The organism is Rhizobium sp. 007 (genome assembly GCF_015353075.1).
Taxonomy (GTDB): domain Bacteria; phylum Pseudomonadota; class Alphaproteobacteria; order Rhizobiales; family Rhizobiaceae; genus Rhizobium.
Genome location: NZ_CP064188.1, coordinates 1,308,476 through 1,537,414, shown reverse-complemented (window position 1 = coordinate 1,537,414; position 228,939 = coordinate 1,308,476). Strand labels below are relative to the sequence as shown.

210 protein-coding genes, 12 pseudogenes and 1 riboswitch (1 of these 223 running past the window's edge) are annotated in these 228,939 nt (G+C 58.9%); of the genes and pseudogenes, 110 read left to right on the top strand and 112 right to left on the bottom strand.

Features of this window, described 5'->3' with window-relative positions:
• The 9 genes from fdhA to ISN39_RS28345 all read right to left on the bottom strand — a co-directional run.
• On the bottom strand, positions 1–1,118 hold the 5' portion of the coding sequence (gene fdhA / locus ISN39_RS28385) for a formaldehyde dehydrogenase, glutathione-independent (protein ID WP_074071636.1). Its footprint begins 73 nt before the window's first position; the window shows 1,118 of its 1,191 coding nt (coding positions 1–1,118); the start codon lies at positions 1,116–1,118; the stop codon falls past the left edge of the window.
• Positions 1,119–1,254: 136 nt separating this feature from the next.
• On the bottom strand, positions 1,255–2,070 hold the full coding sequence (locus ISN39_RS28380; RefSeq protein ID WP_194731349.1) for a Ku protein: 816 nt from the start codon (positions 2,068–2,070) through the stop codon (positions 1,255–1,257).
• A gap of 10 nt (positions 2,071–2,080) precedes the next feature.
• Positions 2,081–2,812, bottom strand: a complete 732-nt coding sequence (locus ISN39_RS28375) for a glutathione S-transferase (protein ID WP_194731348.1) — start codon at positions 2,810–2,812, stop codon at positions 2,081–2,083.
• An 8-nt stretch (positions 2,813–2,820) separates the two neighbouring features.
• The gene (locus ISN39_RS28370) at positions 2,821–3,078 is read right to left on the bottom strand and encodes a DUF3175 domain-containing protein (protein WP_348651992.1); all 258 of its coding nucleotides are present in this window, start codon (positions 3,076–3,078) and stop codon (positions 2,821–2,823) included.
• 70 nt (positions 3,079–3,148) lie between these two features.
• A complete protein-coding gene (locus tag ISN39_RS28365; RefSeq protein ID WP_194731346.1) occupies positions 3,149–3,463 on the bottom strand; it encodes a plasmid stabilization protein in 315 nt (104 codons plus the stop codon).
• Between the two features lie 102 nt (positions 3,464–3,565).
• A complete protein-coding gene (locus tag ISN39_RS28360; RefSeq protein ID WP_194731345.1) occupies positions 3,566–6,289 on the bottom strand; it encodes a response regulator in 2,724 nt (907 codons plus the stop codon).
• Positions 6,290–6,452: 163 nt separating this feature from the next.
• Positions 6,453–6,623 carry a hypothetical protein gene (locus ISN39_RS28355; RefSeq protein WP_194731344.1) on the bottom strand — a complete coding sequence of 57 codons (171 nt, stop codon included), beginning with the start codon at positions 6,621–6,623 and terminating at the stop codon, positions 6,453–6,455.
• A gap of 327 nt (positions 6,624–6,950) precedes the next feature.
• Entirely contained in the window at positions 6,951–7,205 is a 255-nt protein-coding gene (locus ISN39_RS28350; RefSeq protein ID WP_040115247.1) for a DUF2934 domain-containing protein, read from the bottom strand.
• A gap of 132 nt (positions 7,206–7,337) precedes the next feature.
• Complete coding sequence (locus ISN39_RS28345; RefSeq protein WP_194731343.1) at positions 7,338–7,979, bottom strand: UdgX family uracil-DNA binding protein; 642 nt, start codon at positions 7,977–7,979, stop codon at positions 7,338–7,340.
• A 128-nt stretch (positions 7,980–8,107) separates the two neighbouring features.
• Here ISN39_RS28345 and treZ point away from each other — a divergent pair, with 128 nt between their 5' ends.
• The 7 genes from treZ to ISN39_RS28310 all read left to right on the top strand — a co-directional run bounded on the left by treZ (position 8,108) and on the right by ISN39_RS28310 (position 16,855).
• Positions 8,108–9,934: a malto-oligosyltrehalose trehalohydrolase gene (gene treZ, locus ISN39_RS28340; protein ID WP_194731342.1), complete on the top strand. Its 1,827-nt coding sequence runs from the start codon at positions 8,108–8,110 to the stop codon at positions 9,932–9,934.
• Positions 9,935–10,010: 76 nt separating this feature from the next.
• Positions 10,011–11,474, top strand: a complete 1,464-nt coding sequence (locus tag ISN39_RS28335) for a phospholipase D-like domain-containing protein (protein ID WP_194731960.1) — start codon at positions 10,011–10,013, stop codon at positions 11,472–11,474.
• Positions 11,475–11,565: 91 nt separating this feature from the next.
• Positions 11,566–12,396 (top strand): endonuclease/exonuclease/phosphatase family protein, encoded by an 831-nt coding sequence (locus ISN39_RS28330; protein WP_074073047.1) that lies wholly within the window; start codon positions 11,566–11,568, stop codon positions 12,394–12,396.
• A 467-nt stretch (positions 12,397–12,863) separates the two neighbouring features.
• Entirely contained in the window at positions 12,864–13,415 is a 552-nt protein-coding gene (locus ISN39_RS28325) for a class I SAM-dependent methyltransferase (RefSeq protein ID WP_348652000.1), read from the top strand.
• Between the two features lie 156 nt (positions 13,416–13,571).
• A complete protein-coding gene (locus tag ISN39_RS28320) occupies positions 13,572–14,030 on the top strand; it encodes a (2Fe-2S)-binding protein (protein ID WP_074064878.1) in 459 nt (152 codons plus the stop codon).
• Positions 14,031–14,033: 3 nt separating this feature from the next.
• Positions 14,034–16,190, top strand: coding sequence for a molybdopterin cofactor-binding domain-containing protein (locus ISN39_RS28315; protein WP_194731341.1), 2,157 nt, complete (start codon positions 14,034–14,036; stop codon positions 16,188–16,190).
• Between the two features lie 11 nt (positions 16,191–16,201).
• Complete coding sequence (locus ISN39_RS28310) at positions 16,202–16,855, top strand: Isoquinoline 1-oxidoreductase subunit (protein ID WP_194731340.1); 654 nt, start codon at positions 16,202–16,204, stop codon at positions 16,853–16,855.
• Between the two features lie 91 nt (positions 16,856–16,946).
• Here the strand turns inward: ISN39_RS28310 and ISN39_RS28305 are convergent.
• Positions 16,947–17,099 (bottom strand): annotated as a pseudogene (locus tag ISN39_RS28305) (VOC family protein); the annotation flags it as partial.
• A 229-nt stretch (positions 17,100–17,328) separates the two neighbouring features.
• Between ISN39_RS28305 and ISN39_RS28300 the strand changes: the two are divergent.
• From ISN39_RS28300 to ISN39_RS28265, 8 genes are all read left to right on the top strand, one after another.
• A complete protein-coding gene (locus ISN39_RS28300; RefSeq protein WP_194731339.1) occupies positions 17,329–17,508 on the top strand; it encodes a hypothetical protein in 180 nt (59 codons plus the stop codon).
• A complete protein-coding gene (locus tag ISN39_RS28295; RefSeq protein ID WP_194731338.1) occupies positions 17,505–18,494 on the top strand; it encodes an ABC transporter substrate-binding protein in 990 nt (329 codons plus the stop codon). The genes ISN39_RS28300 and ISN39_RS28295 overlap by 4 nt, the downstream gene beginning before the upstream one ends.
• Positions 18,495–18,562: 68 nt before the next feature.
• Complete coding sequence (locus tag ISN39_RS28290; protein WP_074073048.1) at positions 18,563–19,309, top strand: ABC transporter permease; 747 nt, start codon at positions 18,563–18,565, stop codon at positions 19,307–19,309.
• Positions 19,310–19,349: 40 nt separating this feature from the next.
• Positions 19,350–20,018 (top strand): ATP-binding cassette domain-containing protein, encoded by a 669-nt coding sequence (locus ISN39_RS28285; protein ID WP_239600954.1) that lies wholly within the window; start codon positions 19,350–19,352, stop codon positions 20,016–20,018.
• A 514-nt stretch (positions 20,019–20,532) separates the two neighbouring features.
• Entirely contained in the window at positions 20,533–20,817 is a 285-nt protein-coding gene (locus tag ISN39_RS28280; protein WP_246763457.1) for a hypothetical protein, read from the top strand.
• A gap of 57 nt (positions 20,818–20,874) precedes the next feature.
• Positions 20,875–22,002 carry an S-(hydroxymethyl)glutathione dehydrogenase/class III alcohol dehydrogenase gene (locus ISN39_RS28275; RefSeq protein ID WP_194731337.1) on the top strand — a complete coding sequence of 376 codons (1,128 nt, stop codon included), beginning with the start codon at positions 20,875–20,877 and terminating at the stop codon, positions 22,000–22,002.
• Between the two features lie 90 nt (positions 22,003–22,092).
• Positions 22,093–22,668, top strand: coding sequence for an S-(hydroxymethyl)glutathione synthase (gene gfa, locus ISN39_RS28270; RefSeq protein WP_194731336.1), 576 nt, complete (start codon positions 22,093–22,095; stop codon positions 22,666–22,668).
• Positions 22,669–23,340: 672 nt separating this feature from the next.
• Positions 23,341–24,669 carry an MFS transporter gene (locus ISN39_RS28265; protein WP_194731335.1) on the top strand — a complete coding sequence of 443 codons (1,329 nt, stop codon included), beginning with the start codon at positions 23,341–23,343 and terminating at the stop codon, positions 24,667–24,669.
• A 248-nt stretch (positions 24,670–24,917) separates the two neighbouring features.
• Here the strand turns inward: ISN39_RS28265 and ISN39_RS28260 are convergent, their stop codons facing one another.
• The 7 genes from ISN39_RS28260 to ISN39_RS28230 form a co-directional block, all read right to left on the bottom strand.
• On the bottom strand, positions 24,918–25,712 hold the full coding sequence (locus tag ISN39_RS28260) for a thioredoxin family protein (RefSeq protein WP_194731334.1): 795 nt from the start codon (positions 25,710–25,712) through the stop codon (positions 24,918–24,920).
• A gap of 375 nt (positions 25,713–26,087) precedes the next feature.
• Positions 26,088–26,288 (bottom strand): DUF2905 domain-containing protein, encoded by a 201-nt coding sequence (locus ISN39_RS28255; protein ID WP_194731333.1) that lies wholly within the window; start codon positions 26,286–26,288, stop codon positions 26,088–26,090.
• A 328-nt stretch (positions 26,289–26,616) separates the two neighbouring features.
• The gene (locus ISN39_RS28250; protein WP_074071656.1) at positions 26,617–27,549 is read right to left on the bottom strand and encodes a sugar phosphate isomerase/epimerase; all 933 of its coding nucleotides are present in this window, start codon (positions 27,547–27,549) and stop codon (positions 26,617–26,619) included.
• 30 nt (positions 27,550–27,579) lie between these two features.
• Positions 27,580–28,710, bottom strand: coding sequence for a sn-glycerol-3-phosphate import ATP-binding protein UgpC (locus ISN39_RS28245; RefSeq protein WP_194731332.1), 1,131 nt, complete (start codon positions 28,708–28,710; stop codon positions 27,580–27,582).
• A gap of 30 nt (positions 28,711–28,740) precedes the next feature.
• A complete protein-coding gene (locus tag ISN39_RS28240; protein ID WP_194731331.1) occupies positions 28,741–29,628 on the bottom strand; it encodes an ABC transporter permease subunit in 888 nt (295 codons plus the stop codon).
• A 7-nt stretch (positions 29,629–29,635) separates the two neighbouring features.
• Positions 29,636–30,526 carry a sugar ABC transporter permease gene (locus ISN39_RS28235; protein ID WP_194731330.1) on the bottom strand — a complete coding sequence of 297 codons (891 nt, stop codon included), beginning with the start codon at positions 30,524–30,526 and terminating at the stop codon, positions 29,636–29,638.
• Positions 30,527–30,602: 76 nt separating this feature from the next.
• Positions 30,603–31,946: an extracellular solute-binding protein gene (locus tag ISN39_RS28230; protein ID WP_194731329.1), complete on the bottom strand. Its 1,344-nt coding sequence runs from the start codon at positions 31,944–31,946 to the stop codon at positions 30,603–30,605.
• 780 nt (positions 31,947–32,726) lie between these two features.
• Between ISN39_RS28230 and ISN39_RS28225 the strand changes: the two genes are divergently transcribed.
• From ISN39_RS28225 to ISN39_RS28200, 6 genes are all read left to right on the top strand, one after another.
• On the top strand, positions 32,727–33,905 hold the full coding sequence (locus ISN39_RS28225; RefSeq protein WP_194731328.1) for an acyltransferase: 1,179 nt from the start codon (positions 32,727–32,729) through the stop codon (positions 33,903–33,905).
• Positions 33,906–33,908: 3 nt separating this feature from the next.
• On the top strand, positions 33,909–35,012 hold the full coding sequence (locus ISN39_RS28220) for a glycosyltransferase family 2 protein (protein WP_194731327.1): 1,104 nt from the start codon (positions 33,909–33,911) through the stop codon (positions 35,010–35,012).
• 109 nt (positions 35,013–35,121) lie between these two features.
• Positions 35,122–36,906 carry an ABC transporter ATP-binding protein gene (locus ISN39_RS28215; RefSeq protein ID WP_194731958.1) on the top strand — a complete coding sequence of 595 codons (1,785 nt, stop codon included), beginning with the start codon at positions 35,122–35,124 and terminating at the stop codon, positions 36,904–36,906.
• 447 nt (positions 36,907–37,353) lie between these two features.
• Entirely contained in the window at positions 37,354–37,563 is a 210-nt protein-coding gene (locus ISN39_RS28210; RefSeq protein WP_040115276.1) for a hypothetical protein, read from the top strand.
• Positions 37,517–37,798, top strand: a complete 282-nt coding sequence (locus tag ISN39_RS28205; protein ID WP_246763456.1) for a DUF1772 domain-containing protein — start codon at positions 37,517–37,519, stop codon at positions 37,796–37,798. The genes ISN39_RS28210 and ISN39_RS28205 overlap by 47 nt, the downstream gene beginning before the upstream one ends.
• Before the next feature lie 329 nt (positions 37,799–38,127).
• Positions 38,128–39,675, top strand: coding sequence for an MFS transporter (locus ISN39_RS28200; RefSeq protein WP_281438327.1), 1,548 nt, complete (start codon positions 38,128–38,130; stop codon positions 39,673–39,675).
• Between the two features lie 490 nt (positions 39,676–40,165).
• On the opposite strand, the gene ISN39_RS28195 is transcribed toward ISN39_RS28200, so the two are convergent.
• Positions 40,166–40,375, bottom strand: coding sequence for a cold-shock protein (locus ISN39_RS28195; RefSeq protein ID WP_074071665.1), 210 nt, complete (start codon positions 40,373–40,375; stop codon positions 40,166–40,168).
• A 318-nt stretch (positions 40,376–40,693) separates the two neighbouring features.
• Here ISN39_RS28195 and ISN39_RS28190 point away from each other — a divergent pair, with 318 nt between their 5' ends.
• The 5 genes from ISN39_RS28190 (at position 40,694) to ISN39_RS28170 (ending at position 43,883) form a co-directional block, all read left to right on the top strand.
• Positions 40,694–41,020 carry a hypothetical protein gene (locus ISN39_RS28190; RefSeq protein WP_194731326.1) on the top strand — a complete coding sequence of 109 codons (327 nt, stop codon included), beginning with the start codon at positions 40,694–40,696 and terminating at the stop codon, positions 41,018–41,020.
• A gap of 481 nt (positions 41,021–41,501) precedes the next feature.
• A complete protein-coding gene (locus ISN39_RS28185) occupies positions 41,502–41,762 on the top strand; it encodes a hypothetical protein (protein WP_194731325.1) in 261 nt (86 codons plus the stop codon).
• Positions 41,763–42,008: 246 nt separating this feature from the next.
• Positions 42,009–42,218 (top strand): cold-shock protein, encoded by a 210-nt coding sequence (locus tag ISN39_RS28180; RefSeq protein WP_074073049.1) that lies wholly within the window; start codon positions 42,009–42,011, stop codon positions 42,216–42,218.
• 188 nt (positions 42,219–42,406) lie between these two features.
• Positions 42,407–42,766 (top strand): DUF6481 family protein, encoded by a 360-nt coding sequence (locus ISN39_RS28175; protein WP_194731324.1) that lies wholly within the window; start codon positions 42,407–42,409, stop codon positions 42,764–42,766.
• An 82-nt stretch (positions 42,767–42,848) separates the two neighbouring features.
• Positions 42,849–43,883, top strand: coding sequence for a fatty acid desaturase (locus ISN39_RS28170; protein ID WP_194731956.1), 1,035 nt, complete (start codon positions 42,849–42,851; stop codon positions 43,881–43,883).
• A 136-nt stretch (positions 43,884–44,019) separates the two neighbouring features.
• Here the strand turns inward: ISN39_RS28170 and ISN39_RS28165 are convergent, their stop codons facing one another.
• Positions 44,020–45,216, bottom strand: coding sequence for a GGDEF domain-containing protein (locus ISN39_RS28165; RefSeq protein WP_246763455.1), 1,197 nt, complete (start codon positions 45,214–45,216; stop codon positions 44,020–44,022).
• A gap of 396 nt (positions 45,217–45,612) precedes the next feature.
• Between ISN39_RS28165 and ISN39_RS28160 the strand changes: the two genes are divergently transcribed.
• From ISN39_RS28160 to ISN39_RS28140, 4 genes are all read left to right on the top strand, one after another.
• Entirely contained in the window at positions 45,613–46,392 is a 780-nt protein-coding gene (locus ISN39_RS28160; protein ID WP_194731955.1) for a DUF1194 domain-containing protein, read from the top strand.
• 1,116 nt (positions 46,393–47,508) lie between these two features.
• On the top strand, positions 47,509–47,922 hold the full coding sequence (locus ISN39_RS28150; protein ID WP_194731321.1) for a hypothetical protein: 414 nt from the start codon (positions 47,509–47,511) through the stop codon (positions 47,920–47,922).
• Between the two features lie 67 nt (positions 47,923–47,989).
• On the top strand, positions 47,990–48,238 hold the full coding sequence (locus ISN39_RS28145; protein WP_194731320.1) for a hypothetical protein: 249 nt from the start codon (positions 47,990–47,992) through the stop codon (positions 48,236–48,238).
• Between the two features lie 529 nt (positions 48,239–48,767).
• Positions 48,768–49,850, top strand: coding sequence for a YihY/virulence factor BrkB family protein (locus tag ISN39_RS28140; protein WP_194731319.1), 1,083 nt, complete (start codon positions 48,768–48,770; stop codon positions 49,848–49,850).
• Between the two features lie 137 nt (positions 49,851–49,987).
• Here ISN39_RS28140 and ISN39_RS28135 read toward each other — a convergent pair.
• Positions 49,988–50,841 (bottom strand): annotated as a pseudogene (locus tag ISN39_RS28135) (acyl-CoA thioester hydrolase/BAAT C-terminal domain-containing protein).
• 202 nt (positions 50,842–51,043) lie between these two features.
• Here ISN39_RS28135 and ISN39_RS28130 point away from each other — a divergent pair.
• A complete protein-coding gene (locus ISN39_RS28130; protein ID WP_194731318.1) occupies positions 51,044–51,445 on the top strand; it encodes a hypothetical protein in 402 nt (133 codons plus the stop codon).
• A 470-nt stretch (positions 51,446–51,915) separates the two neighbouring features.
• Here ISN39_RS28130 and ISN39_RS28125 read toward each other — a convergent pair whose 3' ends face one another.
• From ISN39_RS28125 to ISN39_RS28115, 3 genes are all read right to left on the bottom strand, one after another.
• Positions 51,916–52,485, bottom strand: coding sequence for an MBL fold metallo-hydrolase (locus ISN39_RS28125; RefSeq protein WP_246763454.1), 570 nt, complete (start codon positions 52,483–52,485; stop codon positions 51,916–51,918).
• A 182-nt stretch (positions 52,486–52,667) separates the two neighbouring features.
• Positions 52,668–55,886 carry an adenylate/guanylate cyclase domain-containing protein gene (locus ISN39_RS28120; RefSeq protein WP_194731317.1) on the bottom strand — a complete coding sequence of 1,073 codons (3,219 nt, stop codon included), beginning with the start codon at positions 55,884–55,886 and terminating at the stop codon, positions 52,668–52,670.
• 371 nt (positions 55,887–56,257) lie between these two features.
• Entirely contained in the window at positions 56,258–56,437 is a 180-nt protein-coding gene (locus tag ISN39_RS28115; protein ID WP_194731316.1) for a hypothetical protein, read from the bottom strand.
• 166 nt (positions 56,438–56,603) lie between these two features.
• Here ISN39_RS28115 and ISN39_RS28110 point away from each other — a divergent pair, with 166 nt between their 5' ends.
• The 8 genes and pseudogenes from ISN39_RS28110 to ugpC all read left to right on the top strand — a co-directional run bounded on the left by ISN39_RS28110 (position 56,604) and on the right by ugpC (position 63,769).
• The gene (locus ISN39_RS28110; RefSeq protein WP_246763453.1) at positions 56,604–57,098 is read left to right on the top strand and encodes a DUF2937 family protein; all 495 of its coding nucleotides are present in this window, start codon (positions 56,604–56,606) and stop codon (positions 57,096–57,098) included.
• A 75-nt stretch (positions 57,099–57,173) separates the two neighbouring features.
• A pseudogene (locus ISN39_RS28105) lies at positions 57,174–57,501 on the top strand (helix-turn-helix domain-containing protein); the annotation flags it as partial.
• Between the two features lie 171 nt (positions 57,502–57,672).
• A complete protein-coding gene (locus tag ISN39_RS28100) occupies positions 57,673–58,395 on the top strand; it encodes a FadR/GntR family transcriptional regulator (RefSeq protein ID WP_092588266.1) in 723 nt (240 codons plus the stop codon).
• Entirely contained in the window at positions 58,392–59,558 is a 1,167-nt protein-coding gene (locus ISN39_RS28095) for a PLP-dependent transferase (RefSeq protein WP_194731314.1), read from the top strand. The genes ISN39_RS28100 and ISN39_RS28095 overlap by 4 nt, the downstream gene beginning before the upstream one ends.
• 37 nt (positions 59,559–59,595) lie before the next feature.
• Positions 59,596–60,855 (top strand): sugar ABC transporter substrate-binding protein, encoded by a 1,260-nt coding sequence (locus ISN39_RS28090; RefSeq protein ID WP_040116535.1) that lies wholly within the window; start codon positions 59,596–59,598, stop codon positions 60,853–60,855.
• A gap of 86 nt (positions 60,856–60,941) precedes the next feature.
• Positions 60,942–61,874, top strand: a complete 933-nt coding sequence (locus ISN39_RS28085) for a sugar ABC transporter permease (protein WP_194731313.1) — start codon at positions 60,942–60,944, stop codon at positions 61,872–61,874.
• A 4-nt stretch (positions 61,875–61,878) separates the two neighbouring features.
• Positions 61,879–62,709: a carbohydrate ABC transporter permease gene (locus ISN39_RS28080; protein ID WP_194731312.1), complete on the top strand. Its 831-nt coding sequence runs from the start codon at positions 61,879–61,881 to the stop codon at positions 62,707–62,709.
• A gap of 4 nt (positions 62,710–62,713) precedes the next feature.
• Entirely contained in the window at positions 62,714–63,769 is a 1,056-nt protein-coding gene (ugpC, locus tag ISN39_RS28075) for a sn-glycerol-3-phosphate ABC transporter ATP-binding protein UgpC (protein ID WP_194731311.1), read from the top strand.
• A 56-nt stretch (positions 63,770–63,825) separates the two neighbouring features.
• On the opposite strand, the gene ISN39_RS28070 is transcribed toward ugpC, so the two are convergent.
• From ISN39_RS28070 to ISN39_RS27975, 20 genes are all read right to left on the bottom strand, one after another.
• Positions 63,826–64,863: an MBL fold metallo-hydrolase gene (locus ISN39_RS28070; RefSeq protein WP_194731310.1), complete on the bottom strand. Its 1,038-nt coding sequence runs from the start codon at positions 64,861–64,863 to the stop codon at positions 63,826–63,828.
• Positions 64,864–64,904: 41 nt separating this feature from the next.
• Entirely contained in the window at positions 64,905–65,567 is a 663-nt protein-coding gene (locus ISN39_RS28065) for a peroxiredoxin (protein WP_194731309.1), read from the bottom strand.
• A 202-nt stretch (positions 65,568–65,769) separates the two neighbouring features.
• Positions 65,770–66,813: a sulfate/molybdate ABC transporter ATP-binding protein gene (locus ISN39_RS28060; RefSeq protein ID WP_040115317.1), complete on the bottom strand. Its 1,044-nt coding sequence runs from the start codon at positions 66,811–66,813 to the stop codon at positions 65,770–65,772.
• Positions 66,814–66,823: 10 nt separating this feature from the next.
• A complete protein-coding gene (cysW, locus tag ISN39_RS28055; RefSeq protein WP_194731308.1) occupies positions 66,824–67,696 on the bottom strand; it encodes a sulfate ABC transporter permease subunit CysW in 873 nt (290 codons plus the stop codon).
• A complete protein-coding gene (gene cysT / locus ISN39_RS28050; protein WP_194731307.1) occupies positions 67,686–68,543 on the bottom strand; it encodes a sulfate ABC transporter permease subunit CysT in 858 nt (285 codons plus the stop codon). The genes cysW and cysT overlap by 11 nt, the downstream gene beginning before the upstream one ends.
• A gap of 8 nt (positions 68,544–68,551) precedes the next feature.
• A complete protein-coding gene (locus ISN39_RS28045) occupies positions 68,552–69,577 on the bottom strand; it encodes a sulfate ABC transporter substrate-binding protein (RefSeq protein WP_074071700.1) in 1,026 nt (341 codons plus the stop codon).
• 300 nt (positions 69,578–69,877) lie between these two features.
• Positions 69,878–70,333 carry a PTS sugar transporter subunit IIA gene (locus ISN39_RS28040; protein ID WP_194731306.1) on the bottom strand — a complete coding sequence of 152 codons (456 nt, stop codon included), beginning with the start codon at positions 70,331–70,333 and terminating at the stop codon, positions 69,878–69,880.
• Between the two features lie 41 nt (positions 70,334–70,374).
• Positions 70,375–71,067: a response regulator transcription factor gene (locus ISN39_RS28035; RefSeq protein WP_194731305.1), complete on the bottom strand. Its 693-nt coding sequence runs from the start codon at positions 71,065–71,067 to the stop codon at positions 70,375–70,377.
• The gene (locus ISN39_RS28030) at positions 71,064–73,772 is read right to left on the bottom strand and encodes a sensor histidine kinase KdpD (RefSeq protein ID WP_194731304.1); all 2,709 of its coding nucleotides are present in this window, start codon (positions 73,770–73,772) and stop codon (positions 71,064–71,066) included. Before ISN39_RS28030 ends, ISN39_RS28035 begins: the two co-directional genes overlap by 4 nt.
• A gap of 65 nt (positions 73,773–73,837) precedes the next feature.
• Positions 73,838–74,407, bottom strand: a complete 570-nt coding sequence (gene kdpC, locus ISN39_RS28025) for a potassium-transporting ATPase subunit KdpC (protein ID WP_194731303.1) — start codon at positions 74,405–74,407, stop codon at positions 73,838–73,840.
• Between the two features lie 12 nt (positions 74,408–74,419).
• Positions 74,420–76,507 (bottom strand): potassium-transporting ATPase subunit KdpB, encoded by a 2,088-nt coding sequence (gene kdpB, locus ISN39_RS28020; RefSeq protein ID WP_194731302.1) that lies wholly within the window; start codon positions 76,505–76,507, stop codon positions 74,420–74,422.
• 44 nt (positions 76,508–76,551) lie between these two features.
• Positions 76,552–76,707 (bottom strand): hypothetical protein, encoded by a 156-nt coding sequence (locus ISN39_RS28015; protein ID WP_194731301.1) that lies wholly within the window; start codon positions 76,705–76,707, stop codon positions 76,552–76,554.
• Between the two features lie 9 nt (positions 76,708–76,716).
• Positions 76,717–78,420: a potassium-transporting ATPase subunit KdpA gene (gene kdpA / locus ISN39_RS28010; RefSeq protein ID WP_194731300.1), complete on the bottom strand. Its 1,704-nt coding sequence runs from the start codon at positions 78,418–78,420 to the stop codon at positions 76,717–76,719.
• 34 nt (positions 78,421–78,454) lie between these two features.
• On the bottom strand, positions 78,455–78,544 hold the full coding sequence (locus tag ISN39_RS28005; RefSeq protein WP_022717970.1) for a K(+)-transporting ATPase subunit F: 90 nt from the start codon (positions 78,542–78,544) through the stop codon (positions 78,455–78,457).
• A 439-nt stretch (positions 78,545–78,983) separates the two neighbouring features.
• Entirely contained in the window at positions 78,984–80,171 is a 1,188-nt protein-coding gene (locus tag ISN39_RS28000; protein WP_074071707.1) for a galactarate dehydratase, read from the bottom strand.
• 12 nt (positions 80,172–80,183) lie between these two features.
• Positions 80,184–81,401: a mandelate racemase/muconate lactonizing enzyme family protein gene (locus ISN39_RS27995; protein ID WP_194731299.1), complete on the bottom strand. Its 1,218-nt coding sequence runs from the start codon at positions 81,399–81,401 to the stop codon at positions 80,184–80,186.
• Positions 81,398–83,122 carry an ABC transporter ATP-binding protein gene (locus ISN39_RS27990; RefSeq protein ID WP_194731298.1) on the bottom strand — a complete coding sequence of 575 codons (1,725 nt, stop codon included), beginning with the start codon at positions 83,120–83,122 and terminating at the stop codon, positions 81,398–81,400. Before ISN39_RS27990 ends, ISN39_RS27995 begins: the two co-directional genes overlap by 4 nt.
• Positions 83,123–83,129: 7 nt before the next feature.
• A complete protein-coding gene (locus tag ISN39_RS27985) occupies positions 83,130–84,251 on the bottom strand; it encodes an ABC transporter permease (RefSeq protein ID WP_194731297.1) in 1,122 nt (373 codons plus the stop codon).
• A gap of 9 nt (positions 84,252–84,260) precedes the next feature.
• Positions 84,261–85,247 (bottom strand): ABC transporter permease, encoded by a 987-nt coding sequence (locus ISN39_RS27980; RefSeq protein ID WP_074071711.1) that lies wholly within the window; start codon positions 85,245–85,247, stop codon positions 84,261–84,263.
• A 95-nt stretch (positions 85,248–85,342) separates the two neighbouring features.
• The gene (locus ISN39_RS27975; protein WP_194731296.1) at positions 85,343–87,280 is read right to left on the bottom strand and encodes an ABC transporter substrate-binding protein; all 1,938 of its coding nucleotides are present in this window, start codon (positions 87,278–87,280) and stop codon (positions 85,343–85,345) included.
• A gap of 221 nt (positions 87,281–87,501) precedes the next feature.
• Here ISN39_RS27975 and ISN39_RS27970 point away from each other — a divergent pair, with 221 nt between their 5' ends.
• From ISN39_RS27970 to ISN39_RS27925, 10 genes are all read left to right on the top strand, one after another.
• A complete protein-coding gene (locus tag ISN39_RS27970) occupies positions 87,502–87,870 on the top strand; it encodes a hypothetical protein (RefSeq protein WP_194731295.1) in 369 nt (122 codons plus the stop codon).
• The gene (locus tag ISN39_RS27965) at positions 87,870–88,583 is read left to right on the top strand and encodes a FadR/GntR family transcriptional regulator (RefSeq protein WP_074073052.1); all 714 of its coding nucleotides are present in this window, start codon (positions 87,870–87,872) and stop codon (positions 88,581–88,583) included. The genes ISN39_RS27970 and ISN39_RS27965 overlap by 1 nt, the downstream gene beginning before the upstream one ends.
• A gap of 21 nt (positions 88,584–88,604) precedes the next feature.
• On the top strand, positions 88,605–89,435 hold the full coding sequence (locus tag ISN39_RS27960) for an NAD(P)-dependent oxidoreductase (protein ID WP_194731294.1): 831 nt from the start codon (positions 88,605–88,607) through the stop codon (positions 89,433–89,435).
• Positions 89,432–90,307, top strand: coding sequence for an SMP-30/gluconolactonase/LRE family protein (locus ISN39_RS27955; protein WP_194731293.1), 876 nt, complete (start codon positions 89,432–89,434; stop codon positions 90,305–90,307). The genes ISN39_RS27960 and ISN39_RS27955 overlap by 4 nt, the downstream gene beginning before the upstream one ends.
• 16 nt (positions 90,308–90,323) lie before the next feature.
• Positions 90,324–91,265: a dihydrodipicolinate synthase family protein gene (locus ISN39_RS27950; RefSeq protein WP_194731292.1), complete on the top strand. Its 942-nt coding sequence runs from the start codon at positions 90,324–90,326 to the stop codon at positions 91,263–91,265.
• Between the two features lie 78 nt (positions 91,266–91,343).
• Complete coding sequence (locus ISN39_RS27945; protein ID WP_194731291.1) at positions 91,344–92,930, top strand: ABC transporter substrate-binding protein; 1,587 nt, start codon at positions 91,344–91,346, stop codon at positions 92,928–92,930.
• 6 nt (positions 92,931–92,936) lie between these two features.
• Positions 92,937–94,034, top strand: coding sequence for an ABC transporter permease (locus ISN39_RS27940; RefSeq protein WP_194731290.1), 1,098 nt, complete (start codon positions 92,937–92,939; stop codon positions 94,032–94,034).
• 5 nt (positions 94,035–94,039) lie between these two features.
• Positions 94,040–94,969: an ABC transporter permease gene (locus tag ISN39_RS27935; protein ID WP_194731289.1), complete on the top strand. Its 930-nt coding sequence runs from the start codon at positions 94,040–94,042 to the stop codon at positions 94,967–94,969.
• Complete coding sequence (locus tag ISN39_RS27930; protein ID WP_074071719.1) at positions 94,966–95,823, top strand: ABC transporter ATP-binding protein; 858 nt, start codon at positions 94,966–94,968, stop codon at positions 95,821–95,823. The genes ISN39_RS27935 and ISN39_RS27930 overlap by 4 nt, the downstream gene beginning before the upstream one ends.
• Positions 95,820–96,566 (top strand): ABC transporter ATP-binding protein, encoded by a 747-nt coding sequence (locus tag ISN39_RS27925; protein ID WP_194731288.1) that lies wholly within the window; start codon positions 95,820–95,822, stop codon positions 96,564–96,566. The genes ISN39_RS27930 and ISN39_RS27925 overlap by 4 nt, the downstream gene beginning before the upstream one ends.
• Before the next feature lie 103 nt (positions 96,567–96,669).
• Here the strand turns inward: ISN39_RS27925 and tnpA are convergent, their stop codons facing one another.
• Entirely contained in the window at positions 96,670–97,149 is a 480-nt protein-coding gene (gene tnpA, locus ISN39_RS27920; protein ID WP_281438336.1) for an IS200/IS605 family transposase, read from the bottom strand.
• Positions 97,150–97,164: 15 nt separating this feature from the next.
• Here tnpA and ISN39_RS27915 point away from each other — a divergent pair, with 15 nt between their 5' ends.
• The 5 genes and pseudogenes from ISN39_RS27915 to ISN39_RS27900 all read left to right on the top strand — a co-directional run bounded on the left by ISN39_RS27915 (position 97,165) and on the right by ISN39_RS27900 (position 99,808).
• Positions 97,165–97,323, top strand: a complete 159-nt coding sequence (locus ISN39_RS27915) for a helix-turn-helix domain-containing protein (protein WP_194728261.1) — start codon at positions 97,165–97,167, stop codon at positions 97,321–97,323.
• Entirely contained in the window at positions 97,320–97,745 is a 426-nt protein-coding gene (locus ISN39_RS27910; RefSeq protein WP_194731287.1) for a hypothetical protein, read from the top strand. Before ISN39_RS27915 ends, ISN39_RS27910 begins: the two co-directional genes overlap by 4 nt.
• A complete protein-coding gene (locus ISN39_RS27905) occupies positions 97,730–98,410 on the top strand; it encodes an RNA-guided endonuclease TnpB family protein (protein WP_194731286.1) in 681 nt (226 codons plus the stop codon). Before ISN39_RS27910 ends, ISN39_RS27905 begins: the two co-directional genes overlap by 16 nt.
• A 32-nt stretch (positions 98,411–98,442) precedes the next feature.
• Positions 98,443–98,636, top strand: a pseudogene (locus tag ISN39_RS36855) (NADP oxidoreductase); the annotation flags it as partial.
• Positions 98,637–98,764: 128 nt separating this feature from the next.
• Entirely contained in the window at positions 98,765–99,808 is a 1,044-nt protein-coding gene (locus tag ISN39_RS27900) for an NAD(P)-dependent alcohol dehydrogenase (protein WP_194731285.1), read from the top strand.
• 18 nt (positions 99,809–99,826) lie between these two features.
• On the opposite strand, the gene ISN39_RS27895 is transcribed toward ISN39_RS27900, so the two are convergent.
• Positions 99,827–101,194, bottom strand: a complete 1,368-nt coding sequence (locus ISN39_RS27895; protein WP_194731284.1) for an FAD-containing oxidoreductase — start codon at positions 101,192–101,194, stop codon at positions 99,827–99,829.
• The gene (locus ISN39_RS27890; protein WP_194731283.1) at positions 101,191–101,652 is read right to left on the bottom strand and encodes a DUF4126 domain-containing protein; all 462 of its coding nucleotides are present in this window, start codon (positions 101,650–101,652) and stop codon (positions 101,191–101,193) included. The genes ISN39_RS27895 and ISN39_RS27890 overlap by 4 nt, the downstream gene beginning before the upstream one ends.
• A 116-nt stretch (positions 101,653–101,768) precedes the next feature.
• Here ISN39_RS27890 and ISN39_RS27885 point away from each other — a divergent pair, with 116 nt between their 5' ends.
• Entirely contained in the window at positions 101,769–101,918 is a 150-nt protein-coding gene (locus tag ISN39_RS27885) for a hypothetical protein (protein WP_194731282.1), read from the top strand.
• Here ISN39_RS27885 and ISN39_RS27880 read toward each other — a convergent pair.
• On the bottom strand, positions 101,915–103,102 hold the full coding sequence (locus tag ISN39_RS27880) for an acyl-CoA dehydrogenase (RefSeq protein ID WP_194731281.1): 1,188 nt from the start codon (positions 103,100–103,102) through the stop codon (positions 101,915–101,917). The genes ISN39_RS27885 and ISN39_RS27880 overlap by 4 nt on opposite strands.
• Before the next feature lie 161 nt (positions 103,103–103,263).
• On the opposite strand from ISN39_RS27880, the gene ISN39_RS27875 reads away from it, so the two are divergent.
• A complete protein-coding gene (locus ISN39_RS27875) occupies positions 103,264–103,602 on the top strand; it encodes a cupin domain-containing protein (protein WP_194731280.1) in 339 nt (112 codons plus the stop codon).
• Here ISN39_RS27875 and ISN39_RS27870 read toward each other — a convergent pair whose 3' ends face one another.
• Positions 103,603–104,547 carry a LysR family transcriptional regulator gene (locus ISN39_RS27870; RefSeq protein ID WP_074071726.1) on the bottom strand — a complete coding sequence of 315 codons (945 nt, stop codon included), beginning with the start codon at positions 104,545–104,547 and terminating at the stop codon, positions 103,603–103,605.
• A gap of 251 nt (positions 104,548–104,798) precedes the next feature.
• Between ISN39_RS27870 and ISN39_RS27865 the strand changes: the two genes are divergently transcribed.
• Genes ISN39_RS27865 through mmsB form a run of 7 tightly spaced genes read left to right on the top strand, consistent with a single transcriptional unit; the run spans position 104,799 to position 111,879 of the window.
• Positions 104,799–106,004 carry an ABC transporter substrate-binding protein gene (locus tag ISN39_RS27865; RefSeq protein ID WP_074071728.1) on the top strand — a complete coding sequence of 402 codons (1,206 nt, stop codon included), beginning with the start codon at positions 104,799–104,801 and terminating at the stop codon, positions 106,002–106,004.
• Between the two features lie 4 nt (positions 106,005–106,008).
• Positions 106,009–106,791 carry an ABC transporter ATP-binding protein gene (locus ISN39_RS27860; protein ID WP_194731279.1) on the top strand — a complete coding sequence of 261 codons (783 nt, stop codon included), beginning with the start codon at positions 106,009–106,011 and terminating at the stop codon, positions 106,789–106,791.
• Complete coding sequence (locus tag ISN39_RS27855) at positions 106,791–107,492, top strand: ABC transporter ATP-binding protein (RefSeq protein ID WP_194731278.1); 702 nt, start codon at positions 106,791–106,793, stop codon at positions 107,490–107,492. Before ISN39_RS27860 ends, ISN39_RS27855 begins: the two co-directional genes overlap by 1 nt.
• Positions 107,493–107,496: 4 nt before the next feature.
• A complete protein-coding gene (locus tag ISN39_RS27850) occupies positions 107,497–108,384 on the top strand; it encodes a branched-chain amino acid ABC transporter permease (protein ID WP_022717889.1) in 888 nt (295 codons plus the stop codon).
• A 1-nt stretch (position 108,385) separates the two neighbouring features.
• On the top strand, positions 108,386–109,375 hold the full coding sequence (locus ISN39_RS27845) for a branched-chain amino acid ABC transporter permease (protein WP_074071731.1): 990 nt from the start codon (positions 108,386–108,388) through the stop codon (positions 109,373–109,375).
• A gap of 17 nt (positions 109,376–109,392) precedes the next feature.
• Positions 109,393–110,988: a GMC family oxidoreductase N-terminal domain-containing protein gene (locus tag ISN39_RS27840; protein ID WP_194731277.1), complete on the top strand. Its 1,596-nt coding sequence runs from the start codon at positions 109,393–109,395 to the stop codon at positions 110,986–110,988.
• 9 nt (positions 110,989–110,997) lie between these two features.
• A complete protein-coding gene (gene mmsB, locus ISN39_RS27835) occupies positions 110,998–111,879 on the top strand; it encodes a 3-hydroxyisobutyrate dehydrogenase (RefSeq protein WP_194731952.1) in 882 nt (293 codons plus the stop codon).
• Here the strand turns inward: mmsB and ISN39_RS27830 are convergent, their stop codons facing one another.
• From ISN39_RS27830 to ISN39_RS27795, 8 genes are all read right to left on the bottom strand, one after another.
• The gene (locus tag ISN39_RS27830; RefSeq protein WP_194731276.1) at positions 111,880–112,647 is read right to left on the bottom strand and encodes a fumarylacetoacetate hydrolase family protein; all 768 of its coding nucleotides are present in this window, start codon (positions 112,645–112,647) and stop codon (positions 111,880–111,882) included. It lies immediately after the preceding gene.
• A gap of 82 nt (positions 112,648–112,729) precedes the next feature.
• Positions 112,730–114,112 carry an FGGY-family carbohydrate kinase gene (locus ISN39_RS27825; RefSeq protein WP_194731275.1) on the bottom strand — a complete coding sequence of 461 codons (1,383 nt, stop codon included), beginning with the start codon at positions 114,110–114,112 and terminating at the stop codon, positions 112,730–112,732.
• On the bottom strand, positions 114,109–114,429 hold the full coding sequence (gene rhaM, locus ISN39_RS27820) for an L-rhamnose mutarotase (RefSeq protein WP_194731274.1): 321 nt from the start codon (positions 114,427–114,429) through the stop codon (positions 114,109–114,111). Before rhaM ends, ISN39_RS27825 begins: the two co-directional genes overlap by 4 nt.
• Positions 114,426–115,436, bottom strand: a complete 1,011-nt coding sequence (locus ISN39_RS27815; RefSeq protein ID WP_194731273.1) for an ABC transporter permease — start codon at positions 115,434–115,436, stop codon at positions 114,426–114,428. Before ISN39_RS27815 ends, rhaM begins: the two co-directional genes overlap by 4 nt.
• Entirely contained in the window at positions 115,433–116,434 is a 1,002-nt protein-coding gene (locus ISN39_RS27810; RefSeq protein WP_194731272.1) for an ABC transporter permease, read from the bottom strand. Before ISN39_RS27810 ends, ISN39_RS27815 begins: the two co-directional genes overlap by 4 nt.
• 9 nt (positions 116,435–116,443) lie before the next feature.
• Complete coding sequence (locus tag ISN39_RS27805) at positions 116,444–117,979, bottom strand: sugar ABC transporter ATP-binding protein (RefSeq protein WP_194731271.1); 1,536 nt, start codon at positions 117,977–117,979, stop codon at positions 116,444–116,446.
• Positions 117,980–118,053: 74 nt separating this feature from the next.
• On the bottom strand, positions 118,054–119,049 hold the full coding sequence (rhaS, locus tag ISN39_RS27800) for a rhamnose ABC transporter substrate-binding protein (protein ID WP_194731270.1): 996 nt from the start codon (positions 119,047–119,049) through the stop codon (positions 118,054–118,056).
• Positions 119,050–119,100: 51 nt separating this feature from the next.
• The gene (locus ISN39_RS27795) at positions 119,101–119,913 is read right to left on the bottom strand and encodes a DeoR/GlpR family DNA-binding transcription regulator (RefSeq protein WP_074071740.1); all 813 of its coding nucleotides are present in this window, start codon (positions 119,911–119,913) and stop codon (positions 119,101–119,103) included.
• A 196-nt stretch (positions 119,914–120,109) separates the two neighbouring features.
• On the opposite strand from ISN39_RS27795, the gene ISN39_RS27790 reads away from it, so the two are divergent.
• The gene (locus tag ISN39_RS27790; RefSeq protein ID WP_194731269.1) at positions 120,110–122,206 is read left to right on the top strand and encodes a bifunctional rhamnulose-1-phosphate aldolase/short-chain dehydrogenase; all 2,097 of its coding nucleotides are present in this window, start codon (positions 120,110–120,112) and stop codon (positions 122,204–122,206) included.
• Between the two features lie 4 nt (positions 122,207–122,210).
• Here ISN39_RS27790 and ISN39_RS27785 read toward each other — a convergent pair whose 3' ends face one another.
• Positions 122,211–122,369 (bottom strand): YqaE/Pmp3 family membrane protein, encoded by a 159-nt coding sequence (locus ISN39_RS27785; RefSeq protein ID WP_074064766.1) that lies wholly within the window; start codon positions 122,367–122,369, stop codon positions 122,211–122,213.
• A gap of 79 nt (positions 122,370–122,448) precedes the next feature.
• Between ISN39_RS27785 and rhaI the strand changes: the two genes are divergently transcribed.
• Entirely contained in the window at positions 122,449–123,741 is a 1,293-nt protein-coding gene (rhaI, locus tag ISN39_RS27780) for an L-rhamnose catabolism isomerase (RefSeq protein ID WP_194731268.1), read from the top strand.
• Between the two features lie 51 nt (positions 123,742–123,792).
• Here the strand turns inward: rhaI and ISN39_RS27775 are convergent, their stop codons facing one another.
• Positions 123,793–124,251, bottom strand: coding sequence for a carboxymuconolactone decarboxylase family protein (locus ISN39_RS27775; protein ID WP_194731267.1), 459 nt, complete (start codon positions 124,249–124,251; stop codon positions 123,793–123,795).
• Between the two features lie 113 nt (positions 124,252–124,364).
• On the opposite strand from ISN39_RS27775, the pseudogene ISN39_RS27770 reads away from it, so the two are divergent.
• From ISN39_RS27770 to ISN39_RS27745, 6 genes and pseudogenes are all read left to right on the top strand, one after another.
• A pseudogene (locus tag ISN39_RS27770) lies at positions 124,365–124,691 on the top strand (sigma factor); the annotation flags it as partial.
• Between the two features lie 64 nt (positions 124,692–124,755).
• Positions 124,756–126,282 (top strand): ABC transporter substrate-binding protein, encoded by a 1,527-nt coding sequence (locus ISN39_RS27765; RefSeq protein ID WP_074071745.1) that lies wholly within the window; start codon positions 124,756–124,758, stop codon positions 126,280–126,282.
• A 70-nt stretch (positions 126,283–126,352) separates the two neighbouring features.
• A complete protein-coding gene (locus ISN39_RS27760; RefSeq protein ID WP_194731265.1) occupies positions 126,353–127,294 on the top strand; it encodes an ABC transporter permease in 942 nt (313 codons plus the stop codon).
• A complete protein-coding gene (locus ISN39_RS27755; RefSeq protein ID WP_074071747.1) occupies positions 127,294–128,163 on the top strand; it encodes an ABC transporter permease in 870 nt (289 codons plus the stop codon). The genes ISN39_RS27760 and ISN39_RS27755 overlap by 1 nt, the downstream gene beginning before the upstream one ends.
• Positions 128,164–129,372, top strand: coding sequence for an amidohydrolase/deacetylase family metallohydrolase (locus ISN39_RS27750; protein WP_194731264.1), 1,209 nt, complete (start codon positions 128,164–128,166; stop codon positions 129,370–129,372).
• Between the two features lie 20 nt (positions 129,373–129,392).
• Complete coding sequence (locus tag ISN39_RS27745) at positions 129,393–129,905, top strand: RidA family protein (protein ID WP_194731263.1); 513 nt, start codon at positions 129,393–129,395, stop codon at positions 129,903–129,905.
• Between the two features lie 12 nt (positions 129,906–129,917).
• Here the strand turns inward: ISN39_RS27745 and ISN39_RS27740 are convergent, their stop codons facing one another.
• A complete protein-coding gene (locus ISN39_RS27740) occupies positions 129,918–130,757 on the bottom strand; it encodes an IclR family transcriptional regulator (RefSeq protein ID WP_194731262.1) in 840 nt (279 codons plus the stop codon).
• A 102-nt stretch (positions 130,758–130,859) separates the two neighbouring features.
• On the opposite strand from ISN39_RS27740, the gene ISN39_RS27735 reads away from it, so the two are divergent.
• From ISN39_RS27735 to ISN39_RS27725, 3 genes are read left to right on the top strand one after another with little or no spacing between them, the layout of a single operon-like run.
• A complete protein-coding gene (locus ISN39_RS27735) occupies positions 130,860–132,056 on the top strand; it encodes an aminotransferase class V-fold PLP-dependent enzyme (protein WP_194731261.1) in 1,197 nt (398 codons plus the stop codon).
• 36 nt (positions 132,057–132,092) lie between these two features.
• A complete protein-coding gene (locus ISN39_RS27730) occupies positions 132,093–133,931 on the top strand; it encodes an ABC transporter ATP-binding protein (protein WP_194731260.1) in 1,839 nt (612 codons plus the stop codon).
• A gap of 24 nt (positions 133,932–133,955) precedes the next feature.
• On the top strand, positions 133,956–134,234 hold the full coding sequence (locus ISN39_RS27725; RefSeq protein WP_194731259.1) for a hypothetical protein: 279 nt from the start codon (positions 133,956–133,958) through the stop codon (positions 134,232–134,234).
• A 107-nt stretch (positions 134,235–134,341) separates the two neighbouring features.
• Here ISN39_RS27725 and ISN39_RS27720 read toward each other — a convergent pair whose 3' ends face one another.
• Together ISN39_RS27720 and ISN39_RS27715 are read right to left on the bottom strand one after the other, a co-directional pair.
• Positions 134,342–134,581 (bottom strand): type II toxin-antitoxin system prevent-host-death family antitoxin, encoded by a 240-nt coding sequence (locus ISN39_RS27720; protein ID WP_194731951.1) that lies wholly within the window; start codon positions 134,579–134,581, stop codon positions 134,342–134,344.
• A 145-nt stretch (positions 134,582–134,726) separates the two neighbouring features.
• On the bottom strand, positions 134,727–134,945 hold the full coding sequence (locus tag ISN39_RS27715; protein ID WP_194731258.1) for a hypothetical protein: 219 nt from the start codon (positions 134,943–134,945) through the stop codon (positions 134,727–134,729).
• 128 nt (positions 134,946–135,073) lie between these two features.
• On the opposite strand from ISN39_RS27715, the gene ISN39_RS27710 reads away from it, so the two are divergent.
• Both ISN39_RS27710 and ISN39_RS27705 read left to right on the top strand, forming a co-directional pair.
• The gene (locus tag ISN39_RS27710; protein ID WP_074071754.1) at positions 135,074–135,697 is read left to right on the top strand and encodes a TetR/AcrR family transcriptional regulator; all 624 of its coding nucleotides are present in this window, start codon (positions 135,074–135,076) and stop codon (positions 135,695–135,697) included.
• Positions 135,698–135,779: 82 nt separating this feature from the next.
• Positions 135,780–135,968, top strand: coding sequence for a hypothetical protein (locus ISN39_RS27705; protein WP_074071755.1), 189 nt, complete (start codon positions 135,780–135,782; stop codon positions 135,966–135,968).
• Here the strand turns inward: ISN39_RS27705 and ISN39_RS27700 are convergent.
• Together ISN39_RS27700 and ISN39_RS27695 are read right to left on the bottom strand one after the other, a co-directional pair.
• Positions 135,965–136,402, bottom strand: a complete 438-nt coding sequence (locus ISN39_RS27700; protein WP_194731950.1) for a DUF1810 domain-containing protein — start codon at positions 136,400–136,402, stop codon at positions 135,965–135,967. The genes ISN39_RS27705 and ISN39_RS27700 overlap by 4 nt on opposite strands.
• 72 nt (positions 136,403–136,474) lie before the next feature.
• The gene (locus ISN39_RS27695) at positions 136,475–136,789 is read right to left on the bottom strand and encodes a hypothetical protein (protein ID WP_246763452.1); all 315 of its coding nucleotides are present in this window, start codon (positions 136,787–136,789) and stop codon (positions 136,475–136,477) included.
• Between the two features lie 227 nt (positions 136,790–137,016).
• Between ISN39_RS27695 and ISN39_RS27690 the strand changes: the two genes are divergently transcribed.
• The 5 genes and pseudogenes from ISN39_RS27690 (at position 137,017) to ISN39_RS27670 (ending at position 142,701) form a co-directional block, all read left to right on the top strand.
• Positions 137,017–138,387: an amidase gene (locus ISN39_RS27690; protein WP_194731257.1), complete on the top strand. Its 1,371-nt coding sequence runs from the start codon at positions 137,017–137,019 to the stop codon at positions 138,385–138,387.
• Positions 138,388–138,811: 424 nt separating this feature from the next.
• Positions 138,812–139,771 carry a class I SAM-dependent methyltransferase gene (locus tag ISN39_RS27685; protein ID WP_194731256.1) on the top strand — a complete coding sequence of 320 codons (960 nt, stop codon included), beginning with the start codon at positions 138,812–138,814 and terminating at the stop codon, positions 139,769–139,771.
• A gap of 548 nt (positions 139,772–140,319) precedes the next feature.
• Positions 140,320–141,123, top strand: a complete 804-nt coding sequence (locus ISN39_RS27680; protein ID WP_194731255.1) for an FkbM family methyltransferase — start codon at positions 140,320–140,322, stop codon at positions 141,121–141,123.
• Between the two features lie 143 nt (positions 141,124–141,266).
• Positions 141,267–141,910 (top strand): annotated as a pseudogene (locus ISN39_RS27675) (sugar phosphate isomerase/epimerase); the annotation flags it as partial.
• A complete protein-coding gene (locus tag ISN39_RS27670; RefSeq protein ID WP_194731254.1) occupies positions 141,907–142,701 on the top strand; it encodes an aldolase/citrate lyase family protein in 795 nt (264 codons plus the stop codon). The pseudogene ISN39_RS27675 and the gene ISN39_RS27670, both read left to right, overlap by 4 nt.
• Here ISN39_RS27670 and ISN39_RS27665 read toward each other — a convergent pair.
• The 5 genes from ISN39_RS27665 to ISN39_RS27645 all read right to left on the bottom strand — a co-directional run bounded on the left by ISN39_RS27665 (position 142,698) and on the right by ISN39_RS27645 (position 146,881).
• Positions 142,698–143,378: a hypothetical protein gene (locus ISN39_RS27665; RefSeq protein WP_074071763.1), complete on the bottom strand. Its 681-nt coding sequence runs from the start codon at positions 143,376–143,378 to the stop codon at positions 142,698–142,700. The genes ISN39_RS27670 and ISN39_RS27665 overlap by 4 nt on opposite strands.
• Before the next feature lie 99 nt (positions 143,379–143,477).
• Complete coding sequence (locus ISN39_RS27660; protein ID WP_194731253.1) at positions 143,478–143,774, bottom strand: hypothetical protein; 297 nt, start codon at positions 143,772–143,774, stop codon at positions 143,478–143,480.
• Positions 143,775–143,886: 112 nt separating this feature from the next.
• A complete protein-coding gene (locus ISN39_RS27655) occupies positions 143,887–144,528 on the bottom strand; it encodes a ThuA domain-containing protein (protein ID WP_074071764.1) in 642 nt (213 codons plus the stop codon).
• 18 nt (positions 144,529–144,546) lie between these two features.
• On the bottom strand, positions 144,547–145,647 hold the full coding sequence (locus tag ISN39_RS27650) for a Gfo/Idh/MocA family oxidoreductase (RefSeq protein ID WP_194731252.1): 1,101 nt from the start codon (positions 145,645–145,647) through the stop codon (positions 144,547–144,549).
• Positions 145,648–145,681: 34 nt separating this feature from the next.
• The gene (locus ISN39_RS27645) at positions 145,682–146,881 is read right to left on the bottom strand and encodes an ROK family transcriptional regulator (RefSeq protein ID WP_194731251.1); all 1,200 of its coding nucleotides are present in this window, start codon (positions 146,879–146,881) and stop codon (positions 145,682–145,684) included.
• 209 nt (positions 146,882–147,090) lie between these two features.
• Here ISN39_RS27645 and ISN39_RS27640 point away from each other — a divergent pair, with 209 nt between their 5' ends.
• The 3 genes from ISN39_RS27640 (at position 147,091) to ISN39_RS27630 (ending at position 150,255) form a co-directional block, all read left to right on the top strand.
• The gene (locus ISN39_RS27640; RefSeq protein WP_194731250.1) at positions 147,091–148,398 is read left to right on the top strand and encodes an extracellular solute-binding protein; all 1,308 of its coding nucleotides are present in this window, start codon (positions 147,091–147,093) and stop codon (positions 148,396–148,398) included.
• A gap of 77 nt (positions 148,399–148,475) precedes the next feature.
• Complete coding sequence (locus tag ISN39_RS27635; RefSeq protein ID WP_194731249.1) at positions 148,476–149,414, top strand: sugar ABC transporter permease; 939 nt, start codon at positions 148,476–148,478, stop codon at positions 149,412–149,414.
• A complete protein-coding gene (locus tag ISN39_RS27630) occupies positions 149,407–150,255 on the top strand; it encodes a carbohydrate ABC transporter permease (RefSeq protein WP_194731248.1) in 849 nt (282 codons plus the stop codon). The genes ISN39_RS27635 and ISN39_RS27630 overlap by 8 nt, the downstream gene beginning before the upstream one ends.
• A 13-nt stretch (positions 150,256–150,268) precedes the next feature.
• Here the strand turns inward: ISN39_RS27630 and thiD are convergent, their stop codons facing one another.
• The 4 genes and pseudogenes from thiD to ISN39_RS27610 all read right to left on the bottom strand — a co-directional run bounded on the left by thiD (position 150,269) and on the right by ISN39_RS27610 (position 152,965).
• Positions 150,269–151,069, bottom strand: coding sequence for a bifunctional hydroxymethylpyrimidine kinase/phosphomethylpyrimidine kinase (gene thiD / locus ISN39_RS27625; RefSeq protein WP_194731247.1), 801 nt, complete (start codon positions 151,067–151,069; stop codon positions 150,269–150,271).
• Positions 151,066–151,701 (bottom strand): thiamine phosphate synthase, encoded by a 636-nt coding sequence (gene thiE / locus ISN39_RS27620; protein WP_194731246.1) that lies wholly within the window; start codon positions 151,699–151,701, stop codon positions 151,066–151,068. Before thiE ends, thiD begins: the two co-directional genes overlap by 4 nt.
• Before the next feature lie 89 nt (positions 151,702–151,790).
• Positions 151,791–151,886, bottom strand: a pseudogene (locus ISN39_RS36850) (hydroxyethylthiazole kinase); the annotation flags it as partial.
• A gap of 47 nt (positions 151,887–151,933) precedes the next feature.
• A riboswitch (TPP riboswitch) is annotated at positions 151,934–152,030 on the bottom strand.
• A 344-nt stretch (positions 152,031–152,374) separates the two neighbouring features.
• On the bottom strand, positions 152,375–152,965 hold the full coding sequence (locus ISN39_RS27610; protein WP_281438326.1) for an FkbM family methyltransferase: 591 nt from the start codon (positions 152,963–152,965) through the stop codon (positions 152,375–152,377).
• 192 nt (positions 152,966–153,157) lie between these two features.
• On the opposite strand from ISN39_RS27610, the gene ISN39_RS27605 reads away from it, so the two are divergent.
• The gene (locus ISN39_RS27605; RefSeq protein WP_194731244.1) at positions 153,158–154,426 is read left to right on the top strand and encodes an O-antigen ligase family protein; all 1,269 of its coding nucleotides are present in this window, start codon (positions 153,158–153,160) and stop codon (positions 154,424–154,426) included.
• Here ISN39_RS27605 and ISN39_RS27600 read toward each other — a convergent pair whose 3' ends face one another.
• The 3 genes from ISN39_RS27600 to ISN39_RS27590 form a co-directional block, all read right to left on the bottom strand.
• Positions 154,427–155,152, bottom strand: a complete 726-nt coding sequence (locus tag ISN39_RS27600; RefSeq protein WP_074071774.1) for an HAD family hydrolase — start codon at positions 155,150–155,152, stop codon at positions 154,427–154,429. It lies immediately after the preceding gene.
• Positions 155,145–156,125, bottom strand: coding sequence for an ATP-grasp domain-containing protein (locus tag ISN39_RS27595; protein WP_074071775.1), 981 nt, complete (start codon positions 156,123–156,125; stop codon positions 155,145–155,147). The genes ISN39_RS27600 and ISN39_RS27595 overlap by 8 nt, the downstream gene beginning before the upstream one ends.
• Positions 156,126–156,189: 64 nt before the next feature.
• The gene (locus ISN39_RS27590; protein ID WP_194731243.1) at positions 156,190–157,110 is read right to left on the bottom strand and encodes a methionyl-tRNA formyltransferase; all 921 of its coding nucleotides are present in this window, start codon (positions 157,108–157,110) and stop codon (positions 156,190–156,192) included.
• A gap of 174 nt (positions 157,111–157,284) precedes the next feature.
• On the opposite strand from ISN39_RS27590, the gene ISN39_RS27585 reads away from it, so the two are divergent.
• From ISN39_RS27585 to ISN39_RS27565, 5 genes are all read left to right on the top strand, one after another.
• Complete coding sequence (locus ISN39_RS27585) at positions 157,285–158,418, top strand: glycosyltransferase (RefSeq protein WP_246763451.1); 1,134 nt, start codon at positions 157,285–157,287, stop codon at positions 158,416–158,418.
• A 382-nt stretch (positions 158,419–158,800) separates the two neighbouring features.
• Positions 158,801–159,418: a sugar transferase gene (locus ISN39_RS27580; protein ID WP_194731242.1), complete on the top strand. Its 618-nt coding sequence runs from the start codon at positions 158,801–158,803 to the stop codon at positions 159,416–159,418.
• A gap of 486 nt (positions 159,419–159,904) precedes the next feature.
• Positions 159,905–162,157: a nucleoside-diphosphate sugar epimerase/dehydratase gene (locus tag ISN39_RS27575; RefSeq protein WP_246763450.1), complete on the top strand. Its 2,253-nt coding sequence runs from the start codon at positions 159,905–159,907 to the stop codon at positions 162,155–162,157.
• 108 nt (positions 162,158–162,265) lie between these two features.
• The gene (locus ISN39_RS27570; RefSeq protein ID WP_246763449.1) at positions 162,266–163,543 is read left to right on the top strand and encodes a glycosyltransferase family 4 protein; all 1,278 of its coding nucleotides are present in this window, start codon (positions 162,266–162,268) and stop codon (positions 163,541–163,543) included.
• Positions 163,540–165,789 (top strand): exopolysaccharide transport family protein, encoded by a 2,250-nt coding sequence (locus ISN39_RS27565; protein ID WP_246763507.1) that lies wholly within the window; start codon positions 163,540–163,542, stop codon positions 165,787–165,789. The genes ISN39_RS27570 and ISN39_RS27565 overlap by 4 nt, the downstream gene beginning before the upstream one ends.
• Before the next feature lie 106 nt (positions 165,790–165,895).
• Here the strand turns inward: ISN39_RS27565 and ISN39_RS27560 are convergent, their stop codons facing one another.
• On the bottom strand, positions 165,896–167,065 hold the full coding sequence (locus tag ISN39_RS27560; RefSeq protein ID WP_074071781.1) for a glycosyltransferase family 4 protein: 1,170 nt from the start codon (positions 167,063–167,065) through the stop codon (positions 165,896–165,898).
• Between the two features lie 316 nt (positions 167,066–167,381).
• On the opposite strand from ISN39_RS27560, the gene ISN39_RS27555 reads away from it, so the two are divergent.
• Positions 167,382–168,746 (top strand): pectate lyase, encoded by a 1,365-nt coding sequence (locus ISN39_RS27555; protein ID WP_194731240.1) that lies wholly within the window; start codon positions 167,382–167,384, stop codon positions 168,744–168,746.
• Between the two features lie 87 nt (positions 168,747–168,833).
• Here the strand turns inward: ISN39_RS27555 and ISN39_RS27550 are convergent, their stop codons facing one another.
• The 3 genes from ISN39_RS27550 to ISN39_RS27540 form a co-directional block, all read right to left on the bottom strand.
• On the bottom strand, positions 168,834–170,009 hold the full coding sequence (locus tag ISN39_RS27550) for a DegT/DnrJ/EryC1/StrS aminotransferase family protein (protein ID WP_194731239.1): 1,176 nt from the start codon (positions 170,007–170,009) through the stop codon (positions 168,834–168,836).
• A gap of 51 nt (positions 170,010–170,060) precedes the next feature.
• A complete protein-coding gene (locus ISN39_RS27545) occupies positions 170,061–170,756 on the bottom strand; it encodes a PIG-L deacetylase family protein (protein WP_194731945.1) in 696 nt (231 codons plus the stop codon).
• 76 nt (positions 170,757–170,832) lie between these two features.
• Positions 170,833–172,041: a polysaccharide biosynthesis/export family protein gene (locus ISN39_RS27540; protein WP_194731238.1), complete on the bottom strand. Its 1,209-nt coding sequence runs from the start codon at positions 172,039–172,041 to the stop codon at positions 170,833–170,835.
• A gap of 431 nt (positions 172,042–172,472) precedes the next feature.
• On the opposite strand from ISN39_RS27540, the gene ISN39_RS27535 reads away from it, so the two are divergent.
• The 7 genes from ISN39_RS27535 to ISN39_RS27505 all read left to right on the top strand — a co-directional run bounded on the left by ISN39_RS27535 (position 172,473) and on the right by ISN39_RS27505 (position 180,146).
• Positions 172,473–173,786: a UDP-N-acetylglucosamine 1-carboxyvinyltransferase gene (locus ISN39_RS27535; protein ID WP_194731237.1), complete on the top strand. Its 1,314-nt coding sequence runs from the start codon at positions 172,473–172,475 to the stop codon at positions 173,784–173,786.
• Between the two features lie 12 nt (positions 173,787–173,798).
• Entirely contained in the window at positions 173,799–174,818 is a 1,020-nt protein-coding gene (gene murB / locus ISN39_RS27530; RefSeq protein WP_194731236.1) for a UDP-N-acetylmuramate dehydrogenase, read from the top strand.
• Positions 174,818–175,807 (top strand): glycosyltransferase, encoded by a 990-nt coding sequence (locus ISN39_RS27525; RefSeq protein ID WP_194731235.1) that lies wholly within the window; start codon positions 174,818–174,820, stop codon positions 175,805–175,807. The genes murB and ISN39_RS27525 overlap by 1 nt, the downstream gene beginning before the upstream one ends.
• A gap of 65 nt (positions 175,808–175,872) precedes the next feature.
• Complete coding sequence (locus ISN39_RS27520; protein ID WP_194731234.1) at positions 175,873–177,315, top strand: lipopolysaccharide biosynthesis protein; 1,443 nt, start codon at positions 175,873–175,875, stop codon at positions 177,313–177,315.
• A 349-nt stretch (positions 177,316–177,664) separates the two neighbouring features.
• Positions 177,665–178,870 carry an MFS transporter gene (locus ISN39_RS27515; protein ID WP_194731233.1) on the top strand — a complete coding sequence of 402 codons (1,206 nt, stop codon included), beginning with the start codon at positions 177,665–177,667 and terminating at the stop codon, positions 178,868–178,870.
• A gap of 87 nt (positions 178,871–178,957) precedes the next feature.
• Positions 178,958–179,671 carry a DUF6065 family protein gene (locus ISN39_RS27510; RefSeq protein WP_194731232.1) on the top strand — a complete coding sequence of 238 codons (714 nt, stop codon included), beginning with the start codon at positions 178,958–178,960 and terminating at the stop codon, positions 179,669–179,671.
• A 133-nt stretch (positions 179,672–179,804) separates the two neighbouring features.
• Positions 179,805–180,146: a hypothetical protein gene (locus ISN39_RS27505; RefSeq protein WP_194731231.1), complete on the top strand. Its 342-nt coding sequence runs from the start codon at positions 179,805–179,807 to the stop codon at positions 180,144–180,146.
• 39 nt (positions 180,147–180,185) lie between these two features.
• Here ISN39_RS27505 and ISN39_RS27500 read toward each other — a convergent pair.
• Positions 180,186–180,905 (bottom strand): annotated as a pseudogene (locus ISN39_RS27500) (anti-sigma factor); the annotation flags it as partial.
• A 41-nt stretch (positions 180,906–180,946) separates the two neighbouring features.
• On the opposite strand from ISN39_RS27500, the pseudogene ISN39_RS27495 reads away from it, so the two are divergent.
• Positions 180,947–181,155: pseudogene (locus ISN39_RS27495) on the top strand (S8 family serine peptidase); the annotation flags it as partial.
• 221 nt (positions 181,156–181,376) lie between these two features.
• Here the strand turns inward: ISN39_RS27495 and dhaK are convergent.
• The 19 genes from dhaK to ISN39_RS27400 form a co-directional block, all read right to left on the bottom strand.
• On the bottom strand, positions 181,377–182,372 hold the full coding sequence (dhaK, locus tag ISN39_RS27490; protein WP_194731230.1) for a dihydroxyacetone kinase subunit DhaK: 996 nt from the start codon (positions 182,370–182,372) through the stop codon (positions 181,377–181,379).
• Positions 182,373–182,431: 59 nt separating this feature from the next.
• Complete coding sequence (locus tag ISN39_RS27485) at positions 182,432–182,842, bottom strand: hypothetical protein (protein WP_194731229.1); 411 nt, start codon at positions 182,840–182,842, stop codon at positions 182,432–182,434.
• Position 182,843: 1 nt separating this feature from the next.
• Positions 182,844–184,451 (bottom strand): putative PEP-binding protein, encoded by a 1,608-nt coding sequence (locus tag ISN39_RS27480; RefSeq protein WP_194731228.1) that lies wholly within the window; start codon positions 184,449–184,451, stop codon positions 182,844–182,846.
• Positions 184,435–184,779: an HPr family phosphocarrier protein gene (locus tag ISN39_RS27475; RefSeq protein WP_194731227.1), complete on the bottom strand. Its 345-nt coding sequence runs from the start codon at positions 184,777–184,779 to the stop codon at positions 184,435–184,437. The genes ISN39_RS27480 and ISN39_RS27475 overlap by 17 nt, the downstream gene beginning before the upstream one ends.
• Positions 184,779–185,180 (bottom strand): dihydroxyacetone kinase phosphoryl donor subunit DhaM, encoded by a 402-nt coding sequence (gene dhaM / locus ISN39_RS27470; RefSeq protein ID WP_074071798.1) that lies wholly within the window; start codon positions 185,178–185,180, stop codon positions 184,779–184,781. Before dhaM ends, ISN39_RS27475 begins: the two co-directional genes overlap by 1 nt.
• Positions 185,177–185,791: a dihydroxyacetone kinase subunit DhaL gene (dhaL, locus tag ISN39_RS27465; RefSeq protein WP_074071799.1), complete on the bottom strand. Its 615-nt coding sequence runs from the start codon at positions 185,789–185,791 to the stop codon at positions 185,177–185,179. The genes dhaM and dhaL overlap by 4 nt, the downstream gene beginning before the upstream one ends.
• Before the next feature lie 28 nt (positions 185,792–185,819).
• Positions 185,820–187,475, bottom strand: coding sequence for a dihydroxyacetone kinase subunit DhaK (locus ISN39_RS27460; protein ID WP_194731226.1), 1,656 nt, complete (start codon positions 187,473–187,475; stop codon positions 185,820–185,822).
• Between the two features lie 51 nt (positions 187,476–187,526).
• Positions 187,527–188,534, bottom strand: coding sequence for an ABC transporter ATP-binding protein (locus ISN39_RS27455; protein WP_194731225.1), 1,008 nt, complete (start codon positions 188,532–188,534; stop codon positions 187,527–187,529).
• Entirely contained in the window at positions 188,527–189,624 is a 1,098-nt protein-coding gene (locus tag ISN39_RS27450) for an ABC transporter ATP-binding protein (protein WP_194731224.1), read from the bottom strand. Before ISN39_RS27450 ends, ISN39_RS27455 begins: the two co-directional genes overlap by 8 nt.
• A 3-nt stretch (positions 189,625–189,627) precedes the next feature.
• Positions 189,628–189,840: a hypothetical protein gene (locus ISN39_RS27445; RefSeq protein WP_092588047.1), complete on the bottom strand. Its 213-nt coding sequence runs from the start codon at positions 189,838–189,840 to the stop codon at positions 189,628–189,630.
• On the bottom strand, positions 189,837–190,790 hold the full coding sequence (locus ISN39_RS27440) for a carbohydrate ABC transporter permease (RefSeq protein WP_074071804.1): 954 nt from the start codon (positions 190,788–190,790) through the stop codon (positions 189,837–189,839). The genes ISN39_RS27445 and ISN39_RS27440 overlap by 4 nt, the downstream gene beginning before the upstream one ends.
• Positions 190,787–191,752 carry a sugar ABC transporter permease gene (locus tag ISN39_RS27435; RefSeq protein WP_194731223.1) on the bottom strand — a complete coding sequence of 322 codons (966 nt, stop codon included), beginning with the start codon at positions 191,750–191,752 and terminating at the stop codon, positions 190,787–190,789. The genes ISN39_RS27440 and ISN39_RS27435 overlap by 4 nt, the downstream gene beginning before the upstream one ends.
• A gap of 101 nt (positions 191,753–191,853) precedes the next feature.
• A complete protein-coding gene (locus ISN39_RS27430; RefSeq protein ID WP_194731222.1) occupies positions 191,854–193,179 on the bottom strand; it encodes an ABC transporter substrate-binding protein in 1,326 nt (441 codons plus the stop codon).
• Between the two features lie 245 nt (positions 193,180–193,424).
• Positions 193,425–194,537 carry an ABC transporter permease gene (locus tag ISN39_RS27425; protein ID WP_194731221.1) on the bottom strand — a complete coding sequence of 371 codons (1,113 nt, stop codon included), beginning with the start codon at positions 194,535–194,537 and terminating at the stop codon, positions 193,425–193,427.
• A gap of 1 nt (position 194,538) precedes the next feature.
• Positions 194,539–195,687: an ABC transporter permease gene (locus tag ISN39_RS27420; RefSeq protein ID WP_194731220.1), complete on the bottom strand. Its 1,149-nt coding sequence runs from the start codon at positions 195,685–195,687 to the stop codon at positions 194,539–194,541.
• Complete coding sequence (locus tag ISN39_RS27415; protein WP_194731219.1) at positions 195,684–197,426, bottom strand: ATP-binding cassette domain-containing protein; 1,743 nt, start codon at positions 197,424–197,426, stop codon at positions 195,684–195,686. The genes ISN39_RS27420 and ISN39_RS27415 overlap by 4 nt, the downstream gene beginning before the upstream one ends.
• The gene (hlyD, locus tag ISN39_RS27410; RefSeq protein WP_194731218.1) at positions 197,423–198,433 is read right to left on the bottom strand and encodes a secretion protein HlyD; all 1,011 of its coding nucleotides are present in this window, start codon (positions 198,431–198,433) and stop codon (positions 197,423–197,425) included. Before hlyD ends, ISN39_RS27415 begins: the two co-directional genes overlap by 4 nt.
• Positions 198,430–199,128, bottom strand: coding sequence for a CerR family C-terminal domain-containing protein (locus ISN39_RS27405; RefSeq protein WP_194731217.1), 699 nt, complete (start codon positions 199,126–199,128; stop codon positions 198,430–198,432). Before ISN39_RS27405 ends, hlyD begins: the two co-directional genes overlap by 4 nt.
• A 390-nt stretch (positions 199,129–199,518) precedes the next feature.
• Positions 199,519–202,080, bottom strand: a complete 2,562-nt coding sequence (locus ISN39_RS27400; protein WP_194731216.1) for an FAD-dependent oxidoreductase — start codon at positions 202,078–202,080, stop codon at positions 199,519–199,521.
• A 588-nt stretch (positions 202,081–202,668) separates the two neighbouring features.
• On the opposite strand from ISN39_RS27400, the gene ISN39_RS27395 reads away from it, so the two are divergent.
• From ISN39_RS27395 to ISN39_RS27385, 3 genes are all read left to right on the top strand, one after another.
• On the top strand, positions 202,669–202,980 hold the full coding sequence (locus ISN39_RS27395; protein WP_074071812.1) for a PadR family transcriptional regulator: 312 nt from the start codon (positions 202,669–202,671) through the stop codon (positions 202,978–202,980).
• On the top strand, positions 202,973–204,184 hold the full coding sequence (chrA, locus tag ISN39_RS27390; RefSeq protein WP_194731944.1) for a chromate efflux transporter: 1,212 nt from the start codon (positions 202,973–202,975) through the stop codon (positions 204,182–204,184). The genes ISN39_RS27395 and chrA overlap by 8 nt, the downstream gene beginning before the upstream one ends.
• Before the next feature lie 75 nt (positions 204,185–204,259).
• On the top strand, positions 204,260–204,643 hold the full coding sequence (locus tag ISN39_RS27385; protein WP_194731943.1) for a VOC family protein: 384 nt from the start codon (positions 204,260–204,262) through the stop codon (positions 204,641–204,643).
• Between the two features lie 31 nt (positions 204,644–204,674).
• On the opposite strand, the pseudogene ISN39_RS27380 reads toward ISN39_RS27385, so the two are convergent.
• The 3 genes and pseudogenes from ISN39_RS27380 to ISN39_RS27370 form a co-directional block, all read right to left on the bottom strand.
• Positions 204,675–205,080, bottom strand: a pseudogene (locus ISN39_RS27380) (DUF779 domain-containing protein).
• Positions 205,081–205,152: 72 nt separating this feature from the next.
• Entirely contained in the window at positions 205,153–206,661 is a 1,509-nt protein-coding gene (adh, locus tag ISN39_RS27375) for an aldehyde dehydrogenase (protein ID WP_194731215.1), read from the bottom strand.
• Between the two features lie 156 nt (positions 206,662–206,817).
• Positions 206,818–207,777, bottom strand: a complete 960-nt coding sequence (locus tag ISN39_RS27370) for a helix-turn-helix domain-containing protein (protein WP_194731214.1) — start codon at positions 207,775–207,777, stop codon at positions 206,818–206,820.
• A gap of 752 nt (positions 207,778–208,529) precedes the next feature.
• On the opposite strand from ISN39_RS27370, the gene ISN39_RS27365 reads away from it, so the two are divergent.
• Together ISN39_RS27365 and ISN39_RS27360 are read left to right on the top strand one after the other, a co-directional pair.
• Positions 208,530–209,300 carry a transporter substrate-binding domain-containing protein gene (locus ISN39_RS27365; RefSeq protein WP_246763448.1) on the top strand — a complete coding sequence of 257 codons (771 nt, stop codon included), beginning with the start codon at positions 208,530–208,532 and terminating at the stop codon, positions 209,298–209,300.
• A gap of 9 nt (positions 209,301–209,309) precedes the next feature.
• Positions 209,310–210,683, top strand: a complete 1,374-nt coding sequence (locus tag ISN39_RS27360) for a GGDEF domain-containing protein (protein WP_194731212.1) — start codon at positions 209,310–209,312, stop codon at positions 210,681–210,683.
• Between the two features lie 105 nt (positions 210,684–210,788).
• Here the strand turns inward: ISN39_RS27360 and ISN39_RS27355 are convergent, their stop codons facing one another.
• The 6 genes and pseudogenes from ISN39_RS27355 to ISN39_RS27335 form a co-directional block, all read right to left on the bottom strand.
• Complete coding sequence (locus ISN39_RS27355) at positions 210,789–211,067, bottom strand: DUF982 domain-containing protein (RefSeq protein WP_194731211.1); 279 nt, start codon at positions 211,065–211,067, stop codon at positions 210,789–210,791.
• 773 nt (positions 211,068–211,840) lie between these two features.
• Positions 211,841–212,011, bottom strand: a pseudogene (locus ISN39_RS36845) (alpha/beta hydrolase); the annotation flags it as partial.
• A gap of 46 nt (positions 212,012–212,057) precedes the next feature.
• Positions 212,058–212,435: pseudogene (locus tag ISN39_RS27350) on the bottom strand (helix-turn-helix domain-containing protein); the annotation flags it as partial.
• Positions 212,436–212,770: 335 nt separating this feature from the next.
• A complete protein-coding gene (locus tag ISN39_RS27345) occupies positions 212,771–213,109 on the bottom strand; it encodes a hypothetical protein (RefSeq protein ID WP_022717797.1) in 339 nt (112 codons plus the stop codon).
• Between the two features lie 17 nt (positions 213,110–213,126).
• Positions 213,127–213,681: an ATP-binding protein gene (locus ISN39_RS27340; protein WP_194731210.1), complete on the bottom strand. Its 555-nt coding sequence runs from the start codon at positions 213,679–213,681 to the stop codon at positions 213,127–213,129.
• A gap of 4 nt (positions 213,682–213,685) precedes the next feature.
• Positions 213,686–215,713 carry a SpoIIE family protein phosphatase gene (locus ISN39_RS27335; protein ID WP_246763447.1) on the bottom strand — a complete coding sequence of 676 codons (2,028 nt, stop codon included), beginning with the start codon at positions 215,711–215,713 and terminating at the stop codon, positions 213,686–213,688.
• 87 nt (positions 215,714–215,800) lie between these two features.
• Between ISN39_RS27335 and ISN39_RS36840 the strand changes: the two genes are divergently transcribed.
• Positions 215,801–216,004 carry a hypothetical protein gene (locus ISN39_RS36840; protein ID WP_246763446.1) on the top strand — a complete coding sequence of 68 codons (204 nt, stop codon included), beginning with the start codon at positions 215,801–215,803 and terminating at the stop codon, positions 216,002–216,004.
• Between the two features lie 38 nt (positions 216,005–216,042).
• Here the strand turns inward: ISN39_RS36840 and ISN39_RS27330 are convergent, their stop codons facing one another.
• From ISN39_RS27330 to ISN39_RS36835, 4 genes are all read right to left on the bottom strand, one after another.
• Complete coding sequence (locus ISN39_RS27330) at positions 216,043–217,221, bottom strand: class I SAM-dependent methyltransferase (RefSeq protein WP_194731208.1); 1,179 nt, start codon at positions 217,219–217,221, stop codon at positions 216,043–216,045.
• The gene (locus tag ISN39_RS27325) at positions 217,218–217,712 is read right to left on the bottom strand and encodes a ubiquinone biosynthesis methyltransferase UbiE (protein ID WP_194731942.1); all 495 of its coding nucleotides are present in this window, start codon (positions 217,710–217,712) and stop codon (positions 217,218–217,220) included. Before ISN39_RS27325 ends, ISN39_RS27330 begins: the two co-directional genes overlap by 4 nt.
• A gap of 54 nt (positions 217,713–217,766) precedes the next feature.
• The gene (locus ISN39_RS27320) at positions 217,767–219,458 is read right to left on the bottom strand and encodes an EAL domain-containing protein (RefSeq protein ID WP_194731941.1); all 1,692 of its coding nucleotides are present in this window, start codon (positions 219,456–219,458) and stop codon (positions 217,767–217,769) included.
• A 424-nt stretch (positions 219,459–219,882) separates the two neighbouring features.
• Positions 219,883–220,092, bottom strand: coding sequence for a hypothetical protein (locus tag ISN39_RS36835; protein ID WP_246763522.1), 210 nt, complete (start codon positions 220,090–220,092; stop codon positions 219,883–219,885).
• Between ISN39_RS36835 and bcsN the strand changes: the two genes are divergently transcribed.
• From bcsN to ISN39_RS27295, 5 genes are read left to right on the top strand one after another with little or no spacing between them, the layout of a single operon-like run.
• Entirely contained in the window at positions 220,010–220,933 is a 924-nt protein-coding gene (gene bcsN / locus ISN39_RS27315; protein WP_246763506.1) for a cellulose biosynthesis protein BcsN, read from the top strand. The genes ISN39_RS36835 and bcsN overlap by 83 nt on opposite strands.
• Positions 220,934–220,985: 52 nt before the next feature.
• Entirely contained in the window at positions 220,986–223,175 is a 2,190-nt protein-coding gene (bcsA, locus tag ISN39_RS27310) for a UDP-forming cellulose synthase catalytic subunit (protein WP_074073065.1), read from the top strand.
• A complete protein-coding gene (locus ISN39_RS27305; protein ID WP_194731207.1) occupies positions 223,175–225,616 on the top strand; it encodes a cellulose biosynthesis cyclic di-GMP-binding regulatory protein BcsB in 2,442 nt (813 codons plus the stop codon). The genes bcsA and ISN39_RS27305 overlap by 1 nt, the downstream gene beginning before the upstream one ends.
• Positions 225,613–226,659 carry a glycosyl hydrolase family 8 gene (locus tag ISN39_RS27300; protein ID WP_194731206.1) on the top strand — a complete coding sequence of 349 codons (1,047 nt, stop codon included), beginning with the start codon at positions 225,613–225,615 and terminating at the stop codon, positions 226,657–226,659. Before ISN39_RS27305 ends, ISN39_RS27300 begins: the two co-directional genes overlap by 4 nt.
• Complete coding sequence (locus tag ISN39_RS27295; RefSeq protein WP_194731205.1) at positions 226,656–228,929, top strand: cellulose synthase; 2,274 nt, start codon at positions 226,656–226,658, stop codon at positions 228,927–228,929. Before ISN39_RS27300 ends, ISN39_RS27295 begins: the two co-directional genes overlap by 4 nt.
• Positions 228,930–228,939 lie beyond the last annotated feature (10 nt).

Here is a 228,939-nt window from a genome sequence, read left to right as displayed (position 1 = left end):
TAGCCTTGCGCAGCTTCCTCCAGTGAGATCACCTTGGCATTGACGATGTCGGCAATCGGTAGGCGGTCGTGGAGGATCGCCTGCATCAGCTGACGATTGTATTTCAGGACAGGCGTTTGGCCGGTGTGGAAGGATTGGGCCTTTGCCCAGCCGAGGCCGAAACGGAGCGAGAGGTTGCCGTGTTTTGCGGCATTGTCGACGGCGCCTGGATCTTCGGTGACGTAGAGGCCCGGAATTCCGATCGAACCGGCCGCACGGGTGATCTCCATCATCTGGTTGAGCACGATTGCCGGCTGCTCGCCGCCCGAATGACCGCGGGCTTCGAAGCCGACGGCGTCGATGGCGCTGTCCACCTCATTGGTGCCGACGACCTGAGCAATCATGTCGCCGAGGCGGTCGCTCTTGGAAAGGTCGATCGGTTCAAAGCCAACCTTGGCGGCATGGGCCAAACGATCCTTGTTGAAATCGCCGATCATGACGACGGCCGCACCGAGGATGCGGGCAGAAGCGGCAGCGGCCATGCCGACCGGACCGGCGCCTGCGACATAGACCGTCGAGCCGACGCCGACGCCGGCGCGCACTGCGCCGTGGAAACCCGTCGGAAGGATATCGGAAAGCATGGTGAGATCGCGGATCTTCGCCATTGCCTTGTCGCGATCGGGAAGTTTCAGCAGATTGAAATCGGCGTAGGGGATCATGACGTAGCGGGCTTGGCCGCCGATCCACCCGCCCATGTCGACATAGCCATAAGCCCCGCCAGCGCGCGAAGGGTTGACCGTCAGGCAGACGCCGGTGTCCTGGGCTTTGCAGCAGCGGCAGCGGCCGCAGGCAACGTTGAAGGGCACGGAAACGATATCGCCGATGCTCAGCATTTCGACATCGACGCCCTTCTCGATGATCTCACCGGTAATTTCGTGGCCGAGAACGAGACCGGGCATGGCTGTCGTGCGGCCGCGGACCATATGCTGGTCGGAGCCGCAGATATTGGTGGAGATTACCTTCAGGATGACGCCATGCTCGATGCGGCGGCCATCCGGCGCTTCCAGTTTCGGATCGTCGATGTCGCGGACCTCGACCTTGCCGGGCCGCAAATAGACGACGCCTCGGTTCTTGCTCATTTTCATCTCCTCCGTTGAAAATGTGACCAACCGAGCATGGCTCCTCTCCATGCCGGCTGCTTCGAACAGATTAGTGCAGAATGGCGGGCGCGCCGTTCCGTTTACGACGATTTGGGGCCGGAAATGGCCGCTGCCCTCAGTGAGATCTTGGCGACCTCGGTTTTTCGCCTTCGGCGGCCAAGCTCTTCTTCAGGGCGTCCATGATGTTGATGACATTGCCGGTCGATTTGACAGCGGGCCGTTTCTTTGCGGGCGCAGCCTGCTTGAGGCTCTTCGTCTTGTTGCGGATCATTGTTTTCAGCCGCTTCTGAATCGGATCCTGCACCATAGAGACATTCCACTCTTTCGTCTCTTCCTTGACAAGGCGCTTCATCATGGCGAGCACCTTGTTGTCGACTTTGGTGTCGATATCCAGGTGCGCGACCGGCTCTCGGACCTCGTTGCCGTAATGCAACGTCCAGAGAATGATGCCCTTGCCTTGAGGCTCGAGAAGCACCGCCCTTTCACGGCGATAAAGCACCAGCCTTGCGATGCCGACCACGTTGTTTGCCCTCATCGCTTCGCGAATGACGCAGAAGGCCTCTGTACCGACCTTATCCTCCGGCGCCAGAAAATGCGGCTTGTCGTACCAGATCCAGTCGATCGAGCCGCGCGGCACGAACGTGTCGATGTCGATGGTACGGGTGCTTTCGAGCCCGACCTCCTCGATCTCGTCGTCTTCGAGGATGACGTAATCGTCCTCGCCCTTCGGATAACCCTTGACCTGTTCCTTTGCGGACACGGCCTTATGGGTGACGCTGTCGACATAGCGGCTTTCGACCCGGTTGCTGGTCTTGCGATTGAGAACATGGAAGCGGACCTTGTTGCTCTCGGTCGTGGCCGGCGTCAGCGAGACTGACGCCGTGACGAGCGACAGCTTGAGATAGCCTTTCCAGAAAGTCTGCCGCGCCATGGCCGTCTCCTTAAGCCGCCTTGTCGAGTTCCGGATAGTGCCGGAAGATGCCATCCTCGTTGAAAGCGATGCGCCGCTCCGATTTCAGGTAGGCGGCGATGTTCGGGCGCCTGGCCACTGCATCATGCAGGGCCGATAGCGCCGGGTATCTCGCCCGATAACCTGCCATGCCCTTGGGGAAGGCATAGTTCAGGCCCTCAATGATCTGAAAGAGCGAAAGGTCGACATAGGTAAGCGCATCGCCGAGGATATGTTGCGGGCCTTGCGGGTTCTGCTGAAGCACGCGTTCGAAATAACCGAGGTATTTCGGGATGCGCTCCTTGATAAATTCGGCCGAGCGCGCCTTTGCCTCGTCCTTCTGATCTTCGTAGTAGAGCGAGGTGGCGATCGGATGGTGCGAGTCATGCACCTCAGCGACGAAATCGGTAATCGTGAGTTGCAAGCCGTTCAACACGTAGCGCAAGCCTTCCTCCTTAGGCGCCAGGCCAAGCTTCGGCCCGAGATAAAGCAGGATATTGGCGACGTGCGGCATGATAAGGTCGCCATCTTTCAAAAAGGGAGGCGCAAACGGGATATGCGGTTCTGAGCCGCTCCGCATGAGGCTCATCATTGCGCTGGTTCCCCGGCCGCTACCGGATTCGCGCGCGACGTCGACATACTCGGCGCCCGCCTCCTCCAGCGACAGGCGGACGAATTCCCCCCGTCCCTGGATGCCGTCCCAGTAATAAAGCTCGTATGCCATCCATTCCCTCAACGCTTGGTTTTGCGACCGAAATCTTTTCGCAGTTCATCCTTTGCTTGTTCAAGTGTGTTCTTTTTCTTCTTCGTCAACTGGTCGCCGGCGCGGTTGATATAGAAGCTCAGCATCGACATGGCCGAGCGAAAGGGGCTCGATTTTCGGCGGCGGCTCGCCACCGCGGAGTGTTTGATCGAAGCGACGATCTTCTTCGGATCGTCGGATTTGAAAACGCTTTCCTTGAGGTCCATGGCGTCGCCTCTTGCGACCATTTCCTTTTCGCCTTGGTCATCAGAACCTCCTCGATCAGGAACGGCGCACTTTGGCGGGCCATTCCAAAGATCAGTGATGGGCTTGATGTTCGTGGCGCTTGCGCGTCGCGGCTGCCTTCTTGGCGGATGCCGAACGCTCGGCTGCGGTGCGGGATGCCGATGCCGCGCCGCCTTTGCGGCCGCCTTTTTCAGAGGCTTCGTGCGTGTCTTTCTTTCCGCGACCCGAACCGGACTTGTTGCCGCCGCCGCTTTCCTTGTTGACGGTAGCCCAGGCCCGGCGCTCTGCCTCTTTCTCGGAAACGCCACGTCCCTCGTAGCCTTCCTCGATGTGCTCTGCCTTGCGTTTCTGCTTGCCCGTATAGGTGGATTTGTCACCTCTTGGCATATTTTCCTCCTCTTGTTTGCAAAGAGATTGAACCGCGAGGCACTGCAAAAAGTTCCGGAGTCATGCCTGGATTTTGACGCAGGAGGAGCGTGCTTGGTGCAGCTAAGCGATCGGCCTTTGCTCAGCCGCGGTCTTCACCGCCAGGTCGAGGGCTCTGCTGCTGAAGGGTTTCGACAGCAGGACCGAGCCGGAGAAACGGCTGGCGTCCGGAAGCTGGCTGTTTCCTGTGGCAAATACCAACCCAACGGATGGTAGTACTTCTCTTGCCTTGGCAGCGAAGGCGGGGCCAGACATGCCCGGCAAGCCGACATCGACGACGATGATATCGATCTTTGTATGCACCAGGATCTCGACACCCTGTTCCCCGCTTTCGACATCGATCACCTCATAACCCAGGTCGTGAAGTATTTCCGTCGTGTCCATACGGATGAATGCATCGTCCTCCACCAGCAACAGCTTGAGTTTGGCATGCATGATCTCCGGCGGCGTGGTACCTGGGATGTCGGCCGGTCCGGCCGGGGCATGGAGGCGTTGGGCGTTGTGGGCAAGCACCAGGCGGATCTTCCGCGCAAGCGCCTCTCGCGTATAGGGCTTGGAGAGAAGTTCGAGGCCGGGATCGAGGCGGCCGTCATGGACGATCGAGTTTTCCGCATAGCCGGAGGTATAGAGAACTGCGATGTTCGGCAGGCGTTGGCGCGCCATGCGCGCGAGCTCGGGGCTCTTCAACGGACCTGGCATGACGACGTCCGTAAATAGCATATCGATATGCGCACCGCTTTCGATGACGGTGAGTGCGCTCTGCGCATCGCGGGCCTTCAACACGTAATAGCCGAGATCGGTCAGCATCTCGACGACGGTGGCCCGCACGCCCTCGTCGTCCTCCGCGACGAGGATGGTTTCCGTGCCGCCGACCGATGGTGGTGCTTCGTTGCTGGCCACGCGGTCCTCGGTCTGGAACGAGCGAGGCAGATAGAGCTTGATCGTCGTTCCTTCTCCAACCTCGCTGTAGATCTTCACATGCCCGCCGGATTGCTTGACGAAGCCGTAGACCATCGAAAGCCCGAGGCCAGTGCCCCTGCCTTCGGGCTTGGTGGTGAAGAAGGGCTCGAAGGCCTGCACCATGACCTCCGGAGGCATCCCGCACCCGCTATCGGTAACGGCGAGCACGACATACTGACCAGCAGTCACTTCCGGATGGATCCGGCAATAGGAATCGTCGAGAAATGCATTACCCACCTCGATTGTCAGCTTACCGGATCCTTCCATCGCGTCCCGCGAATTGATGGTGAGGTTGAGAACCGCATTTTCAATCTGGACCGGATCGGCAAAGGTGTTCCAGAGGCCACCGGAAACCATGGTCTCGATTTCGACCTCCTCGCCCAGCGCGCGGCGAAGCATATCATCCATGCCGGTCACGAGACGGCCCATATTGATGACCTTCGGCTCCAGCGCCTGACGGCGGCCGAAGGCGAGCAGATGGTTTGCCAGCCGTGAGCCCCGCTCCACGGCGGCAAGCGCGTTTGAAATCCGCTCCTTGGCGCGACCATCGTTCGGGACGTCCTTTCCCAGGAGTTGGAGATTGCCCGAGATGACCTGCAGCAGATTGTTGAAATCATGGGCGACACCGCCCGTGAGCTTGCCAATCGACTCCATTTTCTGTGATTGCTGGAGGGCAGCCTCGGCCTGTTGGCGCTCGGCGATCTCATTGGCAACGCGCAGTTCCAGCGTTTCGTTGAGTCTACGCAGTTGGCTTTCGATGCTGCTGCGCCGGGCGATCTCCATGTCGGCAGCGTGCAGCAGCCGGGCATTGTCGATTGCGACAGCCGCCTGACCGGCAAGGCTGACAAGACTCGCCTCCGCCGCGCCGGTGAAGCGGCCGGGCTGCGCGTGGCCGAAAAAGAGGCCGCCGATGACTGCCCCGCTGCGGGATTTTACCGGCACTGCGAGATAACTTCGTACCGGCAGATGGCCGTTTGGCATGCCGGCATAAGGAGCGTTGTGCCCGTAGCGGGGGTCAAGCAGGATATCGTCGGAACGCACGACACCTTCGCCGCTGAAGGTCGGCGCGAAGACCTTTGTATTGCGCGGCATCGGAAACTTTTCGAAGTTCTTCCGCTCGACGCCCGAAAGCGCGTAGAGCATGTAGCTTCCGCCTTCTCCGTCATCGACGTTATAAAAGAACGCGCCAAATTCCGCTCCCGTCAGTGCCACGCCGGCATCAACGGCAATCTGTGTCAAACGGTCGATATTGAGTTCGGCCGTGATTGCAGCACCGGCTGCATTGACGATCGAAAGTGCGTCGGATTTCGACCGCAGCTCTTCAAGCGCGTGACGCTCGCGCCGCTTGGCGATGACTTGCGCCGAAACCTCCATGGTCGCACAAAGCAGACCGCCAATTGCGCCTGTTTCGTCGCGAAGCGGCGTATAGGAAAAGGTGAACCAGGTGTCCTCCGTGCGTCCGTCCCGCCGCATCGGAATCAGCAATTCCTCGAAGATATGAGATTCGCCTTTGAGCGTGGCATGGACGATCGGTTCGAATTGCGGCCAGATATCGCTCCAGACTTCAGTGAAGGGTTTGCCCAGCGCGCTTGGATGACGATCCGGGAAAATCGGCACGTAGGCGTCGTTGTAGATGAAGGCAAGGTCGGGCCCCCAGGCGACGAATTTCGGCTGGCGCGAATTCAATATAACTTCGACAATATACCTGAGGCAAACAGGCCAGCCCTTCACAGGCCCAAGGCCTGAAACGCTGAAGTCGGCATTGCGCAGTATGTCGCCGATATTTCCGCCACCCTTCGGCCAAACGCCGTCTTCGCGCCGGGTCATTCAAACCGCCTTCATGATCGGACCGCAACGAGGCGAATTCGCTCGGGAATTCAGGCCATCTGCCAACGGCAAAATAGAGACCTTGGGGCGTTCGGAAAGAGGATTTTGGAAATAACCTTAACGTTGGAAGAAGCAAGGCTACCGATCTGGACTTTCGCCTGTGCTATTTGCGAGAAAGCCGTTGGAAACCGGACAATGCCTTGCCGAAATTAAACAGGCGGCCGGACTGCGAGCGGGTTTCGCGGAAGACAAGGCCAACCATGTTGTCGATTGCGACGACGAGACCGAGCGCAAGGACGAGGTAGAGAACCGCGGCGAGTGATAAAATCAGCATCTCCGCCCTCACAAAGGCGCGATCAAAATGTAGCAACCCGCCACGATAAGCGAAACGAGAATGGTGTCGAAGTAACCCCTATTCATGGCAAGCCTCCCATTTCGCCACTAACAGCCGACGAAAAAATTGGTTCCGCCATTGCTGGCCGTTTTGCAGCCTTTTTTTGAAGCGGACACCGCTTTAAGGTCATTCGGCCGATCTATCCTCACGTCAGAACGTTCCACGCGTTACAAACACCCTAAAGCGCAAGTAATTCAACCATATGACAACAGCTGCGGGCGCAGCTGGCGCAGCGTCCGCATCTTGAAACTTAAATATCGAATGCGTTCAGGCAGACTTGCGGCTGACGGCACGCTTCGGAGCCGGCTTTGCAGCGCCGTTGCTTTTCGTCCCGGGGGGTGCGGTGCGTTTGCCCCTGGTCTTGACTTCCTTGCCGTCCTTCGACGCAGCAGAACCTTCGAGCTTTTCACGCTCTTTCTTTGCCTGCTCCCAATGTATGGAATCTCGTCCGGTAGGATGTCCCTCTTCTTCCCAGAGGGCGTATGCACGTTTTTTAATCCACTCTTCCCGAGTTTCTGTCATCGCTGATCTCCAGTCACATCATCCCGCAGTCAAACGCTAGACTGGGGAGATGGTTCCAGAGGAATCGGGGATATTCAAGAAGAATTTTGACACGATGCAAAATATTATTTGCACTGCAGCATACAATGCCGGTCAACCGACCTGAAATGCTACGGCCTTTGCCAGATCCTGCACGAAATGCTCGCGGTTCGCGCGGGCATCTTCCTCGTCGCGAATGCGCAGAAGGTAAGAAGGATGAATGGTCACCAGAACCGGAGGATGGTTTGCCGGCTGAAGAACATGGCCCCGCTCGTCGGTGACCTTCACTTTAGGGCCGAGCAGCGAATAAAGTGCTGTGGCACCCAGCGCAACGACGAGTTTCGGCTGGAGAATATCGAGCTCGGCGCCGAGCCACCACGCGCAGCGCTGGATTTCTCCGGCATTTGGCTTGGAATGCATACGGCGCTTGCCGCGCAGCTCGAATTTGAAGTGCTTGACGGCATTGGTGACGTAGCAGCGGGAGCGGTCGAGGCCCGCCTCTTCCAGACACTGATCGAGCAGGCGTCCAGCGGGGCCGACAAAGGGCTTGCCCGCCAGGTCTTCCCTGTCTCCGGGCTGCTCGCCAACCAGCACGATCTCGGCCGTTGGCGGGCCTTCGCCGAAGACGAGCTGGGTGGCGTTCTTGTAAAGGTCACAACGCGTGCAGTGCTCGGCCTGCCGTTTCAATTGATCGAGGCCTTTGGCCTCTGCATTCTCAAGTGTGAAGGCCGGACCGAATTTGGGCACGATGGTCATGGAGGCCTCCTTCTTTCGTCTTCATCTGCAACCGATCCACGCGGTGTTTGTTCCAGCCTGGGAACAAGTGGCGCCCTTCATGACTTTGAAGAGGAGTTTTAAGCACTCATGTCAGTCAGGGGCAATTTATGCATCGCGTTTCGAAAGAAGGCTCTGCCGCGCAAGGCCAAAAAAGCTGGGGTCCTAAGATCGGGGCGAACTGCGTCGATTTTCGCATCTGGGCGCCGGGGCAAAAGGAGATGACACTCCGTTCCTGCGGCAAAGACAGGCTTATGAACCGGTCCGCCGGCGGCTGGTTTGAGCAGACGGTTGCAGAGGCGAAGGTGGGCGACGCATATGCCTTCGTTCTTGGAGATGGCAGCGCCGTGCCCGACCCTGCTTCTCGGGCGCAGGCCGGCGATGTGCACGGTCCGTCGCTGATCGTGGAGCCTTCCTATCAGTGGGTGAATGACGCCTGGAAGGGAAGGCCCTGGGAAGAGGCGGTGATCAGCGAAATCCATATAGGCGCCTTCACAGGGAAGGGCACCTTCAAGGCGGCCGCCGAAAAACTCGGCCATCTCGCCGAGATGGGCTATACGGCAATCGAAGTCATGCCCGTCGCGCAATTTTCAGGCACGCGCGGATGGGGCTATGACGGCGTCCTGCACTATGCGCCGCATTCAGCATACGGAACGCCGGACGACTTCAAGGCATTCATCGACGCAGCACATGGCCACGGCCTCATGGTGCTGCTCGATGTTGTCTATAACCATTTCGGCCCGGATGGAAACTACCTGCACGGGTATGCGCCCGAGTTCTTCCGCTTCGATCGCAATACGCCGTGGGGTGCGGCGATCGATTTCGGACAGGAGCCGGTACGCCGCTACTTCGTCGAAAATGCGCTCTATTGGATCGGTGAATTCCGGCTCGATGGCCTGCGGCTCGATGCGGTGGAGCAGATTTGCGATACGTCGAAGCAGCACATCCTCGAGCAGCTGTCGGCGGAAGTCGGCAACGCCTTTGCCGATCGCGCGGTGCATCTGATCGTCGAGGATCAGCGCAATCTCGTGAGCCTGCTCGAGCGGGACGGCGGCGGAAGGGTCAAGACCTTTACAGCGGAATGGAACGATGACTTCCATCACGTCGCTCACATCATCGCGACCGGCGAAACCGACGGCCACTATCGGCCCTTTGCATCCGATCTCTGGGAAAAGACGAAGCTCGCGATGCAGCACGGCTTTGTGTTTCCAGACCGTGGCAATCCGCCTGAAGTGCCGAAGGATGAGCGGGTTTATCTCCCGCCGCAGGCCTTCATCAACTTTCTCCAGAATCACGACCAAGTTGGTAACCGTGCCTTCGGCGAGCGCTTGGTCAGCCTTGCAGGGCCCGACATGGTCGAGATGCTGGCCGCGATCTTGATTCTCTCGCCGCAGGTCCCGTTCCTCTTCATGGGGGACGAATATGGCGAGACGCAGCCGTTCCACTTCTTCAGCGACTACGCCGGCGAGCTTGGCGAGATTGTCCGCAAAGGGCGGGCGGCGGAAGCGGAAGGTTTCGGCGGTCTGAAGGAAGGCAAGACGCTGGACGATTTGCCGGATCCGAACGCAGTCTCGACCTTCGCGCATTCAAAGCTTCAATGGCAGCGGTTCGACAGTGACGAAGGCATACGCTGGAAGACCTATGTACGCGAGCTCGTCGGCCTGCGGCACAGCTATGTCGTGCCGTTGTTGAAGAAACCGGAACGCGTCGCAAGCACGGCATTCGAAAGCGTCGATGGCGCGCTGGCAATCGACTGGACCTTCGGTACCAGCACGCTGGAGCTTCGGGCGAACCTCGCCGACACCCCGCTTGCCGTGCCGGCTTTCGACGGTGCGGCAATCTTTAATCGCCTGGGCCGCAACGCTGCTCAGCCGGGGGATGGCGAGCTTGCAGCCCGTTCTGTGGTGTTTGCGATCGATCCTCGGCTGGTAAATTAGCAGCGCGGAAATTTTCACGTTTTGAGGGAGCGGTGGCGAATTGAACGCCGCCGTTTTCCAGCTATATCTTCCTCCAATGTTTTATCTCATATCGACCTATTGGCCGCATATCCTTTTCGTCATATCCCTTGGCATGGGGACCGCCGCGGCAATCCATGCGGCCATGACGAAGGAAGAGGTACGCGCCGCAATTGGCTGGGTCGGCGTCATCATCCTGTCTCCGATTATCGGCGCGGTACTTTACGCGATCGCCGGGATCAACCGCATCCGCCGCAAATCCCTGAGCCTGCGCCGCGATGCCTTGCTGCCGGCAGCCGACCTTGATGAGCTTGAAAGTTTCGATGCGGAGCCGGAGATGATCATCAGCAATTATGGGCGGCGCTTTGCAGCTTTGCAAACGCTCGGCGATCGCGTCGCTCGCTATCCGCTGACGACCGGCAATTCGATCGACATGCTGGAAACGGGCGATGATGCCTACGCAGCCATGAAGGCCGCGATCGACGGGGCTGAGCGGAGCGTTCTGCTTGAGACTTATATTTTCGATCGCGACAAGATCGGCCTGCGCATCGCCGATGCGCTGATTGCGGCGGCAAAACGCGGCGTTGAGGTGCGCGTGCTGATCGATGCCGTCGGGGCTCGATACTCGGTGCCCAGTATCCTCGGATATCTCGCCGATGGCGGGGTGACGGTTTCAGTCTTCAACGGCAATGTCATCATGGGCCTGCGGTTGCCATATGCAAATCTCCGCACGCACCGGAAAATCATCATCGTCGACGGGCGTGTGGCACTGACGGGCGGCATGAATATACGCCAGGGCTTCAGCCAGGCGATGACGGGCGATGATTTTGCGCGCGATACCCATTTCTCCGTAACGGGTTCGGTCGTTGCCGATCTCTTTGATGTCGCGGCCGAGGACTGGCGCTTCACGACAGGCGAGGTTCTGAACGCAGAGGCGTGGCGGATCGAAGCGCCTGAACGCCAGCCCGGCGATCCGGTCCTCATGCGCGTCGTCGCCTCCGGACCGGACCGCAGCGTCGAGACCAATCACAAGATGCTGATGGGTGCCTTTTCCGTTGCGCGGCAATCGATCCGCATCATGTCGCCCTATTTTCTGCCGGATCGTGAGCTGATTAGCGCGCTGACGACAGCCGCACGGCGTGGCGTCGAGGTCGATATCATCGTCCCGGCCGTCAACAACCTTGTCCTCGTCGACCGGGCGATGACGGCACAGTTCGACCAAATCCTCAAGAATTACTGCCGCATCTGGCGTTCGACCGGCAGCTTCAGCCACTCGAAGCTGCTGACGGTCGATGGCGTCTGGACCTATGTCGGTTCGTCCAATCTTGATCCGCGTTCGCTCAGGTTGAATTTCGAGGTGGATCTCGAAGTTCTGAACGAGGGGTTTGCGGCGGAGATCGACGAGCATATCGACGAGATGCTGAAATCTGCAGCCCCGGTGACATTGGAGAGCCTGTGGTCGCGGCCTTTCCCGGTGCGGCTTGTTGAAAAGATCTTGTGGCTGGGTTCGCCTTATCTTTGATTTTCTCGGATAGAAGCATGGCAAGTTTTACCCGTGGGCCTATACTCCGAACCGGAGCCGTTTTCGATCAACGGAGCGCGTGTTGACTTCGATGCATGCCAGGAAAGACAGCCTTCCCGCCAGCATTCTCGCCTCGATCCGCAACCGGAAAAAACGGCTGGAGGCCGTGCTGGCTGCGGCAAAGCCGCGGGCCGAAGGCACGCTGATTGCTTCATACAACGTCCATAAATGCGTCGGCGGCGACAGGCGCTGTGATCCCGAGCGGACGAGCCGGGTTATCCACGAAATCGGCGCTGACGTGATCGCCCTGCAGGAGGCTGATACGCGCTTCGGAGAGCGAACCGGGATTCTTGACCTGACGCGCCTGGAGCGCGAGACGGGGCTTATTCCGGTTCCGGTTTCGGGCATGTCGAAGGCACACGGCTGGCACGGCAATGTCGTTCTCTTCAAGAAAGGGCTGGTGCGCGACGTGCACCAGATTAAATTGCCGGGCCTTGAACCGCGCGGGGCGCTTGTTGCAGAACTCGAACTGGAAAATGGCGGAGAGCTCCGTATCATCGCTGCCCATTTCGGACTTCTGCGCCACTCGCGGGCGCGCCAGGCGCAGATGCTGGTCGAGCTGATGGCCGATCGAAGCGAAGCGACGACCATTCTGCTTGGTGACCTCAACGAATGGCGGCTCGGCGACCGTTCCTCACTCAACACGCTTCAATCCGCTTTTGAGGCCCAGCCCCCGGCCGTTGCAAGCTTTCCGGCGCGCCTGCCGATCTTGGCGCTCGATCGCATCATGTCGAACCGCAAGGGTGTGCTGACGAATGTCGAGGCGCATGATACACCGCTTGCCCGCGTCGCCTCCGACCACCTGCCGATCAAGGCGGTTCTCAACCTCAAGCGAGTGGAAGAACTGACGGCGACCGCGTGATTTCCGCATTATAGTCAAATGGTTGGAGAGAATTTCAATTTGTGCGCGCAAAGGCCGGTGCTCAAATGTTGGGCTTCTGTTTGCTGTTCTACACGTGGCCTCGGTTCAAATCGCGTGAGCCTAATCCATGAATGTTATAGTCGGCTCCTGCATTGACGCAGCTGTATCGGCAGGTTCTTGGGAGCGCCCGTAGCGGCACCGCCGGTGCAATGGCACTGAACAGGACGCAAGGGGTATAAACCGGCCAGCGCGCCGGTTTATAAGGCAGTTTTCGCAAGGGAGGTTTGGTTTATGGCTGCAAGGGGCGATAGCGAACATTGGACGGAAGCCGCAGCGCAATGGATAGCGTGGGCGCGTGCACCAAACCACGATGCCTTTTGGGCTTATCGAGACGCGCTCGTTGACTATCTTGGCACAGGGGCGGCCAAGCGCTTGACGTCGGGTGTGGGGAGGGTCGCGTCTCCCGGATCCTAAAAACTTGCGGCTACCAGGTGACAGCAATCGATCCTGTTGCGGAACTGCTAAAGGCCGCAGTGCAAGCCCAATCTGCTCATGATTATGCCATCGCACCGGCCAGCGAACTGCCGTTCGAGAACGAGAGCTTCGATCTTGTCGTGGCCTACAATGTTCTGATGGACGTTGTCGATGTTCCTGGGGCGCTTAGGGAAATCAGGCGCGTGTTGCGAAAGGAGGGGACGCTTTTCATTTCGATCGTTCACCCGCTGGCGGATTTGGAGCTCCTCGCCGAGACCGCGCCTAATGCGCCTTCGGAGCCCCGCGCGACGTACTTTGATCGGCGCCGTTTCGAGACAAAAATCGAGAGCAGGGGGCTGACGATGCATTTCGCTGGTTGGGCGCAGCCGCTCGAGGCTTATGTCGGTGGTCTAGAATCAGCAGGCTTTGCGATTACCTCTCTTCGAGAGCCTACTGCGGGCCTGACAGAAGGGCGGGATCACATGAGCCGCTGGAGCAGATTTCCCTTGTTTCTTTGGTTGAAAGCGCGGGCGCTGGCTGCCTGATGCCCGGTTTTCTTAAACGGAGCCGCCTCCGGGTAACGGAGGTGTTACCGGTGCGTCCATGGCCAACAGGCAAACTCTGCCGTAATTTGGGCACCGTGAAGATGCTGCGATGCTCGCTGGAGCCCTTTCGGATCCAGCAAACCGGGAGGCTCGGCCATGGTTACTTTCACGCTCAACGGACAGACGAAGACTTTCGACGGTGATCCGGATACGCCGCTGCTCTGGTTCATCCGCGATTTCGAGAAACTCACCGGAACGAAATACGGCTGCGGCGTGGCGCAATGCGGGGCCTGTACCGTTCACATGGACGGCTTTACGCGCCGTTCCTGCATTACGCCGATCTCGGCTGCCGAGGGCTCGGAAATCTTCACCATCGAAGGTGTGGAGGGCAAGGAGGCCGAGGTCGTAAGGGCGGCCTGGGTTGCCATCGATGTCCCGCAATGCGGATACTGTCAATCCGGCCAGATCATGTCGGCTGTCTCACTTCTGCAGAACATTCCGAAGCCGACCGACGAGGATATCGACGGTGCGATGGCCGGCAATATCTGTCGATGCGCCACCTATCACCGGATCCGTCAGGCAATCCACAATGCCGCCGCAGCGATGGAGGGTTGAGCCATGACTCTCCAGCATATTTCCACGACCCGCCGGGCGTTTCTTGCCGGCAGCGGCCTTGTTATCGGATTTGCGCTAACGCCGAGAATGCCTGCCCTTGCGGCCGTAACGGGCGTTCAGGCCGGCGGCAATGATGCGCTTGCGATGCTCAACACCTTCGTGAAGATCGGCAACGACGACACGGTGACGGTCCTCTCCAAGCATATCGAATTCGGCCAGGGGCCGTTTACCGGCCTTGCGACGTTGGTCGCTGAAGAACTCGATGCTGATTGGGGGCAGATGCGCGCGGTGCATTCACTCGCCGATGACAAGGTATACGCAAATCTCGCTTTCGGAGTGCAGGGTACTGGCGGCTCGTCGTCGATCGCCAATTCCTACGAGCAGTTCCGCAAGGCAGGCGCCACGGCGCGCGCCATGCTGGTTGCGGCGGCGGCGGATGAATGGAAGGTTCCGGCAGGTGAAATCACCGTCGAAAAGGGCCGCATCCGCCATTCGGCCACGGGCAAGGAGAGCGGCTTCGGGGCGTTTGCCGCGAAGGCTGCCGCGATAGCGCCACCGGCGGAGGTGAGCCTCAAGGATCCGGAGAAATTCGTGCTGATCGGCCAGGAACTGCCGAAGCTCGACACTGTTTCCAAGACCAACGGCGCGGCGATCTTTACGCTGGACGTCATTCCTGACAACCTTCTGGTCGCCGTCGTTGCCCATCCCGACCACTTCGGCGCGACCGTCAAGTCCTTTGACGACAGCCAGGCGCGCAAGGTGACGGGCGTCATCGATGTGAAACAGATGACTCAGGGCGTGGCCGTTTATGCCGAACACACCTATGCAGCCCTCAAAGGGCGCTCGCTGCTGAAGGTCGACTGGGACCTTTCCGACGCCGAGACGCGTTCAAGCGAGGAGCTTGCCGCCGATTACGCCAATACGGCCAAAGAGACTGGCTTGAGTGCCGCCAGCAAGGGCGACGTCGACAGGGCCTTTGCCGGCGAAGGCCTTGAGACGCTGGAAGCGGAGGTCGTCTTCCCGTTCCTTGCCCACGCGCCGATGGAGCCGCTTGACGCGGTGTTCTTAAAGGCACCGGACGGCAGCCTCGACGTCTATACCGGGGCGCAATTTCCCGGCATGGACAAGACGGTGGCCGCAAAGGCCGTCGGTCTCGATCCCTCCAAGGTCAGGATCAATACCCAGATCACGGGGGGCAGTTTCGGGCGCCGGGCCCAGTTCGGCTCGCCCTATATGCAGGAGGCGGCCGCCGTCTTCGCGGCAACTGACCAATCTCGCCCAGTCAAGCATATGTGGACGCGCGAGGACGATATCCGCGGCGGCTATTACCGGCCGATGTATCTCCACAGGATGCGTGGTGCGATCGACAAGAACGGCCAGATTGTGGCCTGGGATCAGACGATCGTCGGCCAGTCGATCATGGGCAAGGCCGACCTCGACGAGACTTCCGTCGAGGGTGCGTCCAATCTCCCCTACAACGTGGCAAACCTGCGTGTGATGTCGCACAACGTGAAGCTCGCCGTGCCGCCGCTCTGGTGGCGATCGGTCGGCCATACCCATACAGGCTTTGCGGTCGAGACGTTCCTCGATGAGCTTCTCCAGAAGGTCGGCAAGGATCCTGTCGAAGGACGCCTCGCGCTATTGACGGAAGATCCGCGCTATGCGGGGGTCTTGAGGAGGGCGGCCGAGATCGCCAATTGGGGCGCGAAGCCTGCAGAAGGGCGGCAGCGTGGCGTTGCCGTCGTCAAGAGCTTCGGAACCTATGTCGGCCAGGTCGTCGAGATCTCGGTCGGCAGCGACGGCGCTCCGCGTGTGCACAAGGTCTGGTGTGCGGTCGATTGCGGTGTTGCAATCAATCCCAATGTCGTCAAGGCACAGATGGAGGGCGGCATCGGCTATGGTCTCGGGGCCGTCCTCTTTGACGCTGTGACGCTTGGAAAGGGCGGGGCCATCGTGCAGTCGAACTTCCACGACTATCGCTCGATCAGGATCAACGAGATGCCGGATGTGGAGGTTGCGGTGATCACGTCCGCTGCAGCTCCGACGGGCGTCGGAGAGCCGGGGGTTCCGCCTGTCGGTCCGGCCGTGGCCAATGCCTGGCGGCGCCTGACCGGCAACCCGGTGCGGAGCCTGCCGATCGTCAGTGCTGCGACGAGCTGAGGGAGATCACGGTGAAAAGCAGATTGGCTCTTGCCTGCATTGCAGGCGGCATTTCGCTCCTGGCAGCCCTGCCGGCATCCTTCATGGCACTCGCGCAAGGGGCCTCGAGCGCGGACAGGACATCCTTGAAGCCGGCTGCCTCCTTCTTGTCGATTGCCGATGCGAAGGCGCGATCGGTGGCTTTGTTCGAGGAAGCGGGCAAGGTCATCGAGCATCCGCGCTGTGTCAACTGCCACCCGGCGACGGACCGGCCGCTGCAGAGGATGAGCATGCAGCCGCATGAGCCGCCGGTCACGCGCGGCGAGGGCGGTATGGGTGTTCCCGGCATGATGTGTAACACCTGTCACGGCGCCGAAAACGCAACCGTCGTCGGGCAGTCGCCGACGTTGCGGAGCATACCCGGCAATGCGGCCTGGCATCTGGCGCCGATCGAAATGGCCTGGGTCGGCAAATCTCTCGGCGAAATCTGTCAGCAGTTGAAGGACCCGGAGCGCAACGGCGGCAAGGACCTGAATGAGATCGCCGAGCACATGGCCCATGACGGCCTCGTCGGATGGGGTTGGAACCCAGGCGAGGGCCGCGAGCCCGTGCCGGGCACGCAGGCCGAGTTCGGCGAGCTTATCAAAGCCTGGGTGGAAACCGGCGCGGCTTGCCCCGTTGAATAAAGAGGCCCACCGTGGCATCAAATCATCATTTTTCAGCGCGATGTGGCGCTGTTTGCGGCGATTTTGCTCTGGACCATAACCGCCGGGTTCGTCAGTTTTTCGGCCAGCAGGTGCCGAAGGACCAGACATTGCCTTCCGGATCGCAGCAGATGAATTCGCGGCTGCCATAGTGGCGATCGGTTGATTCCTCCAGAATCTCGGCGCCGGCTATTTTTGCCCGTGCATAGGCCGCATCGGCATCATCGAACAACCAGTGGCCATGCCTCTATCTCGCGAACTGCTGCTGGGGCGGCGATCATGTCGGAGGCACGTCAACATGGGCCGCACATTCAACGCACAGGCAGGCGCGGTTCCTCGCGGAATGATTGACGCTTCTTTGTGGCACGCGTATCCTTTAGGTCGGCTCTCCATCGGGCACCTTGTGAAAGCCGGCAACCGGACGGCATGCAAAGCATGTCGGTTGGCGTTATTGCGTGCGCATTCGTGCAGTGAAAGGTGCTCAATTGAACCTCGTCGATCTCGTCCTGACCGATCGCAAAGTGGTCGGGAAGCCATCCGTCACAGAAGTTCATCCGTTGGACATGCGTCTGCCCCAGCAGGAGCCGGGAAATATGACGCCGCTGCAAACATTTGGCCGGGAGATGGCATCATGAACATATCGAGGCGCGCGCTTTGCGGAACAGCCGTTCTGGCTGCGACAAGTCTCCTGAGCTTCCATGCAGTGGCCAAACCGCCCGCGCCGAAGATCCGGGTCGGCATCTTGAAGTTCGGGACAGTGAATTGGGAACTCGACACCATTAAGCACCACAAGTTTGACGCGGCCAACGGGATCGACGTGGAGATCGTCTACTTCGCGGGGGAAGACGCCAGCAATGTCGCCATGTTGGCGGGCGATCTCGACATCATCGTTTCCGATTGGCTGTGGGTGTCGCGCCAGCGTTCGCAGGGTGCGGATCTGACGCTCGCACCTTACTCGACCGCGGTTGGCGCCATCATGGTCAAGGAGGATGCGCCCATTCGTGCCATTCCCGATCTCGCCGGAAAGAAAATCGGCGTGACCGGTGGGTCGCTCGACAAGAGCTGGCTCCTGATCCAGGGCCTGGCCCGGCGTGATCACAAGATGGACCTGACCAGAGAAAGCGAGATCGTTTTCGGCGCACCGCCCCTGCTGTCGGAAAAGGCCGTTTCCGGCGAACTCGATGCTGTGCTGAATTTCTGGCATTTCTGTGCCCGGCTGGAGGCAAATGGTTTCCGCCGACTCGTGGGTGCCGACGATGCCGCCAAGGCGCTCGGGGCATCGGGGCCGGTTTCGGCGCTCGGCTATGTTTTCCATGACAAATGGGCAAACGAAAACCCGGACGTCGCCATGAGCTTCCTGCGGGCAAGTGGCGGGGCCAAGAAGCTCCTGGCACAGTCCGACGCAGAATGGCAGCGGCTGGCGCCGATCGTGCGAGCCGAAGGCAGGGAACTCGAGATGCTTCGCGATCGCTACCGCGAAGGCATTCCGAACAGGCCGCTCGCAGAGGAGGAGAAAGATGCCGCCAAGCTATACGGAATCCTGGCCGAACTGGGTGGGGAGAAGCTTGTCGGTGAGGCGCGCCAGATGGCTCCGGGAACGTTCTGGGCCTTAAAGACATGACAGCAGGACGCGGACGGGAAAAAGCGGCTGTTGAGGCCCGACGAGCGACTGCCATTTCTCGTGGTCTTCTGCCGGCGGCAACGGCTTTGGCGTCCCTTCTCGGACTATGCCTGCTCTGGAACCTCGCGGCGGGAATCTGGCCGAGCCGGGCGTTTCCGCCGCCGATCGACGTCTGGCGTGTGCTGGTCAAGGAGGCGGCAAGCGGCGATCTCGCCTATCATCTCGCCATGACGCTGTCCCGGGTCGCCGCCGCCTATGTTGTTGCGATGCTGGTCGGATCGGTCATCGGCGTCTTGCTCGGCGTGCACCGGCGAGCGGATTCTTTCTTCAATCCGTGGCTTGTTCTTTTTCTCAATCTGCCGGCACTGGTCGTCATCGTTCTCGCCTACATCTGGTTCGGCCTGACGGAAGCGGCGGCGATCAGCGCAGTGGCGATCAACAAGATACCCAATGTTGTCGTCACCATGCGCGAGGGCGCGCGGGCGCTCGATCCGCGTTACGCCGAAATGGCAAAAGTCTATCGCCTCAGCCCGCTCGACAGGATCCGCCATATTCTGATGCCGCAGCTGCAGCCTTATTTTGCAGCTGCATCGCGATCCGGTATTGCGCTGATCTGGAAGATCGTGCTCGTTGTCGAGTTGCTAGGCCGTTCAAATGGGGTGGGCTTCCAGATCTATCTTCACTTCCAGATATTCGATGTCGCCGCCATCCTTGCCTATTCGCTGGCTTTCGTTGCCATTATGCTATTGATCGAACTCCTCCTGGTGCAGCCATTTGAACGACATGCAACACGCTGGCGCCGCCGCCCCGCTTAAGGTCGACATTGCAGAGAAGACGTTCCGGTCGGCTGAGGGCGTGACTATTGATGCCCTGCGCGGACTTTCATTCGAGGTGCGGCAGGGGGAATTTGCCTGTTTGTTCGGGCCGTCCGGCTGCGGCAAAACCACGACCTTGCGCATTCTGCTGGGGCTCGATCAGGCGTTTTACGGCAGCTACCAGTTGCCCAAGGGCGGCTCCAATCGCATCGCTGCGGTATTCCAGGAGCCCGTGCTTTTGCCTTGGCGAACGGTGGAGCAGAATGTCCGCCTTGCGTTGTCTCCAGGCACGCGGGACATCGACTTGGACGGGCTGTTCGACATTCTGGGCTTGTCCTCAATGCGGTCGCTCTATCCTTCAGAACTTTCGCTCGGCCTTGCGCGTCGCGCTGCCCTCGCGCGTGCCTTTGCCACAGAACCTGCGATCCTTTTGCTGGACGAGCCTTTCGCCTCGCTCGACGAACGGACGGCTGACAAATTGCGGCGTCTTCTGATGACGGTGTGGTCGGCGAGGCCCACCACTGCCCTGATGGTGACGCATAATCTGCGGGAAGCGCTTCTGTTGGCAGATCGTGTCATCGTGCTGTCACCGCGGCCGGCCCATGTGCGAGGCATCTTCGATGTTGAGATCTCGCGTCAAGCCCGCCACGTCCAGGCGCTGGACGATCTGGTGTCGGATTTCCGGACGAAGTTTCCGGACGCCGGCTGACTTTGCAGCCCCGCCAGTTTAGCTCTTATCAGGCCGATTGCAGTCACGGTGGGGCGGCCCCGTATGCACTGTCAGAACCAGTGGACATCTGCCGCCGCCTGAGCGCGCCTTGGTTCCGTGGTTGCAGACTTCGCCTGCGCATTCTGCGAGAATACCGCGCCCGCTTGCAGGCATAGCCGTGGTTCACGATCGCGTCTACGAGTGCCGTGGATGAATTCCGCGGCTCGTAGGACGGTGCGGCATCGCAATAAATACCTGGTGATGGTTGCACCGTCTGCAATAGAGAATATTGCAGAGCAACATTTCCTCTATCGCTCTGTACTGCCCAATTTATTTATTATTGCCTACGTCATTTGAAAGGCTTATCGTATTTGTTGGTTTCCGGCTTCAAGGCTTTGCCGAATGGGAGCGGCAGAGTCTCGTAGGTACGAGGACGGGCAACAATAGTGCCTACTGCCCGCCTGGCGAACTGTGACACGCTGACGGAAGCGAACGTCCCATCATAGACAACAAGTTGAGCGCTTGGGTCGGCCTTGTGGTCTCCCGAGGTCGGGTAATCGGCGACGTGATGTATGTCCATGCGCCGTTCCCCATAGGGTTTATGCTCTCGACATCAACGGCGGCAAGGAAAACGTCATGCCGGCGTTCGGCGAAAAACAAGAACGTCTACCGCAACCTCGACGACATCTACGTCTATCTGCGCGCGCGGGCCTTCGGCGACGCGCCACGCGGTTGTCCGCCCAAGAAGGCTGACAAGCCTCCGGCGAAAGACCACGAGGCCAACTGTATCGGTGGATGACATGGCGCGCGCGGCAACCAATACGATGAGGAATGAGCGTTAGAAGGGGATAAAAAGATGAAAACCCGCGCCGCCGTTGCCGTTCAGGCTGGAAAACCGTTGAAAATCACGGAGGTCGATCTCGAAGGCCCGCGGGCCGGCGAGGTTCTGGTCGAGGTCAAGGCGACCGGCATCTGCCACACGGACGATTTCACGCTGTCTGGCGCCGATCCGGAGGGCCTGTTTCCGGCAATCCTCGGCCATGAGGGTGCCGGCATCGTCGTCGATGTCGGACCGGGCGTCACTTCGGGCAAGAAGGGCGACCACGTCATTCCGCTCTATACGCCGGAATGCCGTGAATGCCCGTCCTGCCTGTCGCGCAAGACCAATCTCTGCACGGCGATCCGCGCCACCCAGGGCCAGGGCCTGATGCCGGACGGCACGTCGCGCTTTTCGATCGGCAAGGACAAGATCCATCACTACATGGGCTGCTCGACCTTTGCCAATTACACGGTGCTGCCCGAGATCGCCGTTGCCAAGGTCAATGCGGACGCCCCCTTCGACAAGATCTGCTACATCGGCTGCGGCGTCACCACCGGCATCGGCGCCGTCATCAACACCGCCAAGGTGGAGATCGGCGCAACGGCGATCGTCTTTGGCCTCGGCGGCATCGGCCTCAACGTCATCCAGGGCCTGAAGCTTGCCGGCGCCGACATGATCATCGGTGTCGACATCAACAATGACCGCAAGGTGTGGGGCGAAAAGTTTGGCATGACGCATTTCGTCAATCCGAAGGAGGTCGGCGACGACATCGTGCCCTATCTCGTCAACATGACGAAGCGCGGCGCCGACCAGATCGGCGGCGCCGACTACACCTTCGACTGCACCGGCAACACCAAGGTGATGCGCCAGGCGCTGGAAGCCAGCCATCGCGGCTGGGGCAAGTCGGTCGTCATCGGGGTGGCCGGTGCCGGCCAGGAAATCTCCACCCGCCCGTTCCAGCTGGTCACCGGCCGTAGCTGGATGGGCACCGCCTTTGGTGGCGCGCGTGGCCGCACCGACGTGCCGAAGATCGTCGACTGGTACATGGAAGGCAAGATTGAGATCGATCCGATGATCACCCATACGATGCCGCTCGAAGACATCAACAAGGGCTTCGAACTCATGCATTCCGGTCAAAGCATCAGGAGCGTTGTCATCTACTAAACGTGTCCGCCGGGCGTTCGGACGAAAGCCGAAGTAGGCCAATATCCGGAGACCCGGACGGGCTTCGGCGCAACAGGGGAGGAACATGCGATGGAAAGTGCAGTTCATATTCATCCGGCAGTCGACGATGGTTTAAAACCCGCCAACCCCGGCTTTGCCGGTGGCACGCTTGTTTGTGCCTGCACGGACCGGCCGGTCAAGGTAAGGATCGAGGGGCAGGTCGCCCACAACCACGTTTGCGGCTGCACCAAATGCTGGAAGCCCAGAGGTACTTCTTTCTCCATTGTCGCGGTCGTCCCGCATGACAAGGTGACTGTGCTGGAGAACGGCGACAAGTTGCAGGTGGTCGATCCGAGTGCACTGATCCAACGTCACGCCTGCAAGCAATGCGGCGTGCACATGTATGGACCGGTCGAGCGGGAGCATGCGTTCCAGGGGCTGGACTTCGTTCACCCCGAGCGTTTCCAGGAACCAGGCTGGGCTCCACCGGAATTTGCAGCCTTTGTTTCCTCCATTATCGAGTCGGGCGTCGATCCCAGTCGAATGGACGACATACGGGCCCGCTTGCGGGAGCTTGGATTGGAGCCATATGACTGCCTATCGCCAGCACTGATGGACTATGTCGCCACCTGGGTCGCAAAGAAATCCGGTGCTATTGCGGGTTGATCGAGCAGACGGAGTTGATGAAATCTGTCAGCGTTCTGGACAAGGACGCTGACCTTCTCCTTCGGGCCCACTTAAGACGACATCACCATGGGCGTGTTTCATGCGGAGCTGCCTATTGCGGCATGGTCGTCGCGCCGTCTTTGATCTCGCGCGGCTGGCCAGCGAACAAGATCGATTGGATATCGCAAGGGCGCGTGACGAATGGGTGGCGAAGGCGCAAGTGGGACAGCCCAAAGCTTCTCACCAACGCCCGGTCACGGATTGGCTGAACACTTTCAGGGGTAATGATCTCGAACGGAACAACACGCTGCAGGTAGGACTGTAGCGGTTCTCCAAGGAGGAGATCATTGTTGTCTCGACCGGCGATGCGGAATTTTTTTCCGCTTCTTCTCAGGAGCTTCGCGGAGCGCGCAGGAGGAATTCCATATTGCGCGCGCGGCTCGATCGAAACCGTTGAGGCACGGCATAGGGCTCGGGCGGACATACTGTGAACGTCTCATCGGCATCGCGAGGCGAGCATGCTTGTCGGTCTTGATTTCGCGCCGCTTGCCTCACCGGCGACCGGCTGATTGTCGCGCGCCGCCGATCTGAGTGGGTGCCCGGTTTGGATCAGGCTGCTTTCATGCTAAAATACAAGAAGTTGGGGGGCGATGTTAAATGGGAGGAAGAAACATGCCCACTCAAGTTCCAAGGGATTTCCGCCGTGTGATCATTGCCGCGTCGGTAGGAAACGTCATCGAATGGTATGACTTCTATATCTTCGGAAGCTTGGCCGCGGTTCTTTCGGTGAAGTTCTTTGAGCAATCCCATCCAGTCGCAGCGCTGCTGAGTACGATTGCGCTGTTCACCGCAGGATTCCTTATCCGTCCACTGGGGGCGTTCCTTTTTGGCTGGATGGGTGACCGGGTCGGCCGCAAATACACGTTTCTCATTACGCTCAGCGGCATGGGGTTGGGCACCGGTGCGATCGGCTTGATGCCGACCTACGCGTCGATCGGGCTGACCGCTGCGTTCCTTCTCTTCGGCCTGCGGATGATCCAAGGCTTGTGCTTGGGCGGCGAGTATGGCGGCGCCATCACCTATGTCGCCGAGCATGTCCCCGACGAACGCCGTGGTTATTACACCGGGTGGCTTCAGACCTCTCCGACGCTCGGAATCGTCGTATCGCTGGCCGTGATCATCGCGACGCGCACCTATTTCGGCAACGAGGTCTTCGACGAATGGGCGTGGCGCATTCCGTTTTTGGTCTCCTTCCTGCTGGTAGCCATTGCAATCTACATCCGGCTTCAGCTTCAGGAGACACCGATCTTCGAGGAGATCAAGGCTAAGGGGCAGACGACCCGAAATCCATGGAAGGAAGCCTTCCTCAGCTCCAACATCCAATATGTCGGGATCGCCACCATCGTGCTGATCGGGCAGGGAGTGGTCTGGTATAGCGGTCAGTTCTGGGCATTGTACTTCCTGCAGCAGGTTTCCAAGGTAGACTCGTTGACCTCGTCCTATATCGTGGGAGCCGCGCTGCTCATTGCAACGCCGAGTTTGATCTTTTTTGGATGGCTGTCAGACATTATCGGCCGCAAGCCAGTGATCCTGGGAGGCATGTTGCTCGCCTCGATAACGTATTATCCGCTGTACTTGTGGCTGGGATCAGTCACGCAGCCTGGCAACATCAATTATCCAATCGCGATCTTCATCATCTTCATCCTGGTTTGCTACGTCGGGATGGTATATGGCCCGGTTGGTGCGTTCCTTGCTGAATACTTCCCCGGCAGGATCCGGTACACGTCAGTGTCGGTGCCATATCACATTGGCAATGGTTGGGGTGGCGGATTGGTGCCGTTCATCACCTCGGCGGCGTTCGCGGCCACTGGCAGCATTGGTTACGCGCTGATCTACCCGATCGCGGTTCCTGCCGTATGCTTCCTGCTCGCCCTTTTCTTGATGCCTGAGACCCGCAACATAAGCATCTGGGACCCGATTGAGCCTAAAGCGGAACTGTAACAAGGCCACATCGTGCGGGCCGCAAGGCCCGGCACATTGTTGTCGCACTGCAGTCCGCGTCTTTTCGGATGCGGTGGCCTTCGACGAGGGCAGGCACAATGCCCGTCCTCGTCGGCGATCCGGAGCAGGTCAGAAAAGATCGGATGCCTGTGCGGGTCCGCTGGCGCTATATTAAAGAACCGCTTCGTGCGGACGCCATATTCTCCGCGACCTGTTCCTCACCCCTCCAGCACCTGGCAGGTCATGGCTCAGGGCTTCGTGCTCGCTTGTTGGCTCCGGAACGCCGCCTCTCCAGCGTCCGACACCTCGACCCATTTCTTGTCGGGTATTGCGTTTGCAACGTAGCTGTCATGCCAGTTCCACCACTTGTACGTCGGGGTTTGAGGATAGCCTTCGGGCGAGTCCTCCCAGACCTCCTGCCGGCCCAATGGCGTGATGTCTAGGTAGTTCCAAGTGCCTCCCATTTGCTCGTCGCCGCGATTATTGACGAAGTAGGTGCGGAATACGCGGTCGCCGTCACGGTAGAACACGTTCGTGCCATGCCACTCGTCCACGCCGAAGTCGGCGTCGAAGCTATCGGTGAGAGTGAACCACGGCATCTCCCAGCCCATCCGCGCCTTCAGGCGCGCGATGTCGGACTGAGGCGCACGCGAGGCGAAGACGAGGGTGGTGTCACGCGCGTTCAGGTGCGCGACATGGGCGACTTGGTCGGCCACCATGGAGCAGCCCCGGCATGCGTGGTCGGGCCAGCCGAACACGCCCGACTCGAAGAAGGCGCGGTAGACGATCAACTGTCGCCGACCATCGAACAGGTCCAGCAGGCTTGCCTTACCCTCAGGTCCCTCGAACGCATACGCTGTCTCCACGGCCATCCGCGGCATTCGCCGGCGCTCGGCGGCCAGAGCGTCACGGGCGCGTGTCAGTGCCTTTTCTTTCACAAGCAGCTGCTGGCGGGCCGCCTCCCAGGCCTGGGGCGACACGACCGGTGGAGTGTGCATGCCAGGCTGTCTGCCTTTCCGACCATTTTCAGTTGATCTCGTCATGGCTTCAAATCTCCTGATTTGGGCGAATTTCCGCGCCTGCTTGCTGACGTTCGGTTCGCTCGTGGTGTCCGTGAGATAGTTTGGCACCGGAAAGCGAACAGGGGGAGTAACAAGTGTGGCGCTATTCCGACGGCATCGCTGACGAAGCCGCAGCGCGCACGCACATTGAAGCGCAAACCTCCGGGGTCTGAACCGCGTGGGCGTTGCGCAACGATGCTCTGGCTATCGTGATGGGTCGAGCGGGCCGCTTTCCCGCAAAGGGATGTGACGGCGATCTTCACTGACATTCTTCGAACGTCGGCGCATATCAAGCCGCAGAATGACCCCCCTCTTTCTTGGGCAAGGATGTGCGATCCTTACAACGGGCATAGCTTTTTAACGACTGAGGAGCCAGAGCATCACGGATAGCAAAATGCTGAAGAGCAGGCCGGTGGTAATTGGGATATAGATGGAGAAATTCTCGCGCTCGATGAGAAAGTCGCCCGGCAGCCTCCCCAAGCCGATGCGTGCAAGCCACGGCCAGAGAATACCGACCGCGACGACAAAAAGCCCAACTATGATGAGGATTCTAGACACGGCACACGATGCTATACGACTTCGGTCGAATAGATGATAACCGAATTTCGATATAGGCAACACTCTTACGTGGCGGTCACGCAACCCAGGACGAGCCCCTGAATATGTTCCAGTCGTTCTTCCAACGCAGCCGGCGATAAGAGATAAGCGAAGGGGGCATCAAGCGCGTCGATCTGGAAGGACCGGGAACTGGGACGGCAAAGGAGCTCCTGGTGCCGGCTTGCTGCTCGGCGATGCCAAGGATGGCGATCGTCAAGGAGAGCATTCAGCCGTTTGCTGTATTGGGGTAGGTCACCGCTTCTAACGACCAATCAGGTCAGGGCGGCAGCTACGACAGCTGCCGCTTTTCCGCTTTCCCCGCCATCCCCATCAATGTCGCCAAACGTCTTGCCCTTTCCAGGCAGGCCGGCTGCTGGTCACCAAATCGCTCCGCGTTAATTTCCATGATCAGCGACGTATCCGGAAGGAACGTGAGCTCGCCGAAAATACCCTCCCAAGGAATGTCGCCCCAGCCGATCGGCAAGTGGAGATCGCCGATGCCGAGGGCCGTTGCCTCGGCCGGATGGTAAAAGCGCGTCATGGAGTAGGGAAGGCCAAAGCTGTCATGGACATGCAGGTGACCGGTAACCGGCGCCATTGCGCGCAATTCTTCGAGAAAATCGAGATTGCGGTAGGTCGATTCGATATAGGCATGCGAGAAGTCGATCAGCGCAACAACATTGTCCGATCCGATAGCCCTGACAGTCGCGGCCACTTCGCTCGGCGTCTGGCGGTATTGGCCGCTTTCTGTGGTGAAGATGTTTTCAAGTGCGATGCGTACGCCGTAGCCCTTCGCGATATCGCCCATCTCGGCCAGTGCCTCGCGCTCCATTCGGTCAAGATCGGCGCCATTTTCGCCATCGGCAAGCTGTCCGGCACCTGAATGATGGACGAGTATGCCTGCACCAAGCCGGTTGCAGAGTTCGAGCATCGACCGCACGACCTTCTTTTGCAGCTGCAAATGCTCGCGGTCCATGAAGTTGGAGAGGATCTGGCCGTGCAGCGACAATTTCTTGAAAGGATGCTGGCGAACGATGTCGGCGACGCGGCGCGTGCGATCCTCGATGATGCGGCCGCCGCTGATGATTTCCTCGGCATAGATGCCGATTTCGCAGGCGTCGGCCCCCGTTTCGGCGATTTCCCGCAGCGAAGTGTCAAGCGCACTGAGGTCGCCCTTGCCGGTCCGGTTGCAAAATCCGACGGCGGAAATGATGTCGTTCATGCGGGTGTTCCTCCTGGGAACTCTCAAAAATCAGTGAACAATCGCCAGCGTCGAGGTGGCGGCCGCCGGATGCGGGGAGCTGGAATTGATCTTCATATCTATCCGGCGACCGCTATCGCGCTCGAAGACATGCAGTTGGGACGAGGGTAACTCCAGGCCTACTCGATCGCCTGGACGCACGCTCATGTGTTCGCTGATGACGGCTGCAAATGGCTCGCCATCGATCTCGGCATGGGCGACCCGACCGGAGCCAAGTTCCTCGACGAAGTCTATTGTCGCTCGCACGCCGCTGCCGTCCAGTGAAACGGCACATTGCTCCGGTCGAATACCGATCGTGACATCTCTTCCGCGCAAGCCGGCCGCAAGTGCAGGGTCGATGGGGACCTGCACGCCGCCGAAACGCACCGACGCAGTCTCGACCTCGACGCGTGTATTGAAGAGGTTCATCGCGGGAGAGCCGATGAAGGATGCGACGAATATGCTTGCCGGCCGATGATAGATGTCGAGCGGCTGACCGACCTGCTCGACATGCCCCTTATTCATTACCACGAGCTTGTCGGCAAGCGTCATCGCCTCGATCTGATCATGGGTGACGAAGACGGATGTTGCTGAAAGACGTTGGTGCAGTTTGCGGATTTCCGCCCGCATGGTCACCCGCAGCTTGGCGTCGAGATTCGACAGTGGCTCGTCGAAGAGAAACACCTGCGGCTCACGAATAATGGCGCGCGCCATCGCCACGCGCTGACGCTGGCCGCCGGACAATGCTGCTGGTTTGCGCGCAAGATACTCGGAAAGCCCGACGATCTTCGCCGTCTCCTCGATACGCGTTTCGCGCTCGGCCTTCGACACACCGGCTACCTTCAGCGCGTAACCGATATTTTGGGCCACGGTCATATGCGGATAAAGCGCATAGTTCTGGAACACCATGGCGCAGCCGCGCTCGCGCGGCTCGAGCCTGTTGACGACGCGACCGTTGATTGCGATTTCGCCGGCGGTAATCTCCTCGAGTCCAGCGATCATGCGTAGAAGCGTCGACTTTCCGCAGCCAGAGGGACCGAGAATGACGACAAATTCGCCCGAGCCAAAGGACAGGTCGACGCCGTGCAGCGTCTGGGTCTTACCATAGGATTTGCGCACGGCGCGGATATCGATGTCAGCCATATTTGAACCTCGTTTCTTAAAATCGCCAGGTCACTTTTCGGTGGCGACCAGGCCACGCACGAACCAGCGTTGCAGCACCGCAACGACGACGAGCGGCGGCGCCATGATGATGAGTGAACCTGCCAGCGTGACATTCCAGTCGGGCAGGCTGTTTTCCGAAGGGAGCAGCGCGCTCAGCGACATCATGGTCGTCTTGTAGGCCGGGTCTGTGATCATCAGCAGCGGCCAAAGATATTGGTTCCAACCGTAGACGAACATGATCGTGGTGAGCGCTAACATGTTGGTGCGCGAAAGAGGTATCAGCATGTCGACGAAAAAGCGCACTGGTCCGGAACCGTCCATGCGGGCGGCTTCGGCGAGCTCATTTGGCAGCGTCATGAAGAATTGCCGGTAGAGGAATGTGCCTGTTGCGGTGGCAATCAGCGGCAGGGTGAGGCCCGCATAGGAATTCAGCAGGTTCCATTCGACCGATACCTCGATGCCGGTCAGTGCCGAAATCAGTAATCGAAATGGCTGGAAAAGGTCGGCGGCCACGGCATAGGTCGGCACCACGCGAACTTCGAGCGGTAGCATCAGCGTGATGAACACGATCCAGAAGAAAAAATGCTTGAGTGGCGTGCGGAAGAACACGATGGCGAAGGCCGTGCAGGCCGAAAGGGCCACTTTGCCGACGGTGACGAGACAGGCCATGATGAAGCTGTTGATCATGGCCGAGCCGAGATTGGCGCGCGACCAGGCAGCGGAGGCGTTTTCGAGGAAGCGGTCCTGGGGAAGGAAATGGAACGGCACGCTGTTGATCTGTTGCAGCGTTTGACTGGCACCGGCCAGAATGACGAGAAAGGGGCCAATCAGCAGGATAAAGCCCAAGACCATCAGCAGATAGGTCAGTGCATCGGCGATCGGCGTGCGCTGGATCATGGCGGGCTCACTTATAGTGCACACGCTTCTCGATGAAGCGAAATTGGATGAACGTGAAGAGCATGATCAGGCCGATCAGGACGATGCTCTGCGCGGAAGCGCCAGAGTAGTTGAGCCCCTTGAACGCTTCGTCCACGATGCGAAAAACCATCACCTCGGTGCCGTGATTTGGTCCGCCGCCAGTCGTGCTGTGTACGATACCGAAGGTGTCCGAACCGACAAACCCCTCCGTCATCATGATGACGAGCAGAAAGAACAGCGTCGGCGCCAGCAGCGGAACTTGGATATCGATCGCGCGACGGATCGGTCCGGCGCCGTCCATCGCGGCGGCTTCCGTCAGAGAGCGCGGCACGGATTGCAGGCCGGCCAACAGGAAGATGAACGTGTAACCGGTCCATTTCCAGGCAAAGATGACGATGACGAGGATGAGAGCGTGGGCACCGTATTTTGCCGGGTTCCAGAAATCAGGGAACGCGGCATTGACCGAGGCCATCAGCCCGCGTTCTGGCGACAGAATGAACCGGAAGGCCATGCCGGCTGCCGGTCCGGCGATTGCATATGGAAGGATATAGAGGAACCGGAATAGCCCAGAACCGGGCAGCCGCCGATCCACTGCAATCGCCAGCACGAGACCGACCAGGATAGTGAAGCAAGTCCCGCAAAGGGCGAAGATGAGGCTGACGGCGACGGAATTCCAATAGAATGGATCGGCGAACACCTCGTCAAAATTCGTCAGTCCGACAAATTCCGCTACCCCGCCAAAGGGAGGCTCAAGTGTGAAAGCCCACTTCATCACCGCGATTGCCGGCCAGTAGAAGAAGAGAAGGATCAGAAGAATCTGCGGCAGGGCGAAAAGAATTGGCAGCCACCAGCTTTTGAAAACGGCCCGCTTTTCCATGGATCAATCAAACCAAAAGTACTTCAGGGACAAGAGCCTGCCATATGCGACCGGCAGGCTCTTGCTGACGAGAAACTCAGTTCAGCTTCTGACCGGCATAGGTTTTTTCAAATCGGCGCAGCACGGCGTTGCTTCGATCGGCGGCCTGGTCGAGTTCAGCCTGCACGTCGGCATTCTGCATGAAAATCGCCTCCAGCGCCGTAGAGACCTCCTTGCGGACCTGGGTGAAACCACCGAGGCGGATACCGCGGGTATTCTGCGAGGTCGGCGTGTAGGTCAGGCTGGCGATCGCGAGCTCGCGGCCCTTGTAAGGAGCCTTGTCGTAGAAGCCATTGGCCTTCATGGCTTCAAAGCCGGTCTTGGTGACCGGAATGTAGCCAGTGACCGTCGACCACCATTGCGCCATTTCCGGCGTGGCGAGGAAGTTCAGGAAAGCGGATGCGCCCTTGTACTCGGCTTCCGGACGGCCGGCCATGACCCATAGCGAGGCGCCGCCGACCAGCGAGTTCTGTCGTTGCGTGCCTTTCCAGACCGGCAGCATCGCAACCTCCCACTTGACGCCTTCCGGCAGCGTCTTGCCAATCGTGCCATGGTCAGCGATCGAGGTCTGAATCATCTGGCATGTCTGCGAGGTGAACGCGGGGACGATGTCCATCCCGAGCTGTTTCGTTTTGACGACGAACAGCTTCTCGTCGACCATTTTCTTGAAGAATTTCACATGGTCGACGAATTTGGTCTTGTTGAAGACCAGTTCGGCGTCCAGCCCCTGGTAGCCGTTGCCCTGGGTTGCGATCGGCTGGTTGTGGATGGCGGAAAATTGCTCCATCATCTGCCATGTATCGAAGTTAAAGCCGAGCGGGCAATCGAAACCCGCCGCCTTCAGCTTGCGAGCGGCTTCCTCGACCTCTTCCCAGGTTTCCGGCTTGAAGTCGATGCCGGCCTTCTGGAAAGCGTCGACATTGTAATAGAACATGGCGGTTGAAGAGTTGAACGGGAAGGAGTTCAACTCCCCTCCAGCTGTCGCGTAGTAATTGGCGATGCCGCTGAAATAGTTGGTCCAGTCGATCGTGTAGCCGTTGTCGGCCATCAGTTTCTTGGCCGGTACGAACGCTCCGGAGAGCATCATGTCGAGCGTTCCGGCGTCGTAGATCTGGGTGATCGCCGGCTGCTTCTTGGCACGATAGGCGGCAATCGTGTTCTGAAGCGTCGTGTCATAGCTGTTCTGCGAAGTGCAGACGATTTCATAGTCAGCCTGCATGTCGTTAAACTTTTTGCAGGCGTCTTGCACGCGCTCCCCGAGATCGCCCGACAGGCCGTACCAGAATTCGAATTTGGTCTTCTCTGCATGGGCCGGACCAGCACCAAATGCGGTGGCGGCCAGGATGGACGCCAGAGCTGATTGAAGAACAGTGAGTCTCATCGCAAATGCTCCTTGCACGGATAAAGATGACCGCTGGCGCCTTAGGTGGCCATGGTTCGTTCGCTGCTTCAGCTAGCAGTCCAATGTGACAGTCAGCGTTAACTTCCGTGAAACTTAAATGACGAAGTCTGCAATTCCGTTCACCGCGCCGAGAGCTGTTTATACGTGTGCGCGACCGAGGAATTTCAGGCCGAAAGCCGCTTGCGGCTTGCTGGCCCGGACAATCGCACCATGATGAATGGACGTGGTACAGGCGCTCGCAGATGTGATGCAAAATCGTCCTCGTTGACAAGTGACCACCAGATGTTCCGGCTACCTGCCGCTGGTTGCTGGCCGATGGGTTCGGCACCCTCACGAAACTGCCGTCCTTCCAGGCAGTCTTGGAACGTGCTCGGAAGGGCCGTCCGCTCTCGGCGACAGGCAGGATGCGGCCACCCACGTGAAATGCTCGGAGCTCTTAATTGACGGGCACAATGGCGGCCACAGCATAGCGGCGACCGGTTGCGCCGACTTCCTTGGAGGTGGCGTCGCACCGGCTTGTTTGCCCGAGGGCATGGTGCGCAGAACACAGTCGAAGTCGAGGCAGGCGCTACGGAGCCATATCGGACTAAAGTCTGATATGGCGTTAGCGTCACAGTTTGGCCCGATTCCCCCGAATTTTTAGGAAGCGCTTTGATACTTCGATCCGCCTCATCGGGAACGGAATAATAGCAGCAGGCTGCAGGAGTGCAGCCGGGCGTTGCTTCGGCGACGAGGGGCCCACGAGACTGAGGGGGATCCATGTTTCATGCACGCGATCGGCAACTGGATGGTCTTCGGACTTTTGCCATTTCAATGGTGCTGTACGACCATTTCTTGGCAGCCGAAGGATCAGTTTTGGGCCATCTGGGCGTCCGACTGTTCTTTGTACTCAGCGGCTTCTTGATAACGCGGCTTCTCTTAGAAGCGCGCTCGGCAATCCAATATGAGCCAGGCAATGCGCTGAAATCGTTCTATCTTCGCCGCGCACTTCGGATATTTCCCCCGTACTTCGCAGTCCTAGGCTTCGTCTGGTTTGTCGACCTTGAAGGTGCTCGGGGCAGCCTCAAATGGCACGCGCTCTATCTCTCAAATTTCTGGTATGCCCTTCGTGATGAATGGACGCCGTGGGTGTTGTGCCACACTTGGAGCCTAAGCATCGAGGAGCAGTTTTACATCGCTTGGCCGCTGGTCATCCTGTTCGCGCCGCGCCGGTTGATCGTACCGATTTGCATCGCCGTCATCACATTTTCGCTGGGGTATCGTTTCTACTGGCCACTGACAGGCACACCGTCTCTCGCGCGTGACCTTCTTCCTCCAGCGTCGATGGATGCGCTCGTCGCAGGCGCGTTCCTTGCAGTCCATCGAAGCAGAACCGATGTCTGGCCACAATGGATACGGCTTAGCTGGGTTCCCTTAACTGTCGTCGCCGTCATTTTCCTCTGGCTGAAATCAGCCGCCATGCCGCCGGCGCTTGAATGGCTGGCATGGATCGGTCGCGAGCTTACTCCCCTCGTACCATTCGTATTGCTGGTTGGATGTTGTTCGTCAGGCCTGCGAGGCGCCTTCGGCCGCCTGTTGGAGCTCTCGCCGATTGTCGCCATCGGGCGCATAAGCTACGGCGTTTATCTTTTCCATCCAATTGTCCTTTCGCTGATCGTCAAGGCTCAACCCTGGATTCCGGTGAATGTCTCAGAACAGGGTCCTTCACGCTTTGTGATTGGAACAACAGCCACCTTGATGGTCGCTTCAATCTCTTGGCTGGCTTTCGAAAGACCGCTCAACCAGCTCAAACGCTACTTTCCCTACGTCCGCTCCGGAAGCTTCGCCTACCTCCCGTCGTCTATCAAGCAAAGTGAGGCTGGGGGACGGGAATATGATGCTTCAGCCTATCGCCGCAGCTATGCCAATCGCGGCATTTCCGATGAACATGCGAGCTGAACGATGTCTGTTCCATTGATCTCTGTTGTGCTGCCTGTCTATAACGGCGAACCTTACGTTGCTGCAGCGCTGGAAAGCATTCTGCGCCAGGACTATGGGCGCTTTGAAGTGATTGCACTTGACGACGGCTCGACCGATCGATCGTTGAGTATTCTCCAACGGTATCGAAAAGTCGACGATCGCGTGCGCATCGTTTCGCGGGAGAACCGCGGGCTCGTTGCGACCTTGAATGAGGGCATCGCCTTGGCGAGGGGCGACCTAATCGCCAGGATGGATGCAGACGACATTTCCTATCCGTCCCGCTTTTCACGCCAGGTGGCACTTTTTGCCCAGCAGCCCCAGCTCGCCATGAGTGGAACGGGCATCGATCAGCTTCTCGGTAATCGCGTTGTGCGCGGCAAGCCAAATCCGATCTATCAGTCCGGGGATTGGCACATACTGTCGCTGTTCTTTACGATCTTCTTGCACTCGACCGTGATGTTTAACCGAAGGGTCGTTCCCGAAGACATGCTGGTATATGACGCCGGTTATGTGCATGCGGAGGATTTCGATCTTTTCAGGCGAATCGCACGAGAGTTTCCCGCGGCAATGATCGATGATAGCCTGGTCGCCTATCGTATTCACTCCGACAGTGTCACGAGCAGACATAAGCACCAAATGCGTCGAACCCATCTGAAGATCGTTGCAGAGAACCTCGAGCGGCAATCTCTTAACGACGACCCCGACGCTCTTCATGAGATCGGCGCAGACGTCACACTGGACACGGTACGCCGTGTGGCAGATTGCATTCTCACGCTGGAAAGAAAAATTGCCAAGCAAGCTGCGCCGGCGTCCTCCAGCTATGCGGACGGAGCCTTGTGTTTCTTCTATTTCCTCTATCAGCTCATTGCCGATGAGCAGCGTCCCGAACTAACCCACGAGTTTCTCACGCGAACCGGAAAGTGGCAGGTCATTCGACGGCGGGAGCGATATGGACTTCGCTCCGCCGTTCATGCCCCGTGGTTGTGCCGCTTTTCAGATGGGGCCACCCGGCGGGCGGATGCGCTGGCGCGTTACTGCCAGTCGGTGCCGGTCAAAATGGTCCCGCCGCTTCAGGGGCTCGCATAGTGGCGGGGGGTGCTGCCGCGCTTGCACCTCCTGTCACCTTCGTACGACGGGAGCTGTCAGTGGTAAACCCGATCGACCAGATAACTCGTCTGCTGAGGTCACAACCGCCATGCTAGAATTCATTATGTCGAGCTTTCGGCTATTGCGTCAGGCTCTGGGCAAAAAGATCGGCCTCATTGCGGTTGTCGTCGTTCTTGGGCTCAGCAGCGCTGTCCTTGAAGGCACTGGCATTGGCCTTATTATTCCCATGCTCGGCATCATTGCCGGCGAGAAGGATCCCTCAGGAATGGCCGGGTTCTCAGCCGTCTTCCAGCAAGTGGGCGCCGGCCTGGATGACCGCGCAAGGCTGATCGCGATCGCTGCCGCCATCCTTGGATTGATCACCCTGAAGAATGTGCTGGCGTTCGCCAACGCCGTGCTTGCCAATTTCATCTACGGCAAAGCCGGCCATGCGATCCGCAGCTCTCTTGCGGGGCAGCTTTTGACGATCGGGTACCCGTTTTTTCTCCAGCAAAGCCCTGGGCGGCTGCTCAATATCATCTCCAACGAATCCTGGCGGGCTTCGGATGCGATACAAACTATGCTCGCTTCGATCGTGTCCGCCTCGGCCGTCGTCATTTTGCTCGCCTTTCTCCTGCTTCTTTCATGGCAGATGACGCTGTGTGTTGCATTGGGGCTTGTTCTGATCCAGGCCATTCATGCGATCTTGTCAGCCAGTCTGAAAGCCCCGAGCCGCAATGTCACTTCGTTCAACGGTGAGCTCGCCGCCAGGATGCTTCATCTCGTACATGCCGGACGGCTGATTCGTGCATTCGGACAGGAGCAGCGAGAAAAAGCAGTCTTTGGTTTCGCTTCAGATGCCGTACGAAAAGCGGGTTTCGTCCTCCAATCCCGCCAGGCTGCACTGCCGCCGCTGACCGAGACGCTTCATTCGGGTCTGTTTCTAGCAGTCGTGGTCGGCGCCTGGCTTTGGGGAGTGAGTTTTCCGATTATCGTGGCTTTCGTGGTCCTACTCTATCGGCTGCAGCCACACGTCCGTTCATTGCAAATGGCATGGAGCCAAGTGCAGAGCTGGAGCGGCTCTTTGGAAGAGGTCAGATGGCTTCTGGATTCGTCTGACAAGCCGCCGCCGCCTGCAGGCGACGGCCAGCTTCATGCGCCTGTTCAGCGAATCAAATTTGATCGCGTGACTTTCAAATATCCGGGGTCTGGCTCGCGACCCGTCGTGCTGCGCGCCGCGACTTTCGAAATTCGCCAAGGTCGGTCGACGGCCATTATCGGACGGTCGGGTGCTGGAAAAACGACAATTGTCAATCTTCTGTGTCGATTTGTGGAGCCCGATGAAGGAGACATTCTGGCCGATGGCACCCCTCTTAATCAAATCGATCCCGTCCTGTGGCGAAGGCAAATTGCGCTCGCCAGCCAGGACCTTGAGCTGATCGACGGCACTATTCTCCAGAATATTACCTATGGTCACAACGCCTCGTTGGCCGAGGCGGAGAGCGCAGCAAAGCTTGCCGAGGCGCATGAGTTCATCGAGAAGCTTCCTGACGGATATGAGACGATCGTCGGCTATAGGGGAGCCAGCCTTTCGGCTGGTCAACGGCAGCGGATCGCCCTGGCAAGGGCCCTCGTGCGCGATCCGGAAATCCTCATCCTGGACGAGGCCACGAACGCCATGGACGGATTGTCTGAAGCAGCGATCGTGGAGACCTTGAAATCAAGAGCTGGTCGTCGTGCGACGATCGTCATCAGCCATCACCGCAGCACGATCTCATTTTGCGACGACGTTGTGATCCTTGATGGCGGCCGCGTCAGGAACCAGACCCCGTTTGCCGAAATCGCGACTTTAAGCATGGACCAACTCTACGAGCACGCAACCCTCTCTTCCTAAGGGCAGGATTGATTGCGCATGATTGTCAGTCGTTTTCGCTTTGCCTTCGCCGCAGGCATTGGTCCTTTCCGATATCGATGCGTCCTGACTGTCTCCGAGTCGCTTAACGCGTTGAACGATGATCTGCTCCAGCGCCAGTCGAACGCAGCGAGCCACCGCCCGGTCGGCTGTGACGCGCCGCCTGCTCCGCTCATCCGAAGTTGTTATCCCGCTAACATTTTCAGTTGACGCCTTTAGCCTACGCCCTAGCTGACGGTTGAGGGCATCAAAGTGAAGAAGATGGCAATGCCCTTCGAAGGATCATTTTAGACGCGCGAACAATCGCGCGGGCGTCAAGCTCATTCTCAAGGAGACTGCCGCCCTTCGCGACGATAATGGAAAGAACGCCAACGTGCCGCCGGACGGGCAAGGCTTCAAGAGGAGCAGCAGCTATTAGCGGAGATCAACATGCCACAGCTTGAAAGAATTCCCCATGTCGTGCCCCACGACGAACATGTCGTCACTGCAAGAGAAGCTCTTGAGGGGCTCTATCTGAAGCTTGAGCAGGAAGCTGAAGTGCGTCTGATCGCGGCCGCACTTCGAGCGGGCTGGTCTGCCGAAGAGGCGTTGGATGCCATCGACCAGTTACGCCAGGAAGACATGCATTCGATGCATTAACGAGACCTCGCACGGCACGCACCCGACAAGTCGGTCGCGCAAGGCGCCCGCGCTCTGGTTTGCCGCTGCCGCGGTCGTCTATCTGGTTTTCGGACTGCTGCTCACATTCACGGTGAACGTGCCTATGAAGGAGACGTTAGCCGCGATTGCCGTTCCCCATGATATCGAGACGGCGGGAAGTATCCGGCGGGACTATTCGGAGCGATGGCAGTTTTTAAACCAGGTGAGAGAATAGCCTTGGCCCTTGCGGCCTTTGGGGTGGCAAGGTTGTGACCGGAGTACCAGGCCTGAATGACCGCATAGAGTTGACGGCGAACGTCACCGTCGGGAGAGGAGGGCGTGCGCCGCTGCCGTGGTATTGTCTTGTCCAGTCCTCCGTCGGTCCTGCGCGCGTCTGGGATGAAACCCGTCAAACCAATAGCCGTTGAAAGTCTGGCTTAACCCTGCATTCCGGTCTGTGCGGGACGTTTATTGCGGTTCGGTAGACTTATGGGCGGTTGGCGCTGGTTGCCAAAATCTCGAGGGGAGGCGAGATTTGCAAACTCATAACTCGGGAGGCAGCCTGTGCAGGAACATCTTGCAGAAAAACCCCAGCCCACCGCCGGCAGCCGCGAATGGATCGGCCTCTATGTTCTGTCGATCGCCTGCCTTATCTATTCGATGGATTTGTCCGTCCTGTTTCTCGCGATGCCGGCGATTGTCTCAGATCTCGATCCATCCGCATCGGAACTGCTCTGGATAAACGATATCTACGGCTTCATGGTTTCGGGATTTTTGGTGACCATGGGCACACTTGGAGATCGGATAGGACGAAGACGGGTGCTGCTAATCGGTGCTTTCGCCTTCGCCGTCGCCTCCTCGCTTGCGGCGGCAGCCAGCACCGCTCAACAATTGATCATTGCACGTGCTCTGCTTGGTGTCGCCGGTGCCACGATCGCTCCTTCCACGTTGTCACTTGTAGTCAACCTTTTCCAGGACGAGGCCGAGCGCAACCGGGCGATCAGTATATGGGGCACGGCCTTCGCAATTGGTGGCCTCGTTGGCCCGCTCTTAGGAGGCGCGTTACTGGAGTATTTCCATTGGGGGTCGGTCTTCCTGATCAATATTCCGGTTATGATGGCCTTGCTGATCGCAGCTCCCTTTCTCCTGCCGGAGTATAGAAATGACGAGGGCGGCAAACTCGATCTTCCGAGTGTCTTGTTGTCCCTTGCAACCGTTCTGCCGATTATCTACGGCTTCAAGCATATGGCCGCCGATGGTTTCAAACCGGGCCAGCTGCTTCCAATCGTTGTTGGCGTTTTGGTCGGCATCGTGTTCGTGCGTCGCCAGAAGCATCTTGTTCACCCCTTGATCGATCTTGGTCTCTTTGTCGTTCCGTCCTTCACGGCTTCACTGATGGTCAATCTCGCCGGTGTATTTTTCGTCTTCGGTATTTTCCTGCTCCAGAACCTGTTTCTGCAACTGGTGCTCGGGCTTTCGCCCCTGGGAGCGGCGTTGTGGTCGGTGCCATCGGCGCTGGTCTTTACCGTTATGTCTTTTCAGGCCTATCGCTTCACCAACCGGTTCGGTCCGGTCAGTACCGTGATCGGGGGTCTGATCGTCAATGCTGTCGGAACAACTGCCATGGCGGCTGCGGCATACGCTGAAAGTCTCATTGGAATCCTGATGGCAAGCATGCTTATTGGACTGGGCTTCGTGCCGGTTATCCTCACGACGACGGGGCTGATCGTCAGCACCGCGCCGCCCGAACGTGCTGGATCTGCCTCTGCCATTTCGGAAACCAGTGCGGAATTCGGCGGCGCGCTCGGTGTCGCCTTACTCGGCAGTCTTGGAACGCTGGTCTATCGCATGACGATGGACCAAGTGAACTTAAGCGGTTTCAACGAGGCACAGGTCGTGGCGATCTCCGCGACGCTCGCTGGAGCGGTGGAGATCGCAAGGACATTGGGCGAATCAGCGGAGCTTCCTTGGCTCGAGACGGCGAAACGCGGCTTCGCGCTCGGTTTTGCTGCCTGCTGCGCCCTTGCCTCGGTTACGCTGCTGATTTTGGCCGCCGTCGCTCGCAACGTGTATGCAAGCGGGGCTATCGATGAAAACGACGCGCCGCGCTAGGCGGTTAGAATTGATCCGCGATCGAAAGGCCATCGGCTGGTCGCTCAAGGTCGCGGGCTGCCCTGCTGCGCCTCTTCGGTGCAGCAAGTCCCAAACGCTTCTCCTGGACGGGCGATTGTTGACGTGGAGGGTCCCAGTCATCAGCGGAGGGCGAAAGTGTTCGCTCATTCGTCGTTGCGCGGTGCCGCTGCCCTGATGGCTTCGAGAAGGTTCTCATAGGTGTAGAATATGCTGGTGTACTCATTCTTAAGGCGGTGAAGCAGGACCAGCTACTTTGAGTCGACGTCTTGCGCCCGCCGTCGCAGAGCTTGCCCCGGTCGAGATTCACCTGGTCGGACGCAGAGGAAGAAAAGAGCCGCCAGTGAAGCAAGCAATACGATCCGGCGATTTGCTTTGGCATGCACGCCTCGCTTCGGCCGCAGGCGATGGTGGCGTACGGGGCACCGTTCGAGCCAAAACGCTTCTTCCTGGGGTGCCTGTCTTCCTTTATCTATAGTACCTTCAGGTTCTCGGCGGACGATTTGCCTGACCGGTGATCCTGGACGATCTCGTAGCTGATCTTCTGGCCTTCGCTCAAGTTGGTAAGACCCGACCGCTGGACGGCGGAAATATGAACGAATGTGTCGGTTGAGCCATCATCGGGCTGGATAAAGCCAAAGCCCTTGGTTTGGTTGAAGAACTTCACTGTCCCCGTCGGCATTTTCCGATCCTCATCTTTGGAAACTCATTCAAATACATTGGAAGAACGCTCATGCGTTGACAAGTGGCAACTTCAGTCCGTCCGGTTGTCGAAGTCCCTTTCTGCTGAGATCGCCTGCCGGTACCAACGACCTACTCGTATCGCCGGCGGCGGCAGACCTCCACGAAAAATCCCGGCTGCATCAGACATCGTCGGGTCTAGGTGCGGCCATCCGCCAACTCCCTGCGGCTAGCCCGGACTACCTCATGTTGGTGAGTCGACACATAGCCGTTATAAAGGATCGTGGCATGGTTGGCTCGATACGAATCGGAGTTCTGCATGAGCATAGAAAGCCGTCGGGTGGCTGTCACAAAAGCATTTGGGCGCGCGCGCAGGCTCGGTCTCGAAATTGATGCCGATCCAGCCTTTCATGCCTTGATCGAATGCTGGGTCACGGGTGAATTGACCATGCCACAAGCTCGCGAGCGGTATCTTGCAGTGCTGAAAGAGCGGGAACAGTCCCGTCGCGAGCGAGGACTATCTGTTCGTCCGGATCCTGCGGTGCCCGAAGAAGAGGCAAAGCCCTCGACGGGAGAAGTGGGAGCCGGGGACGAACCAAGTCTGCAGAGCGTGCGAAAACGACGCCGGACGCGAAAGCCCAAATGACTGCCTTTCGTGAACTCCGGCCGATGACTTTATAAATGGTCGTGGTGGTTGGCGCCGGAGGTGCTTGTTGCGAAGATACGCTGTGGCGGCGCCTTGAAAGGGGCGGCCCGCGTCACCATGTCATTGTTACGCTTTCAGCCTTTCGGCTTCCTGATCTCGCCGGCTCGGCCGGCTGCTTGGCTATCCGAGAACTGCGAACGTCCCGAATTCCGCCCTGGCGGAAGATAATTGCGCTGAACGCTATTGCCTCGCGCATCCACGTTTTAGGATACCTTTATGATAGACACGACCCGCCACACGGCGGAAAGCCTGTTCCGGCGCGCAGCGCCAGAAGGTTCGAATGCTGCCAAGCTAGAGGCCATACGCGCCAGGCAGATCCTCAGAATGAAAGAACGCAGGCCCGTTGAAAGGCAGCAGCGGCTCGAAAATCGCACAAGGAGCGCCAACCTCGTGACGTTATTTGCCCGTAAGGAGCCCACGCATGGCGCCGTTTGATTACAGTGCTGCTGCAGGACTTTATCCCTGCAAGACGGTAAGGAGAACGAGCCACCTTCGATACAAAAGGTTTGATTCAGCCGCTGAAGCACTCCGCTTTGCGATAGAGGACATGCCTGTCTCGATGCTTCGCGGTTCCGTTCTGGAAGTTGAGGAAGCCCGCTTCGATGGTCAGCAGATGCAGACGTTTTACGAAGCCGATGCATATCCTCTGCCCAGGCGGAAGGAAGAACTGAAGCGCGTATGATTCCCTCAACCTGGCTGGCGCGACTGGTCTCGTCCTATTCTATCAAAAGTAGTATCACCTTTAGGTGCCAAAACAAGAAGTTGACGTGACGATCAAAGCGTCTATACTCGCACAATCGATACTTTGTTTGCCGATATTTGTTTTTGCTGCGCCTCGCGCTTCGTGACGAACTTCCCTCTCTCAAAAGTCGAAAACCCGCTGTGCATCGCTCAGCGGTGAACAATGTTGCTAAAGAAAGGGTTCGTTATGACGACCGGCACGGTTAAATGGTTCAATTCCACCAAAGGTTTCGGCTTCATCCAGCCTGATGATGGCAGCGCCGATGTGTTCGTTCATATTTCGGCTGTCGAACGTGCAGGGATGAATTCGATCGTCGAGGGCCAGAAGCTCGGTTTCGAGCTCGAGCGCGACAGCAAGTCGGGCAAGATGTCTGCCAGCCAGCTCAGGGCCGCCTGAGCTTTAGCCGCCGATGACCGCGGATGTACCGGTACGGCGGCACGAAGCTTCAAGGGGCCAGGCTCGTGTCTGGCCTCTTTCCGTAATGAGGCTCCTTCAGGAGCGCACGATACCAGCGCGCCACCGGCCTTCTTTGGGTGCGCATTCATTCCACGCATGCTACCTTACGAGATCCAAAGGAATATCTGTTGAGACGTCCCACCGACAACGGCTTTGCCGAGCGCCGCAATGCTGCGGCTGATGCCAAACGAGAGCTTCTGGCAAAGTTTGCCTCCGCACCGAAATCGGCTGATCCCGCCATGCAGGAGCGACTTGCCGCGCGTGATGCGGTGACCCAGGCCCGTGAGCTCCGTCGTGCCGAACGGGAAGCATTGAAGGCGGCACAGAACCGGCGAATTCTTGCCGACGCGGCGGCCGAGGAAAAGGCAGAAGCCGAATCTCGTCAGGCAGAAATTGCCGATCAGGTTTCACGCGCCGCGGCCGCCGAAGCCGCACGCAAGGCCGAACGCGATCGCCGTTATGCCGCACGCAAGGCTCGTCAAGCCTGACGCGCAAACCACTGCGTTAATGGGCGCAAACGGGTCATGCGCGCACAGATGGTGCAAGATGCGCGAACAGGAACTGCTTTTGATGAATGCAAATGTCTATACACCTGCCTCACTTGCTGAAGACAATGTCGCAGCTTGGTTGAAAACCCTGGCGAAATACCGTCAGCCGCGGGTTCGTCGCAGCGCCTTCGAGCTGATTGTCACCGTCATCCCGTTCGCAGGGTGCTGGGCTGTCGCCTATTTTTCCCTCGCTTACGGATTCTGGTACGGGCTGGCCGCAGTCATTCCGGCTGCAGCCTTCCTGCTGCGCCTGTTTATGATCCAGCACGATTGCGGCCATGGCTCGTTCTTCGCCCGTCGCGGCATCGACGATTGGACAGGGCGTGTCATTGGCGTGCTTACGCTGACCCCTTACGATTATTGGCGCCGTGCGCACGCCGCCCATCATGCATCGGCTGGCAATCTGGACGAGCGGGGTGTTGGCGACATTACGACCCTGACGGTTGCAGAATACCGTGCCCTTTCGCCCATGAGACGGCTCGGCTATCGCCTCTACCGGCATCCACTCGTGATGTTCGGCATCGGCCCGGCCTGGCTCTTCCTCTTCAAGCAGCGCCTGCCAATCGGAATGATGAATTCCGGAGCGCTTCCCTGGGTGTCGACAATGGGCACAAACCTTGCCGTCGCCACACTCGCAGGCTTGATGATGTGGATTGTGGGGGTCTGGCCGTTCCTGCTGATCCACCTGCCGATCGTGCTGGTGTCGGGTGCGGCCGGCATATGGCTCTTCTACGTCCAGCATCAGTTCGAGGATACGCACTGGTCAACGGGCGACGACTGGCGGTTTCCGGAAGCTGCCCTTCACGGTGCGTCCCATTACGACTTGCCGCTGGTGCTGCGATGGATGACCGGCAACATCGGCATCCACCACATCCATCACCTGTCGAGCCGCATACCCTATTACCGGCTGCCCGAAGTGCTGCGCGACTATCCGCAACTTGCTGGAATCGGGCGCATTACACTTTGGCAAAGCCTGCAATGCGTCGGGCTTGTGCTATGGGATGATCGACGCCAGAAACTCGTTTCATTTCGTGACGCCGCGACAGCGGCGGCTTAATCCCGACACGCGGGAATCGGGCTCGGTTCCCGGTGGAGCGGCCGCGGCTGTCTTCTAAAACCAGCGTGACCGCGAAGACGAGACTATGATTGAACATTACTGACCGAGATTCCACTCCGTATCGGGACAGGCGAGCTTAGATGCTCGATGAAACCGGTCCATGGAGCATCACGCGATTGCGACCGGCCTGTTTCGCAAGGTAAAGCGCCGCATCGGCCTGACGCTGAAGCTGCTCGGGCGATGCCGCCTCTGCGGCTGGAGCCTGTACCGCCACTCCAATGCTCAGGGTGACGTAACGGGAGACGCGCGATCCAGGATTGGCAAAGGTGCCGGCTTCGACGCTCTTGCGAATTTGTTCAGCCACAGCGATGGCTCCGCGCGCGTCCACCCCTGGAAGCAGAACAAGGAACTCTTCGCCGCCGTAGCGCGCCACATGATCCCGATCGCGCCTCACGCAGTCCTGGATAATATCGGCAACCTCGACGAGACAGCGATCGCCCTCGGCATGGCCGAGACGATCATTCAGGTTCTTGAACTCATCGATATCGCACATCAGCATGGCTGCGCCTGCAGGGCATTTGGTGCCGCCGCCCCAGAGGCGATCGAGTGTTTCCATCATCCAGCGCCGGTTTGCGATCCCGGTTAGGGGATCGGTTCTTGCGAGATGCTCAAGTTTGCCATTTGCGTCGGCCAGTTCGGCGACACGGCTGCGGTCTCGAAGCTCAAGAAGGAAAGTCTTCTGGGCAAGAATCGTCATGGTCCGTCTGGCAACGACCGTTGCAATGATACCACTGGCGAAAAACAGCGTCGCAGCCACGGCGCTCCCGATTTCAAGGCCCGGGTTCAGCAACTGAAAAACGAGATAAAGGCCGAGCGCCAAAACGGCGATCGTCACCGTCCAAGCCAATGGTATGCCAAAGATGATGATGGCTGTAATCGCCACGAACAGCATGATGTTCAAGTGCCGCTCGTAGAACTCGCCACCCGCGCTCACACCCACCAATGCGATCGACAAGAGAATGAGGAACATGCCGGCAATCAGCGAGAACCCTTGGAGCCAGGGCGCGCGCGGCCTTTGCCAAACAACGGCGATCGCCATAGCGACTGCCGGGAGGATGCTGCTCGGCGGGAGCATCGGCAGGGTGACGGCTCTTGGAAGCATCAACATGTTGAGCGACAGCGTCAGCACATCCAACAAAGCTACCCATATCATCCAGGCGCGAACGATCTTGGCCGTTCGCGACCAGGAGCGCTCCCGAAACAGGCGACGAAGCTCGCCTTTGAGACGGATGTCACGTGTACGGCGTGTGAGAAGCCGTTCAACTTCCGCCATGGCAGCTGGGTCCTGCACGTGAAGCGGCACCTGTTTGGACGTATTCAACGAACCGATGGGAACTGCATTCTCCTGGACATCCATTTGAACCCAACTAGCGGAATATCTGCCGCAGGCAAGCATGGCAGGGCGCCCTGAAAATGGATTGCCATGATCGCAACCATTTTCGTGTTCAGCCGCAAATTCGTGCGATCAGTGCCGCTGTACACCCGACAACTTTGCAGTTCGTGTCGATCCCGGTCGTCGAGATCGGGACTGATCACGCGTCGGATGTCGGCGACAGAGCCAGATTTCCCTCTCTCACTGAAAGTTGAAGGGACGCAGGCAGTCGAGGGTCATTCTCGGACCAAGCTGTGTTACAGTCCTTTGCGTGAATAACGCAGTGATTGGTTGACGATGTTTACGACGCTTGCGGTTCTCATCAGCCTCTCCGGTCTCGCCTCGACAGTGGCGCAAGCTTCGGAAGGCGAGGTCGATGTCGAGCTTGTCCTTGCTGTCGATACCTCACGGTCCATGGATTATGAGGAAGTTCGCATCCAGCGTGAGGGCTATATCGAAGCGCTCAAGCACAAGGAATTCATCGACGCGGTGAAGGGCGGTCTCACCGGCCGCATCGTCATCAGCTATTTTGAATGGGCAGGCTATGTTGTGCCCGATTCCGTGATCGAGTGGCAGGTAATCGAGACGCAGCAGGATGCGATCGATTTCGCCGATAAGCTGGAAGCGCGACCGATCAGCACGCAGCGTCGTACATCGATCTCCGCTGCGATAGCCCAAGGCGCCACAATGATAGTCTCCAGCCCCTATGACGGCATGAGGAAGGTGATCGATGTTTCCGGGGACGGGCCAAACAATTCCGGCGATCCGGTCATGTCCACCCGGGACAAGGCGTTAAGGGCAGGCATCGTGATCAATGGTCTCGCAATTATGCTGAGACCTGCCGAGGCTTCGAGCGGGCTCGACAAATATTATGCGGATTGCGTAATCGGCGGCCCCGGATCCTTCATGCTGCCAGTTCGCAAGATCGAGGATTTCGCCGTTGCTGTGCGCCGTAAGCTAGTCATGGAGATCAGTGGCCTTACCCCGTCGGCGGTGATGCAAAAAATTGCCGGCGACATACCGGCTACCGACTGCATGATTGGCGAGAAGCAGTGGCAGGACCTGTTCAACCGCTGAGTTTCACTGTCCTCCCATCCCGTTTCCGTTCGGTACTTGCAATTGCGTCTCTCAGTCCGCTGGCTCTACCGGGCGACCGGTTCTTCGTTCGGCGACAAAGAGCCCGTGACGGCGGTGCTCACCAAAAATGCGCTTTCGGCAACTTGCTGAACGCCGGATATTTATTGAACGAACGCCCGTCGCTGACGCTCCATTATCTATCGCGCAGCCCCCATACCTTCTATCACCAGCTTCACGCCAAACGGCCCCTGTTGCCCGGTCGATCCATTGCTTGGAATGCAGGTAAACGGAACGCGGCTTTCTGGACGAGAAAGCGAAAGCGACAATCGCGTACCAGACGAATTCGTTGCAGAAGAGCAAAGGCGGCAGGACGATCAGCATCCAAAAGGGTGGGGACGCCGGAAGCATCGCCGCAAACATCCATGCATAAAAGATTGCGGTTTTCGGATTCGCGAGCTGTACCAAAAGCGCTCGGACAAAGGCTCTCCGCGATGAGCCTTGATGTGTCGGCATGTCGTTGGCGACAGGGTCGGCGGCGGCGCGCCAGATCTTGATCCCAATCCACAACAGATAGGCGCCGCCTGCGACGCGGAGCGAGAAATCCAACACGTGGAAGTGGCGCTCAGATAGCGTCAGCCACGTTCTTAAGTCCACGCATAAGTGAGCTGTCAGAGGCCACTCCTCAGGGAGTGGACTGGCCAGGGTGTTTCGCTCGCCCCTTATAACGGGCCATCACCAAACGAACCTGATTGAAGTGGAGCTGGTCCGCAAGGACCAACTAGCGAGGATCTCGACAGGTTGAGGACCTGGAAAGCCACAGCTGCTGTATATGTCGGACAGGGCCGGATGTCGCAATCCTTACCGAAGCGGTACATTGCAGATCCGCTACTACGAGGTTCTGCCTGACGACACGTTCTACAGCGCAGCCGTTGGACTCGACCACGAAGGTTAATGACGTCGCCGCGAAGCTGATCGAAGCTTCGTGGGCCGTCTGGACTGCGCGGCATAAACGCTCCGTCATCAGCAATTCGACTGCGAGGTCCACAGGCTAGTGCGCTTGAACGCAGGACCGGCTGCTCCAGTTAACGTGGAAAGACCACATCACGGAGACCGCCCATGCCGCCTCGCAAACGAACCGACACCGCGCCCTTGGTTGCCAAAGGTGCCAAGATCGGCGAGCCCGTCCCCAAGGCGATTGTCGACACCAACACCGCCGCGGTAGGCATTCCGCCTCAGCCGGACTATGATCCTCGCGAAGAAATCGGCGCCCTGCGCAAGCAGATGGAGGCGTTGCGGCAGCAGATTTCCGACGCCGCGCAATCCGTAAAGGGTGGCGCAAGACAAGCCGCACGTCAGACTGAAGCAACGGTTAAGCTCTATCCTGTTTCATCACTCCTGGCCGCCGCTGCGGTCGCCGGTGCGTTTGCCTTTGCGATCGCCGGTCTTCGATCATCGACGCCTCGTTCACGCTACGACCGGGCTCTCGACGAAGTACGCGATCTTTACGACCGTATCCGCGGCCGTCTTTAGTCACATTTAGGGATTGCCTGTTGATCGATTCTCCCTCACGCTGCGTCATGCAAGCGAGAGGACACGCATGCTCGAAGTCATTATACGCCGCAGCCTGGACATCGTCGACCGGACAGAACGCTTGGTCGAAAAGGCGAGAAGGCTGATCGGAAGTGGAAGTCTCGACGACGTCGAGGTATATCGAATTCACACGGAGATCGAGCGCCTTACGGACCTCGTCTTCATCATGGACGACGCAGCGCGGTTGCTCCGCCGGACGTTCGAGCAACGTCCAGAGATGGCTCGTGCGTATCCCGCTCACGTGACCCTGCAGTAGAACCGCCACACCCCGATAGGACGCACGCTGCTGTGCTCATTCTGGCGCCTCTGGTGCCGGCTCCCTGACAGTGCTTCCGCGGCACCGGAAAAGTCCGGGACGGTGGGGTCGCTACCTCCTTGATGGCTGCCATTCTTCACTATCTGCCGACACAAAGAGGGTCGCAGGGAGGGTCGCAGGCGCGAGGTTTCACGTACCATACCACCGGAGAGGAACAAACCTTCCAATTGATGGTTCATGAGATGCGGTAGGCCGCCATGCCGCATACTGAAACCGAAACACGAACATCTTGGCGAAGCCGCCGACGCGGAGAAAACACGGTTGCGGCCCAGCTGTCTTCGATGATGGATCATGACCGAAGATTGCATCCGACGTCTCTAACAAGGCTGTTTCAGTCGCGTCCGACGTTCATGGTGCTTCCAAGGCCGGGTGGTCGAGGAGGGGGACAAATCTTAGGGTGAGCAAGGGGAACCGCGATCCCAATAAGAAGCGTGGCCAACCGCAATTACCCTCTGAAATGGAATTACCTATGCTCAGTCGTCCGCACATTAAGCTGTCGAGCGTCGCCACCCTCCTTGTCGTGGTGGGCGGTGTACTCGTCGCACTGAAGGGCGCGCATGGAGCCACGCCAGACGGATCAGTGGAGACTGAGCTCGAGGCTGGTCGAGGAAGGGACGCAAGCGTCCCCGAGGCGATACCCGTGAAGGGCCTGCGCGATGTCTTTTGGCGGGTGGTTCACGAAGTCATCGATGATCGTGTGACACTCATAGCAGCCGGAGTGACGTTCTACCTCTTGTTGGGTCTTTTCCCCTCGCTGTCGGCACTCGTCGCGCTTTACGGGCTGATTGCAGATCCGGCCACCATGGCTGGCCACCTCCGGGAACTGTCAGGACTGCTTCCGCCGGGCGCGTTCGATCTCATCGCCGATCGCATCAAGAGCCTCGCCGAAAGCCGCGATTCGACGCTTGGCATCACTTTCTTCGTTGGCCTTGCCATCGCCCTGTGGAGCACGCATAGCGGGACGCTGGCGATCTTCGATGCGATGAACGTGGCCTATGAAGAAAAGGAAAAGCGGGGACTGGTCAAGCTTAACCTCGTAGGGCTGTGCTTCACTTTCGGCGCGATGCTCTCTGCCGCCACAATAATAGGACTGGTCGCTGTCATGCCTGTGGTGCTTTCCTATCTTTGGCTCGACCTATTCAAGGAGCACATGGCCCTGCTTCTGAGGTGGCCGTTGTTGCTTTTGATCGCAGCCGCAGCGACCACCGCCGTATACCGCTTCGGTCCGAGCCGCGAGCCCGCCAAGCTCCGATGGATGACGTGGGGTGCCTTTCTCGTGACCTTTTCATGGTTTGCGATGTCGGTCGGATTTTCGTTCTATCTCAACCACTTTGCCAACTACGACGCGACCTACGGCACCCTCGGTGCGCTGATCGGTTTCCTGGTCTGGATTTGGCTGTCGATCGTCATCCTGATCGTGGGAGGCGAGCTGAATGCCGAGCTGGAACACCAGACGGCGAAGGACACTACCACGGGGGCACCATTGCCGATGGGATCACGCGGAGCCTATGTGGCGGACACTCTCGGCGAGACCGCAGACCGGCTGCGCTGACCAGCAGGGACGCCTTCGCAGCCAGTTTGGCACGATTGAAACCTTCGAGACCCGCTGCCACCTTCCGGTCAGTTTTCCTGCAGACGGTCCAGGAGCTGGCGAGATGCGCAGGAGACCAGCGCGTGTCCAAACGATGGTTATGCGAGCCTGCCCAAAATATTGGCAAAGGCAACCCAAGCAGCCCTCCCCAGTCGCGTATCAGCTTCATCGCTGCCCCCGTGCGCATGCAGTGACGATCTTGGCGTTGTTTCCGCTGGAAGGAGGATACGATGACCAGCCTCTGGATCGCAAATCAGCTCGGCTTCTTTCGCGAACATTTGTCGGCGATGAAGAACTGATCTCGCAAAGCTCTCCGAGGGCCACAGGGCGTCACTACCGCCAGCGATCAGAACTATATTAGCCCGGCTTTGTTCGACGGGAATGGTGGCAGCCGGAATCGATTTGGCGAAGCGTTGAAGACAGTGCTCGAACAAGCTTCGATAGGAAACCAGCCCGTTCGCGTATTCCTTTGTCCATGAAGGATCGGTGGGTACGAAGGGCAGGGGCTCGCTCTTTCATGTCCACGATGAGCGCTCCGGCCAGGCGATGCCGTCACGGCCCGGTCCGATGTTTCCCCAGACAACGGACGTTGGGCTCATGGCAAGACTGCGTCGACGCGCTCATCGCGAGTAGCGACAAGCAGAGCAGCTTCCGCACCTTTTGATGTTCCGACTATGGCGATCAGCTTGCAGCCGCGTTTCTCAAGTTCGTCGATTGCCTGGACGAACATCTCCAGCGGGACTTCACAGATTCCTGGGGCTTGGCCCTCGCCGCCGAACCAGCGCAGGGCAAGCGACGTGACGCCGATGCTGGCGAAGAGCGAAGCACGTGGAACATCGACACGCCCGCTCGATCCGGCGAGAACAAGGATTCCCCATTCTGTCCGCCGGTCAGGCTCAAGCAATATTCCTTGGACGTTTCCGGATAGATCGATCTGGATACAGCTCGCCATTGAACAGCCTTGATATGTTCATCTTTGTTTTTGGCAGAGGCCAACATGCGATTCCCAAACGCTACCGGCTTCTGAATGGTTGCTCGAAGCAGTGTAAGAATCGGAAACACTTTGTGACTAAGTTACTCCGAATGCTACGTTTTTCTATCTTGTCGTCCTAACGGTCCTGACGGATATTAGCGAGCGATAAGAGGTAGCCACCATGATCAGAATGATTAATGACCCGGCAGAGCTTGCGGGCGAGGACATCACAGGCAAATATATACTGCGAAAGTTGAACTACCACTGGTTTGCCTACGGCAAGGCCGCCATGGTCACCGCGTGCAAGGGGACCATTCTGCACCTCGACCGTGAAGAGACTGTTTATTCGGAACGCTGGGGTCGCCGCGCCTATACTGGCACTGGCAAACGTTATCCAGGCGGCGTGTGTCCTATCTCGGCAGTCGCCTGCGTCTGTGACACGCCAGACGATGTCAACGCTGTTATCCAGCTGGACGTTGAAGCGCAGGACGAATTCTACCAGCTGATCGCCAAGACTGAAGCCAGGGTTCATGATCTAGCCGCTTCCTCACAAAATAGCTTCTTTCTAGCGGCTGCCGAATAAGGCGGGGGCGGGCTCCTCGGCAATCGCTGGAGCGCTATCGGAACAGTCGTTGGTGCCAGGTCTCTAGTTCGCCTATTCGTTAAGGGTCTGGTCGTCTGCGCCCAGCGAAGAAGGCTCTGGCTGCCACATTCTACGACGTTGCGTCCGTTTATTGGGTATCCCCACGGTGACACGCAGACCGTCCAGGCCTTCGATGGCCTCGACATTTGTACGCGTCCTGTGAAGCGTTATCGCCGTCTTTGACGGTGCCGGGTTCACCACTGTCGGCCAGGACCGCTAGGCCGTTGCGACAGAGCGAACAATCGCCGCTATTTCGCCAGCCTGGTGTCTTGATTGTTGATATGGACGGCCACGTCGGCACCTTCCTGGGCGAGCAAAATCGCTATCGCCCTGCTCAAGCCAAGGCTTCCACCTGTCACCAACGCTCGCTTTCCAACGAAGCTACGCGACATCTTTCGCTCCTTGAGTTCTCAAATGTCGAACTGGTAGCTTGCCGGTTCGAACGGATAGCCCTCGGTGCGCTTCTCAAGGAAACCAACCGATGGGTGTGGCATGTGGTAGCCGATAAAGGGTACCCGATCCGTCGCGATCATATCCAGGACCTTTTGTCGGGTAACGGCTGCTCCAGCCTTATCCATGTCAAAACGGACCTCCCAGTTGGGCCGCTGGAGACCGACTGCGTAGTGCACGACCGTGTCAGCAGAGACCACGAGGCGACGTCCCTCGGAATCGACAAGCAAGATCATGTGTCCCGGCGAATGACCAGGTGCTGATACTGCCGTGATGCCAGGAGCGATGGTCTGCTGGTTGGTGACGAACGTCGTCTTCGCAGCGACTGGCTTCACGCGCTCCAACACCTGGAGATGGTTGCCTTCTGTAGCTGTGCCTACTCGGGCATCAGAAATCCAGAAACCATACTCAGTCGCATTAACAGCATATCTTGCTTTGGCGAATGCTTCAGAACCCGCCTCGCGCAGTCCGCCAATGTGATCCCGATGAAGGTGGGGCGATGGCGCCGTTGTGCCGTCAGAAGCGGCCACTCCGCCGACGCGACCACCCGTTCTGTTATCCGCATAAGGCGAGCGCCGATTGCAGCAAATGCTTCAAATGCCTGCGCGTCGATATTGGGACTTACACGAGGCGGCTCCAGGGGATGAACAGAAGCGGCTTGTGCGGACCGCAATTGCTCCGAAAAGGCGTGCGATCAGCATGTGGCTGTTGTCTAAGATCCGTCGTCTGGAGGTTGTCGAGTCGGCTCGGATCGACGCTCCGCCAGCCGCTCTCGCGCTCGAGCGATTATCCGCGCTGCCCAGGCAAGGGGTTCTGAGCGGGTATAGTCCTCGAGCAGGTTGGCATGGCGCTCCACCGCTTCCCAATTGCCCCCCTTGATGCAAGCCTCGATCGCAGATTTCCTAAACTCCAGTTGGTTGAGCACCGCCGCTCCTTTTGCGAGCAGTCCCTCTGCCTCCGCGAGCGACGATGCCCGGACTTCCGGATCGTCGGTGATCAACGCCAGCTCGCCCAAAATGCGTGGCCCCGCGAACGCCATTCCTGTCTCGCGTGCAATTGCGAGCGCCTCGTTCACTTGATGAAGCGCGCCATCCATGTCACCCGTGAGGCGCAGCAGGCTGGCGCGATTATATAGACCGACGGCCAGGAGACGCCTTGCACCAAGAGATTTCACCAGCGGCAAGCCTGCGCCCAGGTGATCGAACGCTTTGCTGTATTGTTGCAGCTCGCGGTAACAGAGGACGGCGGCGTTATGCGCGAGACTCTCGCCCCGCTTGTGCCCAACCTTCCCCGCCTCATTTATTGCGAGCAGGGCGGTGTCCAGAGCCGCCGAGGTGTCACCTGAGTAGTATTGCGCTGTCGCCGCCATGGGGCGGTTAGCCGCAACAATCCCGACGAACCCGTGCTCCTGGGCCAGCCGCACACAGCGGTCAAACAGCTTGTAAGCAGACACCATTCTCGCGCGAACGAATTGGACGTCGGCCAGCCCGCCCATCGCCATCGCTTCGAGCTCGACCGAACCCGCCTTCTTCGCCAGCTCCAGCGCCCGCTCGTGCTCGCGGCTGCAGGCTTCGGTGTTGCCGCTCGGAAAGTAAAGATTGCCGCGCAGGAAGTGTATGCGAGCCAGCTCCGCCACGAGGCCGAGCTGTGAAGCGATGCCCTCAGCCTGCTCCAGGTCAGTGAACGCTCCGTCCATGTCGTCGATCGTGCGTCTCGCTCCTGCACGGTCGATCTGGACGCGGCACCGAGCTCGATCGTCGGTCGCTGACGCCAGTGCGAGGTCGTAGGCTGCCACTGCTTCCCGGATCCGGCCCAGCCGTTCAAGGATTTCGGCCCTGGAGTGGGCCAGCTCGTAACGTTGGCCTCGGGCAACGACAATCTCGAGACCGCGGTCTGCGAGCGGAAGCGCGGTCTCGTACCGATAGCTCCCGACCAGCATCTGAGCTGCTGACAGGTAAGCTGCCGCTGCCCTCGGGTCCTCGGCGCGGTCGAGATGTTCCGCGCGCGAAACCGCATCTTCATTGGCTGCAAACCATTCGGCGGCAGCGAGATGCAAGTCGTGTCGCCGACTCCGCAGCAGCGTCTCGTACGCTGCATCACGAAGCAGCACATGACTGAACAGAACAGCCTCGCCATGCGCTCTTAGGAGGCGATGCTCGAACAGATGGTTTGGAGTGTAACTAGAATCCCCCAGGAGATGCCGCAAAGCCCCAAGCTCGAACCTCTGGCCCAGAACGGAAGCAGTCTGGAGAGCCGTCTTGTTATCGCTGTCGAGCCGGTCAAGCCGAGCCTGCATGAGGCTCTGCACCGAGCCGGGAACTTCCACGGTCCCAACCTTTTGCTGCGTCTCGGCGAGGAGCTGTTCGAGGAACAGCGGATTTCCTGCGGCCCGCTCGACGCAGCGTTCCACGAAGCTGCCGCTCGTCGCGAGCAGTCCGCTCGCGAGCGCACGTGCATCTTCGAGCGGCAGAGGTCCGAGATCGAGCGTCACCAGCGGCACTTCGGCAACTTGCTCGCGCCACGTGGACCCAAGAGGATCGCCTTCACCGCGCGAGGTCATGGCAACGATAGTCATGCAACGAGCGGACGCGGCCGCGATTGCCGCGAGATGGGCGAGTGTCATCTCATCGGCCCAATGAATATCCTCGACGACGATGAGGACAGGCCGCTCGAGGCTTGTTCGCTGTACCAGGCCTGTGACGGCCGTGATCCTGCCCGCCCGCAGGGTCTGGTTGTCCATGGCATTCACGAGAACTCGAAGCTCGGGGGGCTGAGGCAGATCAAGGAGATCGTTCAGGAAGACGACTTCGTCTTGATCGACGAGTCCTTTGGCGTGTGCCAGTTCAAGGGCAGAGCATCTCGCCGACGCCGTATCGGCCAAGCTGATGTTCAGAAGGCTGCGTACCAGAGCGCCAATCGCGTCACGCCCCGCGCCACTTCCAAAGTCGAGAACGAGGGTCGTATGGCAATCAAAACCATGGTCCTGCGCGACTCGTTGGAACTCCTCGACCAATCGAGTCTTGCCAATTCCAGCCTCGCCGCGGACGAAAAACGCCTGGCCTCGGCCAGATGATCGACATCCCGCGGCTGCTGCCGTGAAAATCTGAAGCTCTGCCTGACGGCCAACGAGTGGTCCTGCTTTAGCAGAAACCTCCGTCGTGCATCGAAGTAATTGCCATGCTCTTACAGGTTCTGCGAACCCTTTCACGGTCAGAAAACCCGCGTCCAGGCAGTCAATCTTGCCACGCGTGGTTCTCATGACGGCATCGGAAATAAGGATATCATCAGGCAGTGCCGCGGCCGCGAGTCGCGAAGCGAGGTTCACGGACTCGCCCGTAACCGTGTATTCGTGGTGGCTGGCGCTCCCAGTCGTGCTTGCAATGACCTGACCACCCGCGACTCCCGCATGAACCTGGAGCCTGCGGCCGTGAAACTCCGCGAGTTCTGAAACAGTATCGCGTATTTCCAACGCCGCATGTACTGCACGAAGCGCGTCGTTTCCGTACGCTATGGGTGCACCGAAGACCCCCATCACGCAGTCACCGATGTGCTTGTTCAGGTATCCGCCGTGATTCACGATAATAGGATCAACACGCTCGAAGAAAGCGTCCACAAGCTCATGCAGTTCTTCAGGGTCGAGCTCTCGACTGAGGGCCGTAAATCCAACCATGTCTACAAAGATTACAGTTACCTGCCGACGCTCGCTATCCACCCTGCGCGGTGCCAGGGCCGGCCGATCCTCGTCGCGAGGTGTTCTTAATATCCTGATGGCGTCAAGAAGCTTCTTGCGGTGGCCGAGCGCTGAGACACCCAGGTGGCGCAGATCCTGATCTGTTAGGTCACGCAGGACATCACCATCTATCGCGTTGTCTCGAAACGCATCGATGTACTGCTGGAGCTTCAATGAGCGCAACCAGTTGGCAACGTCCACCTGCCTGTCCTCTCAGGTTCAAGGCGACTGCTGAACTTTTCTGACGTCCGAAATTGAGCCTACTCGCGCTCAAGACGCCCCTCACAATTTTTAGCTCGCGAGGCTTCATATATTAGCATAGCGGCATAGTCGCAGGGAGACCGCGGAGCAAAGGATCGAACCACAACAGCAATTCCGGATGGGCCTCGCCGATGCACGACGCGTGCTAGAAATATTGACTGTAGAGACAAGACGATCATGTCGGCTCGCACCACCGGCTGGGCGTCGCAAATGCGGCACCTACCAGAGTAGCCAATTTGTGCGCCGCCGCGCCCAATGCGACTTCAAGGCCGATATTCGGATATGCACGGAGCTACCGATTTCATGACGGATCAAAGGGCGACGCCGGTCACCGGGTCGACGATAGGTCGCTCGTTCTCGTCCCGCGTACCGGCTGGCGGAACCGCGGGTGCCATCGACTCCTTGTTAGCGGAATCAGGCTTCTCGGGCACCGGCTTGACGTCTTTTGGACGGCGCTGTTCCCGAGTGGCGTTCGTGTCGTTGGTGCTCATGGCAATCTCCCTTGTACCAAGAACACCGATGGTGGCAATCTAGTTCCAGGAAGCCGCCACGCACGCAAGGATCTGACAAATTTCATCGCTCACCACGCAACCATCCGTGGATCGCGCCGTTTCGATATTGAACCACGCGAGGCTTCGGATGGGACTTCTGGCACGAATGTTGACAATAGTCATGGTGCTACTGGGTGGCGTCGTTTTCTCGCAAGGACCTGAATTTGCCCAACAGTACCGCCAGCGCATCGGTGGGGCCCTGGACGAATTGAGGAAGATCGTCGATGCATTTGATTCCCAGGCCGTCCAAAACGGCCTCGACCGTCAGGAGGCCCTCAGCGTATATGCAGCCTCTCCTGAAGTCTTCCTCCGTAATCAAGGCGACGCGATGCGCCGGATATTCGAGCGTTACGACAGGCTTTCGGCACAGCAGCGGGAGTTGGCACTGGAGCCTCCAGTCACTAGACCATTGCTGCTGCTGCGCCGCCCCGACCTGACACTTGCCAAGAACACTTGGAATGACTTCGTTCCAGCGGTTCCAGTCGATCTGGCAGGGCTGATCTGGGGGGCAGCGGGATGCGTCTTGGGCTGGGCAACGGCAGCCGGTTGCGGTGCTGCGAGTCGTGGAATGACACGGGCGGCACGCGTCCGCAGGGCGTGATCTGGCAGAGAATTGTGCCGCTTACCATGAATTGCCTCGGCCGGGTCGGGTGCCTGACGCGGGTGGAGCCGGCGAAATCGAAATACGGTTGGCAAATGGAGACGACGCTTTCTTAGAGATCGGCTCGATGGTCTGCTCGACGAAGTTCGCCCTGGTCGGCCGGACGATTGACACGACGATCAGATTGCTGCTGTGATCGAGCGCACGCTGCGTTCAACGCCAAGCGATGCGACCATTGGTCGATCCGCTCGATGGCAGCGGCCACAGGCTTTTCGCACACGACGATCCGCCGGAAATGGACGCCTTCGGCTTGCAGCCTCATCGCACTGAGACGTTCAAGCTTTCCAGCGACCCTTTGTTCATCGATAAGATCCGCGAAATCGTCGGTCTTTATCTGTCACCGGGCTATCGTTACTGGTGCTTTGAGGCCCTTTTGGAGGTGCAAAAGGACATTGTGGGGGAGCGGGTTCATCTACTTCAGCTGCCCCACCTTGACGGCACAGGTTCTTTGCGAAATGCTAAGACGTCAGACCAATTTGAAAAGCTGCTGCTTTAAGAAGTCAACTGGGGAACCATGAAGGCAAATGTCGGCGATACCCCCCTGATCCGGCCGCTTCCCGCCATGGATCGTGCGCGTCAGGTGACTGAGGCGCTGGCTCATTATGTTGAGGCGGCGAAGCTTAAGGCAGGCGACAGGCTGCCTGCCGAACGTGAACTTATGGCAGCCCTTGCTGTGGGTCGTTCGACTATTCGCGAGGCGATCCGGCACTTTCAGGCGCTTGGAGTGATTGAGACGCGCATGGGAAGCGGCACCTATCTCTTGAAGCCGGTTTCCAAGGCGACCATCCACATGCCGCTGTCACTTGACACGGCGCATCTTCGTGATGTCCTTCTGCAGACGCTGGAGGTTCGCCGCGGCATCGAATGCGAAGCAGGCATGGTGGCTGCGCGGCGCAGAACGGCCAGGGACCTCGCCGTCATCGAAGAGAAGCTCGATGAAATGGAGCGCGTGCACCAAGCGAAGGGCACGTCCGGTCCCGAAGACCTCGCCTTTCACATGGCTGTTTATGACGCAACCCATAACCCGCTGTTCGGCCAGCTTCTTGAGCAGATGCGCGAGACGTTCGAGCGCTTTTGGACTCATCCATTCGACCGGGAAGACTTTGCGCGCCGGTCCTTTCCGTTCCACCGCACGCTTTTCAACGCCATCGTTGCCCAGGACGCCGAGGCTGCCCGCGAAGAAACATTGAAAATCCTCGAGGTTGTCGAGGAAGACATCAAGGAAATGTCCAAATGAGCAACGGCTTGGAACCCTTCGAGCTTGCTTCACTGATCACCGCCCATGACGAGGGCAACTTCGCTGATGCGGTCGTTCCGCCGATTTTTCAGACGTCGCTTTTCACCTTCTCCGACTACGATGACATGATCGCTTCCTATCGCGGCGAGAAGGTGCGGCCGATCTATACGCGTGGGCTTAATCCGACTGTGCGGATGTTCGAGGAGATGCTTGCCAAGCTCGAGGGCGCGGAAGATGCCCTCGGCTTTGCGAGCGGCATGGCGGCGATCTCATCGGCGGTCCTGAGCTTTGTAGAGCCCGGTGACCGGATCGTAGCGGTCAGGCACGTCTATCCAGATGCTTTCCGCCTGTTTGGCACGATCCTGAAGCGGATGAGGATCGAGGTCACCTATGTCGACGGGCGCGACGAGGAGGCAGTCGCCAAGGCGCTGCCCGGTGCGAGGCTCTTCTACATGGAAAGCCCGACGAGCTGGGTCATGGAGGTCCATGACGTTGGCGCGCTTGCGGCGCTCGCCAAGCGGCATGGCGCCGTTACGATGATCGACAACAGCTGGGCGAGCCCCTTCTTCCAACGGCCGCTGACATTAGGGGTCGATCTCGTTATCCATTCGGCCTCAAAATATCTCGGCGGCCACAGCGACGTCGTCGCCGGCGTCATTGCCGGTTCCAAGGAGATGATCGCGCGCATCAAGGCCGAGGCCTATCCCTATCTCGGCGCCAAGCTTTCGCCCTTCGACGCCTGGCTTCTCATCCGCGGCCTGCGGACGCTGCCGCTTCGCATGAAGGCCCACGAGGCTGCGGCGATGGCCATCGCCCAGCGCCTGCAGAAATTCGATGTCGTCGAGCAGGTCTGTCATCCGGGACTTTCCAATCGTCTGCCCACTGGCCTCAACGGCACATCGGGGCTCTTTTCGTTCATTTTCCGCGAAGGTGTCGATATCCGCGCCTTTGCCGACCACCTCAAGCTTTTCAAACTGGGTGTAAGCTGGGGTGGGCATGAAAGCCTGATCGTACCGGGCGAGGTTGTGCTCCAGCAGAAAGCGCAGCCGAATTCCGCGCATGCCTTTGGCATTCATCCGCGGTCCGTACGCCTCCATGTCGGCCTCGAAGGAACCGAGGCACTGTGGGGGGATATCGAAGAGGCGATTGCCGCCGCTTCATAACCGTCAACTGAAAGAACACCGAAAAGGGGGAATGAGCATGAAGAGACTGATAACCGCAACGCTCTTCGCAGCGATGATGGCAGGCACGGCCTTTGCCGATACGACGCTGAAACTCGTCGAAGTCATCACCAGCCCGGAGCGCACCGAGACCCTCAAATCGATCGTCGGTAAGTTCGAGGCCGAAAACCCGGGCACCAAGGTCGAAATCATCTCGCTACCGTGGAACGAAGCCTTCCAGAAGTTCGCGACAATGGTGTCGGCGGGCGATACGCCGGACGTGATGGAAATGCCGGACACCTGGCTTTCGCTCTACGGCAACAACGGCATGCTTGAAAGTCTTGAACCCTATCTGGAAAAGTGGGAGCACACCAAGGAGCTGACGCCGCGCGCGCTTGAACTCGGGCGCGATGTCAAGGATACGGCCTATATGCTGCCTTACGGCTTCTATCTGCGTGCCATGTTCTACAATAAGAAGTTGCTACAGGAAGCAGGCGTTGCCGAACCGCCGAAGACGATGGACGAATTTTCCAAGGCCTCCGAAGCGGTCTCCAAGATCTCCGGAAAATACGGCTACTGCATGCGCGGCGGCCCGGGCGGCTTGAATGGCTGGATGATCTTTGCAGCCTCCATGGCAGGCGACAACAAGTACTTCAACGAAGACGGCACTTCGACCATGAACAGCCCCGGCTGGACAAAGGGCATCGAGTGGATGGTCGACCTCTACAAGAAGGGCTATGCGCCGAAGGACAGTGTGAACTGGGGCTTTAATGAGGTCGTTGCCGGCTTTTATTCCGGCACCTGCGCCTTTCTCGACCAGGATCCGGATGCTCTGATTGCCATTGCCGAGCGCATGAAGAAGGAAGACTTCGGCGTCATCCCGCTGCCGAAGGGGCCGGACGGCAAATCCTTCCCCACGATCGGCTATGCGGGATGGTCGATGTTCACGACGAGCCAGAACAAGGACCTTTCCTGGAAGTTGATTGCAACGCTTGAAGGTCCGGAAGGCAACATCGAGTGGAACAAGAAGATCGGCGCTCTGCCGGCCTATACTGCGGCCGAGAAGGATCCCTTCTATGCCGGCGACCAGTTCAGGGGCTGGTTCGAGGAACTGGCTGACCCGAACACGGTTCCGACCGTCATGCCGACCTACCTCGAAGAATTCGCCTTCTTCAAGGATTCGCTGGCGATCAAGACCTCGCAGCAGGCACTTCTTGGCGACATTACGCCGAAGGAGCTGGCCGATCAGTGGGCCGACTACTTGACCAAGGCGCAGCAGAAGTTCCTGGCCAAAAAGTAGGAGCCAGGGGCGGCGGAGCGATCCGCCGCCGATTCTTCCCGACGAGACAGACGGCGCCATCAGCGCCGCGAACCGGAATTTGGCCGATGACTATGATCGCCGACACGTTGAACAGGCGCCACGATCGCAGGCCGTGGCTGAAGCGTCTTGCAGATGCCTCGGAGCCCTATCTCTACAGCGCACCGTCGCTGATCCTCATCATCGCGGTTATGTTGGCGCCGCTGGCGGTGGGCATTTCCTACGCCTTTCGCGATATCCAGCTTCTGAACCCATTTTCCGGCGGTTTCATCGGGCTTGAGCACTTCCGCGCCCTTTCGAAAGATGCGGCCTTTTACGGCGCGCTTCGCAATACGCTATGGTGGACGGGCGCTTCGGTGATCTTGCAGTTCATCTTCGGGCTCATCCTGGCGCTTTTGCTCGATAAGCCGTTCTGGGGCAGGGGCATCGTGCAGGCACTCGTCTTTCTGCCCTGGGCGGTTCCGTCCTTCCTTGCGGGCCTCAATTGGGCCTGGCTTTTCAATCCGGTGATCGGGCCCATTCCGCACTGGCTCTTCGGCCTCGGGCTGACCGGCGCGCCTGGCAACATTCTTTCTGATCCGCAATATGCGATGTGGGGACCGATCATCGCCAATGTCTGGTGGGGCATCCCGTTCTTCGCGATCACGCTGCTCGCAGCGCTTCAGGCAATTCCTCGCGATCTTTACGAAGCCGCATCGATCGATGGCGCCGGCTGGGTCCAGCGCTTCCGTTCGATCACGCTTCCCTTCCTTGCACCGACGATTGCCATCACCGTCTTGCTCCGCACCGTCTGGGTATCGAACTTTGCTGATCTCATTGTCGTCATGACTGGCGGCGGGCCGGCGGACCGGACGCAGATCGTCGCCAGCTATATCTTCACCCAGGCGTTCAGACGGCTCGATTTCGGTTATGCCTCGGCGATCGCACTGGTTCTGCTCGCACTGCTGCTTGCCTATTCCATGCTGATCATCCTGCTGCGGCAGACCCTGCTGAAGGATTGAATAGATGAGACGATCCACCGTTGCGACCACCGCCCATCGGCTGGCAATCCTCTGCTATATCGGTTTCGCGCTCTTTCCGCTTTTCTGGCTTCTGAAGGTCTCGGTCACCCCGAACGACCTGCTTTATAGCGAGGGCGTGCGCATGTGGCCGTCGCGTACGACATGGGAACATTATTCCTTTGTGCTTCAGCACAGTGCCTTTCCAACCTTCTTCAAGAACAGCCTCATCGTGTCGGCCTCGACGGCGGTGGCGGTGACGATCTGCGCGTCGCTTTCCGGTTATGCGCTGTCGCGCTTCAATTTCCGCGCGAAATACTGGATCGTTGCGCTGATGCTTTTGACGCAGATGTTCCCGCTGGTCATGCTCGTCGCACCGATCTTCAAGATACTCTCGCCGCTGCACTTGACGAACAGTCTGACCGGCCTCGTCGTCGTCTATACCGCCTTCAACGTGCCCTTCGCGACGTTCCTGATGCAATCTTTTTTCGATGGCATTCCAAAGGATCTCGAGGAGGCTGCGATGATCGACGGAGCGACGCTGTTCACGGCCTTCCGGCAGATCATCTTGCCGCTGACGTTGCCGGGGATCGCGGCAACCCTCGGGTTCGTCTTTACCGCGGCCTGGAGCGAACTGCTCTTCGCGCTGATGCTTATCAACGGCAATGACGCGGCAACCTTTCCGGTCGGCCTTCTTACATTCGTTTCGAAATTCTCCGTGGATTTCGGGCAGATGATGGCGGCGGGTGTCATGGCACTCGTTCCAGCCGGCCTCTTCTTCCTGCTCATTCAGCGTTATCTCGTCCAGGGCCTGACGGCCGGCGCGGTCAAGGGTTAGTCACATGGCATCGATCGATATCCAGAACATCAAGAAGGCCTACGGCCACGTCCAGGTGCTGCATGACGTTGATCTCAAGATCAAGGATGGTGAATTCGTCGTCCTCGTAGGCCCGTCGGGCTGCGGCAAGTCGACCCTGCTGCGCATGATCGCGGGGCTCGAAGAGGTCACTGGCGGCGAAATCCGCATTGCCGGGAACCGGGTCAATGAGTTGCATCCGAAAGACCGGGACATCGCCATGGTGTTCCAGTCCTACGCGCTTTATCCCCATATGAACGTCGCCGGCAACATGAGTTACAGCCTAAGGCTCAGGAAGACGGCGAAGGAAAAGATTGCGAGCGCCGTTGCAAATGCCGCCTCCAAGCTCGGCCTCGATCCGCTGCTTGAACGGCGGCCAAAGGCACTTTCGGGCGGGCAGCGGCAGCGTGTCGCCATGGGTCGGGCCATCGTTCGCCAGCCCAAGGCCTTCCTTTTCGACGAACCGCTCTCGAACCTCGACGCACGTCTTCGCGAACAGATGCGTGCTGAGATCAAGAAACTGCATGCCGACCTGAAGGCGACCTCAATCTATGTGACGCACGACCAGATCGAGGCAATGACGCTCGCCGACCGGATCGTCGCCATGCATGGCGGCGTGGTGCAGCAGGTCGGCAGCCCCCTCGAGCTTTACGATCGGCCCGCCAATCTTTTCGTCGCGGGCTTCATCGGTTCTCCCGGCATGAATTTCTTGGATGCGACATGCGAGGCGGGCGGGGTCAGGCTGAAGGACGGGACGCTTGTTCGGCTGTCGGCGCCGCTTGCCCTTTCGAGCGGCGCGAAAGTCACGCTCGGCATCCGCCCGGAGCATGTGGTCATGTCGGATCAAGGCGGAATGCGTGCCGAGGTCGAGCTCGTCGAACCGACCGGCTTCGGCATCATCCTGCATCTGTCGCTGCATGGCCTGCCTTTCAAGGTCTTCACGCTGGATCGCGAAGCGCTGACGGCCGGGCCCGAAGTCAGCGTATCCTTTCCGGCGCAGCATCTGCATCTATTCGACGGCGAGGGAAATAGGGCTGGCTGACGTATCTTTTCCGCCTCGACCGATCGCCGTGGCGGCCCACGAATGCCTCAGGTAGGTTATCGGATCACCGGCCCGTTCGCCTTCTTCCAGGCATCGATGCCGCCTTCGATGTGGCAGGCGCTGGCCAAGCCGGCATCCTGGGCTGCCTGGACGGCCATTGCTGATCGCTCGCCGAAAGCGCAGTAGAACACGATGCGCTTGCCGGTCGCCTCTGCCAGTTCATGCAACATCCCGCCGGTGCTGACGTTTTCCTGCAAGTCCGGATAGGGCGCATGCAAGGAGCCAGGAATTGTTCCATGTTTTTCCCGTTCTCCCTTCTCACGCAGATCGACGATTGCAATGTCGGGACGCCCGCTCAGCGCCAAGACCTCTGCCGCCGAGACGGCCCAGCCCTTGCGTGCAATCTCGTCCTGATGCAGGCCGATATGGATATTTGCAGGCACGGCCACATCCATCATCTTCGGATTTGGAAGCTTCAGGTTATTCATGAGGTCGGCGTACTCGTCGGCTGATCTGACCTTCAGGCGTGGATTGAAGCGCTTCTCCTCGCCGATGGTGGAAACGGTGTCGCCCTTATAATCGTGCGCCGGATAGACCAGGGTCTCGTCAGGCAGTTTGAGGAGCTTGTTGAAGATGGAGTCATATTGCTGGAGCGGATTGCCGTTCTGGAAATCGGTACGCCCGGTGCCGCGAATGAGCAGCGTGTCGCCCGTAAAAACGCGGCCATTCATGAGGAATGAATAGGAATCGTCCGTATGGCCCGGTGTGTAAAGGACGTCGAGGCTCAGTCCCTCAATCGCCACGCGGTCGCCTTCCGTGACGCGCATGGAGACGACATCGGCAAGCGTCTGCTCGCCCATCACTGTCACGCAATGGGTCCGGTCGCGCAGCGCACCCAGCCCGGTAATGTGGTCAGCGTGCAGATGAGTATCCACGGCCTTGACCAGCTTGAGGTCGAGCTCCTCTACCAGCTTGAGATAGCGGTCGACCTTCTCGAGCACTGGATCGATAATGAGCGCCTCGCCTCCCTTTCGGCTGGCGATGAGATAGGTGTAGGTGCCGGAGACACTGTCGAAGAGCTGGCGGAAGATCATCGGCACCTCCCTTTTGCAGATCGCTCCACCGGATGTCGCACCTATGCCTCTGGCTGCGGGACGATCCGGATGTAGGGCTTCGGTGCGGTCCATCCGTTCGGATAGATCGTCCTGGCCTCGTCGTCGCTTACCGAACCGGCGATGATGACATCCTCACCCTGTTTCCAATTCGCCGGTGTGGCGACCCTGTGCTTGGCGGTCAGCTGCAGCGAGTCGATTACACGCAGCACTTCATCGAAATTGCGGCCGGTCGTCATCGGATAGACGAGGATCAGCTTGATCTTTTTGTCGGGGCCAATGACGAAGACGTTGCGCACCGTCTGGTTGTCGGCCGGCGTTCGCTTTGTCGGATCGCCGGAGACTGCTGCGGGGAGCATGCCATAAAGCTTCGATACGTTGTAATCGGTATCGGCAATCATCGGGAAATTCGGTGCAGCGCCCTGCGTTTCCTGGATGTCGCTTGCCCAACCGGCATGGCGATCGACAGGATCGACCGACAGGCCGATGATCTTCACGCCACGCTTGTCGAATTCGGGTTTGATCCTGGCCATGTAGCCCAGTTCAGTGGTGCAAACCGGCGTGAAATCCTTGGGATGCGAAAACAGGACAGCCCAGGAATTGCCGATCCAGTCGTGAAACCCAATCTTGCCTTCGGTCGTTTCTGCCTGGAAATCCGGTGCGGTATCGTTGATCGCGAGAGACATGAACCCCTCCATCTGACACATGGTTGCCGAAACGTTTCGCCGCGTACGGTTGATCTATATTCCGCTAAATTAGGAAATGCGCAATATATAAGTGCGGCGGCTCTCATTGAAGCCGCCGGCAATATATTGGAGAGGGGCATGGCAATACATTTGAACGTTCGGGTTTTGGCCATTCTCCCCCTTTTGGAGTGGGCAAGGATCGTTAGGCGTTCCTGAACAGCTTCCAGCGTTTGGGGCGGAAGGCGATGCGGTTGCGGTCAAGGCTGTCAGCTTGCTCGGGCGGCAATTCGAGCTCGATCGACGGGTGATCCTTGCCGATGTTGACCTCGATATGGCGCGTACCGGCAACGCGGCGGCTGGAGACGAGCAGACCGGCGATGCATCCACCGCAGCCGTCGCGCAGTTCGATGTCGTGCGGTCGGAAATAGAGCTGCGCGCTGCCGTCCCTCTCATTGTCCGCCTTCAAGCCAAGGGGACGGTCTTCGAACCAAAGTTCGCCCCCGGCAACGCGCACATCCAGACAATTCGACTGGCCCACGAAACCGAAGACGAAGGGCGAATTCGGATTGTCGTAGACCTGGTCCGGTGTGCCGACCTGCTCGATCGCGCCTTGGCTCATGACGACGACGCGGTCGGCAAGTTCCATCGCTTCGTCCTGGTCATGCGTGACGAAAACCGTGGTGTGACCGGTGCGGTCATGAATCTCACGAAGCCATTTGCGCAAGTCCTTTCGCACTTGGGCGTCGAGCGCACCAAAAGGCTCGTCGAGAAGCAGTACGTTCGGCTCTACCGCAAGCGCGCGCGCGAGCGCGACGCGCTGGCGCTGACCGCCCGAGAGCTGGGCCGGATAGCGCTTTTCCAGACCGGAAAGCTGCACGAGATCCAGCAGTTCCAGCGCGCGGCTGCGGATCTCGGACTTTGTGGGGCGGCGCGCTGCATCGCGCACCTTCAGCCCGAAGGCGATATTGTCGAGCACCGTCATGTAGCGGAAAAGAGCATAGTGCTGAAACACGAAGCCGATATTGCGCTGCTGCACGGTCTTTTTCGAAGCATCTTCGTCGCCGAAGTAGATCAGACCTTCGGTCGGGCTTTCGAGGCCGGCAATCAAGCGCAAGAGCGTCGTCTTGCCGGAGCCGGATGGACCGAGCAGCGCGATCAGCTCTCCTGAACGGATATCGAGCGAGATGTCATGGAGCGCCGGAAAGCGGTCGAATTCCTTGCGCAAGTTTTGAACGCGTACTTCCATTCTATTTCCTTCAGTGCCGCCGGCTGGCAGCGATTTCTTCGCTGTATCGCATTTCGAGCAGCGTCTTCAAAACAAGGGTCACAAGCGCAAGCAAGGCAAGCAATGTTGCAACGGCAAAAGCGCCGGTGAAATTATACTCGTTGTAGAGAATTTCCACCTGCAACGGCATGGTGTTCGTCTGGCCGCGGATGTGACCGGAGACGACTGAGACGGCGCCGAACTCGCCCATGGCGCGGGCGTTACAAAGCAGCACGCCATAAAGCAGGCCCCATTTGATGTTGGGCAGCGTCACATGCCAGAAGGTCTGCCAGCCGCTGGCACCCAGTGACAGGGCCGCTTCTTCATCCGCCGTTCCCTGTTCCTGCATCAACGGGATCAGTTCGCGCGCGACGAAGGGAAAGGTGACGAACATTGTGGCAAGGATCAGTCCGGGCGCTGCGAAGAGGATCTTGATGTCGTGCGCGTCGAGCCATTTTCCGAGATAGGTATTGGCACCGAAAAGCAGCACGAAGACGAGGCCGGAAATAACCGGCGAGACGGAGAAAGGCAGGTCAATCAGGGTCGTCAGGATGGCCTTGCCCTTGAATTCGAACTTGGCAATCGCCCATGCGGCCGCGACGCCGAAAAATAGGTTCAACGGCACGCTGATACCGGCGACGATGAGCGTCAGGCTTATCGCCGAGAAAGTCTCGGCGTCCTGCAGCGCCTCGAAGAAAGCACTCCCGCCTTTGCGGAAGGCCTCGACGAAGACAGCCGCAAGCGGCAGCAGCAGAATAAGGAGCAGGAAGACCAGCGACAGGACGATGAGCGTCCAGCGGGCAAACCTCGTTTCGGTGACGACCGAGCGGACCTTGGTTGAGCGAGGGATCGTGTCAGATGCCATTCCCGTACCTCCGCCTGCTCCAGCTCTGGATGAGATTGATCACGAGCAGCATGATGAATGAGATGATCAGCATGACTGCCGCAATGCCTGTCGCGGCCGCGTAGTTATATTCTTCCAGCTTGATGACGATCAAAAGCGGCGCGATCTCTGACTTGAACGGCAAGTTGCCGGCGATGAAGATGACCGAACCGTACTCGCCGACCCCGCGTGCAAAGGCCAATGCAAAGCCTGTCAACACGGCAGGCGCGAGGGCTGGAAGAAGGACACGGAAGATCGTCTGGAAGCGATTGGCACCAAGCGTTGCGGCAGCTTCTTCCACCTCCTTGTCGATCTCTTCCATCACCGGCTGCACGGTACGCACGACGAAAGGCAGGCCGACAAAGACGAGGGCGACGACGATGCCGACCGGTGTGAAGGCGATCCTGATGCCAAGCGGTGTCAGGAACTGGCCGATCCAGCCGTTCGGCGCATAGAGCGTCGTCAGGGCGATGCCGGCAACCGCGGTCGGCAGTGCAAAAGGCAGATCGACCATAGCGTCGATCACCCGCTTGCCGGGAAAACGGTACCGCACCAACACCCACGCAAGGACGACGCCGAAAACGGCGTTGAGACAGGCCGCGGCAAAAGCCGCGCCGAAGCTGATGCGAAGCGCGCTCAGCGTGCGCGGATCGAATGCAATGGACGAAAACTTGTCCCAGCCAAGCTCGCTCGAACGCCAGGCGAGGCCCGAGAGGGGGATGAGGATCAAAAGGGTGAGCCAGGTCAAGGTAAGGCCGAGCGCCATTCCAAAACCTGGAATGACGCTCGGCCGTTTGAACCGCCACCGCGTGGGGCTATGTGCTTTCATGCGAGGTATTATTGGGCCGGCTTGTAGATTTGGTCAAATACGCCGCCATCACCGAAGAATTTCGGCTGTGCTTCCTTCCAGCCGCCAAAGTCGTCGATGGTTGCGAGCTTCAGGTTCTGGAAGCGGTCAATGTCCGCCTTGTCGGCGACCTCCGGCTTGCTCGGGCGGTAGAAGTGCTTTGCAGCGATCTTCTGGCCTTCGTCGGAGTAGAGATAGTTGAGGTAGGCTTCGGCAACCTTGCGCGTGCCCTTCTTATCGACATTGCCGTCGACGACCGCAATCGGCGGATCGGCGCGGATGGACAAGGTCGGCGTGACGATCTCGAACTGGTCCGGCCCGAGCTCCTCCAAGGAGAGATAGGCTTCGTTTTCCCAGGCAAGCAGAACATCGCCCAGGCCGCGCTGGACGAAGGTCGTCGTTGCACCGCGAGCCCCGGTATCGAGAACTGGAACGTGCTGCAGGAGCTTCGTTACGAAATCCTGCGCTTTGGTGTCGTCACCGCCGTTTGCCTGCTTGGCCCATGCCCAGGCGGCGAGGAAATTCCAGCGCGCGCCGCCCGAAGTCTTCGGGTTCGGCGTAATGACCTGAACGTCATCCTTGATCAGGTCGCCCCAATCCTTGATACCCTTCGGATTGCCCTTGCGAACCAGGAAAACGATCGTGGAGGTATAGGGCGCCGAATTATTCGGGAATCTGGATTTCCAGTCGGCTGGGATCTTGCCGGTCTTGCTGGCGATCGCATCGATGTCGCCTTCGAGTGCGAGGGTCACGACGTCGGCCTCAAGACCATCGATGACGGAACGCGCCTGGGCACCCGAACCGCCGTGCGAGGTCTGGATCGTGACCGTCTCGCCGGTGTCCTTCTCCCACTTTGCGGCAAAGGCGGCGTTGAAATCCTTATACAATTCACGCGTTGGATCGTAAGACACGTTGAGAAGCGTCTGATCGGCGAAAGCCGGGACAGTGGCGCCGATTGCGACGCTGCTTGCAAAGACAGCGGCCGCGAGGAATCGGGTGATCCGTATTGACGGCATGGGGAACCTCCTTCGTTCTACTTAAACTCTATCAACTTGGTCGTATAACGAAACGAAAGTTCTTCCGGTTCCTGATGTGCTTTTAGAAACCCATCCCATTCCGCTGGCGAAATTGAAACGGACGTCCCGACCGTCACCGATCGTGTGCCGTTACAGAAAAAGCACCATTTCGGCCCACTCGCCATGACACCGATGAAAACATCGCGATCCGTGCAATCGATGACAGGCCCGCGCCGCATGCAACACGATTTCTAAGCTCGGATCAACAAACGCAAAGCGCGGCACTCAAGCCGCGCTCGCTCATGGCCGTGAATCTCCAATGAAACTCGAATAGAACTCATCGACGTTTCTCGCCTTATGCATCGACTGAAGGACGCCTTCCGATTGCAGGCGTCGCGCGATGGCGGCAAGCACGTTGAGATATTCGCCACGGTTGCTTTCTCCGAAAAGCAGCAAGAAAGCGATATCCGTCGGCAGATCGTCGATCGCCTCGAAGTCCAGCGGCTGGGCGAAGCGCACCAGAAGGCCGCGCGGGCTCGTCATGCCGGCGATCGCCGCATGCGGTACGGCAATGCCGTTGCCGATGCCAGTCGAGCCGAGGTTTTCACGGCTTTCCAGCGCCTGGAGGGTCGTCTTTTCCTCAATGTCAAACGCATTGCCGGCCTTTTCGGCGAGATTTTGCAGCGCGCGCCACTTCGTCGTCACGGAGACGCCGATGAAGGTATGCTCCGGCCGGATGATGTCTGCGAGGTTCATGTCTTTCCCGTTGTCGTATTGGCAGGATAAGATGCCGGAACTCAATCCGGCTCTCTGAGCCGGTAGCCGACCCCGGTCTCGGTGGTGATATATTGCGGCTGGTCCGGAATCTGCTCCACCTTTTGCCGCAGTTGACGGACGTAAACGCGCAGATACTGAACGTCGGCAGCCGGCCCCCAGACCTGTTTCAGGAGGAACTGATGCGTCAGCACCTTGCCGGCATGCTGGGCAAGCACGCGCAGGATATCGTATTCCTTCGGCGACAGCTTGATCTCCCTGTCGTCCACCTTGACGATCCGCTTGACGAGGTCGATCGAAAGACCGCCTGTCTGGAAGATTGCCTTTTCTCCCTGCTGCTGCAGCCGGTGGCGGAGCGCCACGCGAATGCGGGCCCCGAGCTCGTTGATGCCGAAGGGTTTCGTCACGTAGTCGTCGGCGCCGGTTTCAAGCGCCTTGACGATGCCTGTCTCGTCGGTGCGGCTGGAGAGGATGACGACGGGCATGGAAAGGCCATCCTCGCGCCATTCGCGCAGCAGATCATGGCCAGGCTTGTCGGGAAGCCCCAAGTCCAGAACGATGAGATCCGGCTCACTATCCTTTACCGCCTGGTGGGCGCTGGCGGCATTCGGCGCCTCATGAACCTCGTAGCCCTGCGCGCTGAGCCCGACACGAAGCAGTTTACGGATCGGCGGCTCGTCGTCGACGACGAGAATTTTCACGGCTGAACCGGTCATTTGAGTTCGTCCAGTTTTGGAATGTCATTGGGTTTTGGCATACGGATCGTAAAGATGGCACCGGAGCGGTCCTTGCGGTTTCCGGCGAAGATCGTGCCGCCCATCGCTTCTATGAAGCCGCGGCAGATGGAAAGGCCAAGGCCTGTTCCGGCGCGCACCTGATCGCCCTTGCGGACGCGGTAGAAGGTGTCGAAGATGCGCGTCAGGTCAGCGGGTGGAATGCCTGGGCCTTCGTCGGCGACCTGAATGACGACCTCTCCGGCGTCGGCCCATCCCTCGATGCGGATCGCCGAACCTTCAGGCGCATATTTCGCGGCATTGTCGAGCAGGTTGAAGAGCGCCTGTTCGAAGAGCACCGGATCGACGCGCACCATCGGCAGGTCAGCCGGAATGATCATCTCAGGCTTGTGACGGTCAAGGATCTTGCCGGCCCGTCTCAGCGCGCTGCCAGCGATGTCGCCGGGATAGTGCAGACCATAGTTCGGCTCCATGGCTCCGGATTCGATTTTCGTCATGTCGAGCAGATTGGCGATGAACCGGTTCAGCCGCTCGGATTCATCGATGACCGTCGCCAGAAGGTCGTTTCGGTCTTCCATCGGCATGGAACCGAAATAGTCACGCAGCGTGCCGGCGGCGCCGAGAATTGCTGCGAGCGGGGTCTTCAAATCGTGCGAGATCGACGTCAGCAGGGCGGAGCGCAGGCGATCGGCTTCGGCGGCAAGCTTGGCGCGATCGACATCGGCGACAAGCTGTATACGCTCGATGGCAAGTGCTGCCTGATCGGCAAGCGCATCCAGGAGCCGCTGCTGTTCAGGCGTAAAGAGTGGACCGTCGCGGCGGTCGCTGTCGAGGCCAATGACGCCGACGGCGGTACGTCCGGTTCTAAGCGGCACATAAAGGCGCTTCGCGCCGGGAAGCGTGTCTGCGCCGCGCCCGGCGGCATGGTTGTGTTCCCAGGCCCAGCGTGCTGCGGCGATGTCGGCATCGTCCAGCGTATCGTCCGGCGGATATCCGGCCTTGACCGCAATCGTTCCGCCTTCGGGCAGGAGCAGGACGACCCGCACCTTAAGCATCGAGGCGATCTGAAAGGCCGTTGCCCAGAGTACATCGTCGAGCGTGCCGGTGCTCGCAAGCTTGCGGGAAAAAAGATAAAGGTCCTCGGTGGTGCGCGCACGCTGTCGAGCGGCCGCCGCCTGGCGCTGAACGGTCGCTGTGAGATTACTCGCAATCACGGCAACGCCGATGAAGAAGAAGAAGGCGACCACGCTTTCAGGATCCCTGATCGTCAGGGTGAAACGCGGCGGCAGGAAGAAGAAGTTGAAGGCAAGTGCGCCCAGAATGCAGCTGTAGAGCGCGGGCCGCAAGCCGTGGAGTACCGCGGAGGTGAGGACGGCCATCAGGAAGACGAGAGCAAGGTTGCGCACGTCCAGAACCTGATCGAGCACCGTGCTGAAGGCGAGTGCTGCCGCAACGTAGATCGTTGCAAGCAGATAGGCCTTGATGTTGAAGGCCGGCAATGCGGGTGCCGGCTTGACGCCGCGGCCTGCATTGCCGTCCTTCTCGTTGCCGGAGATGACGTGAACGCTGATACCACCGGCTCGCCGGATCAGCTCGTCGACCGGCGAGTGCTGAAACCATTGGCGCCATGTCGCCTTCACGGGTGATCCAACCACAATATGTGTTACGTTGTTGGCGCTTGCGTGGCGAAGCAATTCCTCGGCAACCCCGCTGCCGGGAAGGGTAACAGCCTCGCCGCCTAACCGCTCGGCGAGCCGCAGCGTGGCAGCGATCGTATCGCGCTGTTCTTCTGTCAGACTGATCGACTGATTGGTTTCGATATAGACCGCTGACCACGGCGCGCGCAGCCGCGAAGCCATGCGCGTAGCATAACGCACCAGCGAGGCTGATCGCGGATGCTGATCGATCGAAACCAGCACACGCTCGCCGGCAGCCCAGGGACCGGAGATGGCATGCGCCTGCATATGGCTGACGAGTTGGTCGTCGACGCGCTGTGCGGTCTTGCGCAATGCGAGTTCACGAAGTGCCGTCAGATTTCCGGGCGTGAAATAGTTGCTCAGCGCGCGTTCGGCCGTTTTCGGCACATAGACCTTGCCGTCGTGCAGGCGTTTGATCAGGTCGTCGGGCGTCAAATCGATGATCTCGATATCGTCAGCCAAGTCGATCACCGAGTCCGGTACGGTCTCGCGAACGCGGATACGGGTGATCTGCGAAACGACGTCGTTCAAGCTCTCGACATGCTGGATATTCAACGTCGTATAGACATCGATGCCGCGGTCCAGCAGCTCCTTGACATCGAGATATCGTTTCGGGTGGCGGCTGCCTTCTGCGTTCGTATGGGCGAGCTCATCGACGAGGACGAGATCCGGCTTGCGGGCGAGGATGGCGTCGAGATCCATCTCCTCCAGGGTGTGGCCCTTATACTGGACCTTCGCCCGCGGAATGATACGGAAGCCGTCGAGCAGCGCCTGCGTTTCCTTGCGGCCATGCGTCTCAACCACCCCGACGACAACGTCAACGCCGTCCGCAAGCTTTGCCCGTCCGGAAACCAGCATTTCATAAGTCTTGCCGACGCCAGGGGCGGCGCCAAGAAATATCTTCAGACGGCCGCGCATTTCGGCGCGCGCTTTCTCGAGAAGCGCGTCGGGAGAAGGCCTTGCGGCCTGATCGCTTCTGTCGTCCGGCATTCGCGCAATCTTTCTCTGTCAGCAAGCCCCGGAGCGCCTGCGAGCGTTCCGGGGGCCTTCAACCGTCACTGAGTCATAGAAGCATCAAGGGACTGGTTCAATGCCAGAACATTGACGGTGGGCTCGCCAAGGATGCCGAGTTCAGGAGCCTGAATGACGCTGTCCACCAGGGCTTTCACCGCGGCCTGGTCCATGTTGCGAGCCTTGGCGACGCGCGGCACCTGGAAGTAGGCGGCGTCCGGCGAAATATGCGGGTCAAGCCCGCTTCCAGAGGCGGTCACGAGATCGATCGGGACCTCTGCACCAGGGTTGATGGCCTTGGCCGCTTCGTAGTCGGCCTTCACGCGGTCGATCAGCTTCTGGCTGGTCGGGCCGAGGTTCGAACCGCTGGAACTTGCAGCATTGTAGCCGTCACCTGCCGCCGAAGGACGGCCGTGGAAATACGTGTCGCTGGTAAAGGCCTGGCCGATCAGCGTCGAGCCGATCACCTGGCCGTCTTTCTCGACCAGGCTGCCGTTTGCCTGCGCCGGGAAGAGTGCTTGCGCGGCGCCCGTCATGGCGAGTGGGTACAGCAGGCCGGTGATGGCCGTGGTGGCAACGATCATGACGATTGCCGGACGAAGTTGTTTCAACATTGCTCGTACTCCTTATGCGAGGCCGACAGCGGTGATCAGCATGTCGATCGCCTTGATGCCGATGAACGGGACGACGATGCCGCCAAGACCATAGATCAAAAGGTTGCGGGAAAGCAGGGCGCCGACACCAATCGGGCGGTAGCGCACGCCTTTGAGCGACAAGGGGATCAGCGCGATGATGATCAGCGCGTTGAAGATGATTGCCGACAGGATAGCGCTTTGCGGCGACGACAGACCCATGACGTTCAGTGCGGAAAGCTGCGGATAGAAGGTCAGGAACATCGCCGGGATGATGGCGAAGTATTTGGCGATATCGTTGGCGATCGAAAAGGTCGTCAGCGCGCCGCGGGTCATCAACAGCTGCTTGCCGATTTCGACGATCTCGATGAGTTTCGTCGGATCGCTGTCGAGGTCGACCATGTTGCCCGCCTCACGGGCGGCGACCGTGCCGGTATTCATCGCGACACCGACGTCGGCCTGGGCAAGGGCTGGTGCGTCGTTGGTGCCATCGCCGCACATGGCGACGAGTTTGCCTTTCGCCTGTTCCTCGCGGATCAGCGTCAGCTTGTTCTCTGGCGTGGCTTGGGCCAGAAAGTCGTCAACGCCGGCTTCTGCGGCGATCGCAGCAGCGGTCATCGGATTGTCGCCGGTGATCATCACGGTGCGGATACCCATGCGACGCAATTCGGCGAAGCGTTCGCGGATGCCGCCCTTGACGATATCCTTGAGTTGGATGACGCCAAGCAGACGGCCGTCACGGGCAACGGCAAGCGGCGTGCCGCCGGCCTTGGCAATCTCGTCGGAAATTGTCTGCAGCTCCCTCACCACATCGCTATTGGTGCGCAGGGCTACGGCAGCGTTGCCCGAGACAGAGGCTGAGCCGGAGCCGACATAGGCAAGCACTGCGTCGACAGCGCCCTTGCGTATTGATGAGCCCTCGATGTCGACCCCGCTCATGCGGGTCTGGGCGGTGAAGGGTACGAAATGTGCCTTCAGGCTTGCCATCTCGCGGCCGCGAATTGCGTATTTCTCCTTGGCAAGCACGACGATCGAGCGGCCTTCGGGCGTTTCGTCGGCAAGAGAAGCGAGCTGGGCTGCGTCGGCAAGCTCCTGCTCGGAGACACCGCGGACCGGATGGAAGGCGGTTGCCTGACGGTTGCCGAGGGTGATCGTGCCGGTCTTGTCGAGCAGCAGTGTATCCACGTCGCCGGCGGCTTCGACGGCGCGGCCGGACATGGCGAGCACGTTGAAGCGAACGAGGCGGTCCATGCCGGCAATTCCGATCGCCGAGAGCAGGGCGCCGATTGTCGTCGGGATCAATGTCACGAAGAGTGCAACGAGGATGATGATCGGGATCGAGCCGCCCGCATAAATCGCAAAACTCGGGATCGTTGCGGTCGCAAGAACGAAGATCAGCGTCATGCCTGCGAGCAGGATATTGAGCGCGATCTCGTTCGGTGTCTTCTGGCGTTGCGCACCTTCGACGAGCGAGATCATGCGATCAAGGAAGGTCGATCCGGCAGCCGCCGTGATGCGAACACGAATCCAGTCGGAAAGCACCTGCGTGCCACCGGTAACAGCCGAGCGGTCGCCGCCCGATTCTCGGATGACCGGGGCAGATTCGCCCGTGATGGCGGCTTCATTGACCGAGGCCACACCTTCGACGACTTCTCCGTCCGACGGGATGATATCGCCGGCTTCGACGAGGACGAGATCGCCGACCTTCAGACTCGTGCCGGGTACCATGCGGTAGCCGGTGCCGTTATTGGCCGTGAGCAGCTTGGCCTGTGTTTCGGTGCGTGCCTTGCGCAGTGAGTCCGCCTGCGCCTTGCCGCGGCCCTCGGCGACAGCCTCCGCGAAGTTCGCAAAGAGCACCGTGAACCAGAGCCAGAGATTGATCTGGAATGAGAAGCCCAGGTCTGCGCTGCCGCCTACAAGGTCGCCGATAAAGAGGATGGTCGTGAGGGCGGAAACCGTGGCCACGACGAACATGACGGGGTTCTTGGCAAGCGTGCGCGGGTTAAGCTTCTTGAAAGCGGCGCCTACGGCCGGAATGAGGATGCGAGAATCCATGATGCTCGCGGATTTTGCCTGGCTCATAAGAGACTCCAGCTTGAAACGAGGTGAGGCGACCGGCTTTCTGGTCAGCCATGGAAAATTCTAAGGGCGGCGAGGATGACGAGGAGGCCGGCCATCATGACGAGGATGATGTTGGAGGCACGCGCCATCCGCTCGCCCTCACGTCCCGGCAAACCGGGACGTGAGTTGAAGGATTTGCGAAGTCTGTGGCGAAGGATCATGTCTTCACCTCAGAAGGTCTGACCGGTGATCATCATCAGGTGCTCGATGACCGGGCCGAGGGCCAGAGCCGGGAAGAAGGTGAGGCCGCCGACGATCAGGATGGTGCCGCTCAGAAGCCCGACGAAGAGCGGACCATCGGTCGGGAAGGTGCCTGCCGAGGCCGGGACCGTCTTCTTGGTGACCAGCGAGCCAGCAATCGCGAGTGCCGGAATGATGACCAGGAAGCGGCCCATCAGCATGCCGATACCGAGCGTGATGTTGTACCAGGGGGTGTTGCCCGTCAGGCCACCGAAAGCCGAACCGTTGTTTGCCGCAGCCGACGTATAGGCATAGAGGATTTCCGAGAAGCCGTGCGGACCCGCCGTGCCGACTGAGGCGACGGCCGACGGAAGCACGGTGGCAATCGCGGCGAAGACGAGCATGGCCAAGGGCAGGCAGAGAATGGCAAGGACAGCCATCTTCATTTCCTTCGCCTCGATCTTCTTGCCGAGATATTCCGGCGTGCGGCCGACCATGAGGCCTGCCACGAAAACGGCAACGATGATGAAGAGCAGGATGCCGTAGAAGCCTGCACCGACACCGCCTACGATGATTTCGCCGAGCTGCATGTTGATCAGCGGTATCATCCCGCCGAGTGCGGTGAAGCTGCCATGCATCGCATTGACCGCGCCGCAGGAAGCGGCGGTCGTGATAACTGCAAAGAGCGAGGACAGGGCGACGCCGAAGCGGACTTCCTTGCCTTCCATGTTGCCGCCGACCAGTCCGAAGGACTGCATCAGCGGGTTACCGGCGGCCTCTGCCCAGTAGGTGACGCCAACGCCGACGACGAACAGGATGCCCATGGTGGCAAGGATCGCCCAGCCCTGACGCTGGTTGCCGACCATGCGACCGAAGACGTTGGTCAGTGCTGCGCCGATCGCAAAGATCGAGAGCATCTGGACGAGGTTTGAGATGGCATCGGGATTTTCGAAGGGATGCGCGGAATTGGCATTGAAAAAACCGCCGCCATTGGTGCCGAGCATCTTGATTGCGAGCTGCGAGGCGACGGGACCAACAGCGATCGTCTGTTTAGCGCCCTCAAGCGTCGTCGCTTCGACATACGGGCCGAGCGTCTGCGGCACGCCGAGATAAATATAGACCAGCGTCAGTACGATGCAGAGCGGCAGGAGCACATAGAGCGTGCTGCGGATCATATCGACCCAGAAATTGCCGATCGCCTTGCCGGAGGCGCGCGCAAAGGCGCGGATCAAACCGACGGCGATGGCGATGCCGGTTGACGCCGACACGAAGTTCTGAACGGTGAACCCTGCCATCTGCGTAAGATAGGACATTGTGCCTTCGCCGCCGTAATTCTGCCAGTTCGTGTTGGTGACGAAGCTGACGGCGGTGTTGAACGACAGGTCCGGCGGGACGGAGCTCATGCCGGCGGGGTTATAGGGCAGACCGGCCTGCAACCGCATCAACGCATAAAGCACGAGTACGCCCAGGAAATTGAAAAGCAGCATTGAAAAAGCATAGGAGGTCCAATGCTGTTCCTCGCGCTCGCTGGTGCCGGCAATGGCATAAAGCCCCCGTTCGATCGGAACGAGGACCGGCGAGAGGAACGTGCGCTCGCCGTTGAAGACACGCGTCATGTAGCCGCCGAGCGGTTTGACGAGCACGAGGACGATCCCGCAGTAAAGCAGGATCTGAAGCCATCCGTTGAGGGTCATGGGAAGTAACTTTCAGTACCCGGCTGCTTCCTAGTCAGAAGCGCTCGGGGCGAATGAGGGCGTAGGTGAGATAGACAGTCAGAAACACCGTCACCGCACCGCCTAGGATATAATCGAGCGTCATGATGTTTCTCCGTTCAGAGCCGGTCGCAGGCGCTGGTATAGGCAAAGCAAAGTGCGAAGAATGCTACCGCGATGCCGAGCAGGATGATGTCCATCATCGATCTTGGCTCCTATTGTTGTCCTTTGGAGTCAGACAAGACGAGTGGCACCGTTTCGAAAAACGACACCTTTCATGCTTTCTGGCGTGGAGATGATCTTGTCGATCTCTCGGGCGTCAATATGCGGCCGAACCGCATAAAGGTTCGAGACGGGGCGAAGAGCGCCAATATAAAAATCTTATAAATGCCCTGGGGTGACCTTTGCCTTCCACGGCATCCCTGACGAAGGGTTCAGCGCGGAACCAGCATTTTATTGTGATTGTGATGAAAATGATGTCGCAGGCGGCGGCTGACCGCCGGGTGGCGGCGGTCAGCCGGCGGCTGTTGGAACGCGCCTCGCTCTCAAGCAAAGGCATAGGAGCCGTCTGGCCGTTTCGGGACGCGCCGTTGCCAATGAACGTAACCTTCCTCAGTCATTGCCCCTTCGTCCATCTCCACGCCCCAGCCCGGCCGATCGGGCCGCAGTTCCAGATAGCCGTCCTTCGGCAGATAGGGATCGACGACATATCGCGTCTCGCCCTGCCGCCTTTCTATGTCGTTGCCGCCATAGACATAGGCCTGGCCCTTCGGCAATCGGTATTCGAGAATGCGGAAGTTCTGGGCGGCAGCCGAAAAGTGAACGTTGACCGCGGTCGCCAGCGGGCCCATGGGGTTGTGGGGTGCCACGCCGACGAAGAAAGCCTCGGCGAGAAACGCAATCCGCCGCATTTCGCTGATGCCGCCAACCACGCAGATGTCGGGTTGTATCAGATCGGCGCCCTTCACCTGCAGCAGGCGCAGGAATTCATTTCGATTGTAAAGCGATTCCCCGGTTGCGAGCACACAGTTGAGCCCCTGCTTGAGGTCACCCCAGGCTTCGATGTTTTCCGGACGAAGCGGTTCCTCGTAAAACAGCGGATCATAAGGTGCCAGCGCATTGCCGAGCTGGCGGGCTGCAATCGGCTCGAAGATCTTGGCGTGCGCATCAAACGCGATCTCATAGTCGTCGCGCACGGTTTCCCGCAGTGTGCGAAAATAGTCCGCCGAGGCTTTGACGACGTTGCCCCAGCGATGGGCGTGCATGTCGATGCGCCACGGGCTGAGCTTGAAAGCGGTAAAACCCCATTCAGCGTTCAGACGGTCGAACTCGTCGCGGGCCGCCGGCGCATCCGGTGCCGTATAGACGCCCGCATAGACCTTGATGCGATCGCGCACTTCGCCACCCAGAAGCTTGTAGACGGGAACGTTTGCGGCTTTGGCGGCAAGGTCCCACAGGCAGTGATCGAGGGCGGAGATTGCAGCCAGCCCCAGTGCGCCTGGCGGAAATCTGCTTTGCTGGATGAGCAGATTCACGAGATAGTCGACACGTGTCGGATCCTGGCCGGACAGGAAGGCGTAGAGATAATCCAAGAGCGGCGGAAGCGCCTTGTCCGGACCATGGTTATAGCATTCGCCCCATCCTGTCAGGCCGTCATCCGTGTCGAGGGCGACGATGACGCGGGGACGGTCCTTGTCGCGGGTCATGAAAGCCCGCATGCGGTCGATCTTCATCTTGTTGTCCTTCTACCGATTGAAATAGGCGCGGCGCGACAGACGTGTCTGCACATAGAGATGCTCGTTGTAGGTTCCGGGATTGTACGAGCCGGCATCCTCCGGCACGGGTATCGAGACGTTGCCGCCACTTGGGAAGCGAGCCACGAACGTCTCATCGATGTCGCAGCCGAGCCCCGGCGCATCAGGAACTGCAATCAATCCGTCGACCTGCTCGGGATGAGGTACGATCGTCTGCCGGCGGCCATCCCAGTCGTCATCGATGCGCTCGAGGATGAGGGCGTTGGGGATCGCAGCAAGCACGTGCAGGGCCGCATATTCGGCGACCGGGCCAAGCGAGCCGGAATGCGGTGCCACCTGGATATGGTGCGCCTCGGCCATTGCCGCAATCTTCTTCATCTGCGTAATGCCGCCAGCCCGGCCGGTATCCGGCTGGATCACGTCGACCAGTTCTTCTTCGATAAGTTCCCGTTCGCCGAAGATGGTCGCCGAACGCTCGCCGGCCGCCAAAGGCACGTGCGCCGCATCGCGAATACGCCGATAGCCATCGGTGTTGTCAGGGGCAATCGGATCTTCGACCCAGAAGAGTTCGTAAGGCTCCAATGCCCGCACCAGCCGGCAGGCATCTGCAGGCGTCAGCCATGGCGGTCCGTGCAGATCGATCGCAATGTCGATATCGTTGCCGACCGCCTCGCGCAAAGCAGCGACCTTGCGGACCGGATCGGCCACCCCGCCACACTTGATCGCCTTGATACCGCGCTCCTTGGCTGCAAGCGCCCGCTCGGGGGTGTTTGCATGGGAGTAGATCGGGATCCGGTCGCGCACCTTGCCGCCGAGCAGCATCCAGACCGGCACGCCGAGGGCTTTTCCCTTAATGTCCCAAAGTGCCATGTCGATGCCGGTCATGGCGCCGCCGCCAACTGTTCCCAGCATGCCGTGGCCCATCATGGCGATATGCATCTTCTGCCAGAGCCGTTCGATATTGGCGGGGTCCTCGCCGATAAGGAGTGGTGCGAGATCGTGTATTGCCGTCTCGATGACCCGCGGCCAGCCCGAGCATTCACCGATGCCGGTGATGCCCTCGTCGGTATCGAGCTTCAAGAACAGCCAGTTTCTGGTGCCCGGAAGCATTTTGGACGCGTCGTCTCGCGAGCGCGTGTCCAAGGCCCGTTTCGAGGGGTCAGGTTGGCCCGCATGCATGAGAAAGGTTCTAATTCCGGTGATCTTCATCGCACAGAACTCCCGTTCTTCAAATTGCCTGGTTCGACGTAGCGGAAACGCCGCGAGTGATCGCGATCGCGCGGGTCGGGGCGCGGAATGGCGGAGATGAGGGCTTGCGTGTAGGCGTGCTCGGGCGTGTTGCAGACCTTGTCCGCATCCCCGACCTCGACAAGCCGGCCCTTGTACATCACGCCGACACGGTCGCACATGTAGCGAATGACGCCGATGTCGTGGCTGATGAAGATGTAGGCAAGGCCGAGTTCATCCTGCAGCCGCATCAAAAGGTCGAGCACCTGGGAGCGGACGGATACGTCGAGCGCCGAGGTCGCTTCGTCTGCAACGATGACGCGCGGGTTGAGCGTAATGGCCCGGGCAATTCCGATGCGCTGACGCTGGCCCCCCGAAAAGGCATGCGGATAGCGTTCGCGGCTCGCAGGATCGAGACCTACCTGTTCCATCAGGTGGCAGACGCGCTCGTCGAGCGCCCGCCCGCTCGCGACGCCGTTGACAAGCAGCGGCTCGCCGATGATTTGAGAGACAGTCATGCGGGGATTGAGAGAGCCGAAAGGATCCTGGAACACCATGCGCAGTTCGCGTCGGGCCATGGCAAGCATCTGTCCTTTCGCCGTCGCCAGATCGATCATGCCACCATCGGCACGGCGATAGACGATCTCGCCCGCCGTCGGATCAATGAGGCGCATGATCGAGCGGCCCATCGTTGTCTTTCCTGAGCCGCTTTCGCCGACAATGCCGAGCGTCTCGCGTGGCAGGAGCGAAATGGAAATGTCGTCGAGCGCTTTGACCTCGCCGAAATCCACTGAGACGTTGCGGAGTTCGAGGATGGGCGCTGCCGTCTTGTCGAGCGGCGTCCTCGCCAGCCTGATTTCGGCCTTGGCCTCCAGCTTCAGAACGGAGCCGATCAGCATTCGGGTGTAGCTGTCTTTCGGCGCATGAAAGATCTGCTCGACCGGCGCATATTCCTTCGCAACGCCGTTGTGCATGACAAGCACGTCGTCGGCGATTTGCGCCACGACGCCCATGTCGTGCGTTATGAAGAGCACCGCCATGCCATAGGCCTTCTGCAGCCGGGCAATCAGGTCAAGGATTTCGGCTTGCGTGGTCACGTCCAGAGCCGTGGTCGGCTCGTCGGCGATGAGCAGTTGAGGCTTGCATGCGAGTGCCATTGCGATCATGGCGCGCTGGCGCATGCCACCCGAATATTGGAAGGTATAGCGATCGACCGCTTTTTCCGGGGAGGGAATTTCCACCTGCTGCAGGAGGGATATCGCTTCGGCGCGTGCTTGCGCCTTGCTCATTCTGGTGTGAAGACGGAGGGCTTCGATGATCTGGTCGCCCACCGTGTGCACCGGCGACAGTGACGACATAGGTTCCTGGAAGATCATCGCGATATCGCGACCACGTATGGCGCGGATTTGGCGCCCGCGCGGGCTGAGACTGACGAGATCAACGGGACGGCCGTCTTTGCCGTTCAGCACGATAGAGCCTGCGGCGATGCGGCCGGGCGCGTCTACAATCTGCAGAATGGAACGCGCCGTCACCGACTTGCCGGAACCGCTCTCGCCGACGACGCAGAGGGTTTTTCCCGGATCGATCGAAAAGGAAAGATCGTCAACTGCGCGAAAGACGCCGTTGCGCAAGGCAAAGTCGACGGTCAGGTTGTTCACCTGCAGGAGCGGTCTGCCGCCGGTGATGGGAACCATGTCAGTCATGCCGGCCTCATTTGTTATAGGGGTCGGCCGCATCACGCAGGCCGTCGCCGAGAAGGTTGAGCGCCATGACGGCGACGACGACGGCCGCCCCCGGCATGAAGAGCCACGGCGCCGTAGCGATTGAACGTATGTTTTGAGCCTCGCGCAAAAGGACACCCCAGGAAATGGTCGGCGGCTGCAGGCCAAGGCCCAGGAAGGAGAGGGAGGTTTCCGCAAGGATCATCGCCGGCACGGCAAGCGTGATCGACGCTATGATGTGGCTTGCGAAACTCGGCAGCATGTGACGAAAGATGATGCGCCTTTCGCGAACACCATCGAGTCTTGCGGCGGCTACAAATTCCTCGGTGCGCAAGGACAAAAAGCGACCACGCACGACACGGGCAAGCTGCGCCCAGCCGGTCAGCGACAGAATGATGGTAATCATCATGTACTGAAGCGTTGCTGGCCAGCCCTGCGGCAGGGCCGCCGCCATCGCAAGCCAGATCGGGATCGTCGGCAGGGACAGGACGAAATCGATCAGCCGCTGCGTGAAGAAATCGATGCGGCCGCCGTAATATCCGGAAATGCCGCCGAGGACGATGCCGAGCATCAGCGAGAAGAAGACGCCGACAAGGCCGATCGACAGCGAGATCTGAGACCCTTGAACCGTCCGGCTGAAGACGTCGCGCCCGAGCCTGTCCGCTCCGAACAGAAGAAGGGGCGAGGTCTTCTCGGATGAAGCGAGCAGATGGATGTTGGTGCTGAAAAGGCCGAGCACGGAATATTCATAGCCGCGCCCGAACAGCCGGACGTCGACACGCTTCGTCCTATCCTCCTTATAGATCGCGGCAAGCGTTTGCGGATCGCGGGTAAGCTTCAGCGGATAGTAGTGAAGGCCAATGGAAATCCCATCGCCGGTATCGATGAGGTGCAGTCTCTGCGGTGGATGGAAGGTCGCCCGAGCGTTCTGCAGGTTCGGATCGTTGATGGCGAAGAAGCCCGGAATGACGGCAACGATGTACATCAAGAGGGTGACGACGAGGGCTACCATGGCAAGCCGGTGCCGACGAAAAGCCCACCAGATGAGCTGCCATTGCGAGGCGACAGCGGCGCGATCCGGCGCAAGATTTGTGACTGCAATGTCGGCCATGAGGTCTCCCTATTCCAAGCGGATGCGGGGATCGACTAGCGCAAGCAGGATGTCGCTGATCAATGAGCCGATCAGCGTGAGCGCGCAGATCAGCAGCACGAAGGCGCCAGCCAGGTACATGTCCTGTGCCATCAGCGCCTGCAGCAACAAGGGCGCTGCCGTCGGCAGATTGAGGACGATGGCCACGACGACGGAGCCGGAAATCAGGTTTGGAAGGAGCCAGGCAATCGTCGAGATGAACGGGTTGAGCGCGATTCTTAAGGGGTATTTCACGAGCAGTCTGAACTCGGAAAGACCTTTTGCCCGTGCCGTGGTGACATAAGGCTTCGGCAGTTCATCGAGCATGTTCGCGCGCATCACGCGGATCAGGCTCGCGGTAGAAGACACGGCCAGAATTATGACGGGAAGCCATATATGCGAAAGAAGGTCGAGGACCTTGGCGATGCTCCAGGGCGCAGTCTCGAACTCGGATGAAAAGAGGCCTCCGACATCCTGGCCGAACTCGACAGCCGCGATATACATGAGCACCAGCGCCAGCAGGAACGACGGAATAGCCAGTCCGAGGAAGGTGAAGGCGGTGAAGAAATAGTCGCCGATCGAATATTTGCGCACGGCAGAAAAGACGCCGATCGGCAATGCGATCCCCCAGGTGGCGATGAGTGTTGAAAGAGCGAGCACCAGCGTCAGCGCCATGCGCTCCCAAATGAGGCCAGAGACCGGTTGCTGCCATTCAAAGGAGATGCCGAAGTCGCCGCGGGAAAGGATGCCCCATATCCATTTAAAATACTGCACGAGCATCGGGTCATCGAGGCCGAAGCGCTCACGCAGTTGCGCCGCAGTATTCTGATCGATGACTTCGTTCGATGCCGCAAGCGTCGCTATATATGTCGTGACGTAATCTCCCGGCGGCAGCTGGATAAGCGCAAAGGCAAGGAAGCTGACGGCGAAAAGGGATGGGACCATCCATAGAAGGCGTTTAGCGATGAAGACCAGCATGAGACGTCTCTTGCATTAAACACCGCTCCCGAGCTGCGGGCAGCGCGCTTGAAAGGAGAGCCGCCCCGCAAAGGGACGGCGCTGGAGCGGCAAAATCAGCTCGTGAAGCTAAATTGCTGGGGCAGTGCAGGGCCTGGATTTGGCCAGGACCAGCTGTCGGGCTGCTTTTCTGGAACGTTGTGCAGGTTGTTGCGGATGATGCCAAAACCGCCGACGGCAAGGCAGAGACCCACTGTCTCGAATTCGTCAGCCGCAATGTCGAAGATCTGCGTCATGATTGCGCCGCGCTTGGAGAGATCGGCGGTGGAACGGGCGTCGTCGAAAAGCTTCATGCGTTTCTTCTGACTTTCCGGCGGTTCTTCGCCGCGTGCGCCGTTCGACGTATACCAGAGCGACCACGGAATGGCGTAGCGCGAACCTTGCGGGTGGAAGGCGAAGAAGTCGCGCGGGTCAAGCATCGGATCAAGACCGCCGGGACCCGGCCAGACTGCTGCATCATGCGCGTTGTCGTCGCCGCGTGTGTAGTAGAGGGCGCGCTCGATCGTGTTGACCTTCATCTCGATGCCGATCTGCGCCCAATGCGCCTTGACCAGCTCCAGGGCGTCAACGAGATCAGGATAGAGCGTGGGAATGACGTCGACTGCGAAAAACACCTTTTGGCCGTCGGGCCGGAGGCGCAACCCGCTCCCATCCATCTTGTAACCGGCCTGATCCAGCATCGCGCCGGCCTTATCAGGATCATATTCGCTAAACTGCCGCGCGAGCTTTTCATGGTACCAAGGGTGTTCCGGGCGGGGGCCGGCCTGATAGGCTTCGCTCTGGCCGAAATAGACGATGTCGATCAATTCCTGCCGGTTGATTGCAAGCGAAAGCGCCTGCCTGAACGCCTTGTCGGCAAACATCTTGCGCAGGGCAGGATCCTTGTGAGTCATATTGAAATAGATCTGGCACTGCTGGGAGGCGGAAGGCACCAGCGACAGCAGCCGATAGCCGCCTTTTTCCATGTTCTGGGAGAGTGTCGGCTTGTTTGAAAGAACGCTGATATGGCGCTCCTGGATGTCGATCTTTCCCGAGATGACATTCAGCATCAGCGACTCCACGTCCTGCGAGATGCTGAAATTGATCTCGTCGATATAGGGAAGCTGGTTGCCCTGGGTGTCGACCTGCCAGAAATAGGGGTTCCGGGTCATGACGACGCGCGTCGCGCCACCGCTGTAAGGCTCCTTCACAATCCATGGATCGAGCGTCGGCTTGTCGGGGTTGCCCCACCGCGACGGGATTTCGATATCGCCGCAACGTGCGCGGAAGAGATCGGTCCAGCTTCCCACGCCTGCCTTTTTCACCTCTTCGGCGATATTGGGATTGTACTTCGGCAGGAATTGGCTGCAGTAGTGCTTCGCAAAGAGTGTCGGATGCTGGCCAAGCGGTGTCGCGAGGTTTTCCAGATAGAGCGCGTTTGCCGCTGCAAAGGTGAACTTCACCGTAAAATCATCGATCTTCTCGACCTTGACGGCCTTGCCGGCAACAGACAGCTGCGCAGGTGTCGAGCTGTAGAGCTCGCTGTTCTTGACGCAATCCTCAATGGCGAAGACGATGTCGTCGGCAGTAAAAGGATGACCGTCGGACCAGCGCACCCCTTCGATCAGGTGGAAGGTGAATTGCGAGGCGTCGTCGTTGATCTCCCAACGTTCAGCGAGGTTGGGCATAACTTGCGTAAATTCTAGGTTCCAGCGCACGAGGCTTTGGTTGCCGACCATGCGCAGGATGCCGTTATGGTCGGACGAGCCCCTGAGACCGCGGCGGAGCGTTCCGCCATAGGTGCCGGCCTTTTCGAAAGGTGTCACGACCATCGGCTTCTTTGGTAACCGTTCGGCAAGCGGCGGCAGCTTTCCGTCCCTGGCAAGCTGCGCCCATGCGGGCGCCTCGCCGCCTGCCGCAACGACGCGTCCAGCAATGGACAGAGCTGCCACACCGGCCATGCCCCCGAGCACGGCGCGCCTGGTCACGCCGCGAGACAATATTTCATCGCGCATCGAAGTTCCTCCCCTTTTTGTGCCGGAACGACGCTGGTGTGAACCGGCGCGACGAGCTCCCAACTCGGCGCAAGACGCCCTTCTCAGCGGCCATGAGCCGACCATAGACAGGTTCTCAAATAATTACAAGAGTTGACAGATAATGACAGATTTAGTAGCCCTTCAACATGGAAAGTGGTTGTAGTCACCGCAAAAGACCGTCGCGGGGGGAGTGCGAAGACGTGGATCTGCCGGGTGCTGCGCGCGAAAAACTGAAGCCTGTGCCGGCAGCGGCGCTGACGGTAGTGCTGTCGAAGCGCGGCTTGCGAAACGTCGTCATTCGCGGCGTTGAAAAGATCAATGCGCAGGCGCCGCGCCCGGTCGGTCGTGCTGTGGCCGTCCGCCCGGGTGATGCCATGCTCGGCGACAACGATGTGGTTGCCATTCTCGCGGCAATGTCGCAGGAGGTCGCGAACGTGGCCCTCGTGCAAACGGCCCTCGAAGATTACGAAGAGCGGATGCGGGCCGGGCAGAGCATATCCGGACCTTACGCTCCCGGTGATGGGGCCTCTGCGGAATTTGCTGCCTGGCGGCAGAAAGAAGGACGATGATGAAACTGTCGCCCGTTGCCGATCCCAACAGGGGCGCAACACGTTTCAGCGACATCATCTACGAGAAGATCGTGGGGATGATCGCGGACGGAAACTTTCCGGTGAATGAACGGCTGCCGCCGGAATCGAAGCTTGCCGTCATGTTTGGCGCATCGAGGCCGGTCGTGCGTGAAGCGCTCGAGCGTTTAAGGGTCGACGGACTGGTCGTCTCGCGCAAGGGGTCGGGCTCCTATGTGCGGCAGCGGCCGGACTCGTCCATGCTGAAAATGGTCCCGGTCGGCTCGCTTGCCGACGTGCAGCGTTTCTTCGAGTTCCGCGCCGGCCTGGAGGCCGAGGCTGCCGAACTTGCCGCACGCAACTGGCAACCAGCCGACAAGGAGCGGATAACGGCTGCCCTTTCTGCGATTGAACAATGTCTGAGGGACGGCAAGCTCGGCGCCGAGGAGGATCAGGCGCTTCACGATGCGATTGCCATGGCGACTGGGAACCAGTTCCACATCACGGTACGCGAATGGTTCAGGCCGCATTTCGCAATCGGACATTCCGTGACGCGAAGCTTGAGCCTCAAACGGACGCCCGAACAGATACGCAGCGTCCAGGATGAACACGCGGTCATCGTGGCGGCGATCTTTGCGCGAAACGAAGCCGAGGCCCACGACGCTATGAAGAGACACATATTGAATGCGCGCGCCCGCATGTTCCAGGGCGTTTGAGCGACAATGGGAGGAAGGGAGATGAAACGGCTGGCCCTCACAGGCGCTGCCGGGCGCGTAGGCACATTGCTGAGGCCGCTTCTTCGGCCGCATGCCGAGCACCTGCGTCTGATCGACATCGACGAGCCTGCAGCGTTGGGCAAGAACGAAAGCTTCGTGAGAGCCGATCTTGCAAAGCGCGATGAGGCAAATGCTGCCCTGCAAGAGGTTGACGGCGTAGTTCATCTGGCCGGAATAGCAAGCGGCGTCGACACGCGCGCTATTTTGGATGCGAATGTCCTCGGCACTTACAATCTCTATGAAGCGGCGCGGATCAACAAGGTTGAACGGGTGGTTTACGCCTCAAGCAACCATGTGACCGGTTTTTATCCGCGCGGCCAGCTCGTCTCGCCGCTGGATCCGATGCGTCCGGACAGCCCCTACGGGGTTTCCAAGTGCTGGGGCGAACTGGTGGCAGGGTTATATTACGACACCTGCGGCATTCGCACTCTTTCCATCCGCATCGGCAACGCGGGCACCTATCCGGCCAGCGAGCGGTCCGTGGCAATCTGGATCAGTGCACGTGACCTGGCGCAACTGGTCGGAATCGGCCTTACCCACCCCCTCATCGCCGCAACCGTCGTCTATGGCGTTTCCGACGCCGAGGAGAGTTGGTGGAACAACGAGTTGGCAACCAGACTTGGCTACCAGCCGCAAGACCGGCCTCGTGATCATGCTCGCATCGAAGAGCCGTCCGAAGGGCCGGTCGCCCTCGCGTTCCAGGGCGGAGCGTTCTGCGAGACCAATCACGACGGCAACATCCGCATGCGCAATGCCGAGGGTTTGGCCAAGAGCCCGGAGACGGTTCCATGACGGCGCCGCGGATCGTCCGTCCGCAAGTCCGTCCGGTGCTGCAGCAGCCGCTGGGAGTGGGCGAATCGCCGGTTTGGGACGAAAAGAGCGGTACGCTCTGGCTTGTCGACATACAAGCGCCAGCCGTCATCCGGATCTCGCCGCAAGGAAAGGCCGATCGCTTTGACATGCCGTCCGCGATCGGCAGCCTTGGGCTTTGCCGCGACCGGCCTTTAGTGGTCGCACTACGAACGGGCCTGCATCTTTTCGATCCCGTTTCCGGAGACTTCGAGCTTTTGTGCGATCCGGTGGGGCGCGTCAACTGTCGTCTCAACGATGGGAAGGTCGGCCCCGACGGCCATTTCTGGGTGGGATCCATGAGCGAGGCCAAGCCGCAGACCAATGACGCTGCGCTCTACCGCCTGGGGCCGGACGGCAGCGCACGGACCGTCGCGACAGGGCTGACCAGCTCCAACGGGCTTGCGTGGTCACCAGACGGCCGGCGCATGTATCACTCCGACAGCCGCCAATGTTTCCTGCAGGCTTTTGATTTCGATCCGGAAAAAGGCGAGCTCGCAAACGCCAGCCGGCTTCGTGTCTTTTCGGAGGAGGAAGGCCGGCCCGATGGCGGCGCAACCGACCGGGACGGCTACTATTGGAGTGCGGGCGTTTCCGCGGGCCGGCTTAACCGGATTTCTCCCGCCGGTGAAATCCTCGAGATCTACATTCTGCCGATCGCCGCGCCGACGATGCCCTGTTTTGGCGGTTCTGACATGCGGACGCTCTTCGTCACGAGCCTGTCGACCAACCGCAGCGGACATTTCGAAGCGGGCACGGTCGTTGCTTTCGACGTGGACGCCGAGGGCTTGCCGCCCTTCCGCTTCGGTAATTGATGGAAAGGGGAAGAAGATGGGCATTGCAACCATGCGTCAGGCGCTGATGGGCGTGTCGGGTGTACCGGTCACGGCCTATGACGAAAATGGCGAAGTCGAACCGCAAATCACCGCAATGGTCTACCGGAGGGTGGCAGCCGCTGGCATCCACAATATTGTTGCTGCGGGAAACACCGGCGAATTCTATGCTCTGACGCCGCAAGAGATCCGCCGCGTCCATGAAGCGGCGGTTTCCGGCGTTGAGAACACGGCGCCGGTCACTGCGGCGATCGGCAGGTCGCTGCGCGAAGCAATCGGGATGGCGAAGGATGCCGCCAAGATCGGCGCATCTGCGGTGATGTCGCACCAGCCCGTCGATCCCTTTGCTGCACCGTCGGCTCAGATCGACTATTTCTGCAATCTTGCGGACGCTTCGCCTTTGCCGCTGGTTGCCTATGTGCGGGCGGATGGCTTCAATGTCGATGACATGGTCCGTCTTGCCGGTCACGGCAACATTTCCGGCATTAAGTTCGCGACGCCGGATCTGATGCTGCTTTCGAGGGCCATTGCGGCGTCGGATCCGGCGGGGGCGCTGTTCGTCTGCGGTCTTGCGGAGAGCTGGGCGCTGTCGTTCACTGCCGCTGGCGCACGTGGCTTCACATCCGGCCTTGTCAATGTTGCCCCGCAATTGTCGCTCGCCGTCCACGATGCGCTCTCCAAGGGCGATTTCGCTGCCGCACGCGCCATCATCAACCGCCTCGAACCGTTCGAACGCATGCGCACGAAATTCCGCAATGGTGCGAATGTGACGGTCGTGAAGGAGGCTGTGACGCATTCCGGCCTCGACGTCGGACCCGTGCGCGTGCCGGGTCTGCCACTCCTCGATCAAACGGATCGCGAAGAATTGTTTCGCTTGCTCCAAGGTTGGGAGGCTGCAGGCGACATCCACGGGCTTGGAGATCTGCGGCCTTCCCGCTAAGGCGGCGGGCTGAGTTCGACACTAATTCAGGCAGGCAAGAGGCGCTGAACCACTGCGCCACCAGAGGGAGGTCTTGAGATGCTGAAGAACTTACTGACGACGATTGCACTGGCCGGTGCTTTGGTCACGGCACAGCCGTCTTTTGCGGCGTCACCGCCGAACATGCTGGTGATCGGTACCAATCTCACCGGTATTCGTACGCTCGATCCGGCGCAGAACAATGCCCGCACGGTCTCCGAGCTGATCTCCAACCTTTATGACAACCTCGTCCAGTTGTCGCCGGATGATCTTAAGACGCTGAAGCCGATGCTTGCGACAAAATGGACTGTCTCGGAAGACGGCAGGCTCATTACGCTAACCTTGCGTGACGACGCGGTCTTCCAAAGCGGCAATGCGGTCACGGCCGAAGACGCCGCATGGTCCATCCAGCGCGTCATCAAGATGGGGCAAGTCGGCTCCACCGATGTCGCGCTTTGGGGTTTCACGCCCGAAAACGTGGACAAGCTCGTCCGGGCCAAAGACGGGCACACGCTGGAGATCGAACTGCCACACGCCGTCAATACCGATCTTGTGCTTTATTCTCTCGCTGGCTCTTCGATCGGCATCATCGACAAGAAGACGGCATTGTCGCATGAGGCGAACGGCGATCTCGCCGGCGCGTGGCTGTCGGCCAACTCGGCAGGAAGTGGACCGTTCACCCTCGCGCAATGGCGGCCAAACGACGTGGCGATCTTTAACGCGCAGAAGAGCTATTGGGCTGGCCCGCCGGCCATGGCACGGGTCGTCGCACGCCACATTCCGGAATCCGGCAATCTCCGGCTCCAGCTCGAAGCCGGCGACGTCGATGTGGGGCAATACCTCGCAAGCGGCGACCTTGATGCCTTGGCCAATAACAAAGAGATGGTGATCGATAGCGTTCCGGGCCTCGGCTTCTACTATATCGCTCTCAATCAAAAGGATCCGGACCTGCAGAAGCCCAAGGTCCGCGAAGCGTTTCAGCATGCTTTCGACTGGAAGGCGATTTCCGGCAATATAATGCGTTATACCGGCTTTCCATGGCAGTCGATGATCCCTCGCGGCATGATTGGAGCACCAGAGGACGCGACGTCCCGCCACGATTATGATCCCGCCAGGGCCAAGCAATTGCTGGCCGAGGCCGGATACCCGAATGGCTTGAAGAAAGTGCTCAATCCGTCGGGAGCGGCGACCTTGCCCTTCGCCGAAGCGCTGCAGGCGAGCGCCCGTGCCGCCGGTCTTGATCTTAATCTCGTGCCGGGCGAATTTACGCCCGCATTTCGCGAACGGAAATATGAAATCCTGCTCGGCAATTCGGGTGCCCGGCTGCCGGATCCTTTCGCGGTTGCCACGCAGTACGCCTATAATCCCGACAACAGCGACGAGGCGCGTCTCGGCAGCTATTATCTCTGGCGAGCCGGGATGAAGGTGGACGAGCTCAATACTCTCGTCGATCAGTCGATGAAAGAACCTGATACGGGCAAGCGCACGGAAATCTTCCAGAAGATGGACGGCATCTACAGCGGCATGGACGCCCCGCTCGTCATCTTCTTCCAGCGCACGGACCCCTATGTCATGCGTGCCAATGTCAAAGGCTATCATGGGCATACAACCTGGTCGACGCGCTGGCATGGCGTGACGAAGGAGTAAGGGGCCGTGGCGAGCGCCGATCTGACATCGAAACCGGATGCGGACCGCAATCTGGATGAGGACGGCTTGGCACATGCGCCGTCCCATCCGCTTGTGATGCTCCTGCGACGTTTGGCAGGGCGCGTCGTGGCGGTGGTGACCACACTGCTTGGCCTGCTCTTCCTCACCTTTTCGATGGGACGTCTGCTTCCTGCCGACCCGGTGCTTGCCATCACCGGAGCGGAGGTCAGCAAGGAGGTCTATGATCGCGTCTACAACGAGCTGGGACTGGGACGCCCGATCTGGGTGCAATTCCTAAACTACGTGCAGAAGGTTGCAACGGGCGACCTCGGCACATCGGCAACGACCGGTCAGCCGATCCTCACCGATCTGCTGACCATCTTCCCCGCAACCATTGAGCTTGCCGTCATCGCCATGATTGTCGGCGCTCTTGTCGGCGTTCCGCTCGGTATCACCGCTGCTGTCAGGCGCGGCACGATCATTGATCACGTCGCACGCATCATCGCGCTTGCCGGCCACTCCATTCCGATCTTTTGGACCGGGCTGATGGCGCTTTTCATCTTCTATGCGAAGTTGAAGCTCGTCGGCGCATCTGGCCGGGTTGATGTATTTTACGAGGGGCTCGTCACGCCGGTGACCGGCTTTCTCCTGATCGATTCGGCAATCGAGAGACAGTGGGACGTATTTCGAAGCGCGCTCGGACACATCATCCTGCCGGGAACGATCCTTGGCTACTATTCCGTGGCCTATATCAGCCGCATGTCACGCAGCTTCATGCTGGAGCAGCTCAGCCAGGAATACATTATAACGGCGAGAGCGAAGGGGCTTGGACTGCGGAAGGTCGTCTGGCGTCATGCCTTCAAAAATATTCGCGTGCAACTTCTGACCATTATGGCGCTCACCTTCGGGGGCCTCCTTGAAGGGGCAGTGCTCATCGAGACCGTTTTCGGCTGGCCGGGACTCGGCCAGTATCTCACCCGCGGACTTCAGATGAACGACATGAACGTCGTGATGGGCGCTGTGCTGACAATCGGCGCCGTCTTCCTAACCATCAACATCCTTTCGGATGTCCTTTATCGCATTCTTGATCCGAGAACACGGTGACGCCGATGACACTGTCCGCCGAACATGCAGATCACGCAAGCAGCCTTCGCAGATGGCTACTTGCGCCCGAGCCACAGGGCTGGTTTCAGTCCTCAGCGCAGCAATTCCATCAGGGCTGGCTGAAGTTCCGCCTTCATCCCCTCGGTCTGGCGGGGCTCGGAATCATCGGCCTGCTCATCCTGGTCGCGCTCGCTGCGCCATTGCTGACGCGTTACGATCCGATCGTCCAGGATATGGCAGGGCGGCTCGCACCGCCTTCGGCAGAACATTGGCTCGGCACCGACAATTTTGGCCGCGATGTCCTTTCAAGGGTGATCTACGGTGCGCGCACGACGCTTTACATCATCATGCTGGTTTCCGTCATCGTCGCTCCGCTGGGTCTTTTGATCGGCACCTGTTCGGGTTATTTCGGTGGTATCGTCGATGAAGTCCTGATGCGCATCACCGACATCTTCCTTTCCTTTCCAGGCCTGGTGCTTGCGTTGGGATTTGCGGCGGCACTCGGTCCCGGCATCACCAACGCGATCATCGCAATTTCGTTGACGGCATGGCCACCAATCGCCCGGCTTGCGCGCGCCGAGACGCTCAGTCTGCGCAAGGCCGATTTCATCGCCGCCGTGCGTCTGCAAGGGGCGACGCCAATGGCGATCATCACCCGCCACATCCTGCCGATGTGCATTCCCTCGGTGATCGTTCGCGTGACCCTGAATATGGCCGGCATCATCATCACGGCGGCAGGCCTCGGGTTTCTCGGTCTTGGCGCGCAGCCGCCTTGGCCGGAATGGGGAGCAATGGCCGCGACCGGACGTGAATTCATGCTCGACAGTCCATGGGTCATTGCAGCGCCCGGCATTGCCATCGCGCTGGTCAGCCTTGCGTTCAATCTTGTCGGCGATGCCCTTCGCGACGTTCTTGACCCGAGAGGTTCGGAATGACGTCTTCCCTCATCGATATCCGCAATCTCGAGATTGCCTTCGGCGGCGGAACCGTGCGCGCCGTGCGCGGCGTCAGCTTCTCGCTCGGACACGAAAAGCTGGGCATCGTCGGCGAATCCGGGTCGGGCAAGTCGACCGTCGGGCGCGCCGTCATGAAGTTGCTGCCGCCGACGGCAATCGTCCGCGCCGAGCGGATGACGTTTCGCGACGTGGATCTGCTCAAGGCCGACGAGCGTATGATGATGACAATAAGGGGACGGCGCATTGGACTGATCCTGCAGGATCCGAAATATTCGCTGAACCCTGTCATGCGGATCAGCGAGCAGATCGCCGAAACCTTTCGCTTTCACTATCCGAAGTCGACTGCAAAACAGGCTGACCGGAAAATGATCGAGATGCTTGAAGCGGTCCAGATCCGTGATGCCGAAAGGGTGGCCCGGCTCTATCCTCACGAAATTTCAGGCGGCATGGGTCAGAGGGTCATGATCGCGATGATGCTGATTGTAGAACCCGAGGTTCTGATTGCCGACGAGCCGACGTCTGCCCTCGATGTGACGGTGCGGCTCGAAATCCTGGCACTGCTTGATGAACTCGTCGCCCGCCGCAACCTCGGGCTGATCTTCATCAGTCACGACCTGAACCTCGTCCGGAACTTCTGCGACCGCGTGCTCATCATGTATGCCGGGCGGGTCGTCGAGGTTCTCAAGGCTTCTGATCTTGAGAATGCAAGGCATCCCTATACGCAAGGCCTGCTGGCATCCTTGCCGTCGATCGAAAATCCGCCCGCCCGACTGCCGGTATTGAAGCGTGATCCGGCCTGGTTCGATGACATCACTTTGGAGACGCCGCATTGATCGAAATTGACAATCTCACGATTCGTTTCGGTTCCGGTCAGAAGCCGGTCGTCAGGAACGTCAGCCTTCGCATCAAGAGGGGCACGGCATTCGGTCTGGTTGGTGAATCCGGCTGCGGAAAGTCCACGGTCCTGCGGGCAATATCCGGTCTCAACCCGAATTACGAAGGCGGGATCAAGCTGGATGGAGACACGTTGGATCGGCAGCGCGACCGGCAGTTCTTCCGCCGCGTGCAGATGGTTTTTCAGGACCCTTACGGTTCACTTCATCCCCGCAAGACAATCCGCTCGCAGCTTAAGGAGCCGCTCCGCAACCAGGGCCTTGCCACCAACTCGGTGGACGTAAATGCCCTGCTGCTGGCGGTTGGCCTTGATCCGTCGCTCACCTACCGCTTCCCGCACCAACTCTCCGGAGGGCAGCGTCAGCGCGTGGCCATCGCCCGAGCCCTCGTGCTTAATCCGGCCGTGCTGTTGCTCGACGAGCCGACGTCGGCGCTCGACGTATCGGTTCAAGCGGAAATTCTCAATCTGCTGGAAGATCTGCGCAAGGAGCGCGGTCTGACCTATCTGCTCGTCAGCCACGATCTGGCCGTCGTGTCCCACATGTGCGGTCGCGTCGCCATCATGGAGGCAGGCGAGATCGTCGAAGAGGTGGATATCGAACGGCTGCGAAAAGGAGCCGTCGAACATGGCTATTCTCGGCACCTGCTGGATGCGAGCAGAAACTACGGAAGGACGCATTGACTGAGTAGCGAAAAAACAGATCGCTCCGGATTACCTTCTCAGCCATCCGGTCAATGACGCGTACCGACCGCCATTTCCAAGCATTCATTGAAACTTTTGAACGTCATCGTGAACCTCGCGGGATACCCCGGCGTTCAGGCCGGGGAGGAACGCGAGAGCGGCCTTGGGCCGCTTCCCGCTGGGATTTGACATATTCGGCGATCACCGAGAGCGGTGCGCCGCCACAGCTTGCCGCAAAGGAGGACGGCGACCACAAAACGCCCTTGTGGTAGCGCCCGGTGATTTCCCGGCGGCTCTCGCGCAGACGTCGGCTGGATACGCCGTTTAGGCTGTTGACCAGCTTCGACAGGGCGATCTTCGGAGGGTCATGCACCCGCAGGGGAACATGATCGTCCTCGCCGTCGCATTCGATCAATTCGGCCTCGACGTCGCGACACAGCTTGGCGAAGATGCGCCGCCGGTGGCGGATTGCCGGTTCTGACAGAACGTCACGGCGGTATTTCGTGACAAAGACCCAATGACCATGGAGCATGTAGACGACATGCCTGCCGGTGCGATCCCCGGTTGCGCTCCTTGGAGCAATTGATAGAATCGTAACATGATCCACCGCGCTTTCCGCTACAAGCTCGCTCCGACCGCCGAACAGGAAGTCCTGTTGCGGCAGTTCGCGGGGGTTGTGCGGCTGGTCTATAATCTGGCGCTGGAGCAGCGCAGGGACTGGTGGCGGCATTACCGGCGGCAGACGGGAACCGCTTGAACGACATCGCCCAGGCGCGGGAATTGACCGCACTGCGGGCCGCGTTCGACTGGATTGCCGCCGTGCATGTGACGCCCCAGCAGCAGGCCCTGCGCGATCTGGATAAGGCGTATGCCAACTTCTTCGCCGGGCGCGCAGGATATCCCTTGCCCCGCAAGAAGGGCGTGAACGGCGCCTTCCGCTTTCAGGGGCGGGAGATCGAGGTCAAGCGCCTGAACGGCAAGTGGTCCGCCGCGCGCCTTCCCAAGATCGGCTGGGTGAAGTTCCGCGACACGCGGCGCCTGCGTGGCAAGACCATGAATGTGACGGTGAGCCTGGCGGCGAACGGCTGGCACATCGTCTTCGCCTGCGAAATCGACCATGCCGTCCCGCAAAACGATTTGCCCGCCGTGGGATCGACCGGGGCGTGGCGAACACGCTGACGCTTTCGACCGGGGAGCATTGGTGGATGCCTGCCGGCCTTGCGGAGATCGAGCGCAGGAAGCGCCGGGCGCAGCGCGTTCTGGCGCGGCGCAAGCGCGGGTCGAGCCGCCACGCGAAGGCCCGCCGCCGCGTTGCAGCCTTGCAGGCCCGTGCTGCCCGCATCCGGCAGGATTGGCGGCACAAGGCCAGTCTTGATATCGCCCGTCGCTTCGCAACGGTCGTGCTGGAAGACCTCGCCACGCGCAACATGACGCGCAGCGCCAGGGGAACCGTGGACGCGCCCGGAACCAACGTCTGCCAGAAGGCGGGCCTGAACCGGGCGATCCTCGAACAAGGCTGGCACGGCTTTGCAACCGTGTTGGCCTACAAGCTCGAAGAACGGGGCGGATACCTGTGCAAGGTCGATCCCCGCCACACCTCGCAGACCTGTTCGGCCTGCGCAGCCGTGGACAGGGAAAGCCGCGAAAGCCAAGCGTCTTTCCGCTGTTGCCAATGCGGCTTGCGCGCCCATGCCGACCACAATGCTGCAATCAACATCCTGCGTCGGAACACGGCGTCTATGATCGTGGAGGAAGGGCAGCCGCTCTCCGTTGAAGCGATAACCATCGGCGGAGCTTCGCGCCCCCTCGGAAATCCCCCGCTTTCAAGCGGGGGAAGATGTTAATAACAACTAATCAGCCAGAAACGCGCGATATTTTCAACCATCTGCTGCCCGGCCTCGTATCGGGCAATCCCCGGGCTGAAGGCGTCAAGCGTGCTGTTTTATTCCGGCGATGACCGGATGGCGGAGGTCGGCGCGCTGATGGCCAGGCTCGGCTTCTTCGGGATTCGATCTCGGCCCACTTGCCATCGGCGGCAAGCTTGCGCAGTTCCCCGGTGGCCGCGGTTGACTGAGCAATTCATCGCATTGCGAGCAAAAGCCTCGCAATTCTGTTGAACTGCGGGCCTGGGGGGTCGTATAGTCGGTTAAACGACGTCCGGGTGAATCGGACGAACTATCAGGGAAGGAAACCGAGATATGGCCAAAGTCCGTGCGCTGGTACTGGAGCGTCAGCATGAGCTTGCCCTTCGCGATATCGATCTATCGCTGGAAACCGGGCCGGGACAGGTGAAGATCAAGATCCATACCGTCGGCGTCTGCGGCTCGGACGTGCATTATTACACGCACGGCAGGATTGGGCCCTTTGTGGTCAGTGAGCCGATGGTGCTTGGGCACGAAGCGGCCGGTACAGTGGTCGAAGTCGGTGAAGGCGTGGCACATCTGAAAGCCGGCGACCGCGTCTGCATGGAACCCGGCATTCCCGATCCGAACTCCAAGGCAAGCCGGCTTGGCATGTACAATGTCGATCCTGGAGTCACCTTCTGGGCGACGCCTCCGGTTCACGGCGTGCTGACACCGGAAGTGGTTCATCCCGCCAACTATACCTACAAGCTGCCGGACAATGTAAGCTTTGCGGAAGGCGCGATGGTTGAACCATTTGCGGTCGGCATGCAGGCCGCGGCCAAAGCAAAAATCGCACCCGGCGACACGGCCGTCGTCCTCGGCGCCGGCCCGATCGGCACGATGGTGGCGATTGCCGCGCTTGCTGGAGGCTGTGCCCGGGCGATTGTTGCCGATCTCGCCCAGCCGAAGCTCGACATCGCCGCGCAGTATCAGGGCGTCATTCCGGTCAACATCCGCGAGAATAATCTCACCGAAGAGGTGAGCCGGCTGACCGCCGGCTGGGGCGCAGACGTGATCTTCGAGTGCTCCGGGTCGCCTAAGGCCTGGGAAACGATCATGGATCTGTCGCGTCCCGGAGGGGTCATCGTTGCCGTCGGCCTGCCGGTGAATCCTGTCGGCTTCGACGTCTCGACGGCTTCGACCAAGGAAATCCGCATCGAAACGGTCTTCCGCTACGCGCACCAGTACGAGCGCTCGATCGCACTCCTCGGCTCCGGCCGCGTCGACCTCAAGCCGCTGATTTCGGGGGTTTTCCAGTTCGAGGATTCGATCAAGGCTTTCGATCGTGCCGTCGAAGCGCGGCCGACGGATGTCAAGCTGCAGATCGTGATGGAATAAGTCAGAGAAGGAAATATTTCAAACCGCCTTCAAATCTCCCAGCACCGTCGGGATCAGTTCCGAGACGGTCGGATGGATCGGCACCGACCATTGCAGGGCAGGGTAGGTCGTTCCGGCATTCATGGCATCGATGATGCCGTGGATTGCCTCGTCGCCTTCGATGCCAAGGATTGCGGCACCGAGAATTCGCTTGGTTTCGGCCTCAGCGACGATCTTCATGAAACCCATGGTCTCACCTCGTTCGCTGGCACGACCGACGCGGCTCATCGGGCGGGACGAGACCATGATCTTTTTGCCGGAAGCGCGCGCTTCCTTCTCCGTCATGCCGACGCGGCCGAGCGGCGGATCGATATAAAGTGCATAGGCGGGAACGCGGCTGCTCACCTTGCGATCGCCACCATCAATCAGGTTAGCCGCCGCGATCTCGAAATCATTATAGGACGTATGCGTAAAGGCTCCGCGGCCGTTGCAGTCGCCGAGCGCGAAGATGCCCTCGACATTGGTCATCAGCCTGTCGTCCACCGTGATGTAGCCGCGCTTGTCCGTCAGAACGCCGGCGGCATCGAGGCCGAGATCGTCGGTGTTCGGCCTGCGGCCGGTTGCAATCAGCACATGGCTTGCCTCGACCGCCGGCTTGCCGGAGCCGGTGCTGACGGCAACAGCATCGCCATTCTTTACGAATGCGATACGATCTGCCTGAGTGTGAACCGCAATACCTTCCGCGCCGAGAATCTCCGCGATTGCGTCGGAGATATCCTCGTCTTCGCGGGAGGCAAGTTTCGGCCCGCGTTCGATGATGGTGACTTCGGCGCCGAAGCGACGGTACATCTGCGCGAATTCGAGACCGATATAGCTGCCGCCGATGACGGCGAGGTGGCGTGGCAGCGTGTCGAGGTGGATGATCGACGTGCTTGTGAGATAGTCGATGTCCTCGATACCGGGAAAATCCGGAATGACCGGGCGGGCACCGACATTCAGAAAGATTTGCGGCGCCGACAGCATCTCGCCGTTGACGATGACTGTCTTCGGACCGGTAAATCTGGCCTGTCCGTAGATCACGTCCATTGTTTCCATGCTGTCAAGCCAGCTGATCAGGCCGTTGCGGGCGTTCATGGTAACGGTTTCGGCGCGCTGGCGCACGATCATCATGTCGATCTCGATGTTACCAGTGATCTTCACGCCGTAGTCGCCGCCGCGGCGCGCGACATGGGCGGCCCGGGCACTGGCGACCAGCGTCTTCGTCGGCATGCAGCCGGCATTGACGCAAGTACCGCCGAGATATTTTCGCTCGATCAGCGCTACGTTCATGCCCTTCTCGGACATGCGGGCGGCGAGGAAGGGGCCGGACTGACCGGCTCCGATAAAGATCGCGTCGTAACTTTTCATGGCACGGCCACCACAATCAACAGCGCGCCGCCGATGGCGACGGCATCTTCGATAAGTGCCGCCGGCAAATCCTTGCCGAAAGCCTTCGCAAGCTTGCCGCGGAGAAAGGCGCCGCCGAGCGTTCCAACAACGGCACCGACGATGCCCGCGATAAGCCCGGCTGTCAGGGAACCACCCGAAGCGCCGATCGTGGCGCCTGCCAATGCGCCCATGATGATACGGGCGCCGAACTGCATCGGCACCTTGCGACTTGGCGTTGTCGGCAATTGGTCGGTGATCATTTCGACGGCGGCAAGCACCGTGAAAATCCACGGCGTCCATCGGTAGCCCATAAAGGCGAGAGACGTTTGAGAAACGTTGAACCCGCCAAGTGCGGCGCCCCAGGCAACGGCGGCGGGCGCAGTCATGGCCCTGAGGCCGGCAATAATTCCGATCAAAAATGCAAGGAATAGAAGCATATGAGAAACCCCTTCCCCTATTGGCGCTGTATCGGCGACAGCAGCGTTGCACAATCTCCAAACGGTTGCAATTCACGCCCCATGGCCCATTTGCGAAATGCGGAGAGGAGCTTGGAATGGATAAGGATCTTGCATTTCCGATCGCGATCGGCATCGCCTTAGGGGTAGGGCTCGGTGCCACCTACGGCAACGTTGCGCTCGGCATCGTGGTAGGTGTTCTTGTTTCGGTTGCCTATACGCTCTGGCGCCGCCGGGCGGGACGCTAGTTCGCGAAGGCCTGAATTCCCGTGATGGCGCGGCCGAGGATGAGGGCGTGGATGTCATGCGTACCCTCGTAGGTATTGACGACCTCAAGATTGACGAGGTGGCGGGCGACGCCGAACTCGTCGGAGATGCCATTGCCGCCGAGCATATCGCGGGCAGTGCGCGCAATGTCGAGTGCCTTGCCGCAGGAGTTGCGTTTGAGGATTGAAGTGAGTTCCACCGGCGGATGGCCCTCTTCCTTCATGCGGCCGAGCCTCAGGCAACCCTGCAGGCCGAGCGTGATCTCGGTCGCCATATCGGCAAGCTTTTTCTGGATCAATTGATTGGCGGCAAGCGGCCGGTTGAACTGCTTGCGATCGAGGGTGTATTGTCGGGCCGTCGCATAGCAGGCTTCGGCCGCACCGAGCGCGCCCCAGGCAATGCCGAAACGGGCGGAATTCAGGCAGGTGAACGGACCCTTCAGACCGGTCACATCGGGCAGCATGTTTTCCTCCGGCACGAAAACGTTGTCGATCACGATCTCACCGGTGATCGAGGCGCGCAGACCCACTTTGCCGTGAATGACTGGCGTCGAAAGGCCCTTCCAGCCCTTTTCCAGAATAAACCCGCGGATCACGCCGTCCTCCGTCTTGGCCCAGACAATGAAGACATCGGCGATCGGCGCATTGGTGATCCAGGTCTTGGACCCGGTCAGGCTATAGCCGCCATCGGCTCTTTTGGCGCGCGTCGCCATCGAGCCCGGATCGGAGCCGTGGTTCGGTTCGGTGAGCCCAAAGCAGCCGATCCATTCGCCGGTTGCAAGTTTAGGCAGATATTTCTGTTTCTGCGCATCCGAGCCGAAGGCCTCGATCGGCACCATGACGAGGGACGATTGCACGCTCATCATTGAGCGGTAGCCGCTATCGACGCGCTCGACTTCGCGGGCAATCAGGCCGTAGGCGACATAACCCAAGCCTGCTCCGCCGTATTCCGGCGCGATCGTCGGACCGAGCAGGCCGAGTTCGCCCATTTCGCGGAAAATCGTCGGATCGGTCTTTTCACTGCGGAAGGCATCGAGCACCCGGGGAGCGAGCTTTTCCTGCGCATAGGCTTGTGCTGTGTCCTGCACCATGCGCTCCTCGTCGGTCAGCTGTTCTACCAGCTGGAAGGGATCGGCCCAGTCGAAGGTTTCGCGGGTATGATGCATGACGGCGTCTCCTCACCTTTTTTCAGGCAAGCCTGATCAAGCCCGCCATAAACCCGGGCAGCTTCGGCGTCAATTGGAAGGAATATACGGATGCGCCCTTTTCAAACAGACTTCAATGCTCCAACTTGCCGCCCGATGGGAATCGAAGTGAGGAGGCGAACATGACATCGAGCGCTCTTTTCGTGCATGCCGAAGGCGCTGACTGGATCAGTCCGGAGCCGGGCGTCACGCGCCGGATCATGGTCTACCTGCCCGAGATGATGATGGTTGAAGTCGCCTTCGAAAAAGATGCAATCGGTGCTGCGCATTCGCACCCGCACATCCAGGCGAGCTATATTGCCGAAGGCAGCTTTGCGGTCACCATCGACGGGAAGACCGAAGTGCTGAAAGAAGGCGGCAGCTTCATCGTGCCGCCGGACCTCGTTCACGGCGTCAAGGCATTGGAGAAGGGACGGCTGATCGACACCTTCACACCGCACCGCGCGGAATTCCTGAAATAGTCATCCGGGCTTTCGTCCGGAATGGATTGCGGCTGCAAATGGCGGGATGAAACGTGCGTCTTCGCCTTTCACGGCCTCGCGCAGAAAGTCGATGACGGCGCGCACGCGTGGCGCTTGTCTCATATCCTGATGACAAGTAACCCAGTAGTTGCGGCAGAGGTCCACCTCATCCGGCAGGACGCGCACAAGCTCCGGATAAAGGCTTGCGAAAAAGTAGGGGAGCACGCAAAGCCCCAGGCCGTTTCGCGTCGCCGTCAGTTGCGCAAAGATGCTGGAACTTTGGAACTGCGGCTTGATGCGCGGATGCACGTCGCCGAGATAATCAAGCCCCGGCGCGAAGATCATCTCCTCGATATAGCTGATGAAGGGATGGTTCAGCAGGTCGTCGCGGCAGTTGACCGGCGGGCTCTTGGCAAGATAATCCCGCGAGCCGTAAACCTGCAGATGGTAGTCGGTCAGCTTCTCGGAAAAATACGGTCCGCCCTTCGGTTCGTCCAAGACGACGGTAATGTCCGCCTCCTTGCGCGACAGTGACATAATCTGCTGGATCGTCACAAGCTCAAGCGACAGATGCGGATGGTGTGCTGCGAACTTCGGCAGCACGCTCGCAAAGAAGAAATTCGCAAAACCCTCCGGCGCGCTCAACCGCACGACGCCGCGCTGCGTCATCGACCCTGCGGCAAGGTCGGCTCGCAGGCGTTCGGTCTCCTGTTCCATTTTTTCGGCGGTGTCTACGAAACGCGTGCCCATCGCCGTCAGCACATAGCCACGTGCGTTGCGCTCGAAGAGCTTGACCTTCAGGGCAAATTCGAGCCGGTCGATGCGCCGCGAGACAGTGGCATGGCTGCTGCGCAGCTGCCTTGCAGCCGTCGATAGCTGGCCGGTGCGCGCCACGGCTAGAAAAAACTGAAGATCGTCCCAAGTAAATTGCGGAGGATTGCTCATGCAGCGTCGCGCGTCCATCTACGTCTTTGGTCTAATCGCCGATCGCTGCCCAAGAATGGAAAGCGCCCTAAGTGTCGGTTTCAACCTTCTGTTCAAAAACGAACAGATACTGTTTGTAATTAACTTCAAACCACCGGTTGCCTCAAGGCAGATTTTCCTTGATCGTAGGCGAAGCGTCGGCTGGTTTGAGGAGAGCGGCTGGCCAATTTTGAACAGACGCGCGATCTGACCATCTCTGGGAGGAGAGACATATGCGAAAGAATTTCATTGCGTCCGTGGCATTCCTGCTTGCCAGCGGCACCGCCGTACTCGCCGATGGTGCTTCCGACGGCAAGGTGAAGATCGGCATCCTGAACGACCAATCCGGCGTCTATGCCGATTTTGGTGGTAAATCGTCCGTTGAAGCCGCCCAGATGGCGGTCGAAGATTTCGGAGGCAAAGTGCTCGACGCTCCAATCGAGATCGTCGACGCCGACCATCAGAACAAGCCGGACATCGCATCGAACATTGCCCGGCAGTGGTACGACACCGAGCAGGTCGACGCTATCATGGAACTGACGACCTCGTCGGTTGCGCTTGCTGTCCAGGCAATTGGTAAAGAGAAGAAGAAGATCGACATCGTCACGGGTGCGGCAACAACGGATCTGACGGGCAAGGCCTGTTCGCCCTACGGCTTCCACTGGGCCTATGACACGCATGCCCTTGCTGTCGGCACCGGTGGCGCACTTGTGAAGCAGGGTGGCGACAGCTGGTTCTTCCTGACGGCCGACTACGCCTTTGGCTATTCGCTTGAACAGCAGACGAGTGATTTCGTAAAGGCCAATGGGGGCAATGTCGTCGGCTCCGTCCGGCATCCGCTCGCCAGCCAGGATTTTTCGTCTTTCCTGCTGCAGGCCCAGTCTTCCGGCGCCAAGGTCGTCGGTCTTGCCAATGCAGGCCTCGACACGGCAAACGCAATCAAGCAGGCGGCCGAGTTTGGCATCACGCAGGGTGGCCAGCGTCTTGCGGCGCTGCTCTTCACGCTCGCTGACGTCCATGGCCTCGGTCTCGAAGCCGCTCAAGGCTTGACGCTCACCGAAGGTTATTACTGGAACCGTGACGACGAGAGCCGCGCTTTCGGAAAGAAATTCTTCGATCGCACCGGCAAGATGCCGAACATGATCCACGCCGGGACCTATTCCGCCGTGCTTCAGTACCTGAAGGCAATCCAGAAGGCCGGAACGGACGAAACGGAAGCCGTTGCGAAGCAACTGCATGAAATGCCGGTGGACGACGTTTTTGGCCGCGGTGGAACCGTCGGCCCGAACGGCCGCATGATCCATGACATGTATCTCTTGCAGGTAAAAAAGCCGGACGAGAGCAAGGAGGCCTGGGACTACTTCAACGTTCTCGCCACCATCCCCGGCAAGGACGCCTATATCGATCCCGCCAAGAGCGGCTGCGATCTGGTGAAATAAGCCCATGGCGGTTCCCGCAACAGAGACGAATGCAACGCCGCGGGTGGTACTCTCCGCCCGCGGCCTTCGCCGGGATTTCGGCGGCTTCACGGCCGTCAAGAATGTCGATCTCGACGTACACGATGCAAGCGTCCATGCCCTCATCGGACCGAATGGCGCGGGCAAGACGACGGTTTTCAACCTGCTGACCAAGTTCCTGCAGCCGACGCACGGCACGATCACGCTGATGGGGACGGACATCACCAGGACACCGCCGGACAAGGTGGCGCGCATGGGGCTGGTGCGTTCCTTCCAGATTTCGGCGGTCTTCCCGCACCTGTCGGTCCTCGACAATGTGCGCGTCGCCCTGCAGCGACCGAACAATCTCTCCACCCAGTTCTGGCGGCCGGTGTCTGCGCTCGATCGCCTGAACGACCGCGCCGAACAATTGCTGGCAAGCGTCGGCCTTTCCAAGGAGCGCGACCATATCGCCGCCGATCTTTCCTACGGCCGCAAGCGCGTACTGGAGATCGCCACGACGCTTGCGCTCGATCCGAAGGTTCTGCTTCTCGACGAGCCGATGGCCGGCATGGGGCAGGAGGACGTCAGCGTCGTTTCCGCCATCATCCGCGAGGTTGCCCGCGTCCGGGCGGTACTGATGGTCGAGCACAATCTCTCCGTCGTTGCCAATATCTGCCAGCAGGTGACTGTACTTCAGCGTGGCGAGATCCTCGCAGAGGGCGATTACGCCACCGTCAGCCAGGATCCGCGCGTCCGTGAGGCCTATATGGGCACGGAGGAAGGTTGATGGTTGCCCTGCTGGAAGTTCGGGGCCTCAATGCCTGGTACGGCGAAAGCCATATCCTGCACGGCGTCGACATGCGCGTTGGCGAAGGCGAAACGATTACTATCCTCGGCCGCAACGGCGTCGGCAAGACAACGACGCTTCGCACGATCACCGGCATCGTCCGGGCCCGCAAGGGCAAGATCAGCTTTGACGGAGCGGATATGATGCAGGTGCCGCTGCACAAGACCGCACACAAGGGCATCGGCTTCGTGCCCGAGGAGCGCGGCATCTTTTCGACACTGAGCGTGTCGGAAAACCTGCTCTTGCCGCCGGTCGTTGCCGAAGGCGGCATGAGCCTCGACGAGATCTACGAACTTTTTCCGAACCTCTACGAGCGCCGCGCGAGCGCCGGGACCAAGCTTTCCGGTGGCGAGCAGCAGATGCTGGCGATCGCTCGTGTCTTGCGCACCGGTGTCAAGATGCTGCTGCTCGACGAGCCGACGGAGGGTCTTGCGCCCGTCATCGTCCAACGTATCGGTGAGGTCCTGAGGAAGCTGAAGGAGCGCGGCATGACCATACTCCTCGTCGAACAGAATTTCCGCTTTGCAAGCCGCATTGCAGACCGCTTCTATCTGATGGACCATGGCCAGATGGTGTCCGAGTTCCCGGTCGGCGAATTGCCGCAGCGGATGGATACGCTGCACAGGGTGCTGGGAGTCTGATGCCATGACGATGATATTCGGCATTCCCGTTCAGGCACTACTCGGCCAGTTGCTGATCGGCCTCATCAACGGCTCTTTCTACGCGCTTTTGAGCCTTGGCCTGGCAATCATATTCGGCCTGTTGCGCGTCATCAATTTTGCGCATGGCGCGCAGTACATGCTCGGCGCCTTCGTTGCCTATCTGATGCTCGCCTATGGCGGCATCGGCTACTGGCCCGCGCTTGTTCTTGCCCCGCTTGCAGTCGGCCTTTTCGGCGCCGTCGTGGAACGGCTCTTCTTGCGGCGGCTCTATGATCTCGATCCACTCTACGGATTGCTCTTCACGTTCGGCATGGCGCTCGCGATCGAAGGGACCTTCCGCTATTTGTACGGGTCTTCCGGCCAGCCCTATGCCACGCCGTCAGCCCTTGCCGGTGGTACCAACCTCGGTTTCATGTTCCTGCCGATCTATCGCGGCTGGGTGGTCGTCATGTCGCTGGTGGTCTGCATCGGCACGTGGCTTCTCATCGAGAAGACCAAGCTTGGAGCCTATCTTCGGGCGGCGACGGAAAATGCCGTGCTTGTGCAGGTCTTCGGCGTCAACGTGCCGGTCCTTTTGACGCTGACCTATGCGTTGGGTGCCGGTCTTGCAGCCTTTGCCGGCGTACTGGCTGCACCTATCTACCAGGTCTCGCCGTTGATGGGGTCTAACATCATTATTGTCGTCTTCGCCGTTGTCGTGGTTGGCGGCATGGGTTCGATCATGGGGGCGATCGTCACCGGCTACGTTCTGGGCGTTGCGGAGGGGCTAACCAAGGTTTTCTATCCGGAAGCCTCGAACATCGTGATCTTCGTGATCATGGCGATCGTGCTTCTCGTCAGGCCCGCGGGCCTCTTCGGCCGGGATGCGTAAGATGACGGACATCACCGAAACCATTCGTGCAGAAAAGAGCCGCACCGCACTGTCGGTACAGGCCGGCTTCCTGATTATCGGTCTTTTGCTCCTGCTGCTCGCTCCGTTTTTCTTCTACCCGATCTTCCTGATGAAGCTGCTGTGCTTTGCGCTCTTTGCCTGCGCGTTCAACCTGCTGCTCGGCTATACCGGGCTGCTTTCCTTCGGGCATGCGACCTTCTTTGGCGGGGCGGCCTATTTCACTGCCTACACCGTCAAGGCATGGGGGGTGCCGCCGGAACTCGGCATCCTGATCGGCGTTGCGGGTGCTGCACTCCTCGGCCTCGTCATGGGCTATCTCGCCATTCGCCGTCAGGGCATCTATTTCGCGATGATCACGCTTGCGCTTTCGCAGATGTTTTTCTTCTTCTGCCTGCAGGCGGAATTCACCGAAGGCGAGGACGGCATCCAGTCCGTTCCTAGGGGGTATCTCTTCGGCCTCATCGATTTGAATAATTCGACCAGCATGTACTACTTCGTCCTGGCGGTCTTCGTCATCGGCATGCTTTTGATCTGGCGTTTCATCCATTCGCCCTTCGGCATGATCCTGAAATCGATCCGGGAAAACGAGAACCGAGCGATCTCGCTCGGCTATTCGGTGGCGCGTTACAAGCTCGGCGCCTTCGTGATGTCGGCAGCCCTCGCCGGGCTGGCGGGAGCCTTGAAGTCCCTGGTCTTCCAGTTCGCAACGCTGACGGACGTCGCCTGGCAGATGTCGGGCGAGGTGATCTTGATGACGCTTCTCGGCGGCATCGGTACGCTGATTGGTCCGATCTTCGGGGCGGGGCTTGTCGTGACACTGCAGAACTATCTCGCGACATCGGAATTCCCCGTCACGATCATCACCGGCGTCGTTTTCATGATCTGCGTGCTGATCTTCCGTCGCGGGATCGTCGGAGAATTCTACGCCTCGTGGATCGGCCGGAAACTGGGCTTCGTGTATCGCCGTTGAGCGGCCGGTGACATCAGATGGATCGCTACGACTATATCATCATCGGCGCTGGCAGTGCGGGCTGTGTGCTGGCGAACCGCCTATCCGAAGACCGCAATAACCGCGTGCTACTGCTGGAAGCCGGCGGCAGCGACAACTACCACTGGATACACATACCGGTCGGCTATCTCTACTGCATCAACAATCCGCGCACCGACTGGTGCTATACCACCGCGCCCGAGGAAGGGCTGAACGGTCGGGCTCTGGGCTACCCTCGCGGCAAGGTGCTCGGCGGCTGCTCTTCGATCAACGGCATGATCTACATGCGCGGCCAGGCGCGCGACTACGACCTTTGGCGGCAGATGGGATGCAGCGGCTGGAGCTGGAGCGATATTGTGCCCTTCTTCCGCAGATCGGAGGATCATTACCGCGGCGCGGACGAGATGCATGGTGCCGGTGGCGAATGGCGCGTGGAGAAAGCGCGGGTGCGCTGGGCCGTGCTCGACGCCTTCCAGCAGGCGGCACGGGAAGCCGGCATTCCGATTACGGAGGATTTCAACCGCGGCAGCAACGAAGGCTCCGGCTATTTCGACGTCAACCAGCGCTCCGGTATTCGTTGGAACACTGCAAAGGCCTTCCTCCGGCCGGCTATGAAGCGCCCCAATCTGACTGTTCTGATGAAGGCGCAGGTGCGGCGCCTTCTGGTGGAGGAGGGTGCCATTTCCGGCGTCGAGTTCCAACACGACGGCGCGGCAAAGCGCGCATATGCGGCCAAAGAGACGGTCCTTTCTGCCGGTTCCATCGGCTCGCCGCATATCCTGGAACTCTCCGGCATCGGTCGCGGCGATGTGCTGAACAATGCCGGCGTCGACGTCGTTACCGAGGTCAAGGGGGTGGGCGAGAACCTGCAGGACCATCTGCAGCTTCGCCTCGCCTATAAGGTCACCGGCGTGCCGACGCTGAACGAGAAGGCGACAAAGTTGATCGGCAAGGCGGCGATCGGGCTCGAATACCTGATCCGCCGTTCCGGGCCGATGGCCATGGCACCGAGCCAGCTTGGCATCTTCACGCGCTCGGGGCCAGACAAGGAAACACCCGACCTGCAGTATCACGTACAGCCGGTCTCGCTCGACAAGTTCGGCGATCCGGTGCACGCCTTTCCGGCAATCACCGCAAGCGTCTGCAATCTCCGGCCGGAAAGCCGCGGCTCCGTGCATCTCGCGAGCCCGGATTTTGCAACGCAGCCGACGATTGCTCCGAAATACCTCTCGACGGAGCGTGATCGCGACATAGCTGTTCGATCGATAAGGCTGACACGGCGGATCGTTTCACAGCCGTCCTTTGCGCGCTTTCAGCCGGAGGAGTTCAAGCCCGGTCCTTCCTATCAGACGGAGGCCGATCTGGAGCGGGCGGCGGGCGACATCGGCACGACGATCTTCCATCCGGTCGGAACCTGCCGGATGGGCGCAGACAAAGACAGCGTCGTTGATCCGCGGCTGAAGCTGCGCGCGCTCGCCAAGCTCAGGATCGCGGATGCCTCCATTATGCCGTCGATCACGTCAGGCAATACGAATTCGCCAACGATCATGATCGCCGAAAAGGCGGCCGCGATGATCCTCGAAGATAACAGATAGGAGGCCATGATGACACGGATCGCATTTATCGGGCTTGGCAACATGGGCGGGCCGATGGCGGCCAATCTCGTCAAGGCCGGGCATGAGGTGACGGGCTTCGATCTCGCCGCGCCGGTTCTCAAGGCGGCAGAGGAAACCGGCGTGAAACCTGCGAGCCACGTGAGCCAGGCGGTGGCCGGTGCCGAGACCGTCGTCACGATGCTGCCGCAAGGTAAACACGTGCTGACGGCCTGGCCGGACATTCTCGCTTCCATTCCCGCCGGAACGCTGGTGATCGACTGCTCGACCATCGACGTCGAAAGCGCGCGCAAGGCCCATGCGATGGCCAAGGCAGCAGGTTGCCTTTCGCTCGACGCCCCCGTCTCCGGCGGAACCGGCGGGGCTGCGGCGGGAACGCTGACTTTCATGGCGGGTGGTTCGCAAGAGAGTTTCGCCAAGGCCAAGCCGATCCTTGAAGCCATGGGCAAGAAGATCGTTCACTGTGGCGAAGCGGGCGCTGGGCAGGCGGCCAAGATCTGCAACAATATGATCCTCGGGATTTCGATGATCGGCGTCTGCGAGGCTTTCGTGCTGGCTGAAAAACTCGGCCTTTCACACCAAGCGCTTTTTGATGTTGCATCCACATCGTCCGGCCAGTGCTGGTCCATCAATACCTATTGCCCGGTGCCGGGACCGGTTCCGACCTCGCCGGCGAACAATGCCTATAAGCCGGGCTTTGCCGCTGCCTTGATGCTGAAGGATCTGCGCCTTTCGCAGGAGGCGGCACTTTTGAGCGGCGCATCGACTCCGCTTGGTGCCGAAGCCGCGCAGCTTTACGCGCTCTTCGAAAAGCAGGGCAATGGCGGAAGGGACTTTTCCGCCATCATCGAGATGTTTCGCAGCAATGTCTGATTATTTCGCGACGAGCGAAAGATGAAGCTTGCTGGTCTCGCCGAGAAGGATGTCGATCTCGCCCGGCGAACTAAGTTCGATCGCGCCACAGAGGGTACCCGTCGTAATCAGCGCGCCTGCTTTCAGCGAGCTTTCCGGCCGCAACCTGTCATTGGCGTAGCCGACAAGCCAGGTGAGCACGTCTCCCTTTGGATGCTGCGCCGGGGCATCGTAGACCGGCTGGCCATTGAAGGTGACTTTCAGCGGCGTTCCGGTCGCTGTGTCGATTAGTGTTTTCGGCACGGGCGGACCAAGCACATAGCCGCTATTGCCGAGGCGATCGGCAAGGAAAAGCAAAAAGGAAGCCCTGCCGCTTTCCTGAATGGCGGAAACCAGGAGTTCTGCGCCGAGATGGACGGTCGCGACTGCATCGGCGACTTCGGCCCGGCTGTAGCCGCTATCGCGGATCGGCAGATCCGTGCCGAGCCGAATGGCAATCTCCGCTTCAAATTTCATGCCCTCCGCCCAGGGAATTTCGGCGCCGGAAAGGGCTTCGATATAGGGATGAAGCGGCGCAGCCACAGCCTGGTCATCCGGCGAGGTCGCCACTTTCCACGCATTGCTGGTAATGCCTTGCTCGGCGGCAAGGAAATTCTGCGCGTCCATGGCGTGACGGAGGTCGGTCGGAAGTGCGAAATCGGCAGTCGGCTCCTGCTTGCCCGCGTTGTGGAGGCTGCCAAGCCGCGCGGCAAGGGCACGCGGATCGAAGACCGCGTTTGAATCCGTCATGATATTTCCTCCGCCTGATTTTGAACGACCCGACATTAGCTGCCGGCATAAGATGAGGTAAAGAGCACGGATGGAAAGACCGTTATTCCATCGCTGCGTGCCAGGCGCAGCGATAGTCTTTGAGACCGGTGATCGCGGCCGGCGTGAAACGTCTTTCCGGACCGGGCGCAGGTCTGATACCGGTAAGCAGTGCGGCGCCCTGGCTGGTGCCGGTCGAGCCGGGCAGCGCGATCACGTCCCGTTCCATCAATGCCGCGAGAACCTTGAGATACGTCTCGTTCAGCGCGAACGGCCCTTCGACGATGACAGGCCCATTGGCGCCGATCAGGGCGAGGCAGGCCTCTGTCATCAAAGCGAGGTAGAGGCACATGGCGGCGTAGCGTTGCGCAGGGCTTGCGCCATCGGCATTCAGCCAGTGCCTTTTGCGGTCGGGAAAGGGGCCGGAGCCGGGGGCCACGTTCGGCAGCAGCATTAGGTTTCCTGCAACGACCGGGCCGAGAGCTGCCGCAACGTCTTCAAGCGGAACATTGCCGATTTCTGCGGAAAGAATTTCGAACTCGCGGCCGCCCATGAAGCGGGAGGACGGCACCGCCCGGCCATAGGCATCGACATTGGCGAGCGCATCGCGCTTCGGGTCGAGATGGGTGAGATCGCCGCCGACGCCGAAATTTACAACCCATGTGCCGGTCGAGACAACCGTAAAGGGCGCCCTCTGCGCAACGAGATGCGGCAGCAGCGAGGCGTTGGAATCATGGATGCCGCAATAGACCGGGATCTCTGTGGCCAGGCCGATCTCGGCGGCTATGTCCGGCAGGACGGGGCCGAGTGTGTCGAAAGCCGAGCGGATCGGCGCCATGAGATTGCGAATGCCGAGCCGATCGACAAGCGAGGAATATTCGCCTGTTTTTGGGTTCCAGAGATCTGTATGGCAGCCGAGCGAGGTCAGTTCGTTAGCTGTAACGCCCGTCAGCCGTGCCGCCCAATATTGCGGATAGGTGACGATCGTTGCCACCTTCGCGAATTCCTCCGTAAAGGCCGTCTTCTGATAATGAAGCTGGGCGCCGACATTCAGCCCCATCGACTGGCGCGGTGAATAAGTCTCCTCGAAGGGAGGGCGCAGCGCCGTATAGGCGTCTCGGATCTCCTGCGGATATTCATGTTCGTAATCGAGAACCGGCATCGCAAGCTTGCCGTCTGCGCTGAGCAGTGCTGCTGACGCGCCATGGGTCGTGATCGAAATCGCATCGAAACCCGGCTTTGCCGCGAAAGACTTCAGCGCATCGACCGCAAAAACCCAAAGGCTCACGATATCATAGCGCGGATAGATGCCGGACCGGATGACTGTGTTCGCCGTCTTTGCGGCTGCGATTTCCGTGCCGGTTTGGCTGTCGAGCACGACAACTTTTGCATTCGTCTTGCCGATATCGAGAACGGCGATACGGCGGTAACCGGGCGGTTTGCTCATGGCATGTGGAAGACGGTGACGAGGTCGCTCTGGAGGGGTGAATTGTCCGGATTTGTTTCCATGATGTCGGCCATATGGCTCCACCACCTTTTCATGAGGGGATGTTCCGGCAGGCTCGCCATCGTGTGATCTTTTGGCCGCGTCAGCACGCCGAAGAGCGTGTTCGTCTCGCGGTCGTGATGGATCGAATAGTCGCTCGCGCCGGACTTGTGCAGCAGCTCGACGAGCTCCGGCCAGATCTCGTCGTGCCGCTTCCTGTACTCGGCTTCCATGCCTGGATTGAGCTTCATCTTGAAGGCGTGTTTTTCAACGGTCATTTGGAACTCATGGCTTTGATACGTCGGGCGACAATCGGAATGGCAATGGTGATGATGAGCAGCAGGCCGATGAAGATCGACATGACGATGCCCGGAACGTTGAGCAGGCCGAGGCCGAAGGTAACGAGACCCATGACGAAGGCTGCGATGACGACGCCGCCGATCGTGCCCGAGCCGCCAAGGATCGAGACGCCGCCGAGCACGACCATGGTGACGACTTCGAGCTCCCAGCCCTGCGCAATCGAGGGACGGGTGGAGCCAAGGCGCGAGGTGAGGCACACCGCTGCAATGCCGCTCATGACACCAGTCAGCATGAAGAGGATGAATTTCACGCGTTCGACCGGAATCCCGGAGAAGCGGGCGGCAAAATCGTTATTGCCGATCGTATAGACCTGGCGGCCAAAGTTCGTGGCGTGCAGCAGGATGGCGAAGAGGATCGCCAGCACGAAGAACAGCACGAATTCGAAGGAAAAGATCCAGACGACATAGCCCTGGCCGAAGTAGGCGAAATCGGCGGGATATTTGCCGTAAGCCTGGTCCCCCAGCACGATATAGGAGATGCCGCGGAAGAGGCTCATCGTGCCGATGGTGACGACGATCGACGGCAGTTTCAGCATGGAGACGAGGACGCCGTTGAAAACCCCGCAAACCAACCCCGTGCCGATGCCGATCAGCACGAGGCCCGGTGTCGCGATGCCGGCCTGTGCGGCCGCCCCCATGGCCGTCGATGCAAGCGCGATGATGGCTGCAACCGAAAGATCGATCTCGCCTGCGATCACAAGCAGCGCCATGGCAAAGGCGATCATCGCTTTTTCGGTGAAATTGAAGGTTGCGTCCGAGAGGTTCCATGCATTCAGGAAGTAGGGCGATGCCATGGAATTAAAGACGAAGATCAAGATGGCAACGCCGAAAAGCAGCACTTCCCAGCTGGCCATGATGCGGCGGAACGGTGTGCCGAGACGATCGGGAATGACGCGCTTTTCGGTTGGGGCGGAAAAGGTGCTCATGGGACGACCTCGGCTGGAGTTTCTGCAGCTGCCTTGTCGCGCAGGATGATACGGCCGCGACTGCGCTCGCGTCGGGCATTGAAGACGACGGCAAGGATGATGACGGTGCCTGAGATCGCCATCTGTGTGAAGGGCGAGATGCCGATGACGGGAAGCGCATTCTTGATGACGCCGAGGAAGAGTGCGCCGAGCACCGTGCCGATGACTGACCCGACACCGCCGGCGATCGAGATGCCGCCGATGACGCAGGCGGCGACGCTGTCGAGCTCGAAGCCGCTGGCGATATCGACATAGGCGACCGCGTAACGCGAGACCCACAGGTAGCTTGCAAGGCCGGCGAGCGCACCGGACAGCACGAAGGCCAGGAATTTCGTCCAACCGGTATCGATTCCCGCATAGACGGCCGCCATCGGGTTGCCGCCAGTCGCATAGGCCGATCTGCCGAACTGGGTATATTTCAGCAGAATATACATCAAGAGCACGATTGCGATCCCGACCCAGCTCAGAACCGGCAGGCCGAGGATCGGCGTGCGGGGCACGGAAAGGAAGGTCGGTGTCATCTGATGGGCGTTCACCCAGGCACCGCCGGAGAGCACGAAGGCCATGCCGCGATAGATGGTCAGCGTCCCGAGCGTGACGACGATCGGGGGGATTTCAAGGGCCCAGACAAGAAAGCCGTTGATCGCACCGAGGCAGGCGCCGATCGCAATCGCTGCAAGGATCAGGACGACCAGCGGCAGATCGGGAAAGGCGGCATTCATCATCGCGATTGCCATGCCGGTGAAGGCGAGATTGGCGGCGACCGAAAGGTCAATCGATTTCGTTAGGATAACGGTCATCTGCGCGAGCGCCAGGATGATGAGGATCGAGGTATCGTTGAAGATGCCGGCGAGGTTTGAGGGCGTCGCAAAATCTGCAGCGCGCGCCGAAAAGACCGCGATCATCAAGACGATGATGAGGAAAAGCAGGGTTTCGCGTTTTCTGATCAGTCGTGCCATTCCATCACCTCATGCATTTCCGGTCGCTGCGCGCACCAGTGTCTCTGGCGAAAGCTCCGCGCGCTCAAACAGACCGGCCGACAACCCTTCCTTCATCACCAGGACACGGTCCGACATGCCGATGATTTCCGGCAGTTCAGAGGAGATCATGATGATCGAGAGCCCTTCGGCGGCAAGCTCGCTGATGAAGCCGTGGACGGCGGCCTTGGAACCGATATCGATGCCCTTGGTCGGCTCGTCGAGGATGATGACCTTGGGCTGCGTCGCCAGCCATTTTCCGATGACGACTTTCTGCTGGTTGCCGCCAGACAGCGTGCCGACGGGGACGGACAGTGCGGCTGCGCGAAGATCCAGCCGCTCGGCGTATCTACGGGCGAGCGCAAATTCGTTGGCGGCCTTCAGGAAGCCCTTGCGCGAGGTGCGCGTCAGTGAAGGCAGCGTCATGTTCTGATAGATCGGCATCGGCAGCGCCAGGCCGTGGCGGCCGCGCTCTTCCGGCACATAGACGATGCCGGCACGGATGGCGTCGAGCGGCGATGCCATCGAAATCTTCTTGCCGTCGAGCATGAGCCTGCCGGAGAGCGGCTTGGTGATGCCAAAAAGCGACTGGCAGAGTTCCGAGCGTCCAGCGCCGATCAGGCCATAGACGCCGAGGATTTCGCCCTTGCGAAGCGTAAAGGAAATATCGCGGAATTCCGTTCGGTGACAGTAATCCTGGACTTCGAGAACGGGGCCGCCGATCTCTACCGGGGCTTTCGGAAACACGTTCTCGACATCGCGGCCGACCATGAGCTTCACGATCGCGTCCTGCGGCGTTTCCTTCAGCCTGCCGTTTCCGACGGCGCGGCCGTCGCGGAAGACGACGAAGTTGTCGGCGATCTCGTAAAGTTCGTCGAACTTGTGGCTTATGAAAAGGATCGCCTTGCCCTTTTCCTTCAGGCCCTGAACGATGCGGAAGAGATCGTCGATCTCCTTGCGCGAAAGGGCAGCTGTCGGCTCATCCATGATGACGATGCGGGCCTCGATCGAAAGCGCGCGGGCAATTGCCACCAGATGACGCTGTGCGATCGAGAGGTCCTTCAGCCGGATTGTCGGATCGATGCTGCTTTCGAGTGAAGTCAACAGCCCTTTCGAACGGCTGTTCATCGCCTTCCAGTCGATGGTGCGGAATTTTGTACGTGGCGCATGGCCGAGGAAGATGTTTTCGGCAACTGTCAATTCGTCGAAGAGGACAGTTTCCTGATGGATGGCCGTGACGCCCGCATCGATTGCGGCCTGCGCGCTGGCGAAGGTGACGGGCTGGCCGTCGACGATGATTTCGCCTTCGTTCGGCCTGTAGATGCCGGTCAGGATCTTAACGAGAGTGGATTTGCCTGCGCCGTTTTCGCCGATCAGCGCGGTCACCTTGCCGGGATAGAGTGCGATGCTGACCTTATCGAGCGCCTTTACGCCGGGAAAGATCTGCGAAATGCCCTGCATTTCGAGGATGGCGGGCGCATCTGCGGTCGTGCGGTCCGTGACGGGTTGTTGAAGGGCAGTGTTCATCAGCGCTTTACCGGTGTCGAATGAGAAATCCCGGCGGCCCCAAAGCCGCCGGGCTTTATGCATGACAGTTCAGATCAGAAGACCTTGGAGAACTGGTCAATGTTCGAGGCGTTGTAGACGAACGGATCTGCCATTGCGGCCTCGCCATTTTCGCCAACCTTGATCTTGCCCATGCGGCCGGCTTCGATTTCGCTGCCTGGCTTGCCGTCCGAGTCACCCTTGACGAGGCGATAGGCGATCTGCGTTGCCGAATAGCCGAGGTCGATCGGGTTCCAGATGGCGAATTCTTTCGTCGCGCCTGACTTGATCGCACCGGCCATTTCGGACGGCAGGCCGAGACCCGTGACATAGACCTTGCCGACAAGGCCCTTGTCCTCGACGACCTTGGATGCTGCCAGGACGCCGACCGTCGTCGGAGCGACGATGACCTTGACGTTCGGGTTGGACTTCAAGAGGCCTTCCGCTTCACGATAGGATTTGTCCGAAAGGTCGTCGCCGTAGACGGTGGTGACGAGGTTGAGGCCCGGGAAGTCCTTGAGCTGCTTCTTCATCTCCCCGATCCAGATGTTCTGGTTCGTCGCGGTCGAAGTAGCGGAGAGGATTGCGAAGTCACCCTTGCCGCCTTCGAGGTGATCCTTGGCGAGCGTCAAGCACATCTTGCCAATCAACTCGTTGGACGATGGATTGAGTTGCAGGATGCGACCTTCAGGCGCAACACCGGAATCCCAGGAGACGACCTTGATGCCGCGCTGGGCCGCCTTCTTCAGGGCTGGGACGACGGCATCCGGGTCGTTCGCGGAGATCGCGATGGCATCAACACCCTGCGCGATCAGCGAGTTGATGACTTCGATCTGGCCTTCTGCCGTCGGCGCCGTCGGGCCGGTATAGATCACTTCGACGCCGCCGAGCTCCTTGGCGGCTTCCTGGGCGCCCTTGTTGGCCGCGTCGAAGAAGCCGTTGCCGAGTGACTTGACGACGAGGCCGATCTTCATGTCGGCAGCACTGGCCGTGCCTGCCATCATGGCGACGGCGAGTGCGACGCCCACCGCGAGTTTCTTTGCGAGTTTCATGCTTTCATCCTCCCACGTTGATTGAGACTAACTACACCTGGCCGGCGCTTCTCAGGCGACCGACGAGGAATCCTCCTTCACCGATTGCAGGCCAGCGCTCGCGACGACGAGCTTGATGCCTGCATCCTCGATCATCCTGGCGGAATCTTCCTGGATGCCGTCGTCGGTGATGATCGTCGAAACACGGTCGAGCGGGCACAGAATGAGGCTCGACCGACGGCGGAATTTGCTGGAATCGACCATCACGACGAGTTCGTCGGCCTGATGCATCAGCTTCTGTTCGCTTTGAATGATCTGCGCGTCGGCTTCCATGATGCCGAGCGGGCCGACGCCCTGGGCCCCGATGAAAAAGCGGCGTGCATAGAAATTGCGGATGGCGTCATTATCGAACGGCGACAGAATGAGGCTCTGTTCACGGTAGATCACACCGCCCGGCACCGTCACCGTATTCTTGGAATGTTTTACCAGATGTTCGGCGATCGCGAACGAATTGGTCATGACCTGCATGCGGTGCGCCGACATGAAGTGTACCATCTGAAACGTCGTCGTGCCGCCATTGATGATGATCGCATCGCCCGGGTCGCACAGATCCACGGCGGCGCGCGCAATTGCGCGCTTTTTATCGATATTGACCGATTCTGAGACTCTAAAAGGACGTCCCGCAAGATTGCCGAGCTGCGGCGGATGGACGGCTTCTGCGCCGCCGCGCACGCGCCGGATCTTGCCCTGCACATGGAGAGCCGCGATGTCACGCCGGATCGTGGCCTCTGAGGCTTCGGTCAGCTCAGCAATATCCTGGATCGTGACGACCGACTTTTCCTGGACAGCGCTCAGGATGATGCGATGGCGTTCGCGTTCGTGCATTTGGCTCCTCCCTGTCCGTATTTATTTCGTATCCGTTAAAAGCTGTCAATCAAAAACGATCAAAAATTTTCATACTGCGCTGCACAATAATTGTTTTTGATCGTTTTCGATTGACAATATGCATTTTGATGAGCGATACCGTCACCGGATACAGCGTGGCTTTCGTCTGCGCATAAGGCACACAAGGGAGGATGACATGGCGGCCACCGTCCGGCTTCTTGAGAACCGTTGGGATGATTCTTACGCAGAAGGGCTCGATGAACCCGGCAAGCTGCTTTACCGCTCGAACCTCCTTGGCGCTGACAAGCGCATCACCAATTACGGCGGCGGCAATACTTCGGCAAAGGTGATGGAAACGGATCCACTGACCGGCGAGAAGGTCAAGGTTCTCTGGGTCAAGGGATCTGGCGGCGATGTCGGGACCATTAAGCTCGACGGCTTTGCGACGCTCTATCAGGACAAGCTTGATTCGCTTAAGGGTATCTATAGGGGCGTCGAAGACGAAGATCGCATGGTCGGCTTTTTGCCGCATTGCACCTTCAACCTGAATTCCCGCGCCGCCTCGATCGACACGCCGCTGCATGGATTTGTGCCCTTCACGCATGTCGACCACATGCATCCGGACGCCATCATCGCGATCGCTGCAGCCAAGAATTCCAGGGAACTGACGAAACAGGTCTTTGGCGACGAGATCGGCTGGCTGCCCTGGCGCCGCCCTGGCTTCCAGCTCGGTCTCGATCTTGAAGCGTTCGTCAAGGCGAACCCGGATGCCAAGGGTGTCGTCCTCGAAAGCCACGGCCTTTTCACCTGGGCGAACGACGCCAGGGCCTGCTACGAGCTGACGCTCGCCATTATCAACAAGGCAATCGAATGGTTCGCCCAGCAGACTGAAGGCAAGACGATCTTCGGCGGCCAGGCGACCCAAAGCCTGCCGGTGGCTGAACGCCGGGCAATCGCTGCCCGCCTTATGCCGGAAATCCGCGGGCGGATCGGCAAGCAGGAGCGCAAGCTTGGCCATTTCGATGATCAGGATGGCGTGCTCGAATTCGTCAACTCGAAGAATCTCCGCACCCTCGGCGCGCTCGGTACCAGCTGCCCGGACCACTTCCTGCGTACCAAGATCCGCCCACTGATCCTCGACTTCGACCCGGCAAAACCGGACGTAGGTCCGATCGTTGCCGGTCTCGATAAGGCGCTGGAAGACTATCGCGTCGATTACGCGCGCTATTACAATGACTGCAAACACGGCAATTCACCGGCGATGCGAGATGCCAATCCGGTCATTTTCCTCATTCCCGGCGTCGGCATGCTGTCCTTTGCCCGCGACAAGGCGACGGCCCGCATCGCGAGCGAATTTTACGTCAACGCCATCAACGTGATGCGCGGTGCGTCGACGGTCTCCGAATATCAGGGTCTGCCTGAACAGGAAGCCTTCGATATTGAATACTGGCTCTTGGAAGAGGCAAAGCTGCAGCGCATGCCGAAGCCGAAGAGCCTTGCCGGCAAGGTGGCCTTTGTCACCGGCGGAGCCGGCGGCATCGGCCGTGCGACGGCGGCCCGTCTGGTAGGCGAGGGCGCCTGCGTGGTGCTTGCCGATATCGATCAGTCGGCACTGGCGGCGACGGAAGCCGATTTCGTGAAGAAGTACGGTGCCGATGCGGTGCGTAGCGTGAAGCTCGACGTCACCAAGGAAGATGCCGTGGTCTCGTCCTTTGCCGAATCCTGCGTCGAGTTCGGCGGCATCGACATCCTCGTTTCGAACGCCGGTATTGCGTCTTCAGCGCCCATCGAAACCACCGAGCTTTCGATGTGGAATAAGAATATCGATATTCTGACAACCGGCTATTTCCTGGTTTCGCGCGAAGCCTTCCGCCTGTTCCGCCGTCAGAACCTCGGCGGCAACGTGGTCTTCGTCGCCTCCAAGAACGGCCTTGCCTCCTCGCCGAATGCGGCTGCTTATTGCACGGCTAAGGCCGCCGAGATCCATTTGGCCCGTTGCCTGGCGTTGGAGGGGGCAGAAGCAGGCATTCGGGTGAACACCGTGAACCCGGATGCGGTGCTGCGCGGCTCGAAGATCTGGAACGGCGAGTGGCGCGAACAGCGTGCGGCTTCTTCGAAGATTGAAGTAGACGACCTGGAGGAACACTACCGCAAGCGCTCGATGCTGAAGCTCAACGTCTTTCCCGAAGATATCGCCGAGGCGATCTATTTCCTCGCGTCGGATCTTTCGGCGAAATCCACCGGCAACATCATCAACGTGGATGCCGGCAACGCGCAGAGCTTCCCGCGCTAGGGATCTACTTCCGGAGTATCACCCAAATGGCATGGATGATCCCGGGCAGGTAGCCGCAAAGCGTCAGTAGGATATTGAGCCAGAAATGCAGGCCGAGCCCGACCTGCAGGAAGACACCGAGTGGCGGCAGGATGATCGCGAGAAGGATGCGGATGACGTCCACTAGCGCCTCTTTGGTGGGTGAGGAATAAAGCAATAGAACGCAGAACAGGGCCTATGGTTCGTGTTTCAGGGAGGATTTGATGGCCGAGTTTAAGATTGCGCAGCATCTGATTGCCGAGGAAAATGCCAAGCGGGCGGCGGCTCTCAAGGCCGATTACGACGCGCTCGGCGCAAATCTTGGACGCCGCGGCGTTGATATCGACGCCATTACGACAAAGGTCGCAGCATTTTTCGTGGCTGTTCCTTCTTGGGGCGTCGGAACGGGTGGCACGCGCTTTGCCCGCTTTCCCGGCACCGGCGAACCGCGTGGCATCTTTGACAAGCTGGACGACTGCGCCGTCATTCATCAGCTGACGCAAGCAACGCCGACCGTTTCGCTCCACATCCCCTGGGATAAGGCAGATGCCGGCGAATTGAGGGCAAAAGGCGATGCGCTCGGTCTTAGCTTCGATGCAATGAATTCCAACACGTTCTCGGACGCGCCAGGTCAGAAGCGCTCTTATAAATATGGCTCGCTCAGCCATACGGACGCCGCGACGCGACAACAGGCCATCGAGCACAATCTGGAATGCATCGAGATCGGCAAGGCACTCGGCTCAAAGGCGCTGACGGTCTGGATCGGCGACGGCTCGAATTTCCCCGGCCAGAGCAATTTTACCAAGGCCTTCGAGCGCTATCTTGTGGCGATGGCGGAGATCTACAAGGGGCTGCCCGACGACTGGCGGCTGTTTTCCGAGCACAAGATGTACGAGCCGGCCTTCTATTCGACCATCGTGCAGGATTGGGGCACGAACTATCTGATCGCGCACACACTCGGGCCGAAAGCCCAGTGCCTCGTCGATCTCGGTCATCATGCCCCGAACACCAACATCGAGATGATCGTCGCCAGGCTGATTCAGTTTGGCAAGCTTGGTGGTTTCCACTTCAATGATTCGAAATATGGTGACGATGACCTCGATGCCGGTGCAATCGAGCCTTACCGTCTGTTCCTCGTCTTCAATGAGCTGGTCGATGCCGAGTATCGTGGGGTGAAGGGCTTCCATCCGGCTCACATGATCGATCAGTCGCATAATGTCACTGACCCGATCGAAAGCCTGATCAATAGCGCCAACGAAATCCGCCGCGCCTATGCGCAGGCGTTGATCGTCGATCGCGAGGCGCTGTCCGGCCATCAGAATGAAAATGATGCGCTGATGGCGACGGAAACGCTGAAGCGCGCGTATCGCACCGACGTCGAGCCGATCCTCGCCGAAGCGCGTCGGCGCGCCGGCGGCGCCATTGATCCGGTCGCGGCTTATCGCGCCAGCGGCTACAGGAGAAAGGTTTCCGCCGAACGTCCGGCCTCCATGGCTGGCGGCGGCGGTATCATCTAGGCCTCCCAAGGCGCCCTGGCCGCCGCTTCAACAGCGGCGGCCAGGGGAACCTCAAGGCTTCCATTCGCCGGCGATCTGGCGCGTCGCGACGTTCAGCCGGTTCCAGACATTAATGTTGGCGATGGCGATGACGAGGGCCGCAAGGCTCTTGGTGTCGTAATGGCGTGCCGCCTCGTCCCAGATTTCGTCCGGCACCGGATCGGCGCGGTCGCTGACGCGGCTGACGGCTTCGGTCAGCGCCAGGGCCGCGCGTTCTGCCGGGCTGAAATAAGGCGTCTCACGCCAGGCGGAAACGGCAAAGAGGCGCTCGTCGGTCTCTCCGAGCCTGCGGGCAATGCGGGGATGACCGTCGACGCAGACGCCGCAGCCGTTGATCTGGCTGGCGCGCAGGTTGACGAGCTCGAGCAGCTTTGGCGAAAGGCCGCACTTTTGGGGAATATTCCCGAAAGCGAGCAGCGCCTGCATGGCTTCAGGGATGACGACGGCCGGATTTCCCATTCTCGATTGCATGTTATGTCTCCTTGCTATGTTTCAGCGAATGACGCCACCGGCCGCTTGTCTGTCACATCGGCCGGAATTCGTTCGTCATGGTGGTGACGTAACGCGATGAAGGAATGTGACCGATGGACGAGAAAAAATTTCTGGCGGACGAATTCGAGGCCAACCGCGCGCATCTGAAGACTGTCGCCTACCGCATGCTCGGCTCGCGTGCGGAGGCGGAGGATGCGGTGCAGGAGGCATGGCTCAGGCTCGGCCGCTCGGACACAAGCGAGCTCGGCAATCTCGGCGGTTGGCTGACGACGGTCGTGGCGCGCATCTGCCTCGATATGCTGCGCTCCAGGAAATCCCGGCGCGAAGAACCGCTCGATCCGCCGGTGCATGAAAAGATCGCCGATACCGCGAAGTCCTCCGACCCCGAGCGGGAGATCGTGCTGGCGGATTCCGTCGGTGGCCGATATTCTATTATAAAGACTTATATAACATAAATATGGAACAATAAACCGGGAGCATGAAATGAAGACTCTAGTCGCATTCCTTCTCGGCACGGCACTCGTCGCCTTGCCGACCACACTGATGGCGCAGGAAAAAGGCGGTATCATCAATGTCGCGACGATCGGCGAGCCGCCGACGCTTGATCCGATGTCCTCGACTGCCGACCTCGTCGGGATCGTCACGCAGCATATCTTCGAGACGCTCTATACCTTCGACAAGAAGTGGAACGTCACCCCGCTTCTGGCCGAAAGCCTGCCCAATATCAGCGCGGACGGCAAAAGCTACACGATCAAGCTGCGCACCGGCATCAAGTTCCACGACAACAGCGACATGACGTCGGAAGATGTCGTTGCATCGCTCACCCGCTGGACAAAGATCGCCTCGCGCGGCAAGCAGGCTGCAGGCTTCATCGAAGCGATCGCTGCAGTCGATCCGGCAACCGTCAAGATCACCCTGAGGCAACCCTATGCGCCGCTGACCTCTCTGCTTGCCTTCAACAATTCTGCTGCAATCATCATTCCTTCCGACAAGCAGGACGAGCCGATGAAGGATTTCATCGGAACCGGCCCCTACATGCTGAAGGAGCGCAAGGCCGACCAGTATATTCAGCTCGTTCGCTTTAGTGGCTACAAGTCACGCGATGGCGAGAGCGATGGCTATGGCGGCGCGCGTCACCAGTATCTCGATGAAATCCGCTTCGTTCCGGTGCCGGATCCGAACACCCGCGTCGAGGCTGCCGTCTCCGGCCAGTATGACTATGTCGATTCCATCCCGGTCGAATCCTTCGACAAGCTGAAGGCATCGACGGCCTCACAGCCGATCATCCTCAAGCCCTTCGGCTATCCGGTCTTCGTCTTCAATACCAAGGAAGGCATTGCGAAGAACATCGAGGTCCGCAAGGCGATCCGCCAGGCCCTCAGCATGGAGGACATGCTGGCCGCTGCCTTCGGCAGCACGGATTTCTACACGTTGGACGGCGATATCTATCCGGAAGCCTATTCCTGGCACACGGATGCCGGCGTTGAAGGCAATTACAATGTTGCAAAGCCCGAAGAGGCTGCCGAAGCCTTAAAGAAGACGGGCTACAACGGCGAACCGCTGCGTATCCTCACCAGCCGTCAGTACGAATTCCACTACAAGATGGCGCAGGTTGCAGCGGAGTATCTGAAGCTCGCGGGCTTTACCGTCGACATGCAGGTCGTCGACTGGGCGACGCTGACGCAGCGCCGTGCCGATCCGAAGCTTTGGGACATTTATATCAGCCACAGCCCGTTCCTGCCGGAGCCGGCGCTGATCGGCTCGCTCTCGACCAGCTCGCCGGGGTGGTGGGATACGCCTGCCCGCAAGGCCGCCGTCGATGCCTTCACCTCTGAAGTCGATTCTGCCAAGCGCATCGAACTCTGGGCCAATGTCCAAAAAGCGATCTATGAAGATGCGCCCTTCATGAAGATCGGCGACTTCAACGCCGTTTCGGCGGAATCGAACAAGCTCGAAGGTGTCGATCCGGCTCCGTGGCCGTACTTCTGGAACGCTTCGATCAAGAAGTGACGATTGATCCTCGGGATGCCGGTCCTGCCGGCCGGTATCCCTCTTCGACGGTGCCAGGGACCGCATTTCAATGATCCGTTACATTCTCCAGCGCCTCTTCGGCATGATGGTTGTGATGTTCCTCGTCGTCACGATTGTCTTTGTCATCGTGCGCGTGACGCCAGGTGATCCGGCAGCCGTCATGCTGGGCCCAGATGCAACGCCTCAGGATATCGCCGAGCTTCGAGGTCGTCTCGGGCTCGATCAGTCGGTCCTGGTGCAATATGTCTATTACATCAGTCAGCTCCTCAGAGGCGACCTCGGGCAATCTATTTTCTTGAACATGCCGGTCACCGCAGCCCTTCTAGACCGCGCCGAGCCGACCTTTTTCCTGACGGTGTTCTCGCTGGCGATCGCCTGCGTCATCGCGCTGCCGATCGGCATTTATGCTGCCTATCGCCGCGGTTCCTTCGTCGATCAGGCGGCCACGACGGTTGCAATGTTTGCGGCAAGCATTCCGAGCTTTTGGCTCGGCCTGATTCTGATGCAGTTCTTCGCCGTGCGCTTCAACTTCTTTCCGGTTTCGGGCTATGGCGGACCGGGCGCGAACTTCTTTGGGCGCATGTATCACCTGACGTTGCCAGCCTTTGCGCTCGGTATTGTTTCCTCGGCGCTGATCTTGCGTTTCACACGTGCCTCGATGCTTGATGTGCTCGGCGACGACTATATCCGCACGGCACGCGCCAAAGGCCTGATCGAACGCCGGGTGATCCTCAAGCACGCGCTCAAGAACGCGTTGATCCCGATCCTGACCGTTATCGGGTTGACTGCGGCGGTGCTGATTTCAGGCGCTGTCGTGACCGAAACGGTCTTCGGTCTTCCAGGTGTCGGCAATCTGGTCGTCTCGGCGGTCCTTCGTCGCGATTACCCGGTCATCCAAGGAGCGCTGCTCATCATTGCAGCCCTCTACGTGCTGATCAATTTTGCGATCGACATGCTCTATCTTTTGGTCGATCCGAGGGTGCGCTACTGATGACGGATATTGCAACACGGCCTGCCTTAAGCGAGGGCAGCAAGTTTCTCCGGCGTTTTCTGAAGCGCAAGACCGTTGCCTTCGGCGTGCTCATCCTCACAGTCTTCGTGCTCTTGGCAATCCTTGCTCCATGGGTCACTCCTTATTCGCCCTCCAAGCTTTCGATCGTCAACCGGCTGAAGCCGCCGAGCGGACTGTTCTTCTTTGGAACGGATGAATTCGGCCGCGACGTCTTCTCGCGAACGATCTTTGCCGGGCGCCTGTCGCTGCTCGTCGGCGCTGCCGTCGTCGTGCTTTCGGCGTTGATCGGGGTGAGCCTCGGTTTGCTTGCCGGCTTCTTCAAGCAATTCGACGCGCCAATCGCCCGGCTGATCGACGCGATGATGGCCTTTCCGGACATTCTGTTGGCGATCGCCCTGGTCGCAGCCCTTGGACCGTCGCTCACCACGGTCATCATCGCGTTGTCGATCGTGTATTCGCCACGTCTTGCGCGTATTGTCCGTGCATCGACGCTGGTCATCCGCGAACTGCCCTATGTCGAGGCCGCGCAAGCACTCGGGATTTCGACCTTCCATATCATGACCCGGCATGTCCTGCGCAATCTGCTTTCGCCGATCCTGGTGCAAGGCACCTTCCTCTTTGCCAGCGCCATGCTGGCTGAAGCCGGCCTTTCCTTCCTCGGCCTGGGCGTCAGCCCCGAAATTCCGACCTGGGGAACGATGATCGCCGCCGGGCGGCAGTATATCGGCCAGGCCGACTGGATGACGCTGTTTCCGGGCGTCGCCATCGTTCTTTCCGTGCTCTCACTGCAGATGGTCGGCGACGGGCTGCGCGACATGCTCGATCCAAAACTTCGAAAGGACCTTTGAATGACCGGGGAACAAGCGCGCAAGCCGCTCCTGCTCACCAATGTGAAGCCTATGGCCTTTGGTGCTGACACCCCAGGCAGTGCAGTCGATATCCTCATCGACGCCAACGGCCGGATCGCACAGGTCGGTCCGCAGCGTTCAGTCTCTCACGAGATGATCTGCGTCGATGGCAAGGGCGCCTGGATTTCACCGGGCTGGGTCGATCTCCACGTCCATATCTGGCATGGCGGCACCGATATCTCGGTTCGTCCGTCCGAATGCGGTGCCGAGCGCGGCGTAACCACGCTGGTCGATGCGGGTTCTGCCGGTGAAGCCAATTTCCACGGTTTCCGCGAATATATCATCGAGCCATCGCGCGAGCGCATCAAGGCCTTCCTGAACCTCGGTTCGATCGGTCTCGTCGCCTGCAACCGCGTCGCCGAATTGCGGGACATCCGCGACATTGATCTTGACCGCATCCTTGAATGCTATGCTGAAAACAGCGAGCACATCGTCGGCATCAAAGTGCGTGCCAGCCACGTCATCACCGGCTCGTGGGGTGTGACGCCGGTGAAGCTCGGAAAGAAGATCTCCAAGATCCTCAAGGTTCCGATGATGGTGCATGTCGGCGAGCCGCCGGCTCTTTATGATGAAGTCCTGGAGATCCTAGGTCCCGGTGACGTCATCACCCATTGCTTCAACGGCAAGGCCGGTTCGAGCATCATGGAAGACGAGGACCTTTTCGATCTCGCGCAGCGTTGCGCGGGCGAGGGGATCCGCCTCGACATCGGCCATGGCGGCGCCTCCTTCTCCTTCAAGGTCGCGGAAGCCGCAATCAAGCGTGGCCTCTTGCCCTTCTCCATCTCGACGGACCTGCATGGCCATTCGATGAATTTTCCGGTTTGGGATCTGGCGACGACCATGTCGAAGCTGCTTTGCGTCGGCATGCCTTTCGACAAGGTGGTGGCAGCGGTCACGCATGCGCCTGCCTCCGTCATCAAGCTTTCGATGGAAAACAGGCTTGCCGTCGGACAGCGCGCCGATTTCACGGTCTTCGATCTCGTCGATTCCGATGTCGAAGCCACCGATTCCAACGGCGATGTTTCCGTTCTTAAGAAGCTGTTCGAGCCTCGCTATGCGGTAATCGGCAGCGAGGCGATTGCCGCAAGCCGTTACATTCCGCGTGCCCGCAGGCTCGTGCGCCACAGCCACGGTTATTCCTACCGCTAAAAGCCAGAACAGAAATCCGCATGTCAGGAGTTTGCGTGAACATGTCTCCAGCCAACGCCAAGCCGGCAAGCTCGCCCTATGAAAGGCTTGCCGAGCTCGGTATAGAGCTTCCGCCCGCGCCGCCGCCGATCGCCCATTTCGTGACGCACGTGCTGGAGGGTAATATTCTTTACCTCTCCGGTCAGGGGCCGCGCGAGGCCAACGGCTTTCTATATTCTGGCAAGGTCGGCGCTGAAATCGGCGTCGAGGATGCCTATAGACATGCGCGGCTCACCGGCATCAATCTTCTTGCCGTCATGCATGATGCGCTTGGCGATCTTTCCCGGGTAAAGCGCGTCGTGAAGCTGCTCGGCATGGTCAACGCCGTGCCGCAGTTTGCAGACCATCCAAGCGTCATCAACGGATGCTCGGATCTCTTCGTCGACGTTTTTGGAAAAGACACCGGCAGTCATGCCCGTTCGGCGGTTGGCTTCGGCTCGCTGCCGGGTAACATCACTGTCGAAATCGAGGCGATCATCGCCTTGCGTGATTGAAGAGGGGAGAGCCTAATGGTTGCGCCAGCCCATGACCTTTTCGATGCGTTCGGCCGATGTCCGCACGTGCGCGGTATAGTGGTTCTCGTCGGAAAAGGCCTTCTGTTCTGGAAGGACAATGGAAATGGTCGCGACGCATTGGCCATCTCTGTCGCAGATCGGCGAAGCGATGCAGGCGACCGCATAGTCGGACTCGCCGGCCTGGATCGACAGGCGAGACTGAAACGCCGCACCCGCCGAGCCGGAAAGCACGCCGGGGTCCATTTCGGCGCGGCCGGTCGGCGAGGATTTGGCGCAGCGCTTGAAAAGTTCGATGCGCTCCTCTTCCGGCAGGTGGCCGACAAGCAGGCGGCCGGATGCGGTCCAGTTCAGCGGAACGCGTGTGCCGACACGCGAAGCGACCTGGAAATGGCTCGGGCCGTCAGCCATGGCAAGCACGAGCATATAGTCGCCGTCGCGGCCGCAAACCTGAACGGTTTCGCCCGCCTGACGGCAAAGATCGTGCATCTCATGCGTCGCGACGCTCATGAAATCGAGCGAGCGGGCATAGGCAAGGCCGTAATGGTAGAGCCGCGAACCGAGCCAGATCGTGCCGTCGCCATTGCGCGTCAGCATGTTCTTTTCGACCAGATCATCAACGATGACGTAGACGGTCGAGAGCGGCGCCTTCACAGCCTTGGCGATTGCATAGACTCCCGTCGGAGAGCCGGTTTCGTAAAGGTGATCAATGACCTGCAGCGCGCGGTCGATACCGCTCACCCGCGAGCGACGTGCGCCCTTACCGCCGGGTTCTTCAATGGGTGTCTTGTCTTCGGAGTAAACTATTGATGATGTCTTGCCGTCCAATTCCACGCTCCTCGTATGCGGGCATGAGTCTATTACATTACTATGGGATAGCCGTCGAGGATACAAGCTGCAACACTCGCCATCTCTTCATTCAATCTGGAGATACACATGTCTGATGACATTCGCACGTCTATCGGCCTTCGTCCGGTCATCAACGTTTCCGGCACGATGACCAGCCTCGGCGCATCGATCGTCGTCCCCGAGGCAATCGCGGCCATGTCGTCGATCCTGCCGCAATTTGTCGAAATCAACGATCTGCAGCGCAAGGCCAGCGCCGTCATTGCCCGGTTGACGGGTGCGGAAGCCGGTTTCGTGACGGCATCCTGCTCCGCGGGCATTTCCTTGGCCGTCGCAGGTGCCATCACCGGCAACAACCTGCTGGCGATCGAGAAACTGCCGGATGTGACGCCAGAAAGAAACGAGGTTCTGGTGCAGATGGGCCATGTTGTGAGCTATGGCGCACCCGTCGATCAGGCGATCCGCCTTGCTGGCGCCAAGGCGGTGCTGATCGGTCAGGCGACATCGACCCATCGTTTTCACATGGAAAATGCAATCACCGAAAGGACGGCTGCGGCCGTCTACGTCGTGTCGCACCACGTCGTCGACTATGGCCTTCTGAACCTCAAGGAATTCGTCGAGATCGCCCACGCCAAGCGCGTGCCGGTCATCGTCGATGCGGCGTCGGAGTACGACCTGCGAGTTTTCCTGGAGCAAGGCGCGGATATCGCGCTCTATTCCGGTCACAAATTCCTCGGCGGTCCGACCTCCGGCATCGTCGCCGGCAAAAAGGAACTGGTGCGCAACGCCTTCCTGCAGAACATGGGCATCGGCCGCGGCATGAAGGTCGGCAAGGAAAGCATTTTCGGCGCTATGGCCGCCCTGGAGGCTTGGGAAATGCGTGACCACACCGGCATTCGCGAGCGCGAAACGGGCTACCTCAATCTCTGGAAGCAGATGTTGGACGACCGCCCCGGCGTAACCGCGCTGATCGAACCCGATCCGACCAAGAATCCGCTTGATCGCCTGCGCGTCATCCTCAAACCGGAGGAAGCTCATATCACCGCCTGGGATTTGGCCGACGCGCTGGCGCGCGGGACGCCGCCGATCATCGTCCGCGACCACGAAGTCGAGCATCAGTATTTCTATCTCGACCCTTGCAACCTGCACCCAGGCCAGGAAAAGATCGTTGCCAGCCGTTTGGCCGAAGAACTGGACAAGGCGCGCGCCTCCAACGAGATCATCGCAACGCCTATCGAAATCCGCGGCAAGCGCCGGTTCGACGCTGTGTTGCGCTGGCCCGATTGATCTTCCCGGCTTTCAGGCATCCAAGAGGAACCGAACATGGCAGGCTTTCAGGCGCAGACGATCCAGCAGGCAGAACCCGTTCTCTCCGTCGAGAATCTCACGACATCGTTTCTGGTCGAGGGCGAGTGGAAGCCTGTCGTCCGCGATGTTTCCTTTCGCGTGGCGCCGGGCGAAACGGTTGCAATCGTCGGCGAGTCGGGTTCTGGCAAGAGCGTCACGTCGCTGTCGATCATGCGGCTACTGCAGCCGGATACGAGCCGGATCGAAGGCAAGATCATGCTTGGCGACCGCAATCTGCTGGCGCTTCCGGAAAGTGGCATGCGGCAGGTGCGCGGCAATGACGTCTCGATGATCTTTCAGGAGCCGATGACGAGCCTCAACCCGCTCTTTACGATCGGCGACCAGATTTCCGAAGCGCTGCTTTGCCATTCGGCCATGTCGAAGACCGAAGCGCGAGCCGAAGTGATCCGGCTTCTGGAAAAGGTCCGCATTTCCTCCGCTGCCTCGCGTTTCGATGAATATCCGCACCGTTTTTCCGGCGGCATGCGCCAGCGTGTGATGATCGCCATGGCGCTTGCCTCCAAACCGAAGCTGCTGATTGCCGACGAACCGACGACGGCGCTCGACGTCACCATCCAGGGGCAAATCCTCGATCTCATCAAGATGCTGCAGGAGGAGGAAGGAACCTCTGTTCTCTTCATCACCCACGACATGGGCGTCGTTGCCGAAATAGCCGACAGAACTGTGGTGATGTATCGCGGCGAGCAGGTTGAAACGGGGGCGACGGCCGACATCTTCCATCGCGGCCGCCACCCCTACACCCGCGCGCTGCTTTCCGTCGTGCCGGTGCTGGGCTCAATGCGGGGGCACGAAAGGCCGCTGCGTTTTCCCGTCGTCAATGCAGCGACAGGCGAATGCGACATTCCGGCGGAAGTCGGCGACACGGTTGCTGCTTCAGCAAGGCCGGTCTTGGAGGTGCGAAACCTCACCAAGCGTTTTGATATCCACTCTGGCCTCTTCGGCCGCTTGACCGGACGCGTGCATGCCGTTGAAAACGTTTCCTTCGATCTCTTTGCCGGTGAGACGCTGTCTTTGGTCGGCGAATCCGGCTGCGGAAAATCGACGACCGGCCGCGCCATAATGCGGCTGATCGAACCGCAGAGCGGGTCAGTGAAGGCCGATAGCAGGGACGTGCTGGCACTCGACAAGAACGGGATGCGCGCGATGCGCAAAACCGTGCAAATGATCTTTCAGGATCCGTTCGCCAGCCTCAATCCGCGCATCCGCGTCGGCTCGGCGATCGCCGAGCCTTATCTTGAACACAAGATGGGAACGGCAAAGCAGGCCAAAGAGAAGGTCGCCGACCTTCTGGAAAAGGTCGGCCTTTCAGCCGATATGGCGTCGCGCTTTCCGCACGAGTTCTCCGGCGGTCAGCGTCAGCGCATCTGCATTGCCCGGGCGCTGGCGCTCGATCCGAAGGTGATCGTCGCCGATGAAAGCGTCTCGGCCCTCGACGTCTCGATCAAGGCGCAGGTCATCAATCTGATGCTGGACCTGCAGCAGAGCCTCAACCTCGCCTTCCTGTTCATCTCGCATGACATGGCCGTCGTTGAACGCGTCAGCCATCGTGTTGCGGTCATGTATCTCGGTGAGATCGTCGAGATCGGCCCGCGCGCTGCCATCTTCGGCAACCCGCAGCACCCTTATACGAAGATGCTGATGGCGGCCGTTCCCGTGCCCGATCCGGATCGCCGGCGCGAGAAGCGGATGGCGGCCAATGACGAGATCAAAAGTCCGATCCGGGCAGTGGACTGCAAGATCGTGCCGCTGGAGTATCATACGGTTTCGCCGGGGCATCTGGTGGCGATCAGCTAGATCAGCTCTGTCCGGATCCCCAAAATGTCTCCACTTTCCGCCATTCCGCGATCAAAGGACCGTGGCGTGGCGGTGAGTGGCGATCGCCAGATGCAGAGCGCCTCCCGAACGGAGATTGACTGCCGGTCGACCAATGAAGGCAGTTGCATTGCGGTAATGCTCACGCTCTACCGGCAGAACTTCGAAAGTGTCGGCTATCAGGAAATCAAACGCCTGTATAATCCTCGAGCGGTGTTCTTCTTCCAGTTGACGTGTGCGAACTTTGAGCGCGATCGCCGAGGCGACTTCAGTCAAAGACGCTAATCAGGAGTACCTGCTCGGCTGTGCATCGCTCTAAGACGGCGCTTGCGCGATCGCTGGCTTCCTCATCGTCAAGACAGCAACGATGACGGAAGTGTCGAGATAGAACATCAGTAGCGATCGGTATCACGTATTTGGTGGACAAAGTCGCCTGCGCTTATCTCCTGCCGCGGTTGCGACGCGCGGAGCGCGTTCAATTGCGCTACGTCAGCCGGCTTGTTTGGCTTTCGGATTGGTACAATCTCTGCCACCGGCTTGCGACGTTTCATCTGCACGGTCTCGCCCGCCTCGACGCGCTGAACCAATTCACTCTGATGCGCCTTCACGTTCGCCAAGTTGTCATCATGAATTCCTTATGACTATCTGGATGTCATATGACGGGAAAATGGCCCGTACGCAGTTACTGGCCGCCTCCACGGTGGCGCGAATACAGCGAAAGCCGCCGTTGGGGGAAGACGGCAGCTCTCGCACGGGGCAGGAAAGGTCCCCGGGAAGTCAGCAAAAGCAGGAAACGGTCGTCGGGTTCACGCCGGCGCGATTGGCGATCGCGTTGATGAGGCCACCCACCTTGGAGGCATTCGGTTCGCGTTTGCGGGCTGCCGTTTCCAGGAGTTGCTTGAAATCGTCAAGCTTCACGCCATCGGCGCGCATCACCATGGCGATCAGCGGGTCGCGAAGGGCTTCGGATATCGTGAGGTCACTGGTCTTTCTCATGGTTCGTCCTCCTTTCGTGGGCGGTCGCCCGTGTTCCGCTGACGCCGCCAGCCCTCTCGGCATTGACTTGTACGATCAGCGGTGTTACCGGTAAGTAACAATGCATTTGTTACCGATCGGTCACATCTATGTCAAGGACTTCGTCCGCAAAAAAATCCGAAACTTCGCATGAAATCCCAAACGTGCTGACAAACGAGAAAATCCCACCGAGGGAACGCATCGTCTCGACGGCTTCTGAGCTTTTCCGCGAACATGGCATCCGCGGCATCGGCGTCGATGCGATTGCAGATGCGGCGCTCACCAACAAGATGACGCTCTACCGGCATTTCGGCTCGAAGGACGAGCTCGTCTGCGAGACGCTGCGTCGCGCCTCCGAAAAGGCCGAAGCGATCTGGCGTGATCTCGAGGCGACGCATCCGGGCAACCCCCGGGCGCAGCTCGACGCGTGGGTTCAGGGGCGGGCTGAGTGTCTGAACGGAGAGCCGGCCGGCTGCGATCTTGCCAATGCGGCGATCGAACTAAAGGGTGAGGGACACCCTGCCCATGAGGTGATCGAGCGCCATAAGGCCGAGCAGCGTCAACGCCTTGAAGAGCTTTGTTCCGCCGCCGGGGCTCGGGAGCCTCAACTTCTTGCTGACACTCTGACACTCCTTTTGGAAGGCGCCCGCGTTACCCGGCAGGCGATGGGCAGCGACGGTTGCTGCAGCCACTTCTCAAAAGCCTGCAGTGCGGCAATTGCATCGCTCTGCTAAGCCTTGGACTATATCGGAACCTTCCATCTTCGAGATCGTTGTCCAGCTTGATGAGGAAGGCAATATTGGAGGTGGTAGAGATATGAACTACACCTATCTCCATCGTCTGTATGCCAAGCGCGCCGAATTGGAATCCAAACTCGAGCTTCACGATGCGCGCAATTGTTTTGGCGAGGAAGAAGTTGAGGATGGCACGCAATCCGATCTGCGCGAGCGCCTCAATGAAATCTCCGACGAGATTGCAGCGCTGGAACAGTCGCCCGGCCGTTAAGTCGCGGCATTGAGGATTTCTATCGTCCGCTCGTCGAATTTTCCGCCGTAGAACCGATCGATTGCTTCATGAAACAGCGAACCTTGATCACTGACGGCTGCAAAAAGCGTCAGTGAAGAGCGAAGTTTGAGATCATCCGGGGACCCGAAAATCTCGCGCGCCGTGCATCCTTTGACCGAGAGGATCGCTTGGACGCAGCGAAGAAGTCGGGCGCCCAAAATGGGGTTGCTCAAATAGGCGGCAGCTTCCTCTGCTGAGTGGATCGCATATTTCTGGGCCATCGCCGACGAGCCTAGTCCGGCAATCTGCGGGAAGATGAACCACATCCAGTGCGAACGTTTCCGCCCCGCGCCAAGTTCTTGCAGGGCCTGGTCATACATCCCGTCCTGTGCATCGATAAAGCGCCCGAGATTGTAATCGACGTGACCGGCCATGGTTTTTTCTCCTTCTGGTGCGACACATCGAAGGCAGCAGACTTCCATGCAGTGGGCCGTAGCGATCCGAAGTCAACACCTCTTCTCCGCGAAAGGGCTGTATTCCCGGCAAGAATCCAGGCTGCCATGAGATGATGCGAATGTCGCAGGCGCAGCAATAGCACCGGTCACCTCAGGCGATACCGAAGAATTAAGGTGCCCAGTCAATCCGGCAACACCGAGAAGGACAAGGGCGCCGACCACAAGCAGCCGTTCACCCAGAGAGAGCTTCTGCGCGTTGAGGTGTTCCACATAATCGCGCTCACCTTCGCTGGTGGCTTGTGCGTTTGTTGGGTGATGTGCCACCATATCGTTGTGGCGCGGGTTCAAAATATCGTGGTGCGTCATTTTTATTACTCCTGCGGCACAGCGGGACCGGGTGGATCAAAATATGATGCCCGGTGGGGGCCCGCGTGTCGGGTGCATGTGGTCGTGCATGGGGCAGAGTTGAAGAGCCGATCTGCAAACTCAGTGTTCAGAAAATCAGACCAATCGCGGATACCACGGTAAACAGGCTGGTCCGCAGCGACGATCCGCGATAGGTCAAGGGGAACGATGCCTTTACGGATTCTCCCATGACCAAGCCATTCGGCGCGATGACTGTCGCGCAACTGTCGGTCCTCATTCAGAGCGGCGCTGCTGATCCGGTCGAGGTCGTGCGGTCGATCTTGGAGTGCATCGAAGGCCATCCCGACAAGGCGGTTTTCACGGTGCTTCTAAAGGAACGGGCCATTGACGAGGCCAAAGCGTCCTCCCTGCGCATCCGTAGGGGCTGCTCACTAGGCGCGCTCGATGGTATCCCGATCGCATGGAAGGATCTCTTCGACATCGAGGGCCTTGCAACGACAGCCGGGTCGAAAGTGTTGGCGAGCACTGCGCCGGCGGCAAGCGATGCAGCGATCGTTATGGCGCTTAAGCGGGCCGGAATGATTGCGGTGGGGCGAACGAATATGAGCGAATTCGCCTTTTCAGGCCTCGGCATCAATCCGCATTACGGCACGCCGCATAACTCCCACGGCCTTGACGTGCCGCGCATCCCGGGGGGCTCTTCTTCAGGGGCAGCTGTGGCTGTCGGCGCCGGCCTCGTACCGGTCGCGATGGGAACCGATACGGGCGGGTCAGTCCGTATCCCGGCCGCACTCAACGGCCTCGTGGGCTATAAGGGAACGCGCGGCCGATATTCCATGGATGGCGTCTTTCCCCTTGCAAAGAGCTTGGATTCGCTTGGTCCACTCTGCCGAACAGTCAAAGATGCCGTGTGGATCGATGCTGCGATGCGCGGCCTGACCTCATCCGAGGTGTGTGCCCGTCCGCTGAAGGGCATTGAGATTGCCATTCCCACAAATGTGGTCTTCGACGGCGTCGAGCCGGGCGTCGCGGCTGCCTTCGACGCGGCGGTGGAACGGCTGGCGAGGACCGGGGCCATCATCAGCCGCATGACGATGCCCGCTTTCGACCAAATCTTGACTTCGATGACCCGTTACGGAGCGCTGGTAACCGCCGAAGCTTTCGCGCTGCATCGCGAGCGTCTGGCCGGACCGGAGGCTGCGGGCATGGATCGTCGCGTTGTCATGCGCACGCGTCTCGGCGAAAAGACAGGAATGCCGGACTATATCGCAATCCTTGAGATTCGTGAGCGGCTCATCGCCGAATGCAAGCAGCTGATCGGCGACCGGCTGCTTGCGTTCCCGTCCGTCGCCCATGTGGCGCCGCCGATCGCGCCTCTGGAGATGGATGACGACCTCTTCTTTGCGACGAATGCCAAGACACTGCGAAACACGGCGCTCGGCAATTTTCTCGATTGGTGCGGCGTGTCGATCCCGTGTGGCGCCGGCGATGCCGGGATGCCAGTCGGCTTGCTGTTGTCGGCACCGGCCAATCGCGACGAGGCGCTGCTTAGTGCGGCACTTTCGGCGGAGGCCGTTATTCGTGGAGATTTCATTTGAAGCTTCAAGGATTTGTTGCCTAGTACTACAGTTGCATTTATTGGAGATTGTAATTCACTTTCGGCATCTAGCTGGAGGAATTGCTTGTCCGTCGCAAGCTGGTCTGGGTCGGTGGTGGCGTGGCAACGCGAGCTTGATGCATTGAAAGAGCGGCTGGGGTCGGTCAATTCCGGGCGAGGCCTCCAAACCTTCTTTGCCCCACTGGCTTCCGCGGCTCTCCCGACGGTTTATCGACCTCGATCATAACCGTACGCTGCCATGCGGAGTCAGCCCACGATAGGCTATTTCGTTATCCTGCCACCTTGCCGCCGTGGGCGGCGGCTATATTTCAACTTCCTAAAGGCGGCTGAGGGGCGGTGCAGGGGCGAAGGCGCGGGAGAAGCTCACCAGCTGCTATCTGTCTTCGATCCAGGGAGGTTCGAGTATGCTGATTTCTGTCGAAGAATGCTTGCCAGCGCTGCGCTGCCCGTTCACCAAGGCGAGACTTTTGAAATGTGACGAAGGTTCTCTGAGGACAGAAGGTTCGATCGACAATCAGAAAAGCTACAAGATCATCACCGGTAAGCCTATTCTTATCGACTTCTCGGATTCCGTACTTCTCGAAGACGATGTGTTCGCCGCCAATGCAAACAGTCCTATCACGCGCCACGAGCATCATGGGGCAAAAGCTTTCGTCAAGGGACTTCTTTCACCACAGAAGGTACGGACCAAGAATAACGTCAAGCGCATGATTAGCGATTTAGAGAAGCGAACTGCACCAATTCAGCTGTTGGTGGTAGGCGGCGGTAGCGTGGGTCAGGGGATGGAGCCGATTTATTCACATCCTCAGATCAGAGTTTACAGCTTCGATATATATGCAACGCCAAACGTGCAGTTCGTCGCGGATGCCCACCACATCCCGCTTCCCGATGATTTCTTTGACGCGGTTATCGTTCAGGCCGTCCTCGAGCACGTTCTTCAACCCGGGCAAGTGGTAGCTGAGATATGGCGCGTATTGCGGCCAGATGGTCTCGTTTATGCTGAAACCCCGTTCATGCAACAGGTTCACGAGGGCGCGTTCGATTTCACGCGATTCACCGAAAGCGGCCACCGCTATCTCTTCCGTCGCTTCGAACGCTTAGATTCGGGAGCTAGCGGCGGTCCAGGAATCCAGTTCATGTGGGCAGTCGACTACCTAGTGCGCAGCCTGTTTCGTTCCGTCGCTGCGGGGAAGGCTGCCAAACTTGCCTTTTTCTGGATGCAGTATTTGGACCGGTTTATACAGGCACCCTATGCCGAGGATGCCGCAAGCGGCGTCTTTTTTTATGGCCGCAAATCGCAACACGCAATGTCCCCGCCAGATATCGTAAAGCACTATCAAGGCGCTCAGCGCAGTAAGCAGTGATGTTCGGCGGGAAGCAACCAGCCTTAGTTGTGCGCATCTGAGCCACCGGGTGGCCGGGAATGTTCCGGGGTGAAGTTTTGAAATTTGGCGTTCAATAGCACATATCCGCTTTTACGTCCGACGATCACTTGCCGATCTGATTGCAACTGTTACGGAGACCTCACGTTAAGCTTGTGTTTTTTCCGGTTAACGCGGGGAACCGCAAAGGCATCGAAGCTTAAAAATTGCCCCAGGATCCGACTTTCGAACACGCGCAAGTTCGCGGTGTTCCCTCCCGCGTACGAAGTGCCGCACTCGCGGCCCGACAAAGGATAAGGCGCCCTATCCGCCGATCAAGGCTTGCATGCTGAAGGTGAGAACCCACCCGTCGACTATTACGGCGGGCAAAGAACATGGTTGGGGTGAAGCCTACGCTGATTGCCGAGATTTGCTTATATCATTTCAAGAAGGCTAAACCCGGGTATAATCCGCGCCGAAAGGTTATATTCGACAAGATTAGATTTTCTGGGCATTTCGCTTAAGGCAACTTCAATGAAGGGGACCGTCAGATGGGACTGCGTAGGCTCGCAAAATATCGCCCTTTACGACGGATAGCGCTGCGTGTGCTTCGCGCGTGGGGAACGCGTGATATTGTCATCCGTCATCATTGGTGGAGCGATGTGCCTCTGAGGCTAAACGCATATAAACACCGCGGCTATTGGTTTAAAGGAAAGCAGCGCGAGCGGCGCGTCATGGAGAAGCTCGCGGAGCTTGCAAAGCCGGGAGATACGGTTGTCGAAATCGGCGCCCATATCGGCTATCTTTCAGTTCACTTAGGAAAGCTTGTTGGCGATGACGGGACCGTTGTGGTTTTTGAGCCCGGTTCCAACAATTTGCCGTATCTGCAAGAAAACACTGAACGCTTCTCCAACATTGAAATCGTTGAGGCTGCATGCGGGGATCGCGATGGCCCGGTAGAGTTTTGGATAGAGCCGCTGTCTGGGCAGAACAATTCATTGGACAGAAATTATAAAAATTTTCAGGTAAACCGAGAAAATGCTTTCAGCGACGCCGTTATGGAATCTGTCACGGTTGAGATGATGCAGCTCGACACATTTCTGGCTGAGAAAGGCCTTCGTCCGGCGCTTCTTAAGATAGATGTGGAGGGCGCCGAAGACCTTGTGCTTCGCGGCAGCGCGCGCTGTTTAGCGGATATAAGGCCAGTTGTGGTGGTGGAAGTTACCGAGAACTCTGACGACGTCGCCTCAATATTTGAGGCGCACAATTACGCAATACACGACCGGAGTCACCCGGAGTGGATTTGTGTGCCAACGGAAAAGGTAAACGCCCTCAGGGCTGCGGGAAAAGCATGACGATGCGACGATCTATGAGATCGAAAACCCGGAACAGACCAAAGACGCTTAGACAAGCAGCGAAATTTACCAATGGCACCAGTGCCGATTATTATCTAGGTTTAGACAACAATGCGTAGCAATTTCAAAGCCACAAACCAGGCTGCTCCTTCCATTTGCCAAGTATCGAAGCCGCTATCTGGCCGATCTCAACGGTGCGCTGGCGCCATCAGGCGTGCTCTTTCAGACGCTCTTGGTCGAGGACGGCGATCCGAGCCATCCAAACGATGCCCGACCGCGAGGTCAAGGATGGCTGGGTGGATCGAAACGGCGGTTTTCGCTCGGGGCGAAGAACATGCGCTTGATAGCCGGCAAGCAGCCGGGGTTGGCAGACGAGGCGGAGGGTAGCGGCGTTCGCATCGTTTGTCGAATACTGGTTCGACCTTCTGCCTTCGCCTCGGCAGATGAACTGGCTGCTGGACGGGCTTGAGGGCAAGGTCGGGCTCAATGGCGATCTTGGCAACTGGACTGCGCCCGAAAAATACGCGGACCTTTCCGACATCGTGTGCCGCGCGGAACTTGTCATGCGAAGGCGGATTACAATGCTTCGGGTCTGGATGCTGCTGACTACCTCATGTGCCTGGACGCTTGCGGCGCTGCGGGTTACGTCGGACCGTTCACGCTGATTTACGATTCACCGTTTTTCCCAGACGAGTGGGACGGAATCTTGTTGCAGAAAACATTCATCGAGGAATTTCAAGATCAGCAAACACGCGCTCGCCTGAGCAGTGAATGGAGAACGACATGACGGAGACACCGGCAATCGACAGTTTCGCGGACAGGATCAGGACAGACGGGCATGCCGGCCTGGTTTCCGCCTGGATCGGTATACCCGAACCGATGGTCGTCCATCATCTGGCGCAGGAAGATTTCGATTCCGTCGTGCTCGATATGCAGCACGGCATGTGGGATATGGCTTCAGCATCGAATGCCGTTACGCAATGCCGTTCTGCGGGAAAACCGGCAATCGCGCGCATCCCGGTTGGCGATTTCGCTTCGGCCTCACGGCTGCTCGATGCTGGTTGCACCGGCATTATCGCGCCAATGGTCAATTCGGTCTCAGATGCGAAAGCGCTTGTGCGGTTTGCGAAGTATCCACCGCTTGGCGAGCGAAGCTGGGGACCGACGTTGGCGCTCAACCACATGAAGCTCTCGGCAGATGAATACCTGCGCACCGCCAACCGGCTGACGATTGCGATGGTGGAGACGCGGGCAGCACTTGATGCCGTCGACGGCATCCTTGGTGTCGAAGGCATCGACGGCGTCTTCGTCGGGCCATCCGATTTGTCGATTGCCCTTTCAAAGGGTGCAAGGCTCGCGCCCGACACCGACGAGATCGACAAGGAACTCGCGCATATTGTCGCGCGATGCCGAGCACACAAGAAATTCACCTGCGCCTTCGGCAGCAATGGCAAGCGTGCTGGCGAGCTGTTGAGGCTCGGTTGCGATCTTGTTGTTGCGAGCGCCGATACGACGCAACTGCGCGCTGGCGCTGCCAGTGCGATCGCCGCGGCCCGGACGGTTGCCTCCGGCCACTAGGCGGACGATTTGACAGCAAGCCAAATGACGTGGCGCGCCCCGCCGCGCTTGCCGTTGGCGCGTGTATTGACCGTGTCCACCGAAAAGCCGCTGTCGCGCAGCTTGCGGCTGAAGCTCGCATTGGGGCCGGAAGACCAGACGGCAAGAACGCCGCCAGAGCGCAGCGCTTCGCGAGACGCTCGCAGGCCGTTGAAATCATAAAGCCGATCATTGGATTTGCGGGTCAGCCCGTCCGGCCCATTGTCGACATCGAGCAGGATTGCGTCGAAGCTCGCTTTCACTGAGTGGATCACCTCTCCGACGTCGCCTTGATGGATTAAGACGCGCGGATCCTCGAGGCATCCCTTAAAAACCTCCGCCATTGGCCCGCGCGCCCAGGCGACCACGGTCGGAACCAGTTCAGCGACAACCACTTCGGCTTCCGCGGGTAGGACCGCGAGTGCTGCGCGCAAGGTGAAGCCCATGCCGAGGCCGCCGATGAGGACCTTCGGGCGTCTGTGGCCTTTGATGCGATCCCAGGAAAGCGTTGCAAGCGCTTCTTCGGATCCGCTGAGACGGCTGTTCATCAGTTCGTTCGAGCCGAGCATGATGGAGAATTCGCGGCCACGCTGCTTCAGGCGCAATTCGCCGCCGTCCCCGGGGATGATCGTGGAGTCGAGCTGTATCCAAGGTAACATTGCGGCAAGGCCTCACGGAAATTCGTGGTCTCCCCTAACACGAAATGCATGCCGGCGAGATAGAAATTGGCGTGGCGGCTTGCTGCGCCCGCGGTTGTCCTATTGCGGGCACGCCTGGCTGTAGCGGCTTGTCTTGGCCGCAACGCCGCGTTTCGGCGGCGGGCAGCGCCTGACATCGGTCGGGCCGGTGTTGCGCGGTATGACGACATCGACACTGCCGGTTTCTACCGGATCAAGCGGAATGACGAGACCATTCGTTGGGCTTTCCGGCGAGGTTCCGAGAGGAGGAGTGCCGTCAATGCGCCCGGTATAATCCGTGCCCATATTGGATTGCGCCAACACGGGACAGGCTATGCCGAGAAAGACAATCGAAGTCACCGCGAAAATCGTGCGCATGATCAAAATCCTTTCGAGCTGATCAACGCGGCAACAACGGCAAAGGCGGCCATTTGTTCCGGACCGTTCCGATCACATCGCAGAGAGCGCTTCGCCTTCTAGGCCAGCGGGTTTAGCGCGCTGCCCAGTTGGCGCCGCGCCGGAAGATAGACTTCATCTGCGGCACGCCGAATTCCTTGGACTGATGGCCGAGCGAGGAATAGAAGACGCGGCCTTTTCCGTATTTTCGCTTCCAGACGACCGGCATTACCGCGCCGTCAATCCAGTAGGCATGATCACCTGTGAACGTCGTCGTCGCCAGCACCTCGTTCGAGGGGTCGACATGCATATAATATTGCTCCGACGTATAGGGAAAATCGCTGATCCCTTCCATGACCGGGTCGTCCGGCTGCGTGATGTTTACCGTGTAGTCGATGATGTTGCCCGGATGGGCGACCCATTGGCCGCCGATGATGAACTGATATTCGACGCACTCGCGGAAGCTGTCGCCCGCGCCGCCGTGATAGCCGGCGATGCCGACGCCGTTTTCGATCGCAGCAGCGAGATTCTTGATCTCTTCCTTTTCGATCTTCGACATGGTGACGATTGGCACGACGAGGCTCAGATCATGCACCGACGGATCGGCGAAGGCTTCGGTGCTGTGCTCTACATAGACCTTGAAGCCGTCCTCCTGAAGCATGTCCTTGATGATGGCCGCGCATTCCTGTGGTTCGTGGCCGCTCCAGCCGCCCCAGACGATCAGTGCTTCGCGCATGTTCTTTCCTCCTGAATATTACTTGCCCAACCGTCCATTGATAAGGGAATCCGACAGCGGCGCCGGGCGCTCCGTCTCTGTGGCAATCGTGACCGTGCGGCCGGTTTCGGAGGCCGCGTGAAACGCCTCCATGACTTCGAGAACGTGCAGCGCGAGGCTGCCGTTTGCCCGGTGCGGGCGATTGGAACGGATGGCGTGTGCAAGATCTGCAACGCCGAGCGAGCGGTAGTTGCCGTCTGCGTAAGGCGCTGTCAGTTCCTGCGGTTCGAAGCTTCCGCCCTTTTTCAGAAGCTGGACCTCGCCGCCGAAATGGTTCGGGTCGGGAACGATCAGCGTGCCTTCCGTGCCATAGAGTTCAAGCGGCACATGCTTGTGCCCGGCGACGTCGAAACTCATGCCAATCTGAACGACCGCCCCGTTGGCAAAGGCCATGATGCCGACGACATGCGTTGGCACGTGCACTGGAATATGCTCGCCGCTGTGCGGCTCGCTGGTGATGATACGCTCCTTGCGGGGCGCAATCGCAAAGCCCGCGACCTGCGCTACCGGTCCGAAGAGATTGACGAGATCGGTGATGTAATAAGGTCCCATGTCGAGCATCGGCCCGCCGCCGACCTCGTAGTAGAAGGCCGGGTTCGGGTGCCATCGTTCGTGGCCGGGGCACATGAAAGTGGCCGTACCGCCGACGGGCTGGCCGATCACGCCCTTGTCGATCAGGGCACGCGCCGTCTGATGCCCGCCGCCGAGAAAGGTATCGGGTGCCGCGCCGATGCGAAGGTTTTTCGCTTTCGCGGCTTCAGCGAGCTTTTTCCCTTCCGCGAAACTAATTCCGAGGGGCTTTTCCGAATACGTGTGTTTTCCTGCTTCAAGTGCCTGCAGGCCGACTGCCACATGCGCTTTCGGTATCGTCAGGTTGACGACGACTTCGATCTTTGGATCGGCAAAGATCTCGTCGACGTTTTTCGCCGGGACGTTGAATTCGGCGGCTTTTGCCTCCGCCAGGGATCGGTTGAGATCGGCGATGCCGCGGATATCGAGGATCGGGAAAGAGGCCACGGCCTTGAGGTATGCGCCCGAAATATTGCCGCATCCGATGATGCCGATGCCGACTGTCTCCATGATTTCCTCCCAATCGATTTTACAGTTACAGTTTTTAGAGTGCCGGCCCCGTCGTGTTCCAAGGCGACTCGTAGAGTTCGTAAAGGGCAACGGCTGCCGCACCTTGCGCCCAGAAATCGTCTGTGGAGTCGTCGAAGAGGAGTTCGGTGACGCCCTTTAAGGATGGCGGGATCGCAAGTGCATAGGCATCGCGCAGGCTGTTCAGAAAGGGCTCGCCGAGCGCCAGGCTGGAGCCGACGAGGATCACACGCGGCGGGGCAAAGAGCGTGACGATGTTGGCAATCGTCAGCCCGACGGCCTCGCCGGCGCGGACGGCGGCGCCGATGAGGACATTGTCCTCCGCCTTGATCAGCGCCTGAGCGTGGGCCATGCCGCGGCCGAGACGGATTGCTTCGGCAAAACGCCCGTCGGCCTGCTGTTCGCCAAGGATTGCACTTTCGCCAGCCTGGCTCGACAGCCGCACCGTCCCCTGCGACCCCGTGCCGAGCACGAGATCGCCGAGATTGTGGCTGAGGCCGCCGGCACCGCGGAAGAGTTGATTGCCATGCAGCACGCCAAGCCCGAGCGTCTGTTCCAGGGAGATCAACACCATATCCTCGAGATCTCGCGCCTTGCCGAACCAGTGATGGGCAAGGGTGATTGCATGCGCATCGCTCTCGATGATGGTCGACGTCCCAAGCCGCGCAGTCATCTCCGAGGCGAAATCGACATTCGTATCCCGAAAGATGGGGCTGCTGCGAACATGGCCGGTGCGATGCTCGATAACGCCCGGAAGGCCAAGGCAAACGGTATCGACATCTTCCAGCGACAAGCCGGCATCCACGACGCAGCGGCGGACGCCATCCTCCACCAGGTCGGCGATGACTGTGATCGGCTGCCGGTCGATGCGGATCGGCAGGGTGAGTTTCGAAAGCACGTCTCCGCGGAAATCGGTGAGGACGAAAACGAGCCGGCTTGCCGCAATTTTTGCACCGACGACGCGCGCGGCATCCGGGTTCAATTCCAGCATCACACGGGGACGGCCGCGGGCCGCCTCGTTGCGGATGTCGCCTTCGTGACGCGGCAGAATGAGCCCGTCATCGAGAAGCGAGGCGGTAATTGCCGATACCGTCGTGGTCGAAAGTTCGGTGCGTTCGCTGATCTCCACACGTGCGATCGGTCCGTGGCGGCGGATCGTGTCCAGCACGTTCAAGCGATTGATCGCGCGCATTAACTCAGGATCTGCGGTCTTCATGAAAACTAGCCGGGCAATCGCTTTGCTTCAGGGCTCAGCCCCGATTATTTTCGACGGAATACAAATTAAATAACAGGCAGTTTGCGGATGCTGTCAAGCAGATTTGCCAAAAAATCGGCCCATCGGGTTGACATCAGTCAGAGCTGCGTTGAATTATTCCGCATAGGGGAAAAATTAGTGAGGACATTGGCCCCCTGGGAGGAAAATCCATGACGTATATTCGCACGAATGCTGCTCTTCGCGCCAAGCGCATCGCATTTCTGGCCGCTGCCGCAGGCATTTCCGTGATTCTCGGAGCCGGTGCAGCCTCCGCAACAACGGTCGTAAAGTGGCTGCATCTGGAGCTCGATCCGACTTATGTGGCCAAGTGGGAGGAGATTGCCAAGGCTTATGAAGAAAAGCACCCGGATGTCGACATACAGATGCAGTTTCTCGAAAACGAGGCCTTCAAGGCAAAACTGCCGACGCTTCTCCAGTCCGACGATATACCGGACTTCTTTTTCAGCTGGGGCGGGGGCGTCCTCAAACAACAATCTGAGACCGGCGCGCTTCAGGATGTGACAGCCGCGCTCGATGCAGATGGCGGCAAGCTGCGCAACGCCTTTAGCGCCGCCTCTGTCAGTGGTCTGACCTTTGACGGCAAGGTCTGGGCAATGCCATACAAGGTCGGTCTCGTCAGCTTCTTCTACAATAAGGAGCTCTTTGCAAAGGCAGGCGTGAAGGCCGAGGACATCAAGACCTGGGCAAACTTTCTCGATGCCGTGAAAAAGCTCAAGGACGCCGGCATCGTGCCGATCGCAGGTGGCGGCGGCGAAAAATGGCCGATCCACTTCTATTGGAGCTATCTCGTCATGCGCGAAGGCGGAGAAAAGGTCTTCGACGCTGCCAAGAAAGGCGAGGGCGAAGGCTTCCTCGATCCGGCGATCATCAAGGCCGGTGAGGATCTTGCCGAACTCGGGAAGATTGAACCCTTCCAGCCTGGCTATCTGGGTGCCACCTGGCCGCAAACTCTCGGCGTCTTCGGCGATGGTAAGGCCGCTATGATCCTCGGTTTTGAGAATACCGAAGCCAATCAGCGCAAGAATGCCGGTGACGGCAAGGGACTTTCGCCGGAAAACATCGGCCGCTTTAACTTCCCGACCGTAGAGGGCGGCGCCGGCAAGGTAACCGATACGCTGGGTGGTTTGAACGGCTGGGCGGTAACCAAGAAGGCTTCCAAGGAAGCAATCGATTTTCTCGCCTTCCTGACGAATGCAGAAAACGAAAGATCCATGGCCAAGGCCGCGATGCTTCTACCGGTGGCCGTCGGCGCCGATGATGGTGTGACCAATTCGCTTCTGGCTCAATCCGCCAGGCAACTCGCCGCCTCGACCTGGCACCAGAACTATTTCGATCAGGATCTCGGCGCTGCCGTTGGCCGTGTCGTCAATGATGTCTCCGTTGAAATCGTCTCCGGCCAGATGAGTTCGCAGGATGGCGCCCAGCAGATCCAGGACGCCTTCGAACTGGAGCAATAACCCGCTCCGCTTCCTTTGTCCCGGCGCCTTCTCAACAGGTGCCGGGATCGGACCAGGCGCATGCGAAGGCAAGACAGATGGCGAATATTTCCATTTCATCAGCGATCGGTGCGGCAAGACCGGCCAGGAGCGCGACCAGAAACCGCAGTTCGGCTGCGCATGACCGCTGGGCCGTACTTCTGTTCTTTCTGCCGCCGGCTCTGCTGCTTTTTACGCTCTTCGTCATCATGCCGATGGGCGAGGCGGCCTGGTACAGCCTCTATAAGTGGAACGGCTACGGCATGCCGACGGAGTTCATCGCGCTCCGCAACTTCCAAGTCCTCTTGCGCAACGCCGCCTTCACACAGGCGCTTGTCAATAATGGCCTCATTATCCTGATATCCATCGCCATCCAGGTTCCGCTGGCGATCTGGCTGTCGACGATGCTGGCCCACCGTATCCCTGGCGTCGTCGCCTTCCGCTTGATCTTCTTTCTGCCCTACGTTCTTGCCGATGTCGCAGCTGGCCTGATCTGGCGCTTCGTTTATGACGGCGACTACGGGCTCTTTGCCGCAATCTCGAACTTCTTCGGTCTCGCGACCCCCTATGTGCTCGCCGACAAGGATCTCGCCATTTACGCCGTGCTTGCCGTTATCGTCTGGAAGTATTTCGGCTTCCACATGATGCTCTTCATCGCCGGCCTGCAATCGGTCGACAAAAATGTGCTCGAAGCAGCTGAGATCGACGGGGCGACAGGCTGGCAGAAGTTCCGCTATGTGACGCTGCCGCTGCTTGGATCCACGCTGCGCCTATCCATCTTCTTTGCGGTCATCGGTTCGCTGCAGCTCTTCGACATGATCATGCCGCTGACAGGCGGCGGGCCATCGAATTCGACGCAGACGATGGTGACCTTCCTTTACACCTACGGCGTCATGCGCATGCAGGTTGGTCTCGGCAGCGCCGTCGGTGTCGTCCTCTTCATCATCTGCATGACACTCGCCTTCGGCTACAAGAGGATTTTCATGCGCAATGATTGACACGAGCTCCACCATTCGCATGCCGCTGCAGACGCGGCTTTATCTCTACGTGTCGCTGACGCTGATTGCGGCGCTGGTTCTCATCCCGTTGCTGACGACGGCGCTCGGCGGTTTCAAGACGTTGGGCGACCTGCGCACCAATCCCTTTGGGCTCCCTGCAGAGTGGCAATGGTCAAATTATACCGATATCCTCTTCGGGGAGCGATACTGGCTGCAGATCTTCAATTCGCTGGTCATTGCAGCGCTCACGGTCTCTCTCACGCTGATCGTCTCGTCGATGGCCGCCTTCACCTTTGCGCATGTCCGTTTCTTCGGCTCGTCGTTCCTGCTGAACTATTTCCTGCTCGGCCTGATGTTTCCGGCAGCAACGGCGATCCTGCCGCTCTTCATCCGCATCCGCGATCTGGGTCTTCTCGATACCTATTGGGGCGTGGTGCTGCCGCAGGTCGCATTCGGCCTCGGCATGAGCATCCTGCTTTTCAGGAATTATTTCCGAAACCTCCCGGAAGAATTGTTCCAAGCGGCCTTTGTCGACGGTTGCGGCTATCTGCGCTTCTTCTGGTACATCTCGCTACCGCTTGCGCGGCCGATCGTTGCAACCGTCAGCATCATCTCCTTCGTTGGCAGCTGGAACAGTTATATCCTGCCGCTGATCATGCTGAATTCGGAATCGAAATATCCGTGGCCGCTCGGCATCATGGTCTATCGTGGCGAGTATGGCACCGAATGGCAGCTGGTGCTCGCCTTCATCACGCTTACCATCCTGCCGACGGTGATCGTGTTCTTCGTCGCCCAAAAGCATATCATCGCCGGTCTGACCGCTGGCGCCGTGAAGACCTAAGCAGCCCTGTGCATCATGCCCAGAGCTGATGAAAATGCTGAACCGGACCGTGGCCCGAACCGACGCTGAGCGTGCCGGCTTTGGCAACGGCGGCAGCCAGGTAATCTTTGGCTGTAGCGACCGCGGCCTCGAGCGATCCGCCCTTTGCGAGTTCTGCTGCAAGCGCGCTCGAAAGTGTGCAGCCGGTGCCGTGCGTGTTCTTCGTCGGAACGCGTGGCGCTTCAAACCAGGTAATCCCGCTTTCGCTTACCAGGACGTCAGGGCTTTGCATCCCGCCAAGATGGCCGCCCTTTACGAGAACGGCAGAGGGACCAAGCGCACGCAGCTTTTCCGCTTGCCGCTCCATTGCATCTCGGGTCCCTGCGACCGGCTCTCTGAGCAGAGCGGCGGCTTCTGGCAGATTGGGGGTAAGAAGCGTTGCGAGCGGCAAAAGCCGGGTCTTGAGAAAGTCGATGGCTTCAACATCAAGGAGGGCAGCACCTCCTTTGGCAATCATCACCGGATCGAGCACGATCGGTATGCCGCGGTGCGGCAAAAGGGCGTTGGCGACAGCTTCGGCAATCGGTGCATTGGCGATCATGCCGATCTTCACCGCATCGACGCGGATATCGGCGAAGACCATGGCGATCTGCTCGGCGACGAAGTCAGCGGGAACTGCATGCACGCTGGAAACGCCCTGGGTATTCTGAGCCGTCAAGGCCGTCAAAACGGCCATGCCATAGGTGCCGCGCGCCGAACATGTTTTCAAATCGGCCTGGACGCCCGCGCCGCCCGAAGGGTCGGAGCCGGCAATGGAAAGAACGTTGCATATCATGCGCGTGCCTTTCGGATTGCGTCAGTAATGCTCGCGGCAGCCTGCCGCGGATCCGGCGTGCCACAGATAGCAGATACGACCGCGAGCCCCTTTGCCCCTGCCGCAAGCACATATTCTGCATGGGTCGCCTTGGGGCCGCCGATCGCGACCCCTGGTACGCGGCAGGCCCTCGCGCGCCTTGCCACGCCATCGATGCCGATTGGAGGCTTGTGATCCGGTTTTGTCGATGTGGCAAAGACAGGACCGATACCGGCATAGTCGACGATTGCCGGGTCGACGGCCGCGGCCAGTTCCTCGGTTGCCACCGAAAGTCCAAGGATCATCGATGATCCGATCTGTTTGCGCGCGTCGCGGGCGGCCATGTCATTTTGCCCGACATGCAACCCATCCGCCTCGATCGCAATTGGAGCCTCGGCGTCGTCGTTGACGATCAGAAGGGCGCCGGTTTCGGCAAGCGCGGCTTTCAACGCTCGACCGGTCTTGACCCGGCCTGCCGTGCCTGCCTGTTTATCGCGCAGCTGTATGATCGTTGCTCCGCCGGAAGCCGCGGCGAGCGCCGTCTTGACCATGCCGATACCGGCGCACAGATCCGGGTCGAGGACAGGATAAAGGGAAAGATCGAAACGCTTCATCTCGATGTTACTCTTGCCGCAGCATCGAGTGCGGTTCCATCGAGCTGCGCAAGCGCGTCAAGGAGGCGCCATGAAAGGGAACCGGGCCCGATATTCATCGCGACGTAGTTGGTGATGCAATGCACGAGCGGCGGCGTCGCGCGCATGGCAGCGAAGAGTTGTCCGGGTGAACTTCGTATCGGCATTTGCCCCTTTCTGGCGGGGCAAAGGCGCGGGGAGCCGGACTGAATAAGCAAGGCTCCGAGCGACTCCCTCCGCCAGCATTATCCGGTTCAGGTTCGAAGGGTACTTCTCAGCCCGTCTTGCAACGGACGCCCCTGTCTCTCATCGCGGTCTTCATTGCAGACAAATCTCTGTCTGTCACCCCTAAAAAAAGCATGGCTGTATGAAGTCAGATCCCGCTACCAACATCTGCCCTTTGAGAGCCTGATGCGAGAAAGGCGGGAATAAAGACGTTTTCATGCCGCTCCTTTGTCGAACTATGGCGGCTCCTTTTTCGGCAAGCGGCGGAGTTGCAAGCTTCGATGACGCGATGACAAAAACGAGCCCGGACGCTCAATGCTCCGATATTTGTTGGGACGCTCCGGCGCGTTCGGCCGGAATGCACACCCACTCGGGGCGACTGCGATCATATATTGCGTAATCGTTTTCGTTAAATATTCTGGCTACATCGTCAAAATTCTCGGTAACTTCCACGTGGTCTTATATTCGCTAGACAGTGCGAACTACCGAGAAGCACACGGTGTTCGGCACCCTTCACATCTATCTTCAGCAGCGCCGGACGAAGGCCCGTCTCTTCCAAGAACGTGTCAAGCTGCATCATCTCGACCGTGACGGATTCCATCAGCGCATCGCTGAACGCATTTTCTCGGTTTTGTTCAAAATTTTTATAGTTTTTGTCCAATGAATTGTTCTGTCCCGACACGCCTTCTATCCAAAATTCCACGGGGCCATCGAGATCTCCACACGCGGCTTCAACGATTTTAATGTTCGCAAAGCTCTCTGTATTGGTTCGAAGATACGGCAAATTGTTGGGCCCAGGTTCGAAAACGATAACAGTACCGTCATCGCCAACGATCTTTGCTAAATGAACCGAAAGATAGCCGATATGGCCGCCGAGCTCGACAACGGTATCTCCGGGCTTTGCAAGCTCGGCGAGCGTCTTCATGATATGCGTCTCGCGGTGCTTCCCTTTGAACCAATATCCCCGATGTTTATAAAGGTTTAATCTTATGGGCGCATCGCGCCACCAGTGATGGCGCACGATAATATCACGCGTTCCCCAAGTGCGAGGACATGGAGTGCAACTCGCCGCAGGGGCGGTATCTCGCCAGACTTTGCAGCGGCATCGTACGGTCTCCGATCGAAGATGTTTGAAGGACAAGCTCTCCAAGCTCGGAAGTTACTTCACTTTTTTGCGTTTTAGAATACCTTAAACCGACGGAGGCGTTTGGCGATGAGCTTAAATGACGTTACATCGGCTGATAAAATCGATGAACGTGCAAGGGGGCATGGGCAACCTGCGGTCGCGACATTTTCGCAATCTTTGGAGTTATATGCATTTTTTGCTGCTATATTTCTATGCTCGATGAATTATTTTAGAAGTGACTATATTTATTTCACGCTTGCAGATCTGTCTTTTCTTCTTTGCTTTTCTCTCGCTGTTGCGAACGCGAATATTGTCGTCAATGTCATTGGCAAGCTGAGCACGGCCGCCTGGTGTTTTGGGCTTGCCTTGCTGCTTTTGGGGTTGACTGCAAGCAGCATCGTAAGCCCTGGGCCGGAACGCGGACTCGTGGTCGTCCTGCAGTATTTCTACGCGTATTTTATTGTGCTGCTTTTGTTTGGGGGAAGGAGCTATGACGAGCTCTTAGCGGCGGCAAAGATTTATGTCTCTTCGATATTTATAATTTGTATACACGGTATCTTTCTCATTCATGTTATTGGAGAGACAAATACGCAGTTCGTCACCGGGAGCGGACGCTTTAACGGATTGATGGAAAGAGAAAATGCGTGCGCCGCCGTTATTGCGCTCGCAATTCAGGTCCTGCTTCTGCTCGTTTCCTTAAGAAAATTAAACAGGTTTCTCGCGCTTTGCGCGTTTGTAGTCATGACCTACGGTCTTCTTCTGACTGGCTCGAATACCGGGCTTATTGGCTGTGGGATCGGCATTGCAATCTTTCTCTTGTTCAATCTTACATGGAGAACGGTTGTGCCTGCCGCCGCTCTCTGCCTCTGCATTCCACTTGTCGCGATTACACCGTTGCGCGACTATCTGCCGGACGTTTTCCAAAAACGCGTCCTTACCGCTGTCGATACAGGAGACATCAGCCAGGCGGGAACGTTTGGTCGTCGCTTTGAGCTCATACAGGAGGCGGCCGGTCAAACGGGCTCCACGCTTTTGCTCGGGATTGGAGCGGATCAGTACAGAGTAAGCAGCGCCGTACAGAAGCCCGTGCACAATATTTACTTACTTCTTTGGACGGAGGGGGGCTTCATCGCGGCCCTTGGCTTTGCCGTCATGGTGATCAGCCTCTTGGGTCCGGCGCTTGCGGCTAGTCGCATCAAGAACGGCCTTCCGTTCGCCATCTGTATCTTTGCGACAGTTGCGGCGTTTTTGGCTATGGGCAACGCAATGACTCATATGTATGGACGTTTTTGGCCGGTTCCGCTGCTCATTCCTGCCGTTCTAGGGCAGGCCTTTGTGAAACGATCGCAAGCGTAGTCACTTAGGATTGGTCGTGATTGTAAATTGTGGCGCAGCGCGAAGCGTCGCGAGGCACGCGTCGAGATCAAAAAGACTAGTTATCACCGCATCGGGTCTATGGTCAGGCTCGGTGGCGTATGCCATGTGGATGCGGCCGATCCGGGCAATCTGGATCGTCCTCCATCCCAGACGCCGCGGAGCGATAAAATCCTTGGCGGGATTGTCAGCTACGTAAACCAGCTCCGCGCACGGCACGCCTGACCATTCTTGGATAGCCTCGAACGCCCGCGGATGCGGTTTCCAGAACTTGGGGCCCCAGACATCTGTATAAATGATGTGGTCTAGAATCTCCTCAAGACCCAGCGCCTTGACCTTTGCCATTTGTGTTGCTGCGTAGCCGTCGGTTATGAGGGCCAGGCGCGCCTTCCTGGCAGGATTGCAAAGATATTCCAACGCATCAGGGGCCAACGCTATGCGCGGATGATGTTGCCGGTAAACTTCAATTAGCTTTGCAGTCAACGTCCGGTCGCCGGCCATGCCTGCAGCGGCGAGCGCTTCATCGAACACGCGTGAGCGTCGGCCGGTTGCGAAGATTGCGTGGCAATGATCAGCGAAATTCGCAACACCCATTTCTCGATCCAGCCACGCAGACGCGGCCTCGAATCCACTTTTGGCAAAGTCGCTTTCGAGATAGAGTGTGTCATCCAGATCGAAGACTAGAACACCACCTTGTGGTTCACTCATCTTCACCATCCACGAAGATCGCTTCGTCGTAGCGCAGCATCAACACGCCCGAATGCCAGTTGTCATGACAGCTTGCAGGTAAGCCTGAGACTTCCTCGAGCAGCCATTTTGCGAAATGCGCGCCCGCATGATCAGCCAGAGGATAGCCTCCTCCGAACCGTGCGTTGATCTCGATCACTTTGGGGCCGGCAGCGCCGTCGTCCATAATCTGAAAGCAGAATGCACCCCTGAGGCCCGGCAGTGCAGCGACGATATCATGCGCGATGCGGGAATGTCGCGGCTGGCGCTCGGTGATGCCTTTTTCGACCTCGCCGGCCCTGACACGAACGCGACGATGTGTAATGGCTGTCTGTAGTCTACCGCGCACGTCGACGAAGCCGTTGACCGTGTATTCCGCGCCGGTCAGATTTTCTTGCACAATCATCGGTTCGCTGACCTTGGCGGGCAGCTCATCTCTCGAACCGGCGACGCTAATCGCGCGGCTGGCGCTTCCAGACCGCGGCTTGACAAAGACCGGCCAAGACCATTCGCTGGTCGAGGCGAACTCCTCAAGTGCGATGGTGCGCGGGACGGGGACTCCCGCGGCCGCAAGCACAGTCATCGTTTCAAGCTTGTCGCGAACGATGTCGACCACCGCCGGTTGGCTGACATGAACGCGACAGCCAAGAGCCGCAAAATCGTCCATCGCCTCTGCGAGAGCCGGGAGTTCGGGATCGATCGTTGGAACGATCAGATCGATTTTTTCACGCGATGCAATTCCTTGCAGTGCTGAAACGAAGCCCGGATCGTCACAGGCTGGAACAGCATAGCTCGCATCGGCGGATCGGCAGGCAGGGCTCATTCCTGGATCGAGATCACATGCGACCACCGTCAAGGATATGCCTAACTCTTTCGCCGCCCTGCGAAAGCAGTCGATGAGAGCGACCCGTCGACCGGCGGATGAAACTAGGATCTTGATCGCTGCTGACGTCATCCCGTATCCCTTTAGGCGTCCGAAGTTGCGACGGCTTTTCCAGACTGAAGTATGCTTATTTCGATCAAGCCTGGAGCGAGGACCCGGACCGCAAGTGGCTATGCATCCGCAGCCGCGATGCTTCAGGGCGCCAAGCGCTGACATCAACACAATTGCCGTCGCCACACATAACGAGAAAACCGGTGGCGCTGACCGTTTGAATTTGTCCCGGAAGGCCTATGTAGCGATCCGGGTTGGGGAATAGATCGGCTGCATCGATATATATCCTCTCGCTTCCAGAATGGGTAAAAGCGCCGGGGTAGGGGTCTCCGATCGCGCGTATGAAGCGCGTGATGTCAGCGGCCGGCAGGCGCCAGTCAATCAAGCCGTCTTCAGGCCGGCGCCTCGCGCAATAGGAGGCCTTCTCATCATCCTGGGGGATCCTGGGCGCGTTGCCGGACTCGACCATCCTGACGGCCTGGGGGACCATTTCTCGAATATTCAGCAGGTGCTTTTCGTATAGACTGCGGGCCGTCTCATTATCGGCTACGTCAAAGACGCGCTGAAGCAGGATCGGTCCGGAATCCACGCCGTCATCAAGCCAGAAAAGTGTCGATCCCGTCGTCTGTTCGGAGCGAAGAATGGTCCAAGGTATTACGCCCCGTCCCCTTAGTCGTGGAAGGGCGGCGGGATGAAAGCCAATCGTACCGATGCTTGCAAGCTCGCGGAATGGACGTCCGCATATTTGGGACCATCCGACGACAAGGGTCAAATCCGGACCGATACTGGCAATCTTCGCCAGGGTCTCGGTAGAGTTCACATTCGTCGTATGAAAAAAGGAAATGCCGCTCTCGCGGCCCATTGAACTGAGATCGGCAAAATCCGAGTGACGATCAGCAGCGGTTGGCGGCAGGGTTACGACAAGCGCTGGCGGTCGCTCAGAGGATACGAGCGCTGCAAGGGCGACTTCTGAACCTTCCACTGCTCCGACGAGAACGATCCGCATCCTTGGGCCACGACATCGAGTTATGCCGAGCGAGGCAACGGGCTCGGTCATGTTTTATCAAGCAAGGCTTACCTTCACGGGAGGCTCTTTAGAAGGTATAAAAACACGAGCGCGCAATTCCTGTCCAGAGGCCTTTTGCGGGCTCTGTCGTCTTGCCACGCGCTGAGGGGCACTATGGCCAAGGCAGATGTCATGCATATCATTACCAATTTCACAGCGCATGCCGGCGCTGAGACAATGCTGGCACGGCTGCTGCATGCCTCAGTCGACCAGCGTATAGTGGTCGTTTCGCTCATGGGGATTTCGGAGCGAAATCTTAAAATTTCGAGCAATCCCCGTGTCGAGTATGTATCGCTCGAAGCTACAAAATTGACGTCTCTCGCACACGCCTCGCTGAAACTTGCAAAACTAATCAGACAGGAGAGGCCACCCGTCATATTGTGCTGGATGTATCATGCGATGATTGTCGGCACGGTCGCTGCCTTGCTGGCACATCGGAGCACTGCAGTGATCTGGAACGTGCGTCAGTCGTTGGATGATTGGACGTCTTTGACCCGGAGTTTACGCGCCGCAGTGACTGTGGCAAAGTGGCTATCCTGGCATCCGGAGGGTTTCGTCTTCAATTCAGCGAGGGCGCTCAAAATGCATGCGGCGGCTGGTTATCGAACGCACAATGCCGTGGTCATACCGAACGGCTTTGAGCTGCCGCAATCCGTGACCCCTCAGCCTCGATCGGCCAAGCGGATCGGCATTGCAGCGCGCTTCCATCCACAGAAGGATTATCCGACATTCTTCAGGGCCGCGGCTCGCCTTCTTCAAACGCATCAGGGGCTGACATTCGTGGCTGCGGGAAGTGGCTTGTCCTGGAGCAATCCAGCCGTCTCACGGATGATCTTGTCCGCAGGTTTAGCGCGAGAAAATGTCCAGCTCTTGGACGAAGTCGATGACATGGCTGCTTTCTATCGATCGATCGACATTCTCGCCCTCTCTTCGAGAACAGAAGGCTTTCCGAACGTCCTGGCGGAGGCGATGAGCTATGCGCTACCTGTTGTAACGACTGACGTTGGTGACGCTGCAAGTATCATCGGCGACGGCGGCCTAGCAGTCCCCTCCCAAGATCCGGAGGCGCTGGCGGCGGCGCTACGAACTCTTCTTGACGGTGGAACCGCTCGATATGCTGAATATGCGGCGGCGGCACGACGGCGTATCGAAGAAGAGTACGAGCTGGGCAAAATAGTACGGCAATACGATCATTTTTTGAACCAATGCAAGGCAGCAGTTGAAAGAGAAAATAACATCGCTGTTTAAAACTATATAATCACTTCGGGCTAATGCGGATTGCCTTCAATTTTATGGGACAAGCTTACTATTCTTAAGCAGTATTTGACAAAAACGCTTGGCGCGGTCTGCTTTGAAAGCTCGTGGATATCGTAATCTCATTAGCGGTGACGAGGTCGAGCTTATCGATTTTACGGAAAACCAGAGCAGGGAAGCATTCGAGAAACATCTGCGCCTGTCTACGCGGGCCGTGCTCCGTGTCCTGACATCCGTTACGAACAGTGCGCGGGAAAACTCCGAATGCTTTCGAAGCGTTACTCACGGGCGCCTTTCAATGTCCGAAGCGAGTCGGGTATTGGATATGAATTGGAACCTCATGTGCTTCGGTTTGGACCCTAGGAGGTTAATGGCGATGTTGAAACGGCTGTTCGATGTGCTGTTTTCCGTTGCTGCAGGACTTTTGGCACTGCCAATCCTTATCACCTTGGCCATGGCTGTCAGGATCATTCTCGGCTCCCCTATCATGTTCAGCCAGGAGAGGGCTGGCGAAGAGCGTCGATCATTCAGGATGAATAAGTTCCGGTCAATGGGCACCGACGTGGATCCTGATGGGAAGCTCTTGAGCGACGACGAACGCACCGGAAAGTTCGGCCGGCTGTTGCGACGTTCTCGGCTAGATGAACTGCCGGAATTGTGGAGTATCTTCATTGGCGACATGAGCGTCATAGGACCAAGACCGATACTCTTGGACAAAATACATGCCCTTGGCGAGCGCGGAATCTTGCGGTGTTCAGTGAAGCCCGGACTAACCGGCTGGGCGCAGATAAATGGAAACACCAAGCTCACTGACGACGAAAAGGTCGATCTGGATATCTGGTATATCGAGAACCGCACATGCCTAATCGATGCCAAGATAATCGCTAAGACCGTTTTGGTTATGATTTTCGGCGAGAGACGTAACGAGAAGCACCTTGCTGAGGCCATTTCTGCTGCGGCCAGTCGCGATACGACCCGCGCTAAACTGCAGTAAACCCCAATTGCCGATCGACTAAAGACACCGTTAAGTTGCGGAGAACAGCTACTATGCTTGCGAGAAACGGGTAATGGCAAGGCAATCCGGGATTGCGGTATGATTAAACGCTTGGAGCGTGTCATAGGTGTATTCGCATCTAAGCAGTAAAAGTACCTGCCTGCTTGAGCAGAAAATCACGTTATGATTGAAATTTTTCAAAGATTAAGTAAGTATTCTTAACGGTATTGTATATAAAACTAAATGATTAATCAGCAGAATACAGTATCGATATCAAATAGCTTTAATATAATTTGGCTTTACAAATAAAATTGCTGATGTACCGTCCGTCAATAAATGTGAGACTTGATTGAAACTGTTTCGGAAACGTCACGGTACGCTTATGTTTTACCGGCTAACGCCGGGGGATTCGCAAGGCATCGGAGTTTATCTCGCTATCGCGTCGCGATAGCGGCACGCGTTGCAGTTGTACGGGGGGATGCATGCATGGAACCGCGCGACAAAGTCATCGCTGCTCAGCGGCAGGAGATGAATGCAAGACGGGACATGAATGCTAGACGGGACGACGTGTTGGCGGCCTGGAAGGCCGCGGTTGGTTATGCGGATTCTGCGGTCAGCGCGGCAATCCTTCTGTCAAAAAAGACAGCCGGTTCTCACGTTCGCAAGGTTAGGCAGGCACCCTTGCTGTTTGCGACCGACCTCGTGTCCGCATGCTTCGCCCTCAACTTCGCGTTCGTCGCGCGCTATGGATTGGAGCAGGTTCAGGCAAGTGCGGAGCTGATCGAAACGCTCTTATTTGCGAGCCCGCAGTATCTTGCGATTTGCATCGTGGTCTTTCCCATGGCCGGCCTTTATAGCCGCAATTGGCGATACGGTTCGATCTCCGATCTTGTGACAATCCCACGGGCGGTGCTCATATCCACGGCCCTTTTGGTCTGCGTGCTATTTTTCATAACAAGGCTGCAAGATATCCCCCGCGCGGCCTTGCTTCTCGAGGCGCTCCTGCTCTCGCTATTCCTTTCGGCGTCGCGGCTGAGCTTTCGCATTAACGAATTGTCCCTGCCGGATAACGCTGGCTGGCTGAAGCAAGCGCCCGAGCAGGAGCAAAAGATACCGACCCTGCTGGTCGGTGCGGGAGATGCTGCGGATCTCTATCTACGTGCCGTGAGCCGCGACCGCAGCTGCTTCCATCGTCCGGTTGCCATCATCGAGCCGACTGGCGCATGCGAAGGGATTATGTTGCACGGCGTACCGATTTTGGGTGCCTTGACGGATTTTGAGAGGGTTGTTAGGGAACTGCGCCTCTCCCATTCCTTCCCGCGGCACCTTGTCTTCACCGAGGCACCTTCCGTGTTTGGTGAGGAGGTTTGCGAAAAGCTCATCAGACAGGCCGAAGCGCTCGGCATCACCGTTTCCCGTTTATCCCAGATGACGGAGCTGAAGAATGCCAAGCGGGAAAACCGATTTGAACTCAAATCGATCGAGCTGACAGACCTGCTGGAGCGGCCCCAGGCCGCTTTGGACAGGGATGCCATCCTGCGGCTCATCCGGGGGCGCCGGGTGCTCATCACTGGTGCCGGCGGCTCGATCGGCTCCGAACTCACGCTTCAGATCGCCGCCTGCGAGCCGTCGCAGCTCGTTCTCGTCGAGAATTGCGAGTTCAATCTTTACACAATTGACCTTGAGCTTGCGGAGCGCTTTGCGACGCTGCCCCGCGCCACCTGTCTCTGCAATGTTCGGCGGGCCAACCGCGTCAACGACGTTTTCGAAGAATATAGGCCGGAGCTGGTCTTCCATGCGGCAGCGCTCAAGCACGTGCCAATGGTGGAGATCAATCCGTGCGAGGGCGCGCTTACAAACGTGATCGGCACCATGAACGTCGCCAATGCCGCCAGGCAGGTCGGTGCCCTGGCGATGGTTCAGATCTCTACCGATAAGGTGGTCAATCCAACGAGCGTCATGGGAGGGACGAAACGTCTCGCGGAGCTCTATTGTCAGGCGCTCGACCTCGAAGGAGTGGAGCGCGGAAGCGGCCCTCGTTACATGACCGTGCGGTTCGGCAACGTTCTTGGCTCGAGCGGCTCCCTCATTCCGTTGTTCAAGAGACAGATCGCCAGCGGTGGACCGTTGACCGTGACCGATCCGGACATGACGCGGTTCTTCATGACCATACGGGAAGCCGTGGAACTTACCCTGCAGGCCTCCGCCTACGGACTCGAGGGCGACATCGGAAAAGGCGAGGTCTTCGTTCTGGACATGGGCAAACCGGTAAGGATCATGGACATCGCACGCAGGATGATCAGGCTTGCAGGTCTTGTTCCTGACAAGGACATAGCAATCAAGGTCATCGGGCTGCGCCCCGGCGAAAAGTGCTACGAGGAGCTTTTCGATATCAATGATACTCCGGTTCCGTCGCCTGTTCCGGGGGTTTTCGGCGCAATTCCACGGCCTGTACCGCTTTCCAAGCTTCGCCCGACGTTCGCCCGGCTGGAGCGCTCCGCCGAATTGGGTGATGCATCCATGGTGCTCGCGCTCATCAGTAGCCTTGTCCCAGGTTATGCGTGGCAGCGCCCCGCTTTCGCCGGTGCGGCCCTGGCTCCAATGCATGATGGAACTCGCGAAGAGGGTGAGGATCATGACGTGGGCCTCCCGGACAACTTACTTGCAGCTCTTGTGGCTGAAACTGATGGAGGAAGTGCTGAGGTGTCTGGGTGGATCAGCCCATCACGGCTGCAATGAAACGCAATCAGCGGCAGGCGCCGGTCGCTCCCACGAAATTAGTCTATTGGATCTCGTCTGGAGACAACTGTGTTGAATTTACATGCAGCACCAACGGATAGCACTCCATTGGATCGCTTGCTTTGGCGGCAGCAGGAAGGAAGCCAGCGCATTCTGGTGCTGTCCAGCTATAGCCGTTCGTTGACGAATTTCCGTTTGGAACTTTTGAAATCCATGGTGCGCGCCGGCCATGTCGTGGTAGCTGCAGGTCCCGAAGACGACCCGGAGGTGAAGGCCGATCTTTCCAAGATCGGGGTTGAGTTCGCCAGAATCCCGATGGCCCGCGCCAGCTTGAGCCCGGTCAGGGACATTGCGACGTTCCTCCAGATTCGGCGGCTTATAAAGAAAATAAGGCCCGACGTGGTGGTCCCCTATACGATGAAACCGATCGTCTACGGCGGAATCGCAGCCCGCTCAGCGGGTGTTCCGGGGCGTTGCTTTCTTGTAACCGGTCTGGGGCATGTTTTTTCGGAAGCGAGCGTCAAGACTCTAAAGGGCCGTTGGATCAAACGACTGTGCGTCCGGCTTTATCGGCTGGCGATGGCGGGTGCGACGGCGGTTTTTGTCTATAATGATGCCGACCGCTCGGACATCGTTGAAAATTCATTGGTCCACGACGTTTCCGTCATTCATCGCGTTGCAGGCTCCGGCGTGGATGTCGATCACTACGCCTTCGCACCAGTCCCATTGGAAAAGCCTGTCTTTCTGATGGTGAGCCGGCTGATCAGTGACAAGGGCGTCTTCGAATACGTGGAGGCGGCGCGACGCTTGAAGCAGCATCGGCCTGATGCAGAATTCCAACTTCTCGGACCGTTTGATCCGAACCCAGCGGCAATATCGCGGCTGCGGGTTCAGGAATGGATCGAAGAGGGGATCGTGGATTACCTTGGCGAGACAAACGATGTCCGCCCCTTCCTCGCGCAGTGCAACATATTCGTCCTCCCCTCCTATTACCGAGAGGGAATACCCCGCAGCATCCTGGAAGCGATGGCCGTCGGGCGCGCGATTATTACAACGGACCTTCCGGGTTGCCGGGACACTATCGAACCCGGCGAGAACGGCTATCTCGTCACGCCTAGAAGCGCAGACAGCCTTTTTAGCGCCATGTCGCCGCTTGCCGACCGGCTTCGGCTGGCTGCTGAAATGGGTCGGCGTTCGCGCGAACTGGCCTGCGCCAGGTTCGATGTCCACGCAATCAACGAAATACTCATCTATCGAATGGGTCTCTCAGATCATGACTGTGCGGGCCGAAAGGCTGCAGGAGCTCTTGGGCGGGAGGCAATACAGGCTCACACGATCAACCAACAACTCGATGCAACGGGGAGGGTCATCTCTTGGAGAGGGTGAAAATAACACCACATGGGCTCGTTCCATCGCCTGCGGGCAGGCATCACAGCATCACTTATCAGCAGCGCCTGCTCCGCCCGCGTTCAGGCTATGGAATTGTCGATCTGCTGGAATTGCTGCGCAGGCACCGATGGTTCTTTGGGTCAGTCCTTGTAGGCGGGCTCGTTCTCACGGTCTTGACCGCAGTCTTGATGACAAGGGTCTATGTCGCTTCGTCTGCCATAGTTTTCGACCGGAATGATGCCCGTCCATATGAGGCCGTCGAGGAACTCCGCAAACAGGAGCGGGACAAGTCCGTAATGGAAACGGAATTGGACCTAATCAAATCGCGGGTGTTCGTGGGCACGGTTGTGGACGCGCTCGACCTGGTGAGCGACCCCGACTACAATACGTATCTTCCGCGACGTGACGACGAGAATGAAGGAGGTATTAGCCTTCTCGTTTCTGCTACGAGCAAGTTCTTCGCCCCGAGGCAGAACCCCGACATGGTCCGTAGCCGGCTGGTTTCGAAGAGCGTTCAACGTGACAGGGCTATATCTGCACTGTTGGGCTCCTTCACTGTCAGCCGCAACGGTGACAGCCTTGCGATGACAATCCAGGTGCGGCAGACAAGGCCGCTGAAGGCAGCGGCGATCGCCGACGCCATTGCTCAACACTATGTTGATTGGACTGCCAAGGTCACGGATGAAGCAACGAAGAACACGATCGATTATCTTCGAGGTCAGGCGAGGGAACTTGGCAGCCGCATAGCGGCAATGGAACGTGAGATAGCGGCATTTTCGGCCAATCGCGATCTCACTTTCGATCCCAAGGATGACATTCTCAGGTCGCGATTGGAGCTTCTGAATGAGCAATTTACAGTGGCGAGCACTGACGAGACCGCCGCACGGTCGAAGTATCTCGAGGCCAAAGCACTGATTGCGTCGGGCGATGTATCATCCGTTGTACGTGTGGTTGCGTCTGAGCCGTTGGATCGTCTTCGCACCGAGCAGTCACGCCTGGAACGACTGAAGGCGCAGCTTAGCTCTAAATTCGCCAAGAACCATCCGTTGGTCGCTGATGCCGATGCCGAACTCGAAGCCAATCGACGGATGATGACGGACGAAGCAGAACGAATTGTCCAGGCATTGGCAAATAGCGCAGAGGTCGCGGCCGTCCGTGCTGCCAAATTTAGTACCGATGTCGCGATGCTCCAGAAGCAGATACAAGGGCGAAGTCTCGCGGAAATCCGTAGGCGCGAACTTGAGAGGGATTTGCTGGCCGAACAAAAGCGTTATGATCAGGTCGTGCTTCGACTGGGGGATCTGGATCCTGAGCGGGGCGAGCACAAAGCGTCAGCGAGTGTCGCGTCCTATGCGGAGGTGCCGACAAGCCCCAGGTTTCCGAAACCGGCTCTCGTTATTGTGTCGGGGTTTATTGGATCTCTCATCCTCGCGGTCCTGACTGGTATCATTGTCGATGTTCTCGACGATCGCCTGTATCGTTCGAACGACCTGGAAGACATTCTGGGTCGACCTAACCTCGTCACCGTTCCGCGCGTGACACGGCATTTTCAGAACGGTGCCAGCTCATTCGAATTTGTCGTCGACTATCCGTCCTCGCCCTTCGGAAAAGCAATGCGAAATTTGTGTCTCGCGTGGCGAACGATCGAACGGTCGAGTGGTGGAAAGATCGTGATGCTGTGTTCACCGTCGACTGGTGAGGGCAAGACTACGCTCGCCCTCGGCATAGCTGCCGCGGCGGCAACGAGCAATCTTCGCACGGTTCTGGTTGACTTTGACTCATCAGCGAAAGGTGCTGGCGCTCTTCTTGGCATAGCCCCGCCTCGCCTAGTGCCAAAGGTCGCAGATCCACCCGATTTATGCGTCTCGAGCATGACCTCGCCTGCCCACCCCCGGCTTGACGTCGCCTTCGCAAGCTTCACAGCCGACGACACAGAGCCACTTTGCTCGTATTTGCGCAAAATGTATGATTTGATCATCATCGACGCGCCTAATTTGGAGGACGAGGAAGGGGCCGTTTGGCTCGCTGCCCACGTGGATTCCATCGTTGTTGTAGTCGCGGCGGGACGCACGACGGAACGAAGGCTGGTCAATGCGTTGAACCGACTCTCTGTCAACCAACCCTTCATACTTGGAGGAGTTCTCAACCAGGCCGCGATATCTAAAGCCGGCAAGGTAGCGCTTGCGAACTCCGGGCTGTGGACGCAAGTCAAAGCACGGTTTCGCCAGAAAGTAACCGCATAAAGGAGCTATCTGGATCAGATGGCCGTACGCTAGGACGGCGGGCGCCGCCCCTTTGTGATTGGCAAACTCAGTCATCTCTTTTTGCCGGCTTTGGCCAAAGCATTGATCACGCGGTTCTGCCGGCAAGCTGACGGTAGATATGCATTATTTGTTCTGTATGTGGTCGAATTCCGTAACGTGCCAACGCAGACTTTTGCGCGTTTCCGCTCACGCGCTGCCATTCAGACGGGTCCTTTAAGAGCTTGGCCATCGGCGGCACAAAGGCGCTTGGGACTTCGGGTTCGACCAGATAGCCGGTCTCTCCATCAACGATTGCTTCGGGATTTCCTCCGTGGTTCGTCGCGACAACCGGCGTCCCAAGTAGCATCGCCTCGATGAGGGTTCTTCCAAACGGCTCGTTTATGGCGGGTACAAGTAGAATGTCCATGGCGCACATCAGCCGATTGATCGGCGAGCGGAAACCCATCAGGTGAATTGCCTTTTCTATGCCCAGCTCGCGCGCACGTGCTGTAACCTCAACATCGAGTCGCTGGCCGTGATGCTTGGGCGAGCCAAACAGCAAACCTGCGACGGTCAGTTCAGGATGCTGCGCGCAAAATGCGTGTATAGCTTCGACAAAGCGGATTGGCCGCTTGCGATCGATAAGCGTGGCGAAAAATCCAATAAGGCGCGTGTTCTCATCCAGGCCGAGCTCGCGCACGAGGTCCATACGGCATTCCTCTCTGTCAAGCAGAGGCTCAGGATGGTCAAAGGGACTATGGATCACCGAGGTTCGGGCGCTGATGGGTAGCAGAGGTGAGGTAGGCTTTGCATAGTTGGAGACAGTAACGATGTGACTGGCAATTAACGGCGCGAGAAAGTTTATGCCCCGTGCCGCCGGGTCCCCGCGATGGTGCCATAGTAAGCGTGCTCCGGAAAACACGGTCGGGAGCCCCCATGTCGCGTGAATCGACCCGTCGTTGGTGTGAACGATATCGGCTTTCTGCCGGCGAAGAAAACGGATCAATCGGGCGACGGTATAAAGGTAGCCTGCTGCCACCGCGCTTCCGGTGGCGCCGCGATATCGGGATCTGAGAACCGACGCCTTCACCGTCAGATACTCTATCTGACGCTTATCCAAATATTTTGCGAAATCTCCGTTTGGCCTATGGAGGACGACCACGGGCCGCACCTCGGAGGGCTGAAGCGCTTCAATCAGCTTGATCGCTGAAATGTTACTCCCGCCGAATTCATCTCCAACAAACGGATAGACTACGACTATTGGCTTCGAGCCCATGGATTTACCCCCAAAAAATTCTAAAGCTCGAATGCGCCAGAGTAGATTTACCTTTGTGGACCGGATGTTGATATTATCGCCGAATGGAGCGCTATTTGATATCACCCTAATTAGTTATTGATTGTGCTGGAGCCCGGCCCAATTCGACAGAGCGCGCTCCGAACAACGTCTATCCTCGCTAAGCTGATCGGCAAACTAACGATAGCGCGAGGCGCGTTCTTTTCAGCTGTTATCAGGTTGTGAAATGGTGGCTTTGGATGCGAAAGGCGTGGACGCAAGAGATGGAATGCATTGGCAAGGGCCCCGCTGCTCTCCAATGTTCATCGCTGCAACGTGCCTACTAGCACTCACTTTAATCTGCCTGGAGGCTGTCGGTCACACTCAGGCGGCAAACGCAGCGTCCGATGCGTTCCCTGGCGCCGAAGGTTACGGAAAGAGTGCGCAAGGCGGAAGAGGCGGCGCGATCATCGCTGTCACAAATCTGGAAGACAGCGGACCCGGAAGCCTCAGAGCGTGCATCGAGGCGGCGGGTCCGAGGAACTGCGTCTTCCAGATTGGCGGTACGATCAAGCTCAAGCGAACCCTAATCGTTCGAAGCGACAATGCGTTAGTCTCCATCCTCGGGCAGACGGCACCCGGCGGCGGCATAGTCTTGACGATTGAGCGGCCTGACAAAAAGGGAAAAAATACGCTGCTGGGAATCAAGGGAACGAATGACGTTATCGTGCGACATATTCGCATCCGGCCGCAGCTCCGAAACACGGTCAAAAGCGTTGACGGGCTGGTCATCGAGAATAGCCAAAGGGTGTACGTCGACCACGTGTCGGTTTCCTGGGCAACGGACGAAAACATCAGTACCCACGCTGACGCCACGGAGGTCACGATCGCAAATTCGATCCTGGCGGAGGGCCTCAACAAACACAGCAAATGCACGTTGCTTGGATCCGATCCACGGGCGCCGCAAAAACTGACATTTCTCAGGAACCTGTGTCTGTCGAATAATGATCGGAATCCAGACAACAATCACTACGGACAGTCCTGTATTGAGATCGTTAATAACGTTTTCTTCAATGCGCGGTCCGAGTGGGCGGAGATTTTCTCGCAATTTCCGGGAGGGACCCCGATCGCATACGCCGGGAATTATTTCAAGGCAGGCCCGAGTACAAACGATCTGACCTATGCCATTCGGTCGAAAGATGCCGCAAGGGTTGCGAATCCGCAGATCTATCAGGAAGGCAATGTAACCTGGGCACCGCCTTCTAAGACGATCGTCACCGTGGCGCCCGATACGGAGCGCTTTCTTGTCTCCAGTCCGCCCTGCGCCTTAAGCGTAACTGCGATCGCTCCGGCAGCAAAGGCTTACCATGACGTTCGAACACGATCGGGCGCGTTCCCACGCGACAGTCTCGATCATGGCTGGGCCAACGATATGGGACCGGAGGGGGAGAAGGGCGACGGGAGGATGGTGAGCGAACCCGGTCAGATTCCGTCGATGGAAACCGGGGCCCCCTATAGGGACGACGATCAGGACGGAATGGCCGACTCCGTCGAGGCCAAATTTGCCGCCAAGCCCGGGGTGAGTGATGCCTGGGCGGTGAGCAACCCTGACGGCCCAGCCCATTTCGATGAATTCATGGAATGGCTCTCGGAAGAACGGATCGCTGGTCGGTATCCACAATGATGCAGTCGCCGACCGGCAGAAACCGGCTAGTCGGTAAGCAGGTCGCTGCAGAATTGTCCGATCTCAGTCCTGCGGGCGACTGTTGGCTTACGTCGAGTTTCTGGCGCTATCGGTTGCAGCAAGGACCGCTTCCCGCAGCGCTCTGGCATTTTGATGGACTGCCTCTTCGGTCAAGCTGGGATCGACGAGGAGAGCCAGGCTCGTTTCGCCGAGTTTTTGCGCGACAGGCAATCTTCCCGCCGGTTGCGCCAGGTTAGCGAATGCTTTTTCGAGGTAGATCTCTGAGCAGCTTCCGGCAAAGCAGGAAACGCCTGCGGTATTCAGGCTCACCAGAATCTGGTCGCGATCGTGGCCCATCTTCAGTCGATCTGGACGAACAAACGTATAAAAGCGGTAATATGCATGGCGAATGCCATCACGCGGCACGGGTGTTCGAAGAGCGTCGAGGTCGGCAGTCGCTGCGATAAGAATGTGCGCGTTTCTTTCTCTTGCCGCTTGCCACTCCTTTAGCCGGGCGAGTTGGCAGAGGCCAAGCACCGCCTGATACGACATCATCCGCAAGTTGGTGCCGACGGACTCGTGAAGCCATCGAAAACCGCTTCGAACCGACTTTTGCTGAACGGCATCATATGATTTTCCATGATCCCTTCTGCTCCATGCTTTCTTCCAAAGTGCTGTATCGTTCATCGCAATGAGGCCGCCTTCGCCGCCTGTGGTGATGATCTTATCCTGGCAGAACGAAAAGGCCGCAATATCGCCGAACGACCCGACCGGCTTCCCGTCAATTTCCGCGCCATGCGCTTGGGCGCAATCTTCAATGACCCACAAACCTCTCTCGCGGGCAAAAGCCATGATCTCAGGCATGTCGCATGGCCATCCTGCAAGGTGGACGGCGATGATGCCTTTGGTCCTTGATGAAACCTTCTCTGCTATCGCGGCTGTCGTGAGATTCTGGCTGTCCTGATCGATATCTGCAAAGACCGGCACTCCCCCGCAAAAGGGTACGCAAGCAGCAGATGCGACGAAACTGCGTGGGGTCACGATAACTTCGTCCCCAGCGCGTAAGCCGAGCGCGAACAGTGCGAGTTCGAGAGCAGCGGTTCCATTTGTGACGGCGATGGCGTGTTCGACCCCGAGCAAGGCGGTGTACGCTTCTTCGAACTGCGCGACATAGGGACCTGTCCAGGCATTGACCCGACCGGTCCGAAGCATGGAAGCGACCGCTTCGACCTGCTCTTCATCAAAAACGGGCCAGTGCGCCATTTCGTCCTCCGTGTTAGATGCGATATCCGCTTCCCGAAACTGGTTCCTGCGTCACAGAACCTGACGAACCATCACGAAGGCTTCCGCTGCTTGACTGAAGACGGTTGCGCCGCGCAACGTCGCCAGCGCCCTCAAGGTTTCGATAGCGCGCTCATGTGGGGTTGGCCGGAGCTGCGATTGAAAAGCCGACATCGCTTCCAATTTGGTTTCGAGATGCTCCTCGATGTCGATGAAGACGTGTGGAATGAAACTGGGCGTCACATAGGCCGCGTTCCAATTCGTCTCCGAGAGCGTCTCATATGCCAGAATCAATCTCGGATATTGCTCCTGATGAGGTCTTGCCGCCACGAGCGCAGACGTGAAGACGATCTGATGGTCGACATGCATGTCTCCGACGAAAGGGAGGAGAAGCGTTTGCGGGCAATATGCCGACACGATTTCGAACAAGGAGCGGTTCAAATCGGAGACGGCCGTCTCGGCCAAGCCGGCTGCAGGGAAACCCATCCAATCGGTTCTGCCGACACCAAGGATTGCGTGCGCCCGGCGCGCCTCTTCCCTCACGCGAGATACGGCCTCGGATGCGTAATGCGGCGGCTTACCCTCGGTTACGATGACGATCCGAACTTCGGCTCCCTCCGAAGCGAGCCGTGCAATTGTACCACCTGCCCCGAGGACCTCGTCGTCCGCATGGGGGGCGATGACAAGCGTCCTACCGAAGACGTCGCTCAACAAGCGTGAGCCGCCTATTTCCATCGGTTTTCGATCCCGCGTTCATATAGGAAGGTGGCGCTGATGCTCGGGTCCACGTTCGCTCCTCGGATTGTTACATGCCCGCGATCGAGACGGCGACGACATCCCCCGGAAGCAACTCCGTGAATGGCGCACCATCGATCACGGTATTGACCCCGCTCTTGGGGCGGCGAACCTCGTAAGTGAAGGAGATCTGGTCGCGATTTCTTTCCGCGGCTACCGAAGCAATGAGATAGAATTGCTCTTCGGCCGATTGGCGCGTGGATTCGAGCTTCTTGATCGCCGCTTCGCGCTCCTGGAGCTTCAGCAATATGTCTTTCTCCCGATCTGCCTGCAGTTTCGAGAGTTCCAGCTTGAGATTACCGAGTTCGCGTCTCGACCGGGACATCTCCGCGTATATCTCCAGAAGCTGCGTTTTCTCATTCGAAGTCGTATTCTTGACCCGCGCGATCTCGGTCTCCGTATTCAGTTCGCGTTTGCGTAGCGCGGTCACACGTTCAAGATCTCGCTCGTTCATCTCGACGACGCCTTTTTGTTCTGTTTCAAGCTGAGCGAGAATCTTCAAACCTGCCTCTGTTTCGGCAATCCCCTGCGTCAGAATCTCGACTTGAGCCTGTGTGGTGATCAGATCGGTCTTCAGGATCTTCTCCTCGATTTCGAGTACGCTCTTGAGAGATGTTCTTTCGAGATAGGGGCGCGCGCTTTCTGGAGCGTCTTGCAAGTCGATGGTTTCGGCCCCACGTAGCTGGGCCGCCAACCGCGCTGCATAAATCGCCTCATGGACGATTTCCACCTCGGCGCCATCCATCGCCCCACGTAACCTCGCGCGGGTCATGATCTTGTCAGCCGCACTCGACGCGGCCGTCAAAGTTCCACCTGCAAGGCCGACAGCCTGTTCGACCGTCAAGCCCGGATAAAAGGGAAAGGATCCGGGGTTTTTGACCTCGCCCAGAACAAAAACCGGCTTGTAGGTCGCTATGTTCAAAGCAATTTTAGGATCGACCAATATCTGCCGATTCTTGTATTCGGTCCGCAATTTTTCCAGCGCCTGGTTAACACTGAGCCCTCCGATCTCAACGCCACCGACCAAGGGAAACTGCGCAGCCCCATCCGCATCAATTGTCAACAGAACTGGCAGTAGGGCGTCGTCAAGAAAATCAAAATTGACGACGTCTCCGGGCTGCAGCTGGTAAACCTCTGATCGCGTATCAGTCGCGGCCGCAACAAGCATTGCAATGGCGACCCAAATAGCCCGGCGAGAAGCATTGCGTTCGCCGGACATTGCGCCGCCTTTCACGCAAGGATGAGATGACATCATGTCCCCCATTGACCATCGGTTGTCGCGCGAGCGACGTGGATTCGATCTTTATCTAAGAAAGTTGTTGCTTTTAACGTCAAGTAAATAAATGTTAAACGGCACGCCTACCAGTATGGAAGCGTCTATAGCATTCAGGCTATGAAAGGTTACGTCTATAGCCCGTCAGTATTATATTCAGTTCGATGCGCGACGTCTGCAAGTCAATTTAAGATTGTATTTATTGTATCGCATTCTTCGATTTTTGGAAATAGATATTGCTTTTTAAGGTTAGATTTTTTGCCAGTAATATTCTAACATGAGGTACGGCGTTATACCTGCGACCAGCTGATGCGCATTACTGATGCTCTGTTGAATCCTAGCCAGTCGATATCGAGAGCTTCACCAGGAGTTGAGAGATGCTCATTGAAACCAAAGCTGAGTTGGGAGCGTATCAGCCATTTTCTCAAACATACAGCGAACGGCAAGTGTCGAGATATCGCGTCCATGCGTCCCGCCTCGAAGGGGAAGTCTTAGTAAGTGGAGCGAAGAATAGTGTCTTGCGTCTTCTCGCAGCCTCGCTGCTGACATCTGGTAAAATCGAGATCTCGAACTATCCCACGATGCTCTTGGACGCTCAGGTTCATCTTGGGATGCTGGAGGCGCTTGGAAAGCATTGCATTGTCGAAGGCGAGACGGCCTATATCGAGGAAATTGTCCCCCCGCCGTCGGAGTTGGTGTGGAGGGGCCGCTCAATTCGCAACACACTCTTGATATTGGGTGCCCTAACGGCTCGTACCGGGAGGGGCTCTGTGCCGTTGCCGGGTGGCTGCAAACTCGGCGAACGAAAGCATGACCTGCATGTTATGCTTTTGGAAGCACTTGGTGCGACCGTTACAGAAACAGACACCAATCTCGAAGCCTATGCACCGCAAGGCCTGACAGGCGCCGACATCCGTTTGCCGATCCGCTCAACCGGCGCTACCGAGAACGCTCTTTTGTGCGGCGCATTGGCCCGCGGTGTTACGACCGTTTGGAACCCGCATATCCGTCCTGAAATAATCGATCTGATCTCCATGCTTCGAACGATGGGCTCGAAGATCAAGGTGTTCGGTCAGGAGCGCATCGAGATTGAAGGTCGAGAAGGGCTCACAGGTGTTCGACATAGGGTCATTGGCGATAACATGGAAGCTCTAACGTGGTTGGTCGGGGCGTGTATCACCAACGGCGACGTTGAGATCCATGGCTTTCCGCTATCGGACTTGGAAGTTCCCCTCATACACCTCAAGGAAAGCGGCGCGCGTGTTTATACCGGTCAAGAGAGCATAATCGTTCGCGGCGGCAACTGTTATCCTGTGGAGATCAGTACGGGCGCCTATCCAGGAATAAATTCGGACATGCAGCCCCTCTTTGCAGCGTTCGGCGCCATGTCACGCGGAGAGAGCAAGATAATTGATTTGCGCTTTCCGGGACGATACCTCTACGCGGAAGAGATGGGTTTGATGGGACTTGACTATTCCATCGAGGATAATCTGCTACGCATTCGCGGCGGCACCAAGTTGCGTGGCGCCGAAGTTACAGCACGTGATCTTCGCGCAGGCATCGCCCTGACGTTGGCCGGTCTCGTCGCCGACGGAGAGACGATCGTGCGCGATGCCTGGCAAATAGAACGTGGTTACGATCGATTCATCGAGAAAGTTACATCGCTGGGTGGGGACGTCCTCGCCGAATGAAGACAGGCGGAAATGGCGCTGTTGGTCACCGTGGAACTGACTGTGAACACTCCGAAGATATCAAGCAAGAATGTTTCGTCGCTTCTCGGGAACATCAAGAATGTTGAGATTTCATCTCATGTCCCGCTGAAGTATGTCGGGCGATGGCAAATCGGCGGGCCGGCTGACGTCGTGGTTGAACCGCTCGATGCGCGCGCGGTCAGCGAGGTTTTGAAGTGCCTCGGTACGGAGAAAGTGCCATTCTTGGTGATTGGCGATGGCACGAACCTTCTCTTTGATGATGCAGGTTTTCGTGGTGTTGTTCTGCGGATCGGCCGAAGAATGTCGCAGATTGCAATCAACCGTACACACGTCGTCGCTCAAGCCGGAATCTGGACGCCTGTTTTTGCGCGAAAAGTCGGATGTGCGGGATTGACAGGTGCGGAGCACACGGTGGGAATTCCTGGAACGCTGGGCGGCCTGGTTGTTATGAACGGTGGCAGCCAGAGAAAGGGGATCGGCAGCAACCTTGTAAGCGCAACCGTCGTCGACATTGATGGCAAGGTGAAAATGTTGGATCGAAACGCATGTGAATTCTCATATAGAAAATCCAACCTGCAGCGGCCGGACCTGGTTCTCTTGGAAGCATCTTTTGAGTTTGCCACGGCTAACAAGGCGGAGGTGCGAAGGAGGATGATTGAAATTATGGTGTCGAGACGAAAGAAATTCCCCCTTCGCCTCCCAAACTGCGGCTCCGTTTTCCTCAGTGACCCCAAGATGTATGACGTGGTAGGTCCCCCCGGAAAAGCGATCGAGGATGCTGGCTTGCGGGGACGTCGCATAGGTGGAGCTCAGATTGCCCCCGGTCATGGTAACTTTATCGTTAACCTCGGCGGTGCAACGAGCTCGGATGTGCTGGGCCTGATCGATTTAATAAGAAGGACGATTTTTGAACGAAGCGGCTTTTTAATGGATTGCGAAGTTCGTCACGTTCGTCCCGACGGATTGCTCCAACCAGCTCATCTTTCGGTTCAATCAGGAAAGTGGAATTGATGCCTCGCGTGGTTGTCGTGTCCCCATACTACAACAGGGCTCACTTAGTCGATGAGACCGTCACGGCAATTCGTGATCAGACATATCAGGATTTCGAGGCCTATTTCGTTGACGATGGGTCGCAAGACGGCACCTATCATGCACTTATGAAATATAAGTCGGATAAAATACGCGTTTCGACGCAACGCAACGTAGGTTTTACGCGGACTATGATTTCGACTATCGCCTGCACGGACAGCGAATTTATCGCGGTGCAGGGATCAGGCGATATATCCTATCCAACGCGGCTGCAGAGCCAGGTTCGATTTTTAGAGGACTATCCCGACGTCGTTGCAGTGGGCTGCTATCGGGAAGTCGTATCAGACATAGCTTCGAGGAGTTACACTGTTAAGCCGCGCGTCCATAAGGATATAAAAGTACAACTCTTTAACGGCAATCCTTTTTCGCAGGGCGAGGTCCTTATGCGACGCTCTATATATGAAAGGGCTGGGGGATATCGACCATTCTTCGTATATCGTCAGGATCTCGATCTGTGGCTGCGCATGACGGATTACGGGGCGATGGCTGTCGTTCCCGAGATTTTATACAAAGCTTGGAAGCGCACGGATTCCGTAACCGGCGATCCGCGCAAGTTAGCAGTTGCGATGAGCTGCAGAGATTTCGCCTTGTATTGTGCACGAGAGCGCATGGCAGGGAGGCCCGATCCCTTAGACACGAATGGGCCGATTTCCGCGTTGATGCGGCCGCGGTCAAAGGATCTTGCGACAAGCCTCGCCTCAGAGGCCAGGCGGCGAGCCTTAATTGGGCTGGAAGATGATGCAAGGCATTTGCTAAAGGCAGCTTTTAATGAGAAACCAGTCATCTCAGCTTGGTTTACGCGCGTTATTTTATTCGTTCCGTGGCTGAGGCCACTGGCTCCACTTGCCATTCGTCTTATGCGCCTACTCAGAGGCTGGGGGGCAGCGCCCCGCGCGGACAGGGCCGCTTGATCTAGATGATTTCGTCAGAGCCCGGGAACAAAGGCCTCAGTCACAAAGTCCGATCCGAGGTCGCGATGACCTCGATATTTCAAGGCGCAGGCATAGCGATCGATTTGGCTTACATGGCCATCCTATCACGCCTCCTGTCGCCAGCGGATTTTGGCGTCATGGCAACGGCGATCTTGTTCCTCTCATTTTGCAATCTTCTGCGTGAAATCGGAATTGGCGCGACGATCGTTCAATTGCCAAGCCTCACAGAAGTTGAGCAGCGGACGGCACTCACGTTAGTTCTGATCTCGTCTGCCATTCTCTTCCTTTTGGCGCAAATCTGTGCTGCGCCATTTGCGCGATTCATGAACATGCCCGCGTCGGAAGATGTTGTTAGAGTGTTGTCGTTCATCATCATCGTTCAAGCATTTACCTCGATATCTGAGGGCCTGCTCTTGCGCCGACTGGAGATGCGCCGCATCCGAATGAGCGAGATTGCGGCCAAAACACTCGCATACGGCACGACCGGCATCGGTTTGGCATTTGCGGGCTTCGGATATTGGGCCCTTGCTGCGGCATCGATATGTGAGGCCAGTTTCCTATCCTTCGTTCTGGTTTATGCTGCTAAACCAAACCTTCGACCGATATTTGATAGCCAATCCAGCCGTCGCCTTATGGGAAAGGGAACTGGCTTTACTGCATCACGTGTAATCAACTTTATCGCGCTTCGCGCAGACATCACCATCGTCGGCCGATCCTTGGATGCAGTTCACCTTGGCCTTTACTCACGAGCATATCGTCTGATGAGTCTTCCGACGGACGTTTACGCCCGTATAGCGGATCGGGTCGTTTTTCCTGCGATGGCGCAGGTGCAGTCTAACCCAGAGCGGCTCAAGAAAGCGTATCTGCGAGGCGTCGGTCTAACCGCTCTTTTTGGAATGCCAATGAGCGCAGTGATCTATATTCTCGCTCCGGAAATTGTTTTGTCCCTGCTCGGCAAGCAATGGGAGAAGGTAATCCCCGTGTTTTCCTTTCTCGCTATCGGAATGTACTTTAGGTTGGCTTCACGAGTGAGCGGGTCTCTGCTGCGAGCAACGGCGGCCATACGCCCGCTTATAGTATCGCAAGCTGTTTATGCGTGCCTGACAGTATGTGGCACTTTGTTAGTTGTAGAGTTTGGACTATCAGCAGTGGCGACAGCAGTGGGATTTGCAATTTTTGTATATTATTGCGTAATCACCGCGTTTGCCTGCCAAGTAGCCCGCGTCTCGCTCATGGAGTTAATCATAGAGCATCGATACGGTATGCGTGTATCGGCTATGGTTGGCATTCCTTGCTTTGTCATCGCTTACGTGCTGCGCCTCGAAAATGCGCATGCGAGCATCGTCCTATTTTCCGAAATCTTGTTTCTGGGCCTCTTTTCGCTTTGCTTCGCATATCGCATGCCGATCAATCTAATTGGCAAAGAGGGTGCTGAATTTAGCGGCCATATGCGAAGTGCAATTCGTTCAATCCTGCGCCCTGGTTGAAATGATCCATCGTCTTTGTGTGGCGTCTTTCGCCGCCTCCAGAAGGCACATGACGACTGCCCGCCATCAGCCGGTTCCGCGCTGAACAGGCCCGCAATCCGCTCATATGCTGCATTTACGCAGAGCCATCCGGATCTCAATCGGCCAAGGCCCACGCTGGCGTGTCACGTTTGGGCTGTGTGCCGACAGAATCGTGGTCCATTGTCCGCCAGAATCAAAATGTCCGCTCTTGCCAAAAATTTCTGCTCCTCCTGTCGATGTCACGCCTGTCCGAACGTCCTAGGTCGGTAGTGGCGCCACTGCGCCGAAAGCCGTTTGCGGTCTCGCAAGAGCAAGGGAGATGATGGACATGGGCGCTTCTTATCGTTGGGTCATCGTCGGTGTTGGCGCATTGATGACCTGTGTCGCTCTTGGCGCCATGTTTTCGCTGGCGATCTTTCTCGAGCCGATGGCCACGACGACCCGTTGGTCGCGTGCCGGCATATCGAGCGCCATGACGCTCAATTTTCTCGTCATGGGCGTCGGAGGTTTCGCATGGGGCGCGGCAACCGACCGCTTCGGTCCTCGTATCGTTGTGCTGACCGGCGCAGGGCTTTTGGGCCTTGCACTTGTCCTTGCAAGCCGGGCGGAGTCGCTGCTCGTGTTTCAATTGACCTACGGCGTTCTCGTTGGCCTTGCTGCCAGCGCTTTCTTCGCGCCGATGATCGCAATCACCACCGCATGGTTCGAAAAGAACCGCAGCCTTGCCGTTTCCCTGGTCTCCGCCGGCATGGGGGTGGCGCCGATGACGATCTCGCCTTTCGCGCGCTGGCTGATCTCGGCCTATGACTGGCGAACAGCGATGCTCACGATCGGCATTGTGGCCTGGACGCTTCTGGTGCCGGCGGCTCTGCTGGTGCGCCGTTCGCCGGCTGCCGCTGCTTCCGGCGATATAGACCCGGACCTTCTTGCGCAGAGCAATGGAACGTTGCTCAAGCAAGCGTTCCGCTCGCCGCAGCTCCTCGTCCTCGGCCTGACATTCTTTGCCTGCTGCGCAGCGCATTCGGGCCCGATCTTTCATATGGTGAGCTATGCGATGGTATGCGGCGTGGCGCCAATGGCCGCAGTCAGCATCTACAGCGTCGAGGGCCTGGCGGGGCTCGGCGGCCGGCTTGTGTTCGGCCTGCTTGCAGACAGGCTTGGCGTAAAACCAGTGCTGGTCGCGGGGTTGATGGTCCAGGCGCTTGCGATCGCTGCCTATCTTCTCGTCAGCCGGCTTAGCGAATTCTACACGCTCGCCGTTGTTTTCGGCGGGGCCTATGGTGGTGTGATGCCGCTCTATGCAGTGCTTGCCCGTGAATATTTTGGACCGCGCATCATCGGCACGGTGTTCGGGGCGGTGACCATGCTCTCGAGCATCGGCATGGCCTTCGGCCCTTTGGCCGGCGGTTGGGTCTTCGATACCTTCGCCAACTACTCCTGGCTCTTCATCGGCTCTGCCATGGTCGGGCTCGGCGCAGTCGCGGTCGCGCTTGCCTTCCCGGCGCTGCCGCGCGCACGGCTTCAACAGGCCTAGATGGAATCCGGTGGTGTCCGTCGCGATTTCGCGGGAATAAAGTCGATCTCTCCACGTTCTACCCGATCATTGGACCGGAGAACGAGCATGTTTCATTTTCGACAGAAAGACCCAGGCAAGATCCATTTCCTTTGCCAGCCGGAAGATCTTGAGGTCATCGCGCCACCAGTGCCTGCCAAGTCGGTTCTGCCGGAGTGGTATCGCAAGCTGCCGGTGGTCGATGCAAAGCATCAGTCGACCACAGATAGCGGTCTGACCATTAAACGCTGCATGCCGTTTCTCGACGCTATGATGACGGGCTGGATCTTGCCGCTGGCAGCGACGGTTCGGCTTGAGATCAAGGAGGACGGCAGAAGCGTCGAGGCGGGCTGGGAGTTCGACCGGGTCATGGTCAGCAATCACGGCGTCCATCAGGTCGCGGGCAATCCGAAGGAGCCAAGCCCGCCCTGCAAGTTTCATAATTACTGGTCGATCCGCACGCCACCTGGATGGAGTTGCCTCTTCGTGCCGCCGCTCAACCGGCCAGCGCAGCCGTTCGAATGCGTGGCGGGTATCGTCGACACCGACACCTACACGGCTCATATCCACTTTCCGTTTTTTGCGACGGCGCCCGACGGACTCTATGTCATCGAGAAGGGAACGCCGCTTGTGCAGGTGATCCCGATTCACCGCAATGGCGCGGCAATCAATGCGGAAATTCGCCGCGAAACCCGGGAAGAGGAAATGAACCGCCAGACAATTTACCGCAACACCATTGCCGGCCACGGCTGGTACCGCAAGTGTGCACGCGCTTCCCGCTGAAATTTCAGCAAGCGGGCAACGAGACGGGGGCCGGATAGTCCGGCCCCCGTTCCTCATCCTGCGCTGTCATCAACGCCAGGAACGCCAATGGTGACGCGAATAATACGAGCCATCAGAACCGCTCGAGTTCGAATTGGAAGAACTGTTCGAAGAGGAATTCGAAGAACGGTTCGACGATGAGTTCGAGTTAGAATTCGATGAACTGTTCGAAGACGAATTGGAGCTCGAATTGCTTGATGAATTCGAACTCGAATTTGACGAGCTATTGCCGGCAACGACGATTGCAGCGTCGCTGTGGCTGCTCGACTGTTTCCCGCCGTCAGGGCGTATCGTCGTGTATTCCTTGGCCTGTACGGCGGCAGAACCTGCCAGCGCCGCGACGCCGGCGACGAGGGCCGTGCTCAGTTTCCAGGATTTTTTCATGCCAGTTACTCCTTTTGAAAACAGGACCGGCTGCTCCGGTCCGGCAGAGTAACGGGCGGCACAAGGTTCTATTCCCGACTTCCGAACGCTTTTACTTTTGCGCCCCGTCACGGATTTCGGCGAGCGCCTTCGCCTCTTCGGACGCCTCCATCGGCGGCTTGGCATCAATGGCTGAAAGGTAGGCTTCGAGCGCATCCGTGGATGAAGCCGGCGCATAGCCGCCGCTGCCGCCAGCAGCAGCCACTGCGAACGCCACGCGCCATTGCGCACCGGACCGGCAGGCGACCGAAACCACAGTTGAGCGATCGGGCGAATCGACTTCGAACTCGCGGCAAAGCGCCTGCGCATTGTCACGGAAGGTTGCGATTGCCCGGAACCGCTGGTTGGAACCGGCCAACTGCCGCTCCTCGCCGGAAACAACCGTTGCCAGGGCCTCGTTGAGCGCGGAGGCGCTGACCCCGGCAACGTGAAGGCCGGCCGAGGCTGGCTCTTCGGACTGCGCCAGCAAATACCCGCCCAATCCACCGAGAATGGCGGTAAGCGACGCGGCGATCGGGGTGAACCAGCGGCGGGCGACGACCTGATCGTTCGCTGTACGTCGCCGGAATGGCATCACGGATGCAGCACCCTGATCGGCGGCTTTCTTTTTTGCAACCATGGCTTCGATTGCCTGGGTCAGCTCGGCCGGAACCGGCTCGTCCAAAAGCGGTTCCAGCGCCGTCTGTGCCGCTGCTCGTGTCTCCAGGAAAAATGCCACGCGGGGGACGAGCTCATCATCGGTCTCCATGGCACGTTCAATCTCGGCCGCCGAAAAATGGATCGACAGCGATCAGCGTCGCGCCTGGTACCAACTCTGCTGCATCCGTCAGCGGTGGGCGAACGAAAACCGGTACCTCTTTCGCGGCGCCCTTTTTCACCGCGGCAGCCGCGCGGATGAAAGGCGCAAGTCCTGATCTTGCCCCCGAGCGCATTCGCGAAGCGCTGAAGATCTCGGCGAACCCGGTAAGGATCCGATCTTCGGGTGGGGGCTCCTGAACGCGCGCGCGCTCTGCGGGGCGTGAGGGTCCAACCATCAACTCCGGCATGTAACGGCCGTCCTATTGGGCGGGCGTTGCGCGTGCTTTCGGCGCACGACCAGACCAGCGACTTCCAGCATCGCGACGTCTTTAAAAATCGCGCGGAGGTATTTAGAACGGCACCCGCAAGTTCGCGACTGATGCCGTCCCTTGAACACTGCGCCGAGGATCGCTCGGGGGGCGGCGTAAGACGGCGGCATGCCCTGTCACGGCGACAAATGCAGCGCTGCCGTTGCCACCGGCGAGTCCCATAAGGCGATCTCGTCGTCGGTCAGCAAAGCCAGTGTGACCGACAGGCCCTGCATATCGAGCGAGGTGACATAGGTGCCAACCAGCGCGCGTTCGATGTGAATCAGCCGCTCTTCCATGAAACGGTGAGCTGCGTTGTAGGCAAGGTAGAGTTCGGCCGGCGGCGTGCCGCCAAGGCCGTTGACGAAGAGCAAGGCCTTCGTATCCGGCTGGATGGAGATGTCTGCGGAGATTGTTTCGCACAGATGACGGATGATGGCGTCGGCGGCCAGGAGGCGTTGTCTCGAATGGCCCGGCTCCCCATGGATGCCGACGCCCATTTCCATTTCGTCCGTGTTCACTGAAAATGTCGTGCGCTGGATCTGAGGTATCGTGACTCCGCTAAGCGCCACCCCCATTGTCCGGATACGTCCGTTCAGCCGGTCGCCGATCCGCTTCAATTCCTCGAGCGGCAGGCCCCGTTCCGCAGCCGCACCGATGATTTTCTCGACGACCAGTGTGCCTGCAACGCCGCGGCGTCCTCGGCCTTCGCCGGTTCTCCCCGTCTCGATATCGTCGCTGACTATGACAGTTTCGATCCTGTGCCGGTGGGCGGCCATTTCTATCGCCATCTCGAAGTTCATGATGTCGCCGTCATAATTCTTGATGATGAGCAGGCATCCGGCACCCGTGTCCGCCTCCTCTATGGCGCTCACGATCTGGTCGGGCGTCGGCGAGGTAAAAATATGCCCGACGCATGCCGCATCCAGCATTCCCTTGCCGACAAATCCGATATGCATAGGTTCATGACCGGCGCCCCCACCGGAGATGAGTGCGACCTTACCTGGTGTGAAGTGTCGACGGCGGACGCATTTTCGCCCTGCGCCGAACACGACGAATTCCCCATGGGCGCGCACGAAGCCTTCCAGGCTTTCGGCGACCATGGTTTCCGCAGTGTTCATGAACTTCTTCATCCAGCCCTCCCCAAGGCGGCGATATGTTTGCGGTCCTCAGCCGGTCCGCGAAATACCGATCAATCCGTTCCTCCGGAAAGCGCGGCGATCTTCTGCACCAAATCGGAGATCGCCTCCTCCAGCAGGCGGTTCTTCCTCTCGTCGCCGAAATCCGGAACCATGATGGAAAGTTGCCGCAACTTTTCGGAATAGCCAAGCTCCGGAAGTTTTCCCGGATGCGCCGTTTGATAGGCGTTCAAGAAACGCTCCTGTTCGGTGGCACTGAAGTGGCAAACTCGAAAAATCGTCGCCAGATGCCGGGCCGGCAGCGGTGTCGCATAGGTCGGGCTTGTGATCTGCGTAACGAAGCTTCGGTGTTTTCCGAGCTCCTTGGCAAGCCGCTGGCGTGTGCCGGAGGGGCGATTGTCGATGATCTGCGCCAGGATGGACTTGTAGGCGATAATGGCGTCTTCGGTGTCGTCGCGCGCCATTTTACTCTCCGGCTGCCTTTGTGCCATCGGCTCTCAATCCGACGATCGCCGATCTTATCGCGGGAAGCTGTACGGGCGCCACGGAAAAGTGCCGCAAGCCGATCGCCAGCAATCCCGGAAGCCATTGCGGATCGCCCGCGATGTTTCCGCAGATGCTGACAGGTTTGCCGCCCTTTGCCGCAAATTGCATCGCTCCTTCAAGAAAACGAAAAAGCGCCGGTATGGTAGCGCTATCAAAGATCGTCGAGTTGGCGCCGTCGCGAGAGGAAGCGGCGAGATGCTGTGTGAGGTCATTGGTTCCGAACGAAAAGAAATCCGCGGTTTCAAAGGTGTCCAGCATCAGTGCAGCGGCCGGCACTTCCACCATCATGCCGATCGGAGGGATGAGGTGAGGCATGCCGCGTTTGGCGAGCCGCACGGCTTCCTCCTGAAATATGCTCCGCATCTCGTTGATCTCTGACGGAAAGGTCACCATTGGCAGCATCACGCGAAGATCGCCGTGGACTGCGGCACGCAGCAGGGCGCGTGTCTGAACGCGGGCAATTTCTGGGTGTGCGAGCAAAAGCCGGATGCCCCGCAGATCCGTTTCGGGTCCGGCAGGCGGCACACCGAGCCCGGCAAGCGGCTTGTCGCCGCCGATATCCAGCATGCGGACTATCACCGGCTTGCCTGCCGCCCATTTCAGGACGTGACGATAGATGACAATCTGCTTCTCTTCGCTCGCCGCATCCGCGACCGACGAGACCGCAAATTCCGACCGCATCAATCCAATGCCTGCAGTCGTCACCGGCTCAACTGAGTCCAGTTCGGCCGGGTCGTTGACATTGATCGACAGCAGGATTCGCGTACCATCGGCCGTGCAGACCTCACCATTGTCACAAGGACCTCCATCCGTGAACCTGGAAATCGATTGCGGGGAAGCAGATTCGGCGCCTGCACCGTCGGCATGGACGGTGACTGCGCCGCTGTCGGCATCGACACGAATATAATCGCCTTCCGTAACGGCGAAACGCCCAGCGTTGACGACCATGGGGATCGATTTCGCCCGTGCGAGCAGCGCGACGTGGCCGATGGCACTGCCATTGAAGAGCGCGATGCCTCCGCCCCCCGACCAATCATGTGCCAGGAAGCGGCTCGGCTCCATATCCCTGCCAACGAAGATCGAGCCGGCCGGAAAGTCCGCGATGGGTGTTCCGGCCAATGCGCAGAGCACACGGTTCTTGATGTCCAGGATATCGACGGCGCGCGCCCGTACCTGCTCTTCGTCTGCCGTTTCCAATTCGCCGATGTAGTCGTCGAGCGTACCCGCCCATGCGAAGACGATATTTTCTCCGGCATTCATACGCGCTTCAGCCGTCTCCGCTATCGTCGGGTCGCGAAGAACTTCGATCTGGAAATCGATGATGTCCCGGCTTTCGGCGTCCGACCTCCCGGCAAGGGCTTCAAGCTCGCCGACCGATGCTTCGATGGCGTCGATGAGCGCCTGATATCCTGAAGCGGACTGCGGTTGAGACGAGGGGGTGGCACGAGGCAGTTCCGCTACATGCACCGGTCCGTAGGCGACGCCGGAAGAAGCGCTCGTTGCTTTCAGGCTATGCCGTTCGGCCATGTTTCTTGTCCTCGTCGAAATTGCGTTCGACGAGGTCCTTCAATTCCTTGATTGCCTCTTCCGCCAGAATGCCGTCAGCTCTTATGCGTAGAACCGATCCCTTGCGGATTCTGGCGCTCATGATCTTGATAATGCTCTTGCCGTTCAGCCAGACATCGCTGCCGTTCACCGCGACTTCGATCGAACATGGGAACGACTTTGCGAGCCGGGTGAATGTCACGGCCGGGCGCGCGTGCAGTCCAACGCCATGCTTGACTTCCACGTCCGTCTGGCAGCTGACATGCAATCGTTTGGCCTCCGTCGTCTCTATTCGCAATTCACTGCTCATCAGGGTGAGAGCTCCTCGGCTGTGGCGACGACTTTTGCCAGCGAAGCACCGCCGGAGGCTTCCGCCGCCGCGATGACGGCGCCTTCCACCAAAGGGGCGTTGCAGATCGCAACGAGCGCCGACCGCGGCGTGCCGAGCATCTCGATCGCCATCTCGCTGTTCGTTTCCGCCCCGCCGAGATCGACGAAGACGGCGACGCCTGCATTCGACCAGGCCGCTTCAATTGCCCGCAGGATGCCGCCAGCGTCAGTGCCGAGCTCTCCGCGAACATTGCCTCCGGACCAGGCGAGCGGCACGCAGTCACCCACCATCTGCCGCACCATGTCGGCAATACCTCGTGCGACCAGCGGCGAGTGGGAGACGATTACGATTCCGACGTTTGCGGTAGTTCCAGTCGTCATACTCGATCGTTCTCCCCGAAATAATGGCAGATAGCCGTGGTCAAAAGCGCGCAGCTTGATGCACCCGGATCAACATGACCGATCGAACGATCGCCGAGATAAGACGCGCGGCCGCGCATGGCCTTCATGGCGGCGGTCAGATTGGCGGAGAGTTCGGCGCGCCGCGCGACATCGATCAGCGTCGAAGATTGGGCAAGCGCATCCTGTACCGGATAGAGCACGTCGAGCAGCGTCTTGTCGCCTGCATGCGAACGTCCGCGCCTTGCAACCGCATCGATCGCCTTTTTCAGCACGATCGGAAAATCGGCAGTCCCGTCCCGGGCGCGCAGCTCCCGGCCGATTTCCATCAGCAATGTTCCGTAAAGAGGACCCGCAGCACCGCCGACATTCATCACCAAAGTCATTCCTATCTTCTCCACGGCATCGGGGAAGGGGAGGCTGGAAAGGGCAGCCCCTTCCGCGCTCACCGCCTCGCATCCGCGCTGCATGTTGCTGCCGTGGTCGCCATCGCCGATCGCGCAATCAAGCGCGCAAAGATGATCGGTGTTTGCCGTGATGACCGCCCGGCAAGCTTCGATCAGTCCCAAAACAAGCACCGGTTCTGCCTGCACCTCGCATCCTCCCAACGGCGGCGCGTTTTTACGCCATGGCTGTCGCCGCAATGGCTGCCGCGACCTCGAATGCGCCCGCGACCGCCACCGCACCGGGATCCGGCACGCCTTCCAGATCCTTCTCTCCGACATACGAGGCGCGTCCGGCCTTTGCCTTCTTCATCGCCTTCGTCGACTCCGCACCTGCCACGGCCGCCTTCGCGGCCGCCGCGACGCTGCCGGAGGTGAGGGCTGCGAGCGCCGGGGCCAGCGCATCGACCATCGTGCGGTCGCCGATCCCGGCTCCACCATAAAACGTCATCCGATCGAGCCCGGCAAGAAGGGCCGCGGCGATATCGGCTTTTACCGCCATAGCCTTGGCTGCGGCGGTAAAGAAGATCGACAGCAGAACGCCGCTCGAGCCCCCCATGCTGATACTCAGAATGTCGCCGACCGAAGCCAGAGTGGCGGCGGGCTCCTTGAGCGGCAAAGTGTCGATGCGGGCAAGCACGCTGCGAGCGCCGGTTGCGACCGTGGAGCCAGTGTCTCCGTCGCCAACGCGGCCGTCCAAACGGTTGAGCTCGCGTTCGAGCGAGATCAGGTGCTCGCAGAGTGCTGTTATCAGGCGACGGCTCGGGTCGTCGTCGCTGGCCACGGCTGTTCCATTCGGATTGGCGCCTGTTTGGGGAGCCGCAATGACCTTGATCCCATGATGTTCGACTGCAGGTACCCAGGCATGGGGTTCGACCGGCGCCGTCAAAGCCGCCTCGCGGGTGCCATCCAACCGGATCAGCGAGAGCGAGAAACCATTCATGTTGAGCGCCGTCATCATTGGCGCCGGCCCGATAATCAATTTGACGCAGCGTGCGAAGGAGGAAGACAGGACGGTATTGGCGATCACACCCATTTCGAGGGGCGGGACGGCGCCAAGATTGTTGATGAGCAGGGCGTGGCTTCGCGAATCGTCCACCTTTGCGGCAAGCCGCTCGGTCATAGTGGCAACGATATCGGCGACCGGTTGGAGTGCGATACGTTCGGCGCCTGGTTCCCCATGGATACCAAGGCCAAGTTCGCCTTCGTTCGCGCCAAGGCGGTCCTCATGCGACTGGCCGGGTACACTGCAGGTCGAAAGCGACATCCCGAGCGAGACGATGTCGGTTGCTGCGGATGTAGCGTGTGCGGCGACCGTCTTCAGATCCGATCCGATCTCTGCGTAATATCCGGCAATCTTGTGAACGAACAAGGTGCCGGCGACGCCGCGCGGTTGGTTGATATCCGGGATCGCGATGTCGTCCGCAACAATGACTATCTCAACGTCGAAACCTTCGGCGCGAGCCTTTTCGGCGGCGAGGCCGAAATTCAAGCGGTCTCCGGTGTAGTTCTTGACGATCAACAGGGCTCCCCTGGGTCCGGTAACGGCGCGGATCGCCGTCAGGACCGCGTCGACGCTTGGCGAAGCAAAGATCTCGCCGGATACCGCTGCCGTCAGCATGCCCTTGCCGACGAAACCGGCGTGCGAAGGCTCATGTCCCGCACCGCCGCCTGAAATGATTGCCACTTTCGAATGGCCCCAGTCCGCGCGCAATATCACCTTGATTTCGGGGAATGTGTCCAGACGGGCAAGGCGGTCCGGGCCGCTTGTGAGCAGCAGGCCGTCCAGAGCTTCTGTGACGATGTCTTTCCGACGATTGAAGAAATGTTTCATTGATTGAGACCCGTCTGTTTTTACATGCCTGCCTTGGTTCAGTTTCTTCGTTCAAGCGAGCCGCTGTCCGCTCGCGTCGAAATAGAGCGGGTCGCGGAGTGTAAGATTAATCCTGTCGCCCGGTCTGATTGAGAGATATGGATCCGCAAGCGTGACGAGCTTGTGATCACGAACACGGATATGCAGATGGTTCTGGTCGCCCAGGTGCTCGATCCAGTCGACCTTTGCGTTTGCATCCTTGCCGACGATGATGTCGAGATGCTCAGTGCGTGCACCGATTGTCTTCGTACCCTTGGGAGGACTTCCGCCAGGAAGTAGATCGGCAGGCAGCAGGTTGATATGCGGTTGTCCGAGACGGGCTGCGACATGAAGGCTGGCGGGATTGCCGTAGATTTCCCGAGGCGTGCCGACCTGCAGGAGCCTGCCTTCCGCGACAATGCCGATGCGGTCCGCCATCGTCATGGCCTCCACCTGGTCGTGGGTCACATAGAGAAGGGTCGAGCCCAGTTCCTTCTGGATGCGCTTGAGTTCCAGCCGAAGCTCCGCCCGAAGCTTGGCGTCGAGAGACGAAAGCGGTTCGTCCATGAGGTAGATCGCGGGTTCGCGCACCAGCGCCCGGCCGATTGCGACGCGCTGCATCTCTCCGCCGGAAAGACGGGTCGAGCGATTTTCCAACTTATGATCGATCCTCACCATCTGCGCAATCTCGCGAACGCGCCGATCGATCTCGTCGTTGCTCAACTTTCGAACCGGCGCCCTAAGAGGAAAGGCAAGGTTTTCGTAAACCGTCATATGCGGATAAAGCGAATATTGCTGGAACACGAAAGCCACGTCGCGGTCGGCCGGGGATTGGCCAGCGACGTTGCGGCTGCCGATCTCGATACGGCCGCTATCGGGCCGCTCTAGGCCGGCGATCAGGCGAAGCGTCGTCGTCTTGCCGGCCCCAGTCGGCCCCAGCAGCACGACGAATTCGCCATCGCGGATCGCAAGATCGAAGTTGCTGAGCGCCTGCGTGTCGCCGAAACGCATGTTGAGGTCTTTGAGAACGACATCAGCCATGCCGGACCTCCGAATAGAGCGATGAAGCGACCGCACGGCCCGACTGGCAGTCGAAGAGCGCAAGATTGACAGGGTTGAATTCGAGACCAACCGTTTCGCCGATGCGAAAGTTACGGTTTGCCGGAACGCGGGCCTTGATCAATCCACTGCGGGTTTCGATCGCCACGATCTGATTTGTTCCAAGATACTCGCTGCCATAGACGGCGCCGCGCAGGGCGGAGACATCGCTGAAGCGGATGTGCTCCGGCCGCACGCCAAGCGCCAGCTCGCCTACCCTCAAGTCCTGGTGAACCTCGGGAACGGCGACATCGACGCCATCAAGAGAGATGGATCGGTCTCCCTTCTGAAGGCCGGAGGTAAAGCGCATGAAATTCATCGGCGGAGAGCCGATGAAGTCCGCGACATACATGGTCGCAGGCTTGCTGTAGATTTCCTGCGGCGTCCCGAACTGCTCTATGACGCCATGGTTCATGACGGCGATCTTGTCGGCCATCGCCATCGCCTCATGCTGATCGTGCGTAACGTAAACCGTCGTCGCGTGGATGCGGTTGTGCAATTCTCGCAGCTCATGAACCATGACCTCGCGGAACTCCGCATCGAGTGTACCGAGCGGTTCGTCCATCAAGAAGCATTTCGGGCGCCGAACGATGGCGCGGCCGAGCGCCACGCGCTGGCGGTCGCCACCGGCAAGCCCGGAGACGGACCTGTCGAGAATATGGTCGATCTGCAGCAGGCGGGCGGTCTCCTGGACGCGTTCACGTATTTCCGCTTTCGGCATCCCTTGAGACAGCAACGGAAAGCCGATGTTCTTGCGCACATTCATGTGCGGATAGAGCGCAAAGAGCTGGAAGACAAAGGCAATGTCGCGGGCGCTGGCGCGATTGAAGGTGACGTCCTCGCCGTCGAGGTATATCTTGCCGCTGGTCGGCAGTTCGAGGCCGGCGATCATGCGAAGGGTGGTCGTCTTGCCACAGCCGGATGGCCCGAGCAGGGCGAGAAACTCACCGTCAAGGACGACGAAGCTCGAGCCTTCGACCGCAGCGAAGCTACCGAACTGCTTGCGGATATTTTCTACTCTGATCTCCGCCATGGTTCACTCCGCAAATTTCGAGACGATGATGAACATCGCTGTTCCTATAAGCAGTGTTACCAGCGAGTAGGTGTACAGCACCAGCAGGAAGGGTTGGAACAGCATCAGGAAACCTGCCGCAATCACCACCGTTGCGATGTTCTCCATCGGACCGCGTCGCAGGAAAAAAGGCCGTTTCGGACGGGCAGGGCGGGGCGTTTCGATCAGGTGCGTCATTTGCGGACCGCTCCGAAGGTGATGCCGCGCAGCAGCTGCTTGCGCAGGAGAATGGTGAAGACCAGGATCGGGATCAGGAAAATGGTGGTTCCCGCTGCAACGGCCGGCCAGTCCTGCCCGCCTTCGCCGATGATTGTCGGGATGAATGGCGGTGCGGTCTGCGCGCTGCCCGATGTCAGAAGTGCGGCGAAGGCATATTCGTTCCAGGCGAAGATCAGGCAGAAGATGGCGGTTGCGGCGATGCCGGTCGTTGCCTGCGGCAGCACGACCTTCCGGAAGGCCTGCAGCCGGGTGTAGCCGTCGATCATCGCGGCTTCCTCGTATTCACGCGGAATCTCGTCGATGAAGCCTTTGAGCAGCCAGACGGCGAGCGACACATTGACCGCCGTGTAAAGCAGGATCATCCCCAATGCCGTGTCGGACAGCCCAAGCTCCCGGTACATCAGGTAGATCGGGATCGCGACGGCGATCGGCGGCATCATGCGCGTCGACAGGATGAAGAACAAAAGATCGTCGGCGAGCGGCACCCGGAAGCGCGAGAAGCCGTAGGCGGCCATCGTGCCGAGCAAGACGGCGAGAAAAGTAGATCCGAACGCGATCACCAGCGAATTGACGAAGCGCGGCAAGAAATTCGAGGGGCCGGCGATCACCATGTTGCGCTTGCGGGTCACCTCATCGCAGGTGCCCGTCGGCTCGGGCAAGGAAGCAATGTATTCAGGCGTCTGCCGCGTTCTCGTGGTCAGAAGATTGCAATAGCCTTCAAGCGACGGTGTGAAGACGATCTTCGGCGGATAGCTGATGGAATCAGGCGGCGACTTGATGCTGGTCAGGAAAATCCAGACCAGCGGTATTAGAGTGATCAGCGCGTAGAGGATCACGATTGCGCCGGCGATTCGCTTGCTGGTGAAGCTCGGCTCAACGACCGAATGGGCGGAGTTCGCGGAGCTCATCGTTGCTTCACCTTGTTAAGAGCCTTGACGTAGATGTTGGCGAGACCGAACACCGCGACAAAGAGAACGATAGCGAAGGCGGAAGCGCGGCCGGTGGCCCAGCTCTCGAAGGCCGCGCGCTTCAGCGTGATCGAGGCGACCTCCGTAACCGAGCCTGGTCCGCCGCCGGTCAAAAGCGTTACCATGTCGAACATCTTGAAGTTCTCGATGCCGCGGAAGAGGACGGCGAGCATGATGAAAGGCAGCGCCATCGGCACCGTGATCGACCAGAATTGGCGCCATGCCGAGGCACGGTCGACCTCCGCGGCCTCGTAGATATAGTCCGGGATCGAGCGCAAGCCGGCGAGGCAGATCAGCATCACATAGGGCGTCCACATCCAGGTGTCGACGATGATGATCGCCCAAGGCGCAAGCGAAACGTCGCCGAGCATCCGGATATCCGACGTCGGAATGCCGCTGAGCCAGGAGACCGCATAGGCGAAAAGGCCAATCTGCGGCTCGTAGAGAAAACGCCAGAAATTGCCGACAACAGCCGGAGACAGCATCATCGGGATCAGGATGACGGTCGTCCAGAAGGCATGGCCGCGAAATTTGCGGTCGATCAGGTAGGCGAGTGTGAAGCCGATAACCGTTTGCAGGACGATCGTCCAGAAGACGAAATGCGCTGTCGTCTGCATCGCCTGCCAGATGTCCGGATCGGTTAGGACGCGCTCGTAATTTCTCAAACCCACCCCTTCGACAGCGGCATTCGGCCGGTTGGCTCGATAGTTCGTGAAGGAAAGATAGATTGCCCAGATGAGCGGAAAGATGTTGATCGCGAGCAGCAGGACGATGGCGGGCGCGATAAACAGCCATGCTATTGCTCGATCGGACAGGCCGCGGACGCGCCGGACCACGGAAATCGGCGTTACCTTTGCGGTCGCATCCGCTGCCTTCTCGACGATGGAATTGGAGATGTTCAAGATGTCACCTGGTCTCTGCGTATGTGAGACATCATGCGGCCCGGCTCTTTTGCCGATCCAGGCCGCCGTCCAGACAAGAATTCCGCGTGTCCAGCCGGACACTAGATCTTGCCGTCGTCCTCGAACACTTGGGTCCAATCCTTCACCAAGCCGTCGAGCGCTTCCTGAGCGGTCCCATTGCCGGCGACCACATAATTATGGACCCGTTTCTGCATGGCCTGGAGAAGCGACGCGTAGCTCGGTTCGGCCCAGAAATCCTTGACAATCGCCATGGAGTCCAGGAACGCCTGAGCGTAGGGCTGGCTGCCGGCGAAGCCGGGCGCGTTGACGACGGAATTCAAGCAGGAGAAGCCGCCGAGCTCCCACCACTTGGCCTGCACATCAGGTTGTGCGAACCACTTGATGTACTCAAGCGCGGCGTCCTTCTTGTCGGAATAGGAGACAACCGAGATACCTTGTCCGCCGAGTTGGGCAAAGTGCGCCTTCTCGGCAGGATTCGGGAAGAAGCCGATGCGATCGCCGCCGACTTTCTCGTCCTTGTAAAGGCCGGGCCAGGTAAAGGCGAAATTCATCTGCATGGCGACCTGGCCGGATTTGAAGGCATCCGCGGATTCGACCATGTAGACGTTTGAGCTGCCCGGCGGCGTGCAGCAATCAAACAGGGACTTGTAGAATTCAAGGCCCTTTACCGCGTCCGGTGAATTGACGAAGCCTTCCATCTCGTAGGGCTTCTTGGGGTTGTCATATTGGAAGCCCCAATCATAGAGGACGTTGGTCACGCCCATGGTAATGCCCTCCGAGCCGCGCTCGGTATAGATCGAAGCGCCGTAGACGGTCTTTCCGTCGATCTCGCGCTTCTGGAAGAATTCGGCAATCTGCTTCAGTTGATCATAGGTCTTCGGCGCGGCGAGATCCCAGCCATATTTCTCCTTGAATTCCTTTTTCAGTTCCGGACGCTCGAACCAGTCTTTGCGGTAGGTCCAGCCGACCACGTCGCCCATGGCCGGAAGCGCCCAGTAGTTCGGGGTATTCTTCGGCCACTCGGAGTAGCCGACGACTGTTGCCGGCACGAAGTCATCCATCTTGATGCCTTCCTTGTCGAAAAAGTCGTTGAGTTTGACGTAGTGTCCATTCTCCGCTGAACCGCCGATCCACTGGCTGTCGCCGATAATCAGGTCGCAGAGCTTACCGTGAGAGTTGAGTTCATTCAGAAAGCGGTCGGCATAGCTCGTCCATGGGACGAACTCGAACTTCACCGTCGTGCCGGTCTTGGCCGTGAAGTCCTTCGACAGTTCCACGAGCGCGTTGGCTGGGTCCCAGGCGGCCCAGCAGAGTGTCAGTTCATCGGCTATTGCAAGATTGGGCAAAGCCGACGACAGCATGAGCGCCGAGGCCAGCCCGAGAAGGGCTTTCGATTTCTTTTGCATAAGTTCCTCCAAAGGCCGGCTCCCACCGGCGTCGCAACTTCACCCACTTCTAAGGAATGCTCACATGAACTCCTCAATTCATGTTTAGCAATGTGTTTAGTAAAACGTATTTTAGTAAACAATGCAAGCGACAAAATCGCCGCGGTGCATGCCTTAGCGCCTGCGCCGACCGAAAGGTGTCGTAGCTGCACTAAAGGAAGTGCCGCAGGGACAATGTCAGGGCTTTAGGAGACGTTTCGAAATGATCATTCGAGCCTTCTGCGAAACAGCCACGAGGCTGCGCTTAAGGTTCCGGCAGCAATCACGCAAAGCGGCCATGTCTGGTGCCACACCTCCATGAGGGGAATGTCTTTGAGGAAGATGCCTTTTACAATCACCAGGAAGTAGCGCAGCGGGTTGATCAGTGTGACCGGCTGCAGCCAGTCGGGCATGTTCTCGATCGGCGTTGCGAAGCCGGAAAGAAGCATAGCCGGCACCATGAACAGGAAGGCGCCGAGAATTGCCTGCTGCTGCGTCATCGACAAGGCGGAGATGAAAAGCCCCAGACCGGCGACCGATGCGAGATAGAAGAGCGAACTGCCGTAAAGAAGCAGCAGCGAACCGCGCAGAGGCACGCCGAAGATGAAGATCGCCGCTAGGATATAGACCGTCATGTGAAAGAGCCCGATTATCATCGGCGGGACAAGCTTGCCGATCAGGATCTCATGGGTGCGAAGCGGCGAGACCATCAACTGGTCGAAGGTGCCGAGCTCGCGTTCGCGAGCGATCGAAAGGGCGGTGACGATAAGCCCGATGAGCAGCGCAATGCTGGCGATCAGGTTCGGCACCATGAACCATTGGAAGAGCAGGTTGGGATTGAACCAGTTGCGCGGCACTGTCGTGACGGAACGGACAGCTCCTCGGACACCTGCAGGCGTCTCAGCGGATAATGTCGCGACAATCTGCGTGAGATATCCCGAAACGATCTGCGATGCATTGGAGCGCCGGCCGTCAAGAATGACCTGCAGATCGGCCGGCTCTCCCGCCTCGATCCTGCGTGAGAAATCGGCACCAATTTCGATTGCGGCGGTTACCGTCTGGCGATCGATAGCATCCCGCACGCTGGCTGGCGTGCCGGCGATGATCACCTTGCGGAATGTCGGCGAACCCTCGATGCGCCGCACGAGTTCTTGCCCCCAATAGCCGCTGTCGCGGCTGAGTAGCATCACATCGACATTTCGAACCTCGAGCGTCGCTGCATAGGAAAAGACCAGGAGCTGCACGATCGGCGGACCGATCAGGATGGTACGGCCTCTCGGATCGCGCAGTACGGCCAGCAGTTCTTTGACAATAAGCGCTTTCAGACGCGTCCACCACATCTTACGCAATCCTCTTTCTGGTGCTGCGTGCGGCAAGCAGGAAAAAGACAGAGCCGATCAGAAACATCACGAGGATTGCATGGAGGAACATCGGCCAGATATCGCCGGCCAGGAACACGGTCTGCAGGCTGGGGATCAGATAACGCGCCGGCACGATGAATGTGATCCATTGGATCACGGTCGGCATCGAATTGATCTCGAAGAGAAAACCGGACAGCAGGAAGGCGGGAAGGAAGGCCGTAATCAGCGCCAGCTGCGAGGCAAGGAACTGGTTCTTGGTGGCAGCCGAAATCAGCAGGCCCTGCCCGAGCGCCGGCATGAGGAAAACGGCGGACAGGGCATAGAGCGCCGGGACGGAACCGCGAAACGGAACGCCAAACAGAAAGACGGCAAGCAGCACGCAAAGCGTCATCGATGTCAGGCCGAGCAGGAAATAGGGGAGTATCTTGCCGGCAAGCAACTCGGCGGCCGTCACCGGCGTTGCCATCATCGCTTCCATCGTGCCCCGCTCCCATTCGCGGGCAACGACCAACGATGTCAAAAGCGTTCCAACCAGCGTCATGACGATTGCGATCGAGCCTGGCACCAGAAATGACCGGCTGGTCAGTTCCGGATTGAACCAGAAGCGTTGCTCCGCGGAAATCGGCGGCCCGCCTGCGGCAATTTCGGACTGCTGCTGGAGCCGCCAGTTTGCCACAGTGCCCTGGACGTAGTTCTGCACGAAATTGGCGGTGTTGGGATCGGAACCGTCGACGATCACCTGGACCTGCGGCCGATTGCCTGCTGCATAATTCCGGGTGAAATCCGCCGGGATGACAATGATGCCGCGGATGCGGGAAAGGACCAGCTCTTCTGCGAAGAGCCGTCTGTCGCGGCCGGTCGTCACGGAAAAATAGCGGGATGCCTGGAAGCTTGCGGCAAGATCATTCGTCAGCGGTGTTGCTTCTTCGATGACCAATCCGACACGCGTCCGCGTCGTGTCCAGCGAAACGCCGTAACCGAATAGAAAGAGCAGGATGAGCGGCAGCACAAATGCAATCAGAATGCTGCTCGGATCACGAATGACCTGAAGGCTTTCCTTGCGAACCAATGCTGCAAAACGGCGGCTTGGGCTAGAGGGAGACACTGGTGCGCGGGGAGGGAGCGTCATGCCGCAGTCCTCTCCTGCGAGGCTTGAACAAGCGCGATAAACGCGTCCTCCATCGTCGGATCGGGGTTGTCGGCATTTGAAGAACGCGCCTTCAGCTCATCCGGCGTACCGAGTGCGATCGAACGGCCCCGATAGATCAGCGAAATGCGATCGCAATATTCGGCCTCGTCCATGAAATGCGTGGTGACGAGGACGGTGACGCCCTTTTCTACGAGCCCGTTGATATGCGTCCAGAATTCGCGGCGCGTAATCGGATCGACGCCTGAGGTGGGTTCGTCGAGAAAGAGCGCCTCAGGTTCATGCATGACGGCGCAGGCAAGCGCCAGCCTCTGCTTGAGCCCGAGCGGCAGGTCCTTTGCGGACATCGCAAGACGCGATTGAAGATCGAAGATCGATGTCATCAGCTGCGTGCGCTCGCGCTTGCGCTGGCCGCTCAGTCCATAGACGCCGGCAAAGAAATCGAGATTCTGCGCGACGCTGAGATCGCCATAAAGCGAGAATTTCTGCGCCATGTAGCCGAGGCGGTTGCGTGCCTGTGCCGCATCGCGGCGCAGATCGAAGCCGGCCACCCGGCCTTCGCCGCTCGTCGGCTTCAAAAGTCCGCACAGCATCTTGAAAGTCGTTGATTTGCCCGCGCCGTTCGGTCCGAGCAGCCCGAATATCTGGCCGCGCGGAACATCGAACGTAATGTCGTCGGCTGCTGTGAAGTCGCCGAAGCGTTTGGTGAGACCTTTCGCTGCGATCACCGGCTTGTCGTCCTTGCCGGTCAGAGGCTGCTGCGCCTCCGCAAGCCTCGACCGACCGCCTGGCCCTCCACCCAGCATGTCGACGAAAGCATCTTCGAAACGCGGTTCTGTAGGGGTAACTTTTGCGATACTGGCTGCGGCAAACACGCCATCGTGGCCGGTCGCGGTTACCAGTCGGATCGCTTCACCCTGGATCACACCGTCGATAACGCCGTCCTCGTCGAGAAGCTTCGCGAGCAGCTGACGGCGCCGACCCGAAACACCGGTCAACCGAAAGACACGGTCTTTGACCTGGCCCGTCAGATCCGTCGGTTCACCGGAGAAAAGCAGCTTGCCCTCATTCATCAGCAGGACGCGATCGCAGGCCTCGGCCTCGTCGAGGTAGGCCGTCGACCAGACGACGCCGATGCCTTCCGCTGTCAAATTCTCGACCATCTTCCAAAGCTCGCGCCGGGAAATCGGATCGACACCCACGCCGGGCTCATCAAGGAGCAAAAGGCGGGGTTTCTTCAAAAGCGCGCAAGCAAGGCCGAGCTTCTGCTTCATGCCGCCCGAGAGCTTTCCGGCAAGACGGCCTGTGAAGTGTTTCAGGTCCGTGAAGGTCAGAAGTTCATCGAAGGTCGCTGCCCGTTCGCTTTTTGGCAGCCCGCGAAGGTCGGCGTAGAGATCGAGATTTTCCTGGACCGACAAATCCTCATAAAGCCCGAAGCGCTGGGGCATGTAGCCGATTGAAGCTTGGATGGCAGCCGATCCGTCGCGCGGTTCGAAGCCCAGCACCTTGATCGTACCTCCTTCCGCAAGCATGAGACCGGTCATCAGGCGGATAAGCGTGGTCTTGCCTGCTCCGTCGGGTCCGACGAGCCCGGTGATCTCGCCGCCGCGGATCGAGGCCGAAATTGCATCAAGTGCCGGTTTCGCCTCGCCGAACCGCTTCGTCACGTCCTCCAGGTGAACGAGTTCGGCGGTATCGCGAGGTCTTTCTGCGGCACTCATTTTTTCGCTGCCTGCAATGATGGAAGGCGAAGCGTCACCGGCATGCCCTGGCGAAGATCCGGCCCGGGTTTTTCGATGACGACGCGCAGACGATAGACGAGGTCGGTGCGAAGTTCCGGCGTCTCGACAGATTTCGGCGTGAATTCCGCAACCGGAGAAATGAAGCCGATCCTGCCGTCATAGGCGTGATCCGGTTTGGTATCGGACGTGACCTTGACCGCCATGCCCGGATGGATCCGACCGAGTTCCACTTCTGCGACATAGCTGCGGACCCATACAGGCTCGGTCAGCGATAGCACATAGACGGCATCGGCGGACGATACGATCGCACCGGGCTCCTTGATCCGCGACAGGATGATGCCGTCGTTGGGTGCCCGAAGCTCCGTATCGCCAAGCGATGTCCGCGCCGTTGCAAGAGTGGCTTCGGCCGATTTCAACTGCGCTGCCGCAGCTGCGATGTCTTCGGCGCGGCTGCCTTCCTTCAACAACACCAGCGCCTGATTTGCGGATTCCGCACGTGCCGCAGCCATTGCTCTTGCAGCCGTCGCCTGATCGAGACCCGCTTGAGAAACCGTACCCTGCGGCCGCAGCTGCCGGGCGCGGTCGTAAGCGAGATTGGCGTTTTTCAGGTCAGCAAGGCTTTCGTTGTAAGATGCGCTTGCCTGCGCAATCTCTGCGGGCCGTGGACCGGCCCTGAGCTTGTCGAGTGTGGCACGCAGCGCGGCGACGGTTGCCTCCGCCGAACGGACCGCATAGTCGTAAGGTTCGTTGTCCAGCCGCGCCAGAATAGCACCGCGCTTGACGGTATCGCCCTCGTCGACGCGTGCCTCTTCGAGCCGGCCACTCACCCGGAAAGCGAGCGAAACTTGGCGGATATCGACATTTCCGTAGAGTGTGAACTCCTTTGCGCCTTGCGGCGCCCAGCCGAGCCTCGACGGCACATCGTACCACCAGCCGGCTGCGGCTGCGCCGGCGAGAAGGATCGCAGCCGGAATGATCTTGTTCATTCTGTTTGTCCTTTCGCCGGTTCGAGCAGCGCGACAAGGTTGCGCGCGTGGGCCTGCAGCGTTGCGATCTGCTCTTCGCCGATTAAATCCCATTCCATCTGCGCGAGCACTGCGGCGTTCGCCATCCGGAATACCAGAAGGCTGCCGACGAAGGAGAGGGTGCGCAAACGCACGTTCTCGGAGGCGGGGTCGTCTTTCAAAATCGCCCCGATCAGCCGCCGTGCCATATTGATCATCGGTCCCATGATGCCGGCATAGACCCTTTCGAAAGCCGCCGTCGGCTCCAGCTGCTCGCGGATGATGAAGCGGGCCCAGGCCTCCGACTCCTTGCTGACGAAAAGAACTACCATTGTTTCCACGATTTCCGTCAGAAAGAGCCGTGCCTGCGACGCATTCAACGGCGTGTTCGTTTCATCGATTTCCGCAAGATGGTGGCCGACGCGATGGCGGATGCCGGCGACATGTCCGGCGACAATTCCCGCCAGGTATTCGGCCGTTGCGATATAGAGCCCTTCCTTGCTGCCGAAGTAATAGGGGATGGCTTGTAGGTTGACGCCTGCCGTATCGGCAAGCTTGCGCGTACTAGCGCCGTCAAAGCCGTATCGGCCAAATACGTCAAGTGCCGCCGCAAGCAGCCTCTCGCGGGTAACCTCGCTTCGGGATGCCTCGGCTTTTTTGGTGCCGGTTTCGTTCATGAGGGCTATTATATGGCGTTCCCATGTATCAGTCAATCGAATGAATTATAAAGCTGCGGCTGGAAGACTGGCAAGTATTCAAGGATGGCTGGGCTCTGAGGGTAGACGATGGGTGGCGCCGTTGTTGCCACGCACGCGCCGCGACGCGCCTCGGCGTTTTTTTCTGGCGGCGGGCGTGGATCGTTTACTTGCGGCCGACAATCACAGCAATTGCTGGTGCCGACGACTTCCGCGAGTTTGCGCGCGAGATTATCAGCCTCGTTGTTTGTGATATTGCGTAGCGAACGCGCTGTGCTGGCGTTCAATATTGCAGCGTGGATAACGCGAGCGCAGCGCCCCCGTCCGTCATGGGACGAGGCAACGGGTTCGGTGAACCCGTTGTTCTTGACGTCAGCTCCGGGGCTTCGAATTTTCCGGATCGTAGAGCGGCTTGTAGCCGACGGCGACGACTTCGACGGGATAGGTCTCGCCGAAGTAATCGACGTCGAGCTCGCGGCCCACCTGGCAATAGGACCAGGGCAGAAAGGCCAGCGCGATATTCTTGCCGATGGTCGGGCCATAGGCAATCGACGTCGTATAGGAGCGGCGGCCGAGTTCGTCCACCAGCGTTTCGCCCGTGGCCGGATCCATGACCGGCAGTGAGCCGACCGGGTAGCGGGCAACACCGCTCCTGTCGACATTGTCGGTCATCACGAGCGTGCAGAGCATGGCCGGCTGGTGCTCGCGAGCCTTGTATTCCAGATGCTTGGACTTGCCGCGGAAGTCAGCTTCCTTGACCTTCGGACGGGCGAGGTCGGATTCGATGAGGTTGTACTGCGTAAGTAAGTCGGCGTTCTGCAGGCGCAGGCTCTTTTCCATGCGGCGGGAATTGGCATAAGTTTCCACGCCGAACGCCATAACGCCGGTGGAGCGCAGCGCATCCCAGACAGAAAGGCCGTCCTCATATTTCATGTGCAGTTCCCAGCCCTGTTCGCCGACATAGGAAATGCGGAAGGCAGTGACGGACTTGCCGGCGATCTCGATCGGTTTGATTGCCGCGAAAGAGAAGTTTTCGGGATCAAGGCCGGCCGGATCGGCGACGACCTTTTTCAGCGTTGCACGCGCATTCGGACCCCAAATACCGATGGTGATGTACTTCTCGGCCACCTCGGTGACGGTAACGTTGAAGTCTTTGTCCTCGGCGATGCGCTTCACGTAATGGAAATCGCGCGGGCCGGCATCGGCGCCGTCGATGACGCGGCAGCGGTCGGCCATGCGGATCACGGTCAGGTCGGCACGGACCATGCCTTCGTCATCGAGGAAGTGCGTGTAGATGCCCTTTCCGACGTTGGCATCACCGCCGATCTTGGCCGCGCAGATCCATTCCATCAGTTCGACATGGTCCGGACCTTCGACGTCGAACATGTAGAAGTGGCTGAGGTTGACGATTCCGCAATCCTCGCTCATGGCGAGATGTTCAGCATTCGATACGCGCCAGAAGTGCCGGTTGTCCCACTCGTTTTCGCGAACCGGAACGCGGTCGCCATACTTTTCAAGCAGATGCTCGTTCGCCTTGTAGCCGTGCGCGCGTTCCCAGCCTCCAAGTTCCATGAAGTATCCGCCGAGCTCCACCTCGCGCTCGTAGAAAGGCGAGCGCTTGACGTTGCGTCCGGTGGCATAGGGCTCGCGCGGATGTATGGCGGGAAAGTAGATCTTCTGGGCAGCCTCGAATGTACGGCCCTCGATGAATTTTTCCTCGAGCTGGTGCGGATAGAAGCGCGCATAGTCGATACTGGCATGGTCGATCTCTGTGCGGCCGTCCGTCATCCAGTCGGCGATCAGCTTGCCGTAGCCGGGGCCGTCCTTGACCCAGATGGCGACGCAGTACCAGAGGCCGCGAACCTTCTGGCTTTCGCCGCAGGACGGGCCGCCAGCCGCAGAGACCTGCAAGAGACCGTTGAAGGAATGGCCTTCATTGTAGCCCAGTTCACCGAGGATCGGGGTGAGCTCCATGGCGCGCTCCAGCGGCTCGAGGATCTGCTCCATTTCGAGGTCGCGTTGCGAGGGCGAGAGGCGAGCTTCATGCTTTTCCAGAATGTCGCGCGGATGGCAAAGGCGAGGATTGGTCGTTTCGTAATAGCCCCATTCGATCTGGCCGCCTTCTGTGGTCTTCGGGTCGCCGGTATCGCGCATGTAGGCGGAGTTGCCCTGGTCGCGCAAAAGCGGGAAGCCGATTTCCTTGCCCGTGCCTTCGAACTCATTGTAGGGGCCGAAGAAAGTCAGCGGATGGTCGACCGGCATGACCGGAAGATCTTCGCCGACCATTTCGGCGATCAGGCGACCCCAGATCCCGGCACAGACGACGACATGATCGGCCATGATCGTGCCGCGATGAGTGACGACGCCCTTGATGCGGCCATTCTCGACGATCAGCGATTTGGCGGGCGTATTGCCGAAAACCTTGAGCTTGCCGACCTTTTCGCCAGCATCGACCAACTTGCCGGCGACGGTCTGCGAGCGTGGAATGACGAGGCCGGCATCGGGATCGAACAGGCCCCCCTGAACCATGCTCTCCTCGATCAGCGGGAACTTTTCCTTGATCTCGGCCGGGCTGACGTAATATGCCCGGGTACCGAAGGCCTTAGCCGAGGTCAGCTTGCGCTTGATCTCTTCCATCCAGGCGTCGTCGCCGGTGCGTGCAACTTCCAGGCCGCCGATACGGGCGTAATGGCCCATTTTCTCGTAGAAATCGATGGAGTACTGCGTCGTCCAGACCGAGAGATAGTCATGGCTGGTCGTGTAGCAGAAGTCGGAGGCGTGCGCCGTCGAGCCGATGTCTGTCGGGATGCCCGACTTGTCGATGCCGACGATGTCGTCCCAGCCACGTTCGATCAGGTGATGCGCAATCGATGCGCCGACAATGCCGCCCAACCCAATAATTACGACTTTCGCTTTTTGTGGAAATTCTGCCATCACATGCGCCCTCGAACTTTGTTGCGCCGAATCTAGTACACGCAATGGCGCGACTACAGTCGATCCACGACATAAAAATGTAGCGATCCGTCAAAAGCCTCGCCTGTTCAAGACATCTGGGGCAGCCATTCTCCTGCACTCCGGCACGGTACGTCCTATGCAGGCCTCGATGGTTCCGGAACCATTGTCTTGAACAGGCGGAGAGCTGCAGACCGTGGATCTGCGGGCAGAAAGGTGAGAAAGTCGGCAGCTCAGCTGCGAGCCGCGACGATCATAGTCGCCAAATGATATGGAAAGCTGAATAGGCAACGTTCCTCAAATCATCGCCAGGCAGGCTCGTTCGTCTGTTCGTAGTCGCTGAAGGCCTTTTTCAGGCCGCCGAGCACTTCGGCTGCGATTTCGGATATCGCTTGCAGTCTGGGTTACTTTCTCGATGTCTTCGCGCAGGTCGCCTCACTGACCATCGGTATTTTCCTATGAATGGGTTTTGTCGACCGGCTTCGTGCTGGCGGGTTTGCGGGCCGAACTCTTCCTGTTACACTCGATTCCCGATATCGAATATCGAATATCTATTTTTGATGGCGAGGAATGGAATATCAGGATCTTCTTTCCGGTTTTATCCGGCTCCACGTGCTCCATCACGCCGCCGAGGGCGATCTGCACGGCCTGTGGATGATCGAGGAACTGGCCCGGCATGGGTACAAAGTCAGCGCCGGGACGCTCTACCCCATGCTGCACTCTCTGGAGAAGAAAGGTTATCTGGCCTCACGTATCGAACGCGTGGGCCGCACGCGCCGGCGGATCTACAACGCTACACCCTACGGCCTTGTCGCTCTCGAAAAGGCCAAGGAAAAAGCCAAGGAGCTATTTCGTGAAATCCTCCCAGACAGCTCTGCCTGAGTTTGCAGTCGAGCGCCCGCGTGGCAATCCCGGTGAAGTCTTTCGCGTCTTCTTGAAGCTCGGGCTGACCTCCTTCGGCGGACCGATCGCGCATCTCGGCTATTTCCGGGACGAGTTGGTGGTCCGGCGCAGATGGATCGACGAGGCCGGCTATGCCGATCTCGTGGCGCTTTGCCAATTTCTGCCGGGACCGGCGTCAAGCCAGCTCGGCTTTTCGCTCGGTATCCTGCGCGGCAACGGCTTGCTTGGCGGGCTCGCAGCCTGGTTCGCTTTCACCATGCCATCGGCCGCCATGCTCCTTGTTTTTGCGCTCGGTGCCGCGGCTTTCACCGGACCCGTAGCAGAAGGCTTCCTGCACGGCCTGAAGCTGGTAGCCGTTGCCGTTGTCTCGCAGGCGATCTGGGGTATGGCGAAGGCTCTTACGCCTGACCGTGAGCGTGCCGGCATTGCGCTGGCCGCCGTTGCGATCACGGTGTTCATCGGGGGAACGTTCGGCCAGACCGGCGCGATCGCACTTGGTTCTGTTGCCGGGCTCTGGCTTTGCCGCGCGGACGTCCCTGTGCAGGCCGGACGACTCAGCTTCCCAGTCTCGCGCCGGGGCGGCGCGATCGCGCTCATCTTCTTCGCGGTCTTGTTCTTGGTTCCGCCGCTTGTTGCCGGCTTCACCGGCCATGAGGCTGTCGCGCTGTTCGACGCCTTCTATCGCTCGGGCTCTCTGGTGTTCGGTGGGGGACATGTCGTGCTGCCGTTGCTTCAGGCGGAAGTGGTGACGCCTGGTTGGGTGACGAACGAGGCCTTTCTCGCCGGCTATGGCTTGGCGCAGGCAGTGCCCGGACCGCTTTTTACCTTCGCCGCCTATCTCGGCGCGGTCATGGGGCCTGCGCCCAACGGGCTCGCCGGGGCGGTCATCGCCCTTGTCGCCGTCTTTTTGCCGGGCCTGCTGCTGGTCTACGGCATGCTGCCGTTCTGGGACGCGCTTCGGCTGCGACCCGCGGCACAGGCCGCCATGTGCGGCGCGAACGCCGCCGTCGTCGGGATCCTTGGTGCTGCGCTCTACAGCCCGGTCTGGACAAACGCTGTACTCTCGCCCGTGGATTTTGCACTCGCACTCGCAGGGTTCCTCTTGCTTGTCGTCTGGAAGATGCCACCCTGGATCGTCGTCTTGCTGCTGGCAGCAAGCGGTGCGCTCCTCCATCCCATTTGAGGGCCTTTGGGCAAAAGCAAATCATCTGCCAATTATCGGGGTGAAGTAACGAGAGCTACAACGGAGGAAAATTCCATGTCAGGCATCAGCGTGCGTTACATCGTTGACGACGTCGACGCAGCAGTCGATTTTTACCAACAGCATCTCGGCTTCTCTGTCGCGTTTCGTCCCGCGCCAGGCTTCGCCATTCTCACCAAAGATGGGTTTCGCCTTCTCCTAAGCGCAATGACCGGACCAGGCGGAGCACCACAGGCGATGCCGGATGGGCGCAAGCCAGAGCCCGGCGGCTGGAATCGTATTCAGATCGAAGTTGCGGATATAGAGGCACAGGTCGCAGCACTGCGCCAAGCCGGCGCACGGTTCCGCAACGAAATCGTGCAAGGAATGGGCGGCAGGCAGATCCTTCTCGAGGACCCTGCGGGAAATCCGATCGAACTGTTCGAAGCGCCGAAGAAATGAGCTTTGCGAACATGCGCAGCCGATGGAGCTCTCAAACGCTAGGGACATCGAAAGCGCTTGTGCGCTGATCCGGGATGGCGCAGGTCGCGCCGCCCAAAAGGCGCGAGGGGGTGAGAAAACGCTTCTCGCGCCCGTTGGCGAGCGAAAACATGCCGCCGCGGCCGGGGACGACATCGATGATCAGTTGCGTATGCCTCCAGACCTCGAACTGGCGGGCACTGATATAGACAGGCACGCTCCCGATCTCGCCCAGTTTCACATCCGTCTCCCCGACGCGGAATTTATTTGACGGGTAACACAATCGGCGACGACCCATCGCAGCAGCCGCCGGACGGGTGAAACAGGATATCGGGATGGTCGCGGCGGATCTCGCTGATGAGAACAAGCGCCGCATCCGTTGCAAGCACGCGCGGTTCTCCGGTAACGGTCGTTTCCATCCTGGTTCCTTCATGCCGAAAAGCCTCCTCCCCGAAAAGGGAGAAGGCAGCAATTTATGATCAACCCGTTCCTCAGAAGAAGCCGAGCGCCTTCGGGCTGTAGCTCACGAGCATGTTCTTGGTCTGCTGGTAATGGTCAAGCATCATCTTATGCGTTTCGCGGCCGATACCAGACTGCTTGTAGCCGCCGAATGCTGCATGCGCCGGATAGGCGTGGTAGCAATTCGTCCAGACGCGGCCCGCCTGGATCTCGCGACCGAAGCGGTAGGCGCGGCTTCCGTCACGCGTCCAAACGCCTGCTCCCAGGCCGTAAAGCGTGTCGTTGGCGATCTCCAGCGCTTCATTCTCATTCTTGAAGGTCGTGACCGATACCACCGGGCCGAAGATCTCTTCCTGGAAGATGCGCATCCTGTTATGCCCCCTGAAGATCGTCGGTTTGACGTAATAGCCGTTGGCAAGTTCGCCGCCGAGATCGTTGCGCGTGCCCCCCGCCAGGACTTCGGCTCCTTCCTGCTTGCCGATGTCGAGATAGGCGAGGATCTTCCCTAACTGTTCGTTCGATGCCTGCGCGCCGATCATTGTCGCGCTGTCGAGCGGGTTGCCCTGCTTGATGGCTTCGACGCGCTTGACGGCCCTTTCCATGAAGCGGTCATAGATCGATTCCTCAACCAGGGCGCGGCTGGGGCAGGTGCAGACTTCGCCCTGGTTCAGCGCAAACATCGCAAAGCCTTCCAGCGCCTTGTCAAGGAAATCGTCGTCTTCGGCCATGACGTCGGCGAAGAAGATATTTGGCGACTTGCCGCCGAGTTCGAGGGTCATGGGAATGAGGTTCTGGCTGGCATATTGCATGATCAGTCGGCCGGTCGAGGTCTCGCCCGTGAAGGCGATCTTGGCGATGCGCGGGCTGGCCGCAAGCGGCTTGCCGGCTTCCAGGCCGAAACCATTGACGATATTGAGGACACCTGGCGGTAGCAGATCGCCGACGAGTTCGGCCCACACGAGAATCGAAGCCGGTGTCTGTTCGGCCGGCTTGAGAACCACGCAATTGCCGGCCGCAAGGGCCGGAGCAAGCTTCCAGGCTGCCATCAGGATGGGGAAGTTCCAAGGAATGATCTGGCCGACGACGCCAAGCGGCTCGTGGAAGTGATAGGCGACGGTGTCGTGGTCGATTTCGCCGATAGAGCCTTCCTGTGCACGTATGCAGGCAGCAAAATAACGGAAGTGGTCGATGGCAAGCGGAATGTCGGCCGCCATTGTCTCGCGGATCGGTTTGCCGTTGTCCCACGTCTCGGCCTGGGCGAGCAAATCCAGCTTGTCCTCCATGCGCTGGGCGATCTTCATCAGGATATTCGAGCGTTCGGCAGCCGAAGTCTTCGCCCATTTGTCCTTCGCGGCATGGGCCGCATCGAGCGCCGCGTTGACGTCCTTTTCGTCGGAGCGTGCAATTTCGCAAAGCTTGCCGCCTGTGACCGGCGTGATGTTGTCGAAGTATTTGCCTTCGATCGGCTCGCGCCACTCGCCCCCGATGAAGTTGCCGTATTTCAACTTGAACGGCGATTCGACGATCTTCTGATGCAGCATGTCATCCTCCCTAGATGAGCCAGGTTCAGGAGTGAACCAGTGGAGGAATTCTGAGCATCTTTTGCCGTACGAACCAGACTGGCGGGGTATTGTTGCAGTGCACAGTGTCGCAGCGTTGCGACATGATAATCGCACTTCGGAAAGAACAAGAGACGTTCAGTGGAGATTGAGCTTCTTCATCTTGCGATGAAGGGTTGCCCGGCTCATGCCAAGATCCATCGCAGCCCGCGAGACGTTGCCGTTGGTTCGGGTGAGGGCGCGCAAAAGCGCCGCACGCTCAGCTTCCAGAAGAGCCTTGCCGTTTGCGGCGCAGCTTTCATGAAGCGCATCGGCCGCGGGAATGCCCGCCGCAATCTGCCGGTCGTCGAGCTTCAGTGCCAGCCGCGCCGCGCGGGTAGCTCCGAGCACGAGGTCGTGCTTGTCCACGGCAAGCAAGGCGGCCGCCGAATTCGCGCCTGAGGGGACCATCAGGAAACGTGCGCCGGTAAAGGCGCTCCGGAAGATATTGAGCTCGATGCGAAGGGCTGCGTCGCGCACGGTCTGCGACAGGATCGACAACGTCATCTCGTTGACATCGTCGCGGCAGGTGGAAATGTCGAGTGCGGCTGCGAGCTGGCCGCGATGATCGCGGATCGGCGCGGTCGTACAGCTGAGCCGGATATTGGAACAGAAGAAATGCTGGTCACGGAAGATCGCAACGGCGCGTTCGTCGGCCAGCGCAGTGCCGATGCCGTTCGTTCCAATGCTTGCCTCCGTCCAAATCGATCCGGTCCAGAGGCCGAGATCGTGAAACTCCTTGTCGTCGCCGGCGTTGCCCCGCCGTTCCAGCGCAATGCCGTTGCGGTCCGTGAGCAGCAAGCAGCAGCCGGCCTTACCGACCGTCGTAAAAAGCCGGTCGAGCTCGTCTGCAGCATCCTTGATCAGTTGTTCCGATTGCTCGCGTGCCTGCCGAAACTCGTGATCGGTGAGCCGCAAAGGTATGCGCACATCTTCCGGCGCCAGCTGATGCATGGTCATGCAACGCCGCCATGAAGCCACAATTGGTGAACTTGCCGCCGCTGATTTCTGCTGCGCGCATGTATAGACATGACCCGCATGTGCGGAGTGTTCGTGCATCGGCTCCTCCCACGGAACACGCAAGAGCAATCTGTCGGAAGTCACGGGTTTCTGCAATGCTTCTGGAATATGAAGATTGTCGCATGGCTCGCCGAACTGTCGCAGTCGTGCGACAGTTGGTGTTCTGGGGTGCATCCGACGCAGCGTCAAATGGGGCGATGACGCTACATCTGCCGGATGTTCCGGAGCGCCGAACGTTGCCAAGCTCGGTTGGTTGGTTGATGGCGATCACGGCGAAAGCGGCAAAATCATGAGCGTGCCGAATCGGGACGTGACAAATTTGGCCGCGATTCCATAAACCCGTGAAGGGTTTCCGGTGTAACGACAGTCTCGAATGTGTCCAATCCCGCAAGTCGCACCGCGCGCAACAGCAAAATGGTGTCGCTGTGCAGCGCGGCCGGGGATGAAATCGTGGATTGCGATCAGCACCGTCGCCTGCGTCTTTGCGACATGGTCTTCAGCCCCACAGGATTGCCGCCGAAGGGAAGCTCTTCGGCGATCGCATTGAGTGGTGTGGTTTTGCCGGCGCGTTCGCAACGACAAGTCCGACGATTTGGCCGACGGCAAACGATGCCGGTATTCCGCCAGCGTGTCCTGCGATGCTGGACGCTGACATCTTTAAAATGAGATGGTGCCGAGTGGCGCCCTGGGTGCGAATGGAACCTCGGATTTGGCCCCAAATTCGTTGAAATCGATGGGATGCCATCATCGTTTGTTATCTATTTCCTTCTAATATGTTCAAAGGACGGAAGATGGGGGAACAGATGATCGGCCGGTTCGCACTTGCAGCAGTACTTTTTTTCGCAGGCTCGATTGATCTCGCGACGGCGAATGAAAAGCTCCGAGTCGCGACGGAGGGCGCATACCCACCATTTAATTTTCAGGATGCATCCGGTCAGCTTGCTGGTTTCGACGTCGATATCGCCAAAGCGCTTTGCCAGCAAATGGCCGTTGATTGCACGTTTGTCGCCGTCCCCTGGACCGAGATCGTTCAAGGCTTGTCGGATGATAAATACGACATGATCGTCGCAAGCATGGCGTTTACCGAAGAGCGCGCTCAAAAAATGGAGTTCTCCGCTCCATACTACCGTTCTCATTCGGTGCTGGTCGGCGACGCTGAAAAGTTCCAGGATAGTGCGCCGGCAGCCCTCTCCGGCGTCCGGATTGCGGCAGCACAGGACACGATCCAGGCGGAGTATTTGCAAAAGGCCTATGGTGCAAGCAAGGCCTTGCTGGCCAAGGATCAACCCGGTGCCCAACGCCTTCTTCTGGACAACCAGGCCGATCTCTTGATCGGCGATGCCATTGAACTTTTGAGCTTCCTGCAGACCACGGAAGGTGCGCGCTTTGGATATGTGGGAGATCCAATCTCCAGCGAGTTTCTTCAAAGTTCGGCGCACATCACCGCGAAGAAGGGAAACTCGGGCCTGATCCAGAAGGTGAATGCCGCACTGAGGCAGATTAAACTCAACGGTGTCTACGACCGCATCAACGACGCTTATTTCCCGTTCAGCATTTATTGAGCCGATGGAATGGAAGAAAATAGCGCCCCGAAACGGCGTCAGCTCTCACTCAGCGCTGTTGCAAGATTTCTTCTGCTCGGCGTCGTGGCATATACGCTGATTGCAGCGGCTTTTTCGTTCGTCTTTCTGAAAAGGATCGAGACACAAGCGAACTTTACGCGCGATGTACAGATCCCCCTGATCCTGACGCAAACGCGCAATGCGGTAAAAATCGAGCGTCTCTCTTCTCTTGTTCGGTCGATTTTTTTGGCGAAAGACCGCAGACTGGAGCGCCAGATCCAGTTGCAAATCCAGGCTCTCGCGCAAGGCTTTTCGTTCGATCACAACGGTTTTCTGGTTGAGAGATCTCAAAAAGTCGCCGACGAAGCCAAAACGATCGCCAAGCTTCGCCAGCAGGCCCGCGACAAAGAAAGCTCGACGCAACCGTCGCCCTCCGCCAATTCTATCGACGCACGGGTCGTTGATGAACTCGACCGGCTGGCGACGCAGGCCTATGAGAGGGCCATACGTGATCTCGATGCGATGGGGGCTCAGTTGAGCGGCGATGCTGCCGTCGTGGCGGACAATATCGCCAGCGAAATCCAAAACAGTGCGGGTTACATGCAGGTTGGGTGGCTCCTCATCCTGGTTGTTCCTGGCCTTTTCGCCGTCACAATACTCATTGCTGCCAAGCATCATCTTGCTGCACCCATCGGCGCTGCGATTAAGAACTTGGAACGCATTGGCAAGAATGAACCGGTCCTGACGCTGGAACGCCTTCCACTCATTTCGGAACTCGCGATGATTGATGCGGCGATCGTTGCCTACGGCCAAGTATCCGACGATTTGCACCGCACCAATTCGATCCTGCAAGGATTGGCGGAAAAAGATCCTTTGACGGGCTTGGCGAACCGACGGACCTTTGAAAGCTATCTGGCGGCAGTCTTAACCCGTCCGGCAATAAGCTCGCCCGGCGTTGCGATCATGATGATCGATATCGACCACTTCAAATCCGTCAACGACACTTTCGGTCACCTTGCAGGCGACAGGTCTCTTGTGGCTGTCGCGAATGTGCTGACATCGGTGCCATGGCAAGCAAACCATCTTGCAGCGCGATACGGCGGGGAAGAGTTCGTGGTCGTCCTGGAGGAGTGTTCGCTCGAGCAAGCGATTGAGCGCGCGGAATGGCTGAGGCGTTCTGTGCAGGAGCTCAACATTGAGACAGGAACAGGGCCATTTCTGAGACTAACCGCCAGCGTGGGCATCGCTGTCGCGAACAGTGTTTCCGATCAGCCGCCAGACATAATCGCAAGAGCAGACCGTGCCCTCTACACCGCAAAGAAAAACGGACGCAACAATGTTCAGGTCGCATCGCTCGATATTGGAATTTCAAAGGCGGGCTGAGCATCCGTCAGCTGCAGTTTCACCAATGCCGGCAACATAAGGGCTTCGCACGGCTTTCTACTGCCAACTCGTCCTTCATGCGTGCCGCCAGCAACACGCGCGGCATCAGTTGCGCGGATGCGGGGGTCTCACCAATTCGATGACGATAATGTTCGCTTCATGCGCAGCCTTGATAAATGCTGCCCGCACGTCTTCGGGAGGTATTCGGTCGTATAATCCGTCAAGGCATGCCATGACTGCCTCAGAAAAATCCTCTCCGTCATCGGTCGGCCAGTGCTGCAGTAGCGTATCGGCTGCAAGACCCACAGAGTTAACGACCCGATACTCGCCGATGCGATGCATCGCCAAACCGACCGGCCGAAACGCCAAACCGTTTCCTTTCATAACACTTTGCCTCCGTTAAACCGTCGTACCAGCACGCGTTGCAAAACCCGTGCCCGATGCCGGCGATGGCCCGGATGGCGCAATCAAGACCACAGCGTCAAACAAACAGGCTTGTTGCGCGTTTACCCAATTGCCCATGCCTATATTCGTGGCTGGTAGAGCGCTGGTCACAGGCAACACGGGGCCCGGGTTAATTCAATGGTTGGCCCACGCACTGATCGAAGCGGAGAGGACAAGGGAGACAAGGCTCGCCCAAGACCAAACATTTTACAATATTTGCGTAATGTGATGGCCAGGCTTCATCCGGGTATCGGCTGGGCAATTTACCTCGCTCTGGTGGTGCTGATCTTTTTAATGGGATCACTGCCCATGTGGTGGCTGCTATGACACCGAGGACAGAACGCATCATTCTCGCCTTGCTTTGCCTCATCGGCATCGTGGCACTGGTCTATGAATTTGGCTAAAGTTGCCGCTTTCTTCTGCAAGCCGGCCGGGGGTTGAATCCGCATAATGCGTTAAGGCTCACGGGTCAGTATCGCTCTCACTGTGAAGACGCCACGACATCGGCTCCAACGGGTGTCGGCTCTTCTGCTCCACAATCTCGAACGCCACCGGGCTGCCGTCGTCCGACATATCGAGCCGCGCAGGATAGACCCGCGAGCGTGAAGCGGCAGGGAGCGTAACACGGTTCAGGGTTCCCGCCGCCTGCCGCATACCGAAGGCTACTTGCCCGCCTCTTTGGCCGCCATCTCGATGACGTCCGCGACCTTTTCCGGCCCGTCCTGCAAATCCAATAGACGCTTCGTTGCCGCTACGTCATCAGCAAGCGAGGTGGAAGGCTCCTGGATGACGTGGAAGCCGCGCCTTTCGAGGATTTCGGTCGTCTTTAGCCAAGTGCAACCATCGGCAAGCGCACCGACGATGGTCTTGAGCTCAGTGGCCCGTTCCCGCTAGTCACCTGAAGGTCGTGTCATAAGCTGTTGTCGACCTTGAAAAGCCTGTGGCCCCTGCCATCGAGCGGATCGACCAATGGGTCGCATCGCTTGGCGTTGACCGCAGCGTGCGCTCGATCACAGCAGCAATCTGATCGTCGTCAATCGTCCGGGGCCGACCAGGGCGAACTTCGTCGAGCAGACCATCGAGCCGATCTTGAAAGCGTCGTCTCCATTTGCCAACCGTGTGTTCATGCACGCCCAGCTCGCCCGCAACCACCTTGCTCGGAATTCCGTCGGCACAGCGAAGAATGATCCGGCACCGTTCCGACATGGAGCGAGCAACGCGATGCCTCCGTACCTGTCGTTCTAAATATTCCCGTTCCGCCTTGCTCAAAACTAATGGTGCCGTCGGTCGGCCAGTCGCATTTGCCATTGCTCAACCTCTCATGAAGAGGTCAAGCGTACAATGTAATGAACTTCAGTTCCAGATGACTAGCCATTGTGCTGCAGAAGGTGATCTATCGGGGTATCACCATCGGCTCCGGCTTCGGCGAACGTTAATTCCTGCCGATATTGCGGCGAAATCTGTCAGATAGCCAGCGCGACTTCACCCGAATTGGCCGTCAGGAGCGTTCTGAAGCGCATCTGCTTGCTCGACGGCCGCCGAATGAATGCAGCTAAGCAAGCCTCACGGTGGAGGCGAGTATCCGACAATCACTCGGGGCATCGAACGGGTCTGATGCACACACACACACACACACACACGTGTCAGGTCAGCCGCAGATCCACGCCTGGATGCAACTTCTTGAGGTTGGGCAATGATTTGATCTGCCACGGGACTTGGGAAGAACCGCGTACGGTCAAATGAATGTCCGGGTGATTGCGAGCCTCGATCGTCAATTTGGCAAGCAGGTTTATACCGGAGGAGTTCAAGAATTGAAGTCCGGTCACGTCGAAAGTGGCCTTACCGGCCCCCTCTTCGAGCGCTTTCATGGCCAAAGCATGAATGGGTGCGTAAGCATCCGGGCCTGCCAGCCGCATGGTTCCGTCAAAATAAACGGTACCGCCCTCGGACCAGACGCGGAACGCTTCTTCTCTGATTTCCATAGCACTTTTCTCGCGGTTCATGACGGTGAAATTGGCATTGCGGCATATGTTTCAAGTTTTGCACGGTTGCGGGGGCGGTCCTCCTCGAAGAGCCAAGCCAGGTCTGCCTTGTAGTCGCTCATCAAAGTCAGCAATCCCAATCCGGAACCGCTACCGGCCGTTTTAGCGCTCGCCTCGATCTGCTGGATGAGAAGATCGCTCGGATCGCCTTGCGTTATGCTCGACAGCAACCGCTGGAACCTGGCTGCCGTCTGCCTGTCGACAAAATTCGATATCCTCATCTTAAAGTTGTCGTCTTCCGCCATGGCTTCGATCGCGATCTCGCCTGGAGCACGAAACTTGATGGCGTTTTCGATCAATTCGTTCGTCAGGTAGCCGATGTCTTGTCGGACCTGATTATAGCGCCGCTTCGACGGTCGAAATCGGAGCGCCATCATCTCGGCGATGAAATCCGACGTCATGCCGGAGTGTTTCCAGGCAAGGTAAAGAGGGCCATCGAGTAGCCGCAGCTGAACGGCGTGCGTCGCGTCAAACGAAGCGAGATGCTCCTGCCCATATAGGACCGTTGTCATGCCATCACCTATGCCGCACTACGACGAGCGTAATGTCATCATGTATCTTTTGCGTTCCGATATAGGCCATGAGGCTTTCGAGAATGCCGTTCATCACCTGCTCAGCTGTGCGACCGTGCAGGCGGCGGGTGTTTTCGCAAAGCCGCTCGATGCCGAATAGTTCGCCTTCGGGATTTTCTGCCTCGGTGACGCCATCGGTATGAAGGACAATCAAATCGCCCTTGTGAAAGGGTATTTCGCGGGTAACGATGAAAGACGATATATCAGATTCAAGTCCCACTGGCAGGCCGAGGTCGCTGGTGTCGATCCGTTCGACCGCGCCGGTATGACGAATGACAATCAGATCCTCATGCTGGCCCGAAATCGTCAAACGCTCGCCATCATAGTCCAGAAATGACAGCGTGACGTGCTTGTCGATTTTCGTCCGCTCGATGTTCTTGTAGATCGTGCGGTTCAGATAACTGAGGAACCTTGAGGGGTTCGTTTCGCCGGCTTCCTGTAGCGCGCGGGCGACGGACTGCACCATAAGCATCAAAACACCGCTTTCGAGGCCGTGGCCCGTCACGTCGCCAATGCCTATCTTCAGGTGAGCTCCGTTTTGCAGGATATCGTAGTAGTCCCCGCCGACCTCGTCGGCGGGGCGCATATAGGCGGCAATCTCCAACTGCTCGATTGCCGCAAGCTCTTTCGCGCGGGGCAGCACCATAAGCTGAATCTGCCGAGCCACATCCAGTTCGGCACCGAGGCGCAGGTTTTCGCTCGTCAATTGGCCGTTCAGGATCGAGATTTCTTCTTTGGCCACCTCAATTTCCTTCGTGCGCTCAGCAACCAGGTTCTCGAGATTTTCGGTATGGAAGCTGATCTCCTCGGCCATGCGGTTGAACGCGAGACCAGCCTCGCCAACTTCGTCCTTGGTGGGTATATCGACCCTGACAGAATAATCCTTTGTCTGTATGCGCTTGGCGGCACCCGCCAGTGCGCTGATCCCGCTTGTAATTCGCTTTGACGCCACAAAGACCGCCCCCGTGACGACGAGCATCGACATGAGAACCGCGAGGATCTGATAAATCAGAATGCGGTTGGTTGCCCGCGATATTTGATCTCTGGCGGCAGTGAGGGAGGCATAGATTTCACGCTCGGGCACAACGATGCCGAGCGACATGACCTCGCGCTGAACCGGTCCGTTTATCCAAAGATTGGTTGCGTTTAGCTGTTTTGTAACGACAAGATAAGGAACATTTTCGCCGCTCTCGTTCAGCGAGATGTGCCTTATGACGCCATCGGCATCAAGCGGCAGTGAGGCGACCTCCTTTTGGGAACTGTTGCGTAAAGAGCGGTCAAGGCCGGTCACGCCCTTGTTCGTGGCGTCGCTCGCCGAGCGAAGACCGATGATCTTTTCCCCGGCAGGGTTGATTGCAACGACGTTGCCGTCCGACATGGTTAGAAAGCCAAAGCCGCTTTCGGCGACCTTCACGCGCTCGACAATTTCGGCGAGCTGGTCAAGGGTGATGTCTGCTCCGGCAGCTCCCGCCACGCTACGCCGATCGGCAGTCCAAAGCGGATGGAAGAAGCTGACGATCAGTTTTCCCGTGATTGCGTCCGTATAGGGAGCAGTCTGGGTGATATTGTCAGGTACCGGCCGCAAGGAAGGGTCGCTTGCCCACTTCTGCCAGGATTCATAAAGACCGGGAAAGAAGAAATCCCAAAAGTCTGCGCTGTTGTGACCGGGATAAAGCCGATCGAAAGTCTGCGCTTGATCTGTATAAGGTGCCGTCCTGAAGATCGGGCGCTCTTTCGGCCCGATATAGTACATCTGCAGCTTCGATGCGCCGTTTTTCAAGAGGTCGGGGGCGACAAGATCAAGGACCGCACTCGTCTCGATATCGGTCTGCACCTGCGGCAGCGGATGGCGATCCTTGTCCAGGAGGTAGCCCCATACGCTGACGACCGACGGCGCCCCTGGAAGGTTCTGCGCCCATTGACCCTTGGGGTCGAACGTCACGGTCACCGCATCTGGAGCCGCCCTTGCCATGGCGGCTCCAATCTCCCCGTTTCTCGTTGGTTGATCGATCTGACCCTGAAGCACGCCTGTCAACGCCTTGACGTCGGAATGGACCTGATGGAGAAGCAAGCCAACCTGCGCGGCCGTGGAATCGGTATAGGAGCGGATATAGTCTTGGCTTGCCCGTTCAAGGCCGTGTCCCACTTCCGCCGTCGCATCCCGAGAAAGTCGCTGGACATTCCAAAGGGCGAGACCGCCGCTGACAAGCAGGTCAAAAAGGACCGCCCCACCGACAACGATCATGAATTTCGCGCGAAATGAGCGCGGTCCGAGGCTTGGCTTCCTGATCGGCGCGGTCATCATAGCGGTTTTCGCCCGGACGCTGCCCAAATGGGCCAGCCGGCGTAGCCCTTTGGATGAAGCGCCGCAAAGATATGGTCGGCGAATCCTTGTCTGAAACGTTCGACGAACTCCGCTGAATCGCCCCTGCGGACAGACATTTCGCCTGCGTAGACATCTCGCCATGCCGCGATGACGTCTGCGAACTCCTGGGGATCGCCGTCGAGGTTGGTGACCATGAAGCTTTCCATTTTCACCGCCTCGAAGCCCGCGTCCAGCAACAGACGCAAGCTCTTTGGCCCCATTTCGACGTCCATGTCGAAATGACTGAAGAGCTTGGCGACCTCGTTATAGGTCCATTGGATGCTGTCGGCCCGCGGTTCCCCGAGGCAATGGGAGTTTTTCTCGTTGGTGATGTAAACCCGGCCGCCAGGTTTGCAGATCCGATAGAGCTCCCTGAGCAGCAGTTCGGGGCGATCGAAGATTTGCAACGAGTGCCGGCAGGTCACGAAATCGAACTGGTCGCTTTCGAACAACATCTGCGATGCATCGCCGTAGGTGTATTCAATATCGCGGACACCGAAGCTTTCGGCAACATCACGGGCATAGTCGAGGCTTGGCGAGGAATGATCTAGCGCAACGATCCTTGCAGGACCGAACTCCTTTCTGACAAGCATCGCGAAATCGCCAATGCCGCAACAGATGTCGGCAATCACCATGCCGTTGCGAAGCCCATGACGCGGCAATATCTCTCTCTCATGCCGCCACGTCATCTTGGTCTGCGTTCTGAGGATTGGAATGAAGCTTTGGTTTTCAACGAATGTCTGGCCGGGATAAAAAGCCGAGTCGTAGACCTCGATAGCAATGTTCGGCGAAAGATCGCTCAAATGCCGGAACATCCGTGCCGCCCAGGCGACAACGCTTGATGCGACGACCACAAATTTGATTTCGGGCCTTGAACGCGAAGCATCGATCAAAACCCGCGTCAAGGCACGAAATGCCGTGCTGTTCATATGCGTAACGCGCTTTAGATTGACGTATAAAACACCGCTGACGGTCTCGATTCCATTTCGCAGCAGCAAGAGATCGTCGGCAATTTCAGCCGTGGAATGAGGGCGAAGCACGCCAGCGAGGGAGAATTCCTGATCGTTGATGTTGAATTGCGCTGTAAAGACAGGCGAAGGACTTTGTGCAGTCAATTCAGTAGCCTTTCGAGCGGCAGGTCGACAATGAATGCAAGTGCGCCGATATCCAAATCGCGGATCTGGATTTCCGCGTCATAATTCACAACCAATCCGAGCAGGATCGCCTGGCCATCGGAGGCGGCATCGTTGGTGATCACGTTGAAATAATTTATAAGGGCCCGGCCGGTTTGTAATCCCAGGACAATCTTCTTGTAGGATTGTCGCTGTTCTGGCGGGCAAGGAAAGATCAGCTCGATGCGCTCGGTCTGCTGGCAGCGATAAAAATTGCATACAAAGTCACCATCATCCGCCTCTGAGCGAAACGACATCTCCAGAAGCTCGTTAAGGGCTGAGGAAAGCAGGTTGGAATGGCGCACAGGATCGCGACGGTCATGGCTGACCATTCGAGCGACGTAGTTGGACAACTGATCGCAATGCAGCCAGTCGGCGGTAAAGCTCGCCATGTCCATCTTCAGACTGAGCAACTGGTCAAATGCGGGGCCCATTGCCGCTTCTTGATTCTTCAACCCACACCTCTCGGCGAATTGCTGCTTCACTTTTCAGGATTTGGCCCGATCATTACCGGGTCCCGTGTCAGCGTGCTTGCGAATAAATTCATCAACCATGTCGGCCCCCAGAGGAGGGCTCAGGAAATAGCCTTGCAACCGGTCACATCCCTCCGCCTGCAGCCAGGCGGCCTGTTCGGCCGTCTCAACGCCTTCGGCAGTCACGCGCATGCCAAGCCCATGGGCCATTGCGATGACGAAGCGGACGATGGTCTGGCTCTTCTGATCATCAGGCAGGTCGTTGATAAAGTACTTGTCTATCTTGATGTTATCGAAGGGAAAGTTCTTCAGATAACTCAAAGAGGAATACTCGGTCCCGAAGTCATCGAGGGAAATCTGGATGCCAAGCACGTTGAGCGTGTTCAGGGTATCAAGATTGTTGATCGTGCGCTCCAGCAGCACGGTTTCGGTGATCTCGAGCTCCAAGCGCTCCGAGGGCAGTCCGACGACGTCGAGGGTTTGCGACACTCGGTCGGTCAGGCCCGAGGTTAAAAATTCGGCGGGAGATAGGTTTACCGCAACAGTATAGTGGGCGGGCCAGGACAGGGCCTGCCGGCACGCTTCTTCCAGCACCCATTGACCGATTTCGCTCATAAGGCCGTCTGATTCCGCCATCGGGATAAAGGCAATCGGGGAAATCACTCCGAGGATTGGGTGGCGCCAGCGCAGCAGTGCTTCGAAGCCGGCGATCGCCAACGACCGATCGACCAGCGGCTGATATTCGATAAAGAATTCACGGTGTTGCAGCGCAACCCGAAGGCTCCGTCTCAATACCTCTCGCTGTTCCAGAACCTGCAGCATGCTCGGATTAAAGGTCCGCGCGCGCCGGCGTCCGTCCTTCTTGGCGGCATAAAGGGCAACATCGGCAGCCTTCATCAACTGCTCGCTCTCATTGCCGTCGCGAGGTGCAATCGCAACGCCGATACTAGCACCGACAAACACGGTAATTCCGTCCACCGTGAAGGGCTTGCGAAATTCGGCGATCAGCGACTCTGCTAATCTTTCGGCTTCATCCGGCTGCTCCCGGGCGATCTGTATGACGGCGAATTCGTCGCCTGCAAGGCGGTAGGCGGTCTCGTCTTTACCCAGCGTCTTTCGAATCCTCTCGGCCGCAAGCTTTAGGACGATATCCCCGGCTCCATGGCCCAGCGTATCATTGACGGGCTTGAAATCGTCCAGATCGATCTGCATCAGTGCAAGGCCCGCCTTTGCACGGACTGGGAGAACCTTTCCCAGTTTGTCGCTGAATTGGCGGCGATTGGGCAGCCCGGTCAAAACGTCATGGGTTGCCTGGTGAAGGAGTAACGCCCGGTCCAGCTCTTGCGCTTTTGCAGTCTCATCGATGTCAGCGCCGCCAAATTCGACGATCGCAAGGCCGGCCCTGGCCTGGAACAACAGCAGATTGCGCCGCTCGGATTCACCGGCGCCGAGACGAATGGTCCTCGGCTTGCCGGTATTGACGACGAGCTGAACGAGGGCAGCGAGGTCGGGATTTGCCAGGTCGGGATACACATCCCCCAAAGTTACGGGGGCCTCGTCAGCAAGGTCCAGGCGCTCCTTGAGCTTTTCAGACCAGTCGATAAGCCCGAGATCGTGACCCCAGAGCGAAAACAGCCCCTCGGCGTGGCTGCCGAATTCGGACTTCTGCGGAGCCGGCTGCGGCCAATTCGCACGATTTTCCGGCATGGGGTCACCCTCCTCAACCCGCCTCGGTTTACGTGGTCCGTTATCGATACATCCTGCCGAACCCAAATCTGTTCCGTATCAGAACTAGAGCGAGCCTCGTTGTAGTCAACGCAGAGCTCTACCAGAACGCGCTATCTTGCGGCCGTGTGACCACCGGGTTCTCGATCGTATATGACAGAAAGCTTATCTAAAGAATAACAAATCAACTTTGGACCGTAGCGGCGCGTTGAGCGGCGAAAATGCTGAGATCTTCGCGGTCAGGTGTTGAGGATCAATCTCACCGGGCGGCACGGAACGGGCGCGTCGCAACATGAGAAGACGCAAGGGGCGATTATGGAGCTTGCTGCGTCATTGCGGCCGGTTGACTGTCGCGAGGGCGCTCGATTTTAACGTTTGATTAACCATATCCGCCGTTTATTCCTCGTTAACGGCCGGTCGGTCGTTGATTCGAACATCCATTGCGCGAAGTGCCGATGGATATCTGGAAAGACGATTTTGCGGCGGCACCCAAAATGCGCTTGCTGGGGTTGATATCGGTGGTCGCGGCGGCCTTGTTGGCCGGCTGTGCGTCGACGAACGGCAGCGTCAGGCAGCCCTCGGAGCCCGAGACGGTGGCCAGCGAAAAGGCGCTCATTCTTCCGCCCCCCGGTGGCCCGGCCATCGTGAGTGTCGTCGAAACCAGGCGCGGCAACGGCGTGGAGCAGATGCTTTCACTCTATACGTCCTCTTCCGTGCCGGGGCAGAATTTCCTGAAAGTGCAATTCTATGGGGCAAGTGGGTCCAATCCGGGAGCGGGAGGCGCCTCCTACAAGATGATCAGCGAGAGGGGGATTTTTCGCGAAGCATTCGCGGCTGCGCCGGGCGTTGCGATGGCGAGGAACAACACCTTCCTGCAAAACAGCTATGGGTCGTTCGCCTATGCCTCGGGGCGCAGCCGCGCAGGCGATACCTGCCTTTATGGCTGGCAGCAGATCCGATCGAGCCAGGCGGCACATACGCAAGCGCGCAATTTCGGGATGATCCAGGTGCGGCTTCGCCTTTGCGACGCGCGCGCCAGCGAGCGTCAGCTCTTAAGCGTTATGTATGGCTATACGGTCACCGGCACGCTGAACGGCGAGATATGGAATCCTTACGGCGAGGTAAAAGGCGCCGATGAGGTTCTCGGCCGCGTCGGCAGCCCTGTTTACCCGGATGACGGTGGCCACCGCACTAGCGCCATTGAAATCGGCTACGAACCGGCCCCGGCCCTCCGCCGTCAGCCACGTCAAGTGAAGGCGCCGGTGACAGCGCCCATGCCGGCGCCGATCGGGGTGCGTGTACCGCTGCCGGACCCAGCTTTCGAAACGCCAGCGGCCAATACCCAGCCGATGCCGGCGCCGGGCTCGGTTCAACAAGCGGCGAGGGCAGGTGGCATCACCGTGCCTTCCCCCGACTGCATAGGCGATGCGGCCATGACGGCCGCGTGCCGAAGATAGGAAACGCATAGCCGGCGCCGCAATGCCCGGCCATGCTTTTGAAGGGACGTCGATGCATAAGGCTCGAAGCATCTTCACCTGGGCGATCGTCTCGCTCTGCGTCTTCGTATTGATCACCTTGCCGGTGAACCTGCAGACTCAGCTTATTGCCAGTATCACCGTCGTCACGATCATGGCGATGATCAAGATCCTGAAGGGGGAGGGCACATGGCGCCTGATCGCGCTTGCCTTCGGCACTGCCGTCGTTCTGCGTTATGCCTATTGGCGCACGACGAGTACGCTGCCGCCCGTCAACCAGCTTGAAAACTTCATTCCCGGGCTGCTGCTCTATCTCGCCGAAATGTACAGCATCGCCATGCTGGCGCTCAGCCTCTTCATCGTCGCGACCCCACTTCCGCCGCGCCGGTCGCGCCCTGTCAAGCAAGAGCGGTTCCCGCATGTCGACGTGTTCGTGCCCACCTATAACGAAGACGCCCATCTCCTCGGCAATACGCTCGCCGCCGCAAAAGCAATCGATTATCCGGCCGATAAACTGCATGTCTGGCTGCTGGATGATGGCGGCACGCTGCAAAAACGCAATTCCAACAAGCTGCTCGAAGCCCAGGCTGCCATTGCGCGGCACAATGAACTGAGGCAGCTCTGCGAGGCACTCAGCGTCAATTACCTGACGCGCGACCGCAATGAACATGCCAAGGCAGGCAATCTCAACAACGGCATGCAGCATTCGACGGGCGAGCTCATCGCCGTCTTCGACGCTGACCACGCGCCCGCCCGGGACTTCCTGCGCGAGACGGTCGGCTATTTCGACGACGACCCGAAGCTCTTCCTCGTGCAAACGCCGCACTTTTTCATCAATCCAGATCCGCTGGAGCGCAATTTGCGCACTTTCGACAGGATGCCGAGCGAAAATGAGATGTTTTACGGCATCATCCAGCGGGGCCTCGACAAATGGAACGCTGCCTTCTTCTGTGGTTCGGCCGCAGTTCTCAGCCGTCGCGCGCTGCAATCCACCAATGGCTTTAGCGGCATCAGCATCACTGAAGACTGTGAGACCGCATTGGCGTTGCACGGCGCAGGCTGGAATAGCATTTATGTCGACAAGCCGCTGATCGCCGGTCTGCAGCCCGCCACCTTCGCAAGTTTCATCGGCCAACGCAGCCGCTGGGCGCAAGGCATGATGCAGATCCTGCGCTTTCGGTTTCCGCTCTTAAAGCGCGGCCTGTCGATTCCGCAGCGCCTTTGTTACATGTCCTCGACGCTGTTCTGGCTCTTCCCGTTCCCGCGTACAATCTTCCTGTTCGCGCCGCTCTTTTATCTGTTCTTCGACCTTGAAATTTTCACAGCCTCCGGCGGCGAGTTTCTGGCCTATACGCTTGCCTATATGCTCGTGAACCTGATGATGCAGAACTATCTTTATGGTTCGTTCCGCTGGCCGTGGATATCGGAACTTTACGAGTATGTGCAGACGGTCCACCTTTTGCCTGCCGTCATTTCCGTCATGATCAATCCACGAAAACCAACCTTCAAGGTCACGGCAAAGGACGAATCGATTTCGGTCAGCCGCCTTTCGGAAATCAGCAGGCCCTTTTTCGTTATATTTGCCGTGCAGATCATTGCGCTCGCCATTACGATCTATCGCATCTATGCCGAGCCCTACAAGGCGGATGTGACGCTCGTTGTCGGCGGGTGGAACCTTATCAATCTCATCATGGCAGGCTGTGCGCTTGGCGTGGTGTCGGAGCGCGGCGAGCGTGCCGCTTCGCGGCGTGTGCGCGTCAATCGGCGCTGCGAATTCGGCGTCAACGGCAAATGGCATACCGCCTCGATCGAGGACGTCTCGGTCCACGGAGCGCGTCTCCATGTCTTCAACAAGCAGTTGGACCCGATGACGATCGGCGCCGAAGGCGAAATCCGCTTCCGCCCTTACAGCGGTGCTGACCTCGAAACTCTGCCGCTCATCGTTCGCAACATGGAACAGGACGGCGATATCATGGCCGTCGGCTGCCAGTATATCCCGAAGAGCGCGCTTGATCATCGCCTGATCGCCGATTTGATCTTTGCCAATTCCGATCAATGGGCGCAATTTCAGGAATCGCGCCGCCGCAATCCGGGCCTCATCCGCGGTACCATCTGGTTTCTTGGTCTATCGCTCTATCAGACAAGCCGCGGGCTCATTTATTTCTTCCGCAGCATGCGGCCGGAGCGCGAAGCGCAGCAGCAGATGGCAAAGGCGAACGGCTGATGAGGACGGGTCTTGCCGCTGCACTGTTTCTTATCAGCACCTCGGCGCTTACCTCGGCTCAGACTGCACTGGTGCCCGCGCCCTTTGACATGTCGCCTGAGCGCCCGGCCGGTCTTCATCCCATGGTGCCGCGCCTGACGTTGCCTGCCCCAACGGTGACACCGCCTGTTACAGTTCCAGACGCACCGTCCGTCCCTGCCGCTCCGCCGAAACCTTCCCCATCTTTTCCCGGCTCTGCAAATTCCGCTCGGCCGCAAACCGTCCAGCCTGCCGGCACCCCGGCGGAGACGACAGGCGGTATGCGCCGCTACGTCGTTCCCTTCGACAAATTCGGTCTGGAGGGCGAATACGACCGAAAGTCGTGGAGCGTCTACCTCACTCCAGAACAGGCAGCCGCGCCAGCAAAATTCAATTTCGCCTACCAAAATTCCATCGTCGTTGCGCCGGAAGCCTCGCAGATCACCGTGCTCATCAACAACCGTCCGATCGGTCAAAAGCAGATCGGCTCACCCGACACACCCTCCCAAGTCAGCTTCGATGTTCCGCGTGGTCTGTTACAGCCCGGCGCAAACCTTTTGACCTTCGAGGCAAGCCAGCGCCACCGCACGGATTGCACGATCCAGTCGACTTATGAGCTATGGTCCAATATCGATCCTGCGCAGACCCATCTGAGCTTCGAAGGGCAAGAAGCTGCAAAGTTGTCAAGCACGGATGCCATCCGTGCGGTCGGCGTCGACGGGTCCGGTAGAACGGAATTCGACCTCCTCGTTCCAGCCCTTGAGCAGCCTGGCACGACGAAGCCGCTACTTCGCCTCGCACAGGGGCTCTCGGTGCTGAGTGGTATGCCGAACCAATCCATCTCCTTCAGCGTCGACACGCTGCCGGCAGCCGGACCCGGCAAGCTTACCGTTCTCGTCGGCACGACTTCCGAGTTGCAGCCCTATTTTCCAGACCTGCCACCGGCGGCTCAGTCCGCAGCGCTCGCGACATTCGTCACCGACCCGCGCACTGGCTCGCCCGTGCTTCTGATCAGTGGCCCTTCGTGGCAAGCAATCTCCTCGGCTATCGATACCATCGTCTCCCCAACTGATCGTGCCCCGGGCATCAGGCGCGATGCGCTGACCACCGAGCGCTGGAGCGCGCCAAACGCACCGTTGATACTTCAAGACACGCGGCTTACATTTGCCGATCTGGGCGTGAAGACGACAGAGTTTTCCGGTCGGCGTTTTCGTACGAACTTCAATGTCGCGGTTCCTTCCGACTTCTATGCGAATGCCTATGGAGAAGCGACGGTTCTGCTGGACGCGGCATATACCGGCAGCGTCCTTCCCGGCAGCCATATCGACATCTATGTCAACGGCAATATCGCCTCGACGATGCCGATTACCGGAACCGGCGGCGGCATCCTCCGTCATCTGCCGATCCGCGTGGCCATGCGCCACTTCAAGCCGGGCCTCAACTCGCTGAGTCTTGAAGCAATCCTCACGACGAGCGATGACAACATATGTGTGCCCGGTGCGACCGCCTCGACCACGTCGCGCTTTGCCTTGTTCGATACGACTGAGTTTCGCATGCCGGATTTCGCCCGCGTCGGGCAGCGTCCCAATCTTGCCGCCATGGCCGGTACCGCCTACCCCTATGGACGGCTTGCCGGTCCGATGCCGCTCTTCATAGACCGCATCGATGCCGACACACTTTCTGCCGCGGCCACGCTGCTTGGCCAGATGGCAGCTGTCTCCGGACGCCCCATGAACATAGAGCCGACGGCTTCGCCAGGCACGATCGGTGATCAGGACGCCCTATTCATCGGTTCCATCTCGCAATTGCCGGCGGCGGTCTTGTCCCAACTGAATATCTCCACGGCAAGCCAGGCCACTTGGCGCCCGGTACCGGATACGCAGGTGGTCCAGCCGGACACCAATTCCGCTTTCGACCAATGGCGCTCGAAGGTGAGCAGCGGCGCATGGCGCGGTCAGGTCACGGCGTTCCAGGAGTGGCTGCGCAAGAACTTCGACATCTCGCTGAGTTCGCTGCAATTTGTACCGAGAGCAGAAGCCGTTTTCACGCCGTCCAATGTGGCGAGCCTCATGGTTGCGCAAGGCGCCAGCCCAACCGGCGCCGGGGCCTGGACAGTCGTAACCGCGCCCTCGGCAAAGGACCTGCGCGAGGGTATCGATGCTGTGACGGAGCAGCGCAACTGGCCGCAGATTTCCGGACACATCACCACCTATTCCGGCAAGACCGGTGAGATCGAAACCGTGCCGGTCTCGCGTTTCGACTTCGTGCCCTCGCAGCCTTGGTCGCTTGCGAACTTTAGGCTGATCGCCGCAAACTGGCTCTCGACCAATATCCTCTCCTACGCCTTTCTGCTTGTCGTTCTTTCGATTCTCCTCGGCATGGCGACCTCGGGCATGCTGAGCAGATTGGGCAGGGGCAAATGAAGAGGATCGTGGCAACGGTGCTGGCTGGTGCACTCGCTTTTGCGATTGCCGTCGAACCCCTTCAGGCCCAACAGGTGCTCGTCGATCGAAAGACGTGGGCCGCCTACAAGCTGCAGTTTCTCGATCCGAGCGGCCGTGTCATCGACAACGGCAACGGCAACATCAGCCACAGCGAGGGCCAGGGTTACGGTCTGTTGCTTGCCTACCTCGCCAACAGCCCCGCCGATTTCGAGCAGATATGGTATTTCACCCGCACGGAACTCCTGCTGCGCGATGATGGACTTGCTGTATGGAAATGGGACCCTTCAGCCAAACCGCATGTGACGGACACCAACAACGCCTCGGACGGCGACATGCTGATTGCCTATGCGCTTGCGCTCGCTGGCACCTCCTGGAACAGGAGCGATTATATCGAAGCCGCTGCCAGAATGGCCCAAGCGCTCCTTTCCGAAGCAGTGGTGGAGGCCGGTGGCCGCACGCTGCTCTTGCCCGGCGTCGAAGGTTTTACACCGCCCAGCCGGGTAGATGGGCCGGTGGTCAACCCCTCCTACTGGATCTTCGAGGCGATCCCGGTGATGGCGCTGCTTGCGCCGTCAGACCGGTGGCAAAAGCTTTCCGATGACGGCCTTGCACTCCTGAAATCCCTGCAATTCGGCCCGCGCAAACTGCCTGCTGAATGGGTAAGCCTTGCCCGCCGGCCGGCACCAGCCGAGGGTTTCGATGCGGAATTCGCCTACAACGCTGTTCGTATCCCGCTTTATCTCGCAAGGGCAGGGATTACCGACAAGGTCCTGCTTTCCAGGCTGCAACATGGAATGACCGCAAATGGTGCTCCGGCGACAATCGACCTTGCCACGGGTGGCGTGAAGACGGTGCTTGCTGACCCAGGTTATCGAATTGTTAACGATGTTGTGGCCTGTGTGGTCAACGGCAAGAAACTGCCCCCGACTGCCCGGCAGTTTTCGCCTGCGCTCTATTATCCGTCCACGCTCCAGCTGCTCGGGCTGGCCCTCGTCGTGAAGAAACATCCGGAGTGTCTGTGAAGTCGTCCCTCATCGCATTATCGGCTGCAGCGGTGGTGGCCATCGTAATAACCGGGGTGAAGGACCGTGCCGCACTGGTGGAGAAATTCGGCATCGGACGCTCGAACCTGCAGACCGACCGCCTGGTGCAACCGGACACGCCCAGCAGCCAGCCGATCGACGTCCAGGCGGTCGCCGACCGTCTTCAGGAGGCGGCACCGGTGCTGACGGCACAGGCGCCTCAACCTCCCCAGGCGCCTGCCCCCCCGGCTCAGCCGCAGCCTGCCGAGAAGGAGCGGCCGGCCCAACAGTCGGCAGGGCAGCAACCGGCAGCTCAGCCGAAGGTCGACGAAAGCGCGCTGCGGTATTTTGCAAACCGCGGCGACAAGGTTCGCCTGCAGGCCGAAATCTCCCGTCTCCAAGCGCTTTATCCGAACTGGGTGCCGCCCGCCGATCCGCTGGCCGTGCCGCAAAGCGGCGATAAGCAGCTCGAAACCATGTGGCAGCTTTATGCGGAGGGGCGTTATGCAGAGCTTCGCAAAGCTATCGCCGACCGCCGCACGGCGGATACCGGCTGGCAGCCGCCCGCTGACCTCCTCGATCGCCTGGATGTCGCAGAAGCCCGGGCGCGGCTTGTGAATGCGTCCGACCTCAAACAGTACACAACAGTCATCGAGATCGGCGCTGCGACCCCGAGCCTTCTGACCTGCAGCGATATAGATGTCTTGTGGCGCGTCGCCGAAGCCTTTGTCCATACAGGAAGGGAAGCGCGCAGCGTAGATGCCTACAGCTACATCCTGAAGTACTGCACGAACCCGCAGGAGCGCCTTGCGAGCGTCCAGAAGGCTTCGGCGTTGCTGCCCTATCAGGCCATGCAGCGGCTGCTTGCCCTCGAGCAGCCTGCCGTGAGCGGCGCGCGCGAGTTCGATAGCATCCGTGACGAGCTCGCTCGCCGCTTCGTCGCTGAAGGCAACGCCGATCCGAAGCTTGATGTCGAAGCAGACTATGTATCGCGTGTTGCGCGTCTCGCGCAAACCCAAGGGCTCGCCTCCGATGCGCTCTTGCTTGGCTGGTATCAGCTGCGACGCGAGAATGCGCCGGAGGCGGAGAAGTGGTTTCGCGCAGCCCGTGCCAAGGAGGATTCGGCATCCGCTTCGCAGGGCATGGCACTTGCGCTTGTCGCCCGCAAGGCGCCTCAAGAGGCCGAGGATGTCATGTACAGGTGGCGCAGCGATTCCAAGGATGCCACCGATACCTATCTTGCCGCTGCTGCCAATCTGATGGCTTTGCAGCCGCCCGCCGATATAAGCGAAGACGTACTTGGTCGCATGGCAAAAGAGGTCATTGCGCAGAAATACGTGCCGGCCGCGCAGCAATTCGGCTGGTATGCACGCTCGCTCAATCAGCCGCAAACTGCAGCGCGCTGGTTTGAAACTGCGCTTCGCTGGAAACCGGACGACGAACCGTCCGCCTATGGTCTTGCCATCACCCGTGAGCAACTGAACGATCGCACGGGGGTCGCGGAGGTCCAGCGGCTTTGGGCCGGCCGCTCGCAGCGTATCGCCACGCTTGACGATGCATCGCTATCGGCGCCCTCCGTCGAGGCACCGCTTCAAACGTCCGCCCGGCTTCCACAAAGGCTTGCGCGTGCGGCTGTGCCAGCTCAACCGGCTGACGGAGGAGGCGCAACCGAGCCTCCGGGCCGGGCTGTGCGAACCGAAGGATCGGCAATGGAGACAGTGACTGTGCAGCAAGGCACCCGCAAGCCGCGCGGCTGCTCGACCACGACGGATGCGAGCCTCCTCAGCCCCGATGCCGCGCTCAGCCGCGGCTGGTGCCTGATGGATCTCAATCGTCCGATGGAAGCTGTTGCCGCTTTCGAAAGAGCCTTGAAGGGGTCTGCGCGGCAGACGCGCGAAGACGCCGCCTATGGACAGAGTCTCGCTTATCTGCGCGTCGGGCTGTCCAACAATGCAGCCGTTGCGGCAACGCGTGCGCCTCAGAGCCGTGAGCGCGCCGCCGAACTCCAGATTTCAATCCTCGCTGACCGGGCACTCGCCGCTTATGGCGCCAAGCGGTATCGCGAGACGCTGATCTATCTCGATCAGCGAGCTCAGATCAAACGCGAGACGATCGATCTCATGGTGTTGCGCGGCTATTGCTATCTGAACCTCGAAATGTATGGCGATGCCGCACGGATATTCAATGCGGCCGCCGCCACTGGCAGTAAGGATGCCAACAGAGGGCTGGCCGACCTTAAGCGAGCCACGCGCCCAGAGACGTCGGGCTGATCCCGATTTT

Bases quoted from the DNA above. Each gene is read 5' to 3' on its own strand.
- ISN39_RS27605 (WP_194731244.1), top strand. From the start codon at position 153,158: ATGAGCTTAAATGACGTTACATCGGCTGATAAAATCGATGAACGTGCA.
- ISN39_RS28040 (WP_194731306.1), bottom strand. From the start codon at position 70,333: ATGAACCTCGCAGACATCATCCGGCCGGAGCATACCTTCATCGGCGTC.
- dhaK (WP_194731230.1), bottom strand. From the start codon at position 182,372: ATGAAGAAGTTCATGAACACTGCGGAAACCATGGTCGCCGAAAGCCTG.
- ISN39_RS27320 (WP_194731941.1), bottom strand. From the start codon at position 219,458: ATGCCGGAAAATCGTGCGAATTGGCCGCAGCCGGCTCCGCAGAAGTCC.
- ISN39_RS28205 (WP_246763456.1), top strand. From the start codon at position 37,517: ATGCCATCGACCAGTTACGCCAGGAAGACATGCATTCGATGCATTAAC.
- ISN39_RS27405 (WP_194731217.1), bottom strand. From the start codon at position 199,128: ATGAACGAAACCGGCACCAAAAAAGCCGAGGCATCCCGAAGCGAGGTT.
- ISN39_RS28360 (WP_194731345.1), bottom strand. From the start codon at position 6,289: ATGACCCGGCGCGAAGACGGCGTTTGGCCGAAGGGTGGCGGAAATATC.
- ISN39_RS28085 (WP_194731313.1), top strand. From the start codon at position 60,942: ATGACTATGATCGCCGACACGTTGAACAGGCGCCACGATCGCAGGCCG.
- ISN39_RS27640 (WP_194731250.1), top strand. From the start codon at position 147,091: ATGACGTATATTCGCACGAATGCTGCTCTTCGCGCCAAGCGCATCGCA.
- ISN39_RS27670 (WP_194731254.1), top strand. From the start codon at position 141,907: ATGACGGAGACACCGGCAATCGACAGTTTCGCGGACAGGATCAGGACA.
- ISN39_RS27845 (WP_074071731.1), top strand. From the start codon at position 108,386: ATGACGGACATCACCGAAACCATTCGTGCAGAAAAGAGCCGCACCGCA.
- ISN39_RS27515 (WP_194731233.1), top strand. From the start codon at position 177,665: ATGGGCGCTTCTTATCGTTGGGTCATCGTCGGTGTTGGCGCATTGATG.
- ISN39_RS28350 (WP_040115247.1), bottom strand. From the start codon at position 7,205: ATGACAGAAACTCGGGAAGAGTGGATTAAAAAACGTGCATACGCCCTC.
- ISN39_RS27635 (WP_194731249.1), top strand. From the start codon at position 148,476: ATGGCGAATATTTCCATTTCATCAGCGATCGGTGCGGCAAGACCGGCC.
- ISN39_RS36835 (WP_246763522.1), bottom strand. From the start codon at position 220,092: ATGAGCGCCTTTTCGCTGGCCACCGTCTCGGGCTCCGAGGGCTGCCTG.
- ISN39_RS28005 (WP_022717970.1), bottom strand. From the start codon at position 78,544: ATGACGCTCGATTATATCCTAGGCGGTGCGGTGACGGTGTTTCTGACT.
- ISN39_RS27850 (WP_022717889.1), top strand. From the start codon at position 107,497: ATGACGATGATATTCGGCATTCCCGTTCAGGCACTACTCGGCCAGTTG.
- ISN39_RS27430 (WP_194731222.1), bottom strand. From the start codon at position 193,179: ATGCAAAAGAAATCGAAAGCCCTTCTCGGGCTGGCCTCGGCGCTCATG.
- ISN39_RS27965 (WP_074073052.1), top strand. From the start codon at position 87,870: ATGAAACTGTCGCCCGTTGCCGATCCCAACAGGGGCGCAACACGTTTC.
- ISN39_RS27420 (WP_194731220.1), bottom strand. From the start codon at position 195,687: ATGACGCTCCCTCCCCGCGCACCAGTGTCTCCCTCTAGCCCAAGCCGC.
- ISN39_RS27480 (WP_194731228.1), bottom strand. From the start codon at position 184,451: ATGGCCGAACGGCATAGCCTGAAAGCAACGAGCGCTTCTTCCGGCGTC.
- ISN39_RS28130 (WP_194731318.1), top strand. From the start codon at position 51,044: ATGATCAGAATGATTAATGACCCGGCAGAGCTTGCGGGCGAGGACATC.
- ISN39_RS28235 (WP_194731330.1), bottom strand. From the start codon at position 30,526: ATGGAAAAGCGGGCCGTTTTCAAAAGCTGGTGGCTGCCAATTCTTTTC.
- ISN39_RS28080 (WP_194731312.1), top strand. From the start codon at position 61,879: ATGAGACGATCCACCGTTGCGACCACCGCCCATCGGCTGGCAATCCTC.
- ISN39_RS27730 (WP_194731260.1), top strand. From the start codon at position 132,093: ATGGCAGGCTTTCAGGCGCAGACGATCCAGCAGGCAGAACCCGTTCTC.
- ISN39_RS28045 (WP_074071700.1), bottom strand. From the start codon at position 69,577: ATGCCGTCAATACGGATCACCCGATTCCTCGCGGCCGCTGTCTTTGCA.
- ISN39_RS27915 (WP_194728261.1), top strand. From the start codon at position 97,165: ATGATCCACCGCGCTTTCCGCTACAAGCTCGCTCCGACCGCCGAACAG.
- ISN39_RS28000 (WP_074071707.1), bottom strand. From the start codon at position 80,171: ATGAAGATCGACCGCATGCGGGCTTTCATGACCCGCGACAAGGACCGT.
- ISN39_RS28375 (WP_194731348.1), bottom strand. From the start codon at position 2,812: ATGGCATACGAGCTTTATTACTGGGACGGCATCCAGGGACGGGGGGAA.
- ISN39_RS28015 (WP_194731301.1), bottom strand. From the start codon at position 76,707: ATGATCCTTCGCCACAGACTTCGCAAATCCTTCAACTCACGTCCCGGT.
- ISN39_RS27980 (WP_074071711.1), bottom strand. From the start codon at position 85,247: ATGCTGGTCTTCATCGCTAAACGCCTTCTATGGATGGTCCCATCCCTT.
- ISN39_RS27580 (WP_194731242.1), top strand. From the start codon at position 158,801: ATGTTGAAACGGCTGTTCGATGTGCTGTTTTCCGTTGCTGCAGGACTT.
- rhaM (WP_194731274.1), bottom strand. From the start codon at position 114,429: ATGACCGTTGAAAAACACGCCTTCAAGATGAAGCTCAATCCAGGCATG.
- ISN39_RS27450 (WP_194731224.1), bottom strand. From the start codon at position 189,624: ATGGCGGAGATCAGAGTAGAAAATATCCGCAAGCAGTTCGGTAGCTTC.
- ISN39_RS27445 (WP_092588047.1), bottom strand. From the start codon at position 189,840: ATGACGCACCTGATCGAAACGCCCCGCCCTGCCCGTCCGAAACGGCCT.
- ISN39_RS27875 (WP_194731280.1), top strand. From the start codon at position 103,264: ATGACATCGAGCGCTCTTTTCGTGCATGCCGAAGGCGCTGACTGGATC.
- kdpC (WP_194731303.1), bottom strand. From the start codon at position 74,407: ATGTTGAAACAACTTCGTCCGGCAATCGTCATGATCGTTGCCACCACG.
- ISN39_RS27520 (WP_194731234.1), top strand. From the start codon at position 175,873: ATGACCTCGATATTTCAAGGCGCAGGCATAGCGATCGATTTGGCTTAC.
- ISN39_RS27600 (WP_074071774.1), bottom strand. From the start codon at position 155,152: ATGAGTGAACCACAAGGTGGTGTTCTAGTCTTCGATCTGGATGACACA.
- ISN39_RS27725 (WP_194731259.1), top strand. From the start codon at position 133,956: ATGTCTCCACTTTCCGCCATTCCGCGATCAAAGGACCGTGGCGTGGCG.
- ISN39_RS27385 (WP_194731943.1), top strand. From the start codon at position 204,260: ATGTCAGGCATCAGCGTGCGTTACATCGTTGACGACGTCGACGCAGCA.
- ISN39_RS27865 (WP_074071728.1), top strand. From the start codon at position 104,799: ATGCGAAAGAATTTCATTGCGTCCGTGGCATTCCTGCTTGCCAGCGGC.
- ISN39_RS28265 (WP_194731335.1), top strand. From the start codon at position 23,341: ATGCCCACTCAAGTTCCAAGGGATTTCCGCCGTGTGATCATTGCCGCG.
- ISN39_RS27880 (WP_194731281.1), bottom strand. From the start codon at position 103,102: ATGCATCATACCCGCGAAACCTTCGACTGGGCCGATCCCTTCCAGCTG.
- ISN39_RS27630 (WP_194731248.1), top strand. From the start codon at position 149,407: ATGATTGACACGAGCTCCACCATTCGCATGCCGCTGCAGACGCGGCTT.
- ISN39_RS27460 (WP_194731226.1), bottom strand. From the start codon at position 187,475: ATGAAACATTTCTTCAATCGTCGGAAAGACATCGTCACAGAAGCTCTG.
- ugpC (WP_194731311.1), top strand. From the start codon at position 62,714: ATGGCATCGATCGATATCCAGAACATCAAGAAGGCCTACGGCCACGTC.
- ISN39_RS28335 (WP_194731960.1), top strand. From the start codon at position 10,011: ATGTTTTATCTCATATCGACCTATTGGCCGCATATCCTTTTCGTCATA.
- ISN39_RS27885 (WP_194731282.1), top strand. From the start codon at position 101,769: ATGGATAAGGATCTTGCATTTCCGATCGCGATCGGCATCGCCTTAGGG.
- ISN39_RS27715 (WP_194731258.1), bottom strand. From the start codon at position 134,945: ATGAGAAAGACCAGTGACCTCACGATATCCGAAGCCCTTCGCGACCCG.
- ISN39_RS27695 (WP_246763452.1), bottom strand. From the start codon at position 136,789: ATGACGCACCACGATATTTTGAACCCGCGCCACAACGATATGGTGGCA.
- ISN39_RS27665 (WP_074071763.1), bottom strand. From the start codon at position 143,378: ATGTTACCTTGGATACAGCTCGACTCCACGATCATCCCCGGGGACGGC.
- ISN39_RS28095 (WP_194731314.1), top strand. From the start codon at position 58,392: ATGAGCAACGGCTTGGAACCCTTCGAGCTTGCTTCACTGATCACCGCC.
- ISN39_RS27935 (WP_194731289.1), top strand. From the start codon at position 94,040: ATGACACTGTCCGCCGAACATGCAGATCACGCAAGCAGCCTTCGCAGA.
- ISN39_RS28115 (WP_194731316.1), bottom strand. From the start codon at position 56,437: ATGAGCACCAACGACACGAACGCCACTCGGGAACAGCGCCGTCCAAAA.
- ISN39_RS28165 (WP_246763455.1), bottom strand. From the start codon at position 45,216: ATGGCGGAAGTTGAACGGCTTCTCACACGCCGTACACGTGACATCCGT.
- ISN39_RS27815 (WP_194731273.1), bottom strand. From the start codon at position 115,436: ATGAGCACCTTTTCCGCCCCAACCGAAAAGCGCGTCATTCCCGATCGT.
- ISN39_RS28225 (WP_194731328.1), top strand. From the start codon at position 32,727: ATGTTTCATGCACGCGATCGGCAACTGGATGGTCTTCGGACTTTTGCC.
- ISN39_RS27890 (WP_194731283.1), bottom strand. From the start codon at position 101,652: ATGCTTCTATTCCTTGCATTTTTGATCGGAATTATTGCCGGCCTCAGG.
- ISN39_RS27995 (WP_194731299.1), bottom strand. From the start codon at position 81,401: ATGAAGATCACCGGAATTAGAACCTTTCTCATGCATGCGGGCCAACCT.
- ISN39_RS27685 (WP_194731256.1), top strand. From the start codon at position 138,812: ATGCTGATTTCTGTCGAAGAATGCTTGCCAGCGCTGCGCTGCCCGTTC.
- ISN39_RS28170 (WP_194731956.1), top strand. From the start codon at position 42,849: ATGAATGCAAATGTCTATACACCTGCCTCACTTGCTGAAGACAATGTC.
- ISN39_RS28065 (WP_194731309.1), bottom strand. From the start codon at position 65,567: ATGTCTCTCGCGATCAACGATACCGCACCGGATTTCCAGGCAGAAACG.
- ISN39_RS27525 (WP_194731235.1), top strand. From the start codon at position 174,818: ATGCCTCGCGTGGTTGTCGTGTCCCCATACTACAACAGGGCTCACTTA.
- ISN39_RS27745 (WP_194731263.1), top strand. From the start codon at position 129,393: ATGTCAGGAGTTTGCGTGAACATGTCTCCAGCCAACGCCAAGCCGGCA.
- ISN39_RS27355 (WP_194731211.1), bottom strand. From the start codon at position 211,067: ATGAAAGGAAACGGTTTGGCGTTTCGGCCGGTCGGTTTGGCGATGCAT.
- ISN39_RS28320 (WP_074064878.1), top strand. From the start codon at position 13,572: ATGGTTACTTTCACGCTCAACGGACAGACGAAGACTTTCGACGGTGAT.
- ISN39_RS27370 (WP_194731214.1), bottom strand. From the start codon at position 207,777: ATGCACGAACACTCCGCACATGCGGGTCATGTCTATACATGCGCGCAG.
- ISN39_RS28185 (WP_194731325.1), top strand. From the start codon at position 41,502: ATGGCGCCGTTTGATTACAGTGCTGCTGCAGGACTTTATCCCTGCAAG.
- ISN39_RS27960 (WP_194731294.1), top strand. From the start codon at position 88,605: ATGAAACGGCTGGCCCTCACAGGCGCTGCCGGGCGCGTAGGCACATTG.
- ISN39_RS27345 (WP_022717797.1), bottom strand. From the start codon at position 213,109: ATGGAAATCAGAGAAGAAGCGTTCCGCGTCTGGTCCGAGGGCGGTACC.
- ISN39_RS28330 (WP_074073047.1), top strand. From the start codon at position 11,566: ATGCATGCCAGGAAAGACAGCCTTCCCGCCAGCATTCTCGCCTCGATC.
- ISN39_RS28190 (WP_194731326.1), top strand. From the start codon at position 40,694: ATGAGCATAGAAAGCCGTCGGGTGGCTGTCACAAAAGCATTTGGGCGC.
- ISN39_RS27735 (WP_194731261.1), top strand. From the start codon at position 130,860: ATGTCTGATGACATTCGCACGTCTATCGGCCTTCGTCCGGTCATCAAC.
- ISN39_RS27340 (WP_194731210.1), bottom strand. From the start codon at position 213,681: ATGACAACGGTCCTATATGGGCAGGAGCATCTCGCTTCGTTTGACGCG.
- ISN39_RS27705 (WP_074071755.1), top strand. From the start codon at position 135,780: ATGAACTACACCTATCTCCATCGTCTGTATGCCAAGCGCGCCGAATTG.
- ISN39_RS27825 (WP_194731275.1), bottom strand. From the start codon at position 114,112: ATGAGCAAACCGCCCGGTTACCGCCGTATCGCCGTTCTCGATATCGGC.
- ISN39_RS27830 (WP_194731276.1), bottom strand. From the start codon at position 112,647: ATGACGGATTCAAACGCGGTCTTCGATCCGCGTGCCCTTGCCGCGCGG.
- ISN39_RS27975 (WP_194731296.1), bottom strand. From the start codon at position 87,280: ATGCGCGATGAAATATTGTCTCGCGGCGTGACCAGGCGCGCCGTGCTC.
- ISN39_RS28250 (WP_074071656.1), bottom strand. From the start codon at position 27,549: ATGAACGACATCATTTCCGCCGTCGGATTTTGCAACCGGACCGGCAAG.
- ISN39_RS28215 (WP_194731958.1), top strand. From the start codon at position 35,122: ATGCTAGAATTCATTATGTCGAGCTTTCGGCTATTGCGTCAGGCTCTG.
- ISN39_RS28150 (WP_194731321.1), top strand. From the start codon at position 47,509: ATGCCGCCTCGCAAACGAACCGACACCGCGCCCTTGGTTGCCAAAGGT.
- ISN39_RS27855 (WP_194731278.1), top strand. From the start codon at position 106,791: ATGGTTGCCCTGCTGGAAGTTCGGGGCCTCAATGCCTGGTACGGCGAA.
- ISN39_RS27510 (WP_194731232.1), top strand. From the start codon at position 178,958: ATGTTTCATTTTCGACAGAAAGACCCAGGCAAGATCCATTTCCTTTGC.
- ISN39_RS27475 (WP_194731227.1), bottom strand. From the start codon at position 184,779: ATGAGCAGTGAATTGCGAATAGAGACGACGGAGGCCAAACGATTGCAT.
- ISN39_RS27325 (WP_194731942.1), bottom strand. From the start codon at position 217,712: ATGGGCCCCGCATTTGACCAGTTGCTCAGTCTGAAGATGGACATGGCG.
- ISN39_RS27655 (WP_074071764.1), bottom strand. From the start codon at position 144,528: ATGCGCGAAGCACTGATCGTCTGGGGCGGCTGGAGCGGCCACGAACCA.
- ISN39_RS28230 (WP_194731329.1), bottom strand. From the start codon at position 31,946: ATGAGACTCACTGTTCTTCAATCAGCTCTGGCGTCCATCCTGGCCGCC.
- ISN39_RS27535 (WP_194731237.1), top strand. From the start codon at position 172,473: ATGCTCATTGAAACCAAAGCTGAGTTGGGAGCGTATCAGCCATTTTCT.
- ISN39_RS28220 (WP_194731327.1), top strand. From the start codon at position 33,909: ATGTCTGTTCCATTGATCTCTGTTGTGCTGCCTGTCTATAACGGCGAA.
- dhaM (WP_074071798.1), bottom strand. From the start codon at position 185,180: ATGACGACTGGAACTACCGCAAACGTCGGAATCGTAATCGTCTCCCAC.
- ISN39_RS27550 (WP_194731239.1), bottom strand. From the start codon at position 170,009: ATGGCGCACTGGCCCGTTTTTGATGAAGAGCAGGTCGAAGCGGTCGCT.
- ISN39_RS27950 (WP_194731292.1), top strand. From the start codon at position 90,324: ATGGGCATTGCAACCATGCGTCAGGCGCTGATGGGCGTGTCGGGTGTA.
- mmsB (WP_194731952.1), top strand. From the start codon at position 110,998: ATGACACGGATCGCATTTATCGGGCTTGGCAACATGGGCGGGCCGATG.
- ISN39_RS28275 (WP_194731337.1), top strand. From the start codon at position 20,875: ATGAAAACCCGCGCCGCCGTTGCCGTTCAGGCTGGAAAACCGTTGAAA.
- ISN39_RS27300 (WP_194731206.1), top strand. From the start codon at position 225,613: ATGAAGAGGATCGTGGCAACGGTGCTGGCTGGTGCACTCGCTTTTGCG.
- ISN39_RS27790 (WP_194731269.1), top strand. From the start codon at position 120,110: ATGGCGGCCACCGTCCGGCTTCTTGAGAACCGTTGGGATGATTCTTAC.
- ISN39_RS36840 (WP_246763446.1), top strand. From the start codon at position 215,801: ATGGAGAAGCAAGCCAACCTGCGCGGCCGTGGAATCGGTATAGGAGCG.
- ISN39_RS27360 (WP_194731212.1), top strand. From the start codon at position 209,310: ATGGAAGAAAATAGCGCCCCGAAACGGCGTCAGCTCTCACTCAGCGCT.
- ISN39_RS27400 (WP_194731216.1), bottom strand. From the start codon at position 202,080: ATGGCAGAATTTCCACAAAAAGCGAAAGTCGTAATTATTGGGTTGGGC.
- ISN39_RS28110 (WP_246763453.1), top strand. From the start codon at position 56,604: ATGTTGACAATAGTCATGGTGCTACTGGGTGGCGTCGTTTTCTCGCAA.
- cysT (WP_194731307.1), bottom strand. From the start codon at position 68,543: ATGAAAGCACATAGCCCCACGCGGTGGCGGTTCAAACGGCCGAGCGTC.
- ISN39_RS28030 (WP_194731304.1), bottom strand. From the start codon at position 73,772: ATGCCGGACGACAGAAGCGATCAGGCCGCAAGGCCTTCTCCCGACGCG.
- ISN39_RS27650 (WP_194731252.1), bottom strand. From the start codon at position 145,647: ATGGAGACAGTCGGCATCGGCATCATCGGATGCGGCAATATTTCGGGC.
- ISN39_RS28180 (WP_074073049.1), top strand. From the start codon at position 42,009: ATGACGACCGGCACGGTTAAATGGTTCAATTCCACCAAAGGTTTCGGC.
- ISN39_RS27555 (WP_194731240.1), top strand. From the start codon at position 167,382: ATGTTCATCGCTGCAACGTGCCTACTAGCACTCACTTTAATCTGCCTG.
- rhaS (WP_194731270.1), bottom strand. From the start codon at position 119,049: ATGAAACTCGCAAAGAAACTCGCGGTGGGCGTCGCACTCGCCGTCGCC.
- ISN39_RS28315 (WP_194731341.1), top strand. From the start codon at position 14,034: ATGACTCTCCAGCATATTTCCACGACCCGCCGGGCGTTTCTTGCCGGC.
- ISN39_RS27425 (WP_194731221.1), bottom strand. From the start codon at position 194,537: ATGTGGTGGACGCGTCTGAAAGCGCTTATTGTCAAAGAACTGCTGGCC.
- ISN39_RS28195 (WP_074071665.1), bottom strand. From the start codon at position 40,375: ATGCCGACGGGGACAGTGAAGTTCTTCAACCAAACCAAGGGCTTTGGC.
- ISN39_RS27700 (WP_194731950.1), bottom strand. From the start codon at position 136,402: ATGGCCGGTCACGTCGATTACAATCTCGGGCGCTTTATCGATGCACAG.
- ISN39_RS27595 (WP_074071775.1), bottom strand. From the start codon at position 156,125: ATGACGTCAGCAGCGATCAAGATCCTAGTTTCATCCGCCGGTCGACGG.
- gfa (WP_194731336.1), top strand. From the start codon at position 22,093: ATGGAAAGTGCAGTTCATATTCATCCGGCAGTCGACGATGGTTTAAAA.
- ISN39_RS27455 (WP_194731225.1), bottom strand. From the start codon at position 188,534: ATGGCTGATGTCGTTCTCAAAGACCTCAACATGCGTTTCGGCGACACG.
- ISN39_RS27955 (WP_194731293.1), top strand. From the start codon at position 89,432: ATGACGGCGCCGCGGATCGTCCGTCCGCAAGTCCGTCCGGTGCTGCAG.
- ISN39_RS28380 (WP_194731349.1), bottom strand. From the start codon at position 2,070: ATGGCGCGGCAGACTTTCTGGAAAGGCTATCTCAAGCTGTCGCTCGTC.
- ISN39_RS27575 (WP_246763450.1), top strand. From the start codon at position 159,905: ATGGAACCGCGCGACAAAGTCATCGCTGCTCAGCGGCAGGAGATGAAT.
- ISN39_RS27930 (WP_074071719.1), top strand. From the start codon at position 94,966: ATGACGTCTTCCCTCATCGATATCCGCAATCTCGAGATTGCCTTCGGC.
- ISN39_RS28260 (WP_194731334.1), bottom strand. From the start codon at position 25,712: ATGACGAGATCAACTGAAAATGGTCGGAAAGGCAGACAGCCTGGCATG.
- ISN39_RS27750 (WP_194731264.1), top strand. From the start codon at position 128,164: ATGACCGGGGAACAAGCGCGCAAGCCGCTCCTGCTCACCAATGTGAAG.
- ISN39_RS27690 (WP_194731257.1), top strand. From the start codon at position 137,017: ATGACCAAGCCATTCGGCGCGATGACTGTCGCGCAACTGTCGGTCCTC.
- ISN39_RS28090 (WP_040116535.1), top strand. From the start codon at position 59,596: ATGAAGAGACTGATAACCGCAACGCTCTTCGCAGCGATGATGGCAGGC.
- ISN39_RS28245 (WP_194731332.1), bottom strand. From the start codon at position 28,710: ATGGCTGACATCGATATCCGCGCCGTGCGCAAATCCTATGGTAAGACC.
- ISN39_RS28355 (WP_194731344.1), bottom strand. From the start codon at position 6,623: ATGCTGATTTTATCACTCGCCGCGGTTCTCTACCTCGTCCTTGCGCTC.
- ISN39_RS27365 (WP_246763448.1), top strand. From the start codon at position 208,530: ATGGGGGAACAGATGATCGGCCGGTTCGCACTTGCAGCAGTACTTTTT.
- ISN39_RS27805 (WP_194731271.1), bottom strand. From the start codon at position 117,979: ATGAACACTGCCCTTCAACAACCCGTCACGGACCGCACGACCGCAGAT.
- ISN39_RS28345 (WP_194731343.1), bottom strand. From the start codon at position 7,979: ATGACCATCGTGCCCAAATTCGGTCCGGCCTTCACACTTGAGAATGCA.
- ISN39_RS27335 (WP_246763447.1), bottom strand. From the start codon at position 215,713: ATGGCAAGGGCGGCTCCAGATGCGGTGACCGTGACGTTCGACCCCAAG.
- cysW (WP_194731308.1), bottom strand. From the start codon at position 67,696: ATGGCATCTGACACGATCCCTCGCTCAACCAAGGTCCGCTCGGTCGTC.
- kdpB (WP_194731302.1), bottom strand. From the start codon at position 76,507: ATGAGCCAGGCAAAATCCGCGAGCATCATGGATTCTCGCATCCTCATT.
- ISN39_RS28060 (WP_040115317.1), bottom strand. From the start codon at position 66,813: ATGGAAGTACGCGTTCAAAACTTGCGCAAGGAATTCGACCGCTTTCCG.
- treZ (WP_194731342.1), top strand. From the start codon at position 8,108: ATGCATCGCGTTTCGAAAGAAGGCTCTGCCGCGCAAGGCCAAAAAAGC.
- ISN39_RS27440 (WP_074071804.1), bottom strand. From the start codon at position 190,790: ATGAGCTCCGCGAACTCCGCCCATTCGGTCGTTGAGCCGAGCTTCACC.
- ISN39_RS28240 (WP_194731331.1), bottom strand. From the start codon at position 29,628: ATGATCCAGCGCACGCCGATCGCCGATGCACTGACCTATCTGCTGATG.
- ISN39_RS27895 (WP_194731284.1), bottom strand. From the start codon at position 101,194: ATGAAAAGTTACGACGCGATCTTTATCGGAGCCGGTCAGTCCGGCCCC.
- adh (WP_194731215.1), bottom strand. From the start codon at position 206,661: ATGCTGCATCAGAAGATCGTCGAATCGCCGTTCAAGTTGAAATACGGC.
- ISN39_RS27560 (WP_074071781.1), bottom strand. From the start codon at position 167,065: ATGGGCTCGAAGCCAATAGTCGTAGTCTATCCGTTTGTTGGAGATGAA.
- murB (WP_194731236.1), top strand. From the start codon at position 173,799: ATGGCGCTGTTGGTCACCGTGGAACTGACTGTGAACACTCCGAAGATA.
- ISN39_RS27660 (WP_194731253.1), bottom strand. From the start codon at position 143,774: ATGCGCACGATTTTCGCGGTGACTTCGATTGTCTTTCTCGGCATAGCC.
- ISN39_RS27680 (WP_194731255.1), top strand. From the start codon at position 140,320: ATGGGACTGCGTAGGCTCGCAAAATATCGCCCTTTACGACGGATAGCG.
- ISN39_RS27395 (WP_074071812.1), top strand. From the start codon at position 202,669: ATGGAATATCAGGATCTTCTTTCCGGTTTTATCCGGCTCCACGTGCTC.
- rhaI (WP_194731268.1), top strand. From the start codon at position 122,449: ATGGCCGAGTTTAAGATTGCGCAGCATCTGATTGCCGAGGAAAATGCC.
- ISN39_RS27305 (WP_194731207.1), top strand. From the start codon at position 223,175: ATGAGGACGGGTCTTGCCGCTGCACTGTTTCTTATCAGCACCTCGGCG.
- ISN39_RS27840 (WP_194731277.1), top strand. From the start codon at position 109,393: ATGGATCGCTACGACTATATCATCATCGGCGCTGGCAGTGCGGGCTGT.
- ISN39_RS28145 (WP_194731320.1), top strand. From the start codon at position 47,990: ATGCTCGAAGTCATTATACGCCGCAGCCTGGACATCGTCGACCGGACA.
- ISN39_RS27945 (WP_194731291.1), top strand. From the start codon at position 91,344: ATGCTGAAGAACTTACTGACGACGATTGCACTGGCCGGTGCTTTGGTC.
- thiE (WP_194731246.1), bottom strand. From the start codon at position 151,701: ATGAAGCGTTTCGATCTTTCCCTTTATCCTGTCCTCGACCCGGATCTG.
- ISN39_RS27760 (WP_194731265.1), top strand. From the start codon at position 126,353: ATGATCCGTTACATTCTCCAGCGCCTCTTCGGCATGATGGTTGTGATG.
- ISN39_RS27755 (WP_074071747.1), top strand. From the start codon at position 127,294: ATGACGGATATTGCAACACGGCCTGCCTTAAGCGAGGGCAGCAAGTTT.
- ISN39_RS28160 (WP_194731955.1), top strand. From the start codon at position 45,613: ATGTTTACGACGCTTGCGGTTCTCATCAGCCTCTCCGGTCTCGCCTCG.
- ISN39_RS27645 (WP_194731251.1), bottom strand. From the start codon at position 146,881: ATGAAGACCGCAGATCCTGAGTTAATGCGCGCGATCAATCGCTTGAAC.
- ISN39_RS27585 (WP_246763451.1), top strand. From the start codon at position 157,285: ATGGCCAAGGCAGATGTCATGCATATCATTACCAATTTCACAGCGCAT.
- ISN39_RS27775 (WP_194731267.1), bottom strand. From the start codon at position 124,251: ATGCAATCGAGAATGGGAAATCCGGCCGTCGTCATCCCTGAAGCCATG.
- ISN39_RS27485 (WP_194731229.1), bottom strand. From the start codon at position 182,842: ATGGCGCGCGACGACACCGAAGACGCCATTATCGCCTACAAGTCCATC.
- ISN39_RS27810 (WP_194731272.1), bottom strand. From the start codon at position 116,434: ATGGCACGACTGATCAGAAAACGCGAAACCCTGCTTTTCCTCATCATC.
- ISN39_RS27795 (WP_074071740.1), bottom strand. From the start codon at position 119,913: ATGCACGAACGCGAACGCCATCGCATCATCCTGAGCGCTGTCCAGGAA.
- ISN39_RS27985 (WP_194731297.1), bottom strand. From the start codon at position 84,251: ATGGCCGACATTGCAGTCACAAATCTTGCGCCGGATCGCGCCGCTGTC.
- bcsA (WP_074073065.1), top strand. From the start codon at position 220,986: ATGCATAAGGCTCGAAGCATCTTCACCTGGGCGATCGTCTCGCTCTGC.
- ISN39_RS27710 (WP_074071754.1), top strand. From the start codon at position 135,074: ATGTCAAGGACTTCGTCCGCAAAAAAATCCGAAACTTCGCATGAAATC.
- ISN39_RS27990 (WP_194731298.1), bottom strand. From the start codon at position 83,122: ATGACTGACATGGTTCCCATCACCGGCGGCAGACCGCTCCTGCAGGTG.
- ISN39_RS28295 (WP_194731338.1), top strand. From the start codon at position 17,505: ATGAACATATCGAGGCGCGCGCTTTGCGGAACAGCCGTTCTGGCTGCG.
- ISN39_RS27860 (WP_194731279.1), top strand. From the start codon at position 106,009: ATGGCGGTTCCCGCAACAGAGACGAATGCAACGCCGCGGGTGGTACTC.
- ISN39_RS27540 (WP_194731238.1), bottom strand. From the start codon at position 172,041: ATGTCCGGCGAACGCAATGCTTCTCGCCGGGCTATTTGGGTCGCCATT.
- ISN39_RS27900 (WP_194731285.1), top strand. From the start codon at position 98,765: ATGGCCAAAGTCCGTGCGCTGGTACTGGAGCGTCAGCATGAGCTTGCC.
- ISN39_RS28370 (WP_348651992.1), bottom strand. From the start codon at position 3,078: ATGGTCGCAAGAGGCGACGCCATGGACCTCAAGGAAAGCGTTTTCAAA.
- ISN39_RS28100 (WP_092588266.1), top strand. From the start codon at position 57,673: ATGAAGGCAAATGTCGGCGATACCCCCCTGATCCGGCCGCTTCCCGCC.
- ISN39_RS27870 (WP_074071726.1), bottom strand. From the start codon at position 104,547: ATGAGCAATCCTCCGCAATTTACTTGGGACGATCTTCAGTTTTTTCTA.
- ISN39_RS27415 (WP_194731219.1), bottom strand. From the start codon at position 197,426: ATGAGTGCCGCAGAAAGACCTCGCGATACCGCCGAACTCGTTCACCTG.
- ISN39_RS28140 (WP_194731319.1), top strand. From the start codon at position 48,768: ATGCTCAGTCGTCCGCACATTAAGCTGTCGAGCGTCGCCACCCTCCTT.
- kdpA (WP_194731300.1), bottom strand. From the start codon at position 78,420: ATGACCCTCAACGGATGGCTTCAGATCCTGCTTTACTGCGGGATCGTC.
- ISN39_RS28210 (WP_040115276.1), top strand. From the start codon at position 37,354: ATGCCACAGCTTGAAAGAATTCCCCATGTCGTGCCCCACGACGAACAT.
- ISN39_RS28035 (WP_194731305.1), bottom strand. From the start codon at position 71,067: ATGACCGGTTCAGCCGTGAAAATTCTCGTCGTCGACGACGAGCCGCCG.
- hlyD (WP_194731218.1), bottom strand. From the start codon at position 198,433: ATGAACAAGATCATTCCGGCTGCGATCCTTCTCGCCGGCGCAGCCGCA.
- ISN39_RS28365 (WP_194731346.1), bottom strand. From the start codon at position 3,463: ATGCCAAGAGGTGACAAATCCACCTATACGGGCAAGCAGAAACGCAAG.
- ISN39_RS27590 (WP_194731243.1), bottom strand. From the start codon at position 157,110: ATGCGGATCGTTCTCGTCGGAGCAGTGGAAGGTTCAGAAGTCGCCCTT.
- ISN39_RS27765 (WP_074071745.1), top strand. From the start codon at position 124,756: ATGAAGACTCTAGTCGCATTCCTTCTCGGCACGGCACTCGTCGCCTTG.
- thiD (WP_194731247.1), bottom strand. From the start codon at position 151,069: ATGATATGCAACGTTCTTTCCATTGCCGGCTCCGACCCTTCGGGCGGC.
- ISN39_RS28070 (WP_194731310.1), bottom strand. From the start codon at position 64,863: ATGATCTTCCGCCAGCTCTTCGACAGTGTCTCCGGCACCTACACCTAT.